The following is a 230,686-nucleotide window of genomic DNA, read 5'->3' on the forward strand; positions in this document are numbered from 1 at the left end:
CATCTGTTTTCCCCTTTCCCTTATATATGTGTAACCGGTTACACAAAATATAACAAGTACTTTTAAAACTGTCAATATAAATCTGTTATATCATTTCCTAGAACAATATTTTTGTTTTATAACAGTAGTTTTATAGCCACTTATGGAACTTAAAGAAAATATATTCGTAATATTCATTAAATAGAAATTATTAAAAAAGGATGAAATCAATGAAACATAGAATTTGGAAGATATTCAAAAATATTATTATAGGGATAGTAGGTCTTGTATGTATTTGGTTTGCTATTCATCAGTTAATGACTGTGTATGAAAAGAACAAGTACGAAGCAATTGGCAAATTAGTAGAGGTTAATGGTAAAGAAATGCATGTTTATGAAAAAGGGGATGGCGACAACACGGTTGTTTTATGGAGTGGTTTAGGAACAACTGCCCCTGCCCTTGACTTTGAACCATTAGTGAATGAGCTATCAAAGGACAATAGAGTAGTTGTAGTAGAACCATTTGGCTATGGCTGGAGTGATCGAACAGATAGTGAACGCACCGTAGAAAACATCGTAGAGGAAACAAGGGCTGCTCTATTGAAGTTAAACATTGAACAACCATACATATTAATGCCACATTCCATTTCAGGAGTATACAGCATGTATTATGCCAACTTGTATCCAGAAGAAATAAAAGCAATAATCGGTATTGATCCAACCTTGCCTCAGGCACTTGAATATTTTGATGAAGCTGCCCCAACGATGCCAAAAGCTTTAAGCATTATTGCTCCTAGTGGAATTGCTCGATTGGCAATGTATATTGCCCCAGAGGATTTTTTGCCTATAGCAGAGGATGGAACGTATTCTAAAGAAAACTTGAAAATGACCAAACTATTATCATCATGGAATGGCTACAACCAAAATGTAATCAATGAAACTAACTATATTCAAAGAAACATGGAATTCACAAAGGAGCTTAACTTCCCTACTGATTTACCTGTCATGATATTTACGACAAATGATAACCAAGCAAACAAGGAAGGGAAATCCAATATTACCTTTTATGAAGAGCAATTAGAGAATAGCAATGTAAGCAAGCTAATTCCTTTAGAAGGTCATCATTATTTACATTGGTCTCAGTCTGAAAAAATGAGCGAGGAAGTGAAGGATTTTGTAAAGGAGATGGATTAACTTTTCCATAGAGTTGTGTCCTTTCCAAAATGTATTCATAAAAAACACTTGATAACTAATTTATAGTTATCAAGTGTTTTGCTTGTTACGGAGTATATTTTTCAGAGACCTTTACTACTTGCCCATCTTCTATGGTTAAATCATATGGTCCTTTTCCAACTGCTAAATAAGATATGAATTCCTTTTCTTCTACTTGCTTAGGCTTGGCGATATCCTCATGGTTAACCAAAAAGAACTCAGCGTTTTCAGCTAGCTTAATGCTTTCGGCCTTCTGAGTTTCATCATAAATCATAAATCCCGTAGGCAAATCCTTTTCAACATCTAGCCCCAGTTCCTTGATGCGTTCTTTATCCGCTTCCTCAATCCATTCTACTTCATCAATGATTAAACTTTTAGTGGAAAGTTCGAAATCTACTATGTAAGCTAGCTTATCTGAAGTAGTCTCTTTTGTTTCCTCATCTTTATTCTCTTCATTACAGGCACTTAAAAGTACTAAGACCCCTATAAGAGCAATTAGGAGCATAGACATCTTATTTAATAGAATTTTTTTCACCGTTAAAAACGTCCTTTCTTATATGCAATTAGATAGGTAAAAATTTTGCCCATCTAATATTTTCACCTGGATGAAAATTTCATCATTACAAGATATAAGTTTAATTTACTTTTTCTTAAAAAGAAACCATAAAAATATGAATATTAAAAATGCAACAATCTCTAATGATAGAATGTACCAAGGATAAGGTCCTAAAAAGTCTAACAAGCTTCCACCAGAAGGCTTTCTTTGTAAAAACATATAATTCCCTTCAAAAAGGTAGTTGATCCAAAAGATAAAAGGCAGCAAAATATTTAAAGCAAGCAATGTTGTGAGAACACCTTTAAACGTTGGTCGGTATCCTTTCACCCAAGTAAAATATAATGCAGTTAATATAATCCCTGCATGTGTATAAAAAAAATGAAAGTATCTAAAGTGTGGAAAATCCATATCCAAAACTGGAGTTAGCATGGCCTGTAGAGCACCACCTATGCCTGCATAAAAAACAAACTGATAAACCAGACGATTACCAGTCCATAACAAAACAATCGTCAATAGAAGGCTAATACTGCATAATTCCAATGGCAATGAATTACTTAACTCCCACCTGTCCGATTGAACAAGCCATACATGATATAAAATATCAATCACTAATAAAGACAAGCCAAATAAACGCTCCATGCTCAGAATATTCTTTTCTGATTCGGTCCAGCGTGCCCTCGTAATGAATAGAAGAAGTATGAAGGTAATAAGTGCAGCTATTGCACCCCAATGTGCCAATGAAAACATCACAAATCGATTATCCAACAGATTCACCGCCCGTTTTACTACTATTAGTATTCGAGTTAGCCGTTGGATTTTCCTCTTATTTAGTGATTTAAATACGGGAGCCTACCGATTATCCGGGATAACTGACCGATTATTGCTAACAAATGTTTTAAATACTTTCTTGAATTAGTTTCATAATTCCTATAATTATAAAGAAACACGAACTATCGAGAAGAGAATAAAGTATAAAACATAAAAAGAGCATTGCTAGCTCGCAATGCTCTCCTCTTTGTACTATACTTCTAGTTCCCAACGTTCTTTTTCGTCTTTTTTAATTTTCTCTTCAATCTCTTTCGGCCACGCAGTACGGTATTTATGATTGTCTGCCGGGATGACTTCAATCATTTTTTCAATCATGTCTTGTGGGTCATATTGATTCTTCAAGGATTCCTCTTGCTCTTTCATATCTTCCTTTTTCGTGAAATGCTTTTCTTCATTAAACCATTTCCATTTTTCTTCAGCACTTCGATCATTAAACCCTGTATTATATGGTCCAGGATTGATCGTTGCTACCTGTACGCCCAACTGTTCGAGTTCCTTCTGCATCGTTTTTGCAATTGCTTCAACTGTATGCTTAGTAGCTGTATAAGGCCCTACATAAGGAGTTGCTGAAAGTCCTGCTACCGAGCTAAGGAATACAATTTTACCATTTCCTTTTTTCACAAGCTTGCGTGCTGCAATCTGTGCTGTTTCTAAGGTTGCAAAAACGTTTACTTCAAATAATGCACGGAATCGATCCATTGGCACCTCGGCAAGAGGTCCACCCTCATTAATAGCGGCATTAGCTACAAATATATCAAAGTCGTACTCTTCCATTTGAGCACGATCTCTTGCATTGGTTATATCTAACTTGAAAATTTCCATATCTAAATCTAGATCTCTTGCTTCTCGCAATAAATCTGTCTTTTGAGAAGTTGTTTCGGTAGTTGCAATCAAGCGATGTCCCTTTTTTGCTAGTCCTATGGCTGTACCTCTTCCAAGGCCACTTCCAGCTCCAGTAATAAAAATTGTTTTACTCAATTGTATTCCTCCTAACAAATTGTCATCTACTTCTTTTCTTCCCTTTGAGATCTAACTAAAACATAAGAAGGGTAAGGGGAAGACAGCTCTCCTCCACCCATTTTTCCAATTGACCTTAGGAAAAGACACTTAAGCTAGACAATAGTTAGAAGAAATAGTTAAAAGTAAAATCGATAAATTTCGTTAACTCCATCGATTCACCATTACTCGATCATACTGATAACGTCTAATGATAATGCTTAACTTTTGAAACCATTGGTTACAGGCTCCCATCGCCTCTTCGTATTGTTCAGATTCCTTATAATCCTCTTTATAATCTTCCAAATAGGTAAAAGAATGGATAGGCTCTGTTAAATCATCGGAAACGATTTTAAAGCAAAGACTAAATTCAAACTCTTCCTCGTCATCTTCTTCATCTTCTTCCTCATCTGTTTCCTTTTCATCACCGGATTTTATGCGGCTGCTAAGTATACCCTCTTTAGGAAACATCGAGATAGTTTCTCCATCCTCTAATAAAGCAGCTTCTAATATTTTATTGAAAGGAATATCTTTTATCTCAAAGTCACTTCCCAGCTCTTCCCGACGAGCGATATAAAGAATATTAGTAACTTCATTGATCAGTAAAGCATTTAAATTATTGGGAGACAGTAACATTTGAGTATGTGGAATCTCTTCTAAAACCTCTTCTGTGTTTCTTCTATTCTCTGCTATAATTTCTTCACTTCGCCGCTTCCATTCCCAAGTTCCCCAAAAGAACAATGCCACAGAAACGATTAAGTAAAAACCAATGGAGCGAATATGATCCATTGAAAATGACAGGAAGAAATATATAGCACTTAATAGATAGATTATGAATATTTTCATGTTCACTACCCCTTGTCTGTTATCTCTTTATAGAGACTTTATTCGAGAGATTATGAATTTATTCTTGAATCTATCATTAAATAAAATTAGAAAGGAAATACCTTTCGCTTAAAGTAGGAGGATTGTTTAACAAGGTTATTGAATCTATATGGAAGTCAATCGATACAAAGGAGAAGAATTATGAAGAAATCAATAAAACTTATTATGCCAAAGACGAAGTTTATTCTGTTACTTTCAATAATACAGAGACCGACACTACTGGAAGCCTTGTAATTATTATAGATATGGACTTGATTTCCGCTCTAGGCGGACGCGTTCCGCGGGGTGAGCGATAAGCCATCACCGTCGCTTACGCGCCGTTGTGTTGTCTTATCTGTCTCACTCATCCCGCCGGAGTCGCCGCCTGCCACTACAATCAACAAATAAAAAATTTTCGTGGTTAATACGTAAAGTGCTATTTATGCAATACCTTTTTATAATTCCTATTCCCTTCATTGATTCCTATGAAGTTCCTGACACTAAAGTTCCCTATTTTTCATTAATATGTCGAGAAAATACCGGCTTGTTGTCTTATAAAGTGATCAATTAGGGGATATGTCTCTAAAAAAGTAGGAGGAAGTTTTTATGCTATTTATGATGATTGTTAAAGCCTCGAAGAATTCGGAAGCTGGAAAGCTGCCGAGCAATGATCTTATGGAAGCCATGACGAAGTACAATGAAGAATTAGTTAAGGCAGGCATACGAGTTTATTCTAAAGGACTACATCCAAGTTCAAATGGGATTCGCATTTCGTATCCGAAACCAGGCGAAAAACCGGTAGTTTCCAATGGTCCATTTACTGAATCGAATGACTTGATTGCCGGGTTCATACTCATTGATGTGAAGTCTAGAGAAGAAGCCATTGAGTGGGCGCTGCGGATGCCGGACCCGCAAGGTCATGGGGAAGGTCAGATTGATTTGCGTCAAGTATTTTAGGAGCCGGATAACTTTATTGTAACTAACGGACGCATATATACTTTAATAAAAAGACAAAAAATGAGCTTGGAGTAGCATCTCCAAGCTCATTTTTCTATACAAATCAATCATTAACTTTTTGGCTGCTAACATGGGGACAAATCTTATTGTTCTCGATTTATAAGGTAGTTTAAAAAATGTTTTAGAAAGGTTGTATCTTTGGACACGTGCTGAAGTGCATCCATTGCTAGACAGTAATTTTCCCACATTTCGATTGTGGCAGCTTCCTGACCCAGGATAGAAACAAATGTAGAGCTATTGTTTTCCGCGTCTTTTCCAAGGTCTTTACCGAGTAGCATTGCATCTCCTTCTACATCGAGTAAGTCGTCCTTAATCTGAAAGGCGATGCCAGCAAAACGAGCAAACCTTTTTAAAGCAATTATTTCCTCTTCCTTTGCGTTGGCAAGGAGAGCTGGCATTACAAGAGCTGCTTCAAATCCTATCCCTGTTTTATAAAAGCATAAGGTGTTTAACTGATCTCGACTAAGTGGTTTTCCTTTAGATTCCAGATCCATAGCTTGCCCTTTACACATATCGGCTATTGTTTGGGAAGAATATTGAATCATCTGAAGTACCGTTTTTGAATCAAATTGATTTAGTTTAGTCTGCTCCCAAATTGCTTTTTGAGTGAGAAAAAGACCGGTTAATTCGGATATCGCTACGTTATAAACTTCATGTAGAGTTGGACGTCCACGTCGCATCGCTGCATTATCCTGAGCAGGTAAATCATCAAATAGAAGAGAAGCCGTATGAAGGTATTCTAATGATTTCAAAAGTGGCATTATTGCAGTTTCATCTAACTCGTACACCTTTACACTCATAAACCATGTAACAATCGGTCTCAGCCTTTTGCCATCCCCTTCCAAGCTATAATTTGCTGCCTCGGCTATAGAATCTCTTCCGAAGGAAGAACTCTCCGTGAGAGGAATGGCTAATATTTGGTTTATTTCGTTTCGCACTGTTTTAATCGTATTTGAGAAATCCTCTCTCTCCTTACTTTCATTCTTTAATACGGTAATCATGTGATCACGCAGTAATTTATCAAAAAAGTCCACGTCAGCTGCTTTTCGAACCATTTCTTGTAGAAGTTTATTGAATCTTGGATTTCCGAATCTAAATAGACTCATAATTTCTTTGTATTTGTTTGTACCTACACGCTTTTTCAATCGCTTGAGTCCATTTATGGCTCTGTCCAATATTACTTCTCGTGTTTTCTCGTCAGAACCATAAACATTATGGATTAAGTTGCTAATGACAGTCCAATATAATTCAAAGGGGTTAATCAGGTCTGGTCGAGTCCCGTGATATTTTAAATAATATGTATAGGGAGTTACCGCTCCATCTTTCATATCTTCGAACATATCTGCAAAATCATCTGACAGCTGATTATAAATACCGTAGTAAAAAGTACGGTTATCCATCTCCTTATCGTCAGAGGCACTAAGGACTGAACGGACGATAAGCCTAGATGAGGATGCTTTTAAAATAACCGGTATATATAGTTCTTCATTCGTATAATGAGAGTTCATTAAATTCTTTTCACGATCTACTTCCTGTGAATGGAAAAACACATATGCTTGCTCAAAAAATTTGTTCCTTCTTTCAGGATGCTGATTTTGCTCAATATACTGAAAAGCCTCACCAAGCTCCTGATGTACATAAGTGATCAATTCCTCGTTTTCTCCAAGCCATTCTCCCAATTTTGGTACTTTGCCTGTAGTAAGCGTTGTCCTGATTAAATTTGCATATTGCTTTTCTTCTTCGTCCGACAAAATCTTGGCATCAAGCAAATCGTCAATAAATGGATAGGTCAATCCATAGGAATATCCCAGTCTGATAGCTTTATCGAGCCTTGCAGCACGCTCATCAGATGATATATCACTGTCCATCTCCTCATTCTCTTGCATAATAACCCCAGCAATTATTTTTATAAGTTTTCGTTGGGCGTGCTCTGCATCCATTCCCTTTGGTATATGATTGGACACTTGCTTTAGCTTGTTTAATAGCCAAATATAAGTTAATTCCACACCATCCTTCTTTGCCATCCGATACAGTCCAACCATACTAAATGCTTCAGCTTCCTCGCCATCTGGCTTAGAATTGGTAAGCTGATCCTTTAAGCTACTCACTACACTATGAATTCTGGTCTGCGTATTTGGGGAATCAAGGGACTTTCCTAAATCACGGAGAAAAATATAGGAGATGCTCCTGTTTAAGTAGCTATCTAGCTTCCCCCTATAATTTAAGTACTGTATATAATGGTTAAAGTTCTTAGAATCGTCCTTTCCTTTTCCAAGCGTAAAAAGGGATAACATGGGATGATGAACGTGATCAGATTTCCATGTTTTAATATCGTCCGTTAACACCGGAATATAGCTTTTTTCTGTGGCCTGTACAGTAAGTTTATTAAAATATTGGGCTGCCTTTTGCTCAGCTTCCCTATAGCATTCATCAGGATTTATTATTGGTTTTAAATAGATGTTCATCTGTCACCTTCATTTACTGTTTTTTTATCCGTTCTGGAAATCATCCAGCTGTATAGCATTGCTATTATAACCCACATTTCTTTATTTCTTCACTTGTACCCCTTACTTCTAACTAATTACTTAATATCAATTTATTCTTCAATGTATCTCTAAATGCCTATACTCATTTGGAAGGTGATGAAAAAGAGGGCAGCAATTTTGTTAGTTGTGTTCTTAGCTTATCCTTCCATCACATAATTAGTGTAAATTTCATCTTGTTCGTCGTTAATCTCTCCCATAATGGTATAGTTCATTTTTTTATCGAAAAGATCTTTTGTTGCAATAAAAGCATTGAACGGACAAGTAAGTGATTGAAGGTTATCCAGTTCCTGGAGAGCTGAATAATTCTCCACTTCCTCGAATCTAATATCCTGTAGATTCATCATCCCTTTTAGAACATCCAGATTACTCATTTTAATCCTCGTAATATCAAGCTCACGCAAGCTGAAAATATCTTTAATACCATGAAGATCAGCTGTTTGAATACCTGAAAGATTTAAGTGACTTAACTTCTTACAGGATGCCAAAGGAGACAAATCATCTATTACTAAATTTTCAAGTGACAGCTCTTGAAGTAAAGGCAGCTCTTTCAATACAGATATGTCTCTTACTTTGGTGTTTCCAATAGATAATTGCTTTAAATCTTTAAGTGGCTTTAAAAACTCTAAATGCTGCAAAGATGTTTTGGCCAAATAGAGTTTTTTTAAGTCTTGCATCTCAGCAATTGGTGTGAAGTCTGTGATCTCTAATCCACTTGCGATTAATTCGCGGACGTTTTGAAAGTAAGCAAGTGGTTTTAAGTTAGTTATATTAGATGGAAATAACCTAAGGGTTATTATGTTTTGTAACTCATGAATCTTACTAGGCGTTTTTCCTAACATTTGGGTAAGAAAGTTTGTCCAGCTTTCATCCAGCTCCAGAGGTACATCCTCTCCTGCACAAGGAGTCTTTTGAAGTTCAATGAGATTATCAAAAAAGTGACCATAATCTCCCCATATAACGTATGGATTACCGTCTTCCTCCGTAATTAGAGAACAATTTCCGTTCTCAAATTGTTGTATTAGTAGCTCGAGGAGCGCATCAAAGCTTTCACTTATGACAAACATTTGTCTTTCATCCCGCCCAAAATTTATAATTTGTCCAGCTTTCCCATTCTCCCCAGGTGCAAAGTCCATCGCAAGATAGTTTCCTCCATAATCGTATGCTATAGGAATCCATCCTGGATGGTAGTATGCCTCTTGGATTTTATTCTTTTCGAATGAAATGACATCGGTAACGGACTCTTCATAATAGTTGTTGTACCCCTTCCATGCCGATAAAATTTCTTCGATGGAATACCAGGTTAATCCAAACATTAATCCTAACTTTTTTTCACCATTATGAACAGAATACGTAGCTTTAAAGGATTCAGGTAATGGGTAGCCAGTTTCCAGCTCTAATTTTAGGAGTTCTTTTTTAGATGCACCTTTATTTAAGTATTTTTTATTTTTCGTTATGTATTTTTCAAGTCTTTTAAAGAATTCTTTCCCCATTGCTAAACCCCTCCCTATTTACTTCTCTATCTTTATTAAACCATATAAACCGAAGAATTTTTTTGTAATTTTGGAAAAATAAATGAATTCATATTAGGAGTTGGTTAAGTCGATAGATAGTATAAAATATCAATAATTTTACAATAAAAAAATCAGGGGTGTTGTTCATTCAACACTCCTGATTTCTAGGTAAGTCTTCACCAAAATATGATGAATTCCTTGTATTCTGTTATGATAAAGATTCTTTTTTAAAGGCTATTTCATTAGAAACTAATTGCTTCTCTACTGCATAGTCTGCATGGACTTCACGAATGAAACTCATAGCTATTGCGCCAAAGATTGCAGCAATACCAATTGCAAAAAAGTTAAACTGTGGCTGCAGATTAAAAGTTAATAAAATTCCCATATAAGTTGGAGCAACAATCGAACCGATACGTCCAAAAGCCATTGTACTTCCTAGAGCAGCTGCTCGAATATCGACAGAATAATATTGAGCTACATATGCATTAGACATGTTTTGTAAACCGACTGATGCAGCACCTATAATGGCAATTAACCCATAAGCTATATAAATATTTTTTGAGTAGCCAATCAGTATTAATGAGATAGCCCCTACTAAGTAAAGTGGAATAAGGACACGTTTGAAACCAAGTAGTTGAATAATGTTACCGAAAATCATTGTACCAGTTATGGCACCAATTTGAAGTACTGCAACAAAGAACAGACTAGATTTCAGATTATAGCCTGCATTCATCATTAAAGTTGGAAGCCATGTATTTAGTGAATACATGAGGATAAATGTACAGAAGCAAGACAGCCAGAACATCATCGTGCTTAATCCAAGTTTGTTTTTAAAAAGATCACGAACCGATGACTTTTGTTGCTGTTCTTGATGGACATATTTAAATTGAACATCTTTAGAGATCATTGGGTTTATTTTTTGAAGGACTTTGACAAGACGTTTTGTATCCTTTTGTTTAATTAAAGAATTAATAGATTCTGGAATGATACGTATAGCAAAAGGCAACACAAGCAGTGGTAAGCCGGCTATCCAGTATACCGGTTGCCAACCGAATCTTTCGAGCAATACCTGCCCGCTAAACGAGGCTAGAATTGCACCAACGGAGTAACCGCAAAATATGATTGAAATAATTGCAGCACGGTGTTTGGACGGAGCGTATTCTGATATTAAAGCAGCTATGTTTGGCATAACACCACCAAATCCTAAACCTGCAATAATACGAAAAACAATAAATAAAATCGGTGACGTTGCAAATCCAGATAATAATGTAAAAAAGCTGAATAAGAAGGTCGTTAAAATAATAATACGCTTTCTTCCAAAACGATCTGAATACAGACCGAATAAAACAGCTCCAACTGCTGTACCGATTGTCGTATAACTACTTATCGCCCCCGCTACTAAATCAGAGATTCCCCACTCCGCTTTTAACATTGGAATGGTTGCACCATAAATGACCACATCATAGCCGTCGAACATCATGATAAAAAATAAACAAAGAATAAGCACGTAATGAAAGACTTTCAATTTACTCTGATTAACTATTTCAATCGGGTTGACTGTTTGGTACCTCCTATATACACGTAGTTTAAGGTAGATAATTAGCTATCATTTCTATTTGTCTCGCAACAGTTTGATAGAAAATAAAGGGATAGGCTATTAAAAAAGCAAAGCAATGTGTATGTAAGGAAATTTTAGCACTATACAATTGGTAACATGTAACACTTATTAAGTATCTCTAGCTATAGTTTTAAACTATAGCTGAACTTGTTCTTCAGCAATTGTTTCTTTTAAATATTCAATATATATAGTCGCTAAAGGACTGTTTTTTACATTTTTATGTGTAATATATCCAACTGTAATCCGTTCATCTACAAGTAAAGGAACTGAAACGATGTTATTACTATTTAGTTCATGACTTATCACACCAGTTGATATTGTATAACCATTAAGTCCAATCAATAAATTAAAGAGTGTCGCTCGATCACTAACTCGTATATTCTTTGGCCTAGAAAGAGTACTTAAAATCTCCTCAGAAAAATAAAAAGAATTATAATCTCCTTGTTCAAAGGAAAGATAAGGATAAGGAATTAAATCTGATAAAGTTACAAATTCCTGCTTTGCTAGCGGATTTCTAGAGCTAATAAATACGTGAGGCTTTGCTTCAAACAGCTCTTGAAAGATGAGATTACCTTCTCTCAGGAATTTATGAATCACTTTTTTATTAAAATCATTTACATATAAAATACCAATTTCACTATGTAGATTTTTTACATCTTCAATAATTTCATAGGTTTTGGTTTCTCTTAATGTAAATTCGTATTCATCTCGATTGTATTCCTCTAGCAGACGGACAAATGCACTTACCGCAAAAGCATAGTGCTGAGCTGATACAGAAAAGTGTTGCTGGGAAGATTGAATATTGGAATAGCGATTTTCCAGAAGATTTGCTTGTTCAACCACTTGTCGAGCATAACCTAAAAACTCTGCGCCTTCAGGTGTCATAATAATTCCTTTATTAGTTCTTTGGAAAATGATAATCCCTATTTCATTTTCTAACTCCTTTAGTGCATTTGAAAGACTTGGCTGGCTAATGAATAAATTTTGTGCAGCCTTACTAATAGAACGACTTCTTGCAACTTCAATTACATATTTTAACTGTTGAAGTGTCATTATTTTATACCTCTTTCTGATACTAATTTATAGTTTTAAAAGAAAGTGTGTCTCTCGTTCTCTATGATTTAGTTTTACTTCATTGAGATGTTCACACTAAATTGAACAACCAATACATTCTTCTAAATTTTTATGAATATTTTAAAACATAACTTAAATTTTGTAATATTACAATAACTTTTAATTTCACAACGCTTCCATTAATTCTTAAAACTTTTATTAAACACAAAAAAAGACAGTTAGCTAACTGTCTTCTTTAAGTAAAAAGTAAATACCTCGCACTATTTTATATATATAATGCTGCTGTTATAGTTTCTTTCATCCAGTTCTGTAACGGAAATTTTTTTACCTGAAGGGCTCCATTTGATTTTCGCATTTCTGACATTTGGAGCAATTTGTATGGATTTACCGGTTGATACATCGTACAGGTATAGTCCACTACTGTCTACATCGTTGATAACAGAATCTAATTGATATGCAACCATTTGCTGATTGGGAGACCAGGAAGCGCCAGTCACATCAGAACCTTCAGTAATAGTACTTTGTATATTTCCATCGGCATCAGCAATTTTTAGACTTTTCTTAGTCTCTGTTGCTTGAGTAACTAGCATTTGCTTTCCATCAGGCGAGAGTGTGATTCCATCCGCATTTTCCACTTGCAGATTCTTTTTTTCTTTGGTCACCAGATCCAGCATATATACCTGAAAGGTTGGACTGTCTGTAGTTATATAATAGATTTTTTCCTTCATTTTATGAACTGTGAACAATTGTTCCTCCTGAAGCTCGGCAATTTGAGTTAGTTTACCTCTCGTGTCAGCCATATATGCCCCTCCTGCATAGGAAGCACCGATTACATTTTGCTCGTCAGTCCACCCAGCTGTATAGGCGCTACCAATAATGTCCTCCGTCACAGAAGATTGCCCCACGTCCTCCAAACTCATCAGATAATAGGCTACATCCCCAATAGAGTATTCATAATACAATAGATGTTTTTTATCTGGAGACAAAATTGCCCCACCAAGGAACATGTCTTTTTGGGCTTTTATCGTTTTAAACTCTTTTGTGTCCAATTTGTACTCATATATACTTCTAGGGTAGAACTCTGCATTCTCTAAGAGACTCATTTTTCCAAGTTCTTGGTTTTCTTTTGCAAGGACAACGGTCTGTTCATCGATCCAGTCGGAAATTTCCATTCCCTCGTATTTTTCAATTTTTTCGATTGTAACAAAGTCTAAATCGTTTTCGTTGCTTTCGTTTTCATTATCGACAATGCTATCATCTGGCTCTTCCATGTCTTTACTATTTTCTTCTTGCATACTGCAAGCAGAAAGAGTCAATACGACTAAGAGGAGGACAGTAATTTTGACAAATCCTAAATTTTTCATTTGAATCATCTCCTTGTCTATTATCATATGTAAAAACATCTAATAACCTAAACTACTAATTAAATAATTTTACTTATACAACAAATAAAATGATCCTAGTCGTATTCCCCTCTTTAAGTAACCTGACACGTTTTCAAGATTCTACTTCCTAATTAATTATACCATAAAATGGTAATTGGAAGTTTAGGAAACAGCCAAATAAAAAAACGAAATCCATCATTGGAATTCGTTTTTCTTATCCTAATTTTAACTTAGCGACCACTTCACAATATGTTTAGTGTATATGGTAAATAGGAGATGTTGGTGAGTTTTAAAGAAAGTGCTTGATTCGCTTAGACACACAACGCGACCAGTACTTATAAGTAACTTTATAACTCATTGATGTTTTTTCAGAACTTTTTCTAATTTTCTACCCCTGCAATCCCAAAGCCTCCAGGTCCAGCATGGGTAGAAATCATTGCACCAGCTTGCATCCATGTTACATTTTCGAAGCCTGTTTCCTTTGCGATTTCATCCACTTGCCTCTTAATACTTTCATCAAGTCCGATAGAATAGATCAAATACAGCTGTTTTCTATCAATATCATATTGGTTTAAGTAATCTTGCATGAGCTTTTCCGCTACGATGCTCATTTTCCCACGATACTTTCTAGTGGAAACAAGCTTTCCTTCTTTTAGCTCAATGCAGGGCTTTATTTTTAATAATGACCCTCCAATATAAGCCATGTTACTTACGCGCCCACCCGATCTTAGAAAGTCCAAACTGCCTGGTATGAAAGCCAGCTTTGTTTTAGGAACGATAGATTCTATTTTTTCTATTAGCTGATTATGATCAATGGAAGGTTCTTCCTCCATTAAATTGGCAGCATACAGCACAACTGCAGCTAATCCTCCTGTCACGTTTAGCGTATCAATTAGGAAAAGATTTTCAAAATCCTCCGCTGCAATTAACGCACTTTGAAAGGAAGCAGATGCTTTTGACGTATATCCAATGTGAATAATGATGCTCTCAGGAAAATTAGTTCTGATTTTCATAAACAACTCATGATACTCATGTGTATTCGTTGCTGTTGTAGATGGAATTTTTTTTGTGCGACTATGATAATCGAAGACTTCCTCTACAGGCAGCTCTCCATCTAAATAATCCTTCCCATCCATGATGACGTGCATCGGTACCACTTGAATTTGATGTTTTTCAACCAGGTCCTTCGGTAAATCCGCTCCACTCTCTGTTGATAAAATTATCCTTCTCATAGTACATCCCCTTCAAATAACGCATTCAATGCTGCGTACTTATTTATTTTAGTTATCCTAAATATACACTAAAAGGGGAAAATATACAGATTAATAATCAGAAGATTTCCATATGTAATGGAATATTAAAACTAAGTTAGACAGATAAAACAAGGTATTAAGCTTAGCAATGACGTAAAACCACCTATTCTTTTTCGGTTTAATCCTACAATACTTACTTATCCCCATTCTTATCTGATTAAAAATAGGATAAATATAAAAGCAGACGGTTTAGAAATGCATTATAGCACTACTAAACCGTCTGCTTAGTTACTTTAAACTAATTCCAACCATGCCACTGCTTCGCATTATGTGGCAACACTTTGATGCTAGTGGTTTAAGCAATTAGCTAGGACTTGCTATAGTTAAAGGTAGCCTTTTCATATTTATCTTCATACTTCAATGCGTATAATGATTAATGAAGTTATAGATTTTATAACAAATTATATTTGTATTAACTACGAAAATTCACTTTAAATTTCTCTAACAGTCTTCCAAATATCTTCACTAAGACTAATGGCAGAAATAACTGCAACACCATTAGCCCCAGCTTCACGTACGATGCTACTGTTTGTTGGTGAAATACCACCAATTGCTACAATGGGGACATTCGGATAGTCAGTTCTTGCTTTCTTTAAAAATGCAACCCCTGCTGGTGGTTCGGCATCTTTTTTTGATGATGTTTCAAAAATGGGTCCAATCCCAACATAATCTGCACCATTTGCAATCGCCTTTTCCAGTTCCTCCATCGTATGCACAGAAACACCGATGATTTTATTTTCTGCACGCTTACGAAACATTTCAATATTTAAATCATCCTGACCAACATGAATCCCATCAGCATTAAGCTTTAAGGCTAGCTCTACATCGTCATTTATTAGAAATGGCACTTTGTAAGCGTGACATAAATTTTGGCATTTACGTGCAAATTGTACATAGGAATCCCCAGTAAGTGCATTTTCACCCTTTTCTCTTAATTGAAACATCGTAATACCGGCTTGTAATGCTGCTTCTAACACCACTAAAGGATCACGCCTACAATTAATCGTACCCATAATAAAATATTTATCGAGATTTAGTGACATACAACATCACACTTCCCCTCAAGCTGACGATAGGCAAAATGATTCGTTGGACCAAAACCATGCCCAATATTTAATGGATTGCCAATCGCTAAATGGACAAATTTTTTCGCTTCCAAAACGGCTTCTTGCAAAGATTTTCCTTTTGCTATTTCTGCTGTTAATGCTGCTGAAAATGTACAGCCTGTTCCGTGCGTATGTTTAGTTTCAAATCGATTCGTTTCTAAGACAAAAGGAACCTCCCCTTTTATAAACACCGCATCAATCGCTTTGTCACCAGCTAAATGTCCACCTTTCATAACCACACATTGTACCCCAAGGGAGATAATATCTTGAGCAGCTAGAAATAGTTCTTGTTCCGTATGAATGGAGCGACCACTTATGACCTCGGCTTCTGGTATATTTGGTGTGCAAACAGTTGCAATGGGTAGCAGCTTATTTTTAAGAGCTTGTATAGACTCTTGTTGAAGCAAGCTGGCGCCGCCCTTCGCAATCATCACAGGGTCAACGATAAGAGGTAAGCCTCTATTTTTAAGTGTAGCAGCGACACACTCAATAATCTCTGAATTAAATAACATGCCTGTTTTAATCGCTGTCACATTAAAATCTTCAAGGACCGCCTTCAATTGTGCTTCTACAAATTGTACTGTTGTTGGAAAAATGCCCTGTACACCTAACGTATTTTGGGCGGTTAAGGCAGTGATAACACTTGTACCAAATACACCAAGCTCTTGAAACGTTTTAATATCTGCCTGAATGCCTGCTCCGCCTCCACTATCTGAACCCGCTATCGTTAATGTAATCATTGGTGTCCCTCCGCTAAATATTCAAGTTGATTTAGAAAATTCATATGGAATGTCCCAATCGTTGAATACGCATTTGAGCTTGCTTGTTTATAATCACGAAGTAGATTCGCAAGATCTTCGAATTCATTTTCACAGCTTGCGAGCTCTGCTGCACAAAGGGCACTTAATAGACAGCCACTTCCTGTCATTTTCGTTACCTTTTCATGACCACCTACGATCCATTCTATTCTGATACCATCTGTAATCACATCTTGCTCACCTGTCACAATCACAAGACAGTTATATTTGTTTGCAACATGCATGGCCGTCTCAGCTACATCAAGTTCACCCACGCCACTATCGACGCCTTTTGCTTGCCAGGTAACACCTGCAATAGCCGCGAGTTCTCCGACATTACACCGAATTAGATTAATTTTAAGTTGTTGTAATATTTCCATCGTTGTTTCTAATCGAAAATTCGTTGCCCCTGCACCGACGGGATCAAAAACTATAGGAATGTTCTTCACATTCGCACTGTTTCCTGCTAGAAGCATTGATTTTATTGTCTGTTCATTTAATGTGCCGATATTTAATAAAAGCGCATTCGATTTTGATGCCATTTCCGCCGCTTCTTTAACCGCATCGGCCATCACAGGTGAAGCTCCTATTGCTAGTAAGCCATTTGCTGTAAAATTGGCCACGACATAGTTGGTGATACAATGCACTAAAGGTTTTTGTAGATTAATTTTTTGTAGGCTCATTCATATACACCCCTTTTGTCCAATTTTGCATCGTCCATGGCATTTCCCAAAACATCCACTCGTAATAACAGCTTTTTTCAAAATGTGCCTTTAAAACCTTTTGTTTCATGGGCTGTTCCTTCGCAAAACGATTTAACATCGACTTTTGCTTATTGATCGATTGAAGCATTTCGTCAGATGCATATAATGCAATCCATTGCGCATACAGCGGTATATTCGGACGAGCATACTTAAGCTGTTGCCCAATTTCTTGATAGAGCCAAGGGCAAGGTAATATAGCAGCAAATGCTTCTGTTACATCGCCATTATGTACTGCATTGTACATATGACTCACATAATTATAAGTAGCTGGTGCCACCTCAAAATTTTCAATTTCTTCGGCCGTTACATTTAAGTCTTGAAAAGTTGTACGGTGAAGCTCAAGCTCTGCTTCATGAATAAATCTCGCACTGTTTAAAAAGTACTGAATGTCCTCATCATTTGTTGCCTTTGCAGCTGCTAAAGCTAAGACTTTTGTGTAATGCTTTAAATAATACGCATCCTGTAGCATATAAAACTTGAACTTTTCGAGTGGTAAACTACCATCAGCAATACCTTGCACAAACGGATGGTTAAAACTAGCCTCCCAATAAAATTGCGTCTCCTGTCTAACTTTTTCACAAAACTCCATTTTTTTGTCCTCCTTAATTGGTGGACGTAAGTGCAAAAAAGGCGCCTCTAATAGAGACGCCCAAAAAGTGTAGACTACACCCATGATTGCTCCCTACGCCAGTGTTAACTGTCAGGTTCTAAGGGTCAGGTTTTAACCTTCTCAACACAATGTGTCCCCCCGCAATTAAAGTATTTGCAAAAGAAAAGCTCCACGTAAATAATACGCGGAGCTTAAGTAAGTACATATTGATCATCGTGTACTTTGCTCCCTACGTCCGTATTAACAGCCAGGTTCTAAGGGTCAGGTTTTACCTTCTCAACACAAACGTGTCCCCCTGCAAATTCATTTAATTACACTAAGTTTAACTGAAAGCACCACGGCAAACAAGATAATAATCACGACGTTTCAAGTACGAATTTAAAAATGAATCAAAGACCCTAGTAGATGTATTGAATTTATATCATAAGTAGGAGCTTCTTCCAGGCTTAATTTAGGTAAGAGAAAAATAAAAAAAACGAATTCCAAAATCAGAATTCGTTTGTGAAAACTTATGCTAGTTCCAGCCAAGCGACAGCTTCGCAATGTGTCGTCTGCGGGAACATGTCCACTGGTTGAATTTCCTGTGTCTTATAGCCTCCATCTTCTAAAATGCGAAGATCACGTGCAAGTGTTGCTGGGTTACATGAGACATAAACTACACGTTTTGGGCGTTGCTCTATGATTGTCGTCAGAAGTGCTTCGTCGCAGCCTTTTCTCGGAGGATCCACTACTAGAACATCTGCATTTTTTCCTTCCTTGTACCACCGTGGAATGACTTCCTCTGCTGGGCCAGCTTCAAAGTATGTGTTAGTGAAGCCATTTAGCTCTGCGTTTCTTTTTGCATCCTCAATCGCTTGAGGGACAATTTCTACACCCAACACTTGCTTCGCTCTTTGTGCTAGGAACAAAGAGATTGTACCAATTCCGCAATAAGCGTCAATCACTGTCTCGTCACCTGAAAGCTGAGCATAATCGAGTGCCTGTTTATATAATACTTCTGTCTGCTCTGGGTTTACCTGATAAAAGGAACGAGCAGATATTTCAAATCGGACATCTCCGATTAAATCCTCAATCGTTGGTTTCCCCCACAATAGGTTTGTTTCGTCTCCAAAGATAACGTTCGTATTTCTTGAATTGACATTTTGCATAATCGAGGTGACTTTTGGTTCTGCTTCTCTAATAAGTTCAATAATTGCTTCCTTCTTTGAAAGCTTAGGATGCTTTGTTACTAAAACGACCATCACTTCGCCAGTTGCTCTGCCTTTACGGACTACTAAGTGACGCAGCTGACCTTTTTTTGTGTCTTCATTGTAAGGGACTAAATCTAGCTCTAATGCCTTTTCCTTGAATGCTCTCATCAATCGATCAGCTTCATCCGATTGGATCAAACAAGTTGGAGTGTCTGCAATTCTGTGAGACTTCGCCTGATAGAACCCTGCAATCACCTTTCCATCCGCTAAACCAAATGGAATTTGAGATTTATTACGATATTCCCAAGGGTTGTCCATTCCTTTTACAGGTAATACTGGCGCATCAATCTTACCTAATCGTTGCATAACATTTCGAACCATATTTTCTTTCCATTTTAACTGACCTTCATAATTGATATGCTGGAGCTGACAGCCGCCACATTCATAAAATACCGGACATGGAGCTTCTACACGAAATGGGGAGGGCTCTACAATATTTAATAATTTGGCAAAGCCATAGTTCTTTAATGTTTTTAAAACACGTACTTCCGCTTTTTCATCTGGCAGACCACCATGTATGAATAGTGGATAGCCGTCGACCTTAGCAACGCCAGATCCATCATGTGTCAAATCCTCTATATAAACCGCTAACTGATCATTCTTTTTTACTGGTGTGTTCACTTTAAATCTCCGTTCTTGTGTAATGGATATTATTATATCAAATATAGGCGTCCAATAGTATCAGGTAGCTTAAGTGTATTAAATTTCTCACTTTTTTTACCCACAAAAAAAAGTAAGGAAAATTTCCTTACTCGTTTAACTTTAACATTAATGAATCCTCTATGACAGTCCACTGCTTCTCAGGTAATATACTTTTGTTTAACCGAGCTACAAATTGCTCGGCCTCTTCAAGATTGTAAAATACTTTTATCAGTTGGCTATTTGAATTTTTCAACACTTCTGTAACACCATTCGTGCTACGTGCAATCACAAACATGTTCAACTCCAATTTATGGCATTAACAATTTATCATTGTTATTACCATAGTATCTCATTAAACAAAAGAAAAGTATACATTTTTTGGAAAATTATAAAACTATATATTAAAAAAAATTATAATTTTTAAAATCTCAAAATACATTAAATTTCTTTTTGATAATAGTCTATACAACCCAAAAAAGCAGCATGGCATCAACGCCATTTTTATTTTTAGAAAGTAATTTTAAGAAAGAAGTATCTGTTCTGCAGTTTTCCCTATAGAAGTGGAATCATAATATTGACATTTCTTCCGCAACTTCAAACAAACTCTTTCGTGAAAGTTATAAAAATTTTAGTTTATTTTGCTGATAGTTCACTTTCTGTTACCCACTTATGATTTGTAACTGCTTCCCCGTCTGTAGTTGAAATGTAATCTACCATATATACGGTCGTAGCTTCTGATGAGTCAATTTCTGCATTAGCACCTTCCATTCCAGCCATATGGTCAGCTTCAATGGTAACTTCTGTTCCTGGTTTTAAAGGTTGATCACCGGCATTTTTTATTTCTTCTTGAATTACCCATTTGTGATTCTCCACCCTTTTGCCACCAGTTGTTGGAGTATAAGAAATGACATATACAGATGTATCATAAGCTCCTACAATAGTTGCTTCTGCACCCTTCATGCCGCTCATATGGTCAGTCTCTAAAATTGCTTGACTGCCAATTTCAAAAGTTGGGTTTTCAGCTACTTTCAATCCGTCAGGAACTTCACCAGACCCAGACATGTCCATATTAGAATGATCCATACCTTCCATACTCTCGCCAGAACTTTCATTCATGTTCATATTATTAGGATTAGGGTTTGTATTGGTTTCCTTCTCATCACTAGCACAAGCAGAAATAATCATTACAACAACCAACAAAATGGTACCTATTATTAAATTTCTTTTCATTATAATCCTCCTCAATCTTTATTAATTACACACAACAATATAAACTTTGTTGTTGAAGACAATCATACACTGAAATTATGAAAAAACTATGCAGAACTTCCCCATAAATAATTGACCAAAAAGCTTATATTTCCCAGTAAGTGATTGTGTCAAAGAGTCCTATCATAAGAATTATAATGCCTGCTAAATTCTGAATAACTTTTCCCAGCTTCATACTTTTTTTCATTATTAATTGCCTTGCATCAAATAACCAAATTAATATAAACAAAAGAATTAGCGGTAAGGACGTCGCAAATCCAAATACTGCAGGTAAGACAAAACCATAAGAGGTTGATAAAACAGTAGGCATTAACCAAACAAAAAATAAGATAAACATTGTAGGACAAAATGCTAATGAAAAACTAGCTCCTAATAGAAAAGAACCTAACTTCCCTTCTTTTAATACCAATGGGATGCGCATAGTTAATCTATTAATAAAGCCAAACTTAAAAATCCCTAAAAGTACAAGACCTGTAACCATCATAAGTGGCCCAATCGCTTTACGAAATAGTGGGAAGAACTCTGTCATTTTTGTCTCAAAGGATTGACCAAATATCCAAGCCAATAATCCAATTAAACTAAATACAACGATTTTCCCTACGATAAAAGATATAATCTCTCCCCAATTCCCCTTCATTTGAATTGTTCGATTTCCATAAAAGGTAATAGCACTTAAATTCCCCGTTAATTGACAAGGTGCAGCCGCCCCAATTAAACCAAGTAGAAGTGCGACTACAATCGGAAAATGTTCGAAGGAGTGTAAGAAATCAGTAACTGGGTTACTTATTGTTTGACTTATCTTTGACATCAAACTGTACATCTAAATTCACCTTCTATTTTCTTATATTGATAACTCACCATTTGAAGCGAGTTTATCCCAAGAAAATCCTTCGTCTTTTGTTACATAAATATTATTATTGTTTGTAGCTATTACGATCTCTTTTAGATTCCCTGGGTTTATTGCAATAAAGATAATGGGATCCATTTCTAAATCAGATGGTAGTTCAATTTCTGTTTCCTCACTATTCTCTATCATGAAAGATTTTAGAAATACCTTATCATTATCAAAATTAGAATAATAACCTCCTGTCTCATTAAATGTTACATACGTGATATTATTAGTATCATTCTTCCGTTTAAAATTTTGTCCATAATCATCCGAAATAAATAATCCATCCTTGCTTGCTGCAGCAATAGTTTGCTTATACGTTGGGTGTGCAGACAAATTGGAAATATAATCTGACGTAAATCCATTCATAGCAACCTTCTTCCAAGAAACACCTTCATCTACAGAATAGTGTAAACCTACATCCATCTCTTTAACGGGTGTTTCATTTAATACGTAAATTGTATTTGAATCATAGCCAGCCGCAAGATAATGAAAATCAATCTCTCCATAAAAAGCTAATTGTTCGAAACTTGCTCCTTTATCGTTGCTCTTTATAAGACCTAGAGGATTTTTATATTCACTTCCTTCTTCTGGGTGACCACTTGAGAAAAATCCTTCTCGTACAGCTTGAAAGCCCATATAATCATGTTTTTGACTATTTGCTTCTTTCCATCCTTCTTTGCCATATTCATATAATCCTAAATGTGTTGCAATGGCAAATTCGTTTCCTCCATTTATATATCCCATACCGTGTATATGATCAATTTTATTATTTTTAACTTCGTTAAATAAATATCCTTCCTTTTCATTTGAGTTACATGCAGACAGGAGAAATAATATTACAATTAAACCAATTAAAAATTTATATTTTTTCATTTTAATATAACTCCCTTAGCTCCATTTATATCCGATTCCCCATACCGTCTTAAGAAATTCATCAATAGGGAAACCATTAGCTTTCAATTTTTCTCTCAAATTGCGTATATGTGAGTCTACCGTTCTTGTGTCTGTATATGTGCTAAATTCCCATGCAGCATTCAATAGCTCTTCGCGTGTATATGTTTTTTTGGGGCGAGTAATTAATGCTTCAATAATATAAAATTCTTTCAATGTTAGTTGTACGATTGCTTCATGGTATTGTAATGAATAAGTCTCCCTATTTAGTCTAAAAGCTTCGTAAGTTATAGACACTTCCTCCAATTCATTCACAGATAACCGGCGTAATATTGCATTAACTCTTGCCACCAACTCTTTTTCATCAAAAGGTTTTGTTATATAATCGTCAGCCCCAGTGTTTAATCCTTTTACTAAATCTAACTTTTCAGATCTGGCTGTAAGCATAATTATAGGAACATCAGAAAACTTTCTTATCTTTTTACAAGCTTCCCATCCATCCATTTCTGGCATCATGACATCTAAAAGGACAAGATTAACTTTCTCATTTTGCAGTATCTCTATTGCTTTCTTGCCACTTGTTTCTTTCATACATATGAATCCAAGTGGCTGAAGAAATAATTCAATTAAATCTAACATTCTAGGCTCATCATCAACTAACAAAATTTTCTGCATGAACGCTCAAAACCTCCTATTCAATCCTTACATAATCCTAAATTATTACTGTAAATGTACTTCCTTTTCCCAAAATACTATGAACCTCAATGCTTCCTCCATGCGCTTCCACTAATTCCTTCACAACAGCAAGCCCAATTCCTGATCCACCAAACGAACGTGAACGTGACTTTTCTATACGGTATAGTTTTTCAAATATGAAACTAATTTCATCGTTGGGAATTCCTATTCCACAATCAATAACAGAAATGATTGTCCTCTTCTCTTTTTTACGTACATCCAATGAAACCTTTGTATTTTCTTTAGAGTATTTCAATGCATTATCAAGTAAATTCAATACAATTTGCTCTAATCGCAAAGAATCGGCATGTACTTGAAAATTGTCCTCACATACATAACTTAGTTTGATATTCTTCATCTCAAAAGAAGGTCCAACTAGTTTGATGATGTTGTCAAAAAACGGCTGTGCATCAAAATACTCCTTTGATACAGTAAAAGAATTCTCATCCATTTTTGCTAAATCTAATAAATTTTTTACAAGTTCTTTCATTCTTTCTGACTCTTCTGCAATTATTAAAAGATACTGCTCACGTTCTTCTTTACTAATCTCTTTTCGCATTGCTACATTAGAATATCCAATTAGATATGTAAGAGGAGTTTTCAGTTCATGAGCAACTGAAGCTAAAAATTCATTTCGTTCCGTTTTCATTCTTTCTAGGTCATTCGCTAACTTTTGAATAGAACCTGACAATTTCCCGAGTTCATCCTTACCGATGGAAGGAAGACTCACAGCAAAATCCCCTTTGCTTAAGTTCTCCGTAGCTTCTTTCATACGTATTAAAGGTCTCGTAAGTAGTCTAGATAATGCCGTATAGACGATAAACAAGAGGATAACACTTGTCCCACCGGCAATTCCAAAATGCATGTTTAGCTTGTCCACCAATTGCTTAATAGAAGATGTACTTTGAAACATGACAACATAACCAGATTGATCATTACTCACTTTATAGGGATGTGCACTTATAATATAAGGTGATTCATTCCACTCTGAAACTAGTACTTCATCTTTTTTCGAATCCAGATTTTTTATTATTGGGATATAGTCATCTAAAGGCAAATTTTTTTCAAATGAGCTATTTATGATTTCCCCTTTGTTATTTGTAATAACGACTTCTCTTTCCTTTCCCTTTTCCATCAATACGATATGTCTCATAGTAGTATCAGAGTAGTATTCAAGAAGTACCTCGCGATGATTTGATCCGTTTTTTAATAATAAAGAGAACTCCTCATCAATTCTTGCATGTACAATATTTTGATGGAGATAAAAAATAAGGAATGCTTCCATTATCAGTACAGCGATGAAAAAATAAGCTGTTAACTTTGTCGAAATTCTATTCATCAAACCATTTACACCTTCTCACTAAAGAATCCAAATAACCAAATGAAACTAAATATTATGAAGGCATTATCTGCTCCATATATCGCTTTATGCTTTCCTCACTCATCTCACCAGTGATTATTTTCTCAATTTTACCTTCCGGGTTAACAAGAAAAGTAGTAGGTAAAGGATTAATATTATATGTCTCCATTACACTTTTATTTTTATCTATCAAAACCGGGAAGCTCAAACCTTTGCGATCAATATATTTTTGCACTTTAAAATCGGACTCACCTATGTTTACTGCCAGTATTTGAAGACCGTTGTCTTTTACTTTTTTATACTGTTTGTCCATCAGCGGGAATTCTCTCTCACAAGGTTTACACCAAGTTCCCCAAAAGTTTAAAAAGACCCCTTGACCTCTGTAATCAGATAATTTATGTCTCTCTCCATTCATATCAATTAATACAAAATCAGGCGCTGTATCTCCTACTTGTAAAACTTCATTTTTACTTTTACTTAAATTAGTGTATATGGTAAAGACAATTACTCCAACCATTAACGTCAAAAGTGTAAGTCGCATGTAAAATCTTTTTTTCTTTTTGTTTTCCATAGTAAAAAACCTACTCTCTAATAAGTTTTGATTTAATTTAAAACCCTGTAAATCCTCCAAAAAAAGGAGTCAAAAATTCTATAATCTTTGTCAGCATATCAAAATATAGTAAGACTCCCATGACAACCATTAAAGTTCCTCCAAATTTCATAAACATTTCACTTCTTTTTTGTAAAAACTTCATTTTTCCTATAAATAACGACATAATGAGAAATGGAACAGAGAAACCTAGGACATAAAATAACATATATAGGATTCCACGTTCAGGATCAGAAAACCCTAAAGCAATAACACCAGCAAGAATTGGTCCTGTACATGGAGTCCATCCAGCAGCAAATCCCATACCAATCAACACAGACCCTATATGTCCCTTGGGACGCTTTTTAAACTGAACTCTCTTCTCTGAAAGGAGAAAGTCAAAATTAATAATACCTAGTATTACTAAACCAAAAAATATTATAAGAATTGCTCCTATTTGGCGTATTAAGTCTTGGTATTCAATAAAAATTGTTCCTATAGAAGATGTGGAGAAACCTAATGCCATAAAAATGAATGAAAATCCAAGTAAAAAAAGAAGCGTATGTACCAATGCCTTTCTATTTAACATACCTTTATCTTGTGTAAGTTCATTTAGAGATACCCCAGTTACATATGAAAGAAATGCGGGATAAAGGGGTAATGAACAAGGCGATATAAAGGACAAAAATCCCGCCCCAAAAGCCAAGAATAAACTTAATTGGTCAAACAATAAATTCACCTATCCTTTCATTATCCTCACGAATAGTATAGATAATAAATATGAAGAAATTATGCAGAGATTAATATAAAAAACTAAAAGAAGTTAAAATATCTTTTTATTGTTTTTTTAATGGAAAAGTTGGATTGTAAGAGGCTAATTCTACAGGGGACGGAGCTTAATACTTAACACTCTTTTACAGCGGATACAATGAGAGGAGCATCTTTATAATCTCAAATAATAAAAAAACAACAACGTTTATTTGTACGTTGTTGTTTTTCGTTCTTTTGTTATAAAACAAATTAGGAGTGCAATTTGCTTTGTAGATTTGTTTATTCTTTTAATAAAATTGTTAATATTGGAATCTCCTAAAGCTTAAATTTCTAACATTTGACCTCGAACTATTTTTTTCATCTCTTTCCAATTTTGTATTTCATATGTAGGTAAAATAGAAGTTCTATTTTCTTTTTGCTGAGGATTGAACCAGCAAGTATCAATACCAAAATTATTCCCACCTTGTATATCAGAGGTAAGTGAATCACCAACCATTAAAACGCTAGACGGGTCTGTTATTCCTAGTTTCTTGAATGCATATTCAAAAATAGCTGACTGCGGTTTTTGATAACCAACCTCTTCTGAAGTGATTATAGCTTCAAATTTCCCATTCAAAGGAGAACCGTTGACTCTTGCATGCTGGGCTATTTGGAAGCCATTCGTTAAAACAGCAAAACGGCAGCCAGATAAATCCGTAAGCATTTCCTCTACACCATCGATTAAGTGAATTTCTCTTCCAAGGTTTTCAATATATTTATCACTTACTTTTTCTACATCTAACTCGAGGCTATGCTCTAAAAACAAACGTTTGAATCGCTCTATTTTTAATAGTTCTAGTGTTGTAATGCCGTTTTCTAATTCATCCCATAATACCTTACTAATTGCCTTATAGCTGCTTAAATAATCCTGAAGTCCATTTGGTAATCCATATTCTACAAATAACTGTTGAAATGCATTTTTCTCAGTCATTCCAAAATCGTATAAGGTATCATCTAAATCGAACATAATTACTTCATATCTCATTTATTTCTCCACCCCTTCTAATTCTATTTTAGCATAATCACTTTTCTTGTTTGTTTAGAAATTGTTAAGCAAAAAGGACCTCTACTAATGAGGTCCTTTCAGACTGAGACAAACTCTTAAAATAGGGTTTGTTTACAGTCTTTTTATATTTTAGAATTAAATTAACAATAAGATCGTTGATTTCCATTCCGGGACCGATGCTTTCCCCGGGCACGGCTCCAGCTAACTAAATGGTGCCTACAACGGTAGGCCCATTTAGTGGATCTTCCGCTCGTGCTGTTCCCGGTGGAGTCACGGTCCCTCCATTCCAATCAACTTAAATATTCTATGTAATAAAGTGAGGTCTATAAATATGATGACTAAAAATCAAATCAATGAACGTGAACAGCTTGAAATACTAACAATGGAACAACTTGTTCCTTCTGATCACTTAGTACGGAAGTTAGATGCTGCTATTGAGTTTTCTTTTTTCTATCCTATTGTTGAGCCACTATATTCGACTGCAAACTGTCCCTTCTTAACAGATGTACAGAAAGTAAAAATCCTACTAAATTGATTCAGCGTCCTATTTGGGCAGATTATTTAGAAGAAGTCGAACATCTTCGTCATCATCAGGAAGTGAAATCAATTTATGCAAAATGCAAAGAGACGATTGAACGGTCTTTGCAGATGCGAAAGAAAATCATGGTATGCGATGGACAACGCTAAGAGGCCTTAAAAAATTGTCCCTGCAGGCGGTGCTTACTTTTGCTGCAATGAATTTGAAAAAGCTGGCCACATGGACTTGGCAAGGAGCTTAGAAAAGGGATGATTGCCTCAAAGAGGCTTTCATTTCTCCAAATCAGTGTACTTATTTTGAAAAATAAATGACAAAAGGGTTGGAAACCATTTCGATTCCCAACCCTTTTCCAATTAATCTAGGTTAAATCGACGAAAAAGTCCGTTGCAGCTTATCATTTTGGTTCTTATTACTTCAAGTTGGGGTTTCCATGCCAAACCGGCTTGTTCATTCCTTTAATAGGAAGCACTGGTGATGGGAGCGGAGAGCGGCGACTCCAGCGGGAATAGCGCGAGCTGAAGACCCTGGACTGAGCTTAGCGAGGGAAGCGGCTGAAGCCGTGCCCGCGGAAAGCGTCCGCTCGTAGCGGAGATCAACGTTTCTAGCTTTATCTCTTAAAAAAAAACTGTAGGCAAAGCACCAAAATTCATAGTGTTTGTCTACATTCTGAAAGAACCTCTACTAATGAGGTCCTTTTTACTTATTCTTCCTTAACCGGACCATCCTTGGTGGATACCCAAAATGCAATAATAATGGAGCCGATCAGTACGATGAAGGGTGCATAAAAAATTAGAAATTCAGTCATAGCGTTCGTTCCTCCTAAGCGTGATTATTCTTCTTCCCCTTGACATAATCTTTATTGAAAAGAAAAAGCTTCAATAAAAGATATAAGGACGGGATTAACAAGGCTAAACCTAGTATAAACGCAATTATTAAGGATATTGCCATTGCCTCATTTGTGAAGCTATCATAGATTGTTAAATATGGATAAAGCAAATAAGGTTTATGGGAAAAGCCGTAAGCAAAAAAGGCGATTAAGAATTGTCCTGCCAATAATCCAAATGCCAAACCATACTTACGTTTTTTCCATAATAACCAGACGGTACCTAAAAACAATAGGAATGACAATCCAAAGGCCCACGAAATATCGAGCATATTATTGTAATGCTCCACGTTGTGCGAGCGCAATTCTACAATAATTCCACCAGCTGTAATGATCGTTGGAAAAGACCAGATTAATGCATACTTTCTCATCAAATTTGTTGCTTTTACATCTCCAGCCTTGTTGGCATACCATGTTAAAAAAACAGCCGAAATATATAAAACAGAAGTAAGACTTAATGCTACAATTGACCAGGTTAAGGGGCTGATGAACAAGGCGTTGTAATCTAAGCTTGGTGAGCCGTTAATCATTTCGATAAAACCACCCTCAGAAATGGTCAGGACTGTTGATAATGAGGCTGGTAGTAACAATCCGGATAAACCATACATAAAGGAGTACCCTTTATGCCCTCTGGACCCGTATGTTTCGAACGCGTAATAGGAGCCTCTAATCCCGAGCAATATTAAAGCAATACCCGCTGGGACAAGAAGAGTTGTTCCATAATAGAAAGCTGTCTTAGGAAAAAAGCCAATAATTCCTACAAAGAAAAATACGAGAAATACATTTGTTACCTCCCAAACAGGGGATAAATATCGCTGAATAATATTACTCAATATATGTTGCTTCCCAGTTATCAAGCTATAAGCATTAAAGAACCCGGCACCAAAATCAATGGAGCCAACAATTACATATCCAAATAGAAATGTCCAAAGAACTGTGAGACCTATGATTTCCAGACTCATTGAATATCACCGCCCTTTTCTGAATTTCTATCTTTAATCTCCTGCTCAACCGGATTTTTTCGGAACATACGAGTAAGCACTACAACGCTACCTATTCCAAGTACCACATACAGACCTGCAAACAGGATTAACATAAAATCTACTTGATCACTCGTAGTAGCTGCATCTTCTACTCTCATTATTCCTCTTAATATCCAAGGCTGTCTCCCTACTTCTGCAAGCCACCAGCCAGCTTCAATTGCTATAATAGCTGCTGGGCCTCCTAAAACGAGAAGCCATCTATAAAACTTAGAATCGACAAATGCCCATTTTAATCGTTTACCTAGCCAATATAGCGCTGAAAGTGCAGTTAATCCCATACCGATTGTCACCATAATATCAAAGAGATAATGTATATATAGCGGAGGTGTTTCATCCTCTGGGAACTGGTCCAATCCAATAACCTCTGAAGTTGGGTTGAAGTGTGCAAGTATACTCAATGCATAAGGAATCTTAATAGCGTATTTAACTTCTCCATCGTCTAAGACCCCATATAAAATAAGTGGAGCATTTTCTTCTGTTTCAAAATGCCATTCAGCTGCCGCTAATTTTTCGGGCTGATACTCCGCTAAGTATTTACCAGAAAAATCACCGATAATGGCTGTCGCAATCGAAAAGATTAATCCGAGCTTTACCGTTAAATATAAAGCTTTTTTATGATAAATATGATTAGATCCCTTTAACAAACGAAAGGCTGCTATACTAGCCAACACAAATGCTGATGTCATATAAGCTGTTACAACTACATGTGCTACCTTTGTAGGCATCGCTGGATTAAACATCGCTAGTATGGGGCTAATGTTAACTAGCTCTCCATTTACTACATCAAAGCCCTGGGGCGCATTCATAAAAGCATTTACAATGGTGATAAATACCGCTGAAAAGGAAGCACCGATTGCTACAGGAATTAGCAATAATAAATGTTTTTTCTGATTCTCAAAACGATCCCAAGTGTACAAATAAATTCCTAGAAAAATTGCTTCAAAGAAGAATGCGAATGTTTCCATAAACAATGGAAGTGCAATAATATTCCCTGCTAGCTCCATAAAATTTGGCCATAAAAGTGATAGCTGCATACCAATTGCTGTACCGGTAACTACTCCGACTGCAACCGTAATTACAAATCCTCTTGCCCAACGTCTTGCCAACAATATGTAGTGTTCATCGTTCTTTTTAATACCTACCCATTGTGCAATCATAATCATTAAAGGAACACCAACGCCGATCGTCGCATAAATAATATGAAATGATAAGGTCAACTCTGTCAAAACTCGACTATAAAATAATGAATCAGCATTTCCCATGCTAAACCCTCCTCATCCTCCAAAAACTCTTCCAGCAATCGAAAGTATCATAATTCCCGCAACTACAAAGGCGAGCCACATCAAATACTTCTCTTGTCTCTTATACATACTATTCCACTCCTTCATATTCCTTATCCAGTATTAGTTTTAAATTATTCCCTAAAAAGATGGATTCCTAACATACTATTAGTAAAATTAGAACAAATATGAATAATGAAGGATTGCATAAAAAAAGTTACACTAAAACCCAGCACTTATATTGTGCTGGGTTCAATAATTTTACGGTCTGTCCTGCTCTCGAATTTCATCGATTGGTACAAAAACCTCAATATGTCTGTATAAGTTATGGAATGTTGCTGGAATGGTACCACCATATTCACCATCTAGATTCAGAAGAACCTTATCGTCAGAAGTTACTTTAATATTTGTCGCTTTCTTATAAATGACATGAGGATCTCCTAAGTGCTCTCCTCGAATAGCGAGTGTTGCCAAGCGAATAAACTCTGCAATATTTACCTTTTTAAGAATTAGTAAGGAGAATTTCCCATCATTAATGCTTGAGTTGGGAGCTAGCTTTTCAAAGCCGCCTACAGAGTTTGTAAGCCCCACAAGGAACATCATAGCTTCATCCTCAAATACTTCGCCATCGTATTCAATACGGACTTTAGTTGCGTTTATGGATGGAAGCATCTCAATTCCTTTTAAATAATAGGCCAGCTGTCCAAGCATAGTTTTTAGTTTACTTGGCACTTCATATGTAAGCTCAGTGATACGACCACCACCTGCTATGTTAATGAAATAACGGTCATTGACCTTACCCACGTCAACTGGTATTGTGTCGCCTTTTATAATAATTTCAACCGCTCGATGAATATCTCTTGGTATATGCACAGCTCGTGCAAAGTCATTTGTCGTTCCCATTGGAATGACACCAATTTTCGGGCGATTTTCAAATTCACTTACACCAGCTACTACCTCATTGAGAGTCCCGTCTCCCCCAGCGGCAATTATGATATCAAATTTATTCTCTACTGCTTTCTTGGCTGCGTTAATCGCATCCCCTTCACCTGTGGTCGCATGGCAGGATGTTTCATAGCCTGCTATTTCTAAAGCCTCCAATACTCCTGGTAAGTGTTTCTTAAACAATTCTCTTCCTGAGGTTGGATTGTAGATAATTCGTGCACGCTTCATACAGATTTCCTTTCTACTTTACAATTTCTTAATTATAAAGACTATATTTATTCACAATAAGTTCCTAACGTACGAAAGAGCCGACTATAGCCGACTCCCATAAAAAACAATGCTCGATTATTTGTTTTGAAGAATTGGCAGCCAGTGACTACGAATATCTTCGTATACGGCTAAATGGAATTCATTGTTAGTCATAAACTCATGAGTCATTTGCTCATAAAACTTCTTTTGCGTTTCTTCAAAAGCAGGATCTTCCTTATCTGGAAATTTCGCTCTACCGTCCATTACAAATTTTTGAACGACCTCTGCACGCGGTCCCCACTTAGAAATTACTTTCCCATCGTCATTGAGCAATAAATAAACAGGAATAGAACGTCCACCATTCGTTAAATATTGATCCATAAGCTCTAAATTTTCATCGCGGTATACAGCACGGGTTTCTAGACCTGCTGCTTCTGAAACTTTACGAATAATCGCATTATTCATCATAGCATCTCCACACCAGTCTTCAGTTATAGCTAGTATATGCGGTTTTTTTGTTTTTAATATCTCAATAAATTCATCATCTGCTGGGACTTCAAATTGGTCATAAATACTAAAGGATTCCTCTTTTTTCGTTGTCATATCATTCATATATTGCTCCAACGTTTTAGCTTCTTCAAAGTAATGCTGTTCTGTTTTCAATGAAAAATCCCCCTTTTTCTTTAGTATACTTCGTTTAACAACTTGTTTCAAACAAGTTGTTGACAGCCGATCTTAATAGGATTAAAGTAATTATTATTTTATATCCATTAAAAGGAAGTGCCACATGGGAAAGAAGCTCTCTTTTTCACCGCCAGTTCTTATTGCTGGTAGTTTTGCTTGTTTAATATTTATCGGAACAATTATGATAAAGCTGCCTATAGCGACGACAACGTATATCTCATGGGTAGACGCTCTCTTTTTGGTAACTTCTGCTACCACTGTTACAGGTCTTAGCGTTTTTGATCCTGGTAGTACTCTTACGCTTTTCGGGGAAATAGTTTTACTTATTTTGATACAATGTGGCGGTATCGGTTTAATGACATTTGCTGTCGCTATACTTATTCTTCTCCGAAAGAAAATTGGTCTACAGCAAAGAATTTATTTGCAGGAATCCTTTAACCAGCCCTCTATCGGAGGTATCGTCAAGCTAGTTAAACATATTCTCCTGTTTGTTGTTTGTATCGAGTCTGTGGCTATTATTCTTTTAACGATCCATTGGATTCCGAAGTATGGCTTCGTCGATGCAATCTATTATAGCTTTTTTCATGTAATTTCCGCCTTTAATAACGCAGGCTTCTCTTTGTTTTCAGATAACCTAATGGACTTTACAAACGACCCTATAGTAGTGTTACTTATCACGAGCCTTATAATCATTGGAGGTATTGGGTTTGTAGTAGTAATTGATGTATTACGTAAAAACAGCTTTCGAGTATGGTCACTCCATACTAAGCTGATGATTATAGGGACACTATGTATAAATACTTTTGCAACTCTAGTTCTATTAATCTTAGAATTTAATAATAACGATACAATCGGTGAAATGAGTTTACTAGAGAAGATTATGACCTCTTATTTTAATGCAGTAACTCCGAGAACTGCCGGCTTTAATATGGTCGATTATGGCCTAATGGAGGACCCTTCTCTATTATTTACAATGCTTTTGATGTTCATTGGTGCAGGTAGTGCCTCCACTGCTTCCGGTATTAAGCTAACGACCTTTATTGTCATTATAGCTGCAACCATCGCATTTTTCCGTCAACAGGAGGAGCCTGTGCTGTTTAAAAGGTCCATATCCAGAGAGATTATTATCCGTTCTCTTGTTATTTGTACCGTAAGCTTGGCAACAGTATTTATATTTGCTTTTGCATTAACCATAACGGAGCGCTTACCTTTACTTCCATTACTATTCGAAGTTTTCTCAGCTTTTGGAACGGTCGGAATCACAATGGGTGTCACCCCACAGCTATCAAATATAGGAGAAATCCTAATTTGTATATTGATGTTCTTAGGAAGGATTGGACCACTGACTTTATTCTTCATTTTGACTAAACCAAAAAAGGTAAAATATAAATTTCCAAATGATCAGATATTTACTGGGTGAGGAAAGCTAATGGCCCCTGTCAGATAGCAGGGGCTTTTCTATATTGGTATTTTGGAATCGGTCGGTTTAGGGCAAATAATCGTTTCGCTTTACTGATATGCGACCTAACCAGCACTTTTTTCTTCACACAAAAAAACCGCCCCAGAAGACAGTTTCTCTTAAACAATGCTTTTATTCGAATTCTCAAAGGTAATGATATTATTTACTCTTGTGTCTATGTTTCCATCCTTATAAAAGATAGCACTACCATCTGGAAGAGCATAGATGGTTCTCCCTTTAGATAGAGTCAATAGCTCATTATCTGATTCTGGACGATAATGGACTTCTACACTAAAATCCACTAACCCTAATCCTTGTAATACTATTGTGTCAGGGTAGTCTTCATCCTTTGTCAGTATGCAGTCAGTACAAAAAGCTAATGCACCTGCGCTATAGCCAATCATCAATCCTGGAAAGCTACTAATAGTTCCAGTCAGCTCTTTATCCAAGATAACCTGAAGCAATCTCTCTGGTTGTCCTCCTATAAAATAAAGAACGTCGTAAGCTTGAATCATCGTCACCATTTTTTCTTTTGATAACTCTTCATGCAATAAACCAAGTGTCACGTTAGGAATGCAAGCAAAAGCCTGTCTCATGCTTTCCATCCAGCTATCATATCTAGATTCGTCTGTTGCAAATGGTATAATCAAAACTTTTGCATTAGGATTAATTTTACACTCCAATTCTTCCAAAACATCATTAAGTTCACCCTTTAAAACATGTCCACCACCAATAAAAAAAAGCTCCATCCTCATCACCCTATCCCTCATAATTATCTCTCATCATAGCACCATTTGTTAGTAAATTAAATGTAAATTAGTTCTCCTCTATCTTTAAGGAATTTGAAAAATGGCTTTTCCTATATATTATCGTAAATGGATATTTAAGTTAAAATATAAAAGAAAGAATTATTTTGGACAATAGAAATAAAAATTGCTAATCAATATAGGGGGATACTAATGCGTAGTATTATTATCATTTTATTAGGTTTTGGACTAGTGTTAACCGGTTGCTCAAATGAAGAAAGTGTTACAGAAGTCAAAGCTTATATGGCAGAAGATATACCTTTGGAAGATGGATCAGGTAGAGTAACTATTGCCTTTGAGCAAATAATCGATGACAGTACTATTGAAGATGGAATTATTGATGTAATTGTATTAGTAAAAGGTTTAAAACCGACTGCAAACTATGAAATTTCACTTGGAGGAGATAATAGCGAAGGAGTTGTTTTTGGACCTAAAGAAAATGTAGAGGTACGATTTGGAACGATGGTTGGGGGAACTTTATTTCAACCTAATGAGCAAGGAGAACTATATGTTTCCATGAAGAACCCCTTAAGAATTATAAATGGCAAAGAAGTGCGAGTTTATGTCTCAGAAAATGGAAAAGAAGTTTTAAGCTCTCAACCTTTTATGGTGTCAAAATAGATATAACATTAGTGTAAAAAATTAGGAAATTCTTGTTGAAGTAACGTTTGCTTTATTAATAAAGACAAAAATAAGCTTATAAATAATACTCAACTTTTGATTGTAGCGGCAGACGACGACTCCTGCGGGAGCAGGGAGACAGATAAGCCATCCCATACGACGCGCATGCGACGGGGATGGCTTAGCACTCCCCCCGCGGAAAGCGTCCGTCTAAAGCGGAAATCTACTATTTAATTGTTCTAGCTTTATGTAGTTAAATAGTTTTGTCCTATACGACTTCCCATTTATACATAACCGCTGATTGTAGCGGCAGACGGCGACTCCTGCGGGAGCAGGGAGACAGATAAGACATCCCATACGACGCGCATGCGACGGGGATGGCTTAGCGCTCCCCCCGCGGAAAGCGTCCGTCTAAAGCGGAAATCTACTATTTAATTGTTCAAGCTTTATGTAGTTGGGTGAGTGTTGTCTATACGACTTCCCCATTTTTATACATAACCGCTGATTGTAGCGGCAGACGGCGACTCCTGCGGGAGCAGGGAGACAGATAAGACATCCCATACGACGCGCATGCGGCGGGGATGGCTTAGCGCTCCCCCCGCGGAAAGCGTCCGTCTAAAGCGGAAATCAACCATATATTATTGGCGTTTTTTTAACAAATTATATCTATAATTACTTATACTATACACAAAAAAGATGACCCCTTTAAGGAGTCATCTTCTTTTATTATCTTTTCACAATTTCTTCATTTAGGATTTTATTAACAAGAGGCGGGTTAGCTTGGCCTTTTGTTGCTTTCATAATTTGTCCTACTAAGAAACCAATTGCACGGTCTTTCCCGTTTTTAAAGTCTTCAATGGATTGTGGGTTAGCATCTAATGTAGCTGTAACAATTTCACGAAGAGCGCCTTCATCTGAAATTTGTACTAAGCCTTTAGCTTTTACTACTTCAGCAGCGTCTCCGCCATTATCCGCCAGCTCTTTAAATACTTTCTTCGCAATTTTAGATGAAATTGTTCCATCTGAGATTAGCTTAATCATGCCAGCAAGATTAGAAGGAGTAAGCTTGATATCCTTCAATTCTTTTTGGTCGGCATTTAAGTAAGCAGATACCTCACCCATTAACCAGTTAGAAGCTAGCTTTGCATCTGCTCCTAGGGCAATAGTTTCCTCAAAGAAATCAGACATTTCTTTTGTTAAAGTAAGCACCATTGCATCATATGCAGGTAAGCCTAAATCTTCAATGTAACGTGCTTTACGAGCATCTGGAAGCTCAGGAATTTCAGAGCGAACTCTTTCTCTCCAAGCATCATCGATGACAATTTGTACTAAATCTGGCTCTGGGAAGTAACGGTAATCATCCGCGCCTTCTTTGACACGCATTAAAATTGTTTTACCAGTTGATTCGTCATAACGGCGAGTTTCTTGTGGAATAACTCCACCTGATAAAAGAACCTCAGCTTGTCGAACTTGTTCATGCTCAAGACCACGACGTACAAAGTTAAAGGAGTTTAAGTTTTTAAGCTCTGTTTTCGTACCGAATTTTTCTTGACCATATGGACGTAAGGAAATGTTCGCATCACAACGAAGTGATCCTTCTTCCATTTTACAGTCAGAAACTCCAGTGTATTGAATGATGGATTTAATCTTTTCTAGATAAGCATAAGCTTCTTCCGGCGTACGAATATCTGGCTCTGATACGATCTCAATCAAAGGAGTACCTTGTCGGTTAAAGTCTACAAGAGAGTATCCATTGCTTGTATGTGTAAGCTTACCAGCATCCTCTTCTAGGTGAAGACGAGTGATACCGATACGTTTCTTTTCGCCGCCTACTTCAATCTCTACCCAACCATTTTCACCGATCGGCTTGTCAAATTGAGAAATTTGGTAAGCCTTCGGATTATCAGGATAGAAATAGTTTTTACGGTCGAACTTCGTAATAGGAGCAATGTCCATATTAAGCGCAAGAGCGGCTCTCATTCCCCACTCTACTGCTGTTTTATTTACTACAGGTAATACCCCTGGATAACCAAGATCAATTACATGTGTGTTTGTATTTGGTTCTGCTCCAAAGTGAGCTGGTGCTGGTGAGAACATTTTAGAATCAGTTTTTAACTCTACATGAATCTCTAGTCCAATAATCGTTTCAAAATTCATTATTTTGCTCCCTCCCATATTTGCGGAGTTTGTTTATGGAAGCTTGTTGCTTGCTCATAAGCATGTGCCACACGATAAATTGTTGCTTCATCGAAGTATTTACCGATAATTTGTAAACCAAGTGGAAGACCGTCTGCAAATCCACATGGGATAGAGATTCCCGGTACACCTGCAAGGTTAACTGGAATTGTTAAAATATCGTTTGCATACATCGTTAATGGATCTTTTACATTTTCACCAATTTTGAAAGCTGGTGTTGGTGTAGTAGGCCCGATGATTACATCATATTTTTCAAACACATTGTCAAAATCTTTCTTGATCAATGTACGTACTTGCTGTGCTTTTCTATAATAAGCATCATAAGATCCAGCACTTAGCGAGTATGTTCCAAGCATAATTCTTCGTTTAACCTCGTCACCAAAGCCTTGTGCACGCGTTTCTTTATATAGCTCCATCAAGTTTTCTACATTGTCTGCACGGAAGCCATAACGAATGCCATCGAAGCGAGCCAAGTTAGATGAGGCTTCAGATGATGATAATAAGTAATAAGCTGCTAGTGCGTATTTAGAGTGTGGTAAGGATACTTCTTCCCACGTTGCTCCAAGAGATTCTAAAACCTTTAGTGCGTCAAGTACAGACTGTTTGGAAGCTTCTCCAACACCTTGTCCTAAATACTCTTTAGGTACAGCAATACGGAGTCCTTTAATATCACCTGTTAATGATTTAGTAAAGCTTGGTACGTCTACATTTGCAGAAGTAGAATCGTTTGCATCTAAGCCTGAAATAGCCTCTAGTAAGAAGGCATTGTCCGCTACATTACGAGTAACAGGTCCAATTTGGTCTAGAGAAGAAGCAAATGCTACTAATCCAAAACGTGAAACGCGACCATAAGTAGGTTTCATCCCAACTACTCCACAGAAAGAAGCAGGCTGACGAATAGAACCACCAGTATCAGAACCTAATGAAAAAGGAACCTCACCAGCTGCAACTGCTGCAGCAGAGCCGCCTGACGAACCACCAGGTACATGATTTAAGTTCCATGGGTTACGTGTGTTTTTATAGGCAGAGTTTTCATTAGAAGAACCCATAGCGAATTCATCCATATTTAGCTTACCAATAGTAATTAGACCTGCATCACGCAATTTATGTACAACAGTTGCATCATAAATAGGGTTAAAGCCTTCTAAAATTTTGCTGGCACATGTTGTTTCAATGCCTTCAGTTACAATATTGTCCTTAACTCCGATTGGCAATCCGAAAAGGGGGCCTCTTTCCTCGAAAGGAACTTGATCCATTTCTTTTGCTTGAGCAGTAGCTTGCTCTTCATTTAACGCTAGAAAAGCTTGAACTTCTCCGTCTACTTTATCAATTCTTTTATAGGATTCAGCAGTTAGCTCTTGAATAGATACTTCTTTCTTTTTGATAAGATCTTGAAGCTCTGCTGCTGAATGTTTGAATAATGTCATCAGATGCCCTCCTTACTTTTTCTTATTCTATAATAGTTGGTACTTTAACTTGTCCTGCTTCTTCTTCTTTTACGTTTTTCATCATTTTTTCACGATCTAATCCAGGTACAGATTTGTCATCACGAAGAACATTCACTAATGGTAATACGTGAGTAGTTGGAGCGACATCAGTAGTGTCTAACTCATTAAGCTCGTCCGCAAATTTTGTAATTGCAGCTAGTTGATCTGCAAACATTTCTGCCTCTTCTTCTGTAATTGCAAGTCTAGCTAAATGTGCAACATGCTTTACTTCTTCTTTTGAAATATTCGCCAATTTTTACACCTCCGAATTCAATAACCATAACAACAATCATATCATTTTTCGCACTAGTTGAACAGAGTACGATTGGTTTCATTACTGGTTATAAATATGAACAAATGCGTCCTCTTTTCCAGCTTCTTTTACTAATAATGCCTCAGCCCCATCTAGAGAGGTCACTTGAATTTCTACACTCATCTCGGCAGGGAAATGGTTTTTCATTAATACAGCGAGTTGCTGGGTAAAGCCTATTACCTCTGCAGTGCCGTAAAATTGTATAGGTATTTCAATCGTAAGCTTTTGAAGCTGTTGATCTCTAAAGTAGCCTCTTCCGATAACGCTAGTATAGTTTGAGAAGTATATTCCTACATCTTGCTTAAAGTTGCTAAATATTGTATTTAAGTCACGATATTTTTTTTCGGCATCAGTGGATGGGAACATAATATACTCTTCATCGACCGGCTTCCAATCTGATAAATTAGCTCCTTTTGATGCTACACTATATTGGAAGTAGGAGCCTGGTACTATAGCATTGCGGCTATTTTGTTCAAATAACCCTACAACAATAGGTACTTCCTCTAATCCTTCTATTTGCCTCATACGATTGACAATTTCAGCTGCAATTCTTTCACCGTTTTTCTTAATCTCTTCCTGTGTTAGAGGTTGTTCAAACGTTGCTCCATATTGTTCTTTTTGATAGTAGTATATAGAGTTTAACGAAACTCCTACTGAGACTCCAGCCAGCCTTGCCTTTTTATCAACTACTTCTAGATAGTTTTGCTCCACAATATGAGTCACATAAACGGGAGCCTTTAATGCTTTCTCTTCTCCAGTAAGCCCCTCATCACTTGGATTTAACCCATCCTTTGTTTGACTGTTTCTTGCCAGCCAGGAGGATATTGTTTTTTTATCTAAATATTGTCCCTCTTGGAATAAATACTTGTCTGGAGAAAACTCTGTTTGAGAAATTCTAAAGAGGCCTAATTCGACTTCTTTCATATCATATTTCGTATAAAGATTGGAGACAACCAAGCCCCTGCTAGCGCTCTCCTTATATGGAAAAAGAGTGCGGTAATATGTTTCATCTAGCTGGAGACTTGGAATAATAACAGTCTCACCTTCTTCTTCCTCCGTATTTTGTATAACTTCCGTTTTATCTTTTTGATTAGGAGTACATCCAGTTACGATTAGCAATAAAATCAATATAGACATACCTAAATATTTTTTTGCCATGCTTAGAACTCCTTTTATTCCTCTAAATTATTGAGCAGCTTTTGCTCATCCCATACTTCAATACCTAGGCTAATAGCTTTTTCAAGCTTAGATCCGGCATCTTCACCTGCAATGACTAAATCCGTTTTTTTACTGACACTTCCAGCTACATTGCCACCTAATGATTCAATTTTTTCCTTTGCATCGGGGCGTGTCAGCTGTGTTAGTTTACCAGTTAAAACTACTGTTTTGCCTGCAAAAGGACTGTTTTCCATTGTCGAAGCATCAATAATTTTACCTGTGTACTTCATATCAAGGCCAGATTCTTTTAAGCGACCAATCAGTTGCTGAACCTCTTCTTGCTCAAAATAAGTTACTAGAGAATCAGCCATCTTTTCTCCAATTTCATGTATAGCAGTTATTTCTTCTCTAGATGCCTGCATGAGCGCATCGAAGTTGTGGAATTTCTCTGATAGAATTTTGGCAGCCTTTTCACCAATATGACGGATCCCTAAACCAAATAACACTCTTTCCATAGAATTAGATTTGGAAGCACTTATCGCTTCTACCAAATTCGTAGCAGATTTCAATCCCATTCGCTCTAGCTTGACTAAATCATCTACAGTCAGCTTATATAAATCGGAGATGTCTTGGACAAGTTTCTCTCTGTACAGTTGTTCTACGACCTTCCCACCTAGCCCTTCAATATTCATCGCATTACGAGAGGCAAAATGGTAAATTCCCTCACGAATTTGAGCTGGACATTGCGGATTGACACATCTTAGTGCAACCTCTTCCTCTATTCGTATTAACTCACTTTCACAGACAGGACAATGAGTCGGCATTTCATAAGGAGGTAAGTCTTCTTTTCTTTCTTGTAGGATGACTTCTACGACCTCTGGAATAATGTCACCAGCTTTTCTTATAATAACGCGGTCTCCAATACGAATATCCTTTTCACGGATTAAATCCTCGTTGTGTAAAGAAGCTCTTTGCACGGTAGTACCCGCTACCTGAGCAGGTTCTAATAATGCGGTCGGGGTCACAACACCGGTTCGTCCTACTGTTAGGTCGATACCAATAATAGTTGTCACTACTTCCTCTGCCGGAAATTTATAGGCTATGGCAAAGCGGGGACTCTTTGCTGTAAAGCCAAGCTCCTCCTGCTGAGAATAATTGTTCACCTTAATAACTATTCCATCTATTTCATAAGGAATATCATTTCTTTTTGTCGTCCATTCCTCTATAAATGCCATAACCTCTTCTATTGAGCGACATTCTCGAGTTTCGTTATTAGTAGGTAAGCCTACCTCTTTCATAAATTTCAAGGCTTCTGAGTGGGTATCGATATTAAACTCTTCCCCATCTCCCCCCATTCCATAGATGAACATTGAAAGATTCCTACTTGCAGCCATTTTAGGGTCTAGCTGTCGCAAAGATCCAGCTGCAGCATTTCTTGGATTGGCAAATAGTTCCTCGCCTTTCTCAGCTCGTTGTTCATTTAGCTTAAGGAAGGATGACTTAGGCATATACGCCTCTCCCCTAGCCTCTAGGGTTACATTTTCCTTTAGTCGCAAAGGGACTGCACGAATGGTTTTAATATTGCTTGTAATATCCTCACCTGTAGTTCCATCTCCACGAGTTGCACCACGCACTAGTCGGCCATCCTCATATAGAAGCGAAACTGCCAACCCGTCTATTTTCAGTTCGCATACATAGACAGGGGTCTCATCAATAATATTTCGAATACGCTTGTCAAAGTCTCTAATATCCTCTTCATTGAATGCGTTGGACAGACTTAGCATTGGATTAGCATGGGTAACTTTCTTAAACCCTTCACTTACCGTTGAGCCTACTCGTTGAGTAGGAGAATCTGGGAAGATTAAATCAGGATTTTCCTCCTCTAAAGCGATTAACTCATGTAAGAATTGATCGTAAACTGCATCAGGAACGGTGGGCTTATCTAACACATAATAAGCATATCCATATTCATGCAATATTTTGTGCAGCTCTTTCACTCTTTCTAATTTATCCATGAACTTTCCTCCGCTAAGAAAATTATACTTTTTCGATTGGTGCAAATTTAGCCAGTAGTCGTTTTATACCCGTTGGACTAGGGAAAGCGATATCTAACTCTGTATTCTCACCTTCGCCACGAACGCTTACTACCATACCTTCTCCCCATTTTTTATGAGAAGCCTTGTCGCCAACCTGCCAGCCTAAACGCTCACCACCAGTGGACTGGTATGCTGGTCTTGAAACAGCAGCTCTTGGTACTGGTGCAATTACCTTCGTATCTCTGCTTTTGTTTTTACGGATATCTCGAGACCATCCAACAACCTCAATAATCTCATCCGATATTTCCGAGATAAAGCGAGAAGGGCTGTTAAAGCTACCTCGCCCAAATATTGTACGAGATTGTGCACAAGTGATATAAAGTCTTTCCTCTGCTCGGGTAATTCCAACATAAGCTAAACGACGCTCTTCCTCCATCTCATCATCGTCTCCGATTGAGCGAGCATGAGGGAAAATATTCTCTTCCATTCCAATGATGAATACTACCGGGAACTCCAAGCCTTTAGCAGCATGCATCGTCATTAGGATAATGTTCCCCTGTGACATGTCCTCATCTTCGTCCAGTTTGTCGATATCTGAAACTAACGCTAAATCTGTTAAGAATGCAACAAGTGACTTATCGTCACTGTTTTCTTCGAATGCTTTCGTAACAGATAAAAACTCTTCGATATTCTCTAATCGACTTTCTGCTTCAATCGTTTTCTCGTTTTTAAGCATAGTTTTATAACCAGTTTTCTCTAACACCTGCTCCACGATTTCAGTTACTGATAGGAACTCCTGCATTTGTGTCAGGTTTTGAATAAGTCCATGGAACTTAACGACCGAGTTTACAGCTCTAGCTGGTAATCCTATAAAATCTACTTCGTTTAACGCATCTAATATAGAGCGATCCTGTTCAATAGCGTATCTCGCAATACGATCAAAGGAAGTAGCTCCTATATTTCTCTTCGGCTCATTAATGATTCGTGCAAGTGACAAGTCATCGTCATTATTGGCGATCAAGCGAAGATAAGCTAATAAGTCTTTAATCTCTTTTCGATCATAGAACTTAGTACCGCCAACTATTGTATAGGCCATATTCGATTTTACAAGCACTTCCTCCATTACACGTGATTGTGCGTTCGTGCGATATAAGATGGCAAAATCGTTTAACGTCCTATTTTCGGTTTCAATCAGCTCTTGAACTTTTTGTACTACATACTGGGCTTCCTGTTGTTCATCATTGGCGCGGAATAGTTCAATTTTTTCGCCCTCAAGATTTTCTGTGCGTAACACTTTAGGGTAACGACTTTGGTTATTACCAATGACGTCATTTGCAGCCTTCAAGATTCGTTGGGAGGAACGATAATTTTGCTCCAGCATAATCACTTTTGCATTCGGATAATCCTTTTCAAAGGAAAGGATATTTTGAATATCCGCTCCACGCCAGCGATAGATGGACTGATCCGAGTCGCCTACAACACAAATATTTTTAAATTTCTTAGCAAGCATTTGAACCAGTTCGTATTGCGCTTTGTTCGTATCTTGATATTCATCTACATGGATGTACTGAAATTTATTTTGATAAAATTCCAAAACATCTGGTACTCGCTTAAATAACGTTAGAGTAGTCATGATTAAATCATCAAAGTCTAAGGATTGGTTTTTTCTCAGGCGTTTTTCATAACCCTCGTAAACCTTTGCAACCGTCTTTTCAAAAGGATTAGATTCATTCATTTGTGATTTATAAGTATCCGAATCGATACATATATTTTTGGCGCTGCTTATCGCATTCAGCATAGAACGAGGATCGTATTGCTTAGTATCAATATTTAGCTCTTTTAAAATACCTTTAATAACCGTTAGCTGATCGGAAGTATCTAAAATAGAGAAACTTTTAGAATAACCAATTCGATCAATATCTCTTCTTAGAATTCGCACACACATTGAGTGGAAAGTGGAAACCCACATTCTCTCTCCAGTGCCCTCTCCTAAAATAGTATTTATACGTTCGCGCATTTCCCGTGCCGCTTTGTTTGTAAACGTTATGGCCAAAATTTTAGAAGGGTATACTTCCTTTTCTACTATCAAGTAAGCAATACGATGGGTGAGCACTCTTGTTTTACCTGATCCTGCCCCAGCCATGATTAGTAATGGACCCTCGGTTGCTTTGACTGCCTCTTCTTGCTCTTTATTCATCCCGTTTAATAGGTTTTTTGCTATAAGTTCCATACTACACTTCCTCTACAAGAACATTTGTTCCTTATATTATACCTTTGGCTTTGCATTTACTCAATTATCATTTAACAGCATTCACAGTTTTTAATGCTTCGTTTAAATTATCATATACTTGGTTTCCGACAATAATGGTATCTGCATAGGCTGCCATTTCACGAGCCTGTGCCTCTGTTTTAATGCCCCCGCCATAAAAAAGCTGAGTCTGTTTCAAGCCTGATTTTACCTTTGCCACGGTCTGAACTTCTCCATACATACCACTGTATTCCATGTAGAAAATAGGGAATTTAAACATATGCTCCACCATTTGTGCATAGGCAATTATATCATCGATTGAATTGACTGGCTCTGCATGTGTCAGCTCTGCAGCCTTACAATCAGGATTTAAAATACAATAACCTTCTGGGATTATTTCTTCCCAATTCATAACCTCACCAAATTCCTTTGTTGCCTTATGATGCAGATCCTTCACCCATTTGGTGTCAGTGCTATTTAGAACACTAGGAATAAAATAAAAGTCAAACCCAGGTGTAATGCTGTCAATTGTAGAAACTTCCAATGCCACAGGAACTGCGTATCTCCGAATTCTCATTAAAAGATCTATCACATTATCTAAGGTCACCCCATCAGAGCCCCCAATAATAATAGCATCGGTTCCCGACTCACAAACCTTCTCCAACGCATCAGCAGCAATTTCTTTGGCAGGGTCTAGCTTAAATATATGTCGCCATTCTTTATAATCCATTTTTTCACCTACATATAATTGTTTATTAACATTAACCCATTATAACAAAAAACCGAACAGACATCGCTGTTCAGCCCATAATGATTCTAAATTTGTAATAAATAATATCTAATTGGTCCCTTCAATATTTTTCTAATAATTACGCAGCATATAGGTGTTAGCTTTAAATCGTTTTTTTACACTCACTTAGATCCCCACATAAACAAAACTAGCTGTCACAAAAGGATGCCGGTTAACTATTATAAAGTTAAAAAGCTAAAGGCAAGAATGACTGTTTTACCAGCATTCTTGCCTTTTCATATTAAATAGCAATAAAGGCTTATGTACGTTTCCTTTTCACTACTACTCTTTTCTATTTATGACAGGTGCTTCGTCTGGATAGAGTCTGCCTAACATTTCATCGTATGCATCGTTTCCATAATCATATGCACGTCTCACTCGTGAAATAGTAGCTGTGCTTGCTCCAGTTTCTTTTTTTATAGATTCATAAGTTTTTTTGAGGCGAAGCAAATGTGCTACTTCAAATCGTTGAGCAAGTGACTGAATCTCGCTAATTGTGCATAGATCATCAAAGAAGCGATAGCACTCATCTATATCCTTCAATTCTAAAATAGCATTAAATAATTGGTCTGTTTGTTTACCTTTAATTTTATCAATCTGCATATAGTTCATTCCTTTCATCGTTTACTTATGGCAAATACTTTACCATGCTTTCTATCCCTGGATTAGTAGGAACAATGCTAATCCAAGTTTTGCCTTGCACCAGCTTGACCGGTACGCCATTTTCCACCGGAACTAATATTCCGTCTACGTTTTTCCACTCTATTTCCTTCATAATACCAGCTTGGAAAAGATATGCTTTTCCTCCATCAGCTAAGGATAGCTTCTGACGACCAGCATTATCAATGGTTTTATGTGGTATTTCCATAAATATTAGATTAGCAAGCTTCACTGGAGTCTGCTTTTCTTTGTCAATTGTCAAAATACCTGCAGATTTTCTTTCGTAAATACCTTGCTCTTGCACATAATTATATTCATTCTCAAAGCTTGTTCCAGAACCATAACGAACGCTAACATTAGAAGCTGGGCTGCCTAGTTTTGCTCCTTCAGCTGTTTCATAAAATGAAAAAGTAGGAATTTTATTTATTTCCATAGAAGCTCCTACTCGATCTGCTCCTGCAAAAATATTTTCACTAGAAATATAGGAATTATGGGGTGCCTTTCTTTCACTAGAACGCTTAAAGAATATCCCATCATATTGCATACCATTTATATTATCTACTACTCTTGCATTTAACATTTTTTGAGCATCAGGACTATAGCCGTGAGCTACGTAGAAAGCATCTAATCCTTTAGCTATCTCCACAAAGTAATCTCTCGCACTTCGAACTGGTCCTATATTATCAGGGACCTCACTTTGGAAAACAGCCAAAAAACGGGTTACATTCCCTTCTGCCATCACTTCATAAATCATGTCCGCCTGAGAAATTCCGGATTGTGGGCGAGCTTGCGGATGATTATTAATCGTTACCATGACAGGTCTTTGTTTAAGCTCCACTTCAGAGCCTATACCTGTAAAAGGAGCAACAAACGGAAGAGGAACTGGCTCCTCTTCTATCACTTCCTCTACAACATCTTCTATGTCTTCTCCTGTGTCTTCAGCGACAGCTTCTTCAATGCCAGCATCTTTTGAACAACCTGCTAGCAACAAGCAAACAACAGCAATGATTCCCCATTTTTTGAACACTTTCTCGAATCCTCCTACCTCATAACTGCTGGAAATAGTACTTTTTTCTTCATTACATCGAATATCCCTTTTTGTGTTATCCGGACATAAGGTAAATGAGTGGACTGTAAAAACAGCAGTGTATATATAGCATCCCCATGCTTAAAGCCTCTAGCAGCTAGTTCTTTTTTTAGTTCTACCTCTTCTTCTATAAGTGCTTCCATCGGTTTATCAGAGAGTCCTCCTCCTATTGGAAGACTAATAGAACAAACAACTTGTTCATTCTCTACAATGACAATTCCGCCATTCATCTTCTTTATTTCGTTAAAGGCTTGAAGCATGCTTTCCTTATTCTTTCCAACTAACAATATATCCCCCGTGTTGGAATAAGAGGAAGCAAAGCCCATAAGCTTATTCGCAAATCCCTTTATCAAGGTTGATACCTTCCATTTACCATTTCTGTCTATAAGCAACAGGAAGCTTTCATCATGGTTTGTAGATAACTCATTGTCAGTAGTATCTACGCTTACAGAATAAGGCTTTGTAATAACATCATTTACCATCTCTATTCCAAACGGCATAGAGAATTGAAAGTCACTATCAGTAAGATCAAAGTCAAGTTTAAATGGCGGCATTCCTGACCAATTAACTGGATCTAATGCTCTTACTTTTTCACTATTCTTCCTTAACCAAACACCCTTTGACAAAACACTTATTGGCACTGGGTTTTGCTCGTCCTCTAGGAAGTTGAGTGTGGCAAAGCGACCACTAGCAATTACACCATGTAAATTCGATAAGTTATAATATTTTGCTACATTGAAGGAAGCCATTAAATAAGCGTCTATCGGGTCAACTCCAGCATCTAAAGCAACTTGAATACATTTATCCATTACACCGTCCGTATGGAAGGAGGGTGTAGAACCGTCTGTAGTCATCATTAAATGGTCAAAAATGTGAAGATCTTTTTCTAAAATGTCCTTCAAGAGATTTGGCAGATCAGGACGAATAGAAGAATGCCTTAAAGTTACAGCATAGCCATGAAGAATTCTTCTTTCAACCTCTTCAATCGTCATCGATTCATGATCTCCATCTGCTCCTAGTAAACGCATTCTGGCAAGCGTCTTTTCTGAGGCTCCTGGAAAATGACCTTCAATTTTCATTCCATTTGTTTTTGCCTGCTGGAGCCAATAAAGCATTTGGTCATCACCAGATAATAATCTTGGCCAACCTGTCAGCTCTCCTCCCATAATAACATCTGGACGATTAATCCATTCTCCCACTGTTTTAGAGGTGAATAGTTGCTCTTCATTTTCTAATTCTGTTTGAGAATCAAATCGAGACCACCAGTAAAAAGAGAAAGGCAACTTTTTAAGCTCGTCCATAATTGAAAACGCTTTCTTATTTTCCAACATTAGGAAAAGGATTAAATTATCTGAAATAAACGCTGTTGTCCCCAACTGTGCAGCAAAATCTGCAAACGTTTGTGGATTATATAATTGAAAAGGGTGAACATGAGGTTCTATATAGCCTGGTACAATTTTTTGTCCAGCAGCATCGTATACTTCTGTCTGATTCGTAATAAGCGGCATATCAGTACCTGAATAAACAATTCGATCTTTTACAATCCAAATATTTCCGTTAATCCATTTTTTAAGATGACTATGTAAGTAGGTAGCATTGGTTATTAATATGTCTGGTGCTTTCGTTCCGTTCACCACTTCTATTTGATGCCTTATATGCTCGATTTTCCATATTGGATAATGCATGATTCCTTCTCCTTCCTGTAAGTCTTTTATTTAAATAATAGTAGCACAGTACTTTAGTAAAGCAAAGCACTGAAATGTATTTTTTGTAAATTCTGATACATGAATAGGTCTATTGTCATTACTAATTAATCAACCAATTTAAAGGTATATTCCCTTATATTTTATGAAGATGTTTATATCACACTTTAAAATTTACTTCACGAATAAAAGTACTCGATACTATATAATAGTTTTATTTGAAAAAAATATGATAAGAAAAGTGCAAGCGTCTAAGCCTTCAACAAATTGCGGTTGATTTCAGCTTTAGACGTACGCTTACCGCGAGGGAGCAATAAGCCATCTGTCTCCCTGCTCCCGCTGGAGTCGACGTCTGTCGCTTCAATTAAAAAGTTTTGTAAAAAGAAATATGCTTCCTATCTTAAAAAAGAATGTCCGTAATGTTACCGGACATTCTTTTCGTGGTCATTTAAATGTACGCCAGCCAATATCAGTTCGATAGAATAAGTCATTCCATTCTAGACTAGAAAGACCTTCGTATACTTTATCTTGCGCAGCTTTTAATGAGGTCTCTTTTGCTGCTACTAAAATTACGCGACCCCCATTTGAAACAAAGTCTTCATCCTGTTTCTTCGTGCCTGCATGAAAAATATGCAAGCCTTTTTCAGATAAAGAATCTAAGTTAGGTAGTTTTGCACCTTTGATTGGATTTTCTGGGTAACCATCCGCAGCAATCACTACACCTAGCATAGCTTCATCAGACCAAAACAAATCAAATGGCTTTTCATCCATCAATGATTTCATGAACTGCCCAAAGTCACTTTTCATTCTAGGGAGAACTACTTGGGTTTCTGGATCACCAAAACGGGCATTGAATTCAATGACTTTTGGTCCTTCCTTAGTAAGGATTAAACCAGCATATAATATACCTGTGAATGACGTGCCTTCAGCCGTCATTGCTTGAACTGTTGGCACCACGATAGTTTCGTAAGCAGTATCCACCACTGCCTGAGAAATTTGTGGAACTGGGGAATACGCCCCCATACCTCCAGTGTTCGGACCTTTATCGCCATCGAAAGCACGTTTATGGTCTTGAGCAATAACCATTGGATAAATAGTCCCTTTGTGAACAAAGGACATAAATGAAAATTCTTCTCCATCTAAAAATTCTTCTATTACAACACGCGAAGAAGATTCTCCAAACAATTGGTTACCAATCATGTCTTCTACTGCAGAATTTGCCTCTTCAACCGTCATGGCAACTACAACACCTTTGCCAGCAGCAAGTCCATCCGCTTTTATAACAATTGGAGCCCCAAGCCTTTCAATATATTCCTTTGCTTTGTCTACCTCTGTAAAGGTTTCATAAGCAGCAGTCGGAATACCATATTTGTCCATTAATTCTTTAGCAAAGGTTTTACTTCCTTCAATTTGTGCAGCAGCCTTCGTTGGTCCAAAAATGCGTAAGCCTTGTTCCTCAAAGAAATCTACAATTCCTTCTGCAAGGGGTTGCTCTGGTCCGACAAACGTCAAATCTATTTCATTATCCTTTGCAAACTTGGCTAATTCTTTAAATGCAAGGGCCTCTATTGGAACGATTTGAGCTTCCTTTGCCATTCCGGCATTTCCAGGTGCTACAAACACTTTTTCCACAGACGGAGATAAATGAAACTGCTTAGCAATTGCATGCTCTCTCCCTCCGCTACCAATAACAAGAATATTCATGAATGGGGAAGCCTCCTTTAGTGTTTAAAATGACGTACACCTGTAAATACCATAGCAATTCCATATTCATTTGCTTTATCGATGGAATCTTGGTCCTTTACAGATCCTCCAGTTTGGATAATTGCTGTAATTCCAGCTTTTGCAGCAGTCTCCACCGTATCATTCATAGGGAAGAAAGCATCTGATGCAAGGCTTGCTCCTTTTGCAAGGCCTCCTGCTTGTTCAAGTGCAATTTTTGCAGATCCCACACGATTCATTTGACCTGCACCTACACCGACTGTCATGTCCTTAGTCGCTACCACGATTGCGTTAGATTTCACATGCTTCACAACGTTCCAACCTAATGACATCGATTTCCATTCTTCCTCTGTTGGTTCACGGTCCGTAACAACCTTTATATTTGCATCTTTTAATCCAAATGTATCAGGAGATTGTATTAATAATCCGCCCTCCACCGATACAGTATTCCATTTGTCTTTTTTAGTTTGTTCATAAGAAATGGTCAATAGGCGAATATTTTTCTTTGCTGTAAGCATTGCAATAGCTTCCTCAGAAAAGGACGGAGCTATAATAATTTCTAAGAAAATTCCTGCCAATGTTTTAGCGGTAGCTGAATCCACTTCACGGTTTAAAGCTACAATCCCTCCGAAAATAGAGGTAGAATCTGCTTCGTAGGCTTTTTGGAATGCCTCAGAGATTGATTTTCCTGTACCTACTCCACATGGATTCATATGCTTCACCGCTACAGCAGCTGGCAATTCAAACTCTTTAACAATTTGGATAGCAGCATTGGCATCTTGGATATTATTATAGGAAAGCTCCTTTCCATGTAATTGCTTAGCCGATGCAATTGAGAAATCTGAGCCAAGTGGTCGTTTATAGAAAGCAGCCTGTTGATGAGGATTTTCTCCGTAACGCAACGCTTGTTTACGCTCATATGTAAGGGTTAATAGCTCTGGGAAATCTTCCCCCGCAAGATTTGTCATATAATCTGCGATTAAGGCGTCATATGCAGCAGTATGACGGAACACTTTAGCAGCAAGTCTACGACGTGTTTCAATAGTAGTTTCTCCGTTTTCTTTTAGCTGGCTTAATACTTCATCATAGTCCGCGGCATCGGTAACCACTGTTACGTATTGATGATTCTTTGCTGCAGAACGGAGCATAGATGGTCCACCAATATCGATGTTTTCAATCGCATCCTCAAATGCTACGTCAGGCTTTGATATTGTTTCTCGGAAAGGATAAAGATTTACACAAACGATTTGAATCGGTGTGATTTTATGTTCCTCCAACTGAGCTTGGTGAGAAGGATCATCATGTTTCGCTAATAATCCACCGTGAATCATAGGATTTAATGTTTTTACTCGACCATCCAAAATCTCTGGAAAGTTTGTCACTTGGTCAACAGAAGTAATGGCAACACCATTTTGTTCTAAAAATGATTTAGTACCACCAGTTGATAAAATTTCGTAACCAAGCTGTTCCAGCTCTTTTGCAAACTCAAGAATTCCTGATTTATCTGATACACTGATTAATGCACGTTTTGACACAATAATTCCTCCTAATTTATCGAAAAATCAATATTACTCATTAATAAGAAAAGTGCAGCCTATGTCCGCACCTACTTATTAGCGTGCGGAAAAATCACAAACGACGCGTTAGCGACGGGGATGGCTTATCGCTCACCCCGCGGAAAGCGTCAGACTAGAGCAGAAATCAACATACTTTATTTTATGACATACTTTTTTGAAAGTACGAGCTTATACTACCTTGTCAATGTGAATATTCGTTACAGGCATTGTCTTATCTTCTTCCATTAACTCCATAGCTGTTGTAAGGTCTTCACGTATAATTCATGCTCCACTGCATGGATTCTTTCCTCTGTCTTCTCTCGATCCTCCGCTACAACCTCTACTGCATATTGAGATAGTATTGGTCCGGTATCCATACCTGCATCTACCAAATGTACTGTAACTCCAGTAACCTTTACTCCATGCTTCAATGCTTGACCAATAGCATCCTTTCCAGGAAATGCTGGGAGTAAGGATGGATGAATATTAACAATACGATTTGGAAATGCATCCAACAATATATTGCCAACTAATCTCATATATCCAGCAAGCACTAGCCATTCGACCTGCAGTTCTTGTAGCTTTTTTAAAATCTCCTGCTCATAGGCGTCTTTTGTAGAATAGCTAGTCGGCTTTAAAACAAGTGTTTCTACTCCTACTGCCTCTGCACGTTTTACAACGTAAGCGTCTTGTTTATTAGTTACAACTAATACGGGTTCACCTATTAACCTACCTGTCCGTACAGCATCATAGATTGCTTGAAAATTAGAGCCGCTTCCAGAAGCAAAGACGGCAAATCTTGGTCCTGTATTCATTACACTAAGCTCCCGTCATGTGTTCCGTTGAATAGAACACCTTCACCTTTCACCACACGACCGATTGTATATGCCTTTTCTCCATGAGACTCAGCTATAGCAATCGCCTTCTCTGCCTCTTCTTGAGACAATGCTAGTACAAAACCAATTCCCATATTAAATACATTGTAAAGATCCTTATCCGTGAGCTGACCTTTTTCCTTTAAAAATTGGAATATCGGAAGCACTTCCCATGAGCCAAGATCAATTTCCACCGCTAAAGCCTCTGGCATCATACGTGGAAGGTTTTCATAGAACCCTCCGCCAGTTACATGTGCCATTCCGTGAATGTTTAAATTTTGATGCATCTCCATTACTGGTTTCGCGTAGATCTTAGTAGGAGTTAATAGAGCCTTGCCTATTTTTCCAAGCTCTTCGAAGCCTCCTACTACTGTATCCGTCTCGTATCCTTGTTCTTCAAATACTATTTTACGCACAAGGGAATATCCATTAGAGTGAACTCCACTAGAGGCAATACCGACTAAAACGTCCCCTTCAGATATCTTTTCACCCGAAACAATTTTAGACTTTTCACATGCTCCAACAGCAAATCCCGCTAAATCATATTCGTCTTCTTCATATAACCCTGGCATTTCTGCTGTTTCTCCACCGATTAAAGCCGCTCCTGACTGAACACAGCCATCTGCAACGCCCTTCACAATTTGTTCGATGCGAGCTGGCACTGCCTTACCTACTGCCACATAATCTAAGAAAAATAAAGGCTCTGCACCCTGAGCGACAATATCATTTACACACATAGCCACACAATCAATCCCGATTGTGTCATGAGTGTCAGTCATAAAGGCAAGCTTGAGCTTCGTCCCAACTCCATCTGTTCCAGAGATTAAAACTGGTTCCTTATAATTCAAGGAAGATAAGTCAAACATTCCCCCAAAGCCACCAAATGTACCCATGATTCCTTTTCTAGCTGTGCGTTCGACATGTGATTTCATGCGCTCAACTGCTTCATAGCCAGCTTCAATATTTACACCAGCTTTTTCATATGCTTTTGACATTTATAATCCTCCTATCGAACAAGCTCTTTTTCATGTGGTAATTTCGTGTCTGGGAATATATCCGTTGGGTATTCTCCTGTGAAACAGGCTAAGCAATGACCACAATTCTTTTCTCCCTCGGGTCTCCCAATAGCTTTTACCATTCCCTCAACCGATAAGAAGGAAAGGGAATCCGCACCAATTAGGACTCTCATTTCTTCGATAGTATTATTTGCTGCAATCAGCTCCGAGTCGGAACTAATATCTATTCCATAAAAGCATGGATTTTTTAAAGGAGGAGAGCTAATTACTACATGAACCTCTGTTGCTCCGGCTTCTTTTAACATATTCACAATTCTTTTAGACGTTGTTCCCCGAACGATTGAATCATCTACCATTACCACTCGCTTACCTTTAACTACTTGACGCACTGGTGATAGCTTCATCTTCACTCCACGCTCACGCAAATCCTGCGAAGGCTGTATAAATGTTCTGCCTACATATCGGTTTTTTATAAGTCCTAATTCATAAGGAATTCCTGTAGCCTCTGAAAATCCAATTGCAGCAGAGATACTTGAATCCGGAACGCCTGTTACTACGTCAGCAGCGATGAAGATCTCTTTTGCAAGCTGTTTTCCTAATCGTTTTCTTGCTGAGTGAATGTTAATACCATCTATATCTGAATCTGGACGAGAAAAATATACATATTCCATTGTACAAATAGCACGATCTCTCTTCTCCATATATCGTTCAGAACGGCAGCCATTATCATTAATGATTAATAGCTCTCCTGGTTCAATCGAGCGAACTAATTCTGCACCTATTAAATCAAAGGCACTCGTCTCAGAAGCAACCACCCAAGCATTATCTAGCATCCCTAAAGAAAGAGGACGCATACCTTGTGGGTCCTGTGCGACTAGCATTCCATCCTCAGTTAAAATGATGAAAGCAAATGCTCCTTCTAATAGTCGAAGAGATTGCTTTGCACGTTCTTCAAATGAAGGAAGTCTACTTTTTTTAAGTAAATGTGCTAGCACCTCTGTATCCGAAGTTGTTTGGAAGATGCTCCCTTGCTGCTCTAAATTACGCTTTAAACGAGTGGCATTTACGATGTTACCATTGTGAGCAATTGCCAGGCTGCCAGTAGTAGAATTAAATAGTAACGGTTGTACGTTCTCTATACCTGATCCCCCTGCAGTTGCGTAGCGGACATGGGCAATTGCTGAATGACCTTCAAGCTGCTCCAACTTCCCATTGTTAAACACATCGTTTACAAGACCTTCACCTTTAACAGCTCGCAATGACTTACCATCTGTTACTACGATTCCAGCACCCTCCTGTCCCCGGTGCTGCAATGCATGTAAACCGTAATAGCTCATAGCTGCTGGGTTTGAGTGTCCCCAAATTCCAAACACTCCGCATTCTTCATTTAAGCCTCTGAGTTCAGTAAGCATGGTATTGCTCCTTTCCAAGCGGAACGGAATTCCTCAACAGAACCGTTTATCCAAGTAGTTCCGTTTTCTTGAGAGATTACTAGATTGTTTGTATCAGTTACCTGTCCAATTTTCACCGCATCTTGTACTAGTGCTTCAAACTGACTAGCATTTTCAGATTTAACAGTCACAATGAAACGAGACTGTGTTTCACTGAATAGGGTTGTTATTGCCGAACCTTGAACCGTCACTTCAATTCCAAGCCCTTTAGCATCGAACGTTTTTTCAGCTAGGGCTACTGCAAATCCACCTTCTGCAATATCGTGTGCAGACTGTACTAAGCCAGCTTTAATCGCTGATAGTAAAGCCGTTTGACGAGCTGCCTCTACATCTAAATCGATAGAAGGTGCTTGACCAAAAATACGTCCTTCTACTAATTTTTGTAGCTCAGATCCACCAAATTCAGTTTTAGTGTCACCAATCAAATAAACTAGATCCCCCGCTTGTTTAACGGATTGAGTCGTTACATGAGCCAAATCCTCCACTAATCCTACAAGACCAATCGTAGGTGTCGGATAAACTGCTGTTCCACTTCTTTCATTATAAAGGGACACGTTTCCTCCAATTACCGGTGATTCTAATGCGATACATGCGGCTGAAATTCCTTCAGCAGACTGATCTAGCTGCCAGAATATTTCTGGATTTTCCGGGTTACCAAAATTCAAGCAATCTGTAATTGCAAGCGGCTTAGCACCAGAACACACTACATTACGTGCTGCCTCTGCCACAGCGATCTTACCTCCAGCAACTGGATCTAAGTAAATATAGCGGGAGTTGCAATCTGTCGTCATAGCAAGACCTTTATTTGTTCCTCGAACGCGTACAACTGCTGCATCAGAACCAGGTGTTACTACTGTGCTAGTACGGACCTGGTAATCGTATTGATCGTATACCCATTCCTTTGAAGCAATCGTTGGCTGTTGGAGAAGATTTAAAAGAGTTTCTTTATAGTCTGTTACTAGTGGTTCTTTGTTTTCCATTGCTTGAAAATCTGTGAAATAAGCAGGAACAGCTGATGTCTTATAATAAACAGGTGCTTCCTCCGCTAATGCATCTGCAGGAACCTCTGCCACTACTTCCCCTTTATGCAATAGACGAAGCATTTTATCGTTCGTCACCTTACCAACTGCTACACAGTCTAGACCGTATTTTTCAAAAATCTCTACAATTTCCTCTTCACGGCCTTTTTTTACAACAATCAGCATTCGTTCCTGTGATTCAGATAGCATCATTTCATAGGCAGTCATACCTGTCTCACGTTGTGGAACAAAGTCTAAATTCATCTCTACTCCGTAACCAGCTTTGGAAGCCATTTCTGCTGAAGAAGAAGTTAATCCTGCTGCTCCCATATCTTGAATTCCGATAATAGCGTCAGATTTAATAACCTCTAAGCAAGCTTCAAGCAAAAGTTTCTCCATAAATGGGTCTCCTACTTGAACTGCAGGGCGTTTTTCTTCAGAAGTTTCCGTCAATTCTTCGGAAGCGAATGTTGCTCCGTGAATTCCGTCACGTCCTGTTTTTGCTCCTGCGTACATCACCGTGTTACCTTCACCAGCCGCAATACCTTTTTGAATATCCTCATGATTGATTAAGCCTACACACATAGCATTTACTAATGGGTTACCCTCATAGCAGTCATCAAACTGAATTTCTCCTCCAACAGTTGGGATACCTATACAGTTACCATAACCAGCAATACCTGCCACTACTTCTTCAAACAAATACTTTACGCGTGGTGTTTTTAGTTCTCCAAAGCGCAATGAATTTAACATTGCAATTGGACGAGCGCCCATAGAGAATACATCTCGGATAATTCCTCCTACCCCAGTTGCAGCTCCTTGATAAGGTTCGATTGCAGAGGGATGGTTATGAGATTCCATTTTAAATACTACTGCCTGACCATCACCAATATCGACTATCCCTGCGCCTTCACCAGGACCTTGCAAAACTTGTGGTCCCTTAGTAGGGAATTTGCGTAAAACTGGCTTAGAATTTTTATAAGAGCAATGCTCTGACCACATAACCGAGAACAAACCAGTCTCTGTATAGTTTGGTAGTCTACCTAGAATGTTTTCTACCATAGCAAATTCTTCATCGGACATTCCCATTTGAGCATATAGCTTCTGTTCTTTAATTTGCTCCGGATTTGGTTCAAGCATGACTGACATGAGATTCCCTCCACTGTTTCAAAATAGATTTGAATAACGCTAATCCATCATTTCCACCCATAATTTCGTTTACAGCACGCTCTGGGTGTGGCATCATCCCAAGAACATTTCCTCTTTCATTTACAATACCTGCGATATCTTCAATACTTCCGTTCGGATTTTCTGAAGCATAGGTGAAAACAATTTGGTTGTTTTCCTTTAAAGACGTTAGTGTTAGCTCATCACAATAATAATTTCCTTCCCCATGGGCAATAGGGATTTGAATAACTTCATTCTTCTCATATGAAGAGGTAAATTGAGTTTCATTGTTCACTACCTTTAAGTCAACTGTTCGGCACATAAATTTCAAGTCTTTATTGCGCAATAGTGCACCAGGCAAAAGGCCAGCCTCTGTCAGTACTTGGAAACCATTACATACGCCTAGTACAGGCTTACCAGCTTCAGCAGCCTTCACTACTTCTGACATAATATTCGAGAAGCGAGAAATAGCACCACAACGTAAGTAGTCACCATAAGAGAATCCGCCTGGCAATAAAATAGCGTCAAATCCGCTTAAATCCTTCTCATCATGCCAAACATATTCTACTTCTTCTCCAAGCTCGTCTTTAATCGCATGGTACATATCTAAATCACAGTTCGATCCTGGAAATACGATTACCGCGAACTTCATTTGCTTACAGCCTCCTCAACCTCATAACGATAGTCTTCGATTACTGTATTAGTTAAAAGCTTTTGACACATCTCTCTTACAACTGTATCTACATCACGTGTTCCTTCTTCAATTTGTAGCTCCAGATATTTACCGATTCGAACGTCAGTTACTTCGTTATAGTCCATAGAGTGTAGAGCACCCATTACTGCACTCCCCTGTGGATCTAAAACACTTTCACGAAGTGTCACATATACTTTAACTTTTTTCATTTTGATAGTCCTCCTAGACGGGAAAGTATAATTTCATAAACCTCTGTTAAGCTTCCTAAATTGCGTCTGAACACGTCTTTATCTAATTTTTTGTTTGTTTCTTTATCCCATAGTCTACAAGTATCAGGAGAGATTTCATCAGCAAGCAAAATAGCGCTGTCAGTTGTTTTACCAAACTCTAATTTGAAATCTACTAAAGTAACACCAATATCAGAGAATATTGGGCGAAGCACCTGGTTAACTTCGAGCGCCATTGTTTGAAGCGTATCTATTTCTACTGGTGAAGCAATTTCTAATAATTCCAAATGTGCATTCGTTAAGAGTGGATCCCCAAGGTCATCATCCTTGAAATAAAACTCAACGATTGGTTTTTTTAAAGGAGTGCCCTCTGCCATCCCGAGTCTTTTTGAAAGACTACCAGCGGCTATATTTCTAACGACAACCTCAAGTGGAATAATTTCCACCTTCTTTACAAGCTGCTCATTTTCAGAGATTTGCTCGATAAAGTGAGACTCAATACCATACTTTTTTAGCTGTTCGAAAAGTATGGTAGTAATTTTGTTATTTAATATTCCCTTACCACCAATTTCTGCTTTCTTTTCTCCATTAAATGCAGTGGCACTATCCTTATATGCAACATAGAGAACGTCTTCGTTCTCTGTTGCATATAATCTTTTTGCTTTACCTTCGTATAATAGATCGCCTTTTATCACGGTAATTTCCTCCATTATTCAGATATGCCTTAATGTTTTCGTTAACTCTATTCGTTTAAGCCTAAGCGGTCAAAAATCATATCGACGTGCTGAATGTGGTAATTGTAGTCAAAACAATCATCCAACTCTTCTTTTGTTAATAATGAAGTAATCTTTTCATCTGCATCCACAAAGTTACGGAAAGCTGTTTGAGATTCCCAAGCCTTCATTGCTAGTGGCTGTACTGTATCATAAGCAGTTTCGCGAGCCAGCCCTTTGTCAATAAGCGCAAGTAAAACACGTTGCGAGTAAATCAGCCCTAAAGTAGAATCCATATTTCGTTTCATATTTTCAGGGAACACAGTAAGATTTTTCACGATGTTACTAAAACGATTTAACATATAGTTCAGTGCAATTGTTGCATCCGGTAAAATTACACGCTCAGCAGAAGAGTGAGAGATGTCTCTTTCATGCCATAAGGCTACATTTTCATAGGCAGTCATCATATATCCACGAATGAGACGTGCCATCCCAACCATATTTTCTGATCCTATCGGGTTACGTTTATGAGGCATTGCCGATGAACCCTTTTGCCCTTTTGAGAAAAACTCTTCGACTTCACGAGTTTCTGACTTTTGAAGACCACGAATCTCTGTTGCAAATTTCTCGATAGAAGTTGCTACTAATGCAATTACGCTTAAGTATTGAGCATGACGATCACGTTGTAATGTTTGAGTTGAAATTGGTGATGCTGCTAATCCTAGCTTTTCACATACATACTGTTCAACAAATGGATCGATGTTTGCATAAGTACCAACTGCTCCTGACATTTTTCCTGTTTCAATTACAGTAGCCGCAGCCTCAAAGCGCTCAAGATTACGCTTCATTTCTTCTGTCCATAGAGCTAGTTTTAAACCGAAGGTAGTCGGCTCTGCATGAACACCATGTGTACGACCCATCATTACCGTATATTTGTGCTCTTTAGCCTTGTTTTCTAATATCTCAATAAAATTTTGAATGTCTTTACGTAAAATGCCGTTAGCTTGTTTGATCACATAAGAAAGAGCGGTGTCTACTACATCCGTAGATGTCAGTCCGTAATGCACCCATTTACGCTCTTCCCCCAAAGTTTCGGATACTGCACGAGTAAATGCTACTACGTCATGTCTTGTTTCTTGCTCAATCTCTAAAATACGATCTACAGAAAAGGATGCATTTTTACGAAGAAGTGCGACATCCTCCTTTGGTATATCACCAATCTCTGCCCATGCCTCACAAGCTAGTATTTCTACCTCTAACCACGCATTGTATTTATTTTCTTCTGTCCAAATCGCTCCCATTTCAGGGCGTGTGTAGCGTTCTATCATTTCTTTTCCTCCAAATTAAGACCAAATTTTTGATTGTTCAATTTCTGTCAGTGTTTCCTCGATATTGTCCGAAAGGATAGTAACATGTCCCATCTTCCTATTTTCCTTTGCCTCACTTTTACCATACAAGTGCAGCGACCAGTTTGGATACTTGCTTAGCGAGTTTGTTACAGGGATAACATGCTGTCCTAGTACATTAACCATAATTGCGTTCGTCCATAGCTTTGGTTGTCGTAATGGCCAACCACAAACAGCTCTTACATGCTGATGAAATTGAGAGACATTACAAGCTTCTATAGAATAGTGACCGGAGTTATGGGGTCTAGGTGCTAACTCGTTAATCAGTAATTTATCGTCCTCTAGCACAAACATTTCAACAGCAAGCGTCCCTATTAAATTCAAATGGTTCGCAATTGTTTCAGCAGCTTCCACCGCTTTGTCCGATAGAGATGTACTAATTCTTGCTGGAACAATGGTTTCGTGTAGAATATGGTTCACATGAATATTTTCCCCGATTGGCAAGCAATAGGTTTCACCATTTCCATTTCTTTGAACGATTACAGAGATTTCTTTATTGAATGGTACAAACGCCTCTGCAATACACGCCGAGTGTTCAAAAAGAGGCTTAGCTAGTTTTAAAGCATCCTTACTTTTGACAATTTGCTGTCCCTTACCATCATACCCTCCTCGCGTAGTTTTCACCACGCAAGGGTAACCAATGTTGTCAATGTTGGACACTAGCTCATCATAGTTTTGTACCTCTATAAATTTTGCCACCGGAACTCCAGCTGCTCTTATAGATTTCTTTTCTAAAATACGGTCCTGCGTAATTCTTACCAAATCTGCCCCCTGAGGAACATAGGCAATTTCTGCAAGACGTTTTAGACCTTCATAATCTATATTTTCAAACTCATATGTTATAACTTCACTTACATCGGCTAATTCTTCTAATGCAGCCTCATCATTATATGGCGCCACAATTCGAATATCTGCAATCTGACCACAAGGAGAGTCCATCGTTGGCTCGAGTACCGCTACTTTAAACCCTGCCTCTTTGGCTGCAAGGGCCATCATTCTACCAAGCTGTCCCCCACCAATAATTCCTATTGTTTGTCCTGGATAGATTGTCTTCGTCATCGTAGCTCACCATTACTTTCTAAGACGCTATTTTTCGTTGCTTCTCTTCGATTCTCTAATCTACTAGTAATTTCTGCATCTTGAATGGAAAGAATTTGTGCCGCTAGTAGCCCTGCATTTGTAGCTCCTGCCTTTCCTATAGCTACCGTTGCTACTGGAACTCCTCCAGGCATTTGAACAATTGATAACAAGGAATCTAATCCATTCAATGCCTTAGATTGGACTGGCACCCCGATGACCGGAAGAGTTGTTTTTGCAGCTACCATTCCAGGTAAATGTGCTGCTCCGCCAGCTCCAGCAATAATAACTTGTATACCTCGATCTCTTGCCTGCTCCGCATATTCAAACATAAGATCAGGGGTACGATGTGCAGAAACTACTTGTTTTTCATATGGAATGTGTAACTCATCTAAGATTTCACAGCAATGCTTCATTGTTTCCCAATCACTAGAACTACCCATAATTACACCAATTTTTGCGTCCATTATTTTCGTCCCTTCCTTTTTAAACAAAAAATTCCTCAAATAAACTGTCTTCTTTTAGAAGAAAAGCAGTTTACTTGAGGAACATAGAAAATGGGTTTGTTATTTGCATATGCATATAAGAACTCACCCTTTTAGTAGTTTCCAAAAGTCGCTTTCCCTCATAGTCCTGTCATTTACGGTGACTTGGTAGAGACGCTAAAGCCAATTCTTTAGCATATATGGGGATAAAATCGTTCTATTACTATTAATATTCTAACAAGTCTAGATAGTAACGTCAACGGTTAAAAGCGAACAATTAATTTTCAGAAAACTATAATGTTCGGTTTTTAGTACTTATTTCAAGATTCTTTATCTTTTATTCCTTTTAATTGAATCATTTGTCTTATAGGGGTAGGAACTCCGTCTATCTCTGCAAATAAAGGCTCTTCTCTCCTACCGACCACCTGAAAGCCTTGCTTTGCCATCTTTTCCATACAAGCAGAGATGCTTTCGTTTTCCTCCACTTCAAACCATTTGGTTTCTTGCTTCATCTAAATAACTTCCCTTTCCGAACCGTTTTGACCCAGAAGCCCCCATGAATAGTTTTGGGCTCATAAGCAATGATAAATATTTTCGGGTCGATTTCCTTTAACCGATTATACAGCTTAACTTCGTATTTTCTCGGAGTTAATATTTGCAATGCTTGTCTGTGACCTTCCAGACCATTTGCAGTCCAATCTGTAACACCATACCCCTCTTCCCTCAAAATAGAGGATAAGTGGTTAACGTCACTTTCAGTAGAAATAGCATTGACCATAATATATCCTAAAGACATTTTTTCCTCAAGTTTAGAACCAACGATAATCCCTGTACCAAAACCAAGCGCATAAGCAATTAAATTCTGGATTGCATCCAAGTTATCTAACACCAGTCCTAAACCTACTATATAAACGGTTACTTCTATTATACTCATAAACGCTGCAACATAACGATAGCCTTTCAGTGTTAGAATCATTCTTGTTGTTGATAAGGTAACATAAACAATGTTAATCGCAAAGATAATCAAAACCATAGTAAATGCATTTTCTAACATTCTTTCAACTCCTCTAATTTAATACTTTCCCATTGGTTGAAGATGTATTAATATATACCCTTTATGGTTAGACCTAATCGGAAAATTGAAGAATTGTAGTTGTTCTTAAGAATGTGTGGGTGAAAATATCCATAATGACAGAGGAATGAATGAAGTATGAGGAAAATACATGTTTTTGGAATGCTTGATGGAAATTTTGAATGTTGTGACTGAAATGAAGCTTGAATTGGGGTCTATTTTGGGATGGATTTTGGATTTATGACCGTTCGTGGAGATTTATGACCGGATAGCTTGGTTTTATGACCGGATAGGCTGACTTTATGACCGCATAGAATTTTTTATGACCGGATAAATTATTTTATGACCGTTCAGCATTTTTCTACTCATTTTATATTTTGCACCTTTTCCTTCACCAATAGTTTTCAACTTCATGCTCTGCAATAACCTAGTCGCTGTCTGACTCTTTTCTATCTTTAAGAAACTTCGACAATCACTGTTTGTCATTTCTTCACCAACTAACATAAACCATTCTTTAATAGCTAAAATATGCGCATCCTTGTGCTGATTAAGACAATGTGGACATTTCCATGTTCGTATAACACGCCGCATGCCTATCTTGTTACATACCTTACATCTCACACCTTTGATCAAGTCATTAGAATCTATCCCCCATGCTTTACACATTGGATAAGGATAATAATCTTTATGAGCCTTAAGAATACTCTTACTTAACTCTTCCAATTGATTGGTTGATAGAAATGCAGCCTTTCTTGACTGATTCCATATAAAATTCGGAATACTACTTGGATACATAATGCATGCATTCTCTGGAGGCTTTATAATTTCAGACTTTGTAGAGCTTAACACGATGGCCCCAACTAGAGGTATTTGTATACCTCGATTCTCTAGCCATCTATGTAGCATGTTCAAATTTCTTTCCAATTGAACCTCTGGACTCTCAAAAATATCAACATGACCGCTCTCCAGTTTTCTTCTTAAACAAAATGGCTCTCTTTCAAAGCTTAGTTCACCAATAATGTTTTTCGACTCAAGCATTAATATATAATGTCGAGAAATGAATAAGGCATCTATTTGAAACTTACCATCCGCACTAAGATTCAAATCAAACATGATATTATATTCAAAGGGAAAAGCATATTTATTAAATATACCTTCTATAATTGCCTCTCCATTAATACCTGCTTTTACAGACATTACTTTGGAATGTATTAATGCTTTCATAGGATGATCATTCCCTAATCGCTCATATAGAGCCTGTAAACCAATGTAATTATAATTTATAGAGCCACTTTTATTAATCAAAACTCCCCTCCTTTTCTGCATAATAGCATAAATAGAGATATTGTAAATTTCTCTTTTTCAACAACAATTTCACTTTGAATAAATATATAACTTCATTATTCTAAAATATACTATATTTCCTTTTAATTATTTTATTTTTAATCTTTCCTGTCATATCTAGTTTCTATTTCCCGGGAAATGTCATTTCGAGGAAAAGACCTTTAATTTTTTCGACATTATAAAAGGACATTCCTTATTAATTATGTTCAACAGTAAAAAGAACTGCTATGTTAATGGAGTGGTTAGTGCCTTCGGTACTTAAAAATTCTTTGTAGAACAAAAAAAGCCGCCACCGATTACTCGGTGACGACTTCCTATAGTTGCCCAGCGACGTCCTACTCTTGCAGGGGGAGACCCCCAACTACCATCGGCGCTGAAGAGCTTAACTTCCGTGTTCGGTATGGGAACGGGTGTGACCTCTTCGCCATCATCACTAGACTTGTCGGCTTCCAATCCACTGCGCATTGCGTTGTCAACTTCGCTCGTTCAGTCAGTCACGTACGTAAGTACGCTCCTTCCTTCGCTCACTCGTTTCCTAGCACTGCTTGTGTTTTGAAACCCTCTTGAGTTGTTCACTCAAAACTGGATAAAAGACATCAGTTGAAACAAACAATTTGGTTAAGTCCTCGATCGATTAGTATTCGTCAGCTGCACGTGTCGCCACGCTTCCACCCCGAACCTATCTACCTCATCGTCTTTGAGGGATCTTACTTACTTGCGTAATGGGAAATCTCATCTTGAGGGGGGCTTCGTGCTTAGATGCTTTCAGCACTTATCCCGTCCACACATAGCTACCCAGCGATGCCCTTGGCAGAACAACTGGTACACCAGCGGTGTGTCCATCCCGGTCCTCTCGTACTAAGGACAGCTCCTCTCAAATTTCCTACGCCCACGACGGATAGGGACCGAACTGTCTCACGACGTTCTGAACCCAGCTCGCGTACCGCTTTAATGGGCGAACAGCCCAACCCTTGGGACCGACTACAGCCCCAGGATGCGATGAGCCGACATCGAGGTGCCAAACCTCCCCGTCGATGTGGACTCTTGGGGGAGATAAGCCTGTTATCCCCGGGGTAGCTTTTATCCGTTGAGCGATGGCCCTTCCATGCGGAACCACCGGATCACTAAGCCCGTCTTTCGACCCTGCTCGACTTGTAGGTCTCGCAGTCAAGCTCCCTTCTGCCTTTACACTCTTCGAATGATTTCCAACCATTCTGAGGGAACCTTTGGGCGCCTCCGTTACACTTTAGGAGGCGACCGCCCCAGTCAAACTGCCCGCCTGACACTGTCTCCTACCCGGGTTACGGGTATGGGTTAGAATTTCAATACAACCAGGGTAGTATCCCACCGACGCCTCCTCCGAAGCTGGCGCTCCGGGCTCTAAGGCTCCTACCTATCCTGTACAAGTTGCACCAAAATTCAATATCAAGCTACAGTAAAGCTCCACGGGGTCTTTCCGTCCTGTCGCGGGTAACCTGCATCTTCACAGGTACTATAATTTCACCGAGTCTCTCGTTGAGACAGTGCCCAGATCGTTACGCCTTTCGTGCGGGTCGGAACTTACCCGACAAGGAATTTCGCTACCTTAGGACCGTTATAGTTACGGCCGCCGTTTACTGGGGCTTCAATTCGCACCTTCGCTTGCGCTAAGCACTCCTCTTAACCTTCCAGCACCGGGCAGGCGTCAGCCCCTATACTTCACCTTACGGTTTTGCAGAGACCTGTGTTTTTGCTAAACAGTCGCCTGGGCCTATTCACTGCGGCTCTTCTAGGCTATACACCCAAAAGAGCACCCCTTCTCCCGAAGTTACGGGGTCATTTTGCCGAGTTCCTTAACGAGAGTTCTCTCGCTCACCTTAGGATTCTCTCCTCGACTACCTGTGTCGGTTTGCGGTACGGGCACCTCCCACCTCGTTAGAGGCTTTTCTTGGCAGTGTGAAATCAGGAACTTCGGACTAAGTCCTCGCCATCACAGCTCAATGTTACAGAGTGCGGATTTGCCTACACTCACACCTCACTGCTTGGACGTGCATAACCAACAGCACGCTTACCCTATCCTACTGCGTCCCCCCATCACTCAAACGGTGGGGTGGTGGTACAGGAATATCAACCTGTTGTCCATCGTCTACGCCTATCGGCCTCGACTTAGGTCCCGACTAACCCTGAGCGGACGAGCCTTCCTCAGGAAACCTTAGTCATACGGTGGATGGGATTCTCACCCATCTTTCGCTACTCATACCGGCATTCTCACTTCTAAGCGCTCCACCAGTCCTTCCGGTCTGACTTCAACGCCCTTAGAACGCTCTCCTACCACTGATACCAAAGGTATCAATCCACAGCTTCGGTGATTTGTTTAGCCCCGATACATTTTCGGCGCAGCGTCACTCGACCAGTGAGCTATTACGCACTCTTTAAATGATGGCTGCTTCTAAGCCAACATCCTGGTTGTCTAAGCAACGCCACATCCTTTTCCACTTAACAAATACTTTGGGACCTTAGCTGGTGGTCTGGGCTGTTTCCCTCTTGACTACGGATCTTATCACTCGCAGTCTGACTCCCAAACATAAATCATTGGCATTCGGAGTTTGTCTGAATTCGGTAACCCGGGATGGGCCCCTAGTCCAAACAGTGCTCTACCTCCAAGATTCTAACGTTTGAGGCTAGCCCTAAAGCTATTTCGGAGAGAACCAGCTATCTCCAGGTTCGATTGGAATTTCTCCGCTACCCACACCTCATCCCCGCACTTTTCAACGTGCGTGGGTTCGGACCTCCAGTAAGTGTTACCTTACCTTCATCCTGGACATGGGTAGATCACCTGGTTTCGGGTCTACGACCACATACTCATTCGCCCTATTCAGACTCGCTTTCGCTGCGGCTCCGTCTTCTCAACTTAACCTCGCATGTAATCGTAACTCGCCGGTTCATTCTACAAAAGGCACGCCATCACCCGTTAACGGGCTTTGACTATTTGTAGGCACACGGTTTCAGGGTCTATTTCACTCCCCTTCCGGGGTGCTTTTCACCTTTCCCTCACGGTACTGGTTCACTATCGGTCACTAGGTAGTATTTAGCCTTGGGAGATGGTCCTCCCGGATTCCGACGGAATTTCACGTGTTCCGCCGTACTCAGGATACACTCTGGAGGGAATGAATTTTGGACTACGGGGCTTTTACCCTATCCTGCGGACCTTTCCAGGTCGCTTCATCTAACTCATTCTTTTGTAACTCCGTATAGAGTGTCCTACAACCCCAAGAGGCAAGCCTCTTGGTTTGGGCTCTTCCCGTTTCGCTCGCCGCTACTCAGGGAATCGAATTTTCTTTCTCTTCCTCCAGGTACTTAGATGTTTCAGTTCCCTGGGTGTGTCTCAGATGCGCTATGTATTCACGCAAATGTACTGCCCCATTACGGGCAGTGGGTTTCCCCATTCGGAAATCTCCGGATCGAAGCTCACTTACAGCTCCCCGAAGCATATCGGTGTTAGTGCCGTCCTTCGTCGACTCCTAGTGCCAAGGCATCCACCGTGCGCCCTTATTAACTTAACCTAAAAGTTAAAAGTACTACACTTGCAATCACGTAAGTGATCACAATTTGAATATCTTGCGTTTGTTTCTTTTTTGATGTCGTTTTATCCAGTTTTCAAAGAACAAAGGGCTTGTCCCTTTGCGACGAGTAATCGCAGGAGCAAGTATAAATGCTCATCATAAAAATGAACACTCAAAACTGAACTGCAAAACGTTAAGATACAGATAAAGATCTGTATTCCGAATATATCCTTAGAAAGGAGGTGATCCAGCCGCACCTTCCGATACGGCTACCTTGTTACGACTTCACCCCAATCATCTGTCCCACCTTCGGCGGCTGGCTCCCAAAAGGGTTACCCCACCGACTTCGGGTGTTACAAACTCTCGTGGTGTGACGGGCGGTGTGTACAAGGCCCGGGAACGTATTCACCGTGGCATGCTGATCCACGATTACTAGCGATTCCGGCTTCATGTAGGCGAGTTGCAGCCTACAATCCGAACTGAGAACGGTTTTATGGGATTAGCTCACCCTCGCGGGGTTGCGACCCTCTGTACCGTCCATTGTAGCACGTGTGTAGCCCAGGTCATAAGGGGCATGATGATTTGACGTCATCCCCACCTTCCTCCGGTTTATCACCGGCAGTCACCTTAGAGTGCCCAACTGAATGCTGGCAACTAAGATCAAGGGTTGCGCTCGTTGCGGGACTTAACCCAACATCTCACGACACGAGCTGACGACAACCATGCACCACCTGTCACCGCTGTCCCCGAAGGGAAAAGCCTATCTCTAGGCCGGTCAGCGGGATGTCAAGACCTGGTAAGGTTCTTCGCGTTGCTTCGAATTAAACCACATGCTCCACCGCTTGTGCGGGCCCCCGTCAATTCCTTTGAGTTTCAGTCTTGCGACCGTACTCCCCAGGCGGAGTGCTTAATGCGTTAGCTGCAGCACTAAGGGGCGGAAACCCCCTAACACTTAGCACTCATCGTTTACGGCGTGGACTACCAGGGTATCTAATCCTGTTTGCTCCCCACGCTTTCGCGCCTCAGCGTCAGTTACAGACCAGAAAGCCGCCTTCGCCACTGGTGTTCCTCCAAATCTCTACGCATTTCACCGCTACACTTGGAATTCCGCTTTCCTCTTCTGCACTCAAGTCCCCCAGTTTCCAATGACCCTCCACGGTTGAGCCGTGGGCTTTCACATCAGACTTAAAGGACCGCCTGCGCGCGCTTTACGCCCAATAATTCCGGACAACGCTTGCCACCTACGTATTACCGCGGCTGCTGGCACGTAGTTAGCCGTGGCTTTCTAATGAGGTACCGTCAAGGTACGAGCAGTTACTCTCGTACTTGTTCTTCCCTCACAACAGAGTTTTACGATCCGAAAACCTTCTTCACTCACGCGGCGTTGCTCCATCAGACTTTCGTCCATTGTGGAAGATTCCCTACTGCTGCCTCCCGTAGGAGTCTGGGCCGTGTCTCAGTCCCAGTGTGGCCGATCACCCTCTCAGGTCGGCTACGCATCGTCGCCTTGGTGAGCCGTTACCTCACCAACTAGCTAATGCGCCGCGGGCCCATCCTGTAGTGACAGCCGAGACCGTCTTTTAACATTTCCTCATGTGAGGTAATGGATTATTCGGTATTAGCCCCGGTTTCCCGGAGTTATCCCAATCTACAGGGCAGGTTGCCCACGTGTTACTCACCCGTCCGCCGCTAAATCAGAAGAAGCAAGCTTCTTCATCATTCGCTCGACTTGCATGTATTAGGCACGCCGCCAGCGTTCGTCCTGAGCCAGGATCAAACTCTCCATAATAGAGAACTTAAAAAGCTCATTTTGTTTTGCTGGCATCATCATTAAATGATGTCAAAAATTGTTTTGCTTCAATACAACCGAAGTTGTTTGATGCTATATGTCTTAACGTTTTGCATGTTCAGTTTTCAATGTTCATTGTGTCGTTTTGTTTCGACAGCTTTATTATCTTATCAAATCTAATCATCAATGTCAACAACTTTTTTTAAATTGTTTTTTTGAAATCAGAAGTAAAAATGAGAACTTGATAACTATACCACCCTATTTAACTATTCGTCAACAGTATTTTTAATAAAATAAGCGAAAATATAATAACAATCTATTCTGATAAGTCTTTTAAAATCTTTTAGACTTTCTAATCCCTCTCTCAATGCGCTTTAGACGGCTTTAATTCCTGATTTTATTCATAAGCTAGAAGATCAATATCCTCCCATACGTATACTAGCTCATTAAGCTGCACTCCACCAATTTCAACTATTATACTATCAATCTTCTTTGCACCAAGCTTTTCATAAAACTTCCGCGAAGGGTTATCCTCTAACACAAGCACTAACATAGATGAGATTCCCTGGCGCTTTAGTTCTTTCACTATTGGTTTAATCAGTAGTTTTCCGACACCTTTCCCCTGATACTCTTGCAAAATATAAATGGCATATAACTCTCCATTATACTTAGGGTACTTCCTACTTCGTTCCTTGCCACCAGAAGCAAAACCAATCACTTCCCCTTCTTCATTTTTCGCTACATATACTTCTCCATCGGGTATAGCAGAATACCAATACTCTACTCTTTTTTCATAGGAAAGGTTTTTTAGGAAATCCTCTGGGACAATGTTTATATAAGTAGATTTCCAGCTTTCTACGTGAACTCTTGCGATACCCTCTGCATCTAAAGGTGTTGCTTTTCTTATTTGCATCACTACAATCCCCCCCATTATCTTTTCGAGTTTCTACTATATAAACTATTTCTCTATAAACTCTTTATAACCCTCTTATTAAAACACATAAAAAAAGAGAGGCACTTGGCCCCTCTCGATAGCTTGAAAATTATAAGAATATGAAGTAGGCCACAAATATTACCCATAGCCCATACATTATCGGATGAATCTCTTTTATTCTTCCAGCTACAATCATCGTGATTGGATAGAATATGAAACCAATTGCTATACCAGTTGCAATTGAATAAGTTAATGGCATTGCAATTACAACAAAGAATGCTGGAACTGCTACTTCAAATTTCGTCCATTCTATACTTCCTAAAGATGAAACCATAAGTACACCCACTATAATTAATGCTGGTGCCGTTACATAAGAAGTTACTACATCTAATACAGGATAGAAGAACAATGATAATAACAAGAGAACTCCAGTAACAACTGCAGCAAACCCTGAACGAGCACCTGCAGCAACACCGGCTGTAGATTCTACATAAGATGTAGTAGTTGAGGTACCAGCGACAGCTCCGGCAGTTGTAGCAATAGCATCTGCTAGTAAAGCTTTACCTGCACGAGGTAATTTATTATCTTTCATTAACCCTGCTTGGTTCGCAACGGAAATTAATGTTCCAGCTGTATCAAAGAAGTTAACAAATAAGAAGGTAAGCACTACAATTAAAAATTGTGATGTCATTAAAGATGCTGGGTTTTCAAAAATAGGTTTGAGTGCTGCCCCGAAAGTTGATTCCATACTTGGAACCTCTCCAACAATCGCATGAGGAACTTCTACTAACTTAAAGATCATACCTACGATAGCGGTAATTAACATACCGTAGAAAATTCCGCCTTTAACGCCTTTAACCATCATAATAACTGTTATAATAAGACCAAAAATTGTTAATAGAACATTTGGGTCAGCTAAATCACCAAGCGCAACAATCACATCAGGATTACCAACGATAATCTTTGCGTTTTGTAGACCAACAAAGGTTATGAATAATCCAATCCCCGCTCCTACCGCATATTTAAGCTCAGATGGGATGGCATTAATAATAGTTTCACGAATACCTGATAAAGAAAGTAAGATAAAGATTACCCCGGCTACAAAAACACCAGTCAAAGCGACTTCCCATGGAATTCCGAATTTCAGTACTACAGTGTAAGCGAAGAAAGCATTGAGACCCATACCAGGTGCCAAGGCAATCGGGTATTTAGCCAGGACACCCATTAAAATAGAACCTAATGCTGCTGCGATTGCAGTAGCAGTGAAGACTGCCCCTTTATCCATATACATAGATTCAGGTAATCCAGGCACTGATTCTAGTGATAACGTCATAGGGTTTACCACTAAGATATAAGCCATAGCTAAGAACGTTGTTAATCCACCAATAATCTCGCGGCGATAGTTAGTTCCTAATTCCTCAAAACGAAAATACTTTTTCATAAGTTCCTCCATTTTTTGTCGCGATAACGAAAAAAAGTATACAACCATTTTCGGTCGTATACATGTACTATCCCCAATAAGTGAATATAAATAGGCTCACTCATCGTAGTCGAATCATTTACGGTGATTCGGTAGAGACTTTTGGGCCTTATTCCCAACGTTATACGACGACATAATTAAATTATATATGTAATATAACACCGAATTATGCCGAAATCAATACTAAATACGAACATTATTTAATTTAACCAAATAATAGTTCGTTTTCTGCTTATAGGCAAAATAATTTTTAAAGTAAAATAGACCTATATTTCTCAGAATAAAAATACCTTGGAAAACCTATAAAATAGGCAGTCCAAGGTTTTATTTATACTATTCCCACTCATAGTAGCATGTGGCTTACTCGTAATATCATAAAGCACGCGCCAACCATTGAAATATAACGCTGTTTATCAACACAGAAAAACCCGTTCAGATCATGTAATTCTTGTCCTCTTTTGTAGCTGGTGAACCCCTGTTTACAACGCTATTAGTTTGAATAATGGCTATGTCGTTTCGAAAGAGATATCTGATGACGAGTTTTTTTGTCAACGAATCTGAAATTTAGGAGAATAATAAACTCTATCTTCAATTTTAAAAAAAGGACATCGAATAAGAAAAACATAGGGAGATTTTAGTCTTCCTATGTTTTCATTCATATTAATTATCTGTTTGTTTTTGCTTCTTTTTCAAATACTCCGCACGTATTTTTTCAAGTTGCTGCTTTTTATCAAATTTGGCAGGCTTGTGTTTTTCATGATACTTTGCCACAACTGCCTTACCTTTGGTATCCAATTGGTATTTCCCCACTTTGTTCACCTTCTTTTCTTGTCTTTAAAGAGAATCTATTCAACAAATATAATATACCTTACTTTACTGAATTAAACCTTTTTACTTTATTAGTGTACTGCCTAACCTTGAATATATCAGTAAAAACTTATTAAAATAATTCTTAGCCAAATGGTATTCATTATACTTATCTTTACGACCTAAAATTTGCTGATTCATTTTAATGTAAAATGACAATAAAGTTCTTTAATTTTAAAAGAACAAACAAACATAACCCCTTTCTAAATTTAGAAAGGGGTTAAAATATAATCGTTTAACTTTTGATGAAAGATACTTACTGCACTAAAAATATAACAATAAAGTCGTTTAAAAATCTAATTTTTTTGTTCTATAATCGCGTCTGATTGCTTATTTTGCTAATTTCTTAAGTACATAATTCCCTTTTATACCTGCTGAATTTTTGTTTTTTTACTATTGTTGATTACCAAGTTAACAATTAGCCATACAACTTGAATTATTAAGGGAAGTATAAAGGCGATTAATAAAACTATAAATGCTGCTAATTTTGCCTCAAATGTTTGAGTTGCACCTGCACCATCAACCTCCCTTAACCAAACGAAAGCCGTTCCTAATGCAAAAATGACAACCCAAAAAGTGTTAGCAATCCACCATAAGAACCAAAGCTTTTTCATATTCTCACTCCTTATCTTTCATAATAATTACTGATAGCAATCGAAAATCAAACTTTTTATTTTATGTATAATCGTTCCACTACTTACTTCTTTATATTTCTATCTTACAGTGCGAATGAATTCCTGTTAATGGACCTGAGATATATTTAAAGCTAGGGCTTGAGATGTATAAAATCCAACTGTTTCCTTCACTTCACTGTATAGACCATTTATTAAATAGAATGACTCGCATTATTTTTTAAACGACTTTAAAGTCTTCAATCAAGTTCCTAATTTTAACTAAACAAAAAAACTCTTCTAGTTATTTGTTATAAATAACTAAAAGAGAGTTTAACTTTTGAAATATAAAAAGTTGTACGTTAATCACTGATAGTTCTTAACATACTAGGCTAGACATGGATATGACTGCGTTTAACCTGTTTAGATTATATTAATGAAGAGTACTATTCCCACTCAATAGTAGCTGGTGGCTTGCTCGTAATGTCATACAGTACGCGGTTGATGTGTGCTACTTCGTTTACTAAACGAACAGATACTTTTTCGAGAACGTCCCATGGGATACGCGCCCAGTCAGAGGTCATGCCGTCGATAGATGTTACTGCACGAATACCGATTGCGTAGTCATAAGTTCTTGCATCTCCCATTACACCGACGCTACGGATATCAGGAAGTACAGTGAAGTATTGCCAGATATCACGTTCTAAACCAGCTTTAGCGATTTCTTCGCGTAGGATTGCATCTGATTCACGCACGATTTCTAGTTTCTCTTCTGTTACTTCTCCTAATACTCGGATAGCTAGTCCAGGACCTGGGAATGGTTGACGCCATACGATTTCATCAGCTAAGCCAAGCTCTGAACCTAACTCGCGCACCTCATCTTTAAATAAAGTTTTAAGAGGTTCAATTAGCTTGAATTGCATGTCCTCTGGAAGTCCACCAACATTATGGTGAGATTTAATCGTTTGAGCAGTAGCTGTACCACTCTCGATAATGTCTGTATAAAGAGTTCCTTGTGCTAGGAAATCCATACCTTCTAGCTTAGAAGCCTCATCATCAAAAACATAGATAAATTCATTACCTATAATTTTACGTTTTTTCTCTGGATCAGATACTCCAGCCAATTTACTCATAAAACGCTCACGAGCATCAATTTTAATAACGTTCATATTGAAGCCTTCAGTGAAGGTTTTCATTACACCTTCTGCTTCGTCTTTGCGAAGTAGATTATGGTCAACGAACATACAAGTCAGCTGGTCACCAATTGCTTTATGGATTAACACTGCAACTACAGAAGAATCTACTCCGCCGCTTAGTGCACATAGAACTTTTTTGTCTCCAACTGTTTCTCGGATTTTTTCAATTTCCATCTCGATGAAGCTTTCCATTGACCAATCACCTTTTGCTTTACAAACATCAAATACGAATTGGCGAAGTAATTCTAACCCGTATACAGAGTGACGAACTTCTGGATGGAATTGTACTGCATATAAGCCTTTTTCAACATTAGCCATTGCTGCAATGTCACAAGATGGACTTGTAGCGATTACCTCAAAACCTTCAGGAGCTGCTGTCACGTGGTCTCCATGACTCATCCACACTACATGGTTAGAAGGAAGATCACCAAACAATGTCGTTGGATTCTTTATATCTATTTCAGCTCTACCATATTCTCTTGTAAAAGACTTTTCTACTTTTCCACCAAATTGGTAAGCCATCAACTGCATTCCATAGCAAATTCCCAAAATCGGAATATTTAAGTCATAGATTTCTTTGTCAATGTGAAAAGCGTTAGTGTCATAAACAGAATTTGGACCACCAGAGAAAATAATTCCTGTAGCGTTCATTTTCTTAATATCCTCTGCTGTTACTGTGTGAGGATGTAACTCACTATAAACTCCGAATTCACGGATACGACGTGTGATTAGTTGATTGTATTGACTACCGAAATCTAGAACAACAATCTTTTCTTGCTCTTTCAACAATGGAGTTGAAGACATATGCATTCCACCTCTTCTAATATTTGTGCCAATTCACTACGTATACAAAAAAACGCGTGCGAAAGTATCCTCTTTCTACGCGTTTATGCTTACTACATTAAAAGGTGAATGCCGCCACCTAAAAAAGGCATGACTGCATTCACCTTCATAGTCAAGTTATTAATGGTAACTTGGTAGAAACATCCGAACCATATTATCGGACATATACGAGGGCAACTGGTCAATTTAATTTGACTTCAGTTTACAGGTTGTTGAGGTTAAAATCAACCGCTTAGCTGATTGATTAAATATTCCCAACTTTCTCTAATTGACGCGTAATTGAGTTCAGTTTTATTGTTACCATAAAATCCTTGTTGATACGCTTTAGTTAGCCTTATCATATGAGTATCGCCAAAGTCCTTGTCTACTTTTCGTGCAAAGTCCATCAAGGTTTGACCTTGCTCTCTTACAAGGCCGCGACGACTCAATTGCCGTAGCAGCTGATGATACATTTTTTCGAAGGAATTCCAGTCATTTTTTCGCAGCCTTGATGTTGGGATTAAAACCTTTGACAACCATTTGCCTCGGTGTATGTAGGCAAATAAGCTTAAGATTCCAAGGATAATGACAAACCAAAGGATTGTCACTTTCTTCTCACTTATCCAGTCTATAATGGTTTGTAAAAAAGCTGTAAAGCTGAAAGACACTTCATCCTCTTTTTTAGATCCTTCGCTCTTAGGAGTTTCCTGTTGTTCTTCTGGCGTTAGTAGTTCGTCTGTCTGTTTCTCAACATCGTATACAATATTAGCGCTTGAAGAGAAGCCGATCGTTGGCTCAAACGTTATCCATCCCACATTTGGAAAATAAGCTTCTACCCATGAGTGTGCGTTATTGTTCGTTACCTCATAGACATCTCCCAAATTCTCCATATTCGTACGATCCCCAGGTGCAAAGCCCTTCACCCAACGTGCTGGAATATCAATAGAACGAAGTAAAACTACCATAGATGTAGAAAAGTTATCGCAATACCCTACCTTCGTATCAAACAGAAATTGGTCTACGTAATCGGTGTCCTTATCAGGTATTGCAGCCATTGTTTGGTTGTAGCTAAAACTATTTGATCTAAAATATCTTTCAATACTATTCGCCTTATCATAGAGGCTTGACTTGTCTTGTGTAATACTAACTGCTAGCTCTCTCACTCTATCTGGCAATGTATCTGGTAGCTGCAAATATCTATCAAAATCACTAGATAATGAATTCAAGCTCTCTGTATTAGTAGCACGCAACGCTTTCAGGCTGTACGTAGGCTCACTAAATGAAACATTGTAATCCCATAGACTAGAATTAGAGCTATTAAGAACCGAAATTTTTTGATTTAATGGGTTTCGTGTAAACATTGCTTCTTCATTTGTTTGTATGCTTTTAATGCCATATGGCTGAAGGATTAACGGAAAATCTTGTGCCATAACTATGTTGGCATCTGTTGTTAAATTATCTTCTCCTGGTGGTATATCGCTTTCAAATATCTCTCCAATTCCAAAGTTTTGAAGCTCTACCTCACTCTCCGACTGAATCCACCCTTTAGAGGTATATGTGTCCTTTGTTTCTACCTTCCAATATTGTTGTGTATTTACATCTGCCCAAAAAATAGGCGTATCATCGCTTTGGAAGGCACCACCTAACTGTTCATCATTTTCTCCATATCCAACCTTCTTTATGCCGCCTGTACCTTTCACTCCTCCCTCACGCTCGTCCACTTCAAGAGTAGAAGTAGTGAAAAAAGGAACAGGATCTGGCCAGATTGGTCCTGCTTTTGGCAAAGCATAAGCTGTGATACCGCTAATTGCAAGCAGCAGTATTAAGCTGCCGATGGAAGCAGTAATAAAAGTACCTTTAAGTGATATATTATTCTCTACCAATAGCTTTTGAATGTACAATAATCCCATAATTATAAATCCAGATATTAGAGTAGTGACTATGGAATCTTTACCACTATACGGGCTAAATGCATCCAAAATGGTTATAAATAATACCGTGAGGATAAAAAATAGCAGAAGTGTCTTCCGAACTCTAATCCAATAATTTAATAAGTAGGTCGTCATCCAAAGCAATACAAAAAATAAAAACGTACGGAATGGATCAGTAATCGCTCCCCATTCTTGACTAAAAATAGCAGACAAGTTATGTAGAAGCTCTACACCAAGATAATCTAAAGAAACCTTCGAGAAAAAGGAGTAATCAGTGTATATATAAACTATTATCCAACATATAAATAATAACTTAATAGGTATAGCAAGCTTCCAATCCAATTTAATAAAGTAAAAGAAGAATGAGATGGCCAAATAAAAGACAAACAATGACAAATGGTCTGTATCTGTCAATTCCATTACCGGCTTTAACCATTCCACCATCAAAAGACAAGTAAATATATAAATGAGAAGAGAAACTATTTTCTGCTGGTAGCTTTCTTTCATGAGCGATTCACCTCCATAAACGCTTGGGCAAAACGATCCTTCGTAATATTATGAACTTCAACTCCTCTACTTTTCGCATACTGGTAGAGGGCATTTTCATTTTTATTTGGTTTTTCGTCTTTATTTTTCACGACAAAACAACGACACACTCGCAGGTTTCCAGCATTTCGTTGTATCCCATCAACCCACTCATGTGTTAACTTGCTAGTAATGTATAACAATGAAGTTGCTTGAGCCAAAGTAGGCTCTTGCGATATTACTTGATCGATTGGCTTGTCTAAATCTGGCTGTACCTTCGTTAGATGATAAAGCACTCTATGAAGCTGTTCCTCATTTTCTACATTCTGTACGAAAAAACGATTCTGCCCTATAGATAGAAAAGCGCTACTAGCTTGGTGACGGACAATCGCCTGCATAATAGATGCAGATAAATCTACCACGTCCTCGAACATAGGAGACAAAGTCCGATCGATTAATATAAACAAATCCTGTGATTGACGATCCTCAAATTCCTTTGTTTTAAGGGTTTGAGTACGAGCAAATGACTTCCAGTGTATCCAGGATACTCGGTCCCCGGGCTGATAGGAGCGAACCCCCGTAGCCATAGAAGTATCCTTCATAACCTGAATTCTTGAGGCCGCTGCTCCCTGATCATACCTAGTTTCGATAGGAATATAAACCATATCCACTAGATTTGGAAAGACGAGTAAGGTTTTAGTATTAGGAATAAATACATTTTTTTTCACCCATCCGAACAAATCGCTTATTTCGATTGATGTTCCTTCTAATACATGCTCCCCACGAGGCATATGTTCAATTTCATATGTCCAGGTAAATTCTTTTTTCATACCCCAAAAGATGAGCTGTTTCTTAGAGCCTGTATGCAAAAGTGAATTACTCACTCTTTCTTCAAACCAAACAAACAGCAAGGGAAAGCTATCATTTCTTGTCACCTTGATTGTTGCAGAGAATTTTCCTCCGCTATATACCTTTCGTGTTTCAATCGTCCGCTCGGCCTCTAATTTGGATAGAGGATAAAAAAACAGGAGCACCGAATATAGAGCTATAGGGACAATGAGGTAAAAAAGAAACCAGCTCACAAATCCTCCCTGGAACATTGCGTAAACAAAAGCGACCACTAATAGAAGGAGGACTCCACCAATACCTTTAAGTTTCTTAAATCCCTCTAACCAACTATTCATCCGTTTACCTTCCTCTTTATAGGGACAGAAGTTCTTTTTACAACACGAGAAAGTACTTCCTCAGAGGATATACCATCATATCTTGCCTCTGGTCGAAGGATCACACGATGTCCAAAAACAAATGGCACTAAATACTGAATATCATCTGGAATAACATAGTCTCTCCCCTGTAACAATGCATACGCTTGTGAAGCACGCATTAGAGCAATAGAAGCACGAGGACTTACCCCTAGGTAAATATATGTATCAACTCTAGTTCTATTAGCAAGGTCTACAATATAGCCCTTCATGGTTTGATCCACGCTAACATTTTTCACTTGCTTTTGAAGATGAATAAGCTCTTCCAACGAAATGACTGGTTGAAGGCTGTCAATAGGAGAGGCATGCTCTAATCTATTTAACACTTCAATTTCTTCACTTGGATGTGGATAGCCCATTTTCACTCTCATCAAAAAGCGATCTAACTGAGCTTCTGGCAATGGATATGTACCCTCATGCTCTATAGGATTTTGGGTTGCCATAACAAAAAATGGCTTTGGTAGCGGCATAGTAATACCATCGATTGTTATTGATGATTCTTCCATTCCCTCCAATAACGCAGATTGTGTTTTTGGCGATGTACGATTAATCTCGTCAGCCAACACAATATTTCCTAAAATAGGTCCAGGTCGAAACTCAAATTCCATTTCCTTAGGATTATATATAGATACTCCTAATACATCTGATGGTAATAAGTCTGGCGTAAATTGTATTCTCTTAAACTCTGCTCCAATAGATTTAGCGAGAGCTCGTACCATCATAGTTTTACCCACTCCTGGTACATCCTCTAGTAATACATGTCCATCTGCCAAAAGTGAGATGACTGCTAATTCCGCAATGCTTTTCTTCCCTATCATAACTTTCTCTATGTTAGTAATAATTGCTTGAATCTGTGCTTGATCCTTCATATGGTTTCCCCCAAAACTATCATTAAATGATTAGTTAGAAAATTTTTATAATACACTCTAAGCATAACGAAAATAAAAGGATAAAACAATTTAAAAATTACTTATCCTATATAAAGAGTTATATTCTGCCAATTTTTTTGAATCCAAAATCTAGCTTAAAACTGTCTAAAATCTCTGCTGTAAAATTTATAATATATGAATTTAGTATCCAGTTCTTAATCCTATTTTTAAAATTTATAAAGCTGTACCTTAATTTAGACGACACTCATTTAAAAAGGATATATTTTGGAACTCAATCTATTTCATAATTTCAATTTAGTTAATGATATACGAACAAAAGAAGAATAGGCGGATACGTTCAGTAGGTAGAGCAATTAAATATATAGTTTTAATAAAAAGATAACTAAAAATAGTTCCCCTTTGATAAACGCAATAAAAAGCATGAAATTTCTATCTCTAGAAATTCCATGCTTCTATTACTTCCAAAAGTCATCGAAGATAGTTATTGGTAGCTGTCGTTTATGCTCGGAACGGTCGTAGAAGCCAACAATCTTTTCTTCTACTTCCTGTGATACCGTTTTTCCTTCTAAATAGTCGTCAATGTCATCATAGCTTACACCTAGAGCAACTTCATCTGGTAAAGCAGGACGATCTTCCTCTAAATCTGCAGTCGGAATCTTCGTATAAAGATGCTCCGGTGCTCCTAGATGTTTTAACAATTGTTTACCCTGTCTTTTATTCAAACGGAAAAGAGGAGTTAAATCTACTCCACCATCTCCATACTTTGTATAAAATCCAGTGACTGCTTCGGCAGCGTGGTCAGTACCAAGTACAATTCCATTATGCATTGCTGCTATAGAATACTGTGCCTTCATACGTTCTCTCGCCTTTTCGTTCCCTTTAGCAAAGTCGCTTAAGGTGATGCCAGCTTCCTTCAATGCACGGTCGCTCGCATCTACTGCTTCTTTAATGTTAATAGTTACACGCTTGCTTGGCTGGATGAAGCTTAATGCATCCTGGCGATCAGATTCATCAAATTGGACACCGTATGGCAGGCTTACAGCGATAAATGTATAAGTACCTGCGCCCATCTCTTCATTCAACTCATCTACTGCCATCTGGGCAAGCTTACCAACTAGTGTAGAATCCTGTCCTCCAGAAATACCTAATACCATGCTTTTTAAAAATGGATGCTTCTTTAAATAGTCTTTCATAAAATCGATACTTATACGAACTTCCTCTTTCGGATCAATCTCAGGCTTCACCTTCAAGGCTTCGATAATTTCTCTCTGTTTTTCAGACATTTTAATTCCCTCCATTATGTGCTATAAAATTATGTTCCATTTCCTTCACTTCTCGAATGTTACGCATTTTATTGTCCCAACACTTTTGGCTTAAATCGACTGGGTATTCCTCTGGGTTCAGAGATCGTTTATACTCCTCCCAAAGTAAATCTAGATTTTCATGAGCATATTGACGAACCTCGGTGAGCTCTGGATTTTCATATATGACTGCCCCGTTCTCTATAACCTTTACGTGTAATTCCTTTGCCTCAAAGTTCGTGACAAATTTAGAAACGAACGTATGAACAGGGTGGAACATTTTTAGACGTTCCTCGTGGGTAGGATCCTCGTCATGCATCGTAATATAATCACCTTCTGCTTTACCATTTTCTTTATCAATGATACGGTAGAGTCTTTTTTGGCCAGGAGTAGTCACCTTTTCAGTTGTAGAAGAGATTTTAATAGTATCCTCCATCTCTCCGGCCTCGTTTTCTATAGAAACAATTTTGTATACTGCTCCTAGTGCAGGCTGATCATAACCTGTGATGAGTTTAGTACCGATTCCCCAACTGTCTACTTTGGCACCTTGAGCTTTTAAGTTCAAAATTGTATACTCATCTAAATCATTTGATACAACTATTTTGGCATCTGGGAATCCAGCAGCATCTAACATTTTTCTTGCTTCCTTCGATAAGAAAGAAATATCTCCTGAATCTAGACGAATACCGATAAAGTTTATTTTGTCTCCTAGCTCCTTAGCTACCTTGATAGCAGTTGGTACACCTGTTTTCAAGGTGTTATAAGTGTCTACTAGGAATACACAATCCTTGTGTCTTTTCGCATATGAAAGAAAAGCATCGTATTCACTCTTATATGCCTGCACCATTGAATGTGCATGTGTTCCAGCGACTGGAATACCAAACATTTTTCCGGCACGAACATTGCTAGTTGCTTCAATTCCTCCGATAAATGCAGCACGGGTTCCCCATATAGCGGCATCCATTTCCTGAGCTCTTCTAGAACCAAATTCCATTGCTACTTCATCCTTGACCACCTGCTTGATGCGTGACCCTTTAGTGGCGATTAACGTTTGGTAATTTACGATGTTCAATAGTGCAGTCTCCACTAATTGTGCCTCAGCAAGAGTTGACTCGACTCGAATAATAGGCTCATTAGGAAATACTAATTCCCCCTCCTTCATCGAATAAACATCGCCAGTAAAGCGAACAGTTCCTAAATATTCAATAAAATCATCACGATACCCAAGCCCATTTTGTAAATATTCTAAATCACTTTCTGAAAAATGGAAGTCTCTTAAGTATTCGAGACATCTTTCAAGACCAGCAAAAATTCCATACCCATTTCCAAAAGGAAGTTTACGGAAAAATAATTCAAAAACTGCTTTTCTCTCATGCATATTATCAGCCCAATAGGCCTCTACCATATTTATCTGATATAAATCAGTATGTAATGCTAAACTGTCATCTGGATATTTTTTTCTCATGATGATCTCCTTCTCATAACTATTGAACTTAGTATACACTATTTACCCTTTTGCATGAAAATTAACCACTAGAATAGCGAGGATAAAGCTCCTTGGTTTCTGAGAAAAAGGAATAGCTGATTTCCGCTTTAGTTAAGATACTTTCCGCGGATCCCCGTCGCTTACGCTTCGTTTTTAGGATGACTTATCTATCTTCCTCTTGTCGATTCAATCAATATGTAATAGATATTAATGCATAGGTAGCAAACTACTATTTATAAAATTACAAATAAATTTTTTTCCTTTTTGAACACTCAAAACCATTTAATCCTTTACCCCACAAGAAAACCAGCCCAAAACAGGACTGGCTAAGTGGCCTATCTTATTATTTACCTAAAGGGGATATGACCGTCAAGACATAATCGGCAACGGCGTCAATTTCCTCCTGCGTTAATGTATCTTTAAAGGATGGCATAGAAGTTCCTCCATTAGTGATTCGCTCTATTACGTTTTCTCTATTTTCCGCGAATTTACTATCCTGTAGATTCGGCCCATTATGTCCATTCGCACCTTGATCTCCGTGACAAGCTATACAGCTATTTGTGTATACTCCAAGGCCAAAATCAGAGCTAACCGTCTCGCCTTCCGTTTCTTCAGTAACGTCTACCTTTTCTTTTACAGAGCCATCGATCACTTGCCCTTCTGGTAAAGTGCCCCCAAGCTTAAAGGTATAGATTTTATCTCCATGCTTCGAGCCCGCTAAAGCATTACCTGCTGCATAAATTGAAATGTATTGTTCACCATTTATTTCATAGGTGATCGAAGGAGCATTGGCTCCTGCATCCATAATGTACTCCCATAATTGGTCGCCTGTTTTTGCGTCAAAAGCAATGAGTCTTCCATCGTTATGACCTACAAATACAAGGTTCCCTTTAGTAGTTAAAACCCCACTATATGCTTGTGCATCCCAGTTTTGCTGCCACACAATTTTATTTGTTTTCACATCTAACGCGGTGACTGTTCCTCTAACCGGCGCATTAGAAACTGGCTGCATTATACTTCCGATATACATTGAGCCTTCTTCAAAAGCTTCTTCTTCTTGTCTTGCAAATGAAAAATAATTATCATTCCCTAACACATAGAACAATTCAGTATCAGGATTATATGCTGAAGGTGGCCAGTTTGCTCCGCCTGCTGGACCTGGCTTAAGCGTAATTGGCTCCTCCCAGAAAGGAGTAAAAATATCTCCTATTTGACCTTCAAATTCATCTCCTAGATCCTTATCCACGTCCTCCTGGAAAACTCCTTGAGGCACAAAAGCATCACCTACTGGGAAAGGTTGTGTTGGAGAGGTTTTTTGTTCTGCCAGTTGCGGAACTGGCTTCTCTTCAATTCCAATAAGAGGTGTCCCATCTGTACGATCTAAAAAATACACCCAGCCAGTTTTTCCTGCCTGCCCTAGTCCCTTTCTCATAACCCCGTCCTTCTCTACGTCAAACAAAACAACAGGGTTTGCTGGATCCATATCCCATATATCATGATGTACCTCCTGGAAGTGCCAAACGTAATCTCCATTTTCAGCATTTATCGCAACAACTGAGTTAGCGTATAAATTGTCTCCCTCTCGATTACTACCGTCTAAGTCCGGAGCCGTATTGCCAGTAGCAAAGTAAATATATCCAAGCTCTGGATCAACAGCTGGAGTGTTCCATACAGGGCCTCCACCAGTCAACCATGAGTCATTGTCCGGCCATGTATCGCCATTTATATCTCCTGGTCCCGGTATCGTATAGAATCGCCATACCTCGTATCCTAAATCAGCATCATATGCCATTACACGACCACGAATTCCGTATTCTCCACCTGCTACACCGGTATAGACCTTACCATTATAGTAAAGAGGTGCACTAGTAACGGTATAGCCTTCCTCCCATTCTGCCACTTTTGTTTCCCACTGCAATTCCCCGGTTTTTTGATCAAGTGCGATTAGACGAGCATCTAGTAAACCAGCATATACTTTACCATCTCCTACGGCTAAACCTCTTGTTGTCCAACCACAGCAAACGGTATCCATCTCTTGACTAATATCAGGTTCGTAGGCCCAAATTTGTTCTCCCGTTTTTGCATCTAAAGCAAAAATGTCATTTGCTCCAGTCGCCACGTACATAATTCCATCAACGACTAATGGAGTTGCCTCCCCCGAATACTTTGGCTCTGCCCCAGACCCTAAGCTCGTTACCCATGTCGGCTTCAAATCTCCAATATTTTCAGATGTAATCTGATCGAGAATAGAATACCTCCTATTATAGTAATCTCCCCCATGAGTCACCCATTCCTTAGAAGAATATTCTACTTTTGTATTGGGATTAGATGGACTTGGTGTCACCTTTCCTTCTATCTTCGGCTCTTCTGTTTTGGTCTCCTGTACGACTTCCACTTTTTGTGGCACGACAGGCTGCACTGCTTCCTTGTCCTTGTCTGCAATAAGATAAAGCCCAAATATCACGACCATGGCAATACAGCTACCTACAAATATTTGAGATATGACTGATGATTCTCTTCTTCTACGCATTTCCTTTCCCCCCTTTATTATTCCGAACTCCTAAAGAAAATAGATTCAATACTCTACAAAATATGCGCAGAAATTATTTTTAATTCTCTGAAAAGGAAATACAGTCACATATTTAACAAATAAATGTGAGGTAACGTTAATAGAATTTCCTCTTCTATCGGGCCATGACTATTCAAATCTCTCTAAAGTTAAGAAAGTGCCAGCCTAGTAAACTATCTCCTCTCAACCCTATTTTCCTATGTATATTTTCACCTAGCTAAAGGCGGACAAAGGTATGTAATTGCATGAAAGCATATGCTTTCTTTTCGTAAAAAGAGCTTGCATGAAACCCAAGATTGACTACTCTTTTATTTTACGTTGATAATCACTCGCAGCCATTTCTTCCTCTTAAAGCTTTTGTTTACATATATAGAGTTTCACTTAATGTAGATGGAAATCCTAATTGTTCGGAGCGACCTCCTAGTGGACAAGCGCGCGGGGGCTCGATCCATGCCCCCTGAAAAGCGTCCAACGTAGCAGAAATCAACGGCAGAGAAGTAGATAAAAAAGCCCCGAAAATTTTACGAATCGTAAAATTTCCGAGGCTTTTGATTTTGTTAGGTGTGTTTTGTTCCAGCATTACTTAAATGATTATTTAGTTAAATCTTGGCAGCCCTTATAAATGAGGTTGAAGAGCTCTTCAATATCCTCTTCTTCTACACATGAGAAGGCTACACGGATATCCGTTTTATTGCTAGCAATAACACCGACTCCATACTGATCTAATAGGTGTAATCGAAGCGTTTCTGCATCTAGATTGTGAAGTTTTAGGCACATAAAGTAGCCAGAGTTAAATGGATAGTATGTCCAGTAAGCATCAAATTTTTCATTTGCGAGTACTTCTTTTGTTTTAATGGCTCTACCTTGCATAATGTTAAATTTTTCTTGCTTTTCCTTTGGGAATTCATCTGACTGAAGAGACTCAAGGATCATCGTTTGTGAAATGTGAGAACCACTAGAGATTGTACCTCGGATAATTCCCTTAGTTTTTTGCTCCAATGCATCTAAAACATCTGGCCCTGCTGCGTAGGTGATAAACCCAACGCGAAGACCCCAGACATAATTTTCTTTTGTTGCCCCATCTATTTTGATAGGTAAGATATTAGAATGAGCACCTGCAAGCAGAGCAAAAAGAGATTCCTTAATAGAATCCTCATAGAATAAACCAAAGTAAGCATCATCTAATAGTACTATTAAATTCAAGCCTCCATCTGCCGCTTCCTTCAAGGCTTCCACTATTGCTTCTCCTTCTTGAATAGATGGAGTAAAGCCAGTAGGATTGTTCGGGAAGTTTAACACGACAATTGCTTTTCCTGTTTGCTTCAATAGTGTTGTACGGAAACCTTCTACATCAAAGCCCCCATCTCCGTTAAATAGAGGGAATGTTTCTACTCTGCCACCTCGTCTAACTTGAAAGACTGTATTGTAGTTACCCCAATAATGATCAGGAGTAATTAACACATCTCCCGGATTCACAAATAGATCAGCAACAATACTTAACCCATGGGTTAATGCATTTGTAACAATTGGCAATCCAAAGTTTTTTCCTTGAAGAGAGGGGTTATCGATAAGTAATTTTTCCTTCCAAGCAGAACGAAGTGCTTCCTTTCCTTGCGGCGGAGCGTATGGATAAATGTCACTTGGATTATAATCTACTTTATTTTGGATGTGGCGAAAATGCATCGGCTCTCCATTTTCAATAGCTATTCCAATTGTAGCGTTAAAGCGGTGCGCTTTTTTCCCAGCCTCCGCACTTTGACTCAATATTCCTTTGGGATAGTATAAATCCTTGCCTAAATCGGATAACATATTAAAAATTGCTGGATTTTCTTTTTGCATCTTTTCATTTAATTGGACAGCTAAAGTATTCATCTATTGGTACCTCCAGAATTTCTATTTTAAAAACATTGTACTCTATTTTATTCAGGGATTGTATCCTTTCTCATAATATATTGAGTATTCCACGAGGTTGTCACGACTATTTATCTTCAATTTCTAGCAAAATAGGGCAATGATCGCTGCCTAAAATATGCGAATCAATCGAAGCGCTCTTTAGTCTAGGAACTAACTTTTGAGAAGCAATAAAATAATCGATGCGCCAACCAATATTACGCTCCCTTACCTTACTCATATAGGACCACCACGTATAGGCACCCTCTTTGTCAGGATGGAAGTACCGGAATGTATCTACAAACCCTTCCTCCAAAAGGGAGGTCATTTTCCCTCTTTCCTCTATAGTAAATCCTGAATTTCCTCTATTAGATTTAGCATTTTTTAAATCTAGTTCGGCGTGAGCAACATTCAAGTCTCCACACATGAGGACGGGCTTTACTGTATCCAGCTGCTTTAAGTATGTTCGCATTTCGTCTTCCCATTCTAATCTATAAGGGAGTCTTGTTAAATCACGTTTGGCATTTGGGGTATAAACATTTACCAAGTAAAAATCCTCGAACTCCATCGTAATGATACGTCCCTCATCCTCCGTTTCAAATTCACCTACACCATATTTAACGGAAAGAGGCTTTATCTTAGTGAAGATAGCGGTTCCCGAGTACCCTTTTTTCAATGCATAATTCCAGTATTGCTCATAGCCTTCTAGCTCTAAGAGGATCTGACCTTCTTGAAGCTTCGTCTCTTGCAGACACACGACATCAGCATTTACTTCCTGGAAGTAATCTAAAAATCCTTTGTTTACACAGGCTCTTAACCCATTTACGTTCCACGATACTAACTTCATTTTAGTACCTCCCAATAAGAAAAGCGCATGGCGCCCTTGCAGTGTTAATTTTTCTATATATGTACTTACTCAAAAGCATACAGAGCAAAATATGCTTGATTTCACCGGAGTCTACGCCTAGTGCACCTATTGAAAAATATAGCACGAAAGCAAGACAACTTCTTTGTATTGAATAAAAACCCAATTTAAAAAGATCAGGTTAACTTTTCTATCATTGTATAACTCTCTTATTATAAAAGGAACCTAAAAGGTCTGTAAATTAACAAAGAGGCAAATGTATATAAGTCCTAATTGTGTGCCAATATACTTTGAGCAAATTTATTGATTTACAAAAATTTAGGGTATATATTTATCTTGCATTCGAGATATACGAATCGAAGATAAAAGAAACGGAGAGATTAATCATGAGTAAAAGCTTTGAAGATAAAGTAATAATTATTACTGGAGCTGGTTCAGGTCTAGGCCAGGTAACGGCAGTAACTGTAGCGAAAGATGGCGCTAAGCTGGTATTAGTCGATTTAAATAGCAATGGTTTAGAGGAAACAAAAAAGCTAATTCTTGAAGTGGCGCCAGAGGCAGAATTGCTTCTAGTTACGGCAAATGTTGCAGATGAGGCAGCTGTGAAAAACTATGTGGATGAAACAGTAAACAAATTTGGGCGTATAGATGGGTTCTTCAACAACGCTGGGATTGAAGGTAAACAAAACCTTACAGAGGATTTCGGTATTGATGAATTCCACAAGGTAGTAAACGTTAATCTAAACGGAGTATTTTATGGCTTAAAATATGTGCTAGCTGAGATGAAAAAAAATGGAGCTGGTTCTGTAGTAAATACTGCTTCTGTGGGTGGTATTCGTGGAGTCGGCAATCAATCCGGTTACTCTGCTAGTAAACATGGTGTAGTCGGTCTTACTAGAAACTCAGGAATTGAATATGGTCAGTTCGGTATTAATATTAATGCGATTGCACCAGGTGCTATTATGACGCCTATGGTTGAAGCTTCTTTAAAACAAATCGGTGGTGAAGAAGGCTGGGAAGAAGCAGGTAAGGAATTTGTTTCAGCCAATCCTATGAAACGTTTCGGTAAACCTCAAGAGGTAGCAAACGTTGTGGCATTCCTGTTGTCGGATGAGTCTAAGTTTGTAAATGCTTCTGTAATTACAATTGATGGCGGACAATCATATAAATATTAATGGTTAGGCCGATTAGAATTTAACAATCAGCCTGCTCTGGTCTAGCTTCAACGCCTATATTTGCCTATCGATGTGCAGACATAGACGTTGAGGCTTTTCTTATTTAAACAGTAAAACTCTTAGTATTATTTCTTTGCCGCATTCATCAATAGATAAATAATACCCGCTAAAATGGCTATACCAAAGATAACTACTAAAAGACTAATCAACAACGCAACAAAACTCATTATTCTACACCCCTAACTATTTTTATAATTTGTTTCCTTGCCAATCTTCTTTCCTCTAATATTGTTTAGACAAGTAGTTTCTCTAATTCTCTTATACTCTCCACAATAAAAGTGGCATTCTCATTCTCTAACTCTTCTGCCGAACCATATCCATATGTTACTCCAATAGAATCGATGCCAGTTAAATTAGCACCGATAATATCATGCTTTCTATCTCCAATCATGACAAAGCTGTCAGTTGTATAATCTTCGAACTGGTCTAAAATATATTGAATGATCTCTGCCTTAGCTGACCTAGTTCCGTCTAATTCACTACCTACCACCAAATCAAAATATTCATCGATTTGAAAGTACTTTAAAATCTCAATTGCAAAAACGGTAGGCTTAGAGGTGGCAATTACAAGCTTTTTTCTTTCTGTCTTCAATCTTTCCAGTAACAATTCAATTCCCTCATAAAGTTCATTTTCGTACATACCAGTTTTTTTAAATCTCTCTCGATAAAACTCTATGGCTTGTTGGCATTGCTTTTCATCAAATCCGTAATACTCAGCAAAAGAAACCTGTAGGGGTGGGCCTATGAAGCATTCTAGCTTTTGAAGATCCAGCTCCACAATTCCCATCTTTTCTAGTCCATATTGGACAGATGCTGTTATACCTTTTTTAGGATCAGAAATTGTTCCGTCTAAATCGAATAAGATAATCTCAAGTTTTTTCATACTCCCACTCTTCTCTATTAAATTTTCTGTTACTACTATTATATCTTAGTTAATTTCCTAAATAGCACTTTACCAGTAAAACACGAACTTTTGTCAATGAGTGATTGGAGCGACAGGCGGCAACACCAGTGGGATGTTTGAGAAAGATAAGACATCACAAACGTGGGCGTAGAGGGCAGTAATGGATTATCGCTCACCCCCACGGAAGGCGTCCGCCTAATGCGGAAATCAATTATATTTTACTCTTTATTCTCTTCTCGATTGTTCGTGTTTCTTAATAATAATAATAATAATAATAGGAATTATGAAATTAACTCATCTAAATATTGCTTTCCTTTTTTAAAATAAAATTTATAATGGAAAGAACTAACAAAAAAGAGGGTGGATTATAGTGGAAGTTCAATCAATCTATGGGGATCTACCTCGATTAGAAACGCAGAGGCTAGTTCTAAGAAAAATAACGCTAGAGGATGCAAAGGATATGTATACATATGCCTCCAATCCCGAAGTCTCCAAATATGTGACTTGGGATACGCACCATACGATTGAAGATACAAAGGAATTCATACGTTTTGTTCTGAGGCAGTATGAAAACAAAGGTATCTCCCCATGGGGCATTGAATATAAGGAAAACGGTAAGCTAATCGGAACAATCGACTATGTAGGGTGGCAGGCAAAACATAATAGCGCCGAAATTGGCTATGTCCTTTCTCAGGAATACTGGGGACAAGGGATAACAACAGAGGCTGCAAGGGAGTTAATCCATTTTGGATTTACCCATATGGATTTAATAAGAATACAGGCTAGATGCTTTATAAAAAACATTGGCTCCTCCCGCGTTATGGAAAAAGCCGGCATGTCCTATGAGGGAGTTATGTGAAAAGGGATGAAGGTAAGAGGTAACCATGAGGATTTGAAGATTTACTCTATTTTAAAGGAAGATTTCCCTCTCTAAAAACCAAATGAGCTTGGGACAAAACCCACCTTAAAAATTTAAGCATCGGTGTTCTCCGCTACAGCGGACGCTTTCCTGGGGGCACGGGTCGAGCCTGTAGTCTCTCACACGCGCTTGTCCCCTAAGAGTCGCGGCCTTCGCTCCGAACAATTTCTTCGACACCAAGTGAAAACTGTATATATTTTAAGTAAAAAGAGGACATCTGTAGTGAAATTAATAATTACCAAAACGAATTTCACTCAGAAAGAAGTATCCTTCTCGTTGGGTATTATTACCAGATTCAACTCACAGCATTTTTACGTTGCTTGAATTTACTCATGTCCCAGCCTTTTCTTCATTAGTTAAATGCCTTCAAGCTCTCAAGTGTAGCTCCTAGAAATTTAGCCAGCTCTAGCATTCCATATTTGCCTGCTTTTTCTTCTGCATCCGCATTATAATTTGTATTTGTATTGACGTCATACGTGTAAACTTCTCCGTTACTATCTCGAATAAATTCGATGCCTGCAACGTCAATATTGTTTGCTTGTAGAAAGGCTTCATAACGAGCAATCCAACCTTCATCTAGATCTTCTTTAATCTCAAATTTTGGTTTAACTTCTGGCTCTTCCCCAACTGGACAGAACGCATCACCAATTTGACAGGAGTCTGCCGGGCAGAGCTCGAAGCCCTCCGAGGTATCTACTCTAACTGCATATAAGTATTTTCCCCCTACAAACTCTGCTCTAGTAATATATGATTCTGGCGATTGGATATACTCCTGAACTAGTGTGATGCCATCCACTGGATCTTCAAAAAGTGACCCATATACATATTCCTTTAATGCATCGATTGTTTGGAACAATTGCACCCCTAATCCTTTACCAGCTCTATTATGTTTAGTGATAAAAGGGACTTTCCCTAATTTTTCTGCTGCTGAAACGATATGCTCCTTGCCAACAGCAGCAATTGTCTTCGGAGTTCGAATACCACTTGCCTCTAGCGCAGTGTACTGATTGATTTTGCTCAACTCTAGATTTAATGCTTTAGTTCCATTGAATACTGTTCTTCCATGGTGCTCCAACCACGTAAGTACGCCACCTGCCAATTCTGGTGCATACCTATGTCCTCTAGTGTGAGAAGATGCACTCATACGATTATAGAAAACGCCATTTGGTGGCTCTATTGTCAAGTCCACAATTCCTTTGTCCAAGTGCCAGGTCTCATAAGGCAACTCCAGCTCTTCTAATCGTTTGGTTAAATGAATTGTCCACTCATCATTTTCATGGATAATATAAATTTTTGACATATTAGCAGCTCCTTATCGTTTATTTATTACTTTCCTTATTTGTCGGGCCTTAAAACTTTACCTAGTAAACCACTTGCTTTTATATTACTTTACTACACTAAAACAAATTTAACAATATTCGGACTATTAAAATCATTGATCAATGAAAACCTAAGTATAAATCACAAGTCCCGTTCACTATTTTAAATTGATAGTCGGACTTAGCTCAGCCTATGGTAGTCTAGCTACTGAACCTTAAAATTGACGTTTTCCTACTATAATAAATAGGAAAAGGCTGTAGACATTTTCAAATTTCTTTGAATCTCTACAGCCTGTGCACTATTTTAGTGTGTCTTTCTCTAATTAATACGGATCTGATTCATGGCTATTTTCTACTGCTTGCTGTGGGGCTTTTTCACCGTCTACATCTCCAAGTGGATGCTGACTAGAGCCACCTTTTGGTGCATTTTTTAAACCTTCTCTTAGAAGTCTTCCATATTCTTCATCCGCTTCTTCTGCCAAGAAAATCATCTTGTCTTGGATTCTTTGATCACATTTAGATAAATCATTTATTAGATTAGACAACAATTCTGTCTTCTCCCATTGTTCAAAATTACGGTAAGTTTCTCCTGCTTGTTTCGTATTATTTTGACGATCTATCGACTCTCTAACTAAGTTCCCCTTAATCATCGGAGTATATTCTTTGCCAGTTTGTTCAGCCTCATGCAAGCCATCTAAAATTGAAGGCTCATAATTTATGTGAGGATTTTGGAAGGGCCCTCTATCTAAACGGTATGCCATTTGTCCGCCAGTTTGATTGGTTGCAACACGTTTCTTTGGAGAATTGATTGGCAACTGTAAGTAGTTAGCTCCAACACGATGTCGCTGTGTATCTGAATACGAAAATGTTCGTCCCTGAAGCATTTTATCATCTGAGAAATCCAAGCCATCTACTAGTACACCTGTACCAAACGCCACCTGCTCCACCTCAGTGAAATAGTCCTGTGGATTTCGATTTAAAACCATTTTACCAACCGGCATCCATGGGAATTGATCGTTAGGCCATAGCTTGGTGTCGTCTAGTGGATCAAAATCTAGTTCTGGATGATCACCATCACTCATGATTTGAACGTTTAACTCCCACTCAGGGAAATCTCCCTTTTCAATAGCATCGTATAGATCTTGCGTAGCATGGTTAAAGTTTTTTGCTTGAATTTCTTCAGCTTCTGCTTGAGTTAAATTGCGTATTCCTTGTTTTGGCTCCCAATGATACTTTATCAGGACTGCCTCTCCCTCTTTATTAACCCATTTGTATGTGTTTACCCCAGAACCCTGCATCATACGGTAGTTTGCGGGAATACCCCAAGGCGAATAAATGAATGTGACCATGTGGAATGACTCAGGTGAGCTTGCACAAAAATCAAAAAATCTTTCTGCATCCTGAATATTAGTAACAGGGTCTGGTTTAAAAGCATGAATCATGTCTGGAAATTTCATCGCATCACGGATAAAGAAGATTTTCAAATTGTTACCAACCAGGTCCCAGTTTCCGTCTTCTGTATAAAACTTTACTGCAAAACCTCGTGGATCTCTCAATGTTTCAGGGGAATGTCCTCCATGAATAACCGATGAAAAACGTACAAAAAGCGGAGTTTTTTTACCTTTTTCTTGAAATAGCTTCGCCCGAGTATATTTTGCAATGTCTTCATCCCCGACTGCACCATACGCTTCAAAATACCCGTGTGCTCCAGCTCCGCGAGCGTGAACGACACGTTCAGGAATTCGCTCTCTGTCAAAATGGCTAATTTTCTCGATAAAATCATAGTTCTCTAATGTTGCTGGGCCACGGTTTCCAACCGTTCTTATATTTTGGTTGTTTGTAATTGGATGCCCCTGTCTATTCGTCAGTGTATCCTCTGTCTCTCGGTTAGTTTCATTTTTAGAATGATCCTTTGCCATCTTTCATCCTCCTAAGCTTGAACTTTACTTCGTCTTCATTCTGTCCAAAAGTAAAAGTAAATATTCTAGCAAAGGAGAAAGGAAGTAGCTAATATGCAAGTTCCTTCCACTTAGATGCATCACCTAAATTGTTATTTAATAAATAATACTGAAATTGTCCTTCATAAATCAGTTGAAGCGCTGGGTGCTCTGCAATATGATGTGGTTGAACTAAATAAGTAGGGGTGTCTATGCTTAAAGTAGAAGATTCATTCATAATCGTAGCTACAAATTGAGAACAAAAATATGCATTCTCCCGATGAATTTTCAATCGAAGGGCAATTCCAAACAAACCAAGCAAATTATATTTATACCTATCTTGTTCCTCCCGAAATGCAAGTACTCTGTTTTGCATTTGCTCAAATTCACTTAAAGATATTTTGCATTGAAAAATAGAACAGTTGGCGTTTTTAAACACCCCGCCCCTCGCGTTTTCTTGAACAAAGCCACCATTAATTGGGTTATATCTCTGTTTTCTACCAAAGCTATACATCTCATTCAATTGCTCATCAAAGGCAATCGACGCGTGATTTCTGTTTCTTCCCGTATACATTCCAATCATTTTAGAAAACCATGTACTTGTGTCACTTAATATAATATAGACCGTCTTCTCCACTTTTCCACCCCATCAACAAGATGCTCTCTTTTTGTTCCTTCATCATCTCTTATTTAAGAGAACTTACTGAACAGTCTGCAGGAGGAAATCAACTAAGACCTAAGATGTATTTTTTGAATTTATTGGCAATACAATCGAAATTATAATTAATTATATTTAAAAATTAGACAAATAGAAAGAATCTGTTGTGTAGGTAGGCAAATATCAATTTATTAATGATTGTAGATTATATTTATTATTGATAAAATTCTTTCGTTACATAGTTCTTGTGAAATAGTATATTAAAGAAAATTTTGTCTTATATAGGAGGATAATAATGTCTAATTATAATAGAGAAGAACTAGTTTTATTAAATAACGTACTACTTGCTCTATTTTTAGTAGCAGATTTTGCACTTTTTCTTCATTTCTCTAATAGTTCTTTCCCATGGTTTGCATTACTAGGCGCAGGTATTGGTTTAGCTATTATTGTTCTTTGCTGGGCAGAAAAAGTACAAATCTATTTCATTGCCAGTTTGCTAGTTTTTACAGGCTTATTTTTATTAATCTACAATTGGCATTCAATATTCCATTAATCAAATTATAATAGGGGGTTTACAAATATGTCAGAACAAGAAAACAAAGAAACTTTTTTAGATAAACGTTCTTCGAGACGGAAGTTTATCAAAAACTCAGGGCTTACAGTCGGAGGCTTAGTACTAGGTGGAGCTATTGGTAGCTTAGTTGGCGGAAAAGAAAGTACTACTAAATCTGGAGTCGAAACAGCTCATAAGTCAGTTGATTATAGCGAGACACGCCAGTTTTTTGTTCGTCAAAAGGATTTCGACGCACTTGCAGCTGCTACTGAGCTTATCTATCCAGAAGATGAGCATGGCCCAGGAGCAATTGCTTTAGGAGCACCGTATTTTATCGATAAACAATTAGCTAGCCCATGGGGAAGTAATGCCGATGACTATAGAAAAGGTCCATTTAAGGCTGGAGAAATTCCTTTAGATAACAGTGAAATCTTTTTACAAGGAGTTCGCAAGCTAAACGAGGTTTCAGAGAAGCAGCATGAAGGAGCACTATTCAAAGATCTATCGGAAGAACAACAAATTGCTATCTTAACTGCATTCCAAATGGGTGAAGTAGAAATGCAATTTATCAACTCTGCAGTATTCTTTAATTCATTAAGATCTGCAACACTTCAAGGATGTTTCGCTGATCCACTATATGGAGGAAATAAGGATATGGCAGGCTGGAAGATGAAAGAATTCCCAGGAGCTCAAATGTCGTACACTGCCTATTTAGATAAAGAAGAATTCGTATCAATACCACCTGTAAGTCTAGGTGGACATAAACACTAAGCTATTAAAAAAATGGAGGTTACTAAGGTTATGGTTACAAAATTACCAAAGGTGGACGTTGTAACAACTGGTATGGGTTGGACAGGCGGAATAGTTGCTGCTGAGCTAACAAAAGCAGGCTATAAAGTGGTCGGTCTTGAACGTGGAGTTGAAAGATCTATTGAGGATTATCTGCACGGACATGATGAATTAAAGTACAACGTTCGTAAAGAGTTAATGCAAAAATTAAACAAGGATACTATTACTTTTCGAAACACTTTAAATGACGAAGCTCGTCCAGTTCGCGATGAGTCAGCATTAGTTGTTGGTACTGGAACTGGCGGCGGTGGTGCCCACTGGGGTGGACAAACTTATCGCTACTTCCCTTACGATTTTGAAATTCGCAGTAAAACCATTGAAAAATATGGAGAAGGTAAAATCGGAAAAGATGTAACTATTCAAGACTGGGGCATTACCTATGATGAAATAGAACCTTACTATTCCAAGTTTGAACAAATGGCTGGTATTTCTGGGGAGGTAGATCCTTTAGCTGGTCCCCGTTCAATTGACTATCCAACACCACCATTAAAGAAACTAAAACAAATGAAGATGTTTCATGAAGCTGCTGAAAAACTTGGTCATCACCCATTTGTCGTTCCTACAGCAAACGTATCCGAATCATATACAAATCCAGATGGGGAAACACTAAACGCTTGTCAGTACTGCTCTTTCTGTGGTAACTATGGCTGTGAATACGGAGCTAAGGCAGATCCGATCGTTACAGTTATACCTACTGCTAAGAAAACAGGTAACTTTGAATTGCGTACCCACTCTTTAGTAACTCGTGTACTTTATGAGAATGGCAAAGCAACTGGAGTATTGTATAAGGACATCAGAACTGGTGAAGTATTTGAACAGCCTGCTGACGTAGTAGCATTAACAAGCTATACATTTAATAACGTCCGCCTACTTCTTTTGTCTGGTATCGGGCAGCCTTATAATCCGAAAACAGGCACCGGGGTTATCGGGAAGAACTACACAGATCACCATACTATTACTGGAGCAATCGGTTACTTTGAAGAAGAGAAATTCAATAGCTTCATCGGTACTGGCTCTTTAGGTTCTGCATTTAACGATTTCAATGCAGATAATTTCGACCATAATGGAGTTGAGTTTATCCATGGTGGACAAATTGAAATGCACTTATTCGGTAATGAACCAATTGCTAACAATCCTGCTCCTTTTGGAACACCAACTTGGGGTAAAGAATTCAAGAAAAACTCTTTACATTACTTCCATAGAAATGTAACCGTTGTTTCTCAAAGAGCCATTTTACCGAATAAAAATCACTACCTTGATCTAGATCCAGTTTATAAAGACGATAATGGTGATCCATTAATTCGTGTTACATTCGACTATACTGCGGAGGACCATAAGCGTAACGAATTCCTAGTAGAGAAATGTGCGGATGTAGTAAAAGAAATGGGTGCTGACATTATAGATGTAATCCCTATGGCCGAACATTTTGGCGGAAGATTCACATTCCAGCATGACGCTGGTGGAGCAATCATGGGAGACAATCCAGAAACATCTGCAGTAAACAATTATCTTCAAATGTGGGACGCTGAAAACTTATTTGTGTGTGGAGCTTCTGCTTTCCCTCACTTTGGACCGACTAATCCCACCCCAACAGCTGCTGCCCTTACTTATAGAGCAACAGAAGGTATGGTACAATACCTTAAAAACGGTGGCGGACAATTAGTATCAGCGACAAAATCAAAAGAATTAGTGTAATCTCTTATATAGGTATAGATTAGTCAACGAATCGAAGCTAGAAGAGACCATTTTTCTGTAATGATGTGTTATAGTTAACATGCGTCAACATTTATATTACAGACAAGGAGGAAACAATATGCCAAATATAGGTATCCCGGGTCTAATACTCGTTTTAATTATAGCTTTAGTTATCTTCGGTCCTTCCAAACTGCCTCAACTAGGAAAAGCAGTTGGTCAAACTTTAAAAGAATTTAAAACTTCTACAAGAGACATCATCAATGATGAAGAAAAAGATGATAAAAAGCTTGAGGATTCTGAGAAAGAAAAGAAAATATAATATATAGTTTCCAAAGAGGTGGGTAGTGACATTAGTTACTAGCCCACTTTTTTGCTCATAAAAGATACTTTAGTGAGCAATAGATATAGAAGTCCTATATTTATATAGCAAAAAAGACAGCTATTTTCTAATAGCTGTCTTTTCTAGCTTAAAGGCACTCTCCGATGTTTTAAATATTTCTAAAAGTGTATCTGCTATTTCTTCAGGTGTTTCTATACACCCTCCCTCTAGCCACTCTAATATTACTCCATACGACCCATACATTTTATAAGTATTAAAATGCTTAATCCCGATGACTTCATTAGACTGGTCTAAATAAGTAATACCATAAAATATTTTCTTAAATTTATTTAAAAAACTCTCTTGAAAGCCTGGTATAGTGTCTGATATATATAAAAGACTGTACACCCTTCTATGATCATATAAATGTCTGAAAAAAGCATTCGAGGTAGGAATAATTTTACCATAATCAACTACCGAACTTCCTAAAAATGGACTGTGAAAGGCATATTCTAGATCCTTTAAAGTTTCTTTGACAAGCTCCTCGGCAAGATCTTCTTTATCCTTATAATATATATAAAAAGTACTTCTATTGTAGTCTGCTCTGTCTACAACATCTGTTATCGTAACATTTTTATATCCTTTTTCTTTCACTAAATCTATAAAATGAGACTTGAATATCTTCTTTGTTCTTCTCACTCTTCTATCTACATTAATATTATCAGTAGTCACACATATTCTCCTTTATCGAACTTTCCCCTATAATGGCTATTTTATATAGTTCCAATTCACGATGAATATTATACCTCATATTTCGTTCCTTAGGTAGGAGTTTTTTCTAAGTATTATACAAATAACATAGTCCTTATATACTATTATTCCCTTGGAAACTTACATTATTACTTTTCGTCTCCTTCTATAATGCATGTTTACTTTCATGCAAAATACATAACAACTTTAAAAAATTCTACATAGAGGAGGTAAGCGAGAACGTGAAAAACTTTATACATTTTGGCTATTTACAAGCAATTTCATGCATATTTCCTGTCATTATTTTTGGAGCTTTAGCTCTTTCTAAGATAGTCTCTATACCCTACCTGCCGCGCTATGATTTCATACTTATTATTTGTATAGCTGGCCAAATATTTATGTTAATTTCAAAGTTAGAGACATGGGATGAGTTTAAAGTCATTTGTCTATTTCATGTAATAGGTTTAGCATTGGAACTCTTTAAAACCTATATGGGATCTTGGTCATATCCAGAGAATGCATACAGCAAAATTGGGGGAGTACCGCTTTATAGCGGTTTTATGTATGCAAGTGTCGCAAGTTATATTTGTCAAGCTTGGCGAAGGTTTGACTTACATATCTATCATTGGCCACCTTCTATTTCAGCTACAATTATTGGCGCTCTTATTTATTTTAATTTTTTTACACATCATTACTTTTTCGATATACGCTGGTTTTTAAAGGCTCTTTTACTTATTGTTTTCTTCCGGACTGTCGTCAGCTTTCGAGTAAAGGAAAAGGTTTATAAAATGCCAATCGTCTTATCCTTTTTGTTAATTGGTTTTTTCATATGGATCGCTGAGAATATCACTACCTTTTTAGGTGCTTGGCAATACCCTAACCAAGAACAAGTGTGGTCCATCGTTCATATTGGGAAGATTAGCTCTTGGTTTCTACTCGTGATTATAAGCATTATTATTGTCGTTCAACTGAAAAAGGCAAAGAACGGCTCAGCACTTGTACGCTAACTACTATTCATACTGGAGTTCTAGAGTTTTCTAAAGTATGTACGAATAATAACTTAAAAAGGACATTTGTAGAAGGATTCCTCCTTCTAACAAACGTCCTTTTTTAAAGTGTTCAACTTAATTTTTCAATAATTTGTTTTGCTGTTTCTTTCCCATTCTTAATGCAAGGTCCAATACCAACTCCATAATATGAGCAACCAGCAAGTATGACTTGAGGAAATAATGTAGACATTTTTTTCTCAATAGATTTGATAGCCTCCGCATGCGCCATATGATAGTTTGGCATTAAATCATTCCATTTCGTTACTTCAACTACTTGAGGTTTCCCATCAAGCTTCAAGCTATGTTGAATATCTTGCATTGCCACTTCTACAAGCTCTTCCTCGCTCATATGCTTCATCTTTGAAAACTCTGGATTAGTGCTCTTATAAAACATACGGACTAATAGCTTGTTATTCTTTGAGGTGTGCTCCCATTTCCGACTAGTCCATGTGCAAGCGTTACATTTCACATTTGAGTTCTCCGAAACAATATAACCAGTCCCCTCTGCCGGCAGTTGCTCATCTGATATATCAAAACCAAGATATATGCTGATTAACGAAGAATTTTTAAACTTGCTGAAGTCCTCATTCAGATGTTCATTATTTAGCACTTCTTGTGCAACTTGATGAGGTGTGGTCAGCACTACATAATCTGCCTCTATTATTTGTCCGTCTGACAGATATACGCTGTACTCACTTTCCCCCTTTTTCTCAATTTTTTTTGTATGAACACCTTTTATAATTTTAGAATCCTTTAATTCATCTTCTATTTGATTAATAAGTGTAGATAAACCGTTTTTAAATGAAATAAATTTTTTGTTAGCAGATTTTTGGAATTGCTCCTTATTGGCCCCAAGCCCTTTAATGATGCTGCCATACTTATTTTTATAATCAATTAAATAGGGTAAAGTTGTTTCTAATGTTAGCTTGTCCAAGTCACCTGAATATACGCCTGATAATACTGGAGCTACTTGTTTTTCTACTAGTTCTTCTCCAAGGAAGTATTTTAAAAACGAACCAATTGAGTCTTCTTTTGTAAAACTTTCGTTAGTTAGCTCTAAGTCCTTCAGTGCCTCCTGCTTTCCTTCTCCAGAAACAAGCGAACTACTTTCTAGCGATTCCACACTTGTAGGGATTCCAAAAACTGAGTCTGCTGGTATTGCATGCAACTCATTATTAGTATAAATATAGGAAATTCCTGTTGCGTTATATACTAGCTCTTTTTGTAAACCAAGTTCCTCCACAAGGGGCAATATTGATTCGTGACGTGCTACTATGGAGTCTGCACCAACTTCCATGATAAAATCGTCCTCATAAACTGAATGAATTTTTCCTCCAAGATAAGCATTCGATTCCACTAAAGTCATTTCCATATCTAAAGCTTTTTCGTTTTTAAGCAGATGCAAATAATGCATCACAGAAAGTCCAGTAATTCCACCACCAACTACAACTATCTTTTTCAAAAAGCTCACTCCTCTGTTCTTCTTACGTACTATGTTATCTTAAGTATAAACAGAAAATACAGGATAGAGTATGATTTCTCTCACTCTTCTAGGTGATTTTCTCTGATAGTTTACAGGATTGTCAAATTTGGATAGAGAAAAAACAACTGAAGAATAAGGTCTATAATTTTTGCATTTATAGTTGAAGTTATTTCTGATCGAAGTGATTGACTATCAGGATTCCCTTGGTGGTTAATTCTTTTAAATATAGCAAAAGGAGTACTTAAGAATAAAGCTTAAGTACTCTTTTTGCAAAGAAGGATAAAATTAGAGAAAAAAACCAAAGTAATAAAGACATTTTTCTAATTCTTTCAAAAGGAGCAGATAGTATGAAAAAACATTCTTTGAGGTTAGCGTTATTGTTTATGTCTATTGCTTTGATTGTTTCACCATTAACTACAAAAGCTGAAACCGGATCCCAAGAACAGTGTTTTAGCCAAGAAGCATGTCAATTGAAGGGTGACTTAAGAAAGCTTTGGACAGAACATGTCATGTGGACTAGGCTTTATATTGTGAGCGCTTTGGAAGGTCTGGACGATCAAGAAAATGTACTAGCGAGGTTATTAAAAAATCAGGAGGACATTGGGAATGCTTTCAAGACTTATTATGGAGAAGCTGCAGGCAATAAATTGACTGCGCTGTTAAAGGACCATATCCTCATTGCCGGAAACGTAGTGGATGCGGCAAAAAGAGGTAACAAAGCGGATTTGGAAAAATACAATAAAGAGTGGTATAAAAATGCTGACGACATAGCCGAATTCCTTAGCAAAGCCAACCCAAATTGGCCAAAAGCAGAATTAAAGGAAATGTTGGAAATGCATTTAGCTTTAATAACAGAGGATGTTACGGCAAGACTGGCAAAAGATTGGGATGCATCTATTGTTGCTTTAGATAAGGGGTTAAATCATATCATCCAGCTAGCTGATACATTATCAAATGGAGTCGTAAAACAATTTCCTAATAAATTTTAAGACAGGATTGTTAAGAAAAATCTTTAAATAATTTAGTTAGAGTCAACCTTCTTACTTTCTTCTTGCTGCACTCTATGATTGTAGCGACTGACTACGACTTCAGTGGGCTTATCGCTCACCCTACGGAAAGCGCCCACCTAAAGCGGAAATCAGCCATCCATTGTTCATACATTTTACTGTCGTTACGAGAAAATAAAAGGATAGATAAAAGCGGAACAGCTTTATCCATCCTTTTTTTACTACATATAAACATTATCCACTTACATTTTTCTTAAAACAGCACGAACAGGACTTCCATCTGCTCCAACAATTTTTAATGGCAAAGCGATCAGTTCATAGTCTCCAGCAGATACATCCTGCAAATATAAGTTCTCTAGAATGTGTACCCCATTCCTATATAGCGTATGATGTATCGGTAAATCTTTACTATCAGCTGAATCTACTGAGGGAATATCTAAGCCTAACAGGAATATTCCTTTGTTCTGTAGAAACTCACCAATATCTTCTTTTAACAAGGTAAAATCCTCTGGAAATTTTTCAACTTGAACCTTTTCTTTTGTTTTTAAGATTAGCCGCCTAACTCCATCTAGGTCAAAATTCATTAACTCTTCTTGACCAACCCATGGTATTCCAGTTACATCTATTACTTTGGCTGGTCCAATGTAATGATTAACATCTAACTGTTCGATCGTAGCCGCACTACTATTAAAATGAAATGGTGCATCCGCATGAGTTCCAGTATGCACACTAGCTGTTATCTGACCTATATTAACAGAGCCTGTCTGCTCCTTTGTGTGAGCCACTTCAAAATAAAAAGGAGTATCTCCCGGCCATGTTGCAATTTGGTTCGTTAACGGTTGCGTAATGTCTATCCATCTTTTAGACATCTTTCTTCCTCCTATAAGTCAGTTCTTAGTTCCCAAAGCTCCGGAAAAAATCGATGATCGAGTACCTTGCGCAAATAATTGACGCCAGATGAACCACCAGTTCCAACCTTAAAGCCTATTATTCTCTCCACTGTTTTCATATGACGAAAACGCCATTGCTGTAACCAATCCTCAATATCAACAAGCTTTTCAGCCAATTGATAAAGATCCCAATACTGATTGACATTTTGGTACACAGTCTTCCATGCATCTGCCACTGACTTGTCTCCAGAATACGTTATAGAATAATCTCTATTCAGAAGAGCAGGATTTATGAAAAAACCGCCCTTCGACAAAGCTTCAATCGAGACATCATAAATGCTCGGTGCATGAAATGCCTTCTCTAGCTGTTCATGCAGCTTCGTGTCCTTTTCATAAATTTTCAATATATGTGCTGTTTTATAGCCAAGAGCAAACTCAATCTGCCTATATTGATATGACTGAAATCCAGAGGACTTACCTAAATGATCCCTAAACTCTAAATACTCAGCAGGGGTCAAAGTAGATAGTACATCCCATGCTTGGATAAGTTGTGATTGTATTTTCGTTACTCTCGCTAGCATTTTAAAGGCGGATTGTAGATTATTAGCTTGAATAGCCTGTATAGCACTAGTTAGCTCATGTAGGATTAACTTCATCCATAACTCGTTTACTTGATGAATGATAATAAATAGCATTTCATCGTGATGAGTAGATAAGGTTTTTTGGCTAGCCAGAATAGTATCTAACTGAAGATATTCACCGTAGGTCATATCCTGCTGAAAGTTAGTATGAATCCCCTTTTCATTTGAATTATTATCCTCTTGTTTAGCAAATTGTCCGGACAATTCCTCACTCCTTCCTAGGCAATTACTTCTCGTTTATTTTCGAATTTCAAATACTCCTCTTTTTCCATAATCTCCTTTAAAAATTGAACGGTCTCCCAGACTTCCTCAAAGGTATTATAGAGAGCAACCGGAGCCAAACGAATGCCATTAGGAGAACGGAAGTCAGGAACTACGCCTTTTTCCTTTAATGCCTTACAAATTCTTGCCGCTTCCTCATGTAATAGAAATAAGTGTCCTCCTCTTCTTTCCTGCTCCAGTGGAGAGACATTCTGAAATGCATATTCACTTAGCAGTTCATCTATTAAACAACGCATATATTCTGTTAGTTTCCATGATTTATCCCTAATTCGTGCTATGCCAGCTTCCTGAAATATTTGAAGAGAACCATACAATGGGGCTGCACTCAAAATATGTGGTGTCCCTATTTGGTATGAGCCGACCTGAGTAGCAGGCGTCATTTTAATGTCTAAGTCAAACTGCTTATCCTTATCTGATCCAAACCAACCAGCAAGTCCTGGGCCAACTCTAAAGTGTTTACGATTAACATATAATCCTCCGACTGACCCTGGTCCTCCATTTAAATGTTTATATGTACACCAAAAGGCAAAATCAACTCCCCATTCATCCATGGTATGTGGAATAGCTCCTATGGAGTGACAAAGATCAAAACCAATTAAAATATCCCTTTTGTGAGCCTCTTCTGTTAACAGCTTCATATTCAATATTTGTCCACTGCGGTAAAGCACACTCGGCAAAACAATCAATGACACGTCCTCTGTCATTGATTGGATAATATCCACTTCCTCCAATAGCATGCCATCTTGGCTTCTTACTATCTTCATATGCTCGCTTGGATCATATCCATGAAGCGCCAGCTGACTACTAACCGCGTATAAATCGGAAGGAAAATTCAATTCATCCACTAATATTTTCGTTCGGTTGCCATGGGGCTTATAAAAGCTAGCTATCAATTGATGAAGGTTTGAGGTGGTAGAACCGGTAATGATGACCTCCTCTTCCATAGCACCAATTAACGGTGAACACATCCCTCCCAGCCTTTCCGCAAAATAATACCAAGGATGCTGCCCCTTCATCCAACCATCAATACCTAAATTCTTCCATGAGTCGAGTAGAGATAATACTGCTGATTCAGCCCTTTTGGAAAGCAGCCCCAATGAATTCCCATCCATATAGACAGTTCCAGAAGGAATATAAAATTCTGTACGGTATGTTTTCAGGGTGTCCTCTTTATCTAGCTTTCTGGCGTACTCTTTTGTGATGTCCATTACACACCCTCCTTTTACCGAATTTTCTATCTACTATAAAAGAATATTATTATATGTATTGATTTATGTCAAAGCAATACCATTACACACGACGACTTCTAAATATATGGGAGGAAAGGAAGGTCGTTAATGAGAAAGGAATAGTAAGTAAATGTTTCAAAAAGAATTTATCAAATAGCATAAAATGATTAATTCTTTAAAATATATAATTTAAAGTAGTACTTTCTATAAGGAAATATCGCAAAATATAAACCAATGTATGGAGTTTATTAAAAAAAGGTCTTTATTCTTTAAAATAATTTAGACAAGTAGTCCTTTGACCTCTATCAACACATTAAAAAATAATAGGATGTGATAGAGGGGGTGAAAATGAATTAACAAGTTCCTTTAATGGAAATGCTGTTAGGATGTGATAATTATCCTTGCTGCTGTTTCAAAGGTAGTCGAGGAACTACTGGCACTTCTGCGGCTACTGATGTTAAGGAAAAAAATGAGGCTGTGTTATTCTACTTTACACATGCTTGCTTATACTCCCGGAACGAACAGTTCCTAATAAGAGGTCTACTTAAGTCTTTCTTACACAACATTAAACAGATTTAAGCAGGCATAGTCTAAAGAGGATAATGCAGAGCTTAATCGGTTAAAGTAAATAAAATTAACCGACTGCAATATTCGTTAATGGAAAACCAATCCCAAAATACTATGAGACACGTAGTACAAGGCAAAATAGCGGTCTGGCAATTGTTTTCTTGAATAGAGGTGCATTAGTAACCTTAAGAAACCATATTTTTGACCTGCCCGTTACACTATCAAACGATGACGGAAATAGACAAACAAACGTAAACGCTTCACTTATATCCAAATATTTACTGAGTGCATTCAATATGCACTCTACTTTTTTAAAGTAAGAACTAGAAATAGGAGCAATTTTTTTAATTGCTCCTATTTCTAGTTTTTGTTTTTTGAAAGCCATTTATACTATCGTTTAAGCATTTCTTATATTACATACTTTTCTTTTTCTGTTAGAGGGACAAATGCCAAAATATTGTTCATTTTGAAGGTTCTCTTTGTTTTTCTTAAGTAGCAATATGCTTGAAATGAATCAGCTTTTATACTTATTACCTTTATTCTTCTTTTGCTAATTTCCCCATTATCCTTTATATAAATCATCTCTACTAATTGATGATATTTTAAAGCTTTTAATACCAAAATACGCAAGCCCGTTTCCTCCTTTTACAACATTGTATGAAACGTACGTTCTATTTATTACTAAAAAAAATATTATATCCTTTGACTTATATAAAAAAAGAACAAATTCTAGTTAGAAAATGTTCCCTTCATTTACCACATTAAGTTATAGGAGATGATTGATCACTTATAATAGTAGGTTCGTGTAAAGCAGCATTATAAGCGATCAGAGTAACGCCAAGCCTTTCTTCCAGTTCACTTAGCTCTTGTAATTGCTCGCTATCTAGTTCCGCAAATTTATAATCTTCCATATGGATCATCCTTTCTTTCTATTTATCATCACCTTTCTTCATTGATTTATGCATCGTATCTTTAGTTTTCTAGCAGCAGCTATTTTTTTATTGGGCTTGTTTGTATATTTATTGATACATCGCAATAAAGCTATATACTTACCCGACAAAATATTAATATGGTGACCCTATCAATCAATCTCAAATTATACTCTTCAAACAATTTTATTTTCTCCAATGAGTAGGAATTTTTAGTCTGTCGGGTAGCTTAGTAGAAATATCTCCGTTTGCCGCATTAATTTGCATTTGAGTGAGGAAGAACGAACCAGTTAAATCGGCTCCACTTAAATCTACATCCCTTAAATCTGCTCCTATCCAATCGACTTCTCGTAAATTTGCTTCCCGTAAGTCAGAAGCAATAAGGTATGCGCCTCTAAAACTGACACCTCTTAAATTCGCTCGCTTAAGCTTAGCCCCAATTAAATCTGCTCCTCTTTTTGAAAGCTGGGAATTTTTTTTATTTTTGCTGCCATTTCTCATTGCTTCATAGCGTATTAATTCACTTGCTTTTATCAAGATTTCATTTACAAGCACCCTATGTAAAGGAATATTCACCGTTAAAAGACTTTCTATTTCCAAGGATGTTAACTCTTCTGTTTTATTTATCAATACTTGGACATCCTTGTGTAAAGAAGATGTTTTATCATAAGAAAGAATTTCCGACAAATATAAAAGCATTTCATGTAGCTGTTGCATAATTGGCAAGGCAAGAAACATCTGATTAGCTATGTTAGGATTATCTCGCCAATCCATTCCTTTAAAGGTCTGCTGAGATACTTTCTGTCCTGCTCCAAGGCATTCAAAAACAGTACAGCCACGATATCCTTTGTTTCTTAACTCACTGTGAATACCACAACGATATTCAGACTGTAAATGCCGACAAGGTCTTCCTCCGTCTTTATTGCAGGCGAAATCAGAGGAAGCCTCAAATGGTAAAGCAACACAGCATAGTCCAAAACAATTTTGACAATCTGGAACTAGGTCTGCTCGTATTTGATTAGAGTTATTAGACATAACACTTCTTCTCTTTCTTCATTGTTTTTTTATGCTTTATATTCTCAGTTCGGCTCTATCTGACCTATTTGAAATGAGCGCTTTTCTCGATCGCTGGTAATCGCTTCTATTACACCTTTCGAAATTTCTGAATGTGTTAGCCATCTGGATGTATTGCCTTCTTGCATAAATCCTAACTGGACTTGATAATATGAGCAATTTTGTGAAATTGGAAGGCCGTTTCTAGTCTCTTCCACATTCGAACTACTCCCTAATATGTGATAGAGCTTCCAGTTGTGCTCCCACTTAGACATTGCTTTTATTAAAGTTGGTAAAGCTTTGCTTGCATATGAATGAACCCATGCAATAACTACATCAATTTCTCCTTTTTCCTTTATAAGCTTTTGTATCTCTTCTTCCCATTGCTGCTCATTGCTATAGTCCACATATAAAGGTGTAATTGTGTGTGCTCCTGAGGATTCCTCTAAAAGTTTTTGCATCTTTGTTTGATTTCTTGCGACCACTGTTACGTTGAATTTTTTTTCTTGAAGTCGTAGAGTTGCTTCTCTTAGCATTCCTGTGCCACCAATTACAAGTGCATGTTTCATCGGTTCTCCTCCTTAAACAATTGAAAATATATACAATTCTATCTTTATTGTATCAAATTGTAAGAAATTACATTTAAGAATTATTTTTCATAATTTCTATTATATAATTTGATTTACGCTTAGGCGGACACTTTCCGTGGGGTTTATGATAAGTTAATCCAATAAGTGAATGAACAATATTTGGATAGAGTATAGTTAATACTGCCATTTGAAAGGCACTATTATCAATAATTTTATAAATAAAAAAACCCCACTGTTTAAGTGGGGGTAGAAAAGAAAATTATTCAGCTTCAGCAGCCATAAATGCCGCAGATACTTTTTCAAATTCCTCGTCGCTTTCAATGTTAGCTAGCTCGTCTTCGCCTTCAATACGTAAGAAAAATACATCGAAATCTTCATCTGTTTCTTTTTGTACTTCATCCGCAAAGCCAACAGCTGCATAAGTATCTCCTTCAATTTCCAACAAACCTAATACCTCAATATCTTGTTCTTGGTCATTTTCATCTATAACAGTAAAAATATCGCCAATCTCAACTTTACCAGTGTTTTCTTCCATTCCAATCTCCTCCTAACAATGATCTAATCTGTTCAAGTTTTCCCACCTGATATTTCATCATTACATATTTAGAGGCAAAAGAAAAGAAGTAAGATTACAGGAGATGTAATTTTACATATTCTGTTACATCCTTATCAGTTGCCAATGTTAATATGTGCTTCATATGCTTCCTTAATTCTTCATGATTCAATTTAGCTATTTGTGACCTAGCTTTCAAAATAGCCGAAGGGTCCATCGACAACTCATCCACACCTAATGCAAGTAAAAGAGGTATAGCAATTTGCTCACCAGCCATTTCTCCACAAACACCTACCGATTTTCCGTTAAGATGTGCTGCCTCTACAACCTTTTGAACTGCTCTTAAAATTGCAGGATGATATGGTTGATATAAATAGGATACTTGTTCATTCAAACGATCCGCCGCAAACATATATTGTATCAAGTCATTTGTTCCGATAGAAAAAAAGTCAGCCTCCAGAGCGAATAAATCCACAATCATTACAGCTGCAGGCGTTTCCACCATCATCCCAACTTCTATTTCTTCCGATACAATAACTCCTGCATTTAAAAGCTTTTCTTTTTCTTCAAATAGAATTGACTTCGCAGTCCTAAACTCCTCCAGTGTGGAAATCATAGGAAACATAATTTTTAACTTTCCGAATTTGCTTGCCCTTAAGAGAGCTCGCAACTGTGTACGAAAAATTGTCTGCCTATCTAGACTAATCCGAATAGCTCGATAACCTAAAAAAGGATTCATTTCATTTGGGAGCTCTAAGTAAGGCAATGCCTTGTCTCCACCAATATCCATTGTTCGAATCACGGTAGGTCTGTATTCCATCTTGGAAATTACAGCTTGATAAGCTTTAAATTGTTCCTCCTCATCTGGTAGTCTATTGCGATTCATGTACATAAATTCGGTGCGAAATAAACCAATACCTTCCCCACCTTCAGAAAGAACTGTTTTTCCATCCTCAGGAGCTCCAATATTTGCAACAAGATGAACCTGATGCCCGTCCATCGTAACACTAGACATGGAAAGATAATTTCTCAACAATTCTTCTCTTTCTTCTAATACCTTTTGTTTAGTAAGATAAAACATTTTTACATCCTCTGGTGGATCGATTATTATTCTTCCCTCTTCACCATCTATAATAAGCAATGTACCATCCTCGATATCTAAGGTCCCTGTTTTTGTACCTACAATTGCTGGAATTCCTAATGAACGAGCCAATATTGCTGAATGAGAAGTAGTGCCCCCAATGTTAGTGATAGTTCCCTTAACATATCGCTTGTTCAATTGAACAGTTACCGAGGGAGTCAAGTCCACTGCTACTATAATTATTTCAGAATCTATCAAGCTCAAATCAGGCAATTTTACTCCTAATAAGTCGGCAAGTAGTCTCTTTGAGACATCCTGAATATCTATAACTCGGTCTTTCATGTAATCATTATCTAGTGCGAGGAACATCGCCCTGTACATGTCTGTAATCTCAGTTAAAGCTGTCTCTGCATTTTTCCCTTCATTGATTTGTTCAATAATAGCAGCAATCCAAACAGGATCCTCTAAAACGAGCTGCTGAGCAGAAAAAATAGTAGCCTTTTCTTCTCCCAAATGTTGACGTGTTGCTGCATATATTAACTGGAGCTGTTCCTTTGTACTAGCAATGCTGTTTTTAAGTCTATTTACCTCTATTTCTGGCTCCTGGATATGGTTTTGATCATAAGAAAGAATCGGTTCTACAAAGCTATACGCCTTTGCAATCGCGACACCAGTTGAAGCTGGAATCCCTTTTAACTCTCGCATACTTCACCAATCCCATGAGAAAGTATGACTTCAGCTAGCTTTTCTAGTGCCTCAGCAGCATCGTCGCCGTCAGCAGAAATAGTAATGATTGAATTTACAGGAATAGATAAGGTCATAACTGAAAGTATTGACTTCAAGCTTACTGACTTACCATTGAAACCCAATTCCATTGATGACCTACAAGACGCAGCACTTGAAACTAATAACGCAGCCGGTCTAGCATGAATACCTTCCTGAGCTGTAATTTTAAAACGCTTTTTCATCGTCTCACCCCCGTTAGGTTTATAGAAAAAAAGAGAGGCAGACCCAAAAGGAAGTCGGCCAGTCTTCAATTTATTACTATGTGAGCTTACTCATCTAGACCCCTAGGTGAATCAACTTCTAATCTACTGGATAAGCCAAATTTCAACCTCTATTTTCGAAGTTTATCTACTTCATCAGCGACAAACTGCACGCTCGTTCCAACAATTACTTGAATGCTTTTCGGACCGACAACATTAATACCATGTATACCTGATGACTTTATTTTCATTTGATCCACTTGGTCCATATCTCTAACTTCAACGCGTAAGCGAGTAGCACAATGCTCTACTGATGATACATTTGACTTGCCACCAAGACCAGCGAATATTTTAGTCGCCATCGTTGCAAATTTATTGTCAGTAGTTGATATTTCCTCAACTTGTTCAACTTCATCATCTTCTCTTCCTGGAGTTTTCAAATTGAATTTGACGATTAAGAAACGGAATAAGAAGTAGTAGATCACCGCAAATACTAGCCCTTGGACAATCAGCATATAAGGTTGATTTGCAATTGGAATGCTCAAGCTTAAGAAATAATCGATAAATCCAGCACTAAATCCAAAGCCTGCTGTCCACTGGAAGGAAGCTGCAATAAATAAAGACAAACCTGTCAAAGCTGCATGAACCACATATAATGCTGGTGCTAAGAACATAAAGGCAAACTCAAGAGGCTCTGTTACGCCTGTAAAGAATGAGGCAAATCCAGCTGCTAGCATTAAAGAGGCAGCTTGTTTTTTACGCTTTGTTTTAGCAGTATGGTACATAGCCAAAGCGGCTGCTGGTAAACCGAACATCATAATTGGGAAGAAGCCCGCTTGATACATCCCTGTTACGCCCTTGACACCAGAGCTCGACCAGAAATTTTTAATGTCACTTATTCCAATCGTATCAAACCAAAAAACAGCGTTTAACGCATGATGTAAGCCGGTTGGGATTAAAAGGCGATTGAAGAATCCATACAGCCCTGCTCCTGCTGCACCTAATCCGCTGATAGTTTCTCCAAATGAAACCAATCCACCGTAAACAATTGGCCAAATAAAGAATAGTGCTACGGAAACAGCAAGCATCACAAACGAAGTAACGATTGGCACCATTCGCTTACCACTGAAGAAAGCAAGGAAGTCCGGCAGCTTTACATGACTGAAGCGATTGAACATAGCTGCAGCTATAATTCCTGAAAGTATCCCTATAAATGCATTATTTACTTTTTCAAATGATGCATCTACCTCGCCTACATCAATTCCTTGGAGCAAGGAAACTGTACCTGGAGATAGCATAGTCGTTACGACTAAAAATGCAACCAAACCACTAAGCGCTGCTGCGCCATCTCTTTCCTTGGAAAGTCCAATTGCAACTCCGACCGCAAACAGGACTGCTAAATTATCTAAAATTGCTCCTCCAGCTTTAATAAGGAAAGCTGCAACTACATTACCACTTCCCCAGCCAGTTGGAGTTGGATCCAGCCAATAACCTACCCCCATCAATATAGCCGCAGCCGGCAATACAGCTACTGGAAGCATTAATGAACGACCGAGCCTTTGAATATAGCTTTTCATTGTTTAACATCTCCTATTCTCCTTATAGATTTAGGGAATCTTTAAAATGATTGCTTAAGCCAAAACAATTAACTTGCTCTCCTCACCTCCAAATTCCTTTTAATTTGTTCATTTGGAGAAAGTGGTCATCAAAACCGTTTTCCCTTGTTCGCAATGTTGTACTTGTTCTAATTGAACAGTCTTTTCTGCACTATTAGTTATGACAAGAGGTGTCACCAGACTGGCAGCATTCTCCTGTAGAAAATCCCAATCCACCTTTAGTAGCAGCTGACCTTTTTCCACCTTATCCCCTGCTTTTACACAAGCAGTAAAGCCTTGTCCCCCTAAGGAAACAGTTTCCAATCCAACATGGATAAGAAGCTCTGTATTATCGCCTGTTCGTAGACCAATAGCATGCTTTGTGTTAGCAAGATGTATAATCGTCCCACTACAAGGAGCAAGAATATTTCCTCCACTTGGCATGATGGCTACTCCATCTCCTAGCATCCTTTGACTAAACACCGGATCTGGAACATCATCTAAAGAAAGTACCTCCCCATCTACAGGGGCGAAGATGTGTAACTTCTGCTTAGAAAAAAACCTATAAAACATACTTTTTATCCCCTTTGCACCTCTTTTATCACACTCAATAATTCCTATACACCATGTATATTGTCTAGTCCCACATTAAAGAACAGAAAAAAGGAGCAGGCAATGAAATTCATGCCAACTCCTAAAAAGAATTATCTTTTCTCTTACTCCTTCATCTAAAAAATGCTCTTTGACAAATTTTCTTCCATCAAAGAGCATTTCAAATTATTTCAAACCACTTAAAAATTCTGTTAGCTTAGAGGCGTCTGTGATATTTTCGTTACATCGTATGCTATCCACGCAAATGGTATTTCCTTGTTTCGTAAATGTTCCTTCATTTCCTTTTTTCGAACTCACCATAAACATAGTGACGTCTTCGAGGTGATTACAAATGGCACAAATTCCTTTCTTCACTTGGTTACCATATGTTCCACGTCTTCCATGTAATTGGCCATCTTTTTCGTATATTATATACTTTCGATTAGTACCATTATCGGTGATACAGAAATAGACTGAACCAATTCTTTCTTCTACGCTTTGTTTAGGGGCCTTTAGTTTTTTATCCTTTGGAAAGAATTTTTTTATCGTATGCTCCGAAACCTCTGGAAAAGGAATTACTAAAGTTCTTAGTTCTTTTAAAAAGGCTTCTAACTGTTCCTTGTTCTCTAGGCCTAAAATTTTATCGATTAATAGCTGCTGTTCTTTGTTTAAATCCGTAAAGGCTTCACTGTTTTTTTCTTGGACAAGCTCCTTTAAAGCTTTGGTAACTGCTTTATCCTTAGTAACTCCAAGCCCATTCACTAACTTTTTTGCTTGTTCCTTTAGGATGTTGTATTGAATCGGTTGAATGAATTGCTCCATATCCCTTACTCCCCACTCTAATTTTCTAATATATAAATTACCAATCTTTGTAAATAAGTGCAATTAATTAATTTTTCTCAAATACAGTGAGGCTTATGTCAAAATATCCAAAAGCTCAGTAATACTAAAAATTACGTGTGTTGGGATAGCTTCGCTTGGGAGAGATATTACATTATTATTTGATTCCTTTGTGAGCTTAACTAGGAGAATATCCTCCATTCCTTTACATCCCGCTCTTGCATTGGACTTAACTTTCTTGAAGTGATTAGGTAGGCTCCTATTGATCCATACAGTCCTTACTCCCATCTTATTTGCTGGAATAATATCGTGATCAATTCGATCTCCTATATGTGCTACAACTGCTTGAAGCTTCTTAAACACCCTTGTATCTGGCTTAGCATAGCCAGCTGTATCAGGGGTAATTATTTTATCAAAACATGCAGTAAGCCCTAAAGCATCCAATACAGGCAGCTGATACTTTAAATAACCATTTGTTATAACTGCCAGTGAATATCCTCTTCGCTTTAACTCCTGCAGAACTTCTATAATTCCTTCTTCTAAGAGATAGATTGATGTTGGCATACAATATTTTTTCACTATCTCTTCCACATTAATCGGGAGGTTCAGGTTTATGCTATTAGTATATGAATTCACAATTTGTTCCCAATCATATGCCTCAACAAATTTCCCCTGGCTCAATAGAGTTTGATGCTCTAGGACAAATGCTTCTACACAATCTCCAGAATCTCTCTTTTTCTCATGGATGATACGCTGTATCTTTGGAAACACATGACTAACAAAAGGGTTTTGCATAATTGTTCCATCCAAATCAAAAGTAATCCATTTATTCATTTTATAACAACCCCAATTGTAAATATTTTAAACCTCTGACCACAATAAAAACCCTCGCTTACACGAGGGCTCGCATTTATTTAATAATTAATATATCTTCCCTTTTTGGCAATCTCATGAGCTAGACGAATAGTAGAAACTGACATTTCCGCATAGGTCACTTCTTGCTTAGGATTAAATTGATTTTTATCTGTTTCAAATAGCCCGTATTTATTTGCTAGAGCGACATATCCAATGTAATCAGGATTTATATTTTTTGTATCAGCGAAGTCTACCTTGTATATATCATAGTGCTTTGCAGCATGCTCTAAGCCGAGTACTCTAATATACCATGTAGAAAGTTCTTCTCTTGTTACTGGTGAGTCTACATCAAATTTTTTGCCTTCTACTTTCAGAATTTCAGAACCAACGGCTCTTTCAATTACTTGATATAACGGATGCTTTGGATCAATATTATCAAATGTTTGCTCCATTGCTTCATTTTCATAATAATATCTTCCCTCATAGAAGTAGGTGAGAGAATTCATCAGAATTTTAAGTGCCTCACCTTTTGAAATAGCAGCATCTCCATTAAAGGTTTTGGCATCCTTCACATCTAAAATCTTCGTGCTAATTAAGTAATTTAGTTCTTCCTCAGCAGTCGGGTGTGAAACAACCACTGAGCTTTGCTCTCCATATAGGCTGCTCCATTTACCGGTCTTAGCATCTAGTGTACTGTAAAGGCTATCGTTGTAGACAGGCACATACAGTAAATCATAATGCTTATTATCCTTCTTTTGCATTTGCTTTGTATAATTTAACTTTACCTTTAAAGAACTACTTAAGATTGCCATTGCCTCTTTCTCAGGAAGTACATCCTTTACAGAAGGCCACTCATCTATTTTTTGTTCATTTACATATAGGCTGCTTAGTGAGCCATCTGCAGAAACACCTACATTAATCATATCTCCGTTTACTAGTATTCCATTTACTACTCGAGGGAAGGAGAAGTTATATGTTCCCATTCCTTCATCATAGTATGGCTCGTCAACTGGCATGCTAAAGTTATGCAAGGAAGAAGGAATCCATTCTTTGATAAAAGCTGTTGCTTTCGCTAAGGCTTCCTTTTGAGAAATTGGCTTTGCTACGGCTTGCTTTTCTCCTAGCTCTTGAAGTAAATATCCCATCATATTATGATATTGAACAATTTCTCCAGTAGCTTTATTAATCTCAATACTAGCACCACTTCCACCATTTTTGTGGTTATACATGTACTGAATGCTGTAAACAGTCTGACCATTATAATTTTCAATTTCATCAATTGATTGGATGCTTAGCTTCAATTTGTCTGATTTATTTTGTAGGAGCTTTTCTGCAACTTTTTTAGCTTCCTCTACCGTTATTCCCTTTTGTTTTGCAGGTAGAGGTTTCTCTACAATCTTTGTAACCTTTGTCTTTGAAGGAAATTTATCTGTCAATCCATTTGCAGTTAACCATTTGCCAGTTGAAGCATGGACCCCAATAAAATTACCCGTTGGTTGATAAATCAGCTTAACCGTGCGCTCTCCTGACTGGTAATCCACATTCACCTGATATTGAAGCTCTACTTTAACATTTTCTTTTAATTTACTTAATATATCCTTTTCAGACTTAATGTTTTTTACTTCGTCAAAAGTGTTCTTTTCTTGTTTGGATGGATATTTGTAAAAATTAGTGATTTGACCATTTCCAAGAATCGTCACTTCCACGCGGTTATCCGATATTGAAATATCATTTTTGGTTTTTGAGAAGGAGAAGGAATAATTAATAGGCTCTGTTAAAATGCGAGTTGGGTAATAATAATTGTTATCACTTTCTAACTTGTATGAGTCTTCCTTCAACAAACTCTTAACGAAGTCTTCTGCTAATTTTCTTGCTTCATCCTTGGAAACCTTCGCTGGAAATAAGGCATCCGATCCAATTGGTGGTGAGTACGAGTAATGTTCGATGTCTAAATTTTCACCAACAAATCCCACGTTGCCATATACTCTTTTTCCTTCAACCGTTTGAGTAAAGCTTAGATTATATCGAGTTGTCTCATCCTCTGGGAAGTAATAGCTGCCACTACTCATTTGAAAGTCACTACTTTTTAATGAATCAAATTGCTTTGGAAAATACGAGCGAAACTTTTTAATCAAATCTTCCTTCGTATAAACAACCTCTGAAGATGCTACCTGAACTAACGGTTTATCCGGCTGCCCCAATCCCGTAGTTGCCGCGCTAGCAGTAGTAGAAAATAATCCAACGGTCAATGCAGATGAAGTCAAGATGATCCCAAGCTTATTTAATTTAACCAAGATTGTCCCCCATTTTGTAATCTCATATTTTTTATCTATCTTCCCTATGCTTGTCTATTAATTTCCCCTATGGAATAGGTTGCTTGAACATAATTTAGCTCTTAAGTCTCCTCCCTTTTATAGAAAAACACAAACCTACTTATTTATATGCTAGATTGAATCAGAATATTCCATATTTATGATTTTTTTTATACATTAATAAAGAAATAGTTTTAATGAAATTCACTTTGAGGGGATTGTAGTAATTCGAGGAGTGATTGTCGTAATCCAAGTAATGATTGTAGTAATTCATTGGCCGATTGTAGTATTTCAAGCCTGTATTGTCGTAATCCATAGAGTGATTGTCGCGATCTATTGGGCGATTGTAGTAATCCATACCAATATTGTCGTAAACAAAAAAGATCGTGATTTTCATCACGATCATCTTTTAATATTTATGGATTAGTTGACCATAATCCAGCTGATTTAAGTAGAATTCTTGGATTCATCTTCAGCTGGGCTACCATGAAGTCAGCAATGTCTTCTGGCTGCATAACTTTTTCTGGATTGCCATCTGTAAGATTTAATTCAACTGCCATATCTGTTGCGACAGTACTTGGTGTCAATGTTACTACACGAATATTTTGCTTTCTTACTTCTAGCATTAATGATTCACTTAGTGCGATAACTGCTGCTTTAGAGGCGCTATAAGCACTTGTGACTGGAGCACCTTTTTGGCCAGCAGTAGAAGAAATATTGATAATATCTCCTGCATTTTTTTCAATCATATCTGGTAATACTGCTCTTGTTACATAGTAAACACCCATGACATTCACTTGAATGATTTTAGCCCAATCTTCTGGGTCTACTTCAAGAAACTTGCCAAACTTTGAAATCCCAGCATTGTTTACTAAAATTTCAATTGGACCTAGCTCGCCACGAATTTTCTCAACTGCAGCATTCACAGATTCCATATTGGAAACGTCTGCAGTAGCTAAAGAAACCTTCACACCGTACGATTGCAATTCACTTGCAACTGCCTCTAAATTTTCTATTGATTTTCCTAAAAGTCCAAGGTTGATCCCCTCTTTAGCGAATGCTAAAGCTGTTGCACGACCGATGCCTCGACCTGCACCAGTAATCAATGCCGTTTTCCCTTTAATTGCTTGCATGCGAATCTCTCCTTATGTACATGTTTTCCTTACACATTTAGCGTACCCTCATTCGGAGAAAAAATAAATTATTTTGCTTTAGATGGCATTTGCTTAGCAGGCGGTTTTATTTCCTTCACGCTTTCAATCAAGGCAAAAATAACGCCTAATATTAACTGAATGAACCCAAAGGACCTTAAGCTTTCATTTTGCAATCCTATAATTGTACTCACCACAATAATCATTCCAAAAATAATCATATATTTGCATATTACTAGTGGCTTAACATTCCATTCCAAAAGCTCGATTTTCAGGATAAAAAAGATAGCTCCAAATAAAAATAGTAAAGAACCTAAGTATATTAAAAGATATTCCCCTAATAAAACTCCGCTTAGCACAATGACTGGCCCCAAAATTAGCATGAATATACGAATTATTTTGGAGTTAACAGGCTTCTTTACTCTCCTTGTTTTCCTCGAGCTAAGTACCATTGCACCTAAAAAAAATAGCCCCACCCCGTAAACCATTAAGAACGAATTATCAAGCATTTCAACCTTTACAGACATCAAAAGAGAACCACACAGCATAGATAAAACTCCTAATAAAAGTGCCATATAACCTCCTGAATATTTTTACCTAATTATCCCATAAAAAGAAACTAAATGGTATTAATTTTTAACTTAGCAAATACTTTGCTATCAATAAGGCTGTAAATGCAAAAGGGGTTTGTAATATAAATCCGAGCATTATATATAGAGGTAATTGTTTTCCCTTAATCATTTTAGTTATTAGCAATACACGAATACTATATACGCAAAACGGTATTAAAAGTATAACCGCAGTAATTAGGCCGGGCACATACCTTTGAAAAAAAATACCTTGAAGTACATGACCAATTCCATTCGCTAAAAAAATTCCTCCAACCATCAGCATTAAAAATGAACTAGGAGCCATCCCTAAAAATCTTTTATTTGCTGCAGTGACTAAACATCCCACAGTAACAATCACCCATAGCAAGCTAAAGGCAAGCGCAAATTCTTCTTCTGTTACTTGAAAGGGAAGTGGCAGAATAAATTTCTCTACTGTCAAAATTTCCTCTACATCATGAAGAAGAAACACGATCGGAAACATCCATAAAAGTTTTTTTATTTTTATATCTTCCATTACTTATCATCCTATTTTATCTTGATGCTTATATCATTCTCCAAATAATTAGGATATCCCTGCAATTCAAAGGTCACTGGATTTTCATACATTCCTTTTTCTAAGGTAAATACTTGAAAATTCTCCGTATCAGAGAATCTATTAGATACGCTTAGCACGATATTCTTTCCATTTGTATCTAATCCATTATTAAAAAGAGTGTGCTTATAATGTATATGTTCATCTAGTCTTACTGCGAATCCTTCTTCGCTTATATTTTCAAGCTGTAACGGATACTGCTCGGACATAGAAACAACCTCTTTTTTTTCAAAATCTATGACGACCTCTCGCTCATCCTTTGGTAAAGCGACTAAATCACCAATGACTAAAAATAACTCTTTTGGTTCCTGAAAATAACTGCTTTCCAAAAAAAACGTTCTTTTCGTATTATCTGCACTGCCAAAACCACTAATGGAAGAAGATCCATTTCCCCACATATCCCCATCTCCATCTTGCAATTCAATGGAAAGGAAATCAAAAATGACCATATCGTTTTGGTTATCTGTTTCTATCTCAATAGCAGCATGCAAGGGTGAAATTTTCACTTGTTCAACCGTAAACTTTTGCCCAGCTACTACCACCTCTTGATTAATATTATATTTCTTTGGTTTTGCTATTTTATTATTTAATGTAAAAGGTATTACAAATTTTAGTTCCTCCTGCCCTATAACGGACACTTCTAATTCAAAGGATGGATTAGAATAATCGATTACACTACTAGGATCAGAAATTCTAATCGTGTTCTTTATTTCATTTATTTGTTCATCTTGCGCAAAATCTGAAGTTACATATACAAGACCCAACTCTTCCTCATTCTGTAGCAGTACAGTCTTACCTAAGCGATAATCATTAACGGATCGAGGAGACTCGAGGGTATAGGAAAGTAACATTCCAGTTTCATCTGCAATGACACCGTCTAATGTAAAGGTAACCTCGTTTTCTGTGTTGGATACACCGATTTCCTCAAAATAGTTATTTTGAACACTGTCTTCTACCCCTCTGTCGTATTCAACAATTGCTACAATAGCACCCAAGCCAGGTATGCTCTCAAACACCTGAGCAAAGGCTGGAGAGATTCGGGTCATAAAGGTAAAGCCAAGGAACAGCACGGCTACTGCTGATAAGCTAAAAACTATTTTTGTTTTGCGTTGTTTTTTTCTCTGGGCTAGCTTGATACCATTCAATATGGCACTTCCAGTAGATTGACTAACCTGGATTACCTCCATCTGCTGATCCATTAATTGCTGTATCTTTTTTATACCGCTCATCAAATATCCCCCCCTCGCTCACCCATAAACACACGAATTTTCTTTAATGTATGGTGTAACCTTGATTTTACTGTCCCCTCTGGAATTTTTAGCCTTCTAGCTATTTCACTAACCTTTAAATCATTAAAGTATTTTAAATGAATAAGCTCTCGCTGTGCAGTTGGCAGGGCTTGAAGTGCTAAATTGAGATCTGGGTTAGAAGTATTTTCTTCTTTCTCTACATATTCATTTAAGGATGCTAGCTTCCCTTGTTTCTTCAATGTATCCATGCAATAATTCAACAGTATTCTTACCAGCCATGTTTGAAAAAAAGATGACTCCTTCACTTGATGACGCTTTGTATAAGCTCGATAAGTCACCTCTTGAAGAGCCTCCAGTACTTCATGCTCATTTTTCAAATAGATGAAGGCTGTTTTATATAAAACATCACGATGTATTTGCATTAGCTGTAAGAAAGCATCGTCATCTCCAGCGATTGCTCTCCTAACTAGGTGCTCCATTTTCGTTCCCCCTCTTTCGTATCTGTTAGACTCTCTCTTTAAAGAAAACGTTCAATGGAAATAAAATATATTTTAAATGGAAAAAAGCTACGTCTAACGTACTGTATTCTTCATTTTCTCTTCCTCTTCCTTTTATTTGTATGTTAAGATAGTGACCGATTGAAAGAGAGAGGTAATTGATATGAAAAAATGGATTATGTATTTGTTGTCCTTAACCATTTTGTTAGGGGCATGCAGCAGTATAGATGAACTAGTGGAAGAAACTCCATTTACAGGACCAACTGAGGAAACTCAACAAACTGAAAAAGAACCAACAAAGGTCACGTCACCAGGTACCATTCACGATATATCTAAATTTGAAGAATTTCCGTTAGTCAGCGTGATTGATGGAGATACGATTAAAATAAAATACAACGGTGCAAATGAAAATGTTCGTTTTTTATTGGTAGACACTCCTGAAACTAATCATCCAAAGCTTGGAGTACAGCCTTTTGGACAGGAGGCAAAGGATTTTACGAAACAGCTACTAGAGGGACAAGATACGGTCTTCTTAGAGTTTGACGTCTCTTATAGAGATAAGTATAATCGTCTCCTCGCCTACATTTACACTGCTGATGGCAAGAGTGTCCAAGAAGAATTATTAAAAGAAGGACTTGCTCGGGTGGCATATATATACGCCCCGAATACAATGCATGTTGACTGGTTCGAATCTATTCAAAAGTCCGCTCAACAACAAGCGGTTGGCATATGGTCTGTCGAGAATTATGTAACAGATAGAGGCTACGATAAAGAGGCGATTGAGGAGTCAGAAAAAGTTACTGAAACAGATTCAACAAAAAACAACGATGCTGATTGTACGATTAAAGGTAATATCAATTCTAAAGGTGAAAAAATCTATCATACACCTGGACAACAATATTACGAAATGACAATTGCTGAAGAGATGTTTTGTAGCAAGGAAGAAGCTGAAGCAGCAGGCTTCCGAGGTACGAAAAGATAACAATATTTTATTTCTTACTAGTTCAAACCAGCCTCATCATTCTGTGATGGGGCTTTCTTCTATATTTAACTCCTTATAAAAAGTATCAACCAATGGAATAATATTAGGTTTGGAATGATAAACTTGGTTTTGGATATTAGATAAGTCTGTATTAAAAACTGTCTTTCCATCATACAAGTAAACAGCGTATCTCCAGCCAACGCTTCCTTCCTGATCTTCATGCGGTATAAATTCAACCTCATTCACTAAATGGAGGAACTCATTGACTTTTTCTTGTTCTTCTATTGTTTTCATTTGTCCAGTACTTCCATCTTCATAAAACGTCTGAAAGGTTTTAGCTTGGAGGGGAGTCTCGACATTACAGCCAGCAAACAATAGAACGACTATTATTAATAAACGCATCATCCAAATGCTCCTTCATTGAAAATCTACATAAAACAAATAGCTACCTCTTCCTTGCTCCCACTCGGCGATTACTTGAAAAGAAGCCCTTCCCTTCAGTTCGCCAGTACTAATTTCGGATAGCTCCCCTTTTAGACCAATTTCTGATTCTAATAGAAAAGCATCAAAGCTTTGAGGAGCGATCTCAAAGGTGAATTCCATTTTTTCTCCCACCTCGACAACAGGTGCTTTCTCTATATTCTTTACACTCGTAGGTTCTATAGCATGGGTCTCTACTGTCATCCAATCACCATTTGAATCTTTGTAACTCCATCCATATCCAGACAGAAAGACTTTAATGGGGATTTCTCCTATAGTGACAGCTAGCTTCGGTGGTTTTTGTCTAATCACAGACTGATCCAATTGTTCTTTTTTCTTTATAGATGCTATCTTCTCCCCTTCTCCGGACCAATAAAACAGATTTAGGACAGCTGTCATCACTAAAAGTGCTACCTTCAAATAATTGTCCCCCCTTTTTGCATTAGTCGTGTATTATATACAAAAGTTACCATAAGATATGTTGAAGATAATGACCTTAAATTGCAAAGAAGTCTGTCCGGTCTATATACAAAGGAACAAACAAATAAAAAGGCAGCCCACATTAAATGGAACTGCCTTATTCTCTGAAAAATTTAATCCACATTGAAAGTAAATAAAAGCCTATAAAAGTGAAGGCTTTGATGGAAAAGATCGAATCATTTATAGTGACTAGCAAAAGCTGAACAACAAATAACAGTGTAAATGCTTCCCTCATCCACTCTGCTTTTTTTCTATGTAAAACAATTTGGATTATGATAATTACTAGAAATAGTATAGCTATTATAATATTTTCGTTTGCTATATTGTTCATGAATTCATAAGTAGCAAAAAATAACAACAGAAAATACGGTACCTCCATATATAGCCGGGGTTTCTTTTTAGCAACAACTATCACATAGATAATTACTGCAAGGATACCAAGAAAATGCCCTTTGGTTCCTCCATTAAAATAAACGATTGATAGCGGCATTTGGCTAACTAACGAAAAGTTAAATAAAATATAGGATAGCTTCCACACAAGAATATAAGTAAAAAATGCATTACTAACCCATTCTCCTACTTTTTCTTTTAAAGCAACTCGATAGAGAAAAGAACTTATAAAGACTGCTCCTATTACAATTATCCATATCGCAGGAATCGTTATTCTCCCAATTTCTAAATAAGACATTTGGAACTCCTTTTGCAAAAATAATACTAGTTTTCTCTACTATGACACATTCTTCTTTTGTTCGCAGTTATTTGTGCTCCACTTATCAATTATCTCATCCACCTGAAGAATTACCTATACTCAAATAAAAGTCATTCTTATCGCTATTTTAAACACAAAAAAATCCACACTTCTATTTTCTAGAAGTGTGGATTTTTTACTGAAAAGCTGCCTCCTCGATTTTTCTCCATTTGCTTGTCGGGGCAGTAATAGGTGCTTGCGCTTTTCTTATTTGTCTAGCGCAAGCGCCTTGCCCCTCGAGGTCAAATGGTTAAAAGCTCCGGTGGCTGAGGAACTGCCTCCTCGCTTTTCTCCATTTGCTTGTCGGGGCAGTAATAGGCGCTTGCGCTTTTCTTATTATCGAATTGTTTTTAGAGCAGTTGCCCAAGGAATAACTTGGTCTAACATTTGATTTACAGAATCTGCTTGAACTGCAGCTGGTTTGAAATCAGTACCATTTTCAAAATCAGTAAATAATGATAAAGCTGGGTGTACGCGAACATCTGCAACTAGTAATTCCCCTAAGATTCCGCGTAAGTGTTCAGCTGCACGAGCTCCACCTACTGAACCGTAAGATACGATACCTGCAGCTTTGTTGTTCCATTCTACACGAAGATAATCTAAAGCATTTTTCAATGCACCAGTAATAGAGTGATTATATTCTTGAACGATGAATACGAATCCGTCACAATCAGCTACTCTTGAAGACCAAGCAGCAGCACCTGAAGCGTCTCCGCCAGCTTCCCCTAATAATGGAAGTTTGAAGTCAGCAATATCAATAATCTCATATTGAGCATCTCCACGTTTGTCTGCTAATTCTTTCACCCAGTTACCTACTTGTGGACTTAAGCGTCCTTCACGAGTTGACCCTAAAATAATACCTATTTTTAACATTTCTTTTCCTCCTATTTCTTTTTCTTTGTTATTTTGTCCAAAAAGTTTATTCCATAAACTCATACTTATTAGCCTCCTAGTTTTAGAACGCCAAATATTCTAACCCTTATATTTCGAATTCGAGATATATATCAAAGTTACCTCAACTTCATATATCTTTAATTCGAGATAATAATATCATATATAAAACTTAGAAGTCAACATTTCTTAACTTTAAATTTTATTTATACTTTATTTATAATCCAAGTGTTAAAATATAACTATCTAAATTTTCTAATAAAAAAGGATTGTTTTAATGCATAGATACAACCACATAGAAAAATTGTTGTTTTGTTCAACTCTTTTGAATGAAAAAAAACTTCATAGGAAGCTTGAAGGTAAAACAATTCTTATCACTGGAGCCAGCTCGGGGATTGGAAAAGAGCTAGCGTTGGTTTTAAAAGATATAAACGCCCACCTCATTTTAGTAGCTAGACGCGAGGAACAACTATTATTAATAAAAGCAGAAATTGAACAATCCAATGCCAAAGTTAGTGTCTTTTCTGCCGATTTGAGAAAAATAGCCGAAATGGACAAACTGTTACACTTTTTACATCGACAACCTGATGGAATAGATATTATTGTGAGCAATGCTGGATTATCAATCAACCGATCCATTGAAAAATCCTTAGAACGTTATCATGATTTTACTCGAACAATGGCTATTAATTACTTTGCTCCGGTTCAATTACTCTTGTCTACAGTTCCTTTATTAGAAAAAAATAAGGGACAAATCATAAATGTATCTACCATTAATGCATTACTTCTTCCTATACCTTTTTGGGCAGCCTATCAGGCATCTAAATCTGCCTTTGATACATGGTTTCGCTCAGCTGCTCCAGAGTTAAACGGGAAAGGTATCTCGACTACCTCCATTTATCTTCCATTAGTGAAGACTCCAATGATCGAGCCTACTGCCGCTTACCGAAATACTCCTGCCATGAGTCCAGTCCATGTAGCGAATATTATTGCGAAATCCATGTATACCAAAAACAAAATCTATAAGCCATGGTGGCTATTCATTGGTCAGATTGGTTCGTTGATTGGTCGAAGAATTTGGGAAAAAATATTACCTAGGCTTTTACTGAAAAGAGGGTTGAACAAATGATTGGTTCCTTATTAAAAGTATTATGGAAGATGGGCCTCCTCTCACCTCTTGGATTATTTAGTTTAATCTCTACTATTTATAAAGAAGGTATTAACTTAATGGTTTTAGTGCGCCTAGCGGAAAAAAAATATGGAAATAAAATTGCGTTAGTGAGTGACAAGGAAAGCTTTACTTATAACCAACTAGCTAAGCAATGCGAAGCCGCTTCGATTTATTTAAAAAACAATTACCATATTAGCACTGAGCTACGAGTTGCCTTTCTATGTAAGAATCATCACTATTTCGTGCAATCTATTTTTGCTGTTTCTCGCCTTGGAGCAAACATTTATTTACTTAATCCTGATATAAGTAAGAATCAGTTTAAACAATTGGTTGATGCCTATAATTTTGACTTTTACATACATGATGAAGAAGCCTTTTCACTCATAGAAGAGCATCATCTATCCCACCAAGCTATTATTAGTAACTTTGCTAGCAATATTAATGAAAATATAAATCTGAGGGAAGTACCACTCAAAAAGTCCTCTAAAAGTAGTCTCGTCTTACTAACTGGAGGCACAACTGGGACACCTAAAGAAGCAATCCATAAACCTTCTATTCTTAATTACTTAAATCCGTTTTTAACCCTTTTAAAACGCTTGAAGTTAATGCAATACCAAACAGCTTATATAGCGACGCCACTATACCATGGTTATGGTATAGCTATATTGCTTACGTTTATTGCATTAGGGAAAAAAACGATAATTTCCGAGAACTTTCGAGCAGAAAAGGCAAGTAAAATTATTAGTGAGCATAAGGTCGAAGTAATCACAGTCGTTCCGCTTATGATTCATAGATTACTTCAGGTTTCTTCCAATGACTTAAGCTCTCTACAATGTATTGCTTCAGGTGGAGCCAAGCTAAATGCTAAGCTGATAGCTGAGGTTAGCAACAAATTAGGGCAAGTATTGTACAACCTTTATGGAACGTCGGAGGCAGGGCTTAATATAATTGCTACTCCTCAGGATTTACAGTACTCCTCTTACACTATCGGCCGATTGGTTAAAGGAGTGCGACTACAGACCATCCAAAACGGGAAGCCGTTAAAGGAAGGACAGGTTGGTCAGCTTTGTATAAAAAATAAATGGTCTATGAAAAACACAGGTGCGTCATGGATAGAAACCGGAGATTTGGGCTATAGAGATCGGAACGGTTATTATTTCTTGTGTGGAAGAACAGACGATTTAGTTATCTCTGCTGGAGTCAATATTTATCCAATCGAAGTGGAACAAGTATTAATACTTCATCCTTCAGTAGAGGAAGTAGCTATTGTTGGTATACCTGACGAGCAGTACGGCCAAAGATTAGTAGCATATGTAGAATTAAAGAGCAGTACTGAGTATGTAACAAAGGACATCTTAATAGAGTGGCTTAGCCTAAGGGTCTCTCGCCTTCAACTGCCAAAAGAAATAGTATTCGTCGATCAATTACCATATACCGCTTTAGGTAAGCTAAATAAAAAACAGTTAGCTTGAAATAGTGGTTATTGCGCTGTAGGATTTGATGAAAATGGGTTTTTTAACAGCTCTTTCGAAGAATATGGTTGATTTTTGGAGTATGAGTTTTCCTGTAGATTTCTTTACTTTTGTCTAATAGGTGGCTAAACTATGCACAGAAAGGTGGAGCAAAATGAGAACTTTCGAGGAGTTGCACACAATTGAAGCTGTGGACAGTTTCATTTCCAGCAATCCATTATCCTTTATTTATATTTCGCATACAGACTGCAGTGTTTGTCATGCCCTTTTACCACAGGTCGGGAAACTAATGGAAAATTTTCCAGAAATACAGCTTGCACATATAAATTCTGCAAAAGTGGAAGAGATTGCTGAACGGTTCATTGTTTTTTCAGTCCCTGCGCTGCTTCTATTTATAGATGGGAAAGAATATTTACGGGAAGCGCGTATTGTCCATATGAGTCAATTCGAAGAGAGATTACAGGAGATTTATGAAGGTTATACAAATTAAAGCTATTCTCGCATTCTGGGGGGATAGCCCTTATTTTTAATTCCTGATAAAGTGGATTCTATTTTGTTGTAGGTTTTGGCTAGTAAGTTTTTTTAAGGAGCGCAAATAATTTGCAGAGGAATAAACCAACTGTTGAGAGCTATTTACCTAAGGATTGCTCTTGTTTACTACAATGTCTTCACTTTTTACGACAATCTTGCCGTATTTTACTACAATCCAGAAGTTTTTTACTACAATCCTGTTTCACTAGAAGACATTTCTTATCTTAATGTAAAAAAATCCCTTTCGAATTTCTGAAAGGGATTTTTTAAGGTTATTTTTTATAATCTGCTTCTAAATCAGCGGTTGTTCGAGTGTTTTTAGAAACTACATTTCCATCCAAGTATTGATGGAAGAACCATTCGCCTGCACCGATAATAACCGCAGCAATAAATGAACCAAGTGCAATAGATCCGTTGGCATCTACTAGAGCAACTTGCATATACCAAATAGTTAGAAAGGCAATGATAATATCTCCGCCTGTCGCTATCATATTACGGACATTCTGACTGGAGCGATTTGCCGCAAGACGGAATAGTAGAAAGTCTCCTAAAATGTAAGCTAATACAGTTAATATTAAGCTAGTCCAAATAGAATCCATAAATGGGACATCAAAAATGAGCGTCAAAACCACAATAAGGACTACTGCAATCATGACAAATTTAATAAGAAGTGCTTTTAAGTGATTCATAGTATGTCCTCCTTTTTTGTTGTATTTCTCATCTACCCTATTTTTCTCTAGTTAAATCCTGTTTTTTATGGGCTAAGCGTACTTCCATAACCTAAATAGAACTTTCCACTTACATATAAAAAGCCTCCTTCTAAATAAGAAGGAGGCCAAAATTATACACTTTATTTTGTTGTTTCTACTTGATTTTCTTCTTCTAGCTTACGAAGTGCAGCAGGGCTTACATCTACTCGTTTTAAGAAGAAGGCTAATACTAATGCGATTATGTTCATAACCAATGCTACTAGGAAAGAATATTGAATACCTGCTAGTAGGGCTTGTTGACCTAATAATCCCATAGATTGCTCAGTAAGAGTAGCAGGGTCTACTTTAGACATTAGACTTTCTCCTTCTTTTGTAGTCACATAATTCATGATCGATACTAGAACTGCAGTACCTATAGAACCAGCAACCTGTTGAGCAGTGTTATTAACAGCTGTACCATGCGGGTTTAAGCGTGTTGGTAACTGATTCAAACCATTGGTCATGATAGGCATCATAACCATAGACATCCCAAGCATTCGAGTTGTATAAATAGAAATAATATATAAGTATGAAGAATCTATTTGTAACGTGGACAATTCATACGTCGAAATTGCTGTAATAACTAATCCGATTATCGCTAAAAGACGTGGTCCAAACCTATCAAATAATTTCCCTGTAATCGGAGACATGATTCCCATAATAATTGCTCCAGGTAGCATCATTAAACCTGAGTCAAGAGGTGAAATACCACGTACATTTTGTACATACGCCGGTGTTAAAATCATACCTGAGAACATTGCTACCGAGTTAACAACAGCAATTATAGACGCTAAAGTAAACATCGGATATTTATATACACGCAAATCTAATAGTGGTTCGTCTAGCTTCAGCTGACGTACAACAAAAATTACTAAAGATACAGCTCCGACTATTAAGGTTGTTAATACAATTGGGTCATCCCAACCTGCTGAGCTTGCTGTGCTGACACCATATAATAAACCACCAAAACCAAATGTAGAAAGAATGACAGATGCAAAGTCAATGGTTGCAGTTTTATCCGTCTGCATTACATTTCCTAACTTCCATACAGCTAAGCCTAAACTAATGACTGCTAACGGCAGAATCATGATAAAAAGAACACGCCAGTCATAGTACTCTACTATAAACCCTGATAATGTAGGACCAATCGCTGGTGCTGTAATCATAACTAATCCAAAAATCCCCATTGCAGCTCCACGTTTTTCACGTGGGAAGGCAACTAGCATAACATTCATCAATAATGGCCCCATTACGGACGAACCTGCAGCTTGAACCATACGACCAGTTAATAGCAGGCCAAAATTTGGTGCTAATGCTGCCATAGCAGTACCTAATGTGAATATCGCCATTGATGTAATAAACAACGTTCTATTTGAAAACCTTCTTATTAAAAATGCGGATGCTGGTATTAATACTCCACTCACTAGCATGTAACCCGTTGCTAACCATTGTACCGTGGAATAATCGACATCTAAATCCACCATAATGGAAGGCAACGCTACGTTTAAAAGCGAGTTATTTAAAAACGACACAAATGCCCCGACAAACAGTACGGCTAGCATTAAGTACGTAGATTTTCTATTTTCAATATGACTCATCTTTCGTCTTCCCCTATTCTATTTTTCTCTTTTTATTTAATTACTCGAATTATATTAAACCATTAGTCCATTTATTTCAATATATTTATACTCAAGGTTTAAAAACATTGAACTTTATGTTCACAAAATATATACTAAAGCCATCAGTATAGTAGTGGAGGACTTATGAATAAACGTAAAAGACATGTCGCAGATGTAGCCTTAATGCTTTTTGTGGAAAAAGGCATCCAACAAACATCTATACAAGATATTATAGATCGAGCAAATATTTCAAAAGGAACTTTTTATAATTACTTTACTTCTAAAAATGATTGTATAGCAGAAATACTTGAAGGATTACGTTATGATGCTAGTCAGCTTCGTATGCAAAGTCAGGTCGGGAAAAACGAAAAAGACCAACAAGTTTTAACCGAGCAGATTTATAGTATCATTCAGTTAAATGAAGAGCGGAACCTTCATGCACTCTTCGATGCCATTCTTAGTTCTAACGAAAAAGATCTCAAAAAATTGGTTTTACAGCATCGCATATTTGAATTAGAATGGTTAGCCATAAGATTTAAAGCTGTATTTGGAGAAGAAATTTCAGAACACGCCTTTGAATGCGCTATATTATTCCATGGTATGCTACAGCACATTATGTTTACGATACGCATAACTAACGCACCATTCTCACTCCATCGGATTGTAGAGGTTTTACTTGAATACATTGGCCTTATCATTCCCCATATGATTCAACATAATACTTCTTTAATCGATCAATCTACTTTCCATTTGATGCGAATGAATATAGATAGAAAACCGCTAGAAATAAACGAACTATTGGAGATGGCCAAGCATCTTAAAGCAACAGGGAACTTCACAATGGAACAAGAGGATCTCTATGAGGCCATTATTTTTGAGCTTAAACAGGAGCGTATACGTAAAAGCGTGCTTCAGTCACTGCTTAATCCTTTCTTAGTAACCTTTAATGGGACATCTATTAAGGGTCAAACTCAGACATTCATCAATGCTGTTTGGTTTTATTTAAAACTGAAATAATAAAGTAAACTCACCAAGAGAAAATCTTGGTGAGTTTTTTGCACTGTCTTTTGATACCGTCTCGATTTCTACAAAACAGAAGAGCCTTCTAAAAATAGAGGGCTCTTCTTTAAACTTCTTTCCATTTGTACAACGTTTCTTTTCGTTATACAGCGTTCTTGACCGCTTTTTGAAAATTTAATAACCGAATCTATAGTCTCTGCCTTTTTTAGACATTTCATGTCCTAAACGGATAGTAGAAACTGCTAGATCTGCATAGGTTACTTGCTTAGTAGGGTTGAATTGATTTTTCTCTGCCTTTACCAATCCCAAAGAGTCTGCCAACACAACATAGCCTGCGTTCTCGGCTTTAATCTTTTTACTATCTGTATAATCATTTTTGAATATTTTAGATTGCTTTGCAGCTTCCTCTAAGCCTAGAGCACGGATGTACCATACTGATAGCTCCTCTTTAGTAATCGGACTATCCACATCAAAGGTAGACTTGTCTGCTGTGAGTACTCCTAGCTCTACCGCTCTTTCTATTGCCTGATAAGATGTATGCTTAGAATCTACATTAGTAAAGGTTTGTTTGACGTTTTCTGAATCTCCTCCAGGAAAACCAGAATACATATACGTCAAGGAATTCATCATTATTTTGATGGCTTCCCCCTTCGATACAGTTGCATCCCCATTAAAGGTTTTTGCATCCTTAACCGTTAACACTTTTGCTTGTATTAAATAATTTAATTCATCTGCTGCGGTTTTATGAGAGACTTCTGGCAACACTTCTCTATTATATTGATTGAACCATTTACCTGTGTTTGCCTCTAATACTTGATAATCTTCTTCATTAAACTGTGGAGAATATATTAAGTTATAATGATTACTTTCTATCTTCTGATATTCTTTCATGTAACTCGTTTTTAATGAAACAGACTTCTTGAAAATCTCTTCTGCTTCTTTTTCAGAAATCACTTTATCCTTTGATGGCCACTCGTCAATCTGTGGTCTATTAATACTTATACCGCCTAAAGTGCCATCGTTTTCTAAATGCACATTTATTTGATCTCCTGAAACAAGTACTCCATCTACAATTCGAGGGAATGAAAAGTAATAGAGACCCCTAGGATCTTCATAAAGAGAATCTGTCGGAAGTGCATATTGGTGAAGATTAGAAGGTAAATATTCCTTAGCATATTGCACTGCCTTAGCTAGTGCTTCTTCATAGGAAATAGCTTTGTCATCTTTTTTCTCTTCTATATATTCCGTTATTTCACGTTTCATACTATGAAACTGAACTAGCTCTCCTGTTTTCTTATCGAATTCTATATTAGATCCAGAACCGCTTCCGTTTGAGTAGTTATACATATATTGAACACTGATTACATCTTGTCCATTGTAATTCTTCGTCTCTTCTACCGATTGAATAGATAGCTTTACCTTACCTGAATCTACCTTTAGTAGATTCTCTGCCGTTTTTTTGGCTTCTTCCTTCGTGATACCATTTTGCTTTGCAGGCAATGCCTTTTCTACAATCATTTCATATCCCTTTTTAGCAGGCTTCTCGGCTAAAAATTCATAGCTATTAAACCATTCACCAGTTGTTGCATTTAAACTAAGCACATCTGGCGTATAAACTAATTTCACATCATATTTATTAATTTCATCCGATGCAGTAATTTGATATTGTAGTTTAGCTGTTACATTATCTTTTATTTTTGCTAGTGCTTCTTTTGAATCATTCATTTTTTTCACATCTTCAAACGTTGAAGATTTACTTGGATTAAAACGATTAAATTCTACAATCTCTCCGCTACCTAAAATAGTTACGTTTACATTCTGATCTTGAATAGCAATTCCATCCTGGACTCGATTAAATGAAAAAGAATAACGAATAGGTCTAGTTAGAAGTTGAGGAGAATAATAAAAATCATTCATCCCTTCTGTTAGCTGGTAGCTTCCGTCCTTGATATACTTTTGTACAAAGTCATTGGCAATTTTTTTAGCTTCATCCTTGGATACCTTTGCAGGAAATAAAGCATCAGCGGTAGTCACTGGCTCATAGTGAAAAGATTCTATCTCAAAATTGTCTCCAGAAAACCCAATACTACCGTAGATTTCCTTACCTTTTACTTGCTTATTAAAAGACATATCATATCTTGTTTTGTTTTCATACGGATTTTCATAGGAGTGCATATAAAATTCACTAGCCTTTACAGAGTCAAATATCCCTGGAAAGCTCGCTTTAAATTTCTTTAGCAGGTCCTCCTTAGATACAGTAACATCCACTGCTGCAACCTGAGTCATCACATTATATGGTTGTGCCCCTCCTGTACCAGCAGCACTTACAGCAGATGAAAACATTCCAATTGATAAAGCCGAAGCCGTTAATATAATACCTATCTTCTTCAAAAATAGTCCCCCTTTTACGGTAATAATTATATTGTAAAGCAAATTCTGGAAATTAGAAACTAAAATTTACCTAATTTTAAAATTATTTAATAAATTTTTAAGAGTTAGATATTATTAGATTATTTTAATTAGACTTTCAGGTTCTGTCTTATCTAAATACTTCGTTTTCACAAATTCTTTGAACGAAAAAAACGCCACTCACTCGGAGGGGCGTTTTCACTTATTTCATATAATTATTTACTAATTCATAGCATCTTTCTTTAGTAAGATCAGCTAAAGCACTCGAATACAGGAATGGCTCAAGTGTTCCACCCTCTGCTTCCTTGGATTTTTCTTCTGCGATTTTATCACGCTGCTTAATCCAATCGCGTTGTTCTATCTTTAAATCCTCCATTTCGCTTTCAGAAAGTTGCTCTTTAAGTACACCATAAATTTCATTTAGAGCTTCGTCCCATCTTTTGAATGTTTCTGATTTAGCTTGATTCATATCCGTTTGTGTTCCAGACTCATATACCTTGTCGAATTCCTTTAAACTAACTTCAATCTCATTTAATTTATTTAAATAAGTTTCCTTTGTTCCTGAAGGGTCACTAGCTGTTTCTTCAGTATCCTCAGCCTCTTCTTGAGTTGGCGCAACGTTAGTTTCATTTATATCTTTTTCTGAACTAGAACTGCACCCTACGATCCAAACAAATGGTAGCAGTAACAAAAGTATTTTCTTCAATTATATCCCTCCTTCTTCCACTTCTACCCATTAGACGTAACGATAAGCAGGAAAGTTTTATTTTTTCTGTTTTTTATAAAAAATCATACAAATCTCCTAATGCATATGCTGAAACCTACTTTTCATAATAATAGATCTTAGTAAATTCATAGGCCTTGCCTTTATCCTCACACCATTGCACAAAGCCGACTGTACCTTCACTTGAAAACGAAATCCAATCACTCATCAAATTACTATAATAAGATACGAGTTGGTAAATATTTATTTTGTATTCTTCCTTTTCTACTTTCTCGCTTAGCTGTTCTATTTCTTTCAGTAGTAATCTATCTTCTTGTATATTACCTAAGTATAGGTCCTCTGAAATATGGTGAAAAGAGTACCAAAGAGAATCTATATAAATATCTATTAGCTTTAGTAATACTAATTGTTCCTTATCGCCACCTAATTTTAAAGCTTTGTCTAAATAGGTTGTCCGCTTATCGATATTCAGAAATAGACCATACCATCTGTACAATCTTGGGTCTTCAGGATTCAAATCCATCCATTCCTCCATTAAAGGCTTCAATAATCTCAGTTCTAATGGGTGAATAAGTACCTGATGTACATCTTCTGATACTTCAAATATTTCATAAATCCAACATGCAAATTGTTGTTGTTTTTTTATATCCCATCCTAATGCTTGCTGAAGAAAAAGATTTAATGACTTTAACGATTGTTTACGTAGACCTTTTTCCTTGTATTGGCAAAACTCTTTAAACAACGGATAATCATTTAAATTTTCACTGTTAATAATATTGGTTAAAGCCCTTTCCATTCGTTCACCTTCCTTAAAACTTGATTTAAGTTATATTTATTGTGGAAAAGTGGTGGACATCCACTCATAAAATTTTTCCTTTTCCTCGAATTGTGGATAATGAGCTGATTTCTCAAAGGTAATAAATTCTTTCTGTTCTGCTTTTAAAGCATCAAAGTATTTTTTGGCTGTATTATAAGTAGTATGATAATCGTACTTTCCCATTACAAAATAAACTGGTAATTCAAGCTTTGTAACGATATTAGGTAACGGTTTTTTTAACAAATCAGGTAACATCATTTTCTGTGAGTAGGAAATCCCATAGTTATAACGAATCACGTCCAATAAATTATATTCCTTGCTAAGAAAATTATTTAAGCTATTACCGTCTGGACTTTCGATAATTCTAGAGGTCCCACCATATTTCATCACATAATTTCTTGGGGTAACCGTGTCACCAATTTTAATATCTTCCACTAACCCTTGTAAATATGTAACATCCTCCATATTCCCTTCCTTTTCAGCTTGATCAATACAGAAGGCTAAGCTCTCTAGCTCACTTTCAATGGTATCACTCATTTGCCCGATGCCAATATATGCCTCATATTTTTCAGGTGATTGATATGCAGCTTGGGTAGCAATGTAGGTACCTGCCGAATGACCAATTAATATGATCTTTTCTTTATTAAGTCTCTTCGAAATATAATCGGACATAGCTAACAGATCCTCTACTAGTAAATCTGTTGAAAGATTAGAATAGTCCTCTGTAAAATGATATGATTTTCCACTTGCTCTTTGATCATATTGAACAACTGTAAAATCTTGTTCTAGCAAGTCTTGGTATTGAGAAGCGTACGGTATTTCTGAACTTCCTGGTCCCCCATGCACAAAAAGGATAACAGGGTTATCGGTATTATTGCCACGAATCAATACTTCATGGTTACTTCCATTAACCTCCACTTGCTCTAAAACACTAATACTGTTTTCCCCTTCAATAGACGCTGTCCATGTCGGAGAAAAAAGGGCTCCTATTAGGACTACTACAATTGATACTAAAATACATATGATTAATTTCTTTGTCTTTTTCACGCGACCATTCCCCTATTCTTGTACTCTTTTATTCTCTTTCTAATTGCCCTATCTTTCCTTTTTTGTTAGATCTCATAATAAGTATAACAATTTAGTAAAATTTTCTAGTACATCTCCGGAACGAAATTATAGTACATCTTAGGGATGAGATTTTTCTTATCTAAAATAAATAGTGTACGATTGCGAAAAATTGATTCACTCATTACTCTCCCTTCATGAATTTGGTGTTAACACATCCAAGGATGACCTTCTCCCCTTTAAAACAAAAGTCCTTATTACACAAAATCCCTATACAACCTTTCACCTGTTTTCTTAAAATTCAAACAAAATATTAAGCTTTTATTTTCTTATCTCGTAAGGTTTGATTACAATAAATAAAAACCGACGGATTTAGCTCTAAAGCGGGAGGATTAATATGAAGAAAAGCAAAATGGCCTTAGCAATTGTTAGCACAACACTTTTATTAGGAGGTTGCAACGTGGATGTAGAGAATACAAAGGAAACCAAAATACTTGGAAATGGTGATATTGCTTTAGATAGTGAAAGCTTTGTCAGCGTTCAAGATTACAAAGGGGACGAATACACCTTACAAAATGGAGAAAAAACGGACAAAATCGCGGAGGAGAATCGTGATTCGATTGAACAAGCGGTAAATGAGTTCTTTCTAAACAAGTATAAAACAGAGGTAAAAATCCATAACATCGTGGGAGCTGTGGACGGTGCCTCTGTATTCGTAGAATCTATTGGAGAGCCTCATTTTTACACTTTTGCCATTGTACCTATTAATGTGGAAAAGGAAAAAGTAGAAACAGACAAAGTGTGGTCTCAAGAGGGACAGATAGAAGACGCAATTTCTACTGGTCTTTATGCAATGGTTAATGATCAGGAATTTTCTAACCTTGATAAATACTTAAATGAAATAACTTCAAAAAATCCTATAGTAGGAGTTCGTATGGAGGCAGTGGAAAGAGTAGGTGCTAATGGATTTGCAACTCCCTATTATTACACAAGTGCCTCAGGTGAATACTTTACAGAGCTTTATAACAAATATATAGAAGACCCAACAATTAGCAAGGAAGAATTAAAAAGCTCATTTGAAAAGTATAATTTCGATTCTAATCTAATGCTCATCACTATTACTTTATATATGAAAGAATCCGATACCGCCCCAGATGAAGCACTTTATGACCAAATTGTTTCCGATATTGAGCAAATGGAAGGAATACCCCAAGGCTCTTACTCGGTAATTTTACACGATAACTTGATTAACGCAGAGTATGCTAACGGCTCAAAAAAAAGCTCGATAAACAAGACTAAATTAAATGAGATTATGAAAGAATAGGAGTGGAAATCTCGATGACTACTATTAATCCTGTTTCTAACGTCCAGACAAATGATCAAGATTTAGTAGAATTAGCTGGTTCTCATGCTTATCGAAATTATCCAGAAGGTAGAATTATAACAGTTAACGATAAAGTATTCAGAGTAGTGGATACCCAATACGGGATGTCTTCAGGTCTTGATGCACTTACCGTCCAAAACAATGAAACAAAGGAATTGACTGTAGTTTTTGTTGGTAGTGCAGACAACAAGGATTGGATTGATACAAATGCAAAGCTACTAGCGGATACTCCTCCCGCTCAATTAGAGGATGCACAAAAGTATTTTGATTGGGTAAATACTAGTCTTGGAAACGTAGATTCAGTAACAGGTAACTCTCTAGGTGGTGGACTTACTAACTCTGTTGCAATTAATAACCCTCAGGTTAAGGCTGTAACATTGAACCCTGCAATCCTTCCTGCTGGTTTAGTGGATCCTACGATGATGTATGAGAATATCACCAATTATTACAGCCGCTTCGACTTTCTTACGAGCACAGAAGAAGCTATTGGAATGGGCAATAGAATACCAGGGAAAAAATATAACATTAACAATGGGGTTCCCCTGCTTTCACAGATTGTATCGAATCATACAGGCTACGTTACCCCTGATAATGACGGGAACTTTGTTGTTGAAGTTGGTATAAAAGGACAGCCCGGACATGGATATATCCACATTGGTGCTGACGATCATATTGTAACAAGTATTTGGACAGGAAATCCTATTTATGGAGGCTATACTGAAAAAATTGAGATTAACCAAGAAAATATGATTTTACTCTCCAACGGGATAAGAGACCAAGTAAAAGGTCGAATAACAAATGTCAAAGAGTATATAGGTAACTCGGTAAGTATTGTTGAGGATGAGAATGCTAAATTCAGTCAGCGTGTAACTACCCTCCAAGAAATCTTTCAACAAATGCTTGAAGAAATAGCCGGAGACCCCGTTTTTAAGGGCATCGCAGAGACAGGGGCCTTTATCAAGGCAGCCATAGATGATCTAATAGATCTTCTTAATACAGCAGAGGATCGTTGTAGAATATTAAACAGCATTTTAAACTCTAAACCGGCTGAAATCATTGAGTTTATTACCTCAACTGACATAAGTGTAGAAACACTCTTCGCTCCAGCAAGAGATTATTTAAATCAGCTTAAGCTAGACGTAGATAATCTAGTGACGAGTGCACACAATATTATGTATAAGGATATCCCTGAATTATTTAGAGGAGGAACAGACAATTTTGTCGATGCAGTCGTCGGGGAGCTGGATGCGCACTATAACATCTTAAAAATAAATAAAGAAGAAGTATACAATCAATTAACTGAGTACGAAACTCAGGTTAATGACATTGCCAATTCCTTTATTAACCGTGATGTCAGCCTAGCAGATGCCATACACATGGGATCTTCACCTGGAGATCGTGTAGATGCAGTTCAAAAAACAGAGATTAAGACGATTCAGGAATCCTCTTATTTAGTAGTAGGAATGAAAATTAAGGAAGTTCAAGTCCAATTGGCCCATAATACGATAGTTACTTTAGGAACAACAATATTAAGTCCCATCCTTTCCATCCTAGAAGTTATTGCACTTCTAATAGAAGCTGCATTAACTGCAATTATCCTCGCTGTAAAGGCTGCTCAAAATATCGGTCTGTACGGAAATCCCATCGGTTTGCTGATGAGTTTGTTTACAGATTATGAACATAGAGTAAAAAGTGCTGTAGCTAGTGCCCTCGAGCCTCTTATAGAAATGGAGGTCTTAATGGAAAGTTTGCACATTGGATTCAATAGGATGAATGTAAACCTACCGGAAATGCTAGACAATTTTAAGCCCTATCTGGATACTGCCATTTTTGAACCAGCTAAATTTGAAAATGTAAGATTGTACAATGTCGCTGCCTTAGCTATATTAGAGGAGATGGAGCTATTATTTAACGAAATAATTTACCAGCTAGCCGATGAAAAAGCTAATGCAATCGAAGAAACGTTAGAGGTCTCGAAGAATGTATTAGGTAATCTACAAATATTAAAGGAACAAGTAGATCGCGGAACATTGTAAAATATAGAGTGGAACTCCAGTGCAGCGTTGCTACATTAGAGTTCTTTTATTTTTGCCCATTCATTGATTTTTTTAATGGATTTGAGCTAAAGCCTGAGCTTCCAAGCTTGCTTTGTGTTTAATCACTCTTTATACTAGATTTTGTGCTAAAAAACAAACCGACCGTTCTGTTTTGTGGAAAGGAGTAATTGATATGTCCGTTGGGCAGGAAACTAAACAGCATATAATTCAGACTGCTGGTCATCTATTTCGATGGTATGGTTTTGAGGCGGTTAGTATTGCAACAATCATTAAAGAATGTAATACAACAAAGGGTGCCCTTTATCATCATTTTCCTAATGGCAAAGAAGAGCTGTTATTAGCAGCTATTCAATATACAGGAAAAATTATGCTACAGGATACAAGGAATTTGTTGAGTGAATCCGCAGATCCTATAAAGATATTATCAAGCCATTTAAATCATATTGCTTCACAAGTTGAGTTGAACCGCGAAATAGATGGTGTCCCCATTGGTAATATTGCTGGTGAAATGGCGATTAAAAACAATGAGATACGCCTAGCCTGTGATCAGGTTTTTAAAAGCTGGCAACAACTGATAAAAGACAAATTTATTGACTGTGGGATGCAGGAGGAAGATGCAAGTAATCTTGCAATCACATTAAATGCACTATTTGAAGGTGGTATATTATTAAGCATCACAAGTGCTTCTGGTGATCCGCTCAGAGCAATCGCCAAGCAAATCCCTTATTTAGTAGCACCAAAAAGTAATTTATTAAGAGAGTAGGATTTTCATGTCACAACCAATCAAAAAAACACCAATACTAGCAGCATTTCTAATCGCTGGTTTTATTGGACTATTTAGTGAAACAGCACTAAACATGGCGTTAGGCCAATTAGTCATTGAGCTCGGCGTTGAACATACAACTATTCAATGGCTGACTACTGGCTATTTATTAACACTTGGTATTCTAGTCCCTATTTCCGGATTACTGATTCAAAAATTCACCACTCGTCAGCTATTCCTGACTTCCTTGATATTTTCTATAATAGGAACTATTATAGCAGGACTTGCACCGACCTTTGCGTTTTTATTGATGGCTCGTATAGTTCAAGCTATTGGTACTGCGATTTTATTGCCATTGATGTTCAATACGGTTTTATTAATTTTTCCAATTGAAAAACGTGGATCAGCGATGGGTGTCATGGGACTTGTTATCATGTTCGCACCTGCGATTTCCCCTACCGTTTCTGGAATTATTTTAGAATACTTAACTTGGCACTGGATTTTCTGGACTACACTTCCATTCCTTGTATTTGCATTGATTTTCGGCTACTTCTATATGCAAAATGTCAATGAGCTTACCCATCCGAAGATTGATGTTCTATCTGTTATCTTCTCTAGTATTGGTTTTGGAGGCATTGTGTATGGCTTTAGTGTAGCTGGCGATAAAGGCTGGAGCAGTTCGATTGTAATTATTGCTCTAGCTGCAGGAGTAATTGGTCTTGCCTTATTCGCTTGGCGTCAAAACAACATGGAAAAACCAATGATCAATTTAAAGGTTCTAAAATATCCAATGTTTACATTAGGCTTAATCGCCGTATTTATAGCCTTTATGTGTATTCTTTCAACTATGATTTTACTTCCACTTTACTTACAAACTGGATTGGCTTTAGCAACATTTGCCGCTGGTCTAGTCTTGTTACCAGGTGGAATTATTAACGGTATTTTCTCTCCAATTGTCGGACGCCTGTTTGACAATTACGGTGCAAAGGTACTTGTAATGCCTGGCTTCATCTTAATCGGGATTGCGTTCGTATTCTTTATGCAAATTGACCAGCAGACATCTCAGCTAACGATTATCGTGCTACATAGTGTAATGATGATTGGTGTATCGCTTGTTATGGCTCCTGCTCAAACAAATGGCTTAAATCAATTGCCTCGTCATCTATATCCAGATGGCACCGCATTAATGAATACTCTTCAGCAAGTATCCGGTGCAATCGGGACTGCAGTGGCGATTACCATTATGTCCTCTGCCCAAGCTTCCTTTGTGACAGAGCAAGGTGCATCAGCTTCATCAGTAGACGCGTTTATTTATGGGGTACAAACATCCTTTAAATACGCTATTGCTCTAGCAGTAATTGGAATTATCCTATCTTTCTTTATTAAAGGAAAGCAACAAACAGCTAAACAAAGTAATTAGTATTTTTGCTTCATTATAAAACACCCTCCAGTTGATTGGAGGGTGTTTTAATTTATAAGGACATCAAAAGTCGAGTCCTCTTAAAATGCTTTGATGACAATTAAATCAAATAAAATGCTTAGGTTAATATAAGAATAAGTTTTAAAGCTTTATACTTTAAATGACACAGTAGGTTAAATAGATAAAAACAATTATTACAGGAACATTCCATTGTTGTGTGGAATACATATAGACTGAATTACTCTGAGCGTTTTCTTAGTGTAATTTATATTGCTAAATTAGTCAGAAGTGGGTTGTTAATCAAACACATTGCCTTTTATTAAGGGGGCTACTCTTTCTACTCTTGATAAACTTCCTCTTCTGAATGAAAACCATCTGTAATAACTGTGGTATTAAGATTGGATTTATTTACTGGAATTGGTGTTAATAACACCGAAGGAACTTCAATTTTTCCGTTTTTAACTTTCTGCCCCGCATTAATATTTTCACCTTTAGCCATGGATACAGCCAGTTTCGCAACCTCCTCTGAGAGCATGTGAATAGGTTTGTATACAGTCATAGTTTGCGTCCCTTTAACTATTCTCTGTACCCCTGCTAAATCCGCATCCTGGCCTGCGACTGGTATTTGTCCAGCGAGCCCTTTGGCCTCAAGTGCTTCTATTACCCCACCAGCAGTAGCATCATTTGCTGCAATTACTGCATCAATCTGTAGATTTGTTGTACGAAGTGCTTCTTCCATATTCGCATTTGCATTTACTGGTGTCCAATCCTTCGTCCATTGGTCATAAATAATGTTGATATCTCCATTCTCTATATATGGACGAAGTACTTTAAATACTCCCTTTTTCAGAAGATGCGCATTGTTATCCGTGATTGCTCCCCCTATAATCACATAGTTCCCTTTTGGTACAAGCTCTGTAATAGCCTTTGCCTGCATTTCTCCCACTTGTTCATTATCGAAGGAAACATACAAATCGAGATCAGAGTTTTTCACAAGTCTGTCATATGCAATCACCTGTATACCTGCAAGATGAGCCTTATGGACAATGGCCGCGGTTGCCTCGGCGTTATGCGGAACAATTACTAATACATCGACACCGCTTTGAATAAGTCGCTCTGCTTGAGATATTTGAAGTGCATCATCTCCATTTGCTGCAAATATTTCTACCTCGGCACCCAAAGCCTCCACAGCCTCCTTGAATAAATCTCGATCCTTTAGCCATCGTTCTTCCAATAAGGTATCCATAGAAAACCCTATTCGTATCGGCTCCTCTTCTTTTGGAGAAGGGGGTCCTTTCTCTGGTTTAATACTTTCCCTTTCAGTATCAGGGGAACAAGCAACTAACAGCAGAATGATACCCAAAAGCCAAATAGGTTTAGCCCTTTGTTTCATCCTTTTCCCCCTCTCATTAAAATTCTATTTTCTTACTTAACATGGTTTTTCTATATTCCTTTGGAGAGATTCCACACATCTTTTTGAATACCTTGCTGAAATAATTAGGATCATGGTAGCCAATTTCAAACGTAATTTCCTTTAAGCTTCGTTCTGAATTATTGAGGAGCTTTTTAGCCTTTCCAATTCGACACTCCGTTAGAAAATCAATATAGTTAATACCTAGCTTCTCCTTGAACATTTTACTAATATAGATTGGGCTTAAGTCGACTTTTTGCGCCAGTATATCTAAGGATATGTCCTTATGGGAATTATCATATATAAACTGTTTGATTTGTTGAATTTTATCAACTTCCATCCGTTCAAAATAGCTCTTATAAACAGTTTGCATACGATCAAGCAAACGTGTAGTTTCCAATCGCAACTGACGATACTCAAGTGCTTGAAGTGGGAAAACAGGTACCTCTGAGTCAATTCCTAATTCATTCATGACTCTATGTGCAATCCACAATAACTCCAATACTCTTTGTTGAGTGTAGATAAGTGCATTTCCTTTTTTTTCATGCTGTTGAATCATATCCAATACAAATAAGCGAATCGACTCCCAATCCCCTAGTCTTAATTGTTCGAAATACAGCTGCTCCCGTTGTCTGATGACCTGATAGTCTGTTTCAACAGTAATAGCCTGAACTTCAGAATAAAACCGATACTTTACAACCAAAGTGGGATCCATCGTAGCAATAAGAGCCTCTTGGTAGGATTGCCTAATTTCCGAGAGTTCCCCATATACTTGACCAATTCCAATAAACCAATCCATACCGATGTTTTCTTTATTTAAGGATAAAATCTCTTTTGAAAATGCTATTGCCTGTGCACGAAATGTTTGATCAGGGTTTCTAAACACAATAATTGGTAATTGCCTTCCATATAAGGCACCAACCCAAGCATTGGTTGTTTGACGAACTTTCTGCTTGATGTCCACATACAAATGCTCTGCACCTTCCGGTAAGAGTATAACAACTACAAATTTTTCTTGTGTAGAAGGGGTATCTAACATTTCCACTAGTAAGTCTATATGCACTTCGTGAACATGATCAAATAATAGCTGTGTTACAATATCTGTCTCTGCTAAAGTCAATGTTTTTTGCCACATTTCATTTGCTAGACGGCTGCTAGCCTCCGCTTCTTTTTCTACTCTACATTCCTCTAATACTTTACCTACAGTAGAGACTATTTCGGTTACTTTACTAGGTTTGAGTAAGTAATCTTTCACTCCAAGCTTAATAGCTTTCCTTGCATAATCAAACATATCGAATGCAGTTACCATCACAAACTTGGTAGATGAATTCGTTTCTTTTATTTTTTCTATGGCTTCTAGCCCATTCATGCCTGGCATCATAATATCCATTAACACTAAATCTGGACGAATACTATCTGCAAGTTCGATTGCCTGCTTCCCGTTTTTAGCCTGATAAAAGGAGTACTCTGGAAAAGATTTTTGAAGTATAGCCTGCATTCCTTCACGTTCTATCGGTTCATCATCGACGATCAGAAGTTTCATCATCATTTTCCTCCCATGCTATTGGAATTTGTATGATTACCTTTGTCCCTTGACCTTCTATACTATGAATAGTGATAGTGCTTTTATCTCCGTAAAACAAAGACAGCCTTTTTACAACATTTTGAAAGCCCATTCCTGTTGAATGCCCCTCGCTAGGCACAATATCTCCCTTAAGTAATTCTTCAATTTGTTTCGTTGTCATCCCCTTGCCACTGTCTTCTATCTCTATAATCACGAATGATTCCACTTTAAGAATTCTAAACCAAATTGTGCCTCCATCTATCTCAGGCTCAATAGCGTGAATAACTGCATTTTCGATAATTGGCTGAAGTGTTAGACCTGGAATTTTTATATGTAAGCACGTCTCATCAATGTGAGATATAAATCGTAATCGATCGATAAAGCGAGCCTTTTGAATCTCCATGTATTGATTGAGAACTATAACCTCCTCAAATAATGTTACCGTTCCATCCCCTCGCTTGAGGTTATAGCGAAGTAATCCTGCGACACTTACAAGTAGGTCACTCGTTTCCTCTGCCCCGTCCAAATAAGCTTTTTTAGAAAGGGTATTTAAAGTGTTAAACAGGAAATGAGGGTTTATTTGACTTTGTAAAGTCTTTAATTGGCTCTCCTTTAGTAGAAGTCTGCTTTGTTGTAGCTCATGCTCCAGTTGTGCCTTTTGTTGAATTTCTTGTATTAAATCATTAATATTGATTCGCATTTCATCAAATGTTTTGGCTAGAAATGCTATTTCATCATTAGATTTCACTTCTATCTGCTGGTTGAATCTCCCCTGTGCTAATTCATTGGCCGCTTTTGTAAGCTGATGAACTGGTTTAGTAATGCTCAATGAAAACCAATAAGTCGCCAGTAGTAGCACACAGGTAATCAATAGCAGCAAATAAATTCCAAGCTTTTTTAACTCTTCGGATTGGTTAATGATTGCCCGATAAAATTCGTTATATGTCTTCAGTTCACGATCCAAAATAGTCAATGTCATTTCTGATATGTACATAGAAATACGATTAGCTTCATTGAATTCCTTGGTGGAGTCTTCTATATCTCGTTCCTGTATGAGCATAATAGAACGCTCCGTAGTCTCTACTAAACTATCAATTAAATGAATATAATTCGTTAAGGAAAATGAATTCTCCACGTTTCTAAGCTCTGCAACATCCTCTTGAACCTCTTTTATATCTACTATACTTTTCTCCAGCTGTTGCTTATGTGCTTCTGTAGGATTTAGTAAATAATTGTTTAGATTAGTTATTATTTTTTGACTAGCTGTAGTTACTTCATTCATCCTTAAGTATCGCTGTAATACATCATTTGTTTGCTCTTGTGTTCTTTGGTTGTAATACGTGAGCATTAACCAAATGATACCCATTATAACGAGGACTACTGAAACGAGCATCCAAATCTTTTTATGAATCGTAGTCATTGCTTCGTACCATCCAATTCAGCCATTCTTATTTCAGTTAAATAACCATCAGAGTCAAGGGGAACAGTTTCATTAGTTAACCATTTCATGAGTCTTTTCACGCTTTCCTTACCCATTCTCTCCGGCTGTTGCTCCAACACACCATCTAGTTGCCCCTGCTTTAGTAAAGTTTTGGATTCAATTCCATCATCAAATGTATAAATATGATATGGCTCTACCCTTGTACGTCTCCCAATTTCCTGTATCATAGGTCCAGCATAATTTGCATTGATTGCTATAAAAGCTTGTGCCTGTGGAGTTTCGTTCATAAGTTGCTGAGTTGTAGCCATCACCTGTTCCTTAGTATCCTCGGTCCCTCTTACGGTCACCTGAATTCCCTCATAGTGTTTAAGCACTTCTTGAATTCCTTGCAAGCGTTCCTTCTGATAATGTGCTAGTTTCTTATCTCCTAGAATGATTATATCTCCAGTTGTACCCATTGTACTGACTAATCGTTGTGCGACCATTCTTCCTGCTTCGAGCTGATTTGAACCGATATAGGTCTTTCTTAAACTTTCCTCGACCGGGACATCGTTAGCGACTGTAATGACTGGAATACCGTAGAATGCAGCCTTCACTTTGGTCAATTCTTTAAATTCTTCATTATCTAGTCCCTGAACAATTATTCCGCTAACCTTTGAATGAAGGGCTATCTCCACTCTTTTCAAAAAATCTTCCTCGTTATTACCATAGCTTCCCCAGACCTCTAATTGAACATTTTCTAATTTTGCTTGTTCTGCTGCACCTTGCCCGACTTTATTCCAAAAAGGGGTGTCCAGTTCCTGAGTTATAAGTACAAGGCGAATGGTATCCTCATTAGAGGGAATGGTTTTGGGCATTTCGCTAGTAGTACGGAGCGCCTGGGTTGCCGTGGAAAAGGTCAAATAACTAAAGATCAAAATAAGTGCTCCAAGTATGAAAACTACTTTTTTCCCCATTCCCTTCTCTCCTTGCATCTCGCTTTTTCTACTATATTATCATTTGTCCATTAATTGACAATAAGCTATATAAAACGGAAGTTCATTCTTCTATGAAGACACCTCTACTAAGCATGATTTCCGTTTTAGACGGACGCTTTCCGCGGGGGGAGCGCTAAGCCATCACCGTCGTTTGTGATGACTCATCTGTCTCACTCATCCCACAGGAGTCGTCACCTGCCGCTACAATCAACAGACTGATCAATCATTATTTTTAAAGGAAAAGTTATAATGTTGAAAATGCATTAAGATACTGCAATAGTTTTCAAGTATTATAAAAATTGTAAGAAATAAAAAGACAAAAAGGTATTAGACCTTTCTTAATACCTTTTGTCCATTTCTTCTATTAAGCTCTTTGTTTTCGTGTCATCACATCAAATATTACTGCTCCAGCTAAAACCCCACCACGTATCATATATTGATACGATATTCCAACGCCTAGTAGGTTCATGCCACTTGAAAGAGAAGCCATAACAATTGCACCAATGATGGCGCCAGTTACTTTTCCAACTCCTCCTGCAGACGAAACCCCACCTACATAAGCCGCTGCTATAGCATCTAACTCAAAAAGAGTACCAGCTGTAGTGGTAGCTGATTGAAGACGCGAAGTAAATAATATTCCTGATAAGGCTGCAAGCATCCCCATAGAGCCGAAGACGATATATGTAATCTTTTGTACGTTTATGCCACTGAGATGTGCGGCTTCTGGGTTACTACCCACCGCGTAAATGTGTCGACCAAGCACCGTTTTAGTAGATAAAAAATGATAAATAATAACCACAATTACCATAATAACAACCGTCCAAGAAAAACCATTATATCCCGCTAAAATCCAAGTGATATACGCAATAATTCCTGATATTAAAATAAGCTTAATAGTAAATATGCCATTAGACATTACTTCAAAGCCATATTTCAATTTATTTCGTCGATTAGAAAATTCACTATAAATATACAAAAGTATACCGATCAACCCAACAATCAATGTCATAAGGTGTAATCCGTTAATTTGCATAAGAGATGGTATAAACCCATTTCCAATAGCGTTAAATTGACTGTCCTTAATAATAATTGTCCCTGTTCTTTCCGTTACCTGTAAAAGCGCTCCTCGAAATATTAACATTCCTGCTAAAGTGGCAACAAAAGAAGGAATACCGATTCTCGCAACTAAAACACCGTTAAATAAACCTATAACTACCCCGAAGATTAAGACTGTTGGAATTGTAATCCATATGGAAACACCCCATTGTGTCAAAAATATTGCTGCCACTGCGCCTAAAAAACCAGCGACAAAGCCAACCGATAAGTCAATATGACGGATTACGATAACTAGAGTCATTCCGACTGCTAGCACAGCAATGTAGCCCGCGGAATCTAGTAAATTACTTATATTTCTAGAAGACATAAACAAACCGTTTGTCATAATCGTAAATGTTAATAGAATGACTGCTAATGCAATATACATTCCATAATCTCGTATATTATCTTTCACAAGGTCCTTAGCCTCTTTGAATAAATTCATGATTCTTCCCCTTTCTATCTATTGAGTGGCGAGTTCCATAATAGCTTCTTGAGATGCTTCTTCTGCAGTCAATTCACCTCTTATAGCTCCATTAGCCATTACATAAATACGATCACTCATTCCTAGCACTTCACCGAGTTCAGAGGAAATCATGATAATGCTCATTCCTTCATTGATTAGCTGATTCATAATCGTATAAATTTCAAATTTTGCCCCCACATCAATACCTCGTGTTGGTTCATCCAAAATTAAGATCTTAGGTCCAGTAAACAACCATTTTCCAAGAGACACCTTCTGTTGATTTCCACCGCTAAGTTTGCCAACTATTTGTTCTAGAGAACTAGCTTTAATATATAAAGAATCCTTATATTCTTTACCGACCTTTACCTCTTCATTTAAGTTAAGGACTCCTCTGCTTGATATCCCCTTCAGATGAGCAGCAGAGACATTGCTCTTTATATCCTGTAGCAAAAACAAACCGTCTCCCTTTCTGTCCTCTGTCACATAGGCAATACCTGCTTTAATCGCATCGCTAGTATGCTTAAGTGTTTTAGTTACTCCTTGCATTTCTAACGTTCCTTGAAGTTTATAATTTTTGGGATTGCCAAAAATACTTAATGCAAGCTCTGTACGCCCTGAGCCCATAAGACCAGCAACACCAATAATTTCTCCCTTCTTGAGTTGAAGATTTGCATTTTTTACTACGTTTCTTCCTAGCTGTGTATCATAGGCAGACCAATCTTTTAATGATAAAACGGTCTCTCCGATATTCTTGTCAGGTCGTTTTGGATAAATATCTTCGATGTCTCTTCCAACCATATTTTTGATGATGACATTTTCAGCCACCTCTCCCTTACTTGCATCTAATGTGCAAATGGTTTTCCCATCACGAAGCACCGTTACCTTATCTGCAATATGGATAACCTCTTTCAGCTTATGCGAAATCATAATGCAGCTAATTCCCTGACTCTTCAATTCTTTTAAGAGTTCTAATAGATTTTCGCTATCATCCTCATTCAGAGCTGCTGTTGGTTCGTCTAAAATAAGTAAGTTAACGTCCTTGCTTAGTGCTTTGGCAATTTCCACGAGTTGTTGTTTACCTACACCTAATTCCTTAATCAATGTTTCTGGAGTCACTTTTAAATTCACTTTTTTAAGTAACCCTGTAGCCTGGACAATCGTTTGATTCCAATCAACAAAGGGACCTTTTTTAACTTCATTTCCGGCAAATATGTTCTCGTAGACCGATAAATCAGGAAAAAGGGCTAGCTCCTGATAGATGATTCCAATACCAGCCTTTACGCTATCACTGATTACTTGAAATTGTTGTACCTGTCCTTCGAACACTATGTCCCCATCATAGGTACCATATGGATATACTCCACTTAATACCTTCATTAGAGTAGATTTACCTGCTCCGTTTTCTCCGACTAAGCAATGGATTTCTGCCTTACCTACTTTGAAATTTACGTTGGAGAGAGCCTTTACTCCAGGGAACTCTTTGGATATGTTATTCATTTCTAAAATATAGCCACTCATTCTCGTACCTCCCTCACCTATACAAATTAAAGATAGAGAAAAAGTGATTGATCGCTACTACACTTTTTCTCCTCTTATTGGCTTTTACTCTATACCGGTGAATTCACTTGCCTCATAATACTCTGAATCAATTAACTCTGATTTCACATTGTCTTTATCTACAACAATTACATTCGTTTGTTTCGCTTTCACTTCTATAGCACCATTATCGTAAGAACCAGTAGTTTCAGGAGTTTTTCCATCCAAAATTTCAACTGCCATGCCCATAGCGTCTTTTACTAATGAACGAACATCTTTAAACACCGTCATCGATTGTTTTTCATCAATAATGTATTGTACAGAAGCTTTCTCCGCATCTTGGCCCGTTACAAAATAGCTTGTAATAGCACTATCAGAACCAAACACATCTGCGATTGAACGTGCAGTCCCATCATTAGGAGCAAGGATTAAAACATCCCCTTTTAGGTCATCACTCGCGGCAGTTAAATGTGTTTGTGCCTTGTTTTTTGCTTCATTTGAATCCCAGTTAGTCGTAATTTGCCCGATGATTTTTCCGAGCTGATCACGAGAAAGATCTGCAGAATCCTTTAAAGCCTCTGCTTCACTGGAGTTAGCAATTTTAAATGTACCATCAGCGATTTTCGGCTGAAGCACCTGCCAAGCGCCCTCAAAAAATAGGAATGCATTATTATCAGATGCCGCCCCAGCATACAGGTAAAGAGGTGCATTAGAACCCTTTGCATTGTCTACTAAGTACTGAGCCTGTGCTGCACCAACTGCTAAACTATCAAAAGTTACATAGTAATCGACAGCATCGGTATCAGTTATTAAACGGTCATATGCAATTACAGTAACTCCCTCTTTCTTAGCTGCCTCTACTGCAGATGCAGCTGCCGCACCATCATGAGGAGTAATGATTAATACTTTAATACCTTTATTCAACAATGCCTCTACATTTTCTTTTTCCTTTGCAGATGATCCTTGGCTAAATAGGATTTCCGTAGAATAATCCGAATCCGCTAAAGCATCCTTAAAACGTTGCTCATCCTGCACCCAACGAGGCTCATCCTTCGTAGGCAACACTATTCCCACATCTACTGAGCTACTCCCACTTGCGTCACAAGCTGCTGCTACTATGGCAAATGCCATTAACATAAATAAAAATGTGAATCCCTTGAACTTCTTCAACATTTTTAACACTCTCCCTTTGTATAAAATCCTTACCTTTTAATTATAAATTCTGAATACTTTTATGAAAGCGCTATCAATAGCACTCTTTTAATATTACCTATACTTTTTTAACTTTTAAGTATAAAAATAGAGACGAGCCACCTTGGGTTCGTCTCAAACAGAGAATTAAATTTAAATAAAAAATAGAAGCTGGCCAAAAGGATTCCTAAATGAGCGTTTTGGTCAGCCTCTTCTTGGCTTTACTTTTTTAATCTATAGTCTTTAAAAGTTTTTGCATTTCTGTAGCCTGTTTTTGTTGAGTAGTTATAATGTTTTCTACAATTGTTTTGAGTTCACTATTTTGAGTATATTTCAAGATATTTCCAGCCATTTTTATTGCACCTACATGATGGGGGATCATTTCTTCCAGGAAATCTTTATCTATATTCCCTGTTGGCCTGGCATCTTCCATAGACGCAATCATCGTTTTATAGATGTTATTATAAGCTTTTAAGTAAGATGCCTCCGCTTGTACGTTTACTTCTGGGCTCACCTTTATTTTATCTTTAAGAGCTTCCATTTTCTTAATACCTTCCAGTTGTTCTCTTATAATGGTTGCTGCTATTTTGTTGACTTGTTCATTATCGCTATATTTCAAGACATTTTCAGACATCGATACAGCTGCCTGGTGATGTGGAATCATTTCATAAAGGAAATCAAGACTGGGATCACCTGTTTTAATCGATTCTTCCATTCCCTTTTCCATGATTTGCAATATACTTTGATAATTATCATAATACACTTTTTCATCCGGACCCAACTGTGCATGTGCTTGAATACTAAACATGCATAGTATCAATGTAAAAAAACCTATTCTAGTTATTTGAATGCCTGTCCTCATATTGTACCCTCCCATTATTTACGCTCATTTTATTATGCAAGATATAGAATTACTTTATACAAGTCAGAATGTGTCATTTCTTGCTCAGTAGATTGCGATGTAATGCTCTTTCATCAGATTATTTATTTGTATTTAGGGTATACATTTAAAAGATTGAACAACTGAATCCAATATCGATTTCCACTTTAGATGGACAGTTTTAGGCGGGGTGAGTGATAAGCCATCAGCTTCGCTTCCGCATGTTTGTGAGGTTTATCTGTCTCATTCATCCTGCTAGAGTTGAGCCTTTCGCTACAATTGATAATGAGCTAAGTTTACAATCATATTTAAAAGCATTGTCAGGAGGAACATAGGAATCATGAAAAAATTATTACTGATCTTAGTTGTCTGGAGTTTGTGGGCTATCTATCCTTCGAATTCAATTGAAGCTAAGGCAGAAACATATACTATTTCGCCAAATAGCGAAACATATAATAGGAATCTAATGAACGATTCTAATTACAATAATGATACGAAACATTATTATTTACTTCGTACATATCTTGAACGACTTGAAGAAACAGGTGGTGGCACACTCGAATTAGAAAAGGGAACATACATAGTTTCTAATGTATTGTTCGTACCATCTAATACAACGATAAAACTAAAGGATGGCGCGAAAATTATGAATGGTAGTGAAACAGGTAAATCTAAGCTCAATGCTGACCACTCACTTTTCCATTTCATTCGTCCTTCTCTTGGTAAAAAAGAAGGTGTCTATGGAGGGTATGATGGTGAAAAAAATATTTCCATCATTGGAGCTGGTTCAGCGACGATTGATTTGAATTTCGAAAAGGATGCTATTGCTATTATTGCTGGTCATAATCAAAATATTAGGATTGAAAATATTAATTTTCAAAACATGTATTCCGGTCATTTCATTGAGATAGATGCAACAAAGGATGCTGTTATAACCAACAATAAATTTATGAATTCAATACCTTCAACAACTGAAATCAAAGAAGCAATTAATATCGATACTCCTGATAAGCTAACAAATGGCTGGAGCTCTGTTTGGAGTAAGTTCGACAAAACACCTAACTCCAATATGAAGATAGAAAACAATATTTTCTACGGCCTTGATCGTGCAATTGGCACCCATAAATATTCAGGTGGTAAATATCACGATAAAATCATAATCAGAAATAATAAAATAGAGAAAATGCGTCAGGATGCAATTCGCGTGTTGAACTGGAGTAATGCAACGATAGAAAACAATATGTTTAAAAATGTTGCTCCAGGTAAATACAACGCTAACAGGGGGATTATAGCAAGCGGCGCCCTTAATCCTACCTTCCAAAGTAATGTGTTTATAGACATACCACGGGCAATGCAATTTACTGCCTGGAAAAACAGTGATTCTGGTTCCGAATATGATATAACTTATAATGAGCTAAGTGAGGATAATAAAGAGGCACTTTCTACTAATACTATTATTAATTATGTAGAGGATTTTATCCGAATTAATCCTACATTTAAAAAGTTTGATCAAGAGCATACAGAATTTATTCCTTTAAAAACAGTACAGTCTCCTTCTTCACTGAACAGATACCCTGGCTCTTCAAAAGCGCTAAATATAAGGGGTCAAAATAACTATGAAGAGAGACTTGAAAGTACATTTGGCTCTAATGAAGATCTATCCAACTCAAAGCTACTAAATTTACATTTACAAAACTATTTGAGAATGTATCAGTGAAAAAATTGATTGGTACTAAAAATTAAATATTGCTGTTTAAACTTATTACTCATAAAATCTTAAGATTTATACTAACAGCCTCTTAAGAATTCCTTGCTACGATAAACGTACCAAAATTTTTAGGAGGTTACGTTTCATGGATTTACTGAGTGTAGTGTCTGGTCTTTTACCGTATATAAAATATTCTATTTTCATTTTCGTCATCTTAATGATTGGCTACTTCGTATTTAAGATCTTTTTTCAGAAAAAATATACAATAAATCTATCTAAATTTATTTTTATCATTTTACTAATCTGCTGGGGAATTGTTGTATTAGGTATCACAACTTTAAATAGACCGGCGATGTTTGCAGGTCAGTTTAATCTTAGTCTTTTGAGTAGCTATGTAAGTTCATGGAACAAATGGTCAGTGTCTGAATTTCAGCTAATCATCTTTAATATGTTAATGTTTGTGCCATTAGGAGTACTCTTACCGTTAATTCACAAAAAAAACAAATCGTTTTCGCGTGTACTAGTTATAACAATTGTATTCACACTTTGCATTGAAATTTTCCAATTTGTTTCAGGTAAAGGAATTTTCGAACTGGATGACCTTTTGCATAATACAATAGGGAGTTTAGCTGGGTACTTTTTCGTAATGGCAATCATATTAAGCATAGAGCAACGAAAGTTAAAATTTGCTCCAATTGTAAAAGCTATATCTATTCCTATTTTTTTTGTTGCATTATTTGGTGTTGCAACCGTTATATATAATGCACAGGAATTTGGAAATCTGCCATTCGAGCCTTCACAAAAACAAAACATGGATCAAATAGATGTCGAACTGGAAACAAAGCTCTCCAACAAATCATCGAACGCTTGCGTTTATTACAATTCAAATGTTAAAGATATGAAAAATATAAAATCAATCTCTCAATCCATTGCACAACAATTTGAATTACAACAGCAAGGCGGCATCCGCAGGGAAGGAGAAAACCGTCAATTAAAATTTATAGATGATGAAGGCCTTGTCTATTATTTAACTTATTTCATGTCAAATGGTTTTTGGTCCTTTTCCTCTGAAAATTATAGTGAAGAGCCGCCAAAAGTTGATATTGAACAGCAAAAGCAGGTTATAGAAAATTGGCTAGATAACGAAGGTTTATTTCCAAGTAACGCTATCTATCAGCAGCAGGATGAACGTACAATTCGTTGGGATTTAGCTGAAGCAGTGGATTTACAAACTGTATGTGATGATTTTTCTCAAGGTTTCCTCGTAATCACACTCTCTGATCAGCAAATACCCGACAACATCATCTACGATGTTAGTAACAATGAAATAGTTGGGAAAGAGAAAATCATTTCACAACAGGAAGCATATGAAGCTTTGACAAACGGAAAGTTTAACTTATTCAATCCTTTACAAAAAGGAGATACGCTAACAATAACGGATGTTCAATTAGGCTATACTTATGATACTAAAGGGTATTATCAGCCTATCTATGTCTTTACTGGCAGTGTTAACGATCCAGACTCCACAGTTGAAATATCAATTCCAGCTATTCCATAAATAAAACAGCACTTACTTTGACTAGCTAAAGTTTGTGCTGTTTTAGTATGAATTTTATTTGTTACCCCAATCTCTCATATTCAAAAGATGAAAAAGAGGCTTCTCGAAAGTCTAATAAACTTTCGAGAAGCCCCCGCTAATAACCTCATGTTAGCAAATCAATTTAATCTTACATACAAACCCATTCATATTATGGGTTCATACGGCAGGTTACATCATGCCGCCCATTCCGCCCATGTCAGGCATACCCATGCCGCCTGCTCCTGCTGGTTCTGGAATGTCTGCTACTACTGCTTCAGTAGTTAAGAATAGAGAAGCTACAGATGCAGCGTTTTGTAGAGCTGAACGAGTTACTTTAGTTGGATCTACGATACCTGCGTCGATCATGTTCACCCATTCGCCAGTTGCTGCGTTGAAGCCCATGCCAATGTCTTCGCGTTTTAGACGATCTACTACGATAGATCCTTCTAAACCAGCGTTGTTAGCGATTTGACGAACCGGCTCTTCTAATGCACGAAGTACGATACGAATACCAGTTGCTACGTCGCCTTCTTTTGTTTCTGCAAGCTCAGCTACTTTGTTGTATACGTTTACTAGTGCAGTACCACCACCAGATACGATACCTTCTTCTACAGCTGCGCGAGTTGCGTTAAGTGCATCTTCAATGCGAAGTTTGCGTTCTTTTAGCTCAGTTTCTGTTGCTGCTCCTACTTTCACTACAGCTACTCCACCAGCAAGCTTAGCAAGACGCTCTTGAAGTTTTTCTTTATCGAATTCAGAAGTTGTATCTTCTAATTGGCCACGGATTTGAGCAACACGGCTAGCGATGTTTTTCGTATCTCCGTTACCTTCTACGATTGTTGTGTTGTCTTTTGTTACTACTACTTTAGAAGCGCGTCCTAATTGAGTGATGTTCGCAGATTTTAGGTCTAGTCCTAAATCTTCTGTGATTACTTCTGCACCAGTTAGGATAGCAATATCTTCAAGCATTGCTTTACGACGGTCACCGAATCCAGGAGCTTTAACAGCTACTGCATTGAATGTTCCGCGTAATTTGTTTACTACTAGAGTAGCTAATGCTTCCCCTTCTACATCTTCAGCGATAAGTAAAAGTGGTTTGCCTTGTTGAACTACTTGCTCAAGCACTGGTAGGATTTCTTGAATGCTAGAGATTTTTTTGTCTGTGATTAAGATATATGGATTGTCTAGATTAGCTTCCATTTTATCTGAATCAGTTACCATGTATGGAGAAGCATAACCGCGGTCGAATTGCATACCTTCTACCACATCAAGCTCTGTTGTGAATCCTTTAGATTCTTCGATTGTAATAACTCCATCGTTACCAACGCGCTCCATAGCTTCAGCGATTAGCTCACCAACTTCTTCATCACCAGATGAGATAGCAGCTACTTGAGCGATAGATTCTTTACCTTCGATTTGTTTAGAGATTGCTTTTAGCTCTGTCACAGCAGAAGCTACAGCAAAGTCGATACCTTTACGAATACCAACTGGGTTAGCTCCAGCAGTTACGTTTTTAAGTCCTTCACGAATCATAGATTGTGCAAGAACAGTTGCAGTTGTTGTACCGTCACCAGCGATGTCATTAGTTTTTGAAGCAACCTCTGCCACTAATTTCGCACCCATGTTTTCGAATGCATCCTCTAGCTCGATATCTTTTGCGATTGTTACACCATCGTTAGTGATAAGTGGTGAACCAAATTTTTTCTCTAGAACTACGTTACGACCCTTTGGCCCTAAAGTTACTTTTACAGCGTCTGCTAATTTATCTACCCCACGCAGCATTGCGCTACGAGCGTCTTCACTAAATTTAATTTCTTTTGCCATGTTAATATGCCCTCCTAATTTTTCTTTTTAAGTTCTTTTATTAGCCAATTACAGCAAGAATATCGCTTTCGCGTAAGATTAAATAGTCGTGGCCTTCATATTTCACTTCAGTTCCAGCATATTTAGAGAAGATAATACGGTCCCCTTCTGCTACGTCTAATTCAACGCGGTTTCCGTTTTCTAGTACTCGTCCAGTACCTACTGCAACGACTTTACCCTCTTGTGGTTTCTCTTTAGCAGAGTCTGGAAGTACGATGCCAGATGCTGTTTTTTCCTCAGCTTCGATTAATTCGATTACAATACGATCACCTAATGGTCTTAACAAGTGAAACTACCTCCCTAAAATAGTTGAATTTATTTTTATTAGCACTCTCACACTTTGAGTGCTAACACACTTATAATAATAATTAAACTTAGAAGAATTTGCAAGTGAGAACATCATTTTTTTTAATAATTTTTAACGCTCTAATCCTCAGTTGGTTTAAAACCTATGAGGCTTCTAGTTTTTGAAAACGAAGATACTAAAGTTGACTATTAAAGATGATTATAAAATGGCTAAGGAGCGATTTTATTTTAGTTTTCCTTTACAATAAGGCTAAGGCTAGTACATCTTACAAAAGCAAGATTATCTATTTACTATCCTGATTAGTAAACTTATAAAAGCAACTGCTATAAATAGAAAGGATATTTAGATGAAACAACAAAAGACAGGTTTATACATATTAATCACCTACTGTGTGATGCAGCTCTCCGGTGCATTATTTGCTCCTCTTCTACTAATAATCTTTAACTATTTCGGCTTAGAAAACGCAAGGTACCTAGCTTCTGGATGGTGGGTTTTCCTTGGAATGGGAATTGCTACAGCTATCACCTTGCTTATGATTCGCCAAGACAAGAATTTTATACGGCCTCTAAAAGGGAAGGCATCCGGTCTTCCCGGAGCAATTGGCTGGGGAATTCTTGGCTTTCTCATGGTTTTGTACGGCCAAACATTAGCTGCTAATATTGAAATTAGATTTTTTGGTATAGAAGCTGGTTCTGAAAATACGTCGCAGTTTATGGATCTTGGCAATTCAGTACCTTTTGTCTTTTTCTCCATTGTGCTCTTCGCACCTATTTTAGAGGAGCTTATATTCCGTCGCATCATTTTCGGAACTTTATTGCCTAAAACGAACTTCTTTGTAGCAGCGCTTGTTAGCTCACTGTCCTTTGCCGTCATTCACTTTGAGTTCACACACATACTAATATATGCTGTGTCTGGGTTTATATTCGCTTTCATTTACTATAAAACAAAGCGAATTATCACCTCTATTATTGCCCATATGCTACTTAATGGATTCGTAGTAATTGTTCAACTGTATAATGAAGAGATCGTCAACTTTTTAGAAAAACTTGCTGAGTTGCAGCAATAAGGGGTAATCATAATGACTTTTTCATTTGTAAGTTTTCCTACAATAGAAACAGAAAGACTCATCCTTCGAAAAGCAATCGAACGGGATGCAAAGGATATTTTAGAGTTATATTCTAATGAAAACGTAGTACAGCATATGGCAATCGGTCCCTTTACTTCTGTTGAAGATGCAAAGGGCGAAATTAGTTGGTACGAGAAAATTTTTCTCGAACAAACTGGTATGCGCTGGGTAATAGAAGATAAAATAACCCAAAAAGTAATCGGTACTTGTGGTTATTTAAACTATGAGGCTGAGCATAAGCGTATAGAAATTGGCTATGATCTTTCACCTAAAGCTTGGGGAAAGGGAATTATGACGGAGGCGCTTAAGCCCATCATTCATTTTGCCTTTCATGATATGAACATGAACAAAATAGAAGCTGAGGTTACTTCAGAGAATGATGCCTCCCTTCACCTTTTGAGTAAGCTAGGTTTTCACAAAGATGGAGTCTTAAGACAGCATGAGTTCGAAAAGGGACGCTATATCGATCTTGCTATCTATTCCCTACTAAAAAGCGAATATAAATAGGAAAGCCTTCGACTAGATAATAGTCGAAGGCTTTTTTTCTTATAAGATTGGTATCAGCGCTCACCTTGCCCCTCGAGTTCAAATGGATAAAAGCTCTGGTGGCTGAGGTACTGCCTCCTCGCTTTTCTCCATTTGCTTGTCGGGGCAGACATAGGCGCTTTCGCTTTTCTTAGATCTCGTTTCGAATCATGTAGATGAGTGTTTGAAGTTCAACTGAAAGGTCAATCGTATGTACGCGAATCTCATCTGGAGTACTTATTGGGACTGGGGTGAAGTTTAAAATCCCTTTTACATTGGAGCCCACTAAAAGATCAGCAACTTCCTGAGCCGCACGACTTGGAAGTGTAAAAATCACTAATTCAATTCCGTATTCCTTTAGCTTTTCCAACATCACACTAGAATGAAATACAGGAATGTCGCTAATAATCGTTCCTTCGAGTGGTGCCTTCGTATCGAATGCTACTACAATTCTAGTGTTATGATTTTTTTGAAAGTTATATTTTACAAATGCTGTTCCTAAACTACCAACACCTATTAGTGCCACCCGTGCCGCTTCATCTTGGTCAAGTGTCTTTCTGAAAAACTCAAGTAGATGAGGTACATCATAGCCGTACCCTTTCTTTCCTAGCGCACCGAAATGAGAAAAATCTCTTCGAATGGTTGCTGAATCTATCTTCATCGCTTCACTTAGCTGTTGGGATGAAACTCGTTTATGATCTGCATTATGAAAGCTTTGTAAAAATCTATAATATAAAGGAAGTCGTTTCATTGTCGCTTGAGGGATGCGAGGTACATCACGTTTCATAAGTGTCCTCCTATTGTATAAGGCAAATTCATTTTTACACGTTACCTTTCTTTTATTGTAAAGGGAGAACGTTGCAACGACAAGTCCTATCTATTACACTTAGGATAGAATTGAGGTGCAAATTAACGTGATTGTTTTACAAGTAAACCAAGTAACTAAATCCTTTAATGGTGAAGATATATTAACAAACGTAAAGTTAGAAGTTCAAGACCGCGACCGAGTTGCACTGGTTGGGCGTAATGGTGCGGGAAAATCTACTTTACTTAAAATAATTGCTGGAGAAATGTCATACGATTCCGGTGACATTATTATGCCTAAAAATATTAGACTTGGCTATTTAGAGCAGCATGCGGGTCTTGAATCGAAGCTGACGATTTGGGAGGAAATGAAATCGATTTTTAGTCATTTGATTGATTCTGAAAGAGAACTGCGCTCACTAGAAGCACAAATGGCTGACCCTTCTATCTATGAAGATTCAGAAGCCTATGCTAGAGTTGCAGCAACCTATGACGAGCTTCAGCTAGCCTTTAATGAGGCTGGTGGATACCGCTTTGAATCGGATATCCGTTCCATCTTACATGGTATGCAGTTTTTCCCAGAGGATTATGATAAGCCAGTACAAGCATTATCCGGGGGACAAAAAACGAGACTAGCATTAGCTAAAATGCTGTTGAGCAAGCCCGATTTACTTATACTCGATGAGCCTACAAACCATTTAGATATTCAAACACTCAGCTTCCTTGAAAATTATTTAAAAAACTATAGTGGTGCCATTTTAATTGTATCCCATGATCGATATTTCCTAGACCAGGTAGTAAATTTAGTTTATGAGGTTTCACGTCATAACGTTACGAGATACGTAGGTAACTATAGCGCCTATTTAACGCAGAAAGCGAAAAATTATGAGCTCGATAAAAAGAAATATGAGAAGCAGCAGGAGGAAAAAGCAAAGCTAGAGGACTTTGTTAGCCGTAACCTGGCGCGTGCTTCTACAACGAAGATGGCACAATCTCGAAGAAAGGTTATCGAGAAAACTGACTGGATGGATGCCCCAGATGGCGATGAGAAATCCGCTAACTTCGGCTTTACCATTGACCGTCCTAGCGGTAATGATGTTCTGCGTTTAGAGGATATTGCTGTAGGTTATCCAAATAAAACCGTTTCCTCTAACATCTCATTTTCCGTTTATAAGCAAGACCGCATCGCTTTGGTTGGACCAAATGGTGTCGGTAAGTCCACCTTGCTAAAAACTATTATGAAGCAGCTCCCTTCAGCTGGTGGTAATATTCAATACGGCACAAATGTGCAATTTGGATACTATGACCAGGAGCAGGCAGCTCTTACTGGCAATAAAACCGTCCTTAAAGAGCTATGGGATGAATGGCCTCTGATGAATGAGAAAGATATACGCAATGTGCTAGGTCGCTTCCTCTTCTCTGGAGACGATGTGCAAAAAACTGTGTCTAATCTATCCGGTGGAGAAAAGGCTAGACTTGCACTTGCAAAACTCATGCTATTGAAGTCGAATACACTTGTACTAGATGAGCCTACTAACCATTTAGACTTAGACAGCAAGGAAGTCTTGGAGAATGCATTGCTTGATTTTCCAGGAACGATTATTTTCGTATCACATGACCGTTACTTTATTAATCGAATTGCAACGAAGGTAATTGAACTTTCCTCTGATGATGCCACCCTTTTCTTGGGAGACTATGATTATTATTTAGAGAAAAAGGAAGAGCTCGAGGAAATCGCCATGGAAAATGCAGTGGTTCAAAACACTGTAGTTCAAAAGGTCAATACGTCTACAATTGATAAAGAGGCGAAGAAAAAGGAACGCCAGCTACGTCGTCAAATTGAGGAACTAGAAGGACAGATTCCTTCCATAGATTCAGAAATTGCTTCTATAGAAGAGAAGCTATGTGATCCAGAGATATTCCAGGATCATGAGGCAGTCCAAAAGCTACAAGGCGAATTGGATATACTAAAGGTAAAGCAAGACACAATCTCCAACGAATGGCTGGAGCTACAGGAACAATTAGAAGAGATTACAGGGTAAACCGATTGACTCGGTTTACCTTTTTTATATGAGGAAAAATAATATTGTCGAACGGTCCGATTTTAGAGAGAAAACGACCAATTTTTGGGGTGAACTGTCCAATTATTTGCTCAAACCGTCCGATTTTTGGAGATGGTTCTGCGCTCCTTCTGAAAGAATATATAATAGCCTTGTTGCATTTTGTCGAACACTGGTATATATATAGGTCAAGTACCTTTTTCAACAAATTCTTTTTCCACATATTTATTAACATCAAAAATACTGTTATATCAATCTATCAACAGGTTTATCCACATTATCCACAGTTTTAAAACAAACTTTTCCACAAGGTGTAAGCATAAATAACCACAATATATTGAAAAAACGCAACTTACTAACAAGTTATTCACAGATTGTGCATAAGTACGAATGTTCTCTATTGACAACAGAAATAATACGTGGTAAAAAATCCTCTTTTCTTGTCGAAGAAAAGAGGATTTCATTTAGTTCCAACTATTTAGTTCTAACCCTGGTCTTCCATTCATCGACAAATCTCCCGTTTGCCCTGCTGAGTACTTAGAGCTCCCAGCAGCTGCGATCATTGCAGCATTATCTGTACATAAATTTATAGGTGGTACATAGAATGGAATGTTTTCCTTTTCAAAGGCTTCTTCTAAAGATTTACGAAGTCCTTTATTTGCGGCTACTCCACCAGCGGCAATTACCTGCTTTACATTGAACTCTCTAGCTGCTCGTAAGGTTTTAGTAGTCAGTACTTCTATTACACTTTGCTGGAAGCCAGCTGCTAGGTGGTTTGGATTGATCTCTTCCCCACGTTGCTCCGCATTATGCTGATAGTTGATGACTGCCGATTTTAAGCCACTAAAGCTAAAATCATAAGAGCCTTCCTCTAGCCAAGCTCTTGGAAATGAAACTGCTTCATCGCTCTCATTCGCCAGACGATCAATATGTGGACCACCCGGATAAGGAAGATTCAAAACTCTTGCAACTTTATCATAAGCCTCACCAGCTGCATCATCGCGTGTTTCTCCGATTAGCTCAAACTGACCGTCTTTCTTCATCAATACTAACTCGGTATGCCCTCCCGAAACTACTAGAGCAAGCAATGGGAATTCCATCGGTTGGACTAATGCATTTGCGTAAATATGTCCTGCGATATGGTGGACGCCTACTAAAGGAAGGTCATTTGCAAACGCGAATGCTTTTGCTGCGTTTATTCCTATTAAAAGTGCCCCAACCAGTCCAGGTCCTTCAGTCACCGCTACTGCATCTAGTTCCTGCGGTGTCATGTTCGCTTGCTTCAATGCTTCTTCGATAACAAGCGTAATCTGCTCCACATGATGTCGAGAAGCAACCTCAGGCACTACTCCACCGAATCGTTTATGACTTTCTATTTGAGATGCTACTACATTGGTTATAATCTCTGTTCCATTTTTGACGATGGAAGCTGCGGTTTCATCACAGCTCGTTTCTATTCCTAATATATATTGATCTTTTGTCATTTGAATTCCACCCACATTACAAGAGCATCCTCTTGTGTATCTGTATAATAGTTTTTTCGAATGCCTCCGTCTTGGAAGCCTAGCTTATAATATAAGTTTTTTGCGACTATATTGGATACGCGCACCTCTAATGTCATGAGGACTACTTTTTGCTCCTTCACGACACGAATAGCCTCGCGCATTAAGCCTTCCCCAATTTTATGTCCTCGCATCCGCTCAGCAACAGCCACGTTCGTGATATGACTTTCATCCATAACAATCCACATTCCACAGTAGCCAACAATATCCTTTTCCTCTGTTTCTGCTACTAAATAGTAGGAATATAGATTGGTCGACATTTCATGCTCGAATGCTTCTCTAGTCCAAGGAAGAGTGAATGCTTCTTCTTCTATTAAAAGAACCTGGTCAATATCTTCTATTGTCATTTTGCGATAGGTGATAGTTTTAGTTTCCATTTTTCTTCTGCTCTTTCATCCAGTTTGCCTCTGCCTCAGTTATTCGCAAATATTCTGGCACCGCTGTATGTACATTTGTCGGCTCCATGCTTTGAGCAATTTCTATTAGAACAGCTGCACTTGGTAAGGAGAACGCCGCTCCCGCCTGTTTTACCTTATCACCAAGCACCTCATTTATTTGTTCCCAATGAAGATTTACATCCATCCCAACAAATAAAACCGGTTGCTCCATTTCATCTAACAAAGCTAACAGGTCTACCATCGACATATGAGCTTCCTTCACTGTTTCTCCGTTTACATAAATTCCTGCAAATACATTTCCACGTCGCGCATCCATAATTGAACAAACTGCACCTTGGAAATATGGCGCGTTCCCAGCTAGCACCTGTAGGCTTGAAACAGAGTAAATCGGAAGGTTCAGCGTCCATGCAAGCGTTTTGCCAATTGTTACACCAATTCGCACTCCCGTATACGAGCCCGGGCCTTTTGCAACAGCAATCGCATTTAGCTCACTCGGCTTGATGTTAGCTTTTTTCATGAGTTCCTCTATCGCGGGCATCGTTCCAATAGAATGAGTTACCTTCACTGAGGATTTATATTCCGCAAGCACCTGTCCATCTTTCACGATTGCTACTGCAAGCGGTGTATGAGATGTATCTATTCCTAACCAAATCATTCAAAAAGCTCCTCACATAATTGTTCATATCGTTTCCCAAAGGGTTCAAACGTAAATCTGCGTTTGTCTCCTTCTAGTCGGTGAATCTGTATCGCTAAACGTTCTGATGGTAAATCATCCTGTATTAAATGAGCCCATTCGATAATACTTACCGCTTCACCATAAAATAGCTCGTCCCAGCCTAAATCTTCATCACTATTAGCTAATCGGTACACATCCAAATGATTTAAAGGCAGTCTGCCCTCATATTGCTTCAATATAGTAAACGTCGGACTGTTCACATTTCTCGTGATTCCAAGCCCCTTCGCCACACTTTTCGTAAAAGTTGTCTTTCCCGCTCCAAGGTCTCCCTCTAATGTCAGGACATCTGCAGGATTTAGTTTTTCAGCGAGCTGTCGGGCTAATGCTTCCGTCTCCTGCTCCGAATCAATCAATCGTTCATACATCGTCGATCGCTTTCCTTTCAAGTACAAATCTATTTGACTCTATTATAAAGAATTACAGCTCATAATGTAACTATAGGGCATTTTTGTCGAGAGATCTCTTAAACAAATTAACGATAATCTATTTTGCAATAAACAGTCCGCTCACTGGACTTCGAACGGTTTGGGACATTCCTCAATCTGTTCTACTATTTCCCTCTGATTTACTACAATCCTATCGTTTTTTACGACAATTCACGCTTGGTTTACTACAATTCGCGTCTGGATTACTACAATCAACCCGTAGTTTACTACAATCCTATATCCGCTCTACATTTTCCCTCTGATTTACTACAATCCAATCGTTTTTTACGACAATTCATGCCTGAATTACTACAATCCCCTCGTAGTTTGCGACAATCCCCTTCCAGTTTACTACAATCCCCAATCTACTCTCCCTCTCCCATGCAATTTTCTCCAAACACTCCAAAACGCAAAAGGACCGCCTCACATCCCTTGTGAGACAGTCCTAAGTAAGATTTTATTGCAGTAATCGAAGCACTTTTTGAACTTCCTGCTCTCCAGCATGCTCCCAGCGGTTTTTGTCAGTGATATTGCCATCCTGATCAACAGGCGTCTGAAACTGATCGAAGCCAGTAGTGGTAAGCAATGAATTTTCATCCTTATCTAAACCGACGTTTACGACATGCTTAATCAAATAGGGGGACTGGAATCTAATGTGTGCATCAGAATCATCAAGCATCCCTTGAGTCACTGTAAAGGGAATTCGAAGGTAGATTGTTTCACCTTCCTCGCGACAGAGGATAGAGTCAAAGCTACCTTTATGGTAATCCCAGTTTCCTCCGATTGAATAGCCTAGACTTGAGATACGATCCTGTAAATCTCCAAAATTTGCGAACTTACCTTCTAGTTCTGTGTTAAGCTGAAGCATTTGCTATCACTCCTTCATATGAATTCTCGTTTATAGAGTTTCCCAAAGCGAGCGATAACATACAGATGAGAAAATCATTTTTCTTTTTCAAAAAATAAGCTAATGACCTTTTCAAAAAGCCCTTTTTTTGGTGGATCTCGATTTATTTCTACGAGCTTATTTGCGATTAAATCAGACAATATTTCGTATCCCGCCTCTCCAAAATGGAGGCCATCATCTTTTTCTCCAATTAAAAGCTCCTTGTAGTTTTCTCTGGAATACATAGCGGTAAAAAAATCGATATATTGACTTCCAGTTTCTTTGGCGACCTCATTTACTACAGTTGCATACCTTTGTAGTCTCTCATTAGTGCGATTTTCTTGTAAGAATTCATCTACAGGAGCTGGTGTGATGAGAATAGTTTTATGGGGACCAATTACTTTAGCAAATGTACATAAGTTTCGTTTATACTGCTCAATGTCTACTAATCGATGTGAGGCAGAATCATTGGCTCCAAACAGAACAGTGACAAAATCAGGTTTTTTTGCAATAACATCTGCGGCAAAGCGCTCGATTGCCTGTTCGGTTGTATTTCCCGAAACTCCAGCATTAATAAAGTCATAGTCAGGCAATTTATGAGATAGCTTAAACGTTAGCGCTGGAGCAGGGTAACCTTCTTTTCTTGCGGTGATACTATCACCAAAGCAAACGACAGTAGTCATATTACAAACCTCCAATCTATTAATTTTTATATTTTTATAGTGCTCTATAAGTTTATATTCACTAAAAAACGGTTATACAAACATATAAGACTGCCTTGGAGGAACATCATGAATAAAAAACGAGTTACTTGGGTAGATGTCACAAAGGGTTTTTTAATGATTTTAGTAGTTATAGGTCATTATCCTGGTGAACTAAACTTCCCATTATCCAAATATATCTATTGGTTTCACATGCCAGCTTTTTTCTTGCTAAGCGGTATATTTTTTAAGGAAATTAAAGAAGATGAAGCATCTAATAAAACCGTCAAAAAGAGATTCTTACAGCTTATGGTTCCGTATCTATTTTTCCTTTTATCCATTACCAGCATTCGTTACGGAATGGAGGTAGCTCAAGGTAATTATAATATATCTTGGTATCTTCAAGATTTATGGAAGCTAATTATTGCAGGAAGATTTGTACGAGGTGCATACGGAGTTTTCTGGTTTGTAACCACTTTATTCTTTACGTATTTACTATTTATGTGGATGACTAAATATTTAAGCAAAACAAAACAAATAAGCCTAATCGCTATTTGTTATTTAGCTGCACATTTGCAAAGTATTTTTGCTAGAGAAGTAATTAGTGAATCTGCAGTAGAGTCAGCACAATCTATTCCAATGGTATGGAATTTAGATGTAGTATTAATGGCAGTTGTATATTTCTCCTTAGGTTATTATGGTAAATCTCTTTGGATGAATGTAACCAAGCCTTGGCTTTTCAGTGCAAGCTTTGTAGCGTTTGGTATGATTCTAGCTGACCAAAACGGATTAATCAATTATAAGCTAAGTATGAAATTTTTACGATATGACCATATGTTATTAGATTTAATCGTTCCGATCTCCTTTATCATCGTCATTGTCGGTCTTTTCCAAAGAGTTACGAAGATTATTTCGTTAGATTGGTTAAGAAAAATCGAAAATCATTCCATTGCAATTATGTACTTACATATTTTTACGGACATGATTCTAAACGATTACGTTGAATATGGAGTCGTCGGTTACACTATATTATGTACTCTAATTCCAATTATTATTTCGGTCATTATTCAAAACGTTATCCCATATGGTAAATTTTTGCTAGGAGATATCCGCGCAAAAAAACCAATGCAGATAGAAATTTAAAAACCGCCATTTTGGCGGTTTTTTGATGTTTCAGTAAATATTTTCTAAATAAAAACTTTACGAACAAGAACATTTGTTCTGAAATGTGTTATAATAGAAAAAGCAATTGCATACCAGGTTGGGCGGCGGTCACTTCTTTCAAAGGGGTGATGCCAATGACAATTTACGAAACGATGAATTTGTTAATGCAGCTAAGTGCTGTCTTTCTAACAGCTTTTTCTATCGTAGTGACATTGATTATTTTCTTCATAAAAAAGAAATAACCGTCCCCTGGCAAAGGTTTGACGGTTATTTCTGACCTAGGACCAACCGCTCTTTCTGCGGTCTGCATATTGTTGGACTGGATATTGCAGTATCCAGTCCTTTAACTTACTTGCTTATTGTTATTATATACAGAAAGCAATGCATATTCAACTCATACTGGTCAAATATGCCTTACTTCTCTGCTTTTTACTAATAGATTTCATTACTAATGGATTACTTCATTTTATGCAACTATATTTTATATGTGTATCCTAAACAGTACAAATCTTAGATTATATAAAAAAGAATAGACATTTAAACGTCTACTCTTTTCTGATTTCTTCAACTCGCCCCTAATAAGTATCATTTCCGAAATATGTAGGCACCACGGTTTCATAAACCTGTCCGTCCAATTCATGTCTTAGACGCTTTACTTCAATTTGGAAATAATTCAAAATGTTTTCTTCCGTCATAACCTCAGAAACACTTCCGGTTATCACTGGCTTTTCTTTGGCGACCATTAAAACTTTATCTCCTAAATAAAATGCATGGTTGGCATAGTGTGTATTGATGACACAGGCTAACCCTTTTTCTTTCACTAACCTTTTAATTGTTTGTAGTATAATCTTTTGCTTTTGCATATCTAGATGCGATTCAGGTTCGTCCAATACTAAAATTTCTGGCTCTGCCACTAATGTTCGAGCGATTAATGCTAATTGCAGTTCTCCCCCACTGACAGATGTACAGGATTCCTCTGCTAAATGCTTGATGCCTACAGAGTCTAATGCTTCTAACGCTAAAGCATAGTCCTTTTTAGATGGCTGGGCGAATGAGCGAATGTAAACTGCTCTTCCCATCGTCACTAAATCTAAAATGGAATAGCTGAACGTCATACTCGAAGCTTGAGGAACGTAACCAATTTTTGTCCAGACTTCCTTAGAATTCATATTAGAAAGCGGCTCGCCATCGAGTAAGGTTGCCCCTCTTTTCCAATCCTGTAAACCCATCATGCATTTTAATAGAGTTGTCTTCCCTGCACCATTTGGGCCAAGTATGGACAATATTTGACCAGGATGAAGCTCAAAGTTGATATCATTTGCATAAAGTAGTTTTTGAGCATCAGGATTTTTGGCTTTTTTGTAAAAATAATTGCCGTCCTTTACCTGTAATATCATTTCCAGCCACCTCCTGTTTTACGAAGTAAATACGCGAAAAAAGGAGCTCCGATAATAGCTGTCAAAATAGAAAGTGGGATTTCAGCTGCCGTTAGACTTCGAGCAAGATTATCAATGACTAATAAGTATACTGCTCCTATGGAAATAGATGCAGGAAGGACATATTGATTGTTACTCCCTACAATCATTCGAGCGATATGTGGGATAATCAGCCCTACCCAGCCAATGATACCAGCTATTGAAACTGCTGCCGCAGTGATCAAGGTTGCCCCTAAAATAATTAGCCATTTCAGCTTGTTTACAGAAATACCTAATGATAATGCCTCTTCCTCCGAAAGGGAAAGGATATTCAATCTCCAGCGCAGCACATACAAAATTAGTATTCCAACCAAAATAATTGGTCCACCAATCATTAAATCGCTATAGCTTGCAGTACCAAGACTACCCATCAACCAATATGTTATTGCTGGCAGCTTTTCTTCAGGATCAGCTAGGAACTTCACGAGAGAGATTAAGGCCTGAAACAATGCACTAGTAACTACTCCTGCAAGGACAAGCATAAATATAGGCATATCTCGTTTTACTCCACCTATTAAAAATGTGAAGCCAATTGCAAGCATCCCCATTACTAATGCAATGATTTGCATCGTAAAGCTATTACCGAATAACAAAATTCCAATTGATGCACCAAATCCTGCACCAGCGGAAACACCTAAAATATCAGGGCTAACTAAAGGATTGGCGAACATTCCCTGGAACGCTGCACCGGCGATAGATAAACCTCCACCGATCAGCATAGCTAATAAAATTCTCGGCAAACGGACATTCATGACGACTGTTTCTTCCATATTAGACCATGTTTGATCCATTGGAATTATTTGTGAAAGTAATATTTTGATTTGAACAATGAAATCAATTTGATACCGGCCTACCCCAATCGAAATCAGACCAACTATGACAGGCAATGTCCAAAGTAATATCTTGATTAATTTAGACTTCATTTTTAAGACACCTTTGTATTAGTATTTTGCTGCTTCCGATGGTGGATTTAGAATTTCTTCCACTTGTGTATCAGTTAAATCATAACTATAGTAACGTTTGTAATAGTCTTTTATTTCTTCGTTCATGTCATACGTAAACAAATCTGGATGATTTTTTTGAGCCATCCATTTTAGCATCAATGGTGCATCTCCACTTGGTGGATACCAGCGATAAATACCGAGCGGCATTTTATAAACCTTTTTATCTTGAACTGCCTTTACTTCACTCCAGTCTTGGCTTTCGAAAACGTTGTTATACAAGTCCTCAGGCTGAGTTTCTGTAAAATTAGTGATATAAATGATATCAGGGTTCCATTTATAAATTTGCTCCATATTTACTGCTTTAATACCATCGACCTCTTCTGCTGCAACATCAATTCCACCAGTAGAGTTCAACCAACGGTTACCGTGCATACCTGTTCCAGCTACAGAAATCTCTCCATTATTATGGTATTGCAATACCATTACTCGAGGCATATCTTTCTCTTCAATACCTGCTTCGTCCAACGTGTCATAAATCATTTGTTGATTTTCTTCACCCTCTGCAATTATCTCTGCAGGTCGATCTGTTACACCAGTAATCTCTCCAGTTAAGGTCAACCAGCGATTCAATGTATCTAGCGGGTTAAGTGAGTCAGTAGCAGTGTCTAAAGCGACCGTTGTTATACCCGTATCTTCAAGTTTTTTCACCGTTTTTTCTTGATTAGCAATCTCAAAATATACATCTGGATCTAAAGACAATAGCTCCTCTACATTTACTTCACCATTTTCAATAAAGTTCGTTTTAGCATCTAGAATAGATGGTGAAATTTCCTTTAAAATAGAGTGGGAAGCTGCATTATAAGAATTTGGATGTATCCCTGCAATCTCCTCAGTAGAATTTGTAGCGATAAACCATGTAGAGAAGTATGGTAGGATTCCACCCATTACAATACTATCCAATGTTCCTGGTATCTCTACCTCTCTATTTAATTCGTCTACAATTAGCTTCGTTTCTTGGCTAGCCTCTAAATCCTTACTGCCCACTTCATTATCATTATTACCGCAGCCTGCTAGCAATAACGCTATGGAAGCCGATGCAATTAAATATCTATATGTACGTTTCCTCATTACATTTGTCTCCGTTTCTTATTGAGAATCATTTTCAACTACTAACTAACTTATAATAATTATCCCAAAAGGTCAAGAAAGCTTATTAAAAAAATAATATTCAGAATGCAATATAGTAAAATTTTGTCTTTTCATATTTTTAATTTTTGTGTTATGATGCAAACAAATGAGAATAGTTATCAATTAAATTAAATGGAGGGCTCTTTTTGGCTAACTCAAACAGTATTCTATATTTGGATCCAGGTCATGCCTTTGGATTGTCCAACCGTACCAATCCTTTCATGAACAAACATTTTACGATTATCGATCAATACCAATTAACTCAACATAATCTAGAGCCATACTGCTGTATAGTAGTTCACGATTTTGCAGACCAAGAGTATTTATATAAAAATAGAGCAATTATTGAAGACTTTTTAGAGGCAGGTAAAATTGTTATTTTCGGGGGACATTTATTTAGAGAGTGGCTTCCTGGTTGTCCTATTTTTACTCCTAGAACTATTGAATCCCATGAAGATTACAATGTATATAAGAAAATAAATCATCCCATTTTTGAAGGAGTAGACACGGATGATATGACCTATAACAAAGGTGTAGCAGGCTTCTTTGCTAGGGTGACACACTCCCCTGTTCCAGCTGGTTCAGATGTACTTCTGACTTTCCGAGACGGAATGGCTATTACATATATTGATAGACAATCAACGAAAGGCACGATTTTAGTCCATTCTGGTCGAGATCTTTTCGCTCATCGCATGCAAAATAAATCGACAGATCGCATTAGCACTCAGCTGCTTCAATGGATTCAAGATGAATATCAGGTATTACAAAAGGGAGGCAGCACCAAATGAGAAAAATTGCCGTGATTTACAGTGGACATGCGCCTCATCACCGGACTTTTAATGAACCAAAATATAAGCAATACATTGACCGACTAATCTATTTCCCTGAATTCCAGGATGCTTCTTTAGAGGGAGTAGATGTATTGTTTGTGCCCTCTCAATTGAATGAGCATTTATTGATGAATGCGAAGGCGAAAATTCATGCTTTTGCTAATGATGGAGGAATTGTATTAGCCTTTGGGCCTCAGCCCTGGGAATGGCTCCCAAATCAAAAATGGGAAGAACGTGAGACTAATTTTTGGTGGTGGCTAGAAAAGGACGCAAAAAGTGGTTTAGTGTTAGCTGATCCAAAATATGATTTGTTCAACTATATAACCTTGAAAGATGCAACTTGGCACCAGCACGGTGTATTTTGGCCAGAGGAAGGTGCTCAAAAGCTGATTACTACTGAGGACGGAGGAGCTGTTCTTTACGTTGATAAGGTCAGCACAAAGGGTACTTGGATTATTACTACACTTGACCCAGACTATCATTTTGGCTCTTATTTCATGCCCGCAACTGAACGATTCCTAGATGGCTTTTTACCTTGGCTTGCTAAAGGTAATATATAAAAGAAACCTGTATCGAGATAAATCGATACAGGTTTTTTATTTATATTTCCTTCGCTTGAAATCTCTAGCGATTTACTAATTAAAGCTCCCACTATGGGTTCTATTTAATGAAATACGATTGTTTTATTGCCCTCTACAATTATTCGGTTTTCCAAATGCCATTTTACAGCTCTTGCTAGCACTCGTCGTTCTATTTGACGTCCAAGCTTCTTAAGATCAGTCACATCATCCCGATGGTCTACTCGTTCCACATCTTGTTCGATGATTGGCCCTTCATCCAAATTGTTTGTTACATAATGAGAGGTAGCACCGATCAGCTTTACTCCTCGTTCATATGCACGTTCATAGGGACCAGCTCCTATAAATGCTGGCAGGAATGAATGGTGGATATTGATAATGCGATTCTCAAAATGAGCAACAAAACCAGGAGTGAGTATTTGCATATATCGTGCCAAGATTAATAAATCCACCTCATATTGCTCCATTAAGCGAATCTGCTCCTCTTCCACCTGCTTACGAATTTCTTTGTTAGCGGGAATATAGTGAAATGGAATTCCTAAAGACTCTACCATCGGGCGAGCCGTTTCATGATTGCTTATGACAACAACAATATCAGTGTCCAGATCACCATTTTGCCATTCCCATAGAAGTTCAATTAAACAATGTGGTTCTTGAGAGACAAGGATTGCAGAACGAATTCGCTGTGCTGGATATGAAAACTTATATTCCATTCCGTGGGTATGTGCTACTTCCTCAAAATCCTTTTCCATTTGAGCTGCCTTTGCCACTAAGTTGTCCCCGTGGTACGCAATTCGTATAAAGAACATCCCATTTTCAGGATTGCTTGAATACTGACTAGACTCTATGATATTGCATTCATGCTCATATAAAAAAGTAGATAGCACTGATACAATACCCGGCTTATCTACACATTTTACTAGTAGGCGTCCTCGATTTTCCAAAGTATTGTGATGCGTATTCAACACTTGCTTAACTTGTACATCGTCCATTTTTTATAACACCCTTTACGTAAATATTAATTTTCTCATTATCCTTCATTTTGAAAATCTTCACAAGTGCTTTATCTTCGACCAGAGAAAAAGCCTATGTAATATTTACATAGGCTTCTAACTTAATCTAAAATGATTAATTTAACTTGCTTTCTACCCCATTGCATTGCATTTTCATAGGATGGCATAAATACATCAATTTTATTACCTTTAATAGCCCCACCAGTATCACCTGCAATTGCCTCTCCATAACCTTCTACCCATACTCTTGTCCCAAGTGGAATTATACGTGGATCAACGGCAATTACTTTTTCTTCGGGATTGGCTCTTAAATCAATACCGTAGGCAGTTGTACCCGAGCATCCTGTACAATAGGCTGTATAGGCTGTTGCTTCCATCGTCATCTCAATGGAACCATCTGTTTTTGGTGCTTCTGCTACAACTGGTGCAGATACTTCAATCTTTGTCGATGCTGCGCTTGGAGCTACTGGCTCATTTGGTGGAGCAGTAACCCCCATCACCTGTCTCTTCGGTGAATCCTCCGATTTCCCAGTTCCTTGCTTCACTATTAATTCATCACCTGGAAATATTAAATCTCCTGTTATATTATTCATATTCATAAGTTCGCTGAGTGACAAATCATTTGCTAGAGCAATCCTATAGAGATTGTCCCCCTCGGTAACCGTGTAAATTACTGGCTCAGAACGAATTTTCATAAGCAATTTCATTGCATATAAGTCATCAAAATGTATATTAAAATCGTCCATCTCAGTTTCTAAGTCAGTTTCTTCGTCTACTAAATTCCTTTGGTCTGAAGCGTCGGTAAGAAGAATCATTTCATCCCTTTGATCCGTAGGGGATAAAACATTCGATGCGTGCGCTACTGAGTTTGTAGTTAAAGTAATTAGCGCAACGAATAAAATAGTCCTAACCTTGAACATAAAGTTCCTCCTTTGTACCTCTTTTCGTAAACTCTCTAGAGTATTGCCCCAAAACTTTAAAAAACAAACCCTCTAAATAAAAAAATAGAAGGTTTCGTTCGAAACAACTAAAGTTTTTAGAGAAACAAAGGACTTTATATCATAATAGATTGAGATTAAATTCATCAAATTCCTATTAATTCCACATTATAAAAATATCATAAAGAGTCATTGTATTAAATAAAAATACCCATTTTTTTCTAAATAAAACAACCCCTTTTCAACATCTACAAAATTGTATTTTCATTTAAAAATAATCGAATATTCACACTTTTAAGTGGGCAATTTTTAAAACTTAACGGGCGCTTTTCTCCATTTTAGGGGCGCAAACTTAGTTTAGGAGCTATATTTTTCGATTTTGGAGCGGCTTTTGCATATTTAGGAGACACTTTCTACTTCGTTATGGGTGCTTTTCTTCATTTTAGGGGCGAAAACTTAATTTAGGGGCTATATTCTTCAATTTAGGAGAGATTTTTACATAATTAGGAGACACTTCTGACTATGATTGGGCGCTTTTCTTCATTTTAGGGGCGCAAACTTAGTTTAGGAGCGGTTTTCTTCAATGTAGGAGCGATTTTTACATAATTAGGAGACACTTCAGAATCCGTTACGGGCGCGAGCTAGGAGACATATTTCTCATCATTTATTAATTTCACTATCGATTATTAATTAGAATTTAAGCAAACAAAAATCCAGAGAAGAAAGCGATAAGCTCGTTTCTTTCTGGATCAGACTTTTATATCCATTTTAGGTTCTCCAATAGTTGTTGAAAATTTTTTAAAAAGTTCTCCTTGCTCTCCTCGCTATTTAACGATTTAACATCTACCTGACTCATGAAGTGTAAAACCTCGGGATGATGATCCCAATTTTGTTCGAATCGATTCTTCAGCTCTACATACCAATCATATTTGTACATCCTTCGCATATGTCGGACGGCCCTTCGACTCTCTTCCGTGGTTACTTCCTTTGTCCTTCCATCAGAAAGAAACATGGACACTACAAACTTTGAAATATTATTAATATATTGGATAAACGTAGTGGATATCCTTTCTATCATACAATTCCTCCCCTGTCCCATTTACTACTATTATACGCTAAAACAGGTGAAAAAGATTTATTTTTCTGAATTTTATTTGAAAGAGCATGAAGCTATATTTAGCTTCACGCTCTTTTTATATGAACGGTCATAAAAATTTTTATCCGGTCATAAATCTCGCGCTAACGGTCATAAAAATTTCTATCCGGTCATAAACCTCTCCCGAACGGTCATAAATTTCCCCATCCGGTCATAAACCTCATAATGCCTCGGGTTTCTTCACTTGGTGCTGATAAAAGGACGCTAAAAACGTTAAAAATGCGTAAGTGGTCGTCTTGACAGTAGCTTGTACTGGGTTATCCTTCGTTGGATCAATACATACAAAGTCAATGGCTCCTATCCCTTCACATTTCCCTACTTCATATAAAATATCAAATAGCTCATCCGAACGCATGCCGCCGGGTGTGGATGCTGGAACTCCGGGCGCATAGGCTATATCTAGGACATCCATGTCTACGGTGACATAAATAAAGTCTACTTGCTCCATCAATACAGATAGTACGTCCTGTATCGTTTGCTCGATGCCTTTTTGTCGCAGCTCCTTCAATCGTATCCGGTGAACCTCATAATCATTTGCAGCCTCTATTAGAGAAGGTGCATTATAAAAACCATGCAATCCAATATTGTAGACATGCTTCCCCTCGATCACTCTACCTTCTATTAATTGGCGAATGGGGGTTCCGTTTGTCGGACCGTGGTCATCTGTGGAGCGCAAATCTAAATGTGTATCTAACTGTAAAATACCAATCTTCTTTTCTGGCATAACCTTCTTTAATCCACGAATAGTTGCAGCCGTTACTGAATGATCTCCGCCAATTGTTACCTTCAATGCGTTTGGATATTCTCCTGCCACATTCTCCATAGCGTCCTCGATGTGTTGATGGCTACGCAATATGTCCGTGAAATGCATCTTTACATTTCCGATATCCGCCACCTTCAACTCACGAATGTCTATATCTTCATCAATATAGTATGTCGAGAATTTTTCCCATGACTGACGAAAGACATTTGGAAACTCAGATGCTCCTGAAACACTAATAGAAGACCTGGAAAGCGGTGCCCCAAGAAGCACTACCTCCCAGTCCTTTTTCTCACTTCGCCACTGGGGAACAATCCAGTCCTTGACCTTCATATCTTGATGTTCTATTCTCTGCCAGTTAAATGGAGCAGGCTCAATTGGTGCTTTTTTGTAGTCCATCTATGATCACCCCATTATCCACAACTACTTTTCCATTTTTTACAACGGTCTTCGTATGGTTCATTCCGTAAAAATATTGAAGTTGCTGATAGTTTTCGACATTTAAAATAAGCACGTCCGCCTTCTTACCAGATTCTAAAGAACCTATCTCATTTCCTCTGTTAATCGCATATGCGGCGTTAATGGTGGTCGCTGTCAGAACCTCCTCCATCGTCATGCCCATATTCATACAGGCTAAATTCATGATGAAAGGCAGCGAAATCGTTGGAGAAGAACCCGGGTTAAAGTCAGTTGAAATGGCAACCGGCACACCTTCATCCACCATCAATCGCCCTCGCGCAGAAGCTGCCTTTAAGAAAAAAGCCGTCCCTGGCAACAAAACAGCCACTGTTCCAGCCTGCGCCATTGCTTGGATTCCTTTATCCGAGGCTACCAATAAATGCTCCGCTGAAATAGCTCCTACCTCCGCTGCTAGCTCTGCTCCCTCATATGGCTCGATTTCATCTGCATGGATTTTAGGGATGAGCCCGTGTTCTTTACCAGCCAATAAAATTCTACGAGACTGCTCTGGAGTAAAGACACCCTTTTCACAGAAAACGTCATTGAACTCCGCTAGACCTAACTCTGCTACTTTCGGAATCATCTCATTGACAATCAAGTCTACAAACGCATCAGGATTTCCCTTATACTCAGCAGGTACCGCATGGGCCCCCATGAACGTTCTTACTACATCGATTGTATGATTCTCCTGAAGCTTCTTTGCAACCTGTAGCTGTTTCTCCTCTGTTTCCCAATCTAAGCCATAGCCACTTTTTGCTTCTACTGTTGTTATCCCATGACGAAGAAAATCATTTAGGTGTGCATATGTTTTCTCATATAAATGGTCAAAGGATGACTCTCTCGTTTTCTTCGTGGTAGCATGAATTCCTCCGCCGGCATTCATGATTTCCATGTAGGTAGCTCCATTTAAACGCATTTGGAATTCATTTTCACGAGTTCCCCCGAATACTAGATGCGTATGTGCGTCAACAAGTCCCGGCATAACTACACTGCCAGTGGCATCTAATATCTCTGCCTTCTCCATTAACTCTGGATGCTGCTCCTGAAGTTCTTCCTTAGTACCAACCGCTACAATGCGGTCTTCTTCTATTAATAGACTTCCATTTTCTATAATGTTAAGCTCAGTCATTTCTTTTCCCGTACGCGCTTTCTTACTAGCCGACGCTAGAGTAATTAATTGATTTGCATTTGTAATTAGTAGTGTCATGTATTCTCATCCTTTTGTGTTTAGCATTGGTATATGAACATTCTTCTCCTGGGCAGTTTTAATGGCAATCTCATAACCTGCATCTGCATGGCGAGCAACCCCCATACCAGGATCAGATATTAGCACACGGCTAATCTTCTCTGCTGCCATATCCGTGCCGTCTGCTACGAGCACCTGACCAGCATGCTGTGAATACCCCATTCCTACGCCACCACCGTGATGTACACTTACCCAGCTTGCTCCACCAGCAACATTCACTAATGCATTTAAGATTGGCCAATCGGACACTGCATCAGAACCGTCCTTCATTCCCTCTGTCTCCCGATTAGGGGATGCCACAGAGCCTGAATCTAAGTGGTCACGTCCAAAAACGATCGGAGCCTTAAGTTCACCTGAAGCGACCATTTCATTGACCTTAAGCGCAAAGCGGTGACGATCTCCATAGCCTAGCCAACAGATTCGAGCAGGAAGTCCCTGCCACTTCACCATCTTCTGAGCCATATCGATCCAGTTCACGAGCGCCTCATCGTTTGCAAACATTTCCTTTGCCAGTGCATCTGTCTTAAGGATATCCTCTGGATCCCCTGATAAAGCTGCCCAGCGGAACGGACCTTTCCCTTCACAAAACAATGGTCTAATATAAGCTGGTACAAATCCTGGGAAGTCAAAGGCATTCGCCACTCCCATTTCCTGTGCGTACTTTCTTATGTTGTTGCCATAATCAAACACCTCAGACCCCGCTGTTTGAAAATCCAGCATTGCCTGCACATGGTCAGCCATTGCCTTTTTCGCCTTTTGTTCATATGCTTTTGGATCAACCTTGCGAAGCTTTAGTGCCTCCTCTAATGACATATGGTTTGGAATATATCCGTTTAACGGATCATGTGCGCTTGTTTGGTCTGTCACTAGATCAGGAACAATACCACGTTCATAGATTTCTCTGTATACATCTGCACAATTTCCTACTAGCCCGATGGATGCTGGCTCTTTCTTTTCCTGTAATTCCTTCGCCATTCTCAGGGCATCATCTAAATCTTCTACTAAGTAATCGCAATAGCCTTCTTTTATTTTTCGTTCAATTCTTTTCTTGTCTACTTCTACTACAAGAATGACTGCACCTGCCATCTTACCAGCAAGTGGCTGAGCACCACTCATACCTCCCATACCACCTGTTAGGATTAATTTTCCACGGAGATCTGAACTGCCAAACACCTTTTTACCGGCCTCCACGAAGCTCAAATATGTTCCCTGTAAAATTCCTTGAGCACCGATATAAATCCAACTCCCTGCAGTCATCTGACCATACATCATCAAATCCTTATCCTCTAGCTCGTAAAAATGCTCCCAGTTTGCCCAAGCTGGCACCAAATTAGAGTTTGCAATTAGTACACGTGGAGAATGCTCATAGGTACGAAACACTGCTACTGGCTTACCAGATTGAATGAGTAGGGTTTCATCGTTTTCTAGCTTTTTCAAGGATTCAATTATTTGTTCATAGCTCGCCCAGTTTCGTGCTGCCTTACCAATTCCTCCATACACAACTAGCTCATCTGGATTTTCTGCCACCTCTGGATCCAAATTATTCATGAGCATCCTCATAGCAGCCTCTTGTGTCCATCCTTTGCATGATAGCTGACTTCCTGTTGGTGCCTTTATATTTTGTAATACATTTTTCATAAAATAACACTCCCTTTAAAATAATATAAATGCGATTGGTGTAACAATAATTAAAGTAAGTACAACCCGTTGGAACCAAATAACGACCATCTGACGAATTGTTAGCGGAATGTCGGTAGAGAGAATGACTGGAATAACAGCCGAGAAAAATAAAATCGCCGATACCGATACGACAGCTACGATAAATTTCGTCAAAGTAGTAGCAGAGGTCACTAATAAGGCAGGAAGGAATATCTCTGCAATAGATACAGATAATGCTTTTGCAGTAAGTAATGGATCTGGAATTTGCAAAGCCCAAGTAAATGGTAGGAAAATATACGCAATCCAATCAAACACCGGGGTATACATAGCAAGCAGCAACCCTAAAAGTCCAATAGAAAGAATGGATGGCAGAACACCCATCGTCATTATTAAGCCTTCCTTTAAATGCTGCAAAAGGTTTTTCCACAACGGCGGATTTGTTCGCACTGCCTGCATCGCCTCTGACCAAGCTATCTGCAGTCGATTTTCGTTAACAATAACCTCAGGGTCTCCTTCCTCTACGATGTACTCATCCTTCAGTTTTGCTAAAGGCCAAATACGTGCCGTAATAGCTGTCACTAAAAATGTTACGACTAGTGAAACCCAGAAGAACCAGCTCCAATAAGCCATTAAGTCCAATGTATTTGCAATTACGACCATAAATGTAACAGAAACAGTGGAGAAGCCTGTTGCAATAATTGCAGCTTCTCTGATTGTGTACTTCCCTTGGTTAAACACGCGATTAGTCAGCAATAAACCAACAGAATAACTTCCTACAAAGGAAGCAACTGCATCTACTGCAGAACGTCCGGGAGTTCTAAAAACCGGTCGCATAATTGGTTGCATGAACACACCTATAAATTCAAGTAAGCCATAGCTGACTAGCAATGCTAAGAAGATAGCTCCTATCGGAATTAAAACACCAACTGGCTTAATCAGCTTATCCATTAAAAATGGTCCGACATTTGGGTCAAATAGCCAAGCAGGTCCGACACCTACCAACAACAATATCCCTACTCCCAGACCAACCAATTTAAATAAGGACATAATAATACTGACCTTATCCTTATTCCATGTTTTAGTGACAAATGGATATACAGCTCCACATACAAGCATGATTACTATATAGATTGTTACAAAAGTAGGTGCATTCACTGATAGCCACGTTACAAGATGATCAAGTAGAATAGAAGATTTCTCGTTATACGTAAAGGTAACAAAGAAGCTAAAGATTCCTATTAAACTGCAAATAACAAACTTGAAGACAGAAAGCATCTCGGTCTTACCCTCTTGAATGAGCCCTTTATTCGGGATATTTACCAAACCCACCACTCCTTTTTCAATCAATTATAAAATTCAGAAAAGATTAAATATATGTAATATTGTTATAAAATAAAGGAATTTCTTTAGATAAGATGGAATTTTATTAAGAAAGAGAAGGAATAATTTATGATTTTTTGACAGAATGAATAAAATCATAAGAAATTCCTAACGGGATAAAGATTTAAAGCTAGATAACTATCGTAAAAAATGAGGTGTAATTGAGTGAAGCTCTTAATAATTGACCGAGATCAAACAGAAAGAAATGGAATTCAGTGGTATATCAAGCGATATCAGTTAAATATTACGACTATTTTAGAGGCGGGAAACATTAATGAGGCGGTTCAACAGATCGAAGCAGAGAACCCAGAGGTTATTTTATTGGAGATGGAACTACTTACTCAGGAGGAGTCAAATCGATTGAGTAAGGCTTTATTGCTAAATTCTCAGCACATCATTGGTATGACGGCAGAGCCTCTTTTTAAGCACGCATTAAATGCTCTATCTCTACGAGCACTCACCCTACTCGTTAAACCCCTCGATTTAAACATGCTAAAGCAATATATAACTCATGCAATAAGACAGAAAATAAATGTTCAAAGAGAGGTTCTCCCCTTAGTTGGCGATCATTCTATTTATCCTTCTTTATTTTTAGAGAAGCATCAGGTAGTAAATAATGAATTTACATTCTGTCTCATGTTAGAAACAGAGTTTTTGGAGCAAAACGAGCAGCTATTTCATTGGCTAGAATCTTTAAATCATCTGACTCTTTTACCCCTTTCTAAGCGCATTGTGGCATTTTCAACGGATGATTCCCTGGAGGGGCTTACTAAAAGAGCAAAAGCAATTATTAGAGAATGGACAAGCACACATAACGCAAACTTAAATATCGCGATCTATGATTTACCGAGAAAATCCATTAAGGAAATGTATCAAGCTATAAAAGAAACTCTAAAGCTACGTTTTCAGCATGGCTTCGGACAAGTTTTTCTTGTCAGCAAGCTTCCTAAATTTCATAGTTTAGATCCTTTTTTAACTATAGAGCAACAACGACTGTGGATAACAAGTCTTGAACAAAACGATGTTCAAACTATCAAGAGGTTTTTATATAGCATCACAGCCAATGAGATCTACTATCAGCCGGACACCATCCGCATTCAGCTTACTAGCATACTTGCTCAGGTAAGGAGGTTCATGCTGAAATACCAAATGGAAAAGCGATTAGATTTAGAATTGCGATACAACCGACTCTTCGATATCATCCTGAATCATCCGGTCCTTTACACGATTATTCAGGAATTCGTCCTATTCTGTCAGGACACCATGAACCAATCGATAAAACAAAAAGAAAAAGGCCAGTTCGACTATGTAAATGCCGCTATAGACTTTATCGATTATTCCTATACGGATCCTAAGTTAAATTTAGAGGTACTAGCTAGTTTTATAGGGATCAGCCAAAGCTATTTAAGCATGCTCTTTTCACAAACAAAAGAGATGACATTCAAGCAATACCTTAACCAAAAACGTCTTACTCATGCAAAGCAGCTGCTTCAGGAAACCAATCTAACCATCCATGAAATTGCATCAAAGACCGGCTTTAATGACGCCAACTACTTTTCAAAACTGTTTAAGGGGAAGTATGGAGAAAGCCCACTTTTGTATAGGCAACATGCAACTTTATCTATAGCGAAAGGCGCAGGTACCCTTTAAGTGTCATTTTTAAAATAGCTGTTTTCCGTTGAAGTAGTCGCCTGTTGCTATAGCTATAACAATAAAAATCGTATAAAAAATAAAACCATCACGTTAACAAACGTGATGGCTCCTATATTAACCAAACAATATTTTAACCAATTCACTTATTCCCAAATAACCAAACATAATGAGACATCCTATTAGTACGGTATTGGACACTAATTTGTTACGTGATTCTAAATTCTTAGCATTAAGAAGCAATACTAAAGAAAGGGCTAAAAATGGCATGAATAGAGATCCTAACGCTCCATAAATAATGATTAGTTCTACTGGTTTTCCGAAATAAAACAGAACCATTGGAGGGAATGTCAGCCATGCTAAATAGAAGCGATAAGCTGGTTCCTTTGTAGAAACCTTCTCTTTTCCAGGGCCTTTCTTTTTACGAATGGTTTTCATGAAATCTGCGAACAGATAAGGAACGCCATTCCAAACACCTAGTAGAGAAGTGTATGCTGCAGACCAGAAGGCCACTAAGAACATCCAGCGCATAGGTGTTCCAAATTCAGCTCCTAGCATGTCAGCTAGCTTAACCAGTCCTTCATCATCTCGAATACTCACTCCCGTACCTGCTAGGAACTGTGCCCCTATGACTAAACCAGCTAGTGTAAAAAGAGCTGTTAGAGTATATGCGACTTTGGCATCCAGACGCATGGCACTAACCCATTCCTTACCCTTCCACCCTTTCTCAGTCAACCAATATCCGTAGGAGGCCATTGTTATTGTCCCACCTACTCCACCGATTAAACCAAGCATAAGAATAAATGAACCTTCTGGAATACGGGGTACAAATCCAAACGCGAAATCACCAAAGCTTGGTAAGAACATTACTGCTGTACCGATAATCGTGATAAACATGACTCCAACTAAAACAGTCATTACTTTTTCAAACAGAAGATAGCGACCAACCCATATTAATATAAAACCTACGATTGAGTGGATGATAGCCCAAGCCCAAATTGGCATAATTGGGAACATGGCATGCATCGCCATCCCTGATGTGGAAGCAGCTGCCGCACCATATACAAAGCCCCATATAATTGCATAAACACCAAAGTAACCAGTTGCCCATTTACCGAGAGAATGCCAGCCATCCACAATCGTTTGACCGGTTTCTAAATACAGTCTCCCTACTCCCTCGTTCAAGAAGTATTTTAAAATGGCACCAACAATTACTGCCCATACAAAAGTCATTCCAAAAGATGTACCTATTACAAGCGATGTTATTAAGTCGGCCGTTCCAGCACCGGTTGCCGCCACGACGATTCCTGGACCAACCTGCTTCAGCTTCTCACCAAATGTAGCAGGTGGAATTAAATATTGATTTACCTCTTTACTCATCATATCATCCTTTGTTTTATGTATTTTTACATATTCTCCAGAAGTACAGCCATCCCCTGGCCACCTCCAACGCATAGCGTTGAGATTCCAAATTGTTCATTTCTATGCTTCATTTCATGTAATAGCTTCGTAAGAATAATTGCACCCGTAGCACCTAGGGGGTGTCCTAAAGCAATAGCCCCTCCATTAACATTTACCTTACTTATTGGAATCCCCACTTGTCTGATAACTGCAAGTGACTGAGAGGCAAATGCTTCATTTAGCTCCCATAGTCCAATATCCTGTACCTTCAAGTCTGTTTGTTTTAGAAGTTTTTCAATTGCTGGGACTGGACCAATCCCCATATAACGGGGGTCTACTCCAGTTGTGGACCAACTTTTTACTTTCGCCAACGGTTTTAAGCCTAGTATGTTTGCTTTCTCTGCAGTCATAAGGATAATCGCACTTGCCCCATCATTTCTTCCGCATGCGTTTCCAGCAGTTACTGTTCCGTCCTTTTTAAACACCGGCTTTAAACTTGCTAATTTTTCTAATGAGGTGTCACGCATATGCTCATCTCTTGCAAACACACTAGTTTCTTTTTTAGACTTTATTTCAATTGGAACGATTTGAGAGTCAAAACGGCCTTCCTCCCAGGCTTGCTTCGCTCGTTTTTGACTTTCCAAAGCAAATGCATCCTGATCTTCGCGAGATATGTCATATTTTTCAGCTACATTTTCTGCTGTCATACCCATTCCTAAATCCTTACCATACATCTCCATCGGTTGTTGACCATTTTCTAAATTGGAATCTACGATATATGGATTTCCTTCTCCAAAACGAGAATTTCGTAAATACAAAGGTGCTCTACTCATATTCTCTGCTCCACCTGCTAGAACAATATCTTGAGAATGGAAAGCGAGATGCTGAACACCGGATATAACCGATTGCATACCTGATGCACAAAGGCGATTTACTGTATAACCAGATGACTCGATTGGAATTCCTGCTTTCAGAGCCGCGACTCTAGCCAAATTGGAGGCTTCCGTCGATTGCCTTACTTCACCGAACACTACTTCATTAACTTGTTCGACTGTCAATCCTGCTTGGGTAATTGCTTCTTTCATCACGGTAGCAGCAAGATCAGCAGCCGGAACGTTTCTTAGCTGCCCACCAAATCTGCCTACCGCTGTTCGATTGGCACTAACAATCACAAATTCATGCTCCATATTCTAATCCCCCTTGTAGTTTCTTCTATTAATAAATTGATAATGTTGGAGACACAATAAATTTCGCAGGTGTAATTTCTTTTAGCTTCTCTACTGTCCAGCCGTCTGCTAGTTCCTCCAGAACCATTTTGTTTTCTACAAAACGAAACACGGCATACTCCGAAATAAGTGTACTTACGATATTCTTTGCTGTTACTGGGTAGGTACATTCACTAACGATTTTCGGCTCGCCATCCTTGGAGCAATGCTGAGTCGTTATAATGACTTCCTTTGCACCAGCTACTAAATCCATAGCCCCACCTACTCCTAAAATATCCTTTCCAGGAACTGCCCAGTTTGCTAAATCCCCTGTTTCACTAATCTGCAATGCTCCTAGAATGACCGTATTCACATGCCCTCCACGAATCATGGCAAAGGATTCGGAGGAAGAAAAATAGGAAGCGCCTAGTTGAGCGGTAACTGGTAGCTTACCCGCATTAATAATTTCGAGATCTAACTGTTTCTCGCTCGGAGATGGACCAACGCCTAGCAATCCATTTTCCGTATGTAAATAAACTTCTTTGCCTGTGTCTAAATAATCCGCTACTAACGTCGGGATACCTATTCCAAGATTCACAATGGAACCGTTTTTTATTTCTTCCGCGGCTCTTTTCGCGATTTTTGCTTTACTACTTATAGTTTCCATTTTTTCACTTCCCCTCCTCCACAATATAATTGACAAATAAATGTGGAGTGATGATATGCTCAGGATCTAGTTGCCCTACCTCCACTAACTCTTCTACTTGCACAATAGTGATTTTGGCAGCCATCGCCATATCAGGATTAAAGTTTCTAGCAGTCTTTGAAAAAACTAAATTGCCTAGCTTATCGGCCTTTTTAGCTTTAATAAGGGCCACATCCGCCTGAAGAGGAAACTCCAATACATATTCCTTACCATCTATTACTCGTGATTCCTTGTTCTCTGCGAGCAATGTACCAGCTGATGTACGAGTGTAAAAACCACCAAGCCCTGCTCCAGCAGCTCTAAGCCTCTCTCCAAGCGTCCCCTGAGGTACAAGCTCTACTTCAAGTTTTCCATCCTTTGCATATTGGACAGCATCCCTATTGCTTGTAAAATAAGAGCCGATTGCTTTTTTTATTTTGTTTTGCATTAATATTTTGCCTAAGCCCTTACCACCTGGTTCTCCCAAATTATTGCTAATAATTGTTAAATCAGAAACCTCATGCTCAGCTAGTGTATCCACAAGCTGAAGCGGACAGCCTATTAAGCCAAAGCCTCCCACTGCAACGATATCCCCATTTTTAATAGAAGAGATTGCTTTCTCAGCAGTCACAATCTTATTCATGTTGATAAATCCTCCTTTGTAGAAACCCTGAAAACCCTTACATTTATGTATAAAAAATATAGACATCATTGCCATACTTCTCATTAAGTTGTACACTATCCGTACAGTAATACGTTATGTGTTCTATAATTATATATATTAATTTTTTATTTTTCAAGAATAATATAAAATATTTAGAATATTTAAGGATAATATTGTAAAATAATCGTAAGGTTTCATATATAGAGGAGAAGATTTTTTTGGAAAAAAATAATAATGGTTACTTTGTAAATTCCGTTGCCAAAGGGTTTGAGGTGTTAAATGCCTTTACCTCCAATGCTAGTACAATGTCCCTTCGTGATTTGGAAGAAAAAACAGGTATCAACAAGGCTACAGTCAGAAGGTTTGCCCTCACTTTAGTCGATTTGGGCTATCTTCGATTATTACCAGAGAATAAATTTCAGTTAAGCCCTAAAGTATTAGATCTAGGATCAAATTACTTAGAGACTCTAAGCCTGCCTGACCTATCACTACCAATCCTTCAGGACATTGCTAAAAATGTGAAGGAGTCAACCAATATGGCAGTGCTTGATGGACCAGAGGTTGTCTATGTACTACGTGTCAATGCCGCCGAACGAATCATTGGATCAAATTTGCGCATTGGATCTAGACTTCCCTATTTTGCAAGCTCCCTAGGAAAAGCACTTGTTGCTTGGCTTCCAGAGAGCGAAAGGAAAAAAACATGGGACTCTGCAACGATAGAGGCCTTTACGGAAAAAACCATAACATCCTATAAAGAATTTGAAGCCCATTTGGCCATTTGCCGTTCCCAGGGCTATGCTGAAGGCAATGGCGAACTAGAGGTTGGACTACGTTCCATAGCAATGCCCATTTTCAATCGCAGGGGATTACCAATAGCAGCCATCAACATCTCTACCAACTTATTACGAAGCTCTGAACAACAAATTGCTGACGTCTATCTGCCAGCCCTAAAAGAAGGGGCAAGGACCATCAACCAACAAACTGAACATTTAAGTTGAATAGATAGAAGTAAACAGAGACAACTTAACAATTTCCTGTATTGTCAGGATACATAAAACTAATATTAGTTATCCTGACTCTTAGCCGCTTTAATGAAAGGAATAATGACAGGAGGAATTTAAATGCCAGTATACAATAAGCTAGTACGAGACCTAATTCCGCAAGTAATTGAGAATTCTGGAAGGAGGTTTTCTACTCGTATTTTAGATAAATCAGAGCATCTAACCGAAGTTAAAAATAAATTTTATGAAGAAATGAAAGAATTTGAAGCTACGGATAATAGAAAGGATGCCCTCGAGGAGCTTGCTGACATTCTAGAATTAATACACGCAGCACTTCCCATTCTTGAAGCTACATATGAAGAGCTTGAACAAATTCGCATAGCTAAAAAAGAAAAGCGAGGGGGCTTCAATGATGGAGTCTATTTGATAGAGGTTGAGGATGCGTAAGCTGGGGATAATTACATCTAATTAAAAATCTTTCTCTACATTAAGTACAAACAAGGTGGCGACTGGGATTCATTATATCTTCATTAACATTACCATCGATACCTTTGTTTGTTGGGGCAGTATCCACTTTTGCAGACGGCGTGTTAATTGTCTTTGAATTTTTGGATCGAAACGTTTGGTTGCTGCTTTCTAGGATCATCCATCTCATTTTTCCTTATTGTAGCATGCGCGTTCTGAATATCTTGATTAATACTGCCATTAGTATTAAAACGATACTCCATGATGGTACAACCACCATGATCTCTGGATTCTCAAACAATTATTTTCTTCTTGTCGTTACTTAGACTATATTCATGTTATACAAAGTATAATTGTTTCATAAAAAAAACACCTGTTACCTATAAGGCAATCAAGTGCTTTATTTATGATTAAATTTTTAATATCATCTCTATACTACTGAGCCTATTAATCTTAAAATTCTAAGGCTACCCGTCTATATAAATTTTTTATTCTTTTTCTGTCATCTTCTGCTTTAGATAATCAGCAATTTCTTTTTGTCCTCTTTCTACGGCAAATGCATAGGCATCCATATCTTTCATGGTTTCTCCAGTGTATTTTATAAATATATTTATATTATTCTCAACTAATAATTTAACAATATCCATATGTCCTCCATATATTGCAGCAAACAGAGGATTTCTATCGGGTTCACTAATATCAATCTCCACATTCTCTCTAATTAGATAATCAGCAATATCTAAATGTCCTTTAGCAGTAGCTCTTTCAAGAGCATTTGTAGAAAAAGTTCCACCTTTTGCATTAATATCTATTCCAGCATTAATAAGATATCCTACTATTTCTAAATGCCCATGTGCTGCCGCTACATGTAACCATGTACCAACAGGTGTCATCCATGTTAACATTTCTGGTTCTTTCTCAAGTAAATCTCTCAAAGTATCCAATTTACCACTTTTTATGGCACTTCTAATATCTTTAGCAAGTTGTTTCTTATCCATCTTAATTTCTCCTTTAGCCTCTATTTCCTAGAAGCAATATCAGCTGATTTAATATAATTTAAAATAAAAAACCTTGAAAAGCTTTGAGCCAAACAAGGTAACAAGTAAAATTTCTACTCTATTTCAATTCCGTCATAAGCATCTCCTAGTGAATCAAAATCATCACTATACCAATACCAACTCTCACCTTCGCCTTTACTTACTAATATTCTATTTAATAAATCAGTAAATGAAATTGCTACAACTGTACTACTACCTACTACACCATGGGAATCCCAGTGACTATCATAGCATTTTCCTAACCTGTCAGGATGTAAATCAATCGATAAATAATTACCACTACCTAGGTCACCGAAAATATACCAATGTGAGGAAATATCACATTCGCATTTTTCCCCCACAATTATAGGGTTTGCCAGCACGAATTTATCAGAAGGAACGATAGAAACGCCAAAATCTACATTAGTAAACAACTCCACTCCTCCACAAATCGTATAAAATTCAAGTAAATCTTTCGGAAGAACGTCACCCTGTTCAATATTTTCTGGAAGTCCTTGAGGTGGGTAAACTTTACAGTATTCTGTTTCATTTATTTTTTGAAGAATCTCTTTTATGCTCATAATAGCCTCCTTATTATTAGTCTAGTGTATATAAATATTTATTTATTTGTCTGTAATATTCTCTCCTAGTTAATTCCGGAACCTTTGCAGCATCAAACATATCTTCTGATAATTTTTGTATCTCTTTAGGACTAACATTTTTCCAATCAACTTTCGCTCCTACAGGTCTACCTGTTCTCTCCCGTAGCCATTTTCTATAGACCTTTTTAGTTGCTTCGTGCATCCCACCATTATTCCTATCTGTGAGAGCAACTGTAGGTGACTTACCAACTTTTTCTTTATATCCTGGAATATTTTGCTTTGCCCACTCATTCATTACTCCATGATGATTTTCGAGACCGTGCTTTCCATTTGCAGGACGATAAGAAATTACATCATACTCTTTTACAACTTTTTCCGTACCCTTAGTATCTACATCCACATACATTATATTTAAGAATAGTCTTAAGATTTATTGACTCATATACTAGTCACCTAAGTCTATTTTTTCATAATGCTTATCAATTAATTTCACTAAATAATCATCTAATTTTTCAATATTTTAGCTTTCACAAGATTTTTTTATAATTTGTTTTGTTGTGAAAATGCTTCTAAAATCCTTTCAATAGGTAAACTAGCAGTTTTTAATAATTTCTCTACTTTGTCCTTTATTTGCTTATTAGAAGCAATTATTTTTTTATACTCTTCTCCATCAAAAGAACGTAAAGAATCTATTGCATATTCAGCCACTTCATCACTCTCATTAAGTAAGTCTAATAATAAATTAAATCCATATACTCCGTTATCTTCATCTATACAGTAGGCCAATCTAATTTTATATTTATCATCTTTATCTTTTAATCCTCGAATTAAATTCTCCCAATCAATATTAGTAAACTCACTCATCAATTCTTGCACATACATAAATTCATCGTCATAAAAATAATTATCTGCGCTATTTTCAGATAATACTGCATCTACTTTTTCATACATTCACTTTCCTCCTCTATTTACTAAAACCACCTGGTAATGGAGCATTATAGTATCCACTTTTGCAGCTTTGTATTTTTGAATGCAAGCGTTTAGTTGCTCAACTTTATAGGATCTCCCTTGTCATCCATCTCATTAAATTTCTCCTTGGTATCAAAAGCTGCATAGTTCTCCTTTACAACAGATTAATCATCTTTAGATATACTTGCTATCATTTTTAATAAATTCTCATCAATAATATTTTTCTGAAATAATATAGTGGAATTGAAATCACCAAACTCCAATTTAATCAATTCAATTAATTTATTTACTTCATACTGAAAATCATTAAATTGCATTTGCAATATCTATCTGCATCGATTCTAATGTACTTATTTCATATGTTTTTTCAATCCATTGATATGAAGGACATGCAAATGCCCCATTTGCTCTCAAACTTTCTTTTGCATTTATGTTCTCAGGCATTTCAAAGATTTCCCAAAATAAATTGTCATAGTTATAAGATTTAATATTCATTCTGAGAAATAAAGTCCATTTGTCTTCGTTGCATTGAGGCCAGAATACAGCATTAACAAAATATTCACCCACAACCTTATAAATACAGTTGGATATCACCTTGAATTTTTGTTTTTTCGCCTCTTGCTTTATGTTGGTCATTATCATTTTTTCTATTTCTCGGTCTTTTTGATTTTTGCTCATATTCTATCAATCTCTTTCCGATTCAATTCTTACTTATAACCACTTGGATATTGTATTCTCTCAATTGTTTATTAATAACTTGAACAAATTTTAAACAGTTCTCACTTGCTTCATATTTAAACCCTACATCAATAATGTAATATTCAAACGATTCATCTGGATAGGTCTGTGCGTACTGATTTGATTCTATAAAACTTAGATACGCATTAATTTTATCTTGCAATAAGTTTAAATGCTCTGCTTCATTTTCCCAATCTAAATGGTCTGAAAGCATTAATCTCAAGCCTTTCCCATCCTTGCTTATACCCATAGCATCAATTTTATCAGTTTCTAATATTGACATATCTCTCGCCTCGCTATTCTGGTCTAATAATCTCTACTTTTGTAGGAGGTATTTGTGTACCACCTTCAAACCTTCCTTTACCTTTACCTACTACATTTCCCTCACCTGTAATTCTGGGAAACCTTTTGTTTGATTTTTTGTCAAAGGTGCTGTTGTTAAAAGCTGCCGCCGGATTGTATATTTTAACTAAGTGCTTCAGAAAAAGCAGATTCAAACTTTTGGTCAATCCCATAGATTTTAAGTCCATTAAATTCAATTCCACTCACTCTTTGTAAAAATTCATAGTATTCCTGAGGCAGTACTTCTTCACCAAATTTTTCTACTACAGATTTACGAAATTCTGATAACTCGTTTTCATTGGCAGGTAAATTGAGTTCTCGATTTCGTTTCTCTCTCATTTTGGAAATCTGACTAACTTGCTCTCTCCACATATAATAATCACCTTCTAAATATTATTTATTCCTTGGGTAAATGTCTCCTTCTAGAATAGGAAAATGTTATTAGACCAATATCAAAGATTAGAAATTGCATTAAAGTTAGGGAGAGTGCGAAACAAGAAAGCCCAATAGTAGACAATCAAGTGCTTTAATTTTATTTCACCGCTTTTAAAATATTTGATAATATCAACTTTTTAGCACGACCGTCTCTAGTAAAAATACAACCCCAAAATTTTAAGCCCAAGCAATATAAGAACTCTCTTTCACGTAATCTTATTGTTATCGCCACGAGATTTGTCATTCTCGTTAGTTTTTTAGCCATTACATGTCATAGCTACCCCCGCCATGTAAAATGTCGTCTCGCCCAACTCATACTTTTCTTCCTAGCCAGTATTAAAATAAAACTCCTTGATGGTATAACCATCATGAGCTTTCGATTCTCAAACAAAACAAATTCTTATTGTCTCACTCAAAAATCTTACTTGCAAAACCTACAAACTTAAGGCAATGACAAAGCTCATAATGCTATTATTCACTATCTTTATGTATCCGTATCGTTACCACCAACATGTGAAATGTCAAATCGACCATTTCTTGTACTTTTCTCTTATCATTCCTATATAAATAAAACTCCATGATGGTATTACCTTCATGGAGTCTTTATTTTCGAATATATTCTAGTAAAAAATTCTTATTCTAAAATTTAGATAGCTTTAATTTCGTAAAATTCCATACCCGTTAATTCATTATTTTCAATTTCTTTTTTAAATATTTCTGAAACAAAAATAGGAATTTCCTGTCTATTTCCCAATTTAAAAATATCACTATTTTCTACTTTACTCTCATAAATTGCATATTTTCGTACATTATATATTGTCCCAACACTTTTAGTCTGTATTTCATGGTAGTCTGATTCTTCTAAACAAATTGCATCGACCACTTTAAGAATATTAGCAATATAATACCCTTCTAAACTATCTCCACTTTTCAACTCAACAATGTCAACTGGAAAGTACTCAATTTTTGTATTTAAGGTCTCCATAATAGTTTTCAATCTTCTAGATACCACAGACCATCCCATATCATTTGCAAGATAGTCTGTAGGCACTTCTCCCTCACTTTTATCATAGTAAAATTTAAAACTTCCATCCCATCTATTAAAAGTCTGTCCAGTTTTAAATTCATATTGTTGAATACTTAAATCATCCTTATAAAGACAAACTATATCATTTTCACCTGAAACTTCTATGCTTAGCTTATAAAATTTCATCTGTATTCCCTACCTATTTTTAATTTAACCAATACTCTTTGTAAAGCATATCTGGATTTTCCCTGACTTCTTTCTTTAAACCTTCAAATAGCTCTAAAAAAATTTCTTTATTCCCACGCGCAATAGCATCATATTCATTTATCCTGTCTAACACATACTCATGATATGCGTTCGGATCTCTACCTTGAGGTGGCAATAATTCTTTATTCCAAGCGTCATCTAATTCCAAACCATACTTTTTTTTCACATTTTCTAACTGGTGAGTATACGTTTTACTTTTATTTGTCGCATAGTGATGAACTTGTTTTGGTTTTTCTTTTTTAGGCTTACCCGTACCCTTAGGAATATCGAAAAATATACTTTATGAAAGGTGGCAGTCTATTCAACCACCACCCAAATTGATTAACTAGCTATTGTTACAAGTTGCTCTGGCATGATGTAAGCCGTTTTATTTTTCATCATACCATAGATTATTCTGACTAATCTTCTCATAATGCAAAGAAGGGCTTATATCTCTGACCATGCTTTGAATGATAAAATCTCTAGATGTCTGATATTCTCGTTTTACTTCTCCATCATCTTGGACTAAAGATAATATTAGTTCTGCTTTTTTAGTTGAACAAGCTTTGCTACTCGCTTCTAATAGAAACTTTCGTAAGTCCTCTACTGTTTTCCCATCCAAATGAGAAGGTGAAGGGTAACTCTCCCAAAAAGCTAATGCAGTTTTGCCATCCACTTCTGAAAAGAACTCCTTGTAGCTTGGAAAATGATAGTTTAATTGCATATGCAGTTGGTTTTTCAAGGCTGTTTGTGCTTTCACTATCGTATTTCTTCTTCCAACCAATTGAGAGATTATCCAATGAATATCGGATGGTGTAGCTTCAGGCAAATAAGGTAGGTCACGTATTAAAACCCTTGCCACACATTGAGCGTCCCAACTATCATGTTTTTGTGTCATCGCATAGCTGTTTCGTTCTGCATTGGATAAAGAGGAATTAACAAACTTCACAATATACCCTTGCTCTAAAAGGTATAACGCTAAATCTCTTCCGTAACCGCCCACATCTTCTAATCCAAATACAGGGGTCAACCCTTCTGTTAGAAATCTATTCACATATTCTAATAAACTAGGAAAAATAGATGGTTTATTTTGAAAAGTCATCTCACCCAACTTCTCAAACCAACAATCCACTATCACCGCTGTATGTTGAAACTTATGTAAATCTAGTCCTATATAAATATACTTATCTCTTTTCATCAGAAATCCTCACCCCTACATTAGATTAAACGGATAAAGCAAGACAGAGAATGTCGGCAACCTTAGGTCGAGCGTTAGTCACTTGGACTCGCAAGGGTACGAAAGCCTATCCATTCTCTATCTGTTAACCGTTATAAAATGGCTTCGTGTTTGCCATTTGCTGTTATTTCTCCATAGTGGTATAAACCACTATAAAACGCTTTTCTATCTAAAATCCGTTTGATCTGGACTTTCGTAAACCATTTTCCTTGTTTTGTTCGATGTCCTTCTTCATTCAGTTGTTCTGCTAGTTGAGTTAAAGACCATGAAGGAAACTGTTCCTTTAAGTCAAACACTCTTTGTACGGTCTGAGCCTGTCTGTCATCTACTACAAGGCTTTTCTGACCTTTCTTCACTTTGTAGCCTAAAGCCACATTTCCTCCTGCATAGCCGCCCTGTTGGGCTTTCTTATTTCGTCCTCTCCCTAGCTTTAAAGAGATTTCTAATCGTTGATATTGGTCTAATAACTCCATTAAACCATTAATTAAAAAGTCGCTAGGGTCTTTCTTATAGATACTGTATTGTGGTTGTTCAATACTCCGAATGTCTAATCCATACTTTTTCAATTCTCGATGGACTAACACTTTCACAATGTCTGACCGCCATAAACGGCTTGTATTCAGTGTGACAACATAATCCACCTCATGGAGGGTGAGATACTCCAACATCTCCTGAAAGCCCATTCTGTCCACTTCTAACGCTTCTTCATCTACTTTAGCCCCACTGATACCCTCATCTTTAAATAAGCGTAAAAGTGTATATCCTTGAGCCTGACAATATGCCTTAATTTCATCTTCTTGGTAAGCAAGACTGTATCCATCCCTTGCTTGTCCTTGTGTAGATACTCGAATATATCCGATAACTTTCATGGTATTTTCCCCCTCCGTTACGCTAATTAGGATTAACGTAACGCTTAGCCGCTATAATTAACATAAATTCATTGTATGCGGCTTTAACGATACAATCAACCCCTTTACCGATACAAGTTTGTGATGTATCGTAAAAGGTAACATGAATAAGAGGAAGGGAAGTACCATGCCTATTACAATCAAGCTAAAGGAAATCCTTAAAGAACGTGACCTTTCACAACGTGAATTGGCACGAATGACAGGGCTTCGCCCTAATACAATAAGCCATCTTTGTTCAGACAACGTGGACAGGGTTTATTTATCGACATTAGAAACAGTATGCAAAGTGTTAGACATCGACATTCAGGAATTAATCGAGGTGGAGTAGTCCTCACTCTAGTAATCGTTCTATGTACGTCATAGTTGCGAAAAATTTTAAAAAGCATGGGAAAGCAAAGGTATAGTATTTGAGAATATAGATGGTGGTAACTGATGATTTTGTGACTACTTTTAAGAGGTAGAATACATTAAATTGGTTATACGTTTTAAAGGTGTTGTACGCACTTTATAATTTGTTAAAACATTATATAGGGCTTACAAGGCTTATCTCCACTCTGAAAATAATAAGTCGTTCATTCGGCACTAGGTAGCCCCCACAAAAAAGAAACCTTGAAATTTTTTTGCCAATCAAGGTTTCTAATAAATCACATCATATTTTAGGTATATCAATCTCTTTGCCTGGAGACTTACTAATTAAAACATCAGGAAGGTCTGGATTATTCTTTTTCAACTTATACTTTTGAATTTTTGTTAATTCAGGGTCAAAGGAAATGTCTTGTGATTTAAAGTCTAAGCTTAATAGTTTATTATAAATCTTTCCCAAAAAAACTTTCCATTCCTCTAATGAAGAACTTGAAACTTCATCTGAACTCTCTAACAAACGATAGCCATCTGCATAATGGAACATTAGTAAACCTGTCCCTAAATCACAAGCCTCATTATCTAAGATGACTGTTGGTACATCAAACCCACTAGTCCAATTATAATTTGCAGCAAAGTAATGAAGTATTAGTGAATTATCTACTTTTTTTAACTGGCTGATTAAAATATTTTTATCTGTATTATAAAGCAACCCCACCAGATAAGTAATTTCTGAGTTAACCATCAACTAAATCATTTCTCCATACCTTAAGATTTCTCTTACTCATAATTTGTAGCAGCAATAAAATCAATAGCACCTTTTGAAATAATTTCATTTTTATATTCAAAATTATATATTAAAATTACTGCATTATATGATTTCTTTAGGTCTATACTTTTCTGGATTTTTGGGATGACAATTTCTTCATACGAACACCCATTTAATAATACTGAAATATCACTACTACTATTCTTATAGACCGCTTTTTCTATAGTATCCTCATCTGTTTCATCCATATCAATATTAAAATCGATAAAAAATTGGGATGGGACAGACTCTCCATCCTCATCATACGTTAAATCAACATACTCTCCTATTGAGTCCTCATCGTTAATATTCCCTAACCAAATTGAAACCCATCCTTGTTTTTCCATTATAGTACCCTCCTACTTTAATCTTAGACCTTGTGGTAAAGACGAAACTCCACCCTCTAATCTATAATTAGCCCAGTTATTAAGTCGTCTAACAAATGTATTATAGTCGCTAGAAGTATCTATTATTGCTAACAATTCATTATGTGCCTTAGTTGAGCCTAACCCTCCATGAACACCGTTTGGATTGACAAATTTGACATCGGATATAGCTGTTCTTAAATCTTTAATCTCCTCAGCACCAATATTCCAATACTTAAATTGAGGAGCTCTTGAAACTAAGTGCCACTCATGTAATCCTCCTGGTTCTCTTAGTTGACGTTCAATTTTCTTTCTAATCTTTTTATCTTTCCAAAGTTCGTCTAGTTCACTACTTGTGAGGGAATTGAAAAATTTATTAAAATGCCCACTCTTTGCAGTTGGTATATCTTCAACAGTTAATTTTGTTATATCTTTAGCATTATCTATACCCTTAGTATCTACATCCACATTCATTATATCTTTATTAACATTATCATAGATACTTTTATTTGTTGGGGCAGTATCCACTTTTGTAGACGGCGTGCTAATTGCCTTTGTACTTTTGGAGGTTGTAGGTATATCCATTTTCGCTGTTGGCATATTAAACATTGATGGACTATTCAAATGGTTGAATGCTAGAGCGTTCGGTGTCCCATTCTGTAAGCTAGTAAACAGATTTAATTTTGTCTGTGTTCCACCCAGTGGACTATTGACCACATCCCGGTAAACTGAAGTATAGACAGATTCTACAGCCTCATCACTTAAGACATTTTTGGGCTGAAAAAACTTGCTACCTTTATTTACAAATTTTGCTCCGGTACTTCCCCAGCCTGCAAATGGAATCATCGCACCAAACGAGAGTGTTGCGTTCAACTTATCTCCTCTAGCTGTATAAATAATCCCATTTGCCCCATCCGCTATTTCTCCGATTCCGGGTATTAGCCCTACTAAATCTAATCCAAACTGTATTCCATCCAACAGTTTATTTTCTTTTGGTGGCTCAACTTGGACTACTTCTTCCTTGTATTCTACTTTAGAAACGATTTCGTAGTATACTGTCCCGTTTTCCGAGTACTCTTTTATCAGGAGACCATTTGCATACTGATGGTATTTTACATTCTCTCCGACGTTTTCTTCAATTGTATTCATTCTTTTCAAATCTAGGGCTTGAAAAGTTTGGGTACTAATCATCGTACCGATCATTTTTTCATGTTCTTCTACCCATAAACTATTAGGATCTAAGTATACTTTAGGAAATAGTTCTGTTCTAATTCCACTTCCAAACGTAAGTGCATTCCATTGACTCGGTTGGAAATGAATGTCCTTCACTCCTGCTTTGAACATTCCCTCCATATCTGCAAGCCAAGAGCCCATCGTTTGAATATTCTGTTCCACCGGGTTTAGCGAAGTCGTTTGAGAGGCATCAAATTCATGTAGCTGTAAAACTGTGTCATCACGTTTCTTTTTGGAGTTTTGTACCCCTTCTTGCACCTCACTGTCATTCAAATGAGGTAAAGCAACTATATCACTTACCGAGTCCATGATACTGTTTGCCTCGTTCGTAAGTCTTTCCGTTATATTAGCAATTAGCGTAAGTCCCTGTTCCAGCTCTCCCTCTAAAAACTGTTCGAGAATATAGCCAGCTGCATCCGGTTCTAATGATATGAGGGCAGCTTCAACTTGTTGGAGCTTTTGCTTGAAGCTGTCTGAGAAGACAAGAAAAAAATGAAGGAATGGCAAATGAACATCCGAATAGAAGCCTCGGATTGCACTACCTCCCGCCCCCTTCAATACCTCTTCCATTGCTACTAATTCTTTAACTGTGTCTTGAATATTTCCTACTTCGTTTTGCAGTCGTTCAAGCATAGCTATGTTACGTTGCAGCCCATCTTGAAGTAAGTCTACATCTAGGATTTTCATAGGCATGTCCTCATCGAATCAGGTACAATGAAGCATTTCCAATTTTCTCTATTATACAATATTCCCCACCAGATAGACATAAAATCTCCTCCTCTAGCAAACTTACATTACCTATAATATTCCATTTTTTATATAGAAAGGTAAAGTGAAGACTGTCATTTCATATTAAAATGATTCAGAAGAATTGTCTTTTTTTAGGAAACTGGTTATTTAGAAGGAATGACTTATAGGAGCATAGGCGCATTTATAAAGTGCTAATTATTATTATTTAATTCTAATTTTGATACTCTTCCTATACAAATTAATAAGACTCCCTATCAATAGAAAGCCTTTTAAAACTACTATAAATTTAATACTCTAATACTTTTATACAATGCTAAGAGCTTTGTGTTAAATTTATCTCCTTAGTATTATGAAAGTATCATGGTACATATTTCTCCCCCTTTTTAGATTATTTCTTATTATTATCTATTAACATTTCTTATTGTTTCCACAAAATGTTTTAATACCCGTGCTGTTAATCCCCAAATTGTATAGTTTTTATAATCATAAAACCATTCTTCAACATCACGGGGTCTCCATTGGTATTTGTCTCCATTAAAAATTTTTTCAAATGGAAAGTCCATCGGAGGCATAGGTTGAACAGAGACAGTGTGCATATAAGGCTCATAGTTTAAGAGCCAGTTGATTGGCACTGTAAATACTTCTTCAACCTCTTGTTTGTTAAAATTTTCGATTTGATGATGATCAATAGTCGCTACAAATGGATAAACTACGAAAGATGAAGAAGTGATATAAGGACTCATTTGTCCTAAAATTTTTATAGATGTCGGGGCTACACCCAACTCTTCATGGGTTTCTCGTATAGCAGCTTCCATTGGAGATGCATCTGTAGCATCAATACGACCACCTGGAAAACTAATATCTCCAGGCTGCTTTCTCATCGTTAAGGAGCGCACTTCAAACAAAATATGCCATTCTCCTTCCACTTCCACAAGTGGAAGCATGATTGCCGAGCGCAGAGCTGTTTCCTCCCCAATAAATAGTGGCTGTCTATGGTGTAATTCTTTCTTTAGCTCCTCCAAGAACATGGAGTTCCCCCCTTGCTTAGTTTCTCTATTATAAGAGTAACATTAATATTGTCTCGTTTAAAATAATGTGAAGTGCCATTTAGATATATGAAACGTCTAATTATGTATTTTACTTTAGACTTAATTTATTTATATTCATTTTAAAAAATGCCAAACAAAAAGCCGCTACCGATTAATCGGTAACGACTTCCTATAGTGCCCAGCGACGTCCTACTCTTGCAGGGGAACCCCCAACTACCATCGGCGCAGGCTGCGAAACCAGATGGACGGCAGATTTCTTCGTCAGCTACGTCGATCGGTTCTCGCGTATGCTATACGCTCCGAGCCTCTCTTCCTTGCTTCCTCGAACTCTTTGCCCCTCTGCTTTCTCGCTCACTTGCTTATATAAGGTTGATTGCCTTCGGCCTTTTTCTCCTTAATACAAAAAAGCCGTCATCGATTTCTCGGTAACGACTTTTTTCAGTGCCCAGCGACGTCCTACTCTTGCAGGGGGAGACCCCCAACTACCATCGGCGCTGAAGAGCTTAACTTCCGTGTTCGGTATGGGAACGGGTGTGACCTCTTCGCCATCATCACTAGACTTGTCGGCTTCCAATCCACTGCGCATTGCGTTGTCAACTTCGCTCGTTCAGTCAGTCACGTACGTAAGTACGTTCCTTCCTTCGCTCACTCGTTTCCTAGCACTACTTGTGTTTTGAAACCCTACTGAGTTGTTCACTCAAAACTGGATAAAAGACATCATTAATGGAAACAAACAATTTGGTTAAGTCCTCGATCGATTAGTATTCGTCAGCTGCACGTGTCGCCACGCTTCCACCCCGAACCTATCTACCTCATCGTCTTTGAGGGATCTTACTTACTTGCGTAATGGGAAATCTCATCTTGAGGGGGGCTTCGTGCTTAGATGCTTTCAGCACTTATCCCGTCCACACATAGCTACCCAGCGATGCCCTTGGCAGAACAACTGGTACACCAGCGGTGTGTCCATCCCGGTCCTCTCGTACTAAGGACAGCTCCTCTCAAATTTCCTACGCCCACGACGGATAGGGACCGAACTGTCTCACGACGTTCTGAACCCAGCTCGCGTACCGCTTTAATGGGCGAACAGCCCAACCCTTGGGACCGACTACAGCCCCAGGATGCGATGAGCCGACATCGAGGTGCCAAACCTCCCCGTCGATGTGGACTCTTGGGGGAGATAAGCCTGTTATCCCCGGGGTAGCTTTTATCCGTTGAGCGATGGCCCTTCCATGCGGAACCACCGGATCACTAAGCCCGTCTTTCGACCCTGCTCGACTTGTAGGTCTCGCAGTCAAGCTCCCTTCTGCCTTTACACTCTTCGAATGATTTCCAACCATTCTGAGGGAACCTTTGGGCGCCTCCGTTACACTTTAGGAGGCGACCGCCCCAGTCAAACTGCCCGCCTGACACTGTCTCCTACCCGGGTTACGGGTATGGGTTAGAATTTCAATACAACCAGGGTAGTATCCCACCGACGCCTCCTCCGAAGCTGGCGCTCCGGGCTCTAAGGCTCCTACCTATCCTGTACAAGTTGCACCAAAATTCAATATCAAGCTACAGTAAAGCTCCACGGGGTCTTTCCGTCCTGTCGCGGGTAACCTGCATCTTCACAGGTACTATAATTTCACCGAGTCTCTCGTTGAGACAGTGCCCAGATCGTTACGCCTTTCGTGCGGGTCGGAACTTACCCGACAAGGAATTTCGCTACCTTAGGACCGTTATAGTTACGGCCGCCGTTTACTGGGGCTTCAATTCGCACCTTCGCTTGCGCTAAGCACTCCTCTTAACCTTCCAGCACCGGGCAGGCGTCAGCCCCTATACTTCACCTTACGGTTTTGCAGAGACCTGTGTTTTTGCTAAACAGTCGCCTGGGCCTATTCACTGCGGCTCTTCTAGGCTATACACCCAAAAGAGCACCCCTTCTCCCGAAGTTACGGGGTCATTTTGCCGAGTTCCTTAACGAGAGTTCTCTCGCTCACCTTAGGATTCTCTCCTCGACTACCTGTGTCGGTTTGCGGTACGGGCACCTCCCACCTCGTTAGAGGCTTTTCTTGGCAGTGTGAAATCAGGAACTTCGGACTAAGTCCTCGCCATCACAGCTCAATGTTACAGAGTGCGGATTTGCCTACACTCACACCTCACTGCTTGGACGTGCATAACCAACAGCACGCTTACCCTATCCTACTGCGTCCCCCCATCACTCAAACGGTGGGGTGGTGGTACAGGAATATCAACCTGTTGTCCATCGTCTACGCCTATCGGCCTCGACTTAGGTCCCGACTAACCCTGAGCGGACGAGCCTTCCTCAGGAAACCTTAGTCATACGGTGGATGGGATTCTCACCCATCTTTCGCTACTCATACCGGCATTCTCACTTCTAAGCGCTCCACCAGTCCTTCCGGTCTGACTTCAACGCCCTTAGAACGCTCTCCTACCACTGATACCAAAGGTATCAATCCACAGCTTCGGTGATTTGTTTAGCCCCGATACATTTTCGGCGCAGCGTCACTCGACCAGTGAGCTATTACGCACTCTTTAAATGATGGCTGCTTCTAAGCCAACATCCTGGTTGTCTAAGCAACGCCACATCCTTTTCCACTTAACAAATACTTTGGGACCTTAGCTGGTGGTCTGGGCTGTTTCCCTCTTGACTACGGATCTTATCACTCGCAGTCTGACTCCCAAACATAAATCATTGGCATTCGGAGTTTGTCTGAATTCGGTAACCCGGGATGGGCCCCTAGTCCAAACAGTGCTCTACCTCCAAGATTCTAACGTTTGAGGCTAGCCCTAAAGCTATTTCGGAGAGAACCAGCTATCTCCAGGTTCGATTGGAATTTCTCCGCTACCCACACCTCATCCCCGCACTTTTCAACGTGCGTGGGTTCGGACCTCCAGTAAGTGTTACCTTACCTTCATCCTGGACATGGGTAGATCACCTGGTTTCGGGTCTACGACCACATACTCATTCGCCCTATTCAGACTCGCTTTCGCTGCGGCTCCGTCTTCTCAACTTAACCTCGCATGTAATCGTAACTCGCCGGTTCATTCTACAAAAGGCACGCCATCACCCGTTAACGGGCTTTGACTATTTGTAGGCACACGGTTTCAGGGTCTATTTCACTCCCCTTCCGGGGTGCTTTTCACCTTTCCCTCACGGTACTGGTTCACTATCGGTCACTAGGTAGTATTTAGCCTTGGGAGATGGTCCTCCCGGATTCCGACGGAATTTCACGTGTTCCGCCGTACTCAGGATACACTCTGGAGGGAATGAATTTTGGACTACGGGGCTTTTACCCTATCCTGCGGACCTTTCCAGGTCGCTTCATCTAACTCATTCTTTTGTAACTCCGTATAGAGTGTCCTACAACCCCAAGAGGCAAGCCTCTTGGTTTGGGCTCTTCCCGTTTCGCTCGCCGCTACTCAGGGAATCGAATTTTCTTTCTCTTCCTCCAGGTACTTAGATGTTTCAGTTCCCTGGGTGTGTCTCAGATGCGCTATGTATTCACGCAAATGTACTGCCCCATTACGGGCAGTGGGTTTCCCCATTCGGAAATCTCCGGATCGAAGCTCACTTACAGCTCCCCGAAGCATATCGGTGTTAGTGCCGTCCTTCGTCGACTCCTAGTGCCAAGGCATCCACCGTGCGCCCTTATTAACTTAACCTAAAAGTTAAAAGTACTACACTTGCAATCACGTAAGTGATCACAATTTGAATATCTTGCGTTTGTTTCTTTTTTGATGTCGTTTTATCCAGTTTTCAAAGAACAAAGGGCTTGTCCCTTTGCGACGAGTAATCGCAGGAGCAAGTATAAATGCTCATCATAAAAATGAACACTCAAAACTGAACTGCAAAACGTTAAGATACAGATAAAGATCTGTATTCCGAATATATCCTTAGAAAGGAGGTGATCCAGCCGCACCTTCCGATACGGCTACCTTGTTACGACTTCACCCCAATCATCTGTCCCACCTTCGGCGGCTGGCTCCCAAAAGGGTTACCCCACCGACTTCGGGTGTTACAAACTCTCGTGGTGTGACGGGCGGTGTGTACAAGGCCCGGGAACGTATTCACCGTGGCATGCTGATCCACGATTACTAGCGATTCCGGCTTCATGTAGGCGAGTTGCAGCCTACAATCCGAACTGAGAACGGTTTTATGGGATTAGCTCACCCTCGCGGGGTTGCGACCCTCTGTACCGTCCATTGTAGCACGTGTGTAGCCCAGGTCATAAGGGGCATGATGATTTGACGTCATCCCCACCTTCCTCCGGTTTATCACCGGCAGTCACCTTAGAGTGCCCAACTGAATGCTGGCAACTAAGATCAAGGGTTGCGCTCGTTGCGGGACTTAACCCAACATCTCACGACACGAGCTGACGACAACCATGCACCACCTGTCACCGCTGTCCCCGAAGGGAAAAGCCTATCTCTAGGCCGGTCAGCGGGATGTCAAGACCTGGTAAGGTTCTTCGCGTTGCTTCGAATTAAACCACATGCTCCACCGCTTGTGCGGGCCCCCGTCAATTCCTTTGAGTTTCAGTCTTGCGACCGTACTCCCCAGGCGGAGTGCTTAATGCGTTAGCTGCAGCACTAAGGGGCGGAAACCCCCTAACACTTAGCACTCATCGTTTACGGCGTGGACTACCAGGGTATCTAATCCTGTTTGCTCCCCACGCTTTCGCGCCTCAGCGTCAGTTACAGACCAGAAAGCCGCCTTCGCCACTGGTGTTCCTCCAAATCTCTACGCATTTCACCGCTACACTTGGAATTCCGCTTTCCTCTTCTGCACTCAAGTCCCCCAGTTTCCAATGACCCTCCACGGTTGAGCCGTGGGCTTTCACATCAGACTTAAAGGACCGCCTGCGCGCGCTTTACGCCCAATAATTCCGGACAACGCTTGCCACCTACGTATTACCGCGGCTGCTGGCACGTAGTTAGCCGTGGCTTTCTAATGAGGTACCGTCAAGGTACGAGCAGTTACTCTCGTACTTGTTCTTCCCTCACAACAGAGTTTTACGATCCGAAAACCTTCTTCACTCACGCGGCGTTGCTCCATCAGACTTTCGTCCATTGTGGAAGATTCCCTACTGCTGCCTCCCGTAGGAGTCTGGGCCGTGTCTCAGTCCCAGTGTGGCCGATCACCCTCTCAGGTCGGCTACGCATCGTCGCCTTGGTGAGCCGTTACCTCACCAACTAGCTAATGCGCCGCGGGCCCATCCTGTAGTGACAGCGAGATGCCGTCTTTTAACATTTCCTCATGTGAGGAAATGGATTATTCGGTATTAGCCCCGGTTTCCCGGAGTTATCCCAATCTACAGGGCAGGTTGCCCACGTGTTACTCACCCGTCCGCCGCTAAATCAGAAGAAGCAAGCTTCTTCATCATTCGCTCGACTTGCATGTATTAGGCACGCCGCCAGCGTTCGTCCTGAGCCAGGATCAAACTCTCCATAATAGAGAACTTAAAAAGCTCATTTTGTTTTGCTGGCATCATCATTAAATGATGTCAAAAATTGTTTTGCGTCAATACAACCGAAGTTGTTTGATGCTATATGTCTTAACGTTTTGCATGTTCAGTTTTCAATGTTCATCGTGTCAGCCAAACTTGTTTACCTCTTGGCGACTTCTACTATATTACTCTCGTTTATATTATAAGTCAACACTTTTTAAAAACTTTTTTAAAAAGATTTTATTAGAGTCTCATTCCTCTTCAGAGTTAGCTACATTAGTAGAATGTTCTAGGATTGATATTAGGCAAAAAATTATATGATAAATCACTTTCCTTCTATATATATTAGTATACATCTCCTTGCAATTTGGTTATATAAATACGCTGGCAATAGTTATTCTTCGTTTATGGTAATTCAAAACTATATTTCGCTCTGTTCAACCTTGTTATTTTCTACAGTCGATTCAGACAATACTCCTTACAGAAACAAATAATAAGCAGTAGAAAGTAATATTCTTACTTCCTACTGCTGCTTTAATTACCTTCCCGTCAAGTTTGGGCTATGTAATACTTCTTTTTGCGTGAACGGTTATAAATATTTTTATGCGGTCATAAAATCTCGCTGAACGGTCATAAAAAAATCTATCCGGTCATAAATCCTCGCTATCAGGTTATAAAATTTTCTATGCGGTCATAAACCCTTGATAGCCGGTCTCAAATAGTAATATCTCTCTGCTAAAGGACTATATAGTATGAAGAAGCTCTAACGTTTCGATTACACTGCTTAGAAAATCATCTATTTCGTCTATATTTTCTTCTTTAATTTTTTGGTGGAAGCTTAGCAAAATTGTATTTACATAGTTTTTCTTTAATTGTCCGTATTCAAAGCTTAAACGCTGAGTGATTGTTATGTCGTCCTCCCATATTTCCTTTAGGGCTAACTCAATACTCTTACACACTTCAGGTACTTCTATTACACTTTTTTGAAATTTTAACTGTAGCGTACATCCAGGGTCCTTACCAGGAGTCTCCAAAATTTCGGATGCTAACTCCTCCAAGGAAGCTTCTATTATAATCTCTGCCGTTACTTTTTGTTTATCGGAAAGGACAAATTCAATAGAAAAGTCTCTTTTTATAATAGAAAAGTCCATTCGATCTGTTCTGTTAGTTATATTGATTTTGCGTTCTATATTGTCCATATCATATAGAAGATTCTCAAATGCAACCTTTAAATTTTCGAAGACGGTTGGATCATACATGTGATTTCCTCCTTAGTTATACAGGTATTGGCAGTAGCGTCATGATAGCGAAGAAAACTAAAATAGCCGCTACGAGCACAAATACATGCCACACTGCGTGATGGTACGGAAAGCCTCTCCATACATAAAAGACCGCCCCTCCGGTATAGAGCAATCCGCCAAGCGCTAGCAAAACAAGTCCCTCTATGGACATATTGGTGATGAGCGGCTTCCATGCAAAAACTATTAACCAGCCCATCACAACATACAAGATAGTAGAGGTATGCAAAAACCGCTTAACAAAATAGGCTTTGAACACTGTACCTGCTATCGCTAATCCCCACATAATACCAAACAATGTCCAACCTAGCGGACCTTTTACTACTAAGAATAGAAGTGGAGTATAGGAGCCTGCTATTAAATAATAAATAGAAGAATGATCCATGATTTCAAAGAAGTCTTTGGCTCTTCCCTCTGGAAATGCATGTACAAGGGTCGATGATGTAAACAATAGCACCATGGATGCCCCAAACAGTGTAAAACTCACCACATGCCAAGCATTCCCATACTTGACTGAGGAAACGATTAAAATAACAAGTGCAGCTATACTTAAAAGTGTACCAACACCATGTATGATTGCATTTGCAAGCTCTTCTCGTTTAGAAAATATATGTGTATTACTCATCTCTGTCATCTCCATTAAAATCGTTTATTCCATTTTATCCTATCACTTTTCATCAATAAATGCAGACACTCATCAAATCTGATAGTGATATAATAATTGAAGTAGTTAGCTATAGACCAGACTTCCCTCATAACTTGTTCAAAAAGGAGCTATCTTATATGTGTCTCGTTAATTTTCAATTTAAAACTCATCCTACCTATCCACTCATAGTAGTTGCCAATCGAGACGAATTTTATGAACGTCCAACTGAGTCTGCTCATTTTTGGACGGATTATCCTAACATCCTTGCCGGACGAGATTTGCTTCAAATGGGAACATGGCTAGGGGTTTCTAAAGCTGGTCGCTTTGCAGCATTGACCAATTTTAGGGATCCTCAACTAAAACCGGGTCGGCTTTCTCGAGGTGATATCGTTCGAGATTTTTTAGCTGGCAATGAAGAACCAATGGAGTTTATCGCAGGCTTAAAGAGAAAAAGAGAAAACTACGGTGGCTATAATGTTGTCATTGGGGATAGTAATCACCTGTATCACTATAACAATATCCTAGATGAAATGAATGAAATTGCGCCTGGTACACATAGCTTAAGCAATCATACCTTAAACACACCCTGGCCAAAGGTGAAAAAAGGAAAGCAGAAATTAGCTGAATATCTTCTATTAGATAAAGTAGAAGTTGAGCCTCTGTTCGAAATACTTAAAGACGAAAATGTTGCACAGGATTATGAGCTTCCCGAGACTGGTGTAGCTCTCGAGCTTGAACGTAGCTTATCTCCAATGTTTATCAAAATACCTAACTACGGTACACGCTCCTCGACTGTATTGTTAATGGACTACAATCAACAGGTTACCTTTGCAGAACGAACCTATTCAGAAGGTGAAACACAGTCTGAAAATTCTTTTGCATTCAAAACAAGCCTGACATAACTAGCTTCTATAAAACTGAGGTCATATCAAGAAAAAGTTTCCCCTGTTGCGAAAACAATAGCAGCCTCAGCCTATAACAAAAAATAAAGCTTCGAAAATTTTACTGATCATAAAATTTTCGAAGCTTTTCATTTTTTAAGGTGAGTTGTGTCACAGTCTTTATTTTCCACAGCATTTCTTATACTTTTTACCACTGCCACAAGGACACGGGTCGTTTCGACCGACCTTTTTATCTGTTTGTTTGCTCTCCGGTGCAGCTGGTACTGCTTTTAGATTTGGCTGCTCCATCAAAGTAATTTCATGTGGGGTATGACCTCTATTGCCCCACAGGCGAGTTGTTACCGACACGAAGGCAATTGCCTGCACATATTCATTGAACATTTCCTGATCTTGAATGTTATGACGAACAGCAAATTGCTGAACCACCGTATTAATACTACTACCGACTGTTCGCATATCTCTGATTAGCTGATCCATATTTTCTTTGATCATTAATGTGCTACCACCAAATAGATCCTTTTGCATCATGGACGCAAGCTTTTCTTGATAGATTGTTTCCTCGTAATAATTAGGATCTGCATAACGAAGAAGCTCTTCCTTTGCTGGCACGTAATAAGGCTTTCCTACAGAGCTTTCTTTTAAGATTTCATAATCATTGGAGTTTATCGAAGTATGTACAAACTCATCTGAATTAACTGTAACAAATTGATTTTGTAATTGTTCTGACGATTTATCTATAAATGACAATAATTCATTTCTCGTCAGAGCTTTAACATTTTGCGAATTATATATATCTAGAAATTTAGAGAAGTCAATAATTCCATATAAGTTAATACAAGCAGCTGTATACTTTAAAATAGCTTCCGTGTTTTCTGAATGCTCAAGAATAGTAGATTCTCCACCTCGATATTTATCCGTGAGGACAAGATAATTATCATGATCAATTTTCTCCCACTCTGTCTTTTTATACTTCACATTTTTTAGCAGTTCATTTAACTTGTCTTTATCAAAAGGTTTAAATTCCTGACGCTCAGCCCAGCCATACATATGTAAATAATCCGGATGATTAGGGTTGGCCATAATTTTTTTAAATTCCGAAAAGCCAATTGGACCACCAATATCTTCAGGAGGCGCCATGCCTTCTCCATCCAATATAGTAGGATAACCAAAATAATAATCCTCTACTATCTCTTCTAGCTCTATTAGAATTCTCCAATCGTCTTCAAAGTCATAGTTATAAATGAGGTAACCCTTCTCTTGAAGATACTTGTCAATCTTTATACGGATTGGCTGCTTAACCTCTTTGCCTTCATACTTCTTCCCTTTATATTTTTGTATGATTTCTTCATCATTCGTAATATACTTGTCGTTTGTTTCTATCGCGAAGGAATGATATGGTTCCATCATGCTTCGAAAATTTGTCACGTATTGAATGGTCTCATGAAGTCTATTAAATGTCGCATCTGCCGGCAGAACGACTCTTCTCCACACCTTCGGATCTACGTGCTCAAATGATAATTTTAAAATATAAGCTTTCAAATAAATTCACCTTCCTCCATTAATCATACGGTATAAAACTGTTTTCTTCGAGCAAAAACTTCTTTTAGGAGAACGCTTACGCAGGGATTCTATATAATGTATTTTAGGAAGGTCTTTTGCTTTTTAGATAAAGGTAAAATAGTAGGGATAATGGAGTGTATGTAGGAGGAATTTGAAAAAAGCTGTCCTTTTCTATATTCGCTAGTATGATTGCTCACTTTGTACAGAGAAATAGACTAAGTAAAAAAGGACTCTACTATGTAGCAGTCCTTTAGAGTGTAGACAAAAGGGTTGGAAATCATTTCTATTTCCAACCTTTTTCCAATTATTCTAGGTTAAATCTGGTTAGTTTCTTAAGATTTAAGTCAGCAAAAGTAAGCATCGCCTGCATGGACAATTTTTTTTATTCCATTAGGGTTGTCCATCGCATACCATGCTTTTCTTTACTCTTTTCATATATTTCTTTCATGGTTGTGTCGCAAGTCCTCAGCTATATTATCCGTCCCCTCATTCCTTTAATAGGAAGCATTGTTGATTGGAGCGGAGAGCGGCGACTCCAGCGGGAATAGCGCGAGCTGAAGACCCTGGACTGAGCGTAGCGAAGGAAGCGGCTGAAGCCGTGCCCGCGGAAAGCGTCCGCTCGCAGCGGAGATTAACATTTCTAGCTTTATCTCTTAAAGGAAAAAAGACTGTAGGCAAAACACCAAAATTCATGGTGTTTGTCTACAGTCTGAAGGACTCTACTATGTAGCAGTCCTTTTGAGGCTCTCATTAATCACGGAACGTATGATATGTAGGGAGCTCCATTCACCCATGGAGAAGCGAGTGATGGGATATTTCTTCGGAAAAATAATATGGGTTATTTCTTCTTCACGTTTACCCTCCGCATGAAGCTGCAAAATACGGTCCTGTATCTCTAATAAATAATGTAACTTTCTTTCGAGTTGTCTTCTACCCTTCTCTAAGTAGCCTGCATGGCAGCAATAAACTTCATCAAAATCATACATAAGAACTCGCTGTAGGGACTCTATTAATGTCGGGATGCTTTCCTCTCGAAGTACGACCTTCGTTCGTTCCTGGCAATAGAGATCTCCTGTAAACAATTGCCCGGTCTGTCGATTAAGAAATGCTAAATGGTCCTCGGCGTGTCCAGGTGTAGGAATGACGTCCCATGTGGCGGATTTGGAAGTAAACGTCTCGCCAATCGGCTCTGCTTTAAACGGCTGCCTCTTCCCCCAAAATAGCCTGCGATAGAGAGGATAGTCGGCTTTCTTTTCGCAACAATCTATATAAAGCTCGTTCATATAGATTGTTTTACCTTGATTTTGTAGATAAGAAGCACAGCCAGTATGATCCTCATGATAATGAGTAATCATTACTTGATTTACTTCCTGCTGGAGAAAAAATGGTTTAAATTCCTTTTCGAGAGATTGTGACCCTGTATCTATTAAAACGCCATCCACTACAAAACAATGGACATTTAGTTTAACACTCTGAAAGGATACCTTCCCGTTTCCCATTACCACACCATTTTTAGTGGAAACATCAAATTCCTTTTTAAAAAGCATACGTTCTCCCCTTTTAAAAATTTTCTTTAGAAAAGAATACCATAAAATGAATGACTATTCACTATTTTAAAACTTCCCTAAGTACTGGTGCTTAGCTATTCATTATATAAAGTATAAGATAATTATTTATTCTGTTTTACAGGATTAGGGAAATACTTTGAGATATCTTAAGTACTTTACTGGACAAATGAGAAGTTACGTTATATACTGAGTTCAATAGTTAAATTGCTTCATCAAAACATTGAATTCACATATTACAAAAAGTGATCGTGAAATGTTTGTCGATACTCTTTGTAATATGTGAATTTTTTTATCTGTTGAAAGATTTATATTATTTAATTTATTTTATGGAGGTTTTTTACATGACACAAGGTACAGTAAAATGGTTTAACGCAGAAAAAGGTTTCGGATTTATCGAGGTTGAAGGCGGAAGCGACGTATTCGCTCATTTCTCAGCTATTCAAGGTGAAGGATTCAAATCTCTTGACGAAGGTCAAAAAGTTGAATTTGATATCGAAGAAGGTAACCGCGGACCACAAGCAGTTAACATCGTAAAACTTTAATTCTTCGGAATTAACTTGATAAAAGCCGTACACTCGAAGTAATTCGAATGTACGGCTTTTTATTTTTGATATTTATTACTACCTGGTAGCTGTTTGATAGCATTCCAAGCATCGATTGCATCCTGACGTGTTTTTTCTTTATTGTTAGGATCGGCAAAAAAGTCTTGAGTGAAACGGTTATATTCAAATTGAGGTGCAATCTCTCTTTTATAGGTTGGATCTTTTTTACGTTCTTCTTCCTCTTTCCAAGCATTCACTGCATCACGGTATGTTTTTCCAACGTTATTTTTAAAATAGTCCTGAATATAGGTAGAAAAATGAAATTTTGGTCCAATGGTTTGCTGAAAAAATGCTCTTACTTGTTGGCTACAGCGATGTCCCTCATTTATAACAGTATCTAAAGACAGCACTGCATCTGCTTTAACCTGTTTAGTCCTCCTGACTGGTTGAAGTATTTCACCTGAGCGCAGAAAAACCTCTATTCGATTGGCGATTTCTATTTTAGAGCCAGAGGGACTAATACTGTGTTCTCTACAAAACTTTTGAAGTTCTTCCTTTAACCAATAGTACTGTTGAAATTCCTCTATGCTTAAATTTTTTGTTAGATTAGGTCTCATTTTTTGTTCCTCCAAGTAATTGTTCCATTTTCTTGTCTGCACGGAGCAACACTTCTTTTATTTGTATAATCTGTTCTTCTTTTTGTATCATTTCCCGATATTTTTCTTGAAATAAATTTCTTAGCAATTGTAATTTATCTGTTTCTTCCTCAGTTAATTCACTATCTTTATCTACATGTTCAGTCCACTCAAAGAGTAATTTTATTTCATTTAATGTAAAACCATTCTGTTTTAGCTTAATAATTACTTGGATAGACAGTATATCCTCTTCTGTGTAATCTCGGTGATGGCACTCTATGTTTGGCTTTAATAGTTTTATCTTTTCATAATAACGAATAGTATCCTTGCTAACCCCGGTCTGGGAAGCAAATTCTCCAATTTTCACAATATCACCCCTATTACAATTAGCATATGAAAAACAAACCGAAAACCATGGTGACTATAGCTGATCCTTCCCTTTGTCTGTATTCCTTCCCAGATTGCTAGCAAATGTAGACTTATAAAACAGACTACTATTAAATACAACGTCCAGTTTGGAATGAACGAGCTTACAACCAATGCAAGCGAAGTTAACACAAATAATAAGGATCGTATAGAAAAACCCTTTTCCTTCCATTGTACCACTCCAGCTACTAATGTTAATAATCCATACATACAAACTAAACTATGAACAACTATTTCCATCTCCAACACCTCCTCTTTGACTTTAAATCGTGGAGTTAACTCCATGTCAACAATGTTTTTAAGCTACTTCAGACTATTTTTATTAAATTTTTATCAATAACGTCCTTTTAGTAATAATTTTTCATTAGCCTACTTCAAATGACATTACTAATAGTCGATAAATACGAAGTGATTATATTTATTGGAAAGAAGGCAGCTTATGAGTATCGGCAAAAAGTTAAACATCGCATTTATCACTATTCTAGTTTTGTTATTAATCTCTACTGGAACATTTATGCTTACATCTGCTAATGTGGAAAGTAAAGTGGATGAGGCTCTCGACTATAGAGTCACTCAATTACGAATAATCGACGAGATTCGTTTTGGGATTGGAATGCAGGGTCAATATTCACAGGAACTGTTAATTGATAATTCTCCTGAGACGAAGGAGCAGTTAGAATACTATATCCAGTATGTCGACGACAAAATTGCTGAAATTGCATCTCTTGCCCACTCCAAAACTATGAAGAAATATGTTGAGGAGATTTACGTTTATAAAAATGAATTCAATGAGGCATCTGGAATATACTTGGAGTATGCTAAAACAGGTAGCATGAGTTCTGGAACAAGAATTTTAAAGGATCGTATTACTCCTGCAAATGCTGGTATTTTAGATGTTGCAAAAAAAATGCTCGATTATCAGGATAAGGAACTGAATAAAATATCGGAAGATACGGATAACGCTATGATTCTGTCTAACATTGTAGCAATTGTTATGTTAGTAATCATTCTGATAAACGGGTGTTTTGTTATGTGGTTCACTCGTAAGCAGATCTCTAATCCGTTAAAAGAAATGGTGAGAGTGTCCGAAACCATTGCGACTGGAGATTTATCGGTGGATGATTTGAAATATGTATCTAAGGATGAAATAGGAAAGCTCTCTTCTGCTACTAATCAAATGAAAAACAATCTTCAAACGTTACTCAAACGCATACATGAGAATTCGGAGCATTTAAGCGCAGCTGCTGAGGAGCTATCTGCTAGCACAGAAGAGGTAACCGCCTCTACAAATGAGATCGCCAATCGTGCTAATGACACTCTAGAATCTTCCGCTTCTTCTGCCCAGTCAGCCAACGAAAGTTCGCGCGCTATGGATGAAACTGCAACGGGAGTTCAAAGAATTGCCGAATCAACACAGAGCTTACATGACAATTCGAACGAGACGTATCAAGCAGCACTCGCTGGAGGTAAAATTATTCAACAGGCTAGCGAGCAGATGAATACGATTAACCATTCTTCCGAGATGATGAATGATTTAGTACAAAAGCTTAGCAAACAAACAATTGAAATTGAAAATATCACTAATGTGATTACGAATATCACAGAGCAGACTAATCTCTTAGCTCTAAACGCTGCAATCGAAGCAGCACGAGCAGGAGAACATGGAAAAGGATTTGCAGTTGTTGCTGATGAGGTTCGCAAGCTTGCAGAAGAATCTAGACAATCCGCAAATCAAATAGTGAATTTGATTAAGGAGATAAAATTAGATACAAGCAATGTAGAGAAAGCTGCTGAGGACTCCCTCACTTCTGTTACAGAAGGTGTAAAAATTATTGGAGAAGCAGGCCAAGCTTTTGAGGAAATTGTCACTGCTGTAGAGCAGATGAACATTCAAATTGAGGAAATTTCAGCTACTTCTGAGGAAATTTCAGCTTCTGCAGAACAGGTTTCCGCCTCTGCAATGGAAATCGCTAACGGAGCAGCAAATGCTTCCTCTAACGTAGAAAGTATTGCAGCAGCTATCGAGGAGCAGACAGCTAGTATGGAGCAAGTCAGTGGTGTGGCGGTTGAGCTGTCACAGAATGCTCAGGACTTACAAGAAGAAATAAATAAATTCAAACTAGCATAAAAATATCTCCATTTTACTCTTTTTCGAAAGCTACAGACCTATAGTCCATTCAATACCGAATAATTTTTAGGAGGATGATCGCACTTCATGATCGTCCTCCTATTTTAATATTTATCGATCACCTCAATTAAAAGTGAGCGCCTATAGCAATACATTTTTATAAAAAAACAGCTACCAAAGTTTATGACTCTGGCAGCTGTTTTGAGGGATAAGAAAAGCATATAGACAGGCGGGGAGGTAGACAGCTAAGGCCATTCCAAATGACGTGTAAGCGACGCGACAGGGCCAGCTTTTTCACTCCCCCACCAGAAAGCGCCCGCTTAAAGCGGAAATATCTTAAAACCATCTTTTAAGAATCACTTATATCTATTCTTCCTCATTAATAATCACTTGTTTCCCTCTAGCCTTTAATATAAGAGGGACTAACAACCAAGCAGCTGCCGCAATTATGAAAACTAATGATAATGGTTTCGTAAAGAAGATACTAAAGTCTCCGTTAGAAATGGTCAGTGCACGGCGCAAGTTATTTTCGATCATAGGACCTAACACAAGTGCAAGCACTAATGGGGCAACTGGGAAATCATTTTTAGATAAGAGATACCCAAGTATTCCACAGCCTAATAATAAAAACAAATCGAAGGTTGTGTACTGTACAGCGTACACTCCGAAAAATGAAATGGCTATAATCATTGGTAGCAAATATTTTTTAGGTGTTTCAATAATTTTTGCAAACACTCTAACTAATGGCATATTTAACACAAGCAGCATCAAATTCCCAATGAACATACTAGCAATCAAACCCCATGCAACCTCTGGATGCTCATCAAATAATAACGGGCCTGGCTGAATATTATACATAATAAGTGCTCCCATAAGGATCGCTGTTGTCCCAGATCCAGGTATACCTAGTGTCAAAAGTGGAATCATCGCTCCACCTGAAGCTGCATTGTTTGCTGATTCTGGACCAGCCACTCCTGCAATATTCCCCTTGCCGAAAGTTTCAGGCTTTTTGCTAAATTTCTTCTCTGTAGTGTAGGAAAAGAAGGATGCAAGTGTAGCCCCTGCTCCTGGTAAGACTCCAATAAAGAAGCCAAGTAATGAACCTCGGACAATAGGTACAGAGCTGTCCTTGATATCCTGTTTAGTGGGTAGTATGCGGTTTATCTTTGCTATATTACCCGTCTCTTCATCTTTCTCCAATATCGTTTTAAATACCTCACCTAGTGCAAATAATCCTACAGCGATTGTTAAAAACTCTAGACCAGAATAAAGAATCGGTTGGTCATATGTAAAGCGAGCAATACCGGAAACTGCATCAATACCAATCGTTCCTAGCATGAGTCCTAAAACAGTCATTATTAATGCCTTGGTCATAGACTTTCCTGCGAGCCCACTAACGGCAGCTAGCCCCAGCAGCATTAAAGAAAAGTACTCAGCTGGTCCGAATTTAATCGCGACATTAGAAAGAGGCTCGGCTAGCAGCACTAGACCGAGAAGGGCAACAATTCCTGCCACGAATGATCCGATAGCAGCGATGGATAAAGCAGCTCCTGCTCTGCCCTGCTGTGCCATTTGGTATCCGTCTAATGTAGTTACAACGGATGAGGACTCTCCCGGTGTATTCAATAATATAGATGTCGTTGACCCCCCATACATAGCACCATAATAAACCCCTGCTAACAATATAATAGAGCTAGCTGCTGCAGCTTCTGTTGGCATCCCCGACGTGATAGTTGCAGTTACCGGAATTAGGAGAGCCACACCGCTCATAGGTCCAATCCCAGGTAAAACGCCAACAGCGGTTCCAATAATTACACCTACAAATGCAAATAATATATTTTGCCATTGGAAGGCAACACTAAATCCATCCATTAAAAACTGTAATGTACTCATCGCTTGATGTCTCCCTCCTTATAGCAGTGGAAATCCTGGTAACGAACCTCCGAGCAGCTCTGAGAATAAGTAATAAACCCCGACTGAAAATACGGCAGATATGATGACCGAGTAAATAACTTTTCCACGTTCAACTGTTTGAAAAGCAACAAGCAGAAAGAGAAAAGTAGAAATAACATAACCAATCTTTTCGAGTAAAAAGGCGTAAAGTAAGGCACTAACAAAAATTATGATAAATTTCTTATATTGAAGCTTTTCTTTGCCAGATTCCTCTGATTTATATTTAAACGTTTCATATATTAAGCGAATACTAAGAAGCATTAATATAATTCCAAGCCACATCGGAAAGATTTTTGGTCCTACTGAGGAGCCATATGCGCTATCAGAAATTTTTTGACTCTCCACCAAAAAAATTATTCCTACCAATAAAAAGCCAATACCAGCAAAGCGGTCAAAGCTTTTATTCATCTATCTATCCCTCCCACCAAAAGGAAAAGGCGACTTTACTAGTCGCCTCACCTGATTATTTCTGCATACCAAGAGCTGTTAGCAATTCTACAATTACTTCATCTTGCTCTTCTAAATAAGCGGTAAAGTCTTCTGAGTTACGATATTCACTAGCCCAGCCGTTTCTCTCAAGCTCTGCTTTCCACTCGTCTGTCTCCGTCATCTTTTCCAGCTTTTCTGACCAATAGGTTACAGCACCTTCAGACATTTCCTTAGTGCCAAAAATTCCACGCCAAATAGTGAATTCTGCATCAATTCCGGATTCCTTGAATGTTGGAACTTCAGCAAGCTCTCCCTCTAATCGTTCACTAGAGCTAACTGCCAAAACTCTCACATCTCCAGACTTCACATAAGTTGCGATAGTAGAAGCATCTGTAGCTATCACATCAGCATTTCCACCAAGAAGAGCAGCAACTGCTTCTCCCCCTCCGTCATAGGGCACATACTTTACAGACTTAGGGTCGATTCCCGCTTCATGTGCTGGTAGTACTCCAACTAAATGATCCATAGAGCCCGGTGCTGACCCTCCAGCTAAAGTAACTGCTTTCGGATCTGCTTTAATAGCGTCTAGCACGTCTTGAAGTGATTCAAACTTAGAATCATTTTTTACTACGATTGCGCCATAATCACGAGTAAGCTGTGCTAAAGGAGTAGTATCCTTGTAGCCATATGGACTATTCCCTTCAGCCTTGTTGTTATTAATAAGAATTGGTGGTGATTTAACCATTAGGACATGATCATTTTTTACTTCTTTCGTAGCGAATTCTGCCATGTATACAGCTCCACCACCACCTGGTTTATTCTCCACTGTAATTGGCTTCTCCACCAATTTTGTATCGTTTAATGTTTTTGCAATGGCACGTGCTGTAAGATCCCAGCCACCACCTGCTCCAGAAGGAGCAACAAGTGTAATGTTATTCTTTGGATACTCCGATGCTTTAACACCTCCATCATCCGATGAACACGCTGCAAGACCTAATGTAAGTGTTGCGACTAAAGCGATAGGAGCAAATTTTTTCATCCACATCTAACTTTCCCTCCTTATAACCTATTTTATGAGAGCGTTTTCATACGCTTTCTATTAATTTATCAAAACATTTTATATATTCAATGTTTGTGGTTATAAGTTCAATAAGGAACATAAAAATCATTTTGTTCATATTGTTCACGACTGATTTATAAAGTATCTTCTCTCTGGTCTTCCTACTGAACCGTAAATAAGCTCTGTATAAACGATTCGTTCCGATACTAAATACTCTAGATATCGCCGTGCAGTTGAGCGACTAACACCAATATCCATTCCAAGTCCCTCTGCTGTAATCCCATCCTTAATTTGTTTAATATGATTGACTACCTTTTCCTTTGTAATTGGATCTATCCCTTTAGGAGGTATTGCTTCCTTTTCTAACGTACCGTTAGTTGTACTGTTTCCCCAAAGAGATTTGATGATGCTTTCCTGGACTTGGCCCTCTTCTTCTAGAATGTCTCTTTTTGCCTTGTACGCAAGTAAGCTTTCTTTAAATCTTTCAAAGGTAAGTGGCTTTAAGATATAGTCTGCTACACCGCTTCGGAATGCTTTTTTTACAATATTAGATTCAGAGGCAGCTGTGATGAAGATAATGTCTGTTTCTGGACTATATTCCTGAATGACTTTTAGTAGCTCTGTCCCTTTCGTATCAGGTAGGTACACATCTAGTAAAATCAGATCCGGCTTATATGAAATAATCCAATCCTTCGCCTCTTCTCCCGTGAAGGCTGCACCAATCATTTGGAATCCTTCAATTTTCTCTATAAATCTACGATGAATATCAGAAATTCGTCTGTCATCCTCTATGATTAAAACTTCAATTTCCTTTGTCATGCAAGTAACCTCCTTTTGGTATAGACACGATAAACAATGCCCCACCCAAATCTCCTCGTTCAATGGAAATCTTTCCAGCTAAATCATTTAAACTATCCTTTACCTTAACCAATCCGTATCCATGATCTCCCTCACTTTTTGTGGATATCTTTTCAGTTAGTACAATATCTAATAGCCCATTCGGCATTCCATCTCCAGAATCCTCGACTTCTATAATAATTTCTTCTCCATTATCAAAAATATATATCCGAACATTTCGTTCTGCTTCTGGTTTAGATTCGACCGCCTCAAAGGCATTTGTCACTAAATTTCCTATAATAGAGACAAATAAATGCTTTTGTAAATGACTTGGAATCTTTTCTAAGTAACTATCCTCATCTAAGATAAAGCGCACCTTCAACTCCTTGGCACGATTTAAAAAGCCAATCACAATTCCCCCTAAAAAAGGGTCCTGCAGTCTTCTAGTCATAAATTGAATAAGCGACTGATGCTCTGCTGTCTCTAACTGTATTAACTCAATCGCATCCTCGTAGGAATGAAGCTGTATTAAGCCAGAAATTGTGTAAAGAAAATTGTGATACTCATGAGTTTGTGCTCTTAGGGCTTCTGTGTACTGCTTTACCTGTGAAAGCTCCTCCGACAGCTTGTCTATGTCAGATTGAAGACGAAAGCTTGAAACTGCTCCTATAATTTCCTCACCGACACGTATTGGAATTCGATTAACAATAGCCTTTTTCCCTTTAATCTCCATAGGTCGGTCTAAATGCTGCTCCCCAGTCTCCATAACCTGCAGGAGGTATGTATTAGGGATAACCTCCCAAATGTTCCTCCCAACCAATTGGGCTTCCGTAGGTAAAGAGAGAACTTCATGAGCTGCCGTATTAATCATGGTAATGATTCCCTTAGCATCGACCATTATGACTCCCTCCCGTATCGACTCTATTAAAGCATTTCGCTCCATGAACAAGTTAGCAATTTCCGAGGGTTCTAGATTAAAGAGCTCCTTTTTAATAGTCCGTGCCAAAATACTAGAGCCAATAATTCCAATGGCTATTGCAATCAAAACAATATATGCAATATTATCAATATACCTTGCAAAGATAAGACTCATGTCTTCCTTTAAAAACCCTACCGAAATAATCCCGACTATTTCCTCTTGTTCATCCAAAACAGGAGCCTTTCCTCTTAACGCAGATCCCAATGTCCCAGTCGCCTCGGAAACGTAGGATTTCCCATAAACTAATGCTTGCTCATTGTCATCGCCAACCATTTTTTCTCCTATTCTGTCCTCTACTGGGTGGGCGTAACGATAGCCTTCCTCGTCTCCAATAACAATATATTCCGCTCCGGTTAAACCCTGAATCTCTAGAGCTATTGGCTGTAGGAGCTCAGTAGGATTTTCTGACTGAAAGCCCGCCAAAATATCCGGTCGCTCCGCTGTCGTCTTGGCTATACTGAGTGCCCTTTCTCCAATTTCATCTTCTATTGCATGAGACATTGTAAAATAAAGAGAGACACCGATAATAATTGCAACTAATGACACAAAGATTGCACCAAACCCAAATATTCTTTTTTGCAATGAACGTTTCTGCTTCTTCATCTCATCCCCACCATATATTCGATAAATAAATGACAACTGTTACTGTTAGGCAGCTAACAACGGTTGAAAACAATACTATTTGTGCTGCTAGGTTTGGCTCCACATCATATTCTAGTGCCAAGGTTGAACTGTTTCTAGAAGTCGGAAAAGCGCTTGCGATAAACAAAGACTGAGCAACGACTCCATCCAATTCCATTAAAGTGATTAATCCAAAGGCAAGCAATGGGCCTATTATTAAGCGACCAAATGTGCTAAACAAAATGAGCTTGTTGAAAATAGTCTTTATATTGAGCTGCGCCAATTGTGCGCCCAGTGTAATAAGCGCAATTGATATAAATGCATTAGCTAAATAGTCGATTGGAATTCTCAATGATATAGGAATGCCAATATTCCAGTAATTCATCAATGCCCCTATTATCAGCGCATGTACCAATGGGAGACGAAATAAACTTTTCAATATGTCCAGTCCAGATTTTGTAGTAGATATCAAATTATAAAGTCCATATGTATAGGTCATGATATTTTGAAAGATAACAATAATGATTTGAATAGAAGTTCCCAGTGGATTGGCATAGAAAAGCATTTGACTGACCGGAATCCCATAGTTTCCAGAATTGATCAGCACGATACTATTACTAAAAATAGCTGACTGCTTCTTCTCTAGCTTTAAAAGTTTTCCAAGCAGCCAGCTAACCACCATTAAGCAAGCACTAAAAATAAGCAGATATAGCGTAATGCTTCCTAATATTCCTGCATTAACTTCAGTCTCATAAATGTTAATAAACACAGCGGCTGGCATTAGACAATAGGTGATTAGGTTAGATAACGCTTTCAGGTTAAACGAAAACTTCCATTGTAGCCATGCACCAATCATCAACATGATTAAAATAGGTGCTACTACCTGTAAAAAAACCATACTTAAATATTCCATATCCCCTTCTCCTTTCATAATTTTTCCCCCGTAAAATTTTTAGATGTTATTTAACTTTTTAAATTTTCTGCTATATCATTATATAGAAAAACCACCAGTTAATGGTGGTTCTCCTGTATTTCATTAATTTTTTCAATAAAGCTAATCATTTTCCACAGCATTTTTTATATTTTTTACCGCTGCCACACGGACATGGATCATTTCTACCTATTTTTTCGCTTACTACTGGTTGGGAAGCCTGTGCTTGTTGCTCTTGTTCAAACTCTATGGCGTTTTGCTCCGCAATTTGCTTCCATTCTCCCAACGAATCATGTGAACGTCCCATTACTGTATAGAAAGCGTAAAGTGTTTGTTCTAAATCAATCATACCGCCATGGTAGCCATTACTAAGGTAATCCTCTATTAAAGGAAATGCTTGCTCTGTTAAGTGAGCTGTTATAGACTCAATAACAGTCTCTTTTCCAGTCTCATCTAACTTATCATAGCTTTTTATTAGTACTTCTATTGCTTTGTCCGTTTTCGTTTCTTTTAAAATACTGGTCGCATAAATACACGTTTCATTCTTCATCGCATAGGGAGCAACTGCTTCCACTACATCATCTAATTGAAAGCTACTAAGTGCAACTGCCACTTCTTCTAATAGAATATCTTCTTCTCTATCTAATAGGGTAGCAAGCGAAGGTATATATTCATTTAACTGTAGGATACCAACTGCTCTTACAGCTAAAATGCCAGCGACCGAGAAATGTTTTTCTCCTATCTCTTGCTCCAGAATTTTCTTCACTTCTTGAGGGCCATAGCTGTCCTTCTCAATCATTCGTCCAAGTATCTTTTTAGATTTTTGAAATTCTAGCGCGTTGAATCCATCACGGTTAACATTCCCAACAACCTCCTCATACGTTTTCCAAAGCGCATCCTTGCTTGCCTCCAATAATAATTGATTGAATTCAATGTACTCCGTTCCAATATAAGGAGTAAGCTGATTTGCTTTGTCCACCAGAACCTGAGAAGGTAGATTCATGACATATTGAAGGACTAAATGTCTCTTCGACTTTGTTACCTTTTGGAGGAGCTTCATCAGAATCGGGAACGTTTCTTCTGTTACATTATTCTCCTGTCCCGAGACTAGAATGGAATCCCTTTCTTGTACGTCAGCATTTAGCGCATTCGTTAGTTGTTCATTTACCGTCTCACTTGGCGTAAATGGAAATTCATTCAGTACATACGATGCAAATTCTCTGACCAGTCTTTCCTCATGATTAATCATGGGAGTTACTTTGTTTAAGAATGCTTGATTCATTTGAATTCCTCCTTTAATACTCTCAATATACTTCCTTTTAGTAGACAATTGCAACTGACCTATAAATTTATGCAAGTTACCTCCTCCAACTTACCACTTACCGAAATACAGAAGAATGCAAAGCAGAATCATCATACACTTGGTTTATAAATAAAACGGGAGGGATTATTTTGCATATTATTGAAGTTCAAAATTTGAAAAAATCTTATGGGGATAAGGAGGTACTAATAGGTTTAGATTTTCAAGCAACAACGGGGGAAATCATCGGGGTGATTGGAAAAAATGGAGCAGGTAAATCTACTTTTTTAGAAATTCTCATGACTATCAAACAATTTGATGCTGGAAGTGTCCTAGTACTAGAAGAAAATATTTGTTCCATTTCCATGCAGCGCTTAGAAGAGCTTCGAAAACAAATTGCGGTTGTTCTACAGCCGACTCAATTTTATCGTACGTTAAAGGTAGAGGAATTATTAAAGCTATTTAAGTCCTATTATAGATCCTCCATTGATATAGAAAAAATTATGGGAGACTTTAAATTAGAGCCACATCGCAAAAAATATTTTGATAAATTATCTGGTGGCTGGAAACAAATTGTAAGCCTATCTATTGCATTTTTGTCCGAGCCCAAGCTGCTTATTTTAGATGAGCCAACCACTGGTTTAGATCCACATATGCGTAATATGCTGTGGTCCTATATAACTCAATACAATGAACGCACCGGAGGCACCGTCATTTTGACTACCCACAATATGGATGAGGTAGAGCTGTACTGTGACAAGGTATTGCTAATCAACAATGGTACAAACGAGGTTTTTGCTACAACCGATGAAATTTTAGCTTTAGGCCACCGCTCCATCAATGACTTTTACCTTCAGAAAGTATCTATCTAAGGGGGACTTATCATGTTAGCTACACAATTAAAATATGATTTACTTATGTTTTCTAGAGAAATTTTTTACCTTGTCTTTGCCATTGTTATACCACCAATCACGTATATCTTTATGGGCCAATTATATGGTGAAATGACGTATGATCATGGATTAAATTATGCACAATCTTATACACCATCCTTTATTTTACTTATAACATTCACCGTTGTCTTTTTTGCTTTTGGGTTTGATCAGGTCACTCATCGTACAACTGGTGTTGAAAAACGAATTCGTCTATCTCCTGTACCCAAAAATATTTTACTAACTTCAAGCATTTTACGGGCGATTATTATTACAACCATAGGCTACCTTATGATATTTGGCATTGGATTAGTTATGTATGATTTGTCCTTTGATTTAATGAACGTTCTTACTTCCTACGTTTTTTTTATACTTATGAACGTTGCATTACTAATCATGGCGTCTGCTATTTACTCCTTTTTCAAGAATATGAACAGTGCTCTTGTATTTTCTATCGTTATCATGCAGGTTGTCATTTTTACCGGGGGTTTTGCACAGCCGATTAACTTAATGCCAAAGTTTGTGCAGGTTATTGCAGAGCTAAACCCTCTCTATCATATGAATAACATGTTTAAGGCAGTGTGGAATGGTCAGCTTTCTTTGTCTAATGAAACACTGATTTCTCTTAGCTATATTGGAGGGGTTCTGATTGTATCTATCCTCCTTATTCGTTTCATGCACAAGCGGAAAATCTAAAGACAATTATTATTTGAAGGTTTACACTATTGATAAGAGAGGTGCTGTAAATGAAAGTATCGTTAACTATTGATAGTGAATTTAAAGAGACGAAAGTCAAAATTGAAACGCCTAAGCTAAGTGAATCAGTTCAGGAATTATTAGAGTTTATAAAAGGCAGAGAAACTGAATTTTTAGTTGGTAAAATAGGTGAAATGCAGCATATTCTAAAGCCAGAGGATATTCATTATTTTCATACAGAAAAGGAGGCTGTTATTGCAGTAACCTCAACTGGATCGTATAGATTGAAGGAAAAGTTATATGAGCTAGAGGAAATCTTACCATCAAGCAAATTTATACGTTTATCTAAATCTGTAATAGCTAACCTCTATGAACTCAATCGTTTTGAGGCTTCTTTCAATGGGACGCTATGTGTTTACTTTAAATCTGGAGCAAAAGAATATGTCTCTAGAACGTACGTCAATCATATTAAGGAGGCCCTAAAGATGAACAGGAGGAAAAGCGAATGAAAACTTTTTTGTTTAGAAGCATGATTGGTATCTTTTTCGGTGCATTTATAGCTGTCCTATTAACAAATGGTGTCGTTCTCTTTAGTGACAGAGAAACATTAAACGGGCCGCTATTCTTGAAAAATTCATTAGGTTCTATATTTTGCGGTTGGTTATTCACAGTAACTCCACTCTACTTCGAGAATATGCGTTTTACAATGATGCAAGCAACTGTCCTCCATTTTCTAACTGTTTTTGTAGCATATTTTATCTTTGCCTTCTTTATAGGCTGGATTCCTTTTACCTTGTTAAGTTTTGGAACTGCACTTGCCATTTTCGTTGTTGTTTATACCTTACATTGGCTAGCCTTCTACTACTATTTCCGTATACAAGCAAAAAAACTAAACAAAGAACTAAACTCTATATAAGAAAAGTGTAGGAAATCTGTGGAGGTAGTTCGCAGATTCCTATTTCCTAACACAAGAATAATAGGTTATGAGGAAAACTCGCAACCTATTATTCATGTATTGGTACATATCCTGTTTTTTCAACTAGTTCCTGCCCTTGCGGAGAAAGAATCCATTCGATGAGTTCATCTACATAGGGATTTTTAGTATTGGTTGTTATTACATAAAACTCTGATGCAATTGGATATTGGTTGTTTCGAATATTCTCTTTCGTAGGTGCTATCCCGTTTATGTTTAATAGTTTAATCTGGTCGTTTTTCACCATTTCATTCGAATAATAACGAAAGGTGTAACCAATAGCATTTTTATAATTTTTATATTGGGCTACCTCTTCAATAATTCCATCCATGGCATTCACAATATCCTCAGTCGGAGCTTCCATTAAAGGAGTTTCTCCCATTAAATTTTGTAAAGCTGTTTGACTCCCACTACCCTCAGGTCGTTGGAATGCTCGTATAGAATCGTCACTTCCTCCAACATTCTGCCAATTTTTAATGCTCCCTGAGTAAATATCCTGGATTTGCTTAATACTGAGCCCGTCTACTTCATTTTTTTGGTGGACAAAAAACACAAATGCTTCTCTCCCAATCGGTGTAAGTTTAAGCTCTACACCATTACGCTTTGCGTGATTGATTTGCTCCTGAGAAGGCTGCGCAACAAAAATCATATCTACCTTACCTTGGATTAAATTATTGTATGCATCGGGAGTTGTATTCACCATGACTTCACTGGAACCTGGCTCATATGTTTTTTCTGGGTAAACCGCCTGAGCAAAAGAAGCATACAAAGGATATAAAGCAGTCGCTCCGTCCATCTTAGGTAGATTATCTGTAATTTTGAGCGACGCCTCTTCTTCTAGCGTTGCAATCTTTAAAGGCTCAATGAATGGCTGATACTCCCAAATATCTAATTCTGCCCCCACTGTTGGAATACTATTCTCGTACATCTTTTTAACAGGAGTAATTGCACTAATTGCTAGAGCTATTCCCATGATTCCTAAAAACCATTTTGTCCTTTTTTTAGTAGTAAAAAAATTAAACAATCGGAAAATGAAAAATAAGTACAGGGCAATTGCTCCAGTTATTAATGTCGCTATATAATAAATGTTTCCAGTCAATGCAAGTACTACGAGAATGAAAAATGTTATCATGCTTAAGCCTATTAAACTAAAAAATGCATAGAATATTTTTGCTCTTAGTGACTCTTTTCGTTCATCCATTCTATTACCCCCTAATACTTTGCAGAAGTTGTCAGCATAGGCTCATACATCATTATCGCGTGATTTTGCGTAATGAACTCATCATCAATTAACCCACCCTGCAAATCATATACTCTTCTATAAATACTGTTGTGTCTAACATAGCCTCCCCAATATTCCTTCGAAATTAAATGGTCCTTCTCGTACACCTCATATCTACTAGTAGCAGGGTTGTCTGCTCTCCATTCTCCTACTAAATGGGTATCCGTTAGATATAATATTAATTGAT

At 37.9% G+C, this 230,686-nt stretch carries 207 protein-coding genes, 6 rRNA genes, 4 pseudogenes and 5 riboswitches (2 of these 222 running past the window's edge); of the genes and pseudogenes, 45 read left to right on the forward strand and 172 right to left on the reverse strand.

The features are described 5' to 3' along the window. Positions 1–3: the 5' end (the start) of a LacI family DNA-binding transcriptional regulator gene (locus MKY94_RS17015; RefSeq protein WP_151112792.1), read on the reverse strand. The gene continues 981 nt to the left of window position 1, outside the view; only the first 3 of its 984 coding nucleotides appear in the window; its start codon is at positions 1–3; its stop codon lies beyond the left edge, outside the window. A 206-nt stretch (positions 4–209) separates the two neighbouring features. Here MKY94_RS17015 and MKY94_RS17020 point away from each other — a divergent pair, with 206 nt between their 5' ends. After that, complete coding sequence (locus MKY94_RS17020) at positions 210–1,172, forward strand: alpha/beta hydrolase (protein ID WP_225216153.1); 963 nt, start codon at positions 210–212, stop codon at positions 1,170–1,172. Between the two features lie 85 nt (positions 1,173–1,257). Here MKY94_RS17020 and MKY94_RS17025 read toward each other — a convergent pair whose 3' ends face one another. The 4 genes from MKY94_RS17025 to MKY94_RS17040 all read right to left on the reverse strand — a co-directional run bounded on the left by MKY94_RS17025 (position 1,258) and on the right by MKY94_RS17040 (position 4,416). Then, on the reverse strand, positions 1,258–1,725 hold the full coding sequence (locus MKY94_RS17025; RefSeq protein WP_342577470.1) for a hypothetical protein: 468 nt from the start codon (positions 1,723–1,725) through the stop codon (positions 1,258–1,260). Between the two features lie 105 nt (positions 1,726–1,830). After that, a complete protein-coding gene (locus MKY94_RS17030) occupies positions 1,831–2,493 on the reverse strand; it encodes a TIGR02206 family membrane protein (protein ID WP_342577471.1) in 663 nt (220 codons plus the stop codon). Between the two features lie 273 nt (positions 2,494–2,766). Continuing rightward, entirely contained in the window at positions 2,767–3,552 is a 786-nt protein-coding gene (locus tag MKY94_RS17035) for an SDR family oxidoreductase (protein ID WP_342577472.1), read from the reverse strand. 183 nt (positions 3,553–3,735) lie between these two features. Then, entirely contained in the window at positions 3,736–4,416 is a 681-nt protein-coding gene (locus tag MKY94_RS17040) for a hypothetical protein (protein ID WP_151112786.1), read from the reverse strand. 122 nt (positions 4,417–4,538) lie between these two features. Between MKY94_RS17040 and MKY94_RS17045 the strand changes: the two genes are divergently transcribed. Together MKY94_RS17045 and MKY94_RS17050 are read left to right on the forward strand one after the other, a co-directional pair. Next, positions 4,539–4,751 carry a hypothetical protein gene (locus tag MKY94_RS17045; RefSeq protein WP_340863732.1) on the forward strand — a complete coding sequence of 71 codons (213 nt, stop codon included), beginning with the start codon at positions 4,539–4,541 and terminating at the stop codon, positions 4,749–4,751. Between the two features lie 289 nt (positions 4,752–5,040). Then, a complete protein-coding gene (locus MKY94_RS17050) occupies positions 5,041–5,391 on the forward strand; it encodes a YciI family protein (RefSeq protein ID WP_342577473.1) in 351 nt (116 codons plus the stop codon). Positions 5,392–5,534: 143 nt separating this feature from the next. On the opposite strand, the gene MKY94_RS17055 is transcribed toward MKY94_RS17050, so the two are convergent. The 20 genes from MKY94_RS17055 to MKY94_RS17150 all read right to left on the reverse strand — a co-directional run bounded on the left by MKY94_RS17055 (position 5,535) and on the right by MKY94_RS17150 (position 27,598). Continuing rightward, a complete protein-coding gene (locus tag MKY94_RS17055) occupies positions 5,535–7,916 on the reverse strand; it encodes a polyprenyl synthetase family protein (protein WP_342577474.1) in 2,382 nt (793 codons plus the stop codon). Positions 7,917–8,134: 218 nt separating this feature from the next. Then, complete coding sequence (locus tag MKY94_RS17060) at positions 8,135–9,487, reverse strand: SMI1/KNR4 family protein (RefSeq protein WP_342577475.1); 1,353 nt, start codon at positions 9,485–9,487, stop codon at positions 8,135–8,137. 229 nt (positions 9,488–9,716) lie between these two features. After that, the gene (locus MKY94_RS17065; RefSeq protein ID WP_342577476.1) at positions 9,717–11,033 is read right to left on the reverse strand and encodes an aromatic acid/H+ symport family MFS transporter; all 1,317 of its coding nucleotides are present in this window, start codon (positions 11,031–11,033) and stop codon (positions 9,717–9,719) included. Between the two features lie 228 nt (positions 11,034–11,261). Further along, positions 11,262–12,179 carry a LysR family transcriptional regulator gene (locus MKY94_RS17070; protein ID WP_144541326.1) on the reverse strand — a complete coding sequence of 306 codons (918 nt, stop codon included), beginning with the start codon at positions 12,177–12,179 and terminating at the stop codon, positions 11,262–11,264. Positions 12,180–12,460: 281 nt separating this feature from the next. Next, positions 12,461–13,564 carry a hypothetical protein gene (locus tag MKY94_RS17075; RefSeq protein ID WP_342577477.1) on the reverse strand — a complete coding sequence of 368 codons (1,104 nt, stop codon included), beginning with the start codon at positions 13,562–13,564 and terminating at the stop codon, positions 12,461–12,463. A gap of 401 nt (positions 13,565–13,965) precedes the next feature. Further along, entirely contained in the window at positions 13,966–14,817 is an 852-nt protein-coding gene (locus MKY94_RS17080; protein WP_342577478.1) for a DegV family protein, read from the reverse strand. Between the two features lie 512 nt (positions 14,818–15,329). Continuing rightward, complete coding sequence (gene thiE, locus MKY94_RS17085; protein WP_151112770.1) at positions 15,330–15,941, reverse strand: thiamine phosphate synthase; 612 nt, start codon at positions 15,939–15,941, stop codon at positions 15,330–15,332. Continuing rightward, positions 15,932–16,744: a bifunctional hydroxymethylpyrimidine kinase/phosphomethylpyrimidine kinase gene (gene thiD, locus MKY94_RS17090; protein ID WP_342577479.1), complete on the reverse strand. Its 813-nt coding sequence runs from the start codon at positions 16,742–16,744 to the stop codon at positions 15,932–15,934. The genes thiE and thiD overlap by 10 nt, the downstream gene beginning before the upstream one ends. After that, a complete protein-coding gene (thiM, locus tag MKY94_RS17095) occupies positions 16,741–17,424 on the reverse strand; it encodes a hydroxyethylthiazole kinase (protein WP_342577481.1) in 684 nt (227 codons plus the stop codon). Before thiM ends, thiD begins: the two co-directional genes overlap by 4 nt. 40 nt (positions 17,425–17,464) lie before the next feature. Next, entirely contained in the window at positions 17,465–18,154 is a 690-nt protein-coding gene (gene tenA / locus MKY94_RS17100) for a thiaminase II (RefSeq protein ID WP_342577482.1), read from the reverse strand. Between the two features lie 73 nt (positions 18,155–18,227). Further along, positions 18,228–18,325: riboswitch (TPP riboswitch) on the reverse strand. A 59-nt stretch (positions 18,326–18,384) separates the two neighbouring features. Beyond that, positions 18,385–18,482, reverse strand: a riboswitch (TPP riboswitch). Between the two features lie 202 nt (positions 18,483–18,684). Beyond that, the gene (gene rlmD, locus MKY94_RS17105; RefSeq protein ID WP_342577483.1) at positions 18,685–20,046 is read right to left on the reverse strand and encodes a 23S rRNA (uracil(1939)-C(5))-methyltransferase RlmD; all 1,362 of its coding nucleotides are present in this window, start codon (positions 20,044–20,046) and stop codon (positions 18,685–18,687) included. Positions 20,047–20,173: 127 nt separating this feature from the next. After that, the gene (locus tag MKY94_RS17110) at positions 20,174–20,362 is read right to left on the reverse strand and encodes a hypothetical protein (protein ID WP_144542031.1); all 189 of its coding nucleotides are present in this window, start codon (positions 20,360–20,362) and stop codon (positions 20,174–20,176) included. Between the two features lie 338 nt (positions 20,363–20,700). Continuing rightward, on the reverse strand, positions 20,701–21,297 hold the full coding sequence (locus tag MKY94_RS17115; RefSeq protein ID WP_151112762.1) for a YdhK family protein: 597 nt from the start codon (positions 21,295–21,297) through the stop codon (positions 20,701–20,703). Positions 21,298–21,421: 124 nt separating this feature from the next. Further along, positions 21,422–22,156, reverse strand: a complete 735-nt coding sequence (locus tag MKY94_RS17120) for a sulfite exporter TauE/SafE family protein (RefSeq protein WP_342577485.1) — start codon at positions 22,154–22,156, stop codon at positions 21,422–21,424. 21 nt (positions 22,157–22,177) lie between these two features. Beyond that, positions 22,178–23,101, reverse strand: coding sequence for a F510_1955 family glycosylhydrolase (locus MKY94_RS17125; RefSeq protein WP_151112758.1), 924 nt, complete (start codon positions 23,099–23,101; stop codon positions 22,178–22,180). A gap of 15 nt (positions 23,102–23,116) precedes the next feature. Continuing rightward, the gene (locus MKY94_RS17130; protein WP_191697789.1) at positions 23,117–23,794 is read right to left on the reverse strand and encodes a response regulator transcription factor; all 678 of its coding nucleotides are present in this window, start codon (positions 23,792–23,794) and stop codon (positions 23,117–23,119) included. Positions 23,795–23,831: 37 nt separating this feature from the next. Then, complete coding sequence (locus MKY94_RS17135; protein ID WP_154312268.1) at positions 23,832–25,193, reverse strand: HAMP domain-containing sensor histidine kinase; 1,362 nt, start codon at positions 25,191–25,193, stop codon at positions 23,832–23,834. A gap of 55 nt (positions 25,194–25,248) precedes the next feature. Continuing rightward, entirely contained in the window at positions 25,249–25,785 is a 537-nt protein-coding gene (resA, locus tag MKY94_RS17140) for a thiol-disulfide oxidoreductase ResA (protein WP_154309972.1), read from the reverse strand. A gap of 37 nt (positions 25,786–25,822) precedes the next feature. Further along, on the reverse strand, positions 25,823–26,533 hold the full coding sequence (locus MKY94_RS17145; protein WP_342577487.1) for a cytochrome c biogenesis protein CcdA: 711 nt from the start codon (positions 26,531–26,533) through the stop codon (positions 25,823–25,825). A gap of 363 nt (positions 26,534–26,896) precedes the next feature. Continuing rightward, positions 26,897–27,598 carry a YjjG family noncanonical pyrimidine nucleotidase gene (locus MKY94_RS17150; RefSeq protein WP_342577488.1) on the reverse strand — a complete coding sequence of 234 codons (702 nt, stop codon included), beginning with the start codon at positions 27,596–27,598 and terminating at the stop codon, positions 26,897–26,899. A 352-nt stretch (positions 27,599–27,950) separates the two neighbouring features. Between MKY94_RS17150 and MKY94_RS17155 the strand changes: the two genes are divergently transcribed. Together MKY94_RS17155 and MKY94_RS17160 are read left to right on the forward strand one after the other, a co-directional pair. Next, on the forward strand, positions 27,951–28,154 hold the full coding sequence (locus tag MKY94_RS17155) for a hypothetical protein (protein ID WP_191697792.1): 204 nt from the start codon (positions 27,951–27,953) through the stop codon (positions 28,152–28,154). After that, positions 28,115–28,398, forward strand: a pseudogene (locus MKY94_RS17160) (transposase); the annotation flags it as partial. The gene MKY94_RS17155 and the pseudogene MKY94_RS17160, both read left to right, overlap by 40 nt. 578 nt (positions 28,399–28,976) lie before the next feature. Here MKY94_RS17160 and MKY94_RS17165 read toward each other — a convergent pair. The 4 genes from MKY94_RS17165 to MKY94_RS17180 form a co-directional block, all read right to left on the reverse strand. Next, the gene (locus MKY94_RS17165; protein WP_144541647.1) at positions 28,977–30,002 is read right to left on the reverse strand and encodes a cytochrome d ubiquinol oxidase subunit II; all 1,026 of its coding nucleotides are present in this window, start codon (positions 30,000–30,002) and stop codon (positions 28,977–28,979) included. Continuing rightward, positions 29,999–31,345, reverse strand: a complete 1,347-nt coding sequence (locus MKY94_RS17170; protein WP_342577489.1) for a cytochrome ubiquinol oxidase subunit I — start codon at positions 31,343–31,345, stop codon at positions 29,999–30,001. The genes MKY94_RS17165 and MKY94_RS17170 overlap by 4 nt, the downstream gene beginning before the upstream one ends. A 279-nt stretch (positions 31,346–31,624) precedes the next feature. Beyond that, positions 31,625–32,536, reverse strand: a complete 912-nt coding sequence (locus MKY94_RS17175) for a diacylglycerol kinase (RefSeq protein WP_151112745.1) — start codon at positions 32,534–32,536, stop codon at positions 31,625–31,627. A 117-nt stretch (positions 32,537–32,653) separates the two neighbouring features. Further along, positions 32,654–33,220 (reverse strand): thioredoxin family protein, encoded by a 567-nt coding sequence (locus MKY94_RS17180; protein ID WP_151112743.1) that lies wholly within the window; start codon positions 33,218–33,220, stop codon positions 32,654–32,656. A gap of 124 nt (positions 33,221–33,344) precedes the next feature. On the opposite strand from MKY94_RS17180, the gene MKY94_RS17185 reads away from it, so the two are divergent. Further along, positions 33,345–34,661, forward strand: a complete 1,317-nt coding sequence (locus MKY94_RS17185) for a TrkH family potassium uptake protein (protein ID WP_340844825.1) — start codon at positions 33,345–33,347, stop codon at positions 34,659–34,661. 158 nt (positions 34,662–34,819) lie between these two features. On the opposite strand, the gene MKY94_RS17190 is transcribed toward MKY94_RS17185, so the two are convergent. Further along, on the reverse strand, positions 34,820–35,449 hold the full coding sequence (locus tag MKY94_RS17190; RefSeq protein ID WP_342577490.1) for a Type 1 glutamine amidotransferase-like domain-containing protein: 630 nt from the start codon (positions 35,447–35,449) through the stop codon (positions 34,820–34,822). Positions 35,450–35,659: 210 nt separating this feature from the next. Here MKY94_RS17190 and MKY94_RS17195 point away from each other — a divergent pair, with 210 nt between their 5' ends. Then, positions 35,660–36,127, forward strand: a complete 468-nt coding sequence (locus MKY94_RS17195; protein WP_151112738.1) for a hypothetical protein — start codon at positions 35,660–35,662, stop codon at positions 36,125–36,127. A gap of 726 nt (positions 36,128–36,853) precedes the next feature. Here the strand turns inward: MKY94_RS17195 and gatB are convergent. The 41 genes from gatB to MKY94_RS17400 form a co-directional block, all read right to left on the reverse strand. After that, positions 36,854–38,284, reverse strand: coding sequence for an Asp-tRNA(Asn)/Glu-tRNA(Gln) amidotransferase subunit GatB (gene gatB, locus MKY94_RS17200; protein ID WP_144541632.1), 1,431 nt, complete (start codon positions 38,282–38,284; stop codon positions 36,854–36,856). Continuing rightward, positions 38,284–39,750 (reverse strand): Asp-tRNA(Asn)/Glu-tRNA(Gln) amidotransferase subunit GatA, encoded by a 1,467-nt coding sequence (gene gatA, locus MKY94_RS17205; protein WP_151112734.1) that lies wholly within the window; start codon positions 39,748–39,750, stop codon positions 38,284–38,286. Before gatA ends, gatB begins: the two co-directional genes overlap by 1 nt. 22 nt (positions 39,751–39,772) lie before the next feature. Further along, a complete protein-coding gene (gene gatC, locus MKY94_RS17210; RefSeq protein ID WP_144541628.1) occupies positions 39,773–40,063 on the reverse strand; it encodes an Asp-tRNA(Asn)/Glu-tRNA(Gln) amidotransferase subunit GatC in 291 nt (96 codons plus the stop codon). An 81-nt stretch (positions 40,064–40,144) separates the two neighbouring features. Then, positions 40,145–41,281: a CamS family sex pheromone protein gene (locus MKY94_RS17215; RefSeq protein WP_151112732.1), complete on the reverse strand. Its 1,137-nt coding sequence runs from the start codon at positions 41,279–41,281 to the stop codon at positions 40,145–40,147. A 14-nt stretch (positions 41,282–41,295) separates the two neighbouring features. Further along, positions 41,296–43,296: an NAD-dependent DNA ligase LigA gene (gene ligA, locus MKY94_RS17220; protein ID WP_151112730.1), complete on the reverse strand. Its 2,001-nt coding sequence runs from the start codon at positions 43,294–43,296 to the stop codon at positions 41,296–41,298. Positions 43,297–43,318: 22 nt separating this feature from the next. Further along, the gene (gene pcrA / locus MKY94_RS17225; protein WP_151112728.1) at positions 43,319–45,547 is read right to left on the reverse strand and encodes a DNA helicase PcrA; all 2,229 of its coding nucleotides are present in this window, start codon (positions 45,545–45,547) and stop codon (positions 43,319–43,321) included. Positions 45,548–45,614: 67 nt separating this feature from the next. Beyond that, positions 45,615–46,295, reverse strand: a complete 681-nt coding sequence (locus MKY94_RS17230) for a heptaprenylglyceryl phosphate synthase (RefSeq protein ID WP_342577491.1) — start codon at positions 46,293–46,295, stop codon at positions 45,615–45,617. Between the two features lie 342 nt (positions 46,296–46,637). Next, the gene (locus tag MKY94_RS17235; RefSeq protein WP_144541618.1) at positions 46,638–46,958 is read right to left on the reverse strand and encodes a YerC/YecD family TrpR-related protein; all 321 of its coding nucleotides are present in this window, start codon (positions 46,956–46,958) and stop codon (positions 46,638–46,640) included. A 25-nt stretch (positions 46,959–46,983) separates the two neighbouring features. After that, the gene (locus MKY94_RS17240; protein ID WP_342577492.1) at positions 46,984–48,042 is read right to left on the reverse strand and encodes a DUF3048 domain-containing protein; all 1,059 of its coding nucleotides are present in this window, start codon (positions 48,040–48,042) and stop codon (positions 46,984–46,986) included. A 14-nt stretch (positions 48,043–48,056) separates the two neighbouring features. Continuing rightward, the gene (locus MKY94_RS17245) at positions 48,057–49,787 is read right to left on the reverse strand and encodes an adenine deaminase C-terminal domain-containing protein (RefSeq protein ID WP_151112722.1); all 1,731 of its coding nucleotides are present in this window, start codon (positions 49,785–49,787) and stop codon (positions 48,057–48,059) included. 462 nt (positions 49,788–50,249) lie between these two features. Next, positions 50,250–51,509, reverse strand: a complete 1,260-nt coding sequence (gene purD, locus MKY94_RS17250) for a phosphoribosylamine--glycine ligase (protein WP_342577493.1) — start codon at positions 51,507–51,509, stop codon at positions 50,250–50,252. A gap of 17 nt (positions 51,510–51,526) precedes the next feature. Then, positions 51,527–53,062, reverse strand: coding sequence for a bifunctional phosphoribosylaminoimidazolecarboxamide formyltransferase/IMP cyclohydrolase (gene purH, locus MKY94_RS17255; protein ID WP_342577494.1), 1,536 nt, complete (start codon positions 53,060–53,062; stop codon positions 51,527–51,529). 266 nt (positions 53,063–53,328) lie between these two features. After that, positions 53,329–53,898: a phosphoribosylglycinamide formyltransferase gene (gene purN, locus MKY94_RS17260; RefSeq protein WP_191697802.1), complete on the reverse strand. Its 570-nt coding sequence runs from the start codon at positions 53,896–53,898 to the stop codon at positions 53,329–53,331. Beyond that, positions 53,898–54,953: a phosphoribosylformylglycinamidine cyclo-ligase gene (gene purM / locus MKY94_RS17265; RefSeq protein WP_340863751.1), complete on the reverse strand. Its 1,056-nt coding sequence runs from the start codon at positions 54,951–54,953 to the stop codon at positions 53,898–53,900. Before purM ends, purN begins: the two co-directional genes overlap by 1 nt. A gap of 11 nt (positions 54,954–54,964) precedes the next feature. Beyond that, entirely contained in the window at positions 54,965–56,386 is a 1,422-nt protein-coding gene (gene purF / locus MKY94_RS17270) for an amidophosphoribosyltransferase (protein ID WP_342577495.1), read from the reverse strand. Then, positions 56,362–58,593, reverse strand: a complete 2,232-nt coding sequence (purL, locus tag MKY94_RS17275; RefSeq protein ID WP_151112712.1) for a phosphoribosylformylglycinamidine synthase subunit PurL — start codon at positions 58,591–58,593, stop codon at positions 56,362–56,364. Before purL ends, purF begins: the two co-directional genes overlap by 25 nt. Continuing rightward, positions 58,577–59,263: a phosphoribosylformylglycinamidine synthase subunit PurQ gene (purQ, locus tag MKY94_RS17280; RefSeq protein WP_151112710.1), complete on the reverse strand. Its 687-nt coding sequence runs from the start codon at positions 59,261–59,263 to the stop codon at positions 58,577–58,579. The genes purL and purQ overlap by 17 nt, the downstream gene beginning before the upstream one ends. After that, entirely contained in the window at positions 59,260–59,514 is a 255-nt protein-coding gene (gene purS / locus MKY94_RS17285; protein ID WP_144541598.1) for a phosphoribosylformylglycinamidine synthase subunit PurS, read from the reverse strand. Before purS ends, purQ begins: the two co-directional genes overlap by 4 nt. Next, complete coding sequence (purC, locus tag MKY94_RS17290) at positions 59,511–60,227, reverse strand: phosphoribosylaminoimidazolesuccinocarboxamide synthase (protein WP_342577496.1); 717 nt, start codon at positions 60,225–60,227, stop codon at positions 59,511–59,513. The genes purS and purC overlap by 4 nt, the downstream gene beginning before the upstream one ends. A gap of 47 nt (positions 60,228–60,274) precedes the next feature. Then, positions 60,275–61,573, reverse strand: coding sequence for an adenylosuccinate lyase (gene purB / locus MKY94_RS17295; RefSeq protein ID WP_154309950.1), 1,299 nt, complete (start codon positions 61,571–61,573; stop codon positions 60,275–60,277). Positions 61,574–61,588: 15 nt separating this feature from the next. Next, positions 61,589–62,710, reverse strand: coding sequence for a 5-(carboxyamino)imidazole ribonucleotide synthase (gene purK, locus MKY94_RS17300; RefSeq protein WP_191697805.1), 1,122 nt, complete (start codon positions 62,708–62,710; stop codon positions 61,589–61,591). Next, a complete protein-coding gene (gene purE, locus MKY94_RS17305; RefSeq protein ID WP_340863755.1) occupies positions 62,707–63,195 on the reverse strand; it encodes a 5-(carboxyamino)imidazole ribonucleotide mutase in 489 nt (162 codons plus the stop codon). The genes purK and purE overlap by 4 nt, the downstream gene beginning before the upstream one ends. A 141-nt stretch (positions 63,196–63,336) precedes the next feature. Then, positions 63,337–63,437, reverse strand: a riboswitch (purine riboswitch). A 96-nt stretch (positions 63,438–63,533) separates the two neighbouring features. Next, positions 63,534–63,725, reverse strand: coding sequence for an NETI motif-containing protein (locus tag MKY94_RS17310; protein WP_151112703.1), 192 nt, complete (start codon positions 63,723–63,725; stop codon positions 63,534–63,536). Continuing rightward, positions 63,722–64,267, reverse strand: coding sequence for a DUF5698 domain-containing protein (locus tag MKY94_RS17315; protein WP_144541586.1), 546 nt, complete (start codon positions 64,265–64,267; stop codon positions 63,722–63,724). Before MKY94_RS17315 ends, MKY94_RS17310 begins: the two co-directional genes overlap by 4 nt. A 318-nt stretch (positions 64,268–64,585) precedes the next feature. Continuing rightward, positions 64,586–65,590, reverse strand: a complete 1,005-nt coding sequence (locus tag MKY94_RS17320) for a nuclease-related domain-containing protein (protein WP_340863757.1) — start codon at positions 65,588–65,590, stop codon at positions 64,586–64,588. Positions 65,591–65,951: 361 nt separating this feature from the next. Beyond that, a 5S ribosomal RNA gene (gene rrf, locus MKY94_RS17325) occupies positions 65,952–66,067 on the reverse strand. 176 nt (positions 66,068–66,243) lie between these two features. Next, positions 66,244–69,171 (reverse strand): 23S ribosomal RNA (locus tag MKY94_RS17330). A gap of 235 nt (positions 69,172–69,406) precedes the next feature. Then, positions 69,407–70,960: ribosomal RNA gene (locus MKY94_RS17335) — 16S ribosomal RNA — on the reverse strand. Together the 16S, 23S and 5S rRNA genes form the textbook arrangement of a ribosomal RNA operon. Positions 70,961–71,357: 397 nt before the next feature. Further along, positions 71,358–71,873, reverse strand: a complete 516-nt coding sequence (locus MKY94_RS17340; protein WP_342578698.1) for a GNAT family N-acetyltransferase — start codon at positions 71,871–71,873, stop codon at positions 71,358–71,360. A gap of 130 nt (positions 71,874–72,003) precedes the next feature. Beyond that, positions 72,004–73,335: an NCS2 family permease gene (locus MKY94_RS17345; RefSeq protein ID WP_144541991.1), complete on the reverse strand. Its 1,332-nt coding sequence runs from the start codon at positions 73,333–73,335 to the stop codon at positions 72,004–72,006. An 86-nt stretch (positions 73,336–73,421) separates the two neighbouring features. After that, positions 73,422–73,523: riboswitch (purine riboswitch) on the reverse strand. A gap of 511 nt (positions 73,524–74,034) precedes the next feature. Then, positions 74,035–74,184 carry a hypothetical protein gene (locus MKY94_RS17350; protein WP_186318291.1) on the reverse strand — a complete coding sequence of 50 codons (150 nt, stop codon included), beginning with the start codon at positions 74,182–74,184 and terminating at the stop codon, positions 74,035–74,037. A 422-nt stretch (positions 74,185–74,606) separates the two neighbouring features. Continuing rightward, a complete protein-coding gene (locus tag MKY94_RS17355) occupies positions 74,607–74,855 on the reverse strand; it encodes a DUF3923 family protein (RefSeq protein WP_144541989.1) in 249 nt (82 codons plus the stop codon). A 443-nt stretch (positions 74,856–75,298) separates the two neighbouring features. Then, on the reverse strand, positions 75,299–76,852 hold the full coding sequence (guaA, locus tag MKY94_RS17360; protein WP_342577497.1) for a glutamine-hydrolyzing GMP synthase: 1,554 nt from the start codon (positions 76,850–76,852) through the stop codon (positions 75,299–75,301). A gap of 128 nt (positions 76,853–76,980) precedes the next feature. Beyond that, a riboswitch (purine riboswitch) is annotated at positions 76,981–77,082 on the reverse strand. A 33-nt stretch (positions 77,083–77,115) separates the two neighbouring features. Continuing rightward, complete coding sequence (locus MKY94_RS17365) at positions 77,116–79,308, reverse strand: transglutaminase domain-containing protein (RefSeq protein ID WP_144540851.1); 2,193 nt, start codon at positions 79,306–79,308, stop codon at positions 77,116–77,118. Further along, the gene (locus MKY94_RS17370) at positions 79,305–80,510 is read right to left on the reverse strand and encodes a DUF58 domain-containing protein (RefSeq protein ID WP_154309933.1); all 1,206 of its coding nucleotides are present in this window, start codon (positions 80,508–80,510) and stop codon (positions 79,305–79,307) included. The genes MKY94_RS17365 and MKY94_RS17370 overlap by 4 nt, the downstream gene beginning before the upstream one ends. Beyond that, positions 80,507–81,457: a MoxR family ATPase gene (locus MKY94_RS17375; protein WP_144540845.1), complete on the reverse strand. Its 951-nt coding sequence runs from the start codon at positions 81,455–81,457 to the stop codon at positions 80,507–80,509. Before MKY94_RS17375 ends, MKY94_RS17370 begins: the two co-directional genes overlap by 4 nt. Positions 81,458–81,933: 476 nt before the next feature. Beyond that, entirely contained in the window at positions 81,934–82,761 is an 828-nt protein-coding gene (gene nadE / locus MKY94_RS17380; protein ID WP_144540842.1) for an ammonia-dependent NAD(+) synthetase, read from the reverse strand. A 1-nt stretch (position 82,762) separates the two neighbouring features. Further along, positions 82,763–84,244, reverse strand: coding sequence for a nicotinate phosphoribosyltransferase (locus MKY94_RS17385; RefSeq protein WP_342577499.1), 1,482 nt, complete (start codon positions 84,242–84,244; stop codon positions 82,763–82,765). Between the two features lie 364 nt (positions 84,245–84,608). After that, positions 84,609–86,795 carry a PQQ-binding-like beta-propeller repeat protein gene (locus MKY94_RS17390; protein WP_342577500.1) on the reverse strand — a complete coding sequence of 729 codons (2,187 nt, stop codon included), beginning with the start codon at positions 86,793–86,795 and terminating at the stop codon, positions 84,609–84,611. Positions 86,796–87,425: 630 nt separating this feature from the next. Continuing rightward, positions 87,426–88,706 (reverse strand): aminotransferase class I/II-fold pyridoxal phosphate-dependent enzyme, encoded by a 1,281-nt coding sequence (locus MKY94_RS17395; protein WP_191697829.1) that lies wholly within the window; start codon positions 88,704–88,706, stop codon positions 87,426–87,428. A gap of 106 nt (positions 88,707–88,812) precedes the next feature. After that, complete coding sequence (locus MKY94_RS17400; protein ID WP_154309930.1) at positions 88,813–89,571, reverse strand: exodeoxyribonuclease III; 759 nt, start codon at positions 89,569–89,571, stop codon at positions 88,813–88,815. Positions 89,572–89,975: 404 nt separating this feature from the next. Here MKY94_RS17400 and MKY94_RS17405 point away from each other — a divergent pair, with 404 nt between their 5' ends. Continuing rightward, a complete protein-coding gene (locus MKY94_RS17405) occupies positions 89,976–90,764 on the forward strand; it encodes an SDR family oxidoreductase (protein WP_154309929.1) in 789 nt (262 codons plus the stop codon). Positions 90,765–91,056: 292 nt separating this feature from the next. Here the strand turns inward: MKY94_RS17405 and MKY94_RS17410 are convergent, their stop codons facing one another. Next, on the reverse strand, positions 91,057–91,707 hold the full coding sequence (locus tag MKY94_RS17410; RefSeq protein ID WP_342577501.1) for an HAD family hydrolase: 651 nt from the start codon (positions 91,705–91,707) through the stop codon (positions 91,057–91,059). Positions 91,708–92,098: 391 nt separating this feature from the next. On the opposite strand from MKY94_RS17410, the pseudogene MKY94_RS17415 reads away from it, so the two are divergent. Next, positions 92,099–92,662 (forward strand): annotated as a pseudogene (locus MKY94_RS17415) (GNAT family protein). Between the two features lie 337 nt (positions 92,663–92,999). Here the strand turns inward: MKY94_RS17415 and MKY94_RS17420 are convergent. From MKY94_RS17420 to MKY94_RS17430, 3 genes are all read right to left on the reverse strand, one after another. Beyond that, the gene (locus MKY94_RS17420; protein ID WP_154309927.1) at positions 93,000–93,947 is read right to left on the reverse strand and encodes an alpha-L-glutamate ligase; all 948 of its coding nucleotides are present in this window, start codon (positions 93,945–93,947) and stop codon (positions 93,000–93,002) included. Between the two features lie 342 nt (positions 93,948–94,289). Continuing rightward, complete coding sequence (locus MKY94_RS17425) at positions 94,290–95,885, reverse strand: catalase (RefSeq protein ID WP_340863775.1); 1,596 nt, start codon at positions 95,883–95,885, stop codon at positions 94,290–94,292. 88 nt (positions 95,886–95,973) lie between these two features. Then, positions 95,974–96,540 carry a hypothetical protein gene (locus tag MKY94_RS17430; RefSeq protein ID WP_144540814.1) on the reverse strand — a complete coding sequence of 189 codons (567 nt, stop codon included), beginning with the start codon at positions 96,538–96,540 and terminating at the stop codon, positions 95,974–95,976. Positions 96,541–96,856: 316 nt separating this feature from the next. Between MKY94_RS17430 and MKY94_RS17435 the strand changes: the two genes are divergently transcribed. The 4 genes from MKY94_RS17435 to MKY94_RS17450 all read left to right on the forward strand — a co-directional run bounded on the left by MKY94_RS17435 (position 96,857) and on the right by MKY94_RS17450 (position 99,977). After that, complete coding sequence (locus tag MKY94_RS17435) at positions 96,857–97,114, forward strand: hypothetical protein (RefSeq protein ID WP_144540811.1); 258 nt, start codon at positions 96,857–96,859, stop codon at positions 97,112–97,114. A 27-nt stretch (positions 97,115–97,141) separates the two neighbouring features. Further along, a complete protein-coding gene (locus MKY94_RS17440) occupies positions 97,142–97,885 on the forward strand; it encodes a gluconate 2-dehydrogenase subunit 3 family protein (protein WP_191697840.1) in 744 nt (247 codons plus the stop codon). Between the two features lie 30 nt (positions 97,886–97,915). Beyond that, the gene (locus tag MKY94_RS17445; RefSeq protein ID WP_144540806.1) at positions 97,916–99,658 is read left to right on the forward strand and encodes a GMC family oxidoreductase; all 1,743 of its coding nucleotides are present in this window, start codon (positions 97,916–97,918) and stop codon (positions 99,656–99,658) included. A 118-nt stretch (positions 99,659–99,776) separates the two neighbouring features. Next, entirely contained in the window at positions 99,777–99,977 is a 201-nt protein-coding gene (locus MKY94_RS17450) for a twin-arginine translocase TatA/TatE family subunit (protein WP_144540803.1), read from the forward strand. A 120-nt stretch (positions 99,978–100,097) separates the two neighbouring features. Here MKY94_RS17450 and MKY94_RS17455 read toward each other — a convergent pair whose 3' ends face one another. After that, the gene (locus MKY94_RS17455; RefSeq protein ID WP_186318253.1) at positions 100,098–100,709 is read right to left on the reverse strand and encodes a TetR/AcrR family transcriptional regulator; all 612 of its coding nucleotides are present in this window, start codon (positions 100,707–100,709) and stop codon (positions 100,098–100,100) included. 260 nt (positions 100,710–100,969) lie between these two features. Here MKY94_RS17455 and MKY94_RS17460 point away from each other — a divergent pair, with 260 nt between their 5' ends. Next, positions 100,970–101,734 carry a DUF817 domain-containing protein gene (locus MKY94_RS17460; RefSeq protein WP_340863779.1) on the forward strand — a complete coding sequence of 255 codons (765 nt, stop codon included), beginning with the start codon at positions 100,970–100,972 and terminating at the stop codon, positions 101,732–101,734. 112 nt (positions 101,735–101,846) lie between these two features. On the opposite strand, the gene MKY94_RS17465 is transcribed toward MKY94_RS17460, so the two are convergent. Further along, positions 101,847–103,238 (reverse strand): protoporphyrinogen oxidase, encoded by a 1,392-nt coding sequence (locus MKY94_RS17465; protein WP_342577502.1) that lies wholly within the window; start codon positions 103,236–103,238, stop codon positions 101,847–101,849. Positions 103,239–103,606: 368 nt separating this feature from the next. Between MKY94_RS17465 and MKY94_RS17470 the strand changes: the two genes are divergently transcribed. Further along, positions 103,607–104,248 (forward strand): glycosyltransferase, encoded by a 642-nt coding sequence (locus MKY94_RS17470; protein ID WP_342577503.1) that lies wholly within the window; start codon positions 103,607–103,609, stop codon positions 104,246–104,248. A gap of 260 nt (positions 104,249–104,508) precedes the next feature. Here the strand turns inward: MKY94_RS17470 and kynB are convergent, their stop codons facing one another. The 15 genes from kynB to MKY94_RS17545 all read right to left on the reverse strand — a co-directional run bounded on the left by kynB (position 104,509) and on the right by MKY94_RS17545 (position 119,242). After that, complete coding sequence (gene kynB / locus MKY94_RS17475) at positions 104,509–105,135, reverse strand: arylformamidase (protein ID WP_342577504.1); 627 nt, start codon at positions 105,133–105,135, stop codon at positions 104,509–104,511. Positions 105,136–105,146: 11 nt separating this feature from the next. Then, positions 105,147–106,001, reverse strand: a complete 855-nt coding sequence (gene kynA / locus MKY94_RS17480; protein ID WP_260866665.1) for a tryptophan 2,3-dioxygenase — start codon at positions 105,999–106,001, stop codon at positions 105,147–105,149. A 14-nt stretch (positions 106,002–106,015) separates the two neighbouring features. Then, positions 106,016–107,287 carry a kynureninase gene (gene kynU / locus MKY94_RS17485; RefSeq protein WP_342577505.1) on the reverse strand — a complete coding sequence of 424 codons (1,272 nt, stop codon included), beginning with the start codon at positions 107,285–107,287 and terminating at the stop codon, positions 106,016–106,018. Positions 107,288–108,283: 996 nt separating this feature from the next. Further along, positions 108,284–108,505, reverse strand: a complete 222-nt coding sequence (locus tag MKY94_RS17490) for a transcriptional regulator (protein WP_342577506.1) — start codon at positions 108,503–108,505, stop codon at positions 108,284–108,286. A 131-nt stretch (positions 108,506–108,636) separates the two neighbouring features. Then, the gene (locus MKY94_RS17495; protein WP_191963819.1) at positions 108,637–108,786 is read right to left on the reverse strand and encodes a hypothetical protein; all 150 of its coding nucleotides are present in this window, start codon (positions 108,784–108,786) and stop codon (positions 108,637–108,639) included. A 204-nt stretch (positions 108,787–108,990) separates the two neighbouring features. Further along, positions 108,991–109,839, reverse strand: coding sequence for a pentapeptide repeat-containing protein (locus tag MKY94_RS17500; protein WP_151112655.1), 849 nt, complete (start codon positions 109,837–109,839; stop codon positions 108,991–108,993). Between the two features lie 44 nt (positions 109,840–109,883). Continuing rightward, complete coding sequence (locus MKY94_RS17505; RefSeq protein ID WP_340844834.1) at positions 109,884–110,426, reverse strand: SDR family NAD(P)-dependent oxidoreductase; 543 nt, start codon at positions 110,424–110,426, stop codon at positions 109,884–109,886. 280 nt (positions 110,427–110,706) lie between these two features. Next, entirely contained in the window at positions 110,707–110,982 is a 276-nt protein-coding gene (locus MKY94_RS17510) for a DUF1292 domain-containing protein (protein WP_151112651.1), read from the reverse strand. Positions 110,983–111,076: 94 nt separating this feature from the next. Continuing rightward, positions 111,077–112,786 (reverse strand): phosphoenolpyruvate--protein phosphotransferase, encoded by a 1,710-nt coding sequence (gene ptsP, locus MKY94_RS17515; RefSeq protein ID WP_342577507.1) that lies wholly within the window; start codon positions 112,784–112,786, stop codon positions 111,077–111,079. Beyond that, the gene (locus MKY94_RS17520; RefSeq protein ID WP_342577508.1) at positions 112,774–113,049 is read right to left on the reverse strand and encodes an HPr family phosphocarrier protein; all 276 of its coding nucleotides are present in this window, start codon (positions 113,047–113,049) and stop codon (positions 112,774–112,776) included. Before MKY94_RS17520 ends, ptsP begins: the two co-directional genes overlap by 13 nt. Before the next feature lie 149 nt (positions 113,050–113,198). Then, positions 113,199–114,644: an N-acetylglucosamine-specific PTS transporter subunit IIBC gene (gene nagE / locus MKY94_RS17525; protein ID WP_342577509.1), complete on the reverse strand. Its 1,446-nt coding sequence runs from the start codon at positions 114,642–114,644 to the stop codon at positions 113,199–113,201. A gap of 108 nt (positions 114,645–114,752) precedes the next feature. Then, positions 114,753–115,235 (reverse strand): PTS glucose transporter subunit IIA, encoded by a 483-nt coding sequence (locus MKY94_RS17530; protein WP_342577510.1) that lies wholly within the window; start codon positions 115,233–115,235, stop codon positions 114,753–114,755. 204 nt (positions 115,236–115,439) lie between these two features. Beyond that, positions 115,440–116,075, reverse strand: a complete 636-nt coding sequence (locus tag MKY94_RS17535) for a FusB/FusC family EF-G-binding protein (RefSeq protein ID WP_342577511.1) — start codon at positions 116,073–116,075, stop codon at positions 115,440–115,442. 93 nt (positions 116,076–116,168) lie between these two features. Continuing rightward, complete coding sequence (locus MKY94_RS17540; protein WP_342577512.1) at positions 116,169–116,927, reverse strand: HAD family hydrolase; 759 nt, start codon at positions 116,925–116,927, stop codon at positions 116,169–116,171. Positions 116,928–117,007: 80 nt separating this feature from the next. Beyond that, the gene (locus tag MKY94_RS17545; RefSeq protein ID WP_342577513.1) at positions 117,008–119,242 is read right to left on the reverse strand and encodes a YcdB/YcdC domain-containing protein; all 2,235 of its coding nucleotides are present in this window, start codon (positions 119,240–119,242) and stop codon (positions 117,008–117,010) included. A gap of 253 nt (positions 119,243–119,495) precedes the next feature. On the opposite strand from MKY94_RS17545, the gene MKY94_RS17550 reads away from it, so the two are divergent. Beyond that, the gene (locus MKY94_RS17550) at positions 119,496–119,687 is read left to right on the forward strand and encodes a hypothetical protein (protein ID WP_342577514.1); all 192 of its coding nucleotides are present in this window, start codon (positions 119,496–119,498) and stop codon (positions 119,685–119,687) included. On the opposite strand, the gene MKY94_RS17555 is transcribed toward MKY94_RS17550, so the two are convergent. The 5 genes from MKY94_RS17555 to MKY94_RS17575 form a co-directional block, all read right to left on the reverse strand. Beyond that, a complete protein-coding gene (locus tag MKY94_RS17555; protein ID WP_342577515.1) occupies positions 119,677–120,393 on the reverse strand; it encodes a 3-ketoacyl-ACP reductase in 717 nt (238 codons plus the stop codon). The two genes, MKY94_RS17550 and MKY94_RS17555, sit on opposite strands and share 11 nt — an antisense overlap. 68 nt (positions 120,394–120,461) lie before the next feature. Next, positions 120,462–120,986 carry a hypothetical protein gene (locus MKY94_RS17560; protein ID WP_144540743.1) on the reverse strand — a complete coding sequence of 175 codons (525 nt, stop codon included), beginning with the start codon at positions 120,984–120,986 and terminating at the stop codon, positions 120,462–120,464. Positions 120,987–121,047: 61 nt separating this feature from the next. Then, positions 121,048–121,536, reverse strand: coding sequence for an HXXEE domain-containing protein (locus MKY94_RS17565; protein WP_151112643.1), 489 nt, complete (start codon positions 121,534–121,536; stop codon positions 121,048–121,050). Positions 121,537–121,547: 11 nt separating this feature from the next. After that, positions 121,548–122,843, reverse strand: coding sequence for a DUF4179 domain-containing protein (locus tag MKY94_RS17570; protein WP_144540737.1), 1,296 nt, complete (start codon positions 122,841–122,843; stop codon positions 121,548–121,550). Beyond that, positions 122,843–123,343 (reverse strand): sigma-70 family RNA polymerase sigma factor, encoded by a 501-nt coding sequence (locus tag MKY94_RS17575; RefSeq protein WP_154309913.1) that lies wholly within the window; start codon positions 123,341–123,343, stop codon positions 122,843–122,845. Before MKY94_RS17575 ends, MKY94_RS17570 begins: the two co-directional genes overlap by 1 nt. A gap of 181 nt (positions 123,344–123,524) precedes the next feature. Here MKY94_RS17575 and MKY94_RS17580 point away from each other — a divergent pair, with 181 nt between their 5' ends. Next, the gene (locus MKY94_RS17580; protein WP_191697854.1) at positions 123,525–124,343 is read left to right on the forward strand and encodes a thermonuclease family protein; all 819 of its coding nucleotides are present in this window, start codon (positions 123,525–123,527) and stop codon (positions 124,341–124,343) included. A gap of 36 nt (positions 124,344–124,379) precedes the next feature. Here MKY94_RS17580 and MKY94_RS17585 read toward each other — a convergent pair whose 3' ends face one another. The 4 genes from MKY94_RS17585 to MKY94_RS17600 form a co-directional block, all read right to left on the reverse strand. Continuing rightward, positions 124,380–124,748: a hypothetical protein gene (locus MKY94_RS17585; RefSeq protein WP_342577516.1), complete on the reverse strand. Its 369-nt coding sequence runs from the start codon at positions 124,746–124,748 to the stop codon at positions 124,380–124,382. Positions 124,749–124,760: 12 nt separating this feature from the next. Beyond that, on the reverse strand, positions 124,761–125,243 hold the full coding sequence (locus MKY94_RS17590; protein ID WP_144540726.1) for a hypothetical protein: 483 nt from the start codon (positions 125,241–125,243) through the stop codon (positions 124,761–124,763). A gap of 157 nt (positions 125,244–125,400) precedes the next feature. After that, positions 125,401–125,991, reverse strand: coding sequence for a hypothetical protein (locus MKY94_RS17595; RefSeq protein WP_144540723.1), 591 nt, complete (start codon positions 125,989–125,991; stop codon positions 125,401–125,403). 396 nt (positions 125,992–126,387) lie between these two features. Next, positions 126,388–126,987: an NADPH-dependent FMN reductase gene (locus tag MKY94_RS17600; protein ID WP_144540720.1), complete on the reverse strand. Its 600-nt coding sequence runs from the start codon at positions 126,985–126,987 to the stop codon at positions 126,388–126,390. A 280-nt stretch (positions 126,988–127,267) separates the two neighbouring features. Here MKY94_RS17600 and MKY94_RS17605 point away from each other — a divergent pair, with 280 nt between their 5' ends. From MKY94_RS17605 to MKY94_RS17615, 3 genes are all read left to right on the forward strand, one after another. Continuing rightward, positions 127,268–128,071: an SDR family NAD(P)-dependent oxidoreductase gene (locus MKY94_RS17605; protein WP_342577517.1), complete on the forward strand. Its 804-nt coding sequence runs from the start codon at positions 127,268–127,270 to the stop codon at positions 128,069–128,071. Beyond that, on the forward strand, positions 128,068–129,585 hold the full coding sequence (locus MKY94_RS17610) for an AMP-binding protein (RefSeq protein WP_342577518.1): 1,518 nt from the start codon (positions 128,068–128,070) through the stop codon (positions 129,583–129,585). Before MKY94_RS17605 ends, MKY94_RS17610 begins: the two co-directional genes overlap by 4 nt. A 154-nt stretch (positions 129,586–129,739) precedes the next feature. Further along, positions 129,740–130,075 carry a thioredoxin family protein gene (locus MKY94_RS17615; protein WP_342577519.1) on the forward strand — a complete coding sequence of 112 codons (336 nt, stop codon included), beginning with the start codon at positions 129,740–129,742 and terminating at the stop codon, positions 130,073–130,075. A gap of 313 nt (positions 130,076–130,388) precedes the next feature. On the opposite strand, the gene MKY94_RS17620 is transcribed toward MKY94_RS17615, so the two are convergent. Beyond that, positions 130,389–130,805 carry a DUF2512 family protein gene (locus MKY94_RS17620; protein WP_342577520.1) on the reverse strand — a complete coding sequence of 139 codons (417 nt, stop codon included), beginning with the start codon at positions 130,803–130,805 and terminating at the stop codon, positions 130,389–130,391. A gap of 161 nt (positions 130,806–130,966) precedes the next feature. After that, positions 130,967–132,463: a DHA2 family efflux MFS transporter permease subunit gene (locus MKY94_RS17625; RefSeq protein WP_229654005.1), complete on the reverse strand. Its 1,497-nt coding sequence runs from the start codon at positions 132,461–132,463 to the stop codon at positions 130,967–130,969. A gap of 165 nt (positions 132,464–132,628) precedes the next feature. Here MKY94_RS17625 and MKY94_RS17630 point away from each other — a divergent pair, with 165 nt between their 5' ends. Then, the gene (locus tag MKY94_RS17630) at positions 132,629–133,501 is read left to right on the forward strand and encodes a TetR/AcrR family transcriptional regulator (protein WP_144540705.1); all 873 of its coding nucleotides are present in this window, start codon (positions 132,629–132,631) and stop codon (positions 133,499–133,501) included. Positions 133,502–133,678: 177 nt separating this feature from the next. Here the strand turns inward: MKY94_RS17630 and MKY94_RS17635 are convergent, their stop codons facing one another. The 4 genes from MKY94_RS17635 to MKY94_RS17650 form a co-directional block, all read right to left on the reverse strand. Continuing rightward, positions 133,679–135,895: a YcdB/YcdC domain-containing protein gene (locus MKY94_RS17635; RefSeq protein WP_342577521.1), complete on the reverse strand. Its 2,217-nt coding sequence runs from the start codon at positions 135,893–135,895 to the stop codon at positions 133,679–133,681. Positions 135,896–136,115: 220 nt separating this feature from the next. Beyond that, entirely contained in the window at positions 136,116–136,619 is a 504-nt protein-coding gene (locus MKY94_RS17640; RefSeq protein ID WP_154309906.1) for a lysozyme inhibitor LprI family protein, read from the reverse strand. A gap of 115 nt (positions 136,620–136,734) precedes the next feature. Continuing rightward, a complete protein-coding gene (locus MKY94_RS17645) occupies positions 136,735–137,433 on the reverse strand; it encodes a hypothetical protein (protein WP_342577522.1) in 699 nt (232 codons plus the stop codon). A gap of 36 nt (positions 137,434–137,469) precedes the next feature. Next, positions 137,470–138,501: an alpha/beta hydrolase gene (locus MKY94_RS17650; RefSeq protein WP_342577523.1), complete on the reverse strand. Its 1,032-nt coding sequence runs from the start codon at positions 138,499–138,501 to the stop codon at positions 137,470–137,472. 415 nt (positions 138,502–138,916) lie between these two features. Between MKY94_RS17650 and MKY94_RS17655 the strand changes: the two genes are divergently transcribed. From MKY94_RS17655 to MKY94_RS17670, 4 genes are all read left to right on the forward strand, one after another. Next, the gene (locus MKY94_RS17655) at positions 138,917–139,843 is read left to right on the forward strand and encodes a DUF1672 family protein (protein WP_144540691.1); all 927 of its coding nucleotides are present in this window, start codon (positions 138,917–138,919) and stop codon (positions 139,841–139,843) included. A 14-nt stretch (positions 139,844–139,857) separates the two neighbouring features. Then, complete coding sequence (locus MKY94_RS17660) at positions 139,858–141,939, forward strand: hypothetical protein (RefSeq protein ID WP_342577524.1); 2,082 nt, start codon at positions 139,858–139,860, stop codon at positions 141,937–141,939. A 193-nt stretch (positions 141,940–142,132) separates the two neighbouring features. Beyond that, entirely contained in the window at positions 142,133–142,723 is a 591-nt protein-coding gene (locus MKY94_RS17665) for a TetR/AcrR family transcriptional regulator (RefSeq protein ID WP_191697863.1), read from the forward strand. A 7-nt stretch (positions 142,724–142,730) separates the two neighbouring features. Continuing rightward, a complete protein-coding gene (locus tag MKY94_RS17670) occupies positions 142,731–144,143 on the forward strand; it encodes a DHA2 family efflux MFS transporter permease subunit (RefSeq protein WP_342577525.1) in 1,413 nt (470 codons plus the stop codon). 337 nt (positions 144,144–144,480) lie between these two features. On the opposite strand, the gene xylF is transcribed toward MKY94_RS17670, so the two are convergent. The 8 genes from xylF to MKY94_RS17710 form a co-directional block, all read right to left on the reverse strand. Then, positions 144,481–145,536, reverse strand: coding sequence for a D-xylose ABC transporter substrate-binding protein (xylF, locus tag MKY94_RS17675; RefSeq protein WP_151112620.1), 1,056 nt, complete (start codon positions 145,534–145,536; stop codon positions 144,481–144,483). A 16-nt stretch (positions 145,537–145,552) separates the two neighbouring features. Continuing rightward, complete coding sequence (locus tag MKY94_RS17680) at positions 145,553–147,100, reverse strand: response regulator (protein WP_151112618.1); 1,548 nt, start codon at positions 147,098–147,100, stop codon at positions 145,553–145,555. Next, entirely contained in the window at positions 147,075–148,538 is a 1,464-nt protein-coding gene (locus MKY94_RS17685) for a sensor histidine kinase (protein ID WP_151112616.1), read from the reverse strand. Before MKY94_RS17685 ends, MKY94_RS17680 begins: the two co-directional genes overlap by 26 nt. After that, entirely contained in the window at positions 148,535–149,515 is a 981-nt protein-coding gene (locus MKY94_RS17690) for a substrate-binding domain-containing protein (RefSeq protein ID WP_342577526.1), read from the reverse strand. Before MKY94_RS17690 ends, MKY94_RS17685 begins: the two co-directional genes overlap by 4 nt. Positions 149,516–149,900: 385 nt before the next feature. Continuing rightward, positions 149,901–151,076, reverse strand: a complete 1,176-nt coding sequence (locus MKY94_RS17695) for a sugar ABC transporter permease (RefSeq protein WP_151112613.1) — start codon at positions 151,074–151,076, stop codon at positions 149,901–149,903. An 18-nt stretch (positions 151,077–151,094) separates the two neighbouring features. After that, a complete protein-coding gene (locus MKY94_RS17700) occupies positions 151,095–152,615 on the reverse strand; it encodes a sugar ABC transporter ATP-binding protein (protein ID WP_342577527.1) in 1,521 nt (506 codons plus the stop codon). Positions 152,616–152,699: 84 nt separating this feature from the next. Next, the gene (locus MKY94_RS17705; protein ID WP_191697866.1) at positions 152,700–153,806 is read right to left on the reverse strand and encodes a sugar-binding protein; all 1,107 of its coding nucleotides are present in this window, start codon (positions 153,804–153,806) and stop codon (positions 152,700–152,702) included. 247 nt (positions 153,807–154,053) lie between these two features. Further along, complete coding sequence (locus MKY94_RS17710; protein ID WP_191963818.1) at positions 154,054–154,686, reverse strand: DUF305 domain-containing protein; 633 nt, start codon at positions 154,684–154,686, stop codon at positions 154,054–154,056. Positions 154,687–155,044: 358 nt separating this feature from the next. Between MKY94_RS17710 and MKY94_RS17715 the strand changes: the two genes are divergently transcribed. Then, positions 155,045–156,421, forward strand: a complete 1,377-nt coding sequence (locus MKY94_RS17715; protein ID WP_151112605.1) for a right-handed parallel beta-helix repeat-containing protein — start codon at positions 155,045–155,047, stop codon at positions 156,419–156,421. 136 nt (positions 156,422–156,557) lie between these two features. Continuing rightward, positions 156,558–157,970, forward strand: a complete 1,413-nt coding sequence (locus tag MKY94_RS17720) for a VanZ family protein (protein ID WP_151112603.1) — start codon at positions 156,558–156,560, stop codon at positions 157,968–157,970. 210 nt (positions 157,971–158,180) lie between these two features. Here MKY94_RS17720 and groL read toward each other — a convergent pair whose 3' ends face one another. Both groL and groES read right to left on the reverse strand, forming a co-directional pair. Continuing rightward, complete coding sequence (gene groL, locus MKY94_RS17725) at positions 158,181–159,815, reverse strand: chaperonin GroEL (protein WP_144540650.1); 1,635 nt, start codon at positions 159,813–159,815, stop codon at positions 158,181–158,183. Positions 159,816–159,855: 40 nt separating this feature from the next. Continuing rightward, positions 159,856–160,140 carry a co-chaperone GroES gene (groES, locus tag MKY94_RS17730; protein ID WP_144540647.1) on the reverse strand — a complete coding sequence of 95 codons (285 nt, stop codon included), beginning with the start codon at positions 160,138–160,140 and terminating at the stop codon, positions 159,856–159,858. Between the two features lie 367 nt (positions 160,141–160,507). On the opposite strand from groES, the gene MKY94_RS17735 reads away from it, so the two are divergent. Next, the gene (locus MKY94_RS17735; protein WP_191697869.1) at positions 160,508–161,227 is read left to right on the forward strand and encodes a type II CAAX endopeptidase family protein; all 720 of its coding nucleotides are present in this window, start codon (positions 160,508–160,510) and stop codon (positions 161,225–161,227) included. Positions 161,228–161,239: 12 nt separating this feature from the next. Next, positions 161,240–161,794 (forward strand): GNAT family protein, encoded by a 555-nt coding sequence (locus MKY94_RS17740; protein ID WP_191697870.1) that lies wholly within the window; start codon positions 161,240–161,242, stop codon positions 161,792–161,794. Between the two features lie 169 nt (positions 161,795–161,963). On the opposite strand, the gene MKY94_RS17745 is transcribed toward MKY94_RS17740, so the two are convergent. Continuing rightward, positions 161,964–162,599 (reverse strand): redox-sensing transcriptional repressor Rex, encoded by a 636-nt coding sequence (locus MKY94_RS17745; RefSeq protein ID WP_144540638.1) that lies wholly within the window; start codon positions 162,597–162,599, stop codon positions 161,964–161,966. A 127-nt stretch (positions 162,600–162,726) separates the two neighbouring features. Between MKY94_RS17745 and MKY94_RS17750 the strand changes: the two genes are divergently transcribed. Continuing rightward, positions 162,727–164,658 carry an ABC-F family ATP-binding cassette domain-containing protein gene (locus MKY94_RS17750; protein ID WP_144540635.1) on the forward strand — a complete coding sequence of 644 codons (1,932 nt, stop codon included), beginning with the start codon at positions 162,727–162,729 and terminating at the stop codon, positions 164,656–164,658. A 482-nt stretch (positions 164,659–165,140) separates the two neighbouring features. Here the strand turns inward: MKY94_RS17750 and tsaD are convergent, their stop codons facing one another. The 6 genes from tsaD to MKY94_RS17780 form a co-directional block, all read right to left on the reverse strand. Beyond that, a complete protein-coding gene (tsaD, locus tag MKY94_RS17755) occupies positions 165,141–166,160 on the reverse strand; it encodes a tRNA (adenosine(37)-N6)-threonylcarbamoyltransferase complex transferase subunit TsaD (RefSeq protein ID WP_342577528.1) in 1,020 nt (339 codons plus the stop codon). Then, the gene (gene rimI / locus MKY94_RS17760) at positions 166,157–166,615 is read right to left on the reverse strand and encodes a ribosomal protein S18-alanine N-acetyltransferase (RefSeq protein ID WP_340863800.1); all 459 of its coding nucleotides are present in this window, start codon (positions 166,613–166,615) and stop codon (positions 166,157–166,159) included. Before rimI ends, tsaD begins: the two co-directional genes overlap by 4 nt. Beyond that, positions 166,605–167,291: a tRNA (adenosine(37)-N6)-threonylcarbamoyltransferase complex dimerization subunit type 1 TsaB gene (gene tsaB, locus MKY94_RS17765; protein ID WP_342577529.1), complete on the reverse strand. Its 687-nt coding sequence runs from the start codon at positions 167,289–167,291 to the stop codon at positions 166,605–166,607. The genes rimI and tsaB overlap by 11 nt, the downstream gene beginning before the upstream one ends. Beyond that, a complete protein-coding gene (tsaE, locus tag MKY94_RS17770; RefSeq protein WP_144540623.1) occupies positions 167,288–167,737 on the reverse strand; it encodes a tRNA (adenosine(37)-N6)-threonylcarbamoyltransferase complex ATPase subunit type 1 TsaE in 450 nt (149 codons plus the stop codon). The genes tsaB and tsaE overlap by 4 nt, the downstream gene beginning before the upstream one ends. A gap of 517 nt (positions 167,738–168,254) precedes the next feature. Continuing rightward, positions 168,255–168,665 (reverse strand): YugN family protein, encoded by a 411-nt coding sequence (locus tag MKY94_RS17775; protein ID WP_151112591.1) that lies wholly within the window; start codon positions 168,663–168,665, stop codon positions 168,255–168,257. A gap of 74 nt (positions 168,666–168,739) precedes the next feature. Continuing rightward, positions 168,740–169,366 carry a GDSL-type esterase/lipase family protein gene (locus MKY94_RS17780; protein WP_151112589.1) on the reverse strand — a complete coding sequence of 209 codons (627 nt, stop codon included), beginning with the start codon at positions 169,364–169,366 and terminating at the stop codon, positions 168,740–168,742. Between the two features lie 108 nt (positions 169,367–169,474). Between MKY94_RS17780 and MKY94_RS17785 the strand changes: the two genes are divergently transcribed. Next, the gene (locus MKY94_RS17785; RefSeq protein ID WP_151112587.1) at positions 169,475–170,527 is read left to right on the forward strand and encodes an acyltransferase family protein; all 1,053 of its coding nucleotides are present in this window, start codon (positions 169,475–169,477) and stop codon (positions 170,525–170,527) included. Positions 170,528–171,123: 596 nt separating this feature from the next. On the opposite strand, the gene MKY94_RS17790 is transcribed toward MKY94_RS17785, so the two are convergent. The 3 genes from MKY94_RS17790 to MKY94_RS17800 are packed head-to-tail and all read right to left on the reverse strand — an operon-like array spanning position 171,124 to position 174,095. Further along, the gene (locus MKY94_RS17790; protein WP_151112585.1) at positions 171,124–171,945 is read right to left on the reverse strand and encodes an ABC transporter ATP-binding protein; all 822 of its coding nucleotides are present in this window, start codon (positions 171,943–171,945) and stop codon (positions 171,124–171,126) included. Then, positions 171,942–172,946 carry an iron ABC transporter permease gene (locus MKY94_RS17795; protein WP_151112584.1) on the reverse strand — a complete coding sequence of 335 codons (1,005 nt, stop codon included), beginning with the start codon at positions 172,944–172,946 and terminating at the stop codon, positions 171,942–171,944. The genes MKY94_RS17790 and MKY94_RS17795 overlap by 4 nt, the downstream gene beginning before the upstream one ends. 18 nt (positions 172,947–172,964) lie before the next feature. After that, positions 172,965–174,095 (reverse strand): ABC transporter substrate-binding protein, encoded by a 1,131-nt coding sequence (locus MKY94_RS17800; protein ID WP_144540606.1) that lies wholly within the window; start codon positions 174,093–174,095, stop codon positions 172,965–172,967. Between the two features lie 206 nt (positions 174,096–174,301). On the opposite strand from MKY94_RS17800, the gene MKY94_RS17805 reads away from it, so the two are divergent. After that, on the forward strand, positions 174,302–174,943 hold the full coding sequence (locus tag MKY94_RS17805) for a phosphate starvation-inducible protein PhoH (RefSeq protein WP_342577536.1): 642 nt from the start codon (positions 174,302–174,304) through the stop codon (positions 174,941–174,943). Continuing rightward, a complete protein-coding gene (locus tag MKY94_RS17810) occupies positions 174,940–175,545 on the forward strand; it encodes a hypothetical protein (protein ID WP_151112578.1) in 606 nt (201 codons plus the stop codon). The genes MKY94_RS17805 and MKY94_RS17810 overlap by 4 nt, the downstream gene beginning before the upstream one ends. Before the next feature lie 104 nt (positions 175,546–175,649). Here the strand turns inward: MKY94_RS17810 and purU are convergent, their stop codons facing one another. The 7 genes from purU to MKY94_RS17845 form a co-directional block, all read right to left on the reverse strand. Then, the gene (gene purU / locus MKY94_RS17815; protein WP_342577537.1) at positions 175,650–176,555 is read right to left on the reverse strand and encodes a formyltetrahydrofolate deformylase; all 906 of its coding nucleotides are present in this window, start codon (positions 176,553–176,555) and stop codon (positions 175,650–175,652) included. A 122-nt stretch (positions 176,556–176,677) separates the two neighbouring features. Next, entirely contained in the window at positions 176,678–177,496 is an 819-nt protein-coding gene (locus MKY94_RS17820; RefSeq protein WP_186318285.1) for a 3D domain-containing protein, read from the reverse strand. Between the two features lie 775 nt (positions 177,497–178,271). Beyond that, positions 178,272–178,592 (reverse strand): hypothetical protein, encoded by a 321-nt coding sequence (locus MKY94_RS17825; protein WP_342577538.1) that lies wholly within the window; start codon positions 178,590–178,592, stop codon positions 178,272–178,274. Between the two features lie 238 nt (positions 178,593–178,830). Beyond that, on the reverse strand, positions 178,831–179,829 hold the full coding sequence (locus tag MKY94_RS17830) for an agmatinase family protein (RefSeq protein WP_342577539.1): 999 nt from the start codon (positions 179,827–179,829) through the stop codon (positions 178,831–178,833). Beyond that, positions 179,804–181,096: an imidazolonepropionase gene (gene hutI / locus MKY94_RS17835; protein WP_154312241.1), complete on the reverse strand. Its 1,293-nt coding sequence runs from the start codon at positions 181,094–181,096 to the stop codon at positions 179,804–179,806. Before hutI ends, MKY94_RS17830 begins: the two co-directional genes overlap by 26 nt. 6 nt (positions 181,097–181,102) lie before the next feature. Beyond that, positions 181,103–182,773 carry a urocanate hydratase gene (hutU, locus tag MKY94_RS17840; protein ID WP_342577540.1) on the reverse strand — a complete coding sequence of 557 codons (1,671 nt, stop codon included), beginning with the start codon at positions 182,771–182,773 and terminating at the stop codon, positions 181,103–181,105. A 15-nt stretch (positions 182,774–182,788) separates the two neighbouring features. Then, positions 182,789–184,069 (reverse strand): YjiH family protein, encoded by a 1,281-nt coding sequence (locus MKY94_RS17845; RefSeq protein WP_342578699.1) that lies wholly within the window; start codon positions 184,067–184,069, stop codon positions 182,789–182,791. Between the two features lie 270 nt (positions 184,070–184,339). On the opposite strand from MKY94_RS17845, the gene MKY94_RS17850 reads away from it, so the two are divergent. Beyond that, positions 184,340–185,824 (forward strand): helix-turn-helix domain-containing protein, encoded by a 1,485-nt coding sequence (locus MKY94_RS17850; protein WP_342577541.1) that lies wholly within the window; start codon positions 184,340–184,342, stop codon positions 185,822–185,824. A 117-nt stretch (positions 185,825–185,941) separates the two neighbouring features. On the opposite strand, the gene MKY94_RS17855 is transcribed toward MKY94_RS17850, so the two are convergent. Genes MKY94_RS17855 through MKY94_RS17870 form a run of 4 tightly spaced genes read right to left on the reverse strand, consistent with a single transcriptional unit; the run spans position 185,942 to position 189,758 of the window. Further along, a complete protein-coding gene (locus tag MKY94_RS17855) occupies positions 185,942–187,279 on the reverse strand; it encodes an Nramp family divalent metal transporter (protein WP_229654001.1) in 1,338 nt (445 codons plus the stop codon). Further along, positions 187,231–188,412 carry a thiolase family protein gene (locus MKY94_RS17860; RefSeq protein ID WP_154312238.1) on the reverse strand — a complete coding sequence of 394 codons (1,182 nt, stop codon included), beginning with the start codon at positions 188,410–188,412 and terminating at the stop codon, positions 187,231–187,233. The genes MKY94_RS17855 and MKY94_RS17860 overlap by 49 nt, the downstream gene beginning before the upstream one ends. A 28-nt stretch (positions 188,413–188,440) precedes the next feature. Further along, on the reverse strand, positions 188,441–189,097 hold the full coding sequence (locus MKY94_RS17865) for a 3-oxoacid CoA-transferase subunit B (RefSeq protein WP_151112566.1): 657 nt from the start codon (positions 189,095–189,097) through the stop codon (positions 188,441–188,443). A gap of 4 nt (positions 189,098–189,101) precedes the next feature. After that, complete coding sequence (locus MKY94_RS17870) at positions 189,102–189,758, reverse strand: CoA transferase subunit A (RefSeq protein ID WP_144541878.1); 657 nt, start codon at positions 189,756–189,758, stop codon at positions 189,102–189,104. A gap of 239 nt (positions 189,759–189,997) precedes the next feature. Here MKY94_RS17870 and MKY94_RS17875 point away from each other — a divergent pair, with 239 nt between their 5' ends. Together MKY94_RS17875 and MKY94_RS17880 are read left to right on the forward strand one after the other, a co-directional pair. Next, positions 189,998–190,777, forward strand: a complete 780-nt coding sequence (locus tag MKY94_RS17875; RefSeq protein WP_154312237.1) for an IclR family transcriptional regulator C-terminal domain-containing protein — start codon at positions 189,998–190,000, stop codon at positions 190,775–190,777. A 123-nt stretch (positions 190,778–190,900) separates the two neighbouring features. Next, a complete protein-coding gene (locus MKY94_RS17880; RefSeq protein WP_154312236.1) occupies positions 190,901–191,227 on the forward strand; it encodes a nucleoside triphosphate pyrophosphohydrolase in 327 nt (108 codons plus the stop codon). Positions 191,228–191,733: 506 nt separating this feature from the next. Here MKY94_RS17880 and MKY94_RS17885 read toward each other — a convergent pair. From MKY94_RS17885 to MKY94_RS17915, 7 genes and pseudogenes are all read right to left on the reverse strand, one after another. Next, positions 191,734–192,243: an ankyrin repeat domain-containing protein gene (locus MKY94_RS17885; protein ID WP_342577542.1), complete on the reverse strand. Its 510-nt coding sequence runs from the start codon at positions 192,241–192,243 to the stop codon at positions 191,734–191,736. 113 nt (positions 192,244–192,356) lie between these two features. Further along, positions 192,357–192,863 carry an SMI1/KNR4 family protein gene (locus tag MKY94_RS17890; RefSeq protein ID WP_342577543.1) on the reverse strand — a complete coding sequence of 169 codons (507 nt, stop codon included), beginning with the start codon at positions 192,861–192,863 and terminating at the stop codon, positions 192,357–192,359. A gap of 16 nt (positions 192,864–192,879) precedes the next feature. Continuing rightward, positions 192,880–193,284, reverse strand: a complete 405-nt coding sequence (locus tag MKY94_RS17895) for a sugar-binding protein (RefSeq protein WP_342577544.1) — start codon at positions 193,282–193,284, stop codon at positions 192,880–192,882. 140 nt (positions 193,285–193,424) lie between these two features. Continuing rightward, a complete protein-coding gene (locus tag MKY94_RS17900) occupies positions 193,425–193,835 on the reverse strand; it encodes a hypothetical protein (protein ID WP_144541866.1) in 411 nt (136 codons plus the stop codon). Between the two features lie 324 nt (positions 193,836–194,159). Further along, positions 194,160–194,531: a hypothetical protein gene (locus tag MKY94_RS17905; protein ID WP_144541864.1), complete on the reverse strand. Its 372-nt coding sequence runs from the start codon at positions 194,529–194,531 to the stop codon at positions 194,160–194,162. A gap of 22 nt (positions 194,532–194,553) precedes the next feature. Further along, complete coding sequence (locus tag MKY94_RS17910; protein WP_144541862.1) at positions 194,554–194,874, reverse strand: DUF6572 domain-containing protein; 321 nt, start codon at positions 194,872–194,874, stop codon at positions 194,554–194,556. A 218-nt stretch (positions 194,875–195,092) separates the two neighbouring features. Then, a pseudogene (locus tag MKY94_RS17915) lies at positions 195,093–195,305 on the reverse strand (YrhA family protein); the annotation flags it as partial. A gap of 63 nt (positions 195,306–195,368) precedes the next feature. Here MKY94_RS17915 and MKY94_RS17920 point away from each other — a divergent pair. Next, positions 195,369–195,440: pseudogene (locus tag MKY94_RS17920) on the forward strand (resolvase); the annotation flags it as partial. 574 nt (positions 195,441–196,014) lie between these two features. Here MKY94_RS17920 and MKY94_RS17925 read toward each other — a convergent pair. The 4 genes from MKY94_RS17925 to MKY94_RS17940 form a co-directional block, all read right to left on the reverse strand. Then, complete coding sequence (locus MKY94_RS17925; protein ID WP_342577545.1) at positions 196,015–196,581, reverse strand: DUF1629 domain-containing protein; 567 nt, start codon at positions 196,579–196,581, stop codon at positions 196,015–196,017. Positions 196,582–196,600: 19 nt separating this feature from the next. Then, on the reverse strand, positions 196,601–196,939 hold the full coding sequence (locus tag MKY94_RS17930) for an AHH domain-containing protein (RefSeq protein WP_222123084.1): 339 nt from the start codon (positions 196,937–196,939) through the stop codon (positions 196,601–196,603). Between the two features lie 90 nt (positions 196,940–197,029). Then, entirely contained in the window at positions 197,030–197,839 is an 810-nt protein-coding gene (locus MKY94_RS17935; RefSeq protein WP_225216193.1) for a transposase, read from the reverse strand. A 131-nt stretch (positions 197,840–197,970) separates the two neighbouring features. Then, positions 197,971–198,747 (reverse strand): recombinase family protein, encoded by a 777-nt coding sequence (locus MKY94_RS17940; protein WP_144541854.1) that lies wholly within the window; start codon positions 198,745–198,747, stop codon positions 197,971–197,973. A 166-nt stretch (positions 198,748–198,913) separates the two neighbouring features. Between MKY94_RS17940 and MKY94_RS17945 the strand changes: the two genes are divergently transcribed. After that, entirely contained in the window at positions 198,914–199,114 is a 201-nt protein-coding gene (locus MKY94_RS17945; RefSeq protein ID WP_026906918.1) for a helix-turn-helix transcriptional regulator, read from the forward strand. A gap of 321 nt (positions 199,115–199,435) precedes the next feature. Here the strand turns inward: MKY94_RS17945 and MKY94_RS17950 are convergent, their stop codons facing one another. The 9 genes from MKY94_RS17950 to MKY94_RS17990 all read right to left on the reverse strand — a co-directional run bounded on the left by MKY94_RS17950 (position 199,436) and on the right by MKY94_RS17990 (position 210,724). Further along, positions 199,436–199,891, reverse strand: a complete 456-nt coding sequence (locus MKY94_RS17950; RefSeq protein WP_342578700.1) for a DUF4274 domain-containing protein — start codon at positions 199,889–199,891, stop codon at positions 199,436–199,438. Between the two features lie 35 nt (positions 199,892–199,926). Further along, on the reverse strand, positions 199,927–200,301 hold the full coding sequence (locus tag MKY94_RS17955; protein WP_144541850.1) for an immunity 22 family protein: 375 nt from the start codon (positions 200,299–200,301) through the stop codon (positions 199,927–199,929). 12 nt (positions 200,302–200,313) lie between these two features. Beyond that, a complete protein-coding gene (locus MKY94_RS17960; protein ID WP_186318282.1) occupies positions 200,314–202,239 on the reverse strand; it encodes a T7SS effector LXG polymorphic toxin in 1,926 nt (641 codons plus the stop codon). A 464-nt stretch (positions 202,240–202,703) separates the two neighbouring features. Continuing rightward, positions 202,704–203,330, reverse strand: a complete 627-nt coding sequence (locus MKY94_RS17965) for a CoA pyrophosphatase (protein WP_144541846.1) — start codon at positions 203,328–203,330, stop codon at positions 202,704–202,706. Between the two features lie 464 nt (positions 203,331–203,794). Then, positions 203,795–203,910: ribosomal RNA gene (gene rrf, locus MKY94_RS17970) — 5S ribosomal RNA — on the reverse strand. A 179-nt stretch (positions 203,911–204,089) separates the two neighbouring features. Next, positions 204,090–207,017: ribosomal RNA gene (locus MKY94_RS17975) — 23S ribosomal RNA — on the reverse strand. A 235-nt stretch (positions 207,018–207,252) separates the two neighbouring features. Next, positions 207,253–208,807: ribosomal RNA gene (locus tag MKY94_RS17980) — 16S ribosomal RNA — on the reverse strand. 737 nt (positions 208,808–209,544) lie between these two features. After that, positions 209,545–210,060, reverse strand: coding sequence for a hypothetical protein (locus MKY94_RS17985; protein WP_342577549.1), 516 nt, complete (start codon positions 210,058–210,060; stop codon positions 209,545–209,547). Positions 210,061–210,076: 16 nt separating this feature from the next. Continuing rightward, positions 210,077–210,724, reverse strand: coding sequence for a hemolysin III family protein (locus MKY94_RS17990; RefSeq protein ID WP_340863812.1), 648 nt, complete (start codon positions 210,722–210,724; stop codon positions 210,077–210,079). A 158-nt stretch (positions 210,725–210,882) separates the two neighbouring features. Between MKY94_RS17990 and MKY94_RS17995 the strand changes: the two genes are divergently transcribed. Next, on the forward strand, positions 210,883–211,647 hold the full coding sequence (locus MKY94_RS17995) for an NRDE family protein (RefSeq protein WP_191697950.1): 765 nt from the start codon (positions 210,883–210,885) through the stop codon (positions 211,645–211,647). 159 nt (positions 211,648–211,806) lie between these two features. Here MKY94_RS17995 and MKY94_RS18000 read toward each other — a convergent pair whose 3' ends face one another. Then, positions 211,807–213,186: an SEC-C metal-binding domain-containing protein gene (locus MKY94_RS18000; RefSeq protein ID WP_340863813.1), complete on the reverse strand. Its 1,380-nt coding sequence runs from the start codon at positions 213,184–213,186 to the stop codon at positions 211,807–211,809. A 743-nt stretch (positions 213,187–213,929) separates the two neighbouring features. Next, positions 213,930–214,754, reverse strand: a complete 825-nt coding sequence (locus tag MKY94_RS18005; RefSeq protein ID WP_154312230.1) for an MBL fold metallo-hydrolase — start codon at positions 214,752–214,754, stop codon at positions 213,930–213,932. Positions 214,755–215,116: 362 nt separating this feature from the next. On the opposite strand from MKY94_RS18005, the gene MKY94_RS18010 reads away from it, so the two are divergent. Continuing rightward, positions 215,117–215,317, forward strand: a complete 201-nt coding sequence (locus tag MKY94_RS18010) for a cold-shock protein (protein ID WP_144541707.1) — start codon at positions 215,117–215,119, stop codon at positions 215,315–215,317. A 59-nt stretch (positions 215,318–215,376) separates the two neighbouring features. Here MKY94_RS18010 and MKY94_RS18015 read toward each other — a convergent pair whose 3' ends face one another. The 3 genes from MKY94_RS18015 to MKY94_RS18025 are packed head-to-tail and all read right to left on the reverse strand — an operon-like array spanning position 215,377 to position 216,618. Beyond that, positions 215,377–215,934, reverse strand: a complete 558-nt coding sequence (locus tag MKY94_RS18015) for a DUF6434 domain-containing protein (RefSeq protein ID WP_144541705.1) — start codon at positions 215,932–215,934, stop codon at positions 215,377–215,379. Next, positions 215,924–216,319, reverse strand: a complete 396-nt coding sequence (locus MKY94_RS18020) for a MerR family transcriptional regulator (RefSeq protein ID WP_191963816.1) — start codon at positions 216,317–216,319, stop codon at positions 215,924–215,926. Before MKY94_RS18020 ends, MKY94_RS18015 begins: the two co-directional genes overlap by 11 nt. Further along, positions 216,316–216,618: a hypothetical protein gene (locus MKY94_RS18025; protein ID WP_191697945.1), complete on the reverse strand. Its 303-nt coding sequence runs from the start codon at positions 216,616–216,618 to the stop codon at positions 216,316–216,318. The genes MKY94_RS18020 and MKY94_RS18025 overlap by 4 nt, the downstream gene beginning before the upstream one ends. Positions 216,619–216,817: 199 nt before the next feature. On the opposite strand from MKY94_RS18025, the gene MKY94_RS18030 reads away from it, so the two are divergent. Then, complete coding sequence (locus MKY94_RS18030; protein ID WP_342577550.1) at positions 216,818–218,506, forward strand: methyl-accepting chemotaxis protein; 1,689 nt, start codon at positions 216,818–216,820, stop codon at positions 218,504–218,506. A 366-nt stretch (positions 218,507–218,872) separates the two neighbouring features. On the opposite strand, the gene MKY94_RS18035 is transcribed toward MKY94_RS18030, so the two are convergent. The 7 genes from MKY94_RS18035 to MKY94_RS18065 all read right to left on the reverse strand — a co-directional run bounded on the left by MKY94_RS18035 (position 218,873) and on the right by MKY94_RS18065 (position 226,673). Next, the gene (locus MKY94_RS18035) at positions 218,873–220,399 is read right to left on the reverse strand and encodes a tripartite tricarboxylate transporter permease (RefSeq protein WP_342577551.1); all 1,527 of its coding nucleotides are present in this window, start codon (positions 220,397–220,399) and stop codon (positions 218,873–218,875) included. 18 nt (positions 220,400–220,417) lie between these two features. Then, a complete protein-coding gene (locus tag MKY94_RS18040) occupies positions 220,418–220,867 on the reverse strand; it encodes a tripartite tricarboxylate transporter TctB family protein (protein ID WP_144541695.1) in 450 nt (149 codons plus the stop codon). A gap of 55 nt (positions 220,868–220,922) precedes the next feature. Beyond that, positions 220,923–221,927: a tripartite tricarboxylate transporter substrate binding protein gene (locus MKY94_RS18045; RefSeq protein WP_342578701.1), complete on the reverse strand. Its 1,005-nt coding sequence runs from the start codon at positions 221,925–221,927 to the stop codon at positions 220,923–220,925. A 144-nt stretch (positions 221,928–222,071) separates the two neighbouring features. Then, positions 222,072–222,767, reverse strand: a complete 696-nt coding sequence (locus tag MKY94_RS18050) for a response regulator (protein WP_144541691.1) — start codon at positions 222,765–222,767, stop codon at positions 222,072–222,074. Then, entirely contained in the window at positions 222,751–224,367 is a 1,617-nt protein-coding gene (locus MKY94_RS18055; protein WP_342577552.1) for a sensor histidine kinase, read from the reverse strand. Before MKY94_RS18055 ends, MKY94_RS18050 begins: the two co-directional genes overlap by 17 nt. Before the next feature lies 1 nt (position 224,368). Further along, on the reverse strand, positions 224,369–225,298 hold the full coding sequence (locus MKY94_RS18060; protein ID WP_151112535.1) for an AEC family transporter: 930 nt from the start codon (positions 225,296–225,298) through the stop codon (positions 224,369–224,371). A 145-nt stretch (positions 225,299–225,443) separates the two neighbouring features. Next, the gene (locus MKY94_RS18065) at positions 225,444–226,673 is read right to left on the reverse strand and encodes an SEC-C metal-binding domain-containing protein (RefSeq protein WP_342577553.1); all 1,230 of its coding nucleotides are present in this window, start codon (positions 226,671–226,673) and stop codon (positions 225,444–225,446) included. Between the two features lie 95 nt (positions 226,674–226,768). Here MKY94_RS18065 and MKY94_RS18070 point away from each other — a divergent pair, with 95 nt between their 5' ends. Genes MKY94_RS18070 through MKY94_RS18085 form a run of 4 tightly spaced genes read left to right on the forward strand, consistent with a single transcriptional unit; the run spans position 226,769 to position 229,160 of the window. Continuing rightward, complete coding sequence (locus MKY94_RS18070; protein WP_151112531.1) at positions 226,769–227,488, forward strand: ABC transporter ATP-binding protein; 720 nt, start codon at positions 226,769–226,771, stop codon at positions 227,486–227,488. 12 nt (positions 227,489–227,500) lie between these two features. Then, the gene (locus MKY94_RS18075; protein WP_151112529.1) at positions 227,501–228,244 is read left to right on the forward strand and encodes an ABC transporter permease; all 744 of its coding nucleotides are present in this window, start codon (positions 227,501–227,503) and stop codon (positions 228,242–228,244) included. A gap of 50 nt (positions 228,245–228,294) precedes the next feature. Next, positions 228,295–228,753, forward strand: a complete 459-nt coding sequence (locus MKY94_RS18080; RefSeq protein ID WP_151112526.1) for a LytTR family DNA-binding domain-containing protein — start codon at positions 228,295–228,297, stop codon at positions 228,751–228,753. Then, complete coding sequence (locus MKY94_RS18085; RefSeq protein WP_144541676.1) at positions 228,750–229,160, forward strand: DUF3021 domain-containing protein; 411 nt, start codon at positions 228,750–228,752, stop codon at positions 229,158–229,160. Before MKY94_RS18080 ends, MKY94_RS18085 begins: the two co-directional genes overlap by 4 nt. Positions 229,161–229,248: 88 nt before the next feature. Here the strand turns inward: MKY94_RS18085 and MKY94_RS18090 are convergent, their stop codons facing one another. Next, on the reverse strand, positions 229,249–230,418 hold the full coding sequence (locus tag MKY94_RS18090) for a substrate-binding domain-containing protein (RefSeq protein ID WP_260866675.1): 1,170 nt from the start codon (positions 230,416–230,418) through the stop codon (positions 229,249–229,251). Positions 230,419–230,429: 11 nt separating this feature from the next. Beyond that, positions 230,430–230,686, reverse strand: the 3' end of a protein-coding gene (locus tag MKY94_RS18095; protein ID WP_144541674.1) for a VanW family protein. 592 nt of this gene lie beyond the right edge of the window; only the last 257 of its 849 coding nucleotides appear in the window; its start codon lies off the right edge, out of view — the gene reads right to left on this strand; it ends in the stop codon at positions 230,430–230,432.

It is taken from the genome of Psychrobacillus sp. FSL K6-2843 (genome assembly GCF_038626375.1).
GTDB lineage: Bacteria > Bacillota > Bacilli > Bacillales_A > Planococcaceae > Psychrobacillus > Psychrobacillus faecigallinarum.

Excerpts from the sequence above, each read along its gene's own strand:
- MKY94_RS17130 (WP_191697789.1), bottom strand. The coding sequence starts at position 23,794 with ATGCAGAAAATTTTGTTAGTTGATGATGAGCCTAGAATGTTAGATTTA.
- nagE (WP_342577509.1), bottom strand. The coding sequence starts at position 114,644 with ATGAAAAGCTATATTCAAAGGCTCGGTCGTTCATTAATGCTTCCAGTA.
- MKY94_RS17720 (WP_151112603.1), top strand. The coding sequence starts at position 156,558 with ATGGATTTACTGAGTGTAGTGTCTGGTCTTTTACCGTATATAAAATAT.
- MKY94_RS17375 (WP_144540845.1), bottom strand. The coding sequence starts at position 81,457 with ATGAAGGATCAAGCACAGATTCAAGCAATTATTACTAACATAGAGAAA.
- MKY94_RS18090 (WP_260866675.1), bottom strand. The coding sequence starts at position 230,418 with ATGGATGAACGAAAAGAGTCACTAAGAGCAAAAATATTCTATGCATTT.
- MKY94_RS17080 (WP_342577478.1), bottom strand. The coding sequence starts at position 14,817 with ATGAGAAGGATAATTTTATCAACAGAGAGTGGAGCGGATTTACCGAAG.
- purQ (WP_151112710.1), bottom strand. The coding sequence starts at position 59,263 with ATGAAGTTCGCGGTAATCGTATTTCCAGGATCGAACTGTGATTTAGAT.
- rimI (WP_340863800.1), bottom strand. The coding sequence starts at position 166,615 with ATGGAAACTAAAACTATCACCTATCGCAAAATGACAATAGAAGATATT.
- MKY94_RS17735 (WP_191697869.1), top strand. The coding sequence starts at position 160,508 with ATGAAACAACAAAAGACAGGTTTATACATATTAATCACCTACTGTGTG.
- MKY94_RS18045 (WP_342578701.1), bottom strand. The coding sequence starts at position 221,927 with ATGAAAAAATTTGCTCCTATCGCTTTAGTCGCAACACTTACATTAGGT.
- MKY94_RS18035 (WP_342577551.1), bottom strand. The coding sequence starts at position 220,399 with ATGAGTACATTACAGTTTTTAATGGATGGATTTAGTGTTGCCTTCCAA.
- MKY94_RS17600 (WP_144540720.1), bottom strand. The coding sequence starts at position 126,987 with ATGAGTTTATGGAATAAACTTTTTGGACAAAATAACAAAGAAAAAGAA.
- tsaE (WP_144540623.1), bottom strand. The coding sequence starts at position 167,737 with ATGTATGAACGATTGATTGATTCGGAGCAGGAGACGGAAGCATTAGCC.
- guaA (WP_342577497.1), bottom strand. The coding sequence starts at position 76,852 with ATGTCTTCAACTCCATTGTTGAAAGAGCAAGAAAAGATTGTTGTTCTA.
- MKY94_RS18080 (WP_151112526.1), top strand. The coding sequence starts at position 228,295 with ATGAAAGTATCGTTAACTATTGATAGTGAATTTAAAGAGACGAAAGTC.
- MKY94_RS17310 (WP_151112703.1), bottom strand. The coding sequence starts at position 63,725 with ATGAAGCAAGAAACCAAATGGTTTGAAGTGGAGGAAAACGAAAGCATC.
- MKY94_RS17185 (WP_340844825.1), top strand. The coding sequence starts at position 33,345 with ATGGGAAAGAAGCTCTCTTTTTCACCGCCAGTTCTTATTGCTGGTAGT.
- MKY94_RS17315 (WP_144541586.1), bottom strand. The coding sequence starts at position 64,267 with ATGTTAGAAAATGCATTTACTATGGTTTTGATTATCTTTGCGATTAAC.
- MKY94_RS17780 (WP_151112589.1), bottom strand. The coding sequence starts at position 169,366 with ATGACTACTGTCGTTTGCTTTGGTGATAGTATCACCGCAAGAAAAGAA.
- purE (WP_340863755.1), bottom strand. The coding sequence starts at position 63,195 with ATGGACGCAAAAATTGGTGTAATTATGGGTAGTTCTAGTGATTGGGAA.
- MKY94_RS17905 (WP_144541864.1), bottom strand. The coding sequence starts at position 194,531 with ATGAGCAAAAATCAAAAAGACCGAGAAATAGAAAAAATGATAATGACC.
- thiD (WP_342577479.1), bottom strand. The coding sequence starts at position 16,744 with ATGATTACATTAACGATAGCGGGTTCAGATAGTGGAGGCGGAGCAGGC.
- MKY94_RS17340 (WP_342578698.1), bottom strand. The coding sequence starts at position 71,873 with ATGCAAATAAGAAAAGCAACACCTTTAGATGCAGAGGGTATCGCAAGA.
- MKY94_RS17175 (WP_151112745.1), bottom strand. The coding sequence starts at position 32,536 with ATGAAGCGTGCACGAATTATCTACAATCCAACCTCAGGAAGAGAATTG.
- MKY94_RS17195 (WP_151112738.1), top strand. The coding sequence starts at position 35,660 with ATGCGTAGTATTATTATCATTTTATTAGGTTTTGGACTAGTGTTAACC.
- MKY94_RS17500 (WP_151112655.1), bottom strand. The coding sequence starts at position 109,839 with ATGTCTAATAACTCTAATCAAATACGAGCAGACCTAGTTCCAGATTGT.
- MKY94_RS17880 (WP_154312236.1), top strand. The coding sequence starts at position 190,901 with ATGCCAGTATACAATAAGCTAGTACGAGACCTAATTCCGCAAGTAATT.
- MKY94_RS17435 (WP_144540811.1), top strand. The coding sequence starts at position 96,857 with ATGTCTAATTATAATAGAGAAGAACTAGTTTTATTAAATAACGTACTA.
- purS (WP_144541598.1), bottom strand. The coding sequence starts at position 59,514 with ATGAAAAAAGTTAAAGTATATGTGACACTTCGTGAAAGTGTTTTAGAT.
- MKY94_RS17925 (WP_342577545.1), bottom strand. The coding sequence starts at position 196,581 with ATGAAATTTTATAAGCTAAGCATAGAAGTTTCAGGTGAAAATGATATA.
- MKY94_RS17075 (WP_342577477.1), bottom strand. The coding sequence starts at position 13,564 with ATGAAAAATTTAGGATTTGTCAAAATTACTGTCCTCCTCTTAGTCGTA.
- MKY94_RS18040 (WP_144541695.1), bottom strand. The coding sequence starts at position 220,867 with ATGAATAAAAGCTTTGACCGCTTTGCTGGTATTGGCTTTTTATTGGTA.
- MKY94_RS17855 (WP_229654001.1), bottom strand. The coding sequence starts at position 187,279 with ATGCGTTGGAGGTGGCCAGGGGATGGCTGTACTTCTGGAGAATATGTA.
- MKY94_RS17690 (WP_342577526.1), bottom strand. The coding sequence starts at position 149,515 with ATGGGGAAAAAAGTAGTTTTCATACTTGGAGCACTTATTTTGATCTTT.
- MKY94_RS17950 (WP_342578700.1), bottom strand. The coding sequence starts at position 199,891 with ATGGTTAACTCAGAAATTACTTATCTGGTGGGGTTGCTTTATAATACA.
- purM (WP_340863751.1), bottom strand. The coding sequence starts at position 54,953 with ATGTCAAAAGCATATGAAAAAGCTGGTGTAAATATTGAAGCTGGCTAT.
- MKY94_RS17995 (WP_191697950.1), top strand. The coding sequence starts at position 210,883 with ATGTGTCTCGTTAATTTTCAATTTAAAACTCATCCTACCTATCCACTC.
- MKY94_RS17395 (WP_191697829.1), bottom strand. The coding sequence starts at position 88,706 with ATGAATACTTTAGCTGTCCAATTAAATGAAAAGATGCAAAAAGAAAAT.
- MKY94_RS17865 (WP_151112566.1), bottom strand. The coding sequence starts at position 189,097 with ATGGAAACTATAAGTAGTAAAGCAAAAATCGCGAAAAGAGCCGCGGAA.
- MKY94_RS17795 (WP_151112584.1), bottom strand. The coding sequence starts at position 172,946 with ATGAAGTCTAAATTAATCAAGATATTACTTTGGACATTGCCTGTCATA.
- MKY94_RS17870 (WP_144541878.1), bottom strand. The coding sequence starts at position 189,758 with ATGAATAAGATTGTGACTGCTGAGAAAGCAATCTCTTCTATTAAAAAT.
- MKY94_RS17700 (WP_342577527.1), bottom strand. The coding sequence starts at position 152,615 with ATGAGTGGCTATATTTTAGAAATGAATAACATATCCAAAGAGTTCCCT.
- tsaD (WP_342577528.1), bottom strand. The coding sequence starts at position 166,160 with ATGACAAAAGATCAATATATATTAGGAATAGAAACGAGCTGTGATGAA.
- purL (WP_151112712.1), bottom strand. The coding sequence starts at position 58,593 with ATGTCAGTCATGCTTGAACCAAATCCGGAGCAAATTAAAGAACAGAAG.
- MKY94_RS17190 (WP_342577490.1), bottom strand. The coding sequence starts at position 35,449 with ATGGAGCTTTTTTTTATTGGTGGTGGACATGTTTTAAAGGGTGAACTT.
- MKY94_RS17215 (WP_151112732.1), bottom strand. The coding sequence starts at position 41,281 with ATGGCAAAAAAATATTTAGGTATGTCTATATTGATTTTATTGCTAATC.
- MKY94_RS17345 (WP_144541991.1), bottom strand. The coding sequence starts at position 73,335 with ATGAAAAAGTATTTTCGTTTTGAGGAATTAGGAACTAACTATCGCCGC.
- ptsP (WP_342577507.1), bottom strand. The coding sequence starts at position 112,786 with ATGCGAGAGTTAAAAGGGATTCCAGCTTCAACTGGTGTCGCGATTGCA.
- pcrA (WP_151112728.1), bottom strand. The coding sequence starts at position 45,547 with ATGGAACTTATAGCAAAAAACCTATTAAACGGGATGAATAAAGAGCAA.
- MKY94_RS17580 (WP_191697854.1), top strand. The coding sequence starts at position 123,525 with ATGAAAAAATGGATTATGTATTTGTTGTCCTTAACCATTTTGTTAGGG.
- MKY94_RS17505 (WP_340844834.1), bottom strand. The coding sequence starts at position 110,426 with ATGAAACATGCACTTGTAATTGGTGGCACAGGAATGCTAAGAGAAGCA.
- MKY94_RS17945 (WP_026906918.1), top strand. The coding sequence starts at position 198,914 with ATGCCTATTACAATCAAGCTAAAGGAAATCCTTAAAGAACGTGACCTT.
- MKY94_RS17595 (WP_144540723.1), bottom strand. The coding sequence starts at position 125,991 with ATGTCTTATTTAGAAATTGGGAGAATAACGATTCCTGCGATATGGATA.
- MKY94_RS17665 (WP_191697863.1), top strand. The coding sequence starts at position 142,133 with ATGTCCGTTGGGCAGGAAACTAAACAGCATATAATTCAGACTGCTGGT.
- MKY94_RS17825 (WP_342577538.1), bottom strand. The coding sequence starts at position 178,592 with ATGATAGAAAGGATATCCACTACGTTTATCCAATATATTAATAATATT.
- MKY94_RS17845 (WP_342578699.1), bottom strand. The coding sequence starts at position 184,069 with ATGCTTTCTGTCTTCAAGTTTGTTATTTGCAGTTTAATAGGAATCTTT.
- MKY94_RS17125 (WP_151112758.1), bottom strand. The coding sequence starts at position 23,101 with ATGAAAAAATATAAATTTTTAATTGGTTTAATTGTAATATTATTTCTC.
- MKY94_RS17450 (WP_144540803.1), top strand. The coding sequence starts at position 99,777 with ATGCCAAATATAGGTATCCCGGGTCTAATACTCGTTTTAATTATAGCT.
- MKY94_RS17820 (WP_186318285.1), bottom strand. The coding sequence starts at position 177,496 with ATGTTCAAGGTTAGGACTATTTTATTCGTTGCGCTAATTACTTTAACT.
- MKY94_RS17150 (WP_342577488.1), bottom strand. The coding sequence starts at position 27,598 with ATGAGATATGAAGTAATTATGTTCGATTTAGATGATACCTTATACGAT.
- MKY94_RS18055 (WP_342577552.1), bottom strand. The coding sequence starts at position 224,367 with ATGAAGAAGCAGAAACGTTCATTGCAAAAAAGAATATTTGGGTTTGGT.
- MKY94_RS18075 (WP_151112529.1), top strand. The coding sequence starts at position 227,501 with ATGTTAGCTACACAATTAAAATATGATTTACTTATGTTTTCTAGAGAA.
- MKY94_RS17445 (WP_144540806.1), top strand. The coding sequence starts at position 97,916 with ATGGTTACAAAATTACCAAAGGTGGACGTTGTAACAACTGGTATGGGT.
- MKY94_RS17055 (WP_342577474.1), bottom strand. The coding sequence starts at position 7,916 with ATGAACATCTATTTAAAACCAATAATAAATCCTGATGAATGCTATAGG.
- MKY94_RS17955 (WP_144541850.1), bottom strand. The coding sequence starts at position 200,301 with ATGGAAAAACAAGGATGGGTTTCAATTTGGTTAGGGAATATTAACGAT.
- MKY94_RS17565 (WP_151112643.1), bottom strand. The coding sequence starts at position 121,536 with ATGGAAGATATAAAAATAAAAAAACTTTTATGGATGTTTCCGATCGTG.
- MKY94_RS17885 (WP_342577542.1), bottom strand. The coding sequence starts at position 192,243 with ATGGATAAGAAACAACTTGCTAAAGATATTAGAAGTGCCATAAAAAGT.
- thiE (WP_151112770.1), bottom strand. The coding sequence starts at position 15,941 with ATGTCACTAAATCTCGATAAATATTTTATTATGGGTACGATTAATTGT.
- gatB (WP_144541632.1), bottom strand. The coding sequence starts at position 38,284 with ATGAATTTTGAAACGATTATTGGACTAGAGATTCATGTAGAGTTAAAA.
- hutI (WP_154312241.1), bottom strand. The coding sequence starts at position 181,096 with ATGACACTACTAATTACAAATGCAAATCAATTAATTACTCTAGCGTCG.
- MKY94_RS17625 (WP_229654005.1), bottom strand. The coding sequence starts at position 132,463 with ATGAGTCATATTGAAAATAGAAAATCTACGTACTTAATGCTAGCCGTA.
- kynB (WP_342577504.1), bottom strand. The coding sequence starts at position 105,135 with ATGTCTAAAAGATGGATAGACATTACGCAACCGTTAACGAACCAAATT.
- MKY94_RS18085 (WP_144541676.1), top strand. The coding sequence starts at position 228,750 with ATGAAAACTTTTTTGTTTAGAAGCATGATTGGTATCTTTTTCGGTGCA.
- MKY94_RS17495 (WP_191963819.1), bottom strand. The coding sequence starts at position 108,786 with ATGGAAGATTATAAATTTGCGGAACTAGATAGCGAGCAATTACAAGAG.
- MKY94_RS17420 (WP_154309927.1), bottom strand. The coding sequence starts at position 93,947 with ATGTCAAAAATTTATATTATCCATGAAAATGATGAGTGGACAATTCAT.
- MKY94_RS17790 (WP_151112585.1), bottom strand. The coding sequence starts at position 171,945 with ATGATATTACAGGTAAAGGACGGCAATTATTTTTACAAAAAAGCCAAA.
- MKY94_RS18005 (WP_154312230.1), bottom strand. The coding sequence starts at position 214,754 with ATGCTTTTTAAAAAGGAATTTGATGTTTCCACTAAAAATGGTGTGGTA.
- tenA (WP_342577482.1), bottom strand. The coding sequence starts at position 18,154 with ATGGAGTTTTGTGAAAAAGTTAGACAGGAGACGCAATTTTATTGGGAG.
- tsaB (WP_342577529.1), bottom strand. The coding sequence starts at position 167,291 with ATGATTTGGTTAGGAATAGATACATCTCATACACCGCTTGCAGTAGCA.
- MKY94_RS17670 (WP_342577525.1), top strand. The coding sequence starts at position 142,731 with ATGTCACAACCAATCAAAAAAACACCAATACTAGCAGCATTTCTAATC.
- MKY94_RS17830 (WP_342577539.1), bottom strand. The coding sequence starts at position 179,829 with ATGGACTACAAAAAAGCACCAATTGAGCCTGCTCCATTTAACTGGCAG.
- MKY94_RS17960 (WP_186318282.1), bottom strand. The coding sequence starts at position 202,239 with ATGAAAATCCTAGATGTAGACTTACTTCAAGATGGGCTGCAACGTAAC.
- MKY94_RS17990 (WP_340863812.1), bottom strand. The coding sequence starts at position 210,724 with ATGAGTAATACACATATATTTTCTAAACGAGAAGAGCTTGCAAATGCA.
- nadE (WP_144540842.1), bottom strand. The coding sequence starts at position 82,761 with ATGTCTGAAAAACAGAGAGAAATTATCGAAGCCTTGAAGGTGAAGCCT.
- MKY94_RS17630 (WP_144540705.1), top strand. The coding sequence starts at position 132,629 with ATGAATAAACGTAAAAGACATGTCGCAGATGTAGCCTTAATGCTTTTT.
- MKY94_RS17655 (WP_144540691.1), top strand. The coding sequence starts at position 138,917 with ATGAAGAAAAGCAAAATGGCCTTAGCAATTGTTAGCACAACACTTTTA.
- MKY94_RS17165 (WP_144541647.1), bottom strand. The coding sequence starts at position 30,002 with ATGAGTCTGGAAATCATAGGTCTCACAGTTCTTTGGACATTTCTATTT.
- MKY94_RS17115 (WP_151112762.1), bottom strand. The coding sequence starts at position 21,297 with ATGAAAAGAAATTTAATAATAGGTACCATTTTGTTGGTTGTTGTAATG.
- MKY94_RS17365 (WP_144540851.1), bottom strand. The coding sequence starts at position 79,308 with ATGAAAGAAAGCTACCAGCAGAAAATAGTTTCTCTTCTCATTTATATA.
- MKY94_RS17235 (WP_144541618.1), bottom strand. The coding sequence starts at position 46,958 with ATGCAGATTGATAAAATTAAAGGTAAACAAACAGACCAATTATTTAAT.
- MKY94_RS17860 (WP_154312238.1), bottom strand. The coding sequence starts at position 188,412 with ATGGAGCATGAATTTGTGATTGTTAGTGCCAATCGAACAGCGGTAGGC.
- MKY94_RS17520 (WP_342577508.1), bottom strand. The coding sequence starts at position 113,049 with ATGAAAAAGCGTTTTAAAATTACAGCTCAGGAAGGTATTCATGCTAGA.
- MKY94_RS17510 (WP_151112651.1), bottom strand. The coding sequence starts at position 110,982 with ATGGAAGAAAACACTGGTAAAGTTGAGATTGGCGATATTTTTACTGTT.
- purU (WP_342577537.1), bottom strand. The coding sequence starts at position 176,555 with ATGGACGATGTACAAGTTAAGCAAGTGTTGAATACGCATCACAATACT.
- xylF (WP_151112620.1), bottom strand. The coding sequence starts at position 145,536 with ATGAAACAAAGGGCTAAACCTATTTGGCTTTTGGGTATCATTCTGCTG.
- MKY94_RS17890 (WP_342577543.1), bottom strand. The coding sequence starts at position 192,863 with ATGAGCATAAAAGAGATTCTTCAAAAAATAAATGAAACAGAATACTGT.
- MKY94_RS17355 (WP_144541989.1), bottom strand. The coding sequence starts at position 74,855 with ATGAAAAAGCTTTGGTTCTTATGGTGGATTGCTAACACTTTTTGGGTT.
- purF (WP_342577495.1), bottom strand. The coding sequence starts at position 56,386 with ATGCTTACTGAACTCAGAGGCTTAAATGAAGAATGCGGAGTGTTTGGA.
- MKY94_RS17695 (WP_151112613.1), bottom strand. The coding sequence starts at position 151,076 with ATGAATTTATTCAAAGAGGCTAAGGACCTTGTGAAAGATAATATACGA.
- MKY94_RS17910 (WP_144541862.1), bottom strand. The coding sequence starts at position 194,874 with ATGTCAATATTAGAAACTGATAAAATTGATGCTATGGGTATAAGCAAG.
- MKY94_RS17050 (WP_342577473.1), top strand. The coding sequence starts at position 5,041 with ATGCTATTTATGATGATTGTTAAAGCCTCGAAGAATTCGGAAGCTGGA.
- MKY94_RS17135 (WP_154312268.1), bottom strand. The coding sequence starts at position 25,193 with ATGAATAGAATTTCGACAAAGTTAACAGCTTATTTTTTCATCGCTGTA.
- MKY94_RS17940 (WP_144541854.1), bottom strand. The coding sequence starts at position 198,747 with ATGAAAGTTATCGGATATATTCGAGTATCTACACAAGGACAAGCAAGG.
- MKY94_RS17555 (WP_342577515.1), bottom strand. The coding sequence starts at position 120,393 with ATGCAAGCAATTAAAGGGAAAACGGCATTGATTACTGGTGCAGGTCGA.
- MKY94_RS18060 (WP_151112535.1), bottom strand. The coding sequence starts at position 225,298 with ATGGAATATTTAAGTATGGTTTTTTTACAGGTAGTAGCACCTATTTTA.
- MKY94_RS17070 (WP_144541326.1), bottom strand. The coding sequence starts at position 12,179 with ATGACACTTCAACAGTTAAAATATGTAATTGAAGTTGCAAGAAGTCGT.
- MKY94_RS17740 (WP_191697870.1), top strand. The coding sequence starts at position 161,240 with ATGACTTTTTCATTTGTAAGTTTTCCTACAATAGAAACAGAAAGACTC.
- MKY94_RS17020 (WP_225216153.1), top strand. The coding sequence starts at position 210 with ATGAAACATAGAATTTGGAAGATATTCAAAAATATTATTATAGGGATA.
- MKY94_RS17470 (WP_342577503.1), top strand. The coding sequence starts at position 103,607 with ATGAAAAAACATTCTTTGAGGTTAGCGTTATTGTTTATGTCTATTGCT.
- MKY94_RS17965 (WP_144541846.1), bottom strand. The coding sequence starts at position 203,330 with ATGTTCTTGGAGGAGCTAAAGAAAGAATTACACCATAGACAGCCACTA.
- MKY94_RS17645 (WP_342577522.1), bottom strand. The coding sequence starts at position 137,433 with ATGGAAAGGGCTTTAACCAATATTATTAACAGTGAAAATTTAAATGAT.
- purB (WP_154309950.1), bottom strand. The coding sequence starts at position 61,573 with ATGATAGAACGCTACACACGCCCTGAAATGGGAGCGATTTGGACAGAA.
- MKY94_RS17785 (WP_151112587.1), top strand. The coding sequence starts at position 169,475 with ATGAATAAAAAACGAGTTACTTGGGTAGATGTCACAAAGGGTTTTTTA.
- MKY94_RS17390 (WP_342577500.1), bottom strand. The coding sequence starts at position 86,795 with ATGCGTAGAAGAAGAGAATCATCAGTCATATCTCAAATATTTGTAGGT.
- MKY94_RS17745 (WP_144540638.1), bottom strand. The coding sequence starts at position 162,599 with ATGAAACGTGATGTACCTCGCATCCCTCAAGCGACAATGAAACGACTT.
- MKY94_RS17560 (WP_144540743.1), bottom strand. The coding sequence starts at position 120,986 with ATGGCACTTTTATTAGGAGTTTTATCTATGCTGTGTGGTTCTCTTTTG.
- MKY94_RS17575 (WP_154309913.1), bottom strand. The coding sequence starts at position 123,343 with ATGGAGCACCTAGTTAGGAGAGCAATCGCTGGAGATGACGATGCTTTC.
- MKY94_RS17985 (WP_342577549.1), bottom strand. The coding sequence starts at position 210,060 with ATGTATGATCCAACCGTCTTCGAAAATTTAAAGGTTGCATTTGAGAAT.
- resA (WP_154309972.1), bottom strand. The coding sequence starts at position 25,785 with ATGGAAAACAAAAAGAAAAAAAGATTTTACATGCGACTTACACTTTTG.
- MKY94_RS17715 (WP_151112605.1), top strand. The coding sequence starts at position 155,045 with ATGAAAAAATTATTACTGATCTTAGTTGTCTGGAGTTTGTGGGCTATC.
- gatA (WP_151112734.1), bottom strand. The coding sequence starts at position 39,750 with ATGACATTATTCAAACATTCAGCAGCAGAGCTTCAAGATCTTATCAAA.
- MKY94_RS17155 (WP_191697792.1), top strand. The coding sequence starts at position 27,951 with ATGATGACTAAAAATCAAATCAATGAACGTGAACAGCTTGAAATACTA.
- MKY94_RS17570 (WP_144540737.1), bottom strand. The coding sequence starts at position 122,843 with ATGAGCGGTATAAAAAAGATACAGCAATTAATGGATCAGCAGATGGAG.
- MKY94_RS17935 (WP_225216193.1), bottom strand. The coding sequence starts at position 197,839 with ATGAAAAGAGATAAGTATATTTATATAGGACTAGATTTACATAAGTTT.
- MKY94_RS18030 (WP_342577550.1), top strand. The coding sequence starts at position 216,818 with ATGAGTATCGGCAAAAAGTTAAACATCGCATTTATCACTATTCTAGTT.
- MKY94_RS17710 (WP_191963818.1), bottom strand. The coding sequence starts at position 154,686 with ATGAGGACAGGCATTCAAATAACTAGAATAGGTTTTTTTACATTGATA.
- MKY94_RS17400 (WP_154309930.1), bottom strand. The coding sequence starts at position 89,571 with ATGAAGTTAGTATCGTGGAACGTAAATGGGTTAAGAGCCTGTGTAAAC.
- MKY94_RS17685 (WP_151112616.1), bottom strand. The coding sequence starts at position 148,538 with ATGACTACGATTCATAAAAAGATTTGGATGCTCGTTTCAGTAGTCCTC.
- MKY94_RS17615 (WP_342577519.1), top strand. The coding sequence starts at position 129,740 with ATGAGAACTTTCGAGGAGTTGCACACAATTGAAGCTGTGGACAGTTTC.
- MKY94_RS17535 (WP_342577511.1), bottom strand. The coding sequence starts at position 116,075 with ATGGAGCAATTCATTCAACCGATTCAATACAACATCCTAAAGGAACAA.
- ligA (WP_151112730.1), bottom strand. The coding sequence starts at position 43,296 with ATGGATAAATTAGAAAGAGTGAAAGAGCTGCACAAAATATTGCATGAA.
- MKY94_RS17800 (WP_144540606.1), bottom strand. The coding sequence starts at position 174,095 with ATGAGGAAACGTACATATAGATATTTAATTGCATCGGCTTCCATAGCG.
- MKY94_RS17410 (WP_342577501.1), bottom strand. The coding sequence starts at position 91,707 with ATGAAAAAACTTGAGATTATCTTATTCGATTTAGACGGAACAATTTCT.
- MKY94_RS17060 (WP_342577475.1), bottom strand. The coding sequence starts at position 9,487 with ATGGGGAAAGAATTCTTTAAAAGACTTGAAAAATACATAACGAAAAAT.
- MKY94_RS17370 (WP_154309933.1), bottom strand. The coding sequence starts at position 80,510 with ATGAATAGTTGGTTAGAGGGATTTAAGAAACTTAAAGGTATTGGTGGA.
- MKY94_RS17585 (WP_342577516.1), bottom strand. The coding sequence starts at position 124,748 with ATGATGCGTTTATTAATAATAGTCGTTCTATTGTTTGCTGGCTGTAAT.
- MKY94_RS17660 (WP_342577524.1), top strand. The coding sequence starts at position 139,858 with ATGACTACTATTAATCCTGTTTCTAACGTCCAGACAAATGATCAAGAT.
- MKY94_RS17610 (WP_342577518.1), top strand. The coding sequence starts at position 128,068 with ATGATTGGTTCCTTATTAAAAGTATTATGGAAGATGGGCCTCCTCTCA.
- MKY94_RS17245 (WP_151112722.1), bottom strand. The coding sequence starts at position 49,787 with ATGCATTATCCAATATGGAAAATCGAGCATATAAGGCATCAAATAGAA.
- MKY94_RS17680 (WP_151112618.1), bottom strand. The coding sequence starts at position 147,100 with ATGATGAAACTTCTGATCGTCGATGATGAACCGATAGAACGTGAAGGA.
- hutU (WP_342577540.1), bottom strand. The coding sequence starts at position 182,773 with ATGAAAAATGTATTACAAAATATAAAGGCACCAACAGGAAGTCAGCTA.
- purK (WP_191697805.1), bottom strand. The coding sequence starts at position 62,710 with ATGACGAAGACAATCTATCCAGGACAAACAATAGGAATTATTGGTGGG.
- MKY94_RS17775 (WP_151112591.1), bottom strand. The coding sequence starts at position 168,665 with ATGCTTCAGCTTAACACAGAACTAGAAGGTAAGTTCGCAAATTTTGGA.
- MKY94_RS17110 (WP_144542031.1), bottom strand. The coding sequence starts at position 20,362 with ATGTTTGTGATTGCACGTAGCACGAATGGTGTTACAGAAGTGTTGAAA.
- MKY94_RS17530 (WP_342577510.1), bottom strand. The coding sequence starts at position 115,235 with ATGTTTTATAGGTTTTTTTCTAAGCAGAAGTTACACATCTTCGCCCCT.
- MKY94_RS18015 (WP_144541705.1), bottom strand. The coding sequence starts at position 215,934 with ATGAGACCTAATCTAACAAAAAATTTAAGCATAGAGGAATTTCAACAG.
- MKY94_RS17170 (WP_342577489.1), bottom strand. The coding sequence starts at position 31,345 with ATGGGAAATGCTGATTCATTATTTTATAGTCGAGTTTTGACAGAGTTG.
- MKY94_RS17230 (WP_342577491.1), bottom strand. The coding sequence starts at position 46,295 with ATGGATTATAAAGAATGGCGACATATATTTAAGCTAGACCCTGCCAAA.
- MKY94_RS17705 (WP_191697866.1), bottom strand. The coding sequence starts at position 153,806 with ATGTTGAAGAAGTTCAAGGGATTCACATTTTTATTTATGTTAATGGCA.
- purN (WP_191697802.1), bottom strand. The coding sequence starts at position 53,898 with ATGAATACAGGACCAAGATTTGCCGTCTTTGCTTCTGGAAGCGGCTCT.
- kynU (WP_342577505.1), bottom strand. The coding sequence starts at position 107,287 with ATGGACATCACAAAAGAGTACGCCAGAAAGCTAGATAAAGAGGACACC.
- MKY94_RS17405 (WP_154309929.1), top strand. The coding sequence starts at position 89,976 with ATGAGTAAAAGCTTTGAAGATAAAGTAATAATTATTACTGGAGCTGGT.
- MKY94_RS17810 (WP_151112578.1), top strand. The coding sequence starts at position 174,940 with ATGAGAAAAATTGCCGTGATTTACAGTGGACATGCGCCTCATCACCGG.
- MKY94_RS17120 (WP_342577485.1), bottom strand. The coding sequence starts at position 22,156 with ATGTACAGTTTGATGTCAAAGATAAGTCAAACAATAAGTAACCCAGTT.
- MKY94_RS17540 (WP_342577512.1), bottom strand. The coding sequence starts at position 116,927 with ATGAATAAATGGATTACTTTTGATTTGGATGGAACAATTATGCAAAAC.
- MKY94_RS17040 (WP_151112786.1), bottom strand. The coding sequence starts at position 4,416 with ATGAAAATATTCATAATCTATCTATTAAGTGCTATATATTTCTTCCTG.
- MKY94_RS17440 (WP_191697840.1), top strand. The coding sequence starts at position 97,142 with ATGTCAGAACAAGAAAACAAAGAAACTTTTTTAGATAAACGTTCTTCG.
- MKY94_RS17385 (WP_342577499.1), bottom strand. The coding sequence starts at position 84,244 with ATGAGAAAAAAATATCCAGATGACAGTTTAGCATTACATACTGATTTA.
- MKY94_RS17030 (WP_342577471.1), bottom strand. The coding sequence starts at position 2,493 with ATGTTTTCATTGGCACATTGGGGTGCAATAGCTGCACTTATTACCTTC.
- MKY94_RS18050 (WP_144541691.1), bottom strand. The coding sequence starts at position 222,767 with ATGACAAAGGAAATTGAAGTTTTAATCATAGAGGATGACAGACGAATT.
- MKY94_RS17425 (WP_340863775.1), bottom strand. The coding sequence starts at position 95,885 with ATGGCAAAGGATCATTCTAAAAATGAAACTAACCGAGAGACAGAGGAT.
- MKY94_RS18010 (WP_144541707.1), top strand. The coding sequence starts at position 215,117 with ATGACACAAGGTACAGTAAAATGGTTTAACGCAGAAAAAGGTTTCGGA.
- MKY94_RS17900 (WP_144541866.1), bottom strand. The coding sequence starts at position 193,835 with ATGTATGAAAAAGTAGATGCAGTATTATCTGAAAATAGCGCAGATAAT.
- MKY94_RS18025 (WP_191697945.1), bottom strand. The coding sequence starts at position 216,618 with ATGGAAATAGTTGTTCATAGTTTAGTTTGTATGTATGGATTATTAACA.
- groL (WP_144540650.1), bottom strand. The coding sequence starts at position 159,815 with ATGGCAAAAGAAATTAAATTTAGTGAAGACGCTCGTAGCGCAATGCTG.
- MKY94_RS17620 (WP_342577520.1), bottom strand. The coding sequence starts at position 130,805 with ATGAATCACTTAAAAGCACTTCTTATTAAATTTGTCATGATTGCAGTA.
- purD (WP_342577493.1), bottom strand. The coding sequence starts at position 51,509 with ATGAATATTCTTGTTATTGGTAGCGGAGGGAGAGAGCATGCAATTGCT.